Origin of the sequence: Gordonia sp. SMJS1 (assembly GCF_029866425.1) — a bacterium.
GTDB lineage: Bacteria > Actinomycetota > Actinomycetes > Mycobacteriales > Mycobacteriaceae > Gordonia > Gordonia hongkongensis.
Window position 1 is genome coordinate 3,050,229 of record NZ_CP123381.1, and the last position, 230,686, is coordinate 3,280,914.

Sequence of the window (230,686 nt, forward strand, 5' to 3'; positions counted from 1 at the left end):
GTTCGGGTGGACCACGTGGTGGACCCGAACAGCGTCTATGAACGACTGTTCGCCGGTGGCCCGAACAGCTATTGGCTCGACCGGTCGGCGGCCGAGGAGACCGACGGTCGCTACTCCGTCATGGGAGACTGCTCGGGCCCCCACGCCGAGTATGTGACCTACCGGGTCCCGGAAATGACTGTGCGAGTCGAACATTCGGACGGTACAGCGGAGGAGGTCCGCAGCACCTTCTTCGACTACCTCGACGCCCAGCTGCGGGCGCGTGCGGTGGCTGCGCAACCTGAGCTGCCGTTCGCGTTCTGTCTGGGGTACGTCGGCTATCTCGGCTACGAGCTCAAAGCGGACACCGGCGGCCAGCTGGCGCATGCCTCCGAGCAGGCCGACGCGGCGCTCGTGTTCGCCGACCGCGCGGTGGTGATCGACCACGGACACGGGTGTGCGTATGTGCTCGCACTAGAAGCAGTCGAGAGCCCGGATCCCGATGTCGCGACGTGGTTGGACGAGACGGCGTCGACCATTCGGGAGATGCGAACCGCCACACCCGCTCCGGCGACGACTCCCCCGCTGGTCCCGGCGCCCCACGAGGTGCCGATCGTGTTCCGCCACAACCGCCAGACGTACCTGAGGCTCATCGAGGACTGTCTGGCGGAGATCCGGTCCGGGGAGTCGTACGAGGTGTGTCTGACGAACTCGGCGACCGTGCACCGCAGCCTCGACCCCGTGTCCGGGTATTCGTGTCTGCGGGAGATCAGCCCGATGCCCTACAACGCCCTGCTGCAGTTCGCCGGGATGTCGGTGCTCAGCGCGTCGCCGGAACGGTTCTTGAAGATCGGTGCCGACGGGACGGTCGAGTCGAAGCCGATCAAGGGGACACGGCCGCGGTCGGCCGATCCCACCGAGGACCACCACTTGCGATCCGCGCTACGGGCGAGCGAGAAGGACCGGTCGGAGAACCTGATGATCGTGGACCTCGTCCGCAACGACCTGTCGCGTGTCTGCGTCCCGGGGTCGGTGCATGTGCCGTCACTGTTCGACATCGAGACCTACGCACCCGTGCATCAAATGGTGTCGACCGTGCGGGGGACGCTGCGGAACGGGGTGTCGGCGGTCGACTGTGTGCGGGCGGCCTTTCCCGGCGGTTCGATGACCGGCGCACCGAAGATCCGCACGATGGAGATCATCGACAAACTCGAGGCGGGTCCGCGGGGCGTGTACTCGGGGGCGATCGGCTTCTTCTCGCTCACCGGAACCGCTGACCTGTCGATCGTGATCCGCACGATGGTGGCGACCGGTTCCGAGGTGACCTTCGGCGTCGGCGGTGCGATCGTCGCGCTGTCGCATCCGGACGAGGAGTTCGAGGAGACGATGGTCAAGGCCCTGACCATGCGACGCTGCCTGTCCGTCGCCGAGGAGAGCGACTCGTGACCGAATCGGCCGGCCCCGGTGCGCGGTCGGTGGTCGTGGCCGGCGGAGCAGGGGCGGTGGGATCCATGTTCGCGGACCGGTGGCGCAGCGGCGGCGACCTCGTACACATCCTGGACGCCACCTCCGGCGACGACATCCGTGCCCCCGGCCCAGAGGCGACCGCGCGGGTGCGCGCGGCGGACATCGTGGTCCTCGCGGTGCCGGAGAATGTCGCCGTCGCCTCGCTGGGGACGGTGCGATCACTGATGCGCCCGACCGCGATGCTGGTGGAGACGCTGTCGGTGAAGACCCGGTTCGCGGCGGCCGTCGGCGGACTGGACGAGAGCCGTTGCGCCACAACGGGCCCGGCCGTCGGCGTGAACCCGATGTTCGCCCCGTCCCTCGGTCTGCCCGGCCGCGCGATTGCGGTGGTCGTCCATCGCGACGGACCCGGCGTGGACCGCCTGATCGACGACCTGGCGAGGTGGGGCGCTCGCGTGCAGGTCACCACCGCCGATCGGCACGACCGCCTGTGCGCCGCGGTGCAGGCCCTCACCCATGCGACCATCCTGTCGTTCGGGGTCGCGCTCGCCGATCTCGGCGTCGAGGCCGACGAGGCGGCGACACTGGCCACCCCGCCGTTCATGACGATGTCGGCGATGCTGGCGCGCGTCGCCGGTGGGACACCGGAGGTGTACCGGGACGTGCAGTCGTCGAACCCGTGCGCGTCGACGGCCCGGGATGCGTTGGCGCGTGCGGTGTCCCGGGTCTCCGCCACCTGCGACAGCGACACCGACGAGTTCACGGCGCTGCTCGCCCGGGCCGGAGCGCCGCTGGGCGATCGCGGCAGCGAGTATGCCGGGCTGTGCGCGCAACTGTTCGCCGGGTTGGCGTCGTGACCGGCACGCTGCCCGACCACGACGCCGCCGACCCGGTGGAGACGGCGGTGATCCGTGGGCTGGTGCGCAGCTGGTCGCGGCGGGCCACGGTGCGCCGCACCGAGCCCGAACTCGACGGCCCGACCATGGACGATCTCTACGACGACGATTGCGTCGACTATCCCGAGACACTGCTCCCCTTCGCCGGACATCCGGGATGGAACGGGCTCGACGAGGACCGCCGGTCCCGGGTCCGGGCGTGGGGGTGGATCGCATACAACAAGAACGTCGTCGACATCGAACAAGACGTGGTCACACCCGGTTTCGGCTTGCTGTTCCGGGATGCCTTCGGCACTGGGTTCTCCGACGCCGGGAGGGCGGCGGTCGTCCAGTCGATGGTCGACGAGGAGTACCACACGCTGATGCATCTGAACGCTTCCGCGCTGACCCGCCGCCGGCGTGCCTGGACGCTCCCGGATGCCACACTGCCCGAGTCGTTGATGGTGCGCCGCCATCGGGCTGCGCTCGCACGTGCGGAGTCGGCACGAGCCGCGGCGCTCACGACCCTGGCATACGCGACGGTCGCCGAGACCTCCATCGGGGACTACCTCACGTTGATCGCCGAGGATCGGACGATCCAACCGGTTCACCAAGCCACCGTCGCCCTGCATCGCCGCGACGAGCGCGCGCACGGCTCGGTCGCCGGCGAGATGATCGCGATGGTCCACGACCGGCTCGGCCCGGACGACCGGCTCGTCCTGGCGCATGCGCTGCGCGACGGCGTCGACGCGTTCACGGCGACCGACAGCGCCGCCTGGTCGGCCATCCTCGCCGCCGAGCGGATCCCGGACGGCGCCACGATGCTGCGCGAGTCCGCAGAGGATCCCGATAGACGACGAGTCCTGCAGGATTGCAGTGCGGTCGACCGGCTACTCGCCCGGTTCGGCGCCCTGGGTTGACCTGCGCCGGTGATCGTCGGGTGGGCGGCTACGGTGGTGACCGTGAACGAGCCCGACAGCCCGCGAGTGGCGACACCGGCCGACGCGGCGACCATGGCCGAACTGCTCGACGCCTTCAACCGCGAGTACGGCGAACCGTCTCCCGGACCGGCCGCCCTGGCCGATCGACTGACCGATTTACTCTCGCGCAGTTCGACTTTCGCGATCGTGGCCGGCGACCCGATCACCTCGCTGGGCCTGGTGACCATCCGGACAAACGTCTGGGTCGACGGCGGCATCGCCCTGCTCGACGAGATGTACACCACGCCCGCCCAACGCAGCCGCGGACTCGGTGGTGCCGTCCTCACCGCCGCGGTTGCCGAGGCGGCGCGACGGGGCGCCGGGGAATTCGAGATCGAGGTCGACGAACCCGACGTCGACGCGCACCGCTTCTATGCCCGGCACGAATTCCCGCTGCGCGACCCCGAGACCGGCGATCGGGCGTTCGTTCTCCGCAAGGAGCTGACCGCTCCGTAATCCGATGGAATCCCGCCCGTGCCAGTAAGGTACGGGCGTGGTTCAGCTGACAGTGGGAAGCCATCGCGACAACGCGACGACCGACGTCCTCCTCACCGCGGAGAAGTTCAATCGGCACACCTTCTGGTGCGGCCAGAGCGGCTCCGGGAAGACCTACGCGCTCGGGGTGGTTCTCGAACAGCTGCTGCTCCGGACCCGACTCCCGTTGCTGATCCTCGATCCGAACGCGGATTTCACCCGGTTGCCCGAGACACGGGGTACCGCGGACCCCGCCGCCGCGGATGCGATCGCGGCATCCGACATCCGGGTCCTGCATTCGACGCGACGTGACGGACCGCAATTGCGGACGCGATTCCTGACCCTGCCCCTGGCCGCGAAGGCCGCGGTCCTGCAGCTGGATCCGATCGCCGACGCCGACGAGTACAACGTCCTGCTGCACGCCGACGCCACACTCACCGAAACATCGGACCAGACCACCTACCTCGACGCGCTACGCAGTTCCGCCGACCCCGGACATCAGCGGCTGGCCAAGCGTATCGAGAATCTGCAGGTCCTCGACTGGGCACTCTGGGCGCGGGGTGACCTCGCGGCGACCGACGTCATCGACGAGCGACCCCAGGCGACCGTGCTCGACCTGGGTGGGTTCGCCCACCCAGCGGAACCGAAGGTCGCCGCCCTCAGTGTGCTCGAACACCTCTGGGCCCACCGCGACGAGCGGCGCCCGATACTCATCGTGATCGACGAGGCCCACAACATCTGCCCACCGCAGGCCACCAGCGCGGTCGAGCAGGCGCTGATCGACCGGGTCGTGCAGATCGCCGCCGAGGGCCGCAAATTCGGCCTCTGGCTGCTGCTGTCAACCCAGCGGCCGACCAAGATCCACCCCAATGTCCTGTCCCAGTGCGACAACCTGTGCCTGATGCGGATGAACGCCCCACGCGATCTCGCCGAGCTGGCCGACACCTTCGGCTTCGTACCCGAACACCTCCTGGCGGAGTCGCCCGGGTTCCGCCAGGGTGAGGCACTCCTCGCCGGTGGGTTCATCACCGCGCCCACGTACACGCAGATGGGTGCCCGGATCACCGAGGAAGGCGGCGCCGACGTCGCGGTGCCGCTGGTCGTGTGAGCGGTCGATGGTTCCGAGAACAAAACCCCGGTGAGCGACGCTCACCGGGGTTTTCTGTCGGGCTGACAGGATTTGAACCTGCGACCACTTGACCCCCAGTCAAGTGCGCTACCAAACTGCGCCACAGCCCGTTGCTCCCTGGAGAAGCGGAGCGATGTAAAGCCTAGCCGACGAGCACGGTTCCGAACCAATCGCCTGGTCAGGCCTCATTTCGGGCCGGTGGCCAGATGTAGTGCGTCGTTGCTTCTGCCGCCACGAAGCGCTACATCTGACACCGGCTGCTAGACGGTCGAACGCTTCTTGAAGAAGATCCACCCGGCGGTCACCAGAACGGCACCCACGAGGGAGCCGATGATGCCACTCGGGCGGAGCTCGAGGCCGTCGCCCGAGAGCAGGCTGATGAGCAGTCCGCCGACGAAGGAGCCGACGATGCCGGCCACCAGGGCGAGACCCCAGTCGACGGTGCGCAGGTTCTTGCCGCCGAGGAGGATCTGCGCCAGGGCGCCGATGACCATGCCGAAAACGATGATTGCCAGGATGAGCACGAGACGCAGTATCTCACAGCAGGTGTCGTGCGCCACCGGCACGCGACACATCCACCGGAGATGGGCAGGTCCGCCACCTGCGCGGTGGCGGACCTGCCCAACGGTGGTGGAGTCGCCGGACGGTGATCAGCGTTTGCGGCGCTGCTCCCGCTTGTCGCGGACGCGGACGTTGATCCGGACGGGCGAACCGTCGAAGTTGAATTCCTCGCGCAAGCGCCGCTCCAGGAACCGGCGATAGCCCGCCTCGAGGAAGCCGGTGGTGAACAGCACGAAGGTCGGCGGCCGCACCGAGGCCTGGGTCGCGAACATCACGCGCGGCTGCCGGCCACCGCGCAGCGGCGGCGGATTGGCGGCGATGACGTCCTTGAGCCAGTTGTTCAGCGGGCCGGTCGAGATGCGCTTGTCCCATGAGTCGAGCGCGGATTCCAGTGCGGGGACCAACTTCTGGACGGCCCGGCCGGTCGACGCCGAGATGTTCACCCGACGCGCCCATGGCACGCGGGCCAGCTCGCGGTCGATCTCCTTGTCCAGCTGGTACCGGCGGTCCTCGTCGACGAGATCCCATTTGTTGAACGCGATCACGAGGGCGCGGCCGCTCTCGATGATGAGCGACAGCACCCGCAGATCCTGTTCGGTGATCGGTTCCGACGCGTCGATCAGCAGGATCGCCACCTCGGCCGCGTCGAGCGCCGACCGCGTCCGCAACGACGCGTAGTACTCGTGGCCGCTCGCGGTCCGCACCTTGCGGCGCAGACCGGCGGTGTCGACGAAGTTCCAGGTCTTGCCGCCCAGTTCGACGAGTTCGTCGACCGGATCCACGGTTGTCCCGGCGACATTGTCGACCACCGACCGCTCGGTGCCGGTGAGCTTGTTCAGCAGCGAACTCTTGCCGACGTTCGGCTTGCCCACCAGGGCGACGCGACGCGGGCCACCGAGAGTCGGTGCCTCCCGCGGGGTCTCGGGCAGCTTGTCCAGGATGATGTCGAGCAGATCACCGGCGCCGCGGCCGTGTGCGGCCGACACCGGATACGGCTCACCGAGTCCCAGCGACCACAGCGATGCGGTGTCGGACTCGAGTCGCTCGCTGTCGACCTTGTTGGCACACAGGATGACCGGGGTCTTCGAGCGTCGCAGGACCCGTGCGACAGCCTCGTCGGTCGCGGTCGCGCCGACCGTGGCGTCGACGACGACGACGATCGCGTCGGCGGTGCGCATCGCCAGCTCGGCCTGCGCGGCGACGGCCTGCTGCAGGCCCTTCGCGTCGGGTTCCCAACCACCGGTGTCGACGACGGTGAACCGCCGGCCCGACCACGACGCCGCGTACGACACCCGGTCCCGGGTGACGCCGGGGATGTCCTCGACCACGGCTTCACGACGCCCCAGGATGCGGTTGACGAGCGTCGACTTGCCGACGTTCGGCCGCCCGACGATCGCGACCACCGGCATGTGTTCGACACCGGACGCGTCGTCGGCTCCCCCGACATCGGTCAGTTGCCAGTCGGATTCGTCCGACCAGGTGCCGTCGCCGGGTAGCGCCGCGAGGTCGTTCGAGTAGTCGTCACTCACCGTTCCACTGCTCCGATCCGGGTCGCGACGAGGCCGCTCAGTTCCGCGAGCACCTCGTCGAGGGTCTTGTCGCTGGTGTCGACGACGGTCGCGTCGTCGGCCGCGCGCAACGGCGAGACCTTGCGTGTCGAGTCGAGATGGTCGCGGCGGTTCACGCTCGCCAGCACCGCGTCGTAGTCGCTGTCGCGACCGCCGGCGAGATTCTGCTTGTGCCGGCGCTCGGCCCGCGCCTCGGGTGTCGCGGTGAGGAAGATCTTGACGTCGGCGTCGGGGAACACCACGGTCCCGATGTCGCGCCCCTCCACGACCACGAACCGGCCCTGCGCATTCTGCTGTTGCAGCGCAACCAGTTTGGTGCGCACCTCGGGTACCGCCGAGACCGCGGAGACGGCGCTGGTGACGTGGTCGGTGCGGATCGGCCCGGAGACGTCGCGCCCGTCGAGGAAGACCTTGGCGCCGTCCCCATCGGGGACCAACTCGATGGCGACGTCGGCGACCACGCGGGCGATTCCGGCCGGATCATCCAGCGCGACACCGGCATCGAGAACGGCGAGAGTCACTGCGCGGTACATCGCGCCGGTGTCGAGATAGCTGGCGCCGACCTCGGCGGCCAGGAGTTTGGACACCGAGGACTTGCCCGTACCGGCCGGACCGTCGATCGCCACGACATGCGTGGTCCCGCCGGCGGACTCCGAAGCTCCGTCGCTCACAGGCCGACCGCCCTGTACAGTCCACCGACCTCGTCGTTGCCGAGGACGCGCAGGCTGCCCGGGCGCTGCTCACCCAACGCGACCGAACCGACATGGGTGCGAACCAGTTTGACGACAGGGAAGCCGACCTCGTCCATCATGCGCCGCACCACGCGGTTGCGACCCTCGTGGAGGGTGATCCGCACCAGCGACTGGCCCTCGTGGACCTCGATCACGGTGAACTTGTCGACCGTCACCGGGCCGTCGTCGAGTTCGACGCCCTCGCGCATGCGACGTCCGATCCCGCGGGGCACCTCGCCCTTGAGCGTGGCGAGGTAGGTCTTGGGCACCTCGAAGGACGGGTGCATCAACCGGTGCGCGAGTTCACCGTCGTTGGTCAGCAGCAGCAGACCCTCGGTGTCGGCGTCGAGGCGGCCGACGTGGAACAGACGCTGACCGGCCATGACCCGCTCGGCGACCACATCACCGACGCAGGGACGGCCCTGGTCGTCGGACATCGTCGACTGCCAGCCCTTGGGTTTGTTGAAGGCGAGGTACTGCCGGGTCTCGTCCATGATCACGCGGGCACCGTCGACGCGGATGATCGCGGTGTCCGGGTCGATGCGCAGCCCCTGCTCGGTGACGATCTCCCCGTCGACCTCGACACGACCCGCCGCGATCAGTTCCTCGGCGCCGCGGCGCGAGGCCACCCCCGCCTGGGCGAGCACCTTCTGCAGGCGGACGCCGTCTTCGACGTAGTTGGCGCCGGCACCCTCGCCGTGCTCAGGCGTCTGGTGCCGCGCCGGTCGGGCGTTGTTCAGCCGGATCCGGCCCACTTCGGCGTTCGGCTTCGACGACCCCTTGCGGTGGGTCTTCTTGGTTCGCGGCTGTTGTGCGGGCGCGCCCTTGCGGCGTTTTCCCGGTGAGCCATCTCGGCCAGCGGATGCCATGTTCTCTCAGTCCTGTGAGTCGGTGGTGGTGCCACCGTCGATGATCAGTTCATTCGAGTCTGACGGTTGGGTGGACAGTTTGGCGAATCGGGGATCCGAGAGCAGCTCCTCGTCGAGGTCGTCGATCAGGTCGACGTCCGGCAGCAGGGGCGCCAGATCGGGCAGTTCCGACAGTGACGCCAGCCCGAGCCGTTCCAGGAAGAGTTCGGTGGTGGCATAGGTCGTCGCGTTCGTGGTCGGTTCGCTGCCGACCTCGTTGATCAGTCCGCGAGCGACGAGGGTGCGGATCACGCCGTCGACGTTGACGCCGCGGATGGCGCTCACCCGTGCCCGGGTGACCGGTTGCCGGTAGGCGATGACCGCCAGCGTCTCGAGCGCCGCCCGCGTGAGCTTCGACCGCGCGCCGTCGAGCAGCAGCCGCTCCACGTAGGGGGCGTACTCCGCCCGGGTGTAGTAACGCCAGCCGTCGCCGGCGAAGCGCAGATCGATGCCGCTGCCCGACGCCGTGAGCTCCGACGACATGGCGTTGAGTGTCTCCCGGACCCGCGTGCGGTCCTGGTCGACGGCGTTCGCGAGTTCTTCGGTGGTGACCGGGGTGTCCACGACGAGCAGCACCGCCTCCAGGGCGGAACGGAGTCGCGCGTCGTCGAGGTACTCCCCTTCGCCCTGCAGAGTGGTCTGCTCGGGTTCGGCCGGTCCCGGGTCCTCTCCCTCGGCTACGCCGGTCGGGCCGTGGTGGTCGACCTCAGGAGCGTGATCAGTCATCCGTAGTCCTCTGCCTTGTCGATGCGCAGGTCGTCGGCACCGCGCTCCCCCGTCCACATCACCGCGAGATCGCCGAGTGCCTCGGGTTGTTCGAAGGTGATGGCCTGCTCCCGGAACAACTCGAGCAGGCCGAGGAAGCTACCGACGATCTCCAGCACGTTCTCGCAGTCCGCGGTCAGCTCGCCGAAGGTCAGCCATGTGCCCGGTACCGCACTGAGGAGAGATGCCATCCGACGTGCCTGGCCCGGAACCGACACCTTCTGGACGTCGTGCAGATGGTCGAGGCCGACGGTGGGCACCGGACGCGGCGTCAGCCCCGCCGCGGCGACCTGCGCGAAGCCGTTGGCGTCGACACCGAGGGTGACCTCCGGCAGCAGATCCTCGAAGCGCTTCTCGAGCGACACCGCGCGTGGGTAGCGCTGCAGGGCGGCGGCCTCGAGTTCGCCGAACAGGGCGGCGACCTGCTTGTAGGCGCGGTACTGCAGCAACCGCGCGAACAACAGGTCCCGGGCTTCGAGGAGTGCGAGGTCCTCCGGATCATCGACCTCGCCGGAGGGCAGCAGGCGAGCCGCCTTGAGATCCAGCAGCGTCGCCGCGACGACGAGGAATTCGGTCGTCTGGTCGAGCCCCATCTCCGGGCCGAGTGCGCGGGTGTAGGCGATGAAGTCGTCGGTCACCTCGTGCAGCGCCACCTCGGTCACATCGAGGCGGTGCTGCGAGATCAGGTTCAGCAGCAGGTCGAACGGACCCTCGAAGTTGCGCAGCTTGACCCGGAAACCGGACTCCTCGGCACCGACCTCGGACGACGCTTCCGCCGCGCTCGAAGCATCTTCGGGCACAACCGAATCGGACGCGCCGGGTTCGGATACGGCGGTTTCGGACACGGCGGGTTCGGGGACTGCCTGGTCGGTGCCGGTCGTCATGCGGGCGTGACGTTGCGGGCGATCACCTCGCGTGCGAGCGCCCGGTACGCCTTCGCGCCGGCCGACCGCGGCGCCCACGATGTGATCGGTTCCCCGGCGACGCTGGTCTCCGGGAACCGGACGGTGCGGGCGATGACGGTGTCGTAGACCGCGTCGCCGAACACCTCGACGACGCGGGCCATCACCTCACGGGAGTGCAGTGTGCGGGCGTCGAACATGGTGACCAGGATGCCGCCGAGGTCCAGGCGCGGGTTGAGCCGGTCGCGCACCTTGTTGATCGTGTCGGTGAGCAGAGCCAGCCCGCGCAGGCTGAAGTACTCGCACTCCATCGGGATGAGCACGGTGTCGGCGCAGGCCAGCGCGTTGACAGTGAGCAGACCCAGCGACGGCTGGCAGTCGATGAGGACGACGTCGTAGCGGTCGAGCACGGGATGCAGTGCCCGGCCGAGCGACTGCTCGCGACCCACCTCGGTCACCAGCTGGATCTCCGCGGCCGACAGGTCGATGTTGCTGGGCAGCAGGTCGAGACCGTCGACGCGGGTCCGCATCAGGACCTCGTCGGTGGCCACCTGCGGCGGTACGAGGAGGTTGTAGACGGTCTGTTCCAGCTCGTGATGCGGCACACCGAGTCCCGCGGACAGCGCACCCTGCGGGTCGAGGTCGACGAGCAGGACCCGACGACCGTATTCGGCAAGCGCAGCACCGAGATTGATGGTCGACGTCGTCTTGCCGACGCCGCCCTTCTGATTGCAGACCGCGATCACCGTGGCGGGTCCGTGACGGTCCAGCGGAGCGGGCTCGGGTACGTCGCGATACGGCCGCCCGGTGGGGCCGATCTCGTCGGCATCGTGCTCGGCCTCGTCGGTGTCGTTTCCGGGCGACACCTGGATGCTGTACTGATCTCCCGGACGGGCGCCAGACCCTCCCGGACGGGCGCCAGACAGGGGTGCGCTCGGAGTGGTCACGTGTCCGCCGCTCCCTTCGCTGTTCGATGCCGCTTCTCGGTAGTTCAGTTGTCCGTCCACGGCCGAGCCTCGTATCAGCCTAGGACATCTCCCCGGTCATCCCGGCGTCGGCGCGCCCGGGGGATCCGCGGGGTCAACGCGCCCTCGGATGGGCGACGGCATAGACCTCCCGCATCGTGTTGACCGTCACGAGCGTGTACACCTGCGTGGTGGTGACCGAGGCGTGGCCCAGGAGTTCCTGCACGACGCGGACGTCGGCGCCGCCGTCGAGCAGATGGGTCGCGAAGCTGTGCCGGAGGGTGTGCGGCGAGACCGCCTTGTCGAGGCCGGCGCGCTCGGCCGCGGTGACGAGCACCTGCCAGGCGCTCTGCCGCGAGAGCCGCCCGCCGCGCGCGTTCAGGAACACCGCGGGCGTCGCCCGTGACACCAGCGCGGGTCGCCCGCGGACGAGGTACGCCTCGAGTGCCTGGACGGCGGGCCCGCCGAGCGGCACGAGACGCTCTTTGCCGCCCTTGCCCCGGAGGCGAACCGCGCGCATGTCGTCGAGATCGAGATCGTCGAGATCGAGGGAGGTGGCCTCGGAGATCCGCGCCCCGCAGCTGTAGAGGAACTCCAGCAGCGCGCGGTCCCGCAACCCGCGCGGATGGTCCTCGACGCCGGCCGAATCGAGAATGGCGAGCACCTCGTCGACCGGCAGGGATTTCGGCAGGCGCCGCGCCGCGCGCGGGGGCCGCACATCGTGCGCGACGTCGGTCGGCACGATCCCCTCATCCACCGCGAACTTGTGAAAACGCCTGGTGGCGACCAGGGTTCGCGCGATCGAACTGTCGGCGAGCGGAGCGAACCCCGCCTCGGCGTCACCGCGACGGAGTTCGACGAGGAACTCGCGGATGTCCTCTTTGGTCACGGCGTCGAGTGACGGGATCCCCCGCCGGTCGAGATACCCGCGATACCTCTCGAGATCGCGCCGGTAGGACGACACCGTGTTGGCCGCCGCACCCCGCTCCACCGTCAGGTGATCGAGGTAGCGCGCGATGTCGGCGGCCAGGGTCACGACCGGCGGCCCCGATCGTCGGCACGTCGGTTCCGTAACGCGGTCGGCTCGTCCGGCCACGGGGCGTCGACGCCGCGGAGGCCGGCCGTCGACCCGCCGGCTGCGGCCGCGGCCAGGATGCCGGCCACGCTCGTCGCGTTGACGATCTCCCCCGACAACACCTTCGCGACGGCGTCGTCGAGCGGCACCCACTCGATCGACATGTCGGCTTCCTCGTCGACGCGTTCGGCCGCGTCGAGATTGTGCAGCCCCTCGGCGAGATACAACCGCAGCGCCTCGTCGGTGAAGCCGGGTGACAGCGCGAGGTCGACCAGGACATGCCATGAGTCGGCGGCGAGGTCGGCCTCTTCGGCCAGCTCGCGCTGTGCGGCGGCCAGGGGTTCTTCGTCGGCCTGATCGAGCAACCCGGCGGGCAACTCGAGCAGACGTCGGCCGATGGGGTGACGGTACTGCCGCACCATCGCCACCCGGCCGGCATCGTCGCGCGCCAGGATCGCGACGGCCCCGAAATGTTCGACGACCTCACGCTCGGCGACGCGCCCGCCCGGCATCTCGACGTCGTCGACCCGGAGGGTGATGATCGCGCCGTCGTAGACGGTGCGGCTGTCCTTGACCTCGAAGTCGTGGCCCAACGCGGTCAGTCCCTGCCGGCAGGGTCGTCGAGGACTGCCTCGCCCAGCCCGGCGACCGGTTCCACCGTGACCGCGTTGACGGCGGCCACCGCGTCCGCGGGAGCGTCGTTCGACTCGTAGTCGTCGCCGAGGTCGACCGGAAGACGTTCGGCCGCCTTGTACTTCAGGGCCGCCTCGATGAACGAACGGAACAGCGGATGCGGGCGGGTCGGCCGGCTCTTGAGCTCCGGGTGTGCTTGCGTGGCAACCAGATACGGGTGCACCGACTTGGGGTACTCGACGAATTCGACGAGGTGCCCATCGGGCGAGGTACCCGAGAACACGAGCCCGGAGTCGGCGATCTTGTCGCGGTAGGCGTTGTTGACCTCGAAGCGATGACGGTGACGTTCGGACACCTCCCGCGTCCCGTAGGCCTCGGCGACGACGGACCCGGCCTTCAGCACGGCGTCGTAGGCACCGAGTCGCATGGTGCCGCCCAGGTCGGCGTCGCCGGCCACGGCGTCGGCCTGATCGGCCATCGTCGAGATCACCGGGTGCGGGGTTTCTGGGTCGAACTCGGTCGAGCTGGCCTCGTCGAGGCCGACCGAGCGCGCCGCCTCGATGACCACACATTGCAGCCCGAGGCACAAGCCCAGCAGCGGGATCCCGCGCCGCCGTGCGTACGAGATGGCACCGACCTTGCCCTCGATGCCGCGGATGCCGAAGCCGCCGGGGATCAGGATCGCGTCGACGTCGCCGAGGGCGGCCTGCGCGCCGGCCGGGGTGGCGCACTCATCCGAGGGCACCCACTTGATCTCGGTACGCGCCTTCCAGGCGAAGCCACCGGCGCGGATGGCCTCGGTCACCGACAGGTAGGCGTCGGGGAGATCGACGTACTTGCCGACCAGCGCGACGCGGACGGTTTCGCGCGGCTCGTGCACGCGGCGCAGGAGCTCGCCCCACACCGTCCAGTCGACGTCGCGGAACGGCAGACCCAGCTTGCGGACCACGTAGGCGTCGAGGTGCTCGCTGTGGAGCACCTTCGGGATGTCGTAGATCGACGGGGCGTCGGGGGTGGAGATCACGCCGTCGAGTTCGACGTCGCACATGAGCGCGATCTTCTTCTTGAGCCCTTCGGGCACGTCGCGGTCGCAGCGCAGGATCAGCGCGTCGGGCTGGATGCCGACGTTGCGCAGCGCGGCGACCGAGTGCTGGGTCGGCTTGGTCTTGAGTTCCCCCGACGGCGCGAGGTAGGGCACGAGCGAGACGTGCAGGAAGAAGACATTGTCGCGGCCGACGTCGTGGCGCACCTGTCGCGCGGCCTCGATGAACGGCAGCGACTCGATGTCGCCGACCGTGCCACCGATCTCGGTGATGACCACATCGGGCACTTCACCGCCGGCGTCGGGTTCGGCCATGGCCAGCACGCGCGACTTGAGCTCGTCGGTGATGTGCGGGATGACCTGAACGGTTTCACCGAGGTACTCGCCGCGGCGTTCCTTGGCGATGACCGACGAATACACCTGTCCGGTGGTCACATTCGCCGACTGCGAGAGATTGCGGTCGAGGAAACGCTCGTAATGTCCGACGTCGAGATCGGTCTCGGCGCCGTCCTCGGTCACGAACACCTCACCGTGCTGGAACGGATTCATGGTGCCCGGATCGACGTTCAGATACGGATCGAGCTTCTGCATGGTGACCCGCAGGCCCCGCGAGGTGAGAAGCTGACCCAGGCTGGAGGCCGTCAGGCCCTTGCCCAGCGAAGAGGCGACGCCACCGGTCACAAAGATGTGCTTGGTGTCGTGTACATGGCGAAGTGGTCGCAAAAGAAGTGTCTCCCGTCGGCCGAATCGGGGCCGATGCCCTGATTACCTACGGGACTCCAGGGTAACACCACCGACGCCCGACGCCGCACCGCCACACCGTCGACGGGTGTGGCGGTGCTCGCGTGCGGTGGCGGACTCGATCTCAGGCGGCCGGTCGTCCGTCGGCACCGACGGTGATCGCGGTCGCGCCCGGGCCGGTGCCGTAGGAGCCGGTCGTCCCGTCGGCCTCGGCGGCCAGGGCGAGGATCGTCGTGATGAGACCCGTCGGCTGGTCGATGTTGTCGACGGTCGAGACCGCGTTGGCCAGCGACGGATCCGAGCGGACGATGGCGATCGGCGACCCGCCCGCCGCGGAGCCGGTGCGTCCGACCAGTACCCCGCCGACCCCGCGTGCCGACAGCGTGGCGGCCAGGCGGCCGACCAGCGTGCCCTGCGCACCGGAGTCCGGACCGAACTCGTCACCGGTCACCACCACCACCAGATCGGTCGGGGTGATCGCGTTGTCGGCGTAGTCGATGAACCCACCGTCGCGCAGTGTCGCCAGCCCGGTCCGACGGTCCCCGGACGACGCCGGTCGCGCTGTCTCGTTCGACAGCACGAGGGCCCCGAGCAGGTCCCCGACCCGGCCCCCGGAATCGGTCAGTTCCGCGCGCAGCATCGTGCCCGGCGGAATGGTCTGGTCGACGATCGTCCGCAGTTCCTCGGACTTGCCGTCGGTGAGCAGTGCGTCGGTCAAACCGATCTGTCCGCCGAATCGGGCACCGGCACCCGAGATCGATTCTTTGACCGCATCGACATCGGCATCCGCCGCGTTCGGTGCGGTGACCACCAGCACGGACTGCCCCTTGAGCTTGTTCGCGATCAGCCGGGGTGTGATGGCGAGGTCGAAGCTGTTGGAGGCGTTGAGCTTTGCGTTGAGATCGTCGCGCTCGCTCTCCAGGTCGCCGATGCGGTCACGACTCGTGCCGGTCATCGAGTTGACGCGGTCCCCGACGAATCCCGAACCCAGGAACAGTCCCAGGGCGAGCGCGAGGAAGACCGCGACCAGCGAGATCGCATGCTGTCGTAGCGAGATCATCGGCTACCGGTTCCAGACCTCTCGAGCCCAGTCGAGCAGCGCATTCCACTGCACGACGATCCAGTCGGTGATGTCGGTGCCCGCGTTCGACAGCAGCACGGCGGCGATGACGGCGACGAGTGCCGCGAGCACGACACACGCGATCGCGGCACCGGACACCCGACTGCGGTAGAGCGTGGCGACCGCCTTCGCGTCGACGAGCTTCTGGCCCACCTTCAGTCGGGTCAGGAACATCGACGGATTGCTCTCCCGGCGCGACCGGTCGAAGAAGTCGTCGAGCGATCCCGGGTAGCCGACGGTGACGATCAGGTCGGCGCCGTGGTAGTCGGTGAGCAGCAACGCGAGGTCGCCGGCCGACCCGGCGGCCGGGAACGTGGTGGCCCCGATGCCGAGGTCCTGAATGCGTTCGAGCCCGGTCGCATGTCCGTCGGTGTCGGCCGGAAGCACCAGCTGTGCACCGGATTTCAGCGTCGGAGTCTTCATGGTCTCGGGATCGCCGACGATGATCGACGGCTTGTACCCGGCCTTCATCAGCGTGTCCGCACCGGCTCCGACGCCCACCATGACGGGCTGGTACTCCTTGATGAACGGCTTCAGCGAGCGGAGGTCGGCAGCCCGGTCGGCACCTTCGCCGACGATGACGACGTGACGGCCTGCGACGTCGACGTCGATCTCCGGCACACCGACCCCGTCGATCAGCAGCGGCGACTCGCTGCGGATGAACTCGATCGTGTTGCCCGAGAACGCCTCGAGATGATCGACGAGGCCCGCCTTGGCACCGATCATGATGTCGGCGATGTCGCGCTCCTCGAGTTCGGTACCGAGGGCGAGTCGCCGTTCGCCGACGAGGAGCCGGTCGTTGTGGACCCGCACCTTGGCACCGTCCTTGACCCGCTTGAAGATCTCCGGACCCACATCGTCGAGCAGCACGATGCCGGAGGCCACCAGGACCTCGGGTCCGAGGTTGGGGTAGCGGCCGGTGATCGACCGCGAGGCGTTGACCACGGCCACGACGTTGGCCTCGACGAGCGCGTCGGCGGTCACCCGGTCGAGGTCGACCTCGTCGAGGATGGCGATGTCGCCCGGCCCGACGCGGTTGAGCAGCCGTTTCGTGTTCTTGTCGATTCTGGCGATACCGGTCACGCCAGGCAGTTCTTCGGTGTTACGCGCGAGCAGTGCAGGCATCTTCATGACGGCCATGATCGGCCGAAGGCACGCCTCAGCCGGGGAGGCGCGCCGTAACAGCAGCAACTTTTGTCACACACGCATCATGTGTTTCACCGTCCGCGGTGCTCAGTCGGCGGCGCGCTCCGCCTCCGCGGTGGCCAGCAGTTCCTCGGCATGGGCGCGCCCGGTGTCGGACTCCCCCAAGCCCGCGAGCATGCGGGCCAACTCCGCCACTCGCTCGCTGCGATCGAGCGTGCGCACACTGCTGGTGACGAGCGCCCCCTTCTTGCTCTTGCCGATGACCAGGTGGTTGTCGGCGAACGCCGCGACCTGAGGGAGGTGGGTCACCACGATCACCTGGTGTGCTCGTGCCAGCCTCGACAACCGCTTCCCGATCTCCACGGCCGCGCGACCACCGACCCCGGCGTCGACCTCGTCGAAGACCATCACCGATCCCGAGGTGGGTGCGGCGAGGACGACTTCGAGGGCGAGCATGACCCGCGAGAGTTCGCCGCCCGACGCCGATTTCGCGATGGGCAGCGGCGTGGCGCCGGGATGGGCGAGAAGTGCGAACTCGACCTTGTCCGCTCCGTCGGCGCCGGCGTGGGCGGCGGTGCCCGCGACGCTGACGGCCAGCCGGTCGTCGGGCGTCGCCGCATCCGGGCTGACCGCGACCGCCAGCGCCGAGTCCCCCATGGCCAGTCCCTTGAGCTCGCGAGACACCTTGTCGGCCATCGACTTCGCGGCCTTCGACCGCAGCGTGTGCAACTTGTCCGCCGCGGCCTGCACCTTGTCCCGGGCCGCCGTCGCGGCGACCTCGAGCTCCTCGATGGAGGCCCGTGGGTCCTCGATCTCCGCGAGCCTGGCCTCGGCCTTGTGGCGCCAGTCGATCACTCCGTCGACATCCGGCGCGTACTTGCGGACGAGCGTCTTCAGCTCGGCCTGACGGGCGAGCAACTTGTCGAGCTCCTCGGCGTCGGCGGGTAGGCCCGACGTGAAGGCGGTCAGTTCGGCGCCGACATCGGTGATGACGGTGAGCGCCTCGGCGACGCGCGGGACGAGATCACGCAGCGTGTCGTCGGCCGCGGTCTCCAGCAGCGTGCGCACTGTTCCGAGTCCTTCGATGACCGACGATCCCGAATCCCCGGCGACGATGGCGTGCGCCTGGTCGGCGGCACCACGGATGGACTCCAGGTCGGAGAGCCGACGGATCGTCGCGGTCAGCTCCTCGTCCTCGCCGGGCACCGGATCGACCGCGGCGATCTCGTCGATGCCGAACCGCAGCCGGTCGGCTTCCTGCGCGAGTTCCCGGTAGTTGGAGCGCCGGGCGTCGAGTTCGTCGAGGACCTCGACCCAGGCCGTTCGTGCCTTCCGGTATGAGTCCAGCGCCGCAGCCGCCTTCGGGCCGGCGAACGTGTCGAGTGCCGCGCGCTGGTGTTCGGGGCGGAGGAGCCGCAACTGGTCGTTCTGGCCGTGGATGGCCAGGACCGCCGTGGTGAGTTGGCCCATGACGCCCACCGGAACGGACCGGCCGCCCAGATGGGCGCGGGATCGTCCGTCGGCGCTGACCGACCGGACCGCGATGACGGTGTCGTCGTCGTCGAGTTCGGCTCCGGTGGAGTCCAGGATGTCGGCGACGACCGGATCCCGGTGCGCTCCGCCGTTGTTCGCGAGCCGGAACCGGCCCTCGACGACTGCCTTGGGGCTGCCGGTCCGGACGCGCGTCGCGTCGGCACGGGCACCGGACAGCAGGTGCAGGCTGGTGACGATCATCGTCTTGCCCGCTCCGGTCTCGCCGGTGAGCACCGTGAATCCCGGATGGAAGCGCGCCTGCGCCTCCTCGATGACACCGAGACCGGAGATCGAGATCTCTTCGAGCACGACTATGCCTGCCTCCCTCGCCATCCCGTGACCGGGAGGGCGAACTTGGTGACCAGTCGGTCGGCGAAGGGGTCGGAATCGATCCGGATCCAACGCACCGACCGTTCGCTGCGCACCACCTCGACCCGCGCTCCCGCGGGCACGTCGAGTGCGCGTCGGCCGTCGCACAGCGCCAGCGCGGACCGCCCGTTCTTGTCCACCTCCACCGCGATCCGCGATCGCGGACTCGTCACCATCGGCCGGGCGAACAGGGCGTGGGCGTTGTTCGGCACGACCAGGATGGCCTCGAGGTCGGGCCACATCACCGGCCCGCCGGCGGAGAACGCGTAGGCCGTCGACCCGGTCGGTGACGACACCAGCACTCCGTCGGCGCCGAAGGCCGAGACCGGCCGGCCGTCGACCTCGGTCACGAGCTCGAGGACACCGTTGTTGCTCGTGTTCAGGACCGCGACCTCGTTGAGCGCCCAGCTGCACGCGGTCGGCGGATCCGGGTCGGCCGGGTCCACGATGGCGATGTCGAGGGTCATCCGCGGTTCGATGCGGTAGTCCCGGGCGATCAGCTGGATCATGACCTCGTCGACGCGATGCGCCTCGGCCTCGGCGAGGAAGCCGATGTGTCCGAGATTGATACCCAGGACCGGGACCTCGGCGGGATAGGCCAGCTCGGCGGCCCGGAGGAAGGTGCCGTCCCCGCCCAGGACGATGACGAGTTCGCAGCCCTCTGCCGTCGCGGACTCGGCCGTCGTGACCTCGACGACCGCGCCGAGCGACCGCAGGTATTCGGGGTCGACCGGTACGTTGCGGGGACGGGGCGACTCGCCCTCGTTGTTCCGGTACAGCACATCGTGATCGGGGGCGTCGCGGTCGAGGGTGTCGTGGTCGACCACGCGCAGCGCGACGTCGGCGGCCGCGCAGTGGCGCGCGATCGCCTCGATGGTCTCGAGCACGTTCTCGCGTCCGGTGTGGGCGACCACCAAGAACTCGCGGGCACCGGTGTGGTCCGGTGCCGGATCGTCGGTCACTGGTGATCCCCTCCATCGAAGTGCGGTCTGGGACAAGTGCGGTGTCGGTACGGAGACGCGGGCCCAGCGGGTCAGCGCGGTCCCGCGGCGACCGCCTGTTCGATCATGGCCCGTAGTTCGTCCGGGGACCCGAGGGGGCGATCCGCGTCGGTCGAGTCCGCCCGGTCGACCCTATCGCTCCACCCCGACTCCTCGCCCGTCCGGTCGGCGAGCTCGTTGTGCAACCACAGGAAGTACTCGACGTTCCCCGACGGCCCGGGCAGCGGGCTCGCCACCACACCGCGCGTCCGCAGTCCGTGCGCGGCGGCCTCGGTCGCGACTCCGAGTACCGCCTCGGCGCGTAGCGCGGGATCGCGGACCACGCCGCCCGATCCGACCCGGTCCTTGCCGACCTCGAACTGCGGTTTGACCATCGGCAGCAGGTCGGCGCCCGGCGCGCAACAACGGGCCAGCGCGGGCAGCACCAGGCCCAACGAGATGAACGACAGGTCGGCGACCACGACGTCGACCGGGCCGCCGATGGACCCGGGCTCGAGGTGCCGGACGTTCGTCCGGTCATGGACCACGACGCGCTCGTCGTTCTGCAACCGCCAGATGAGTTGTCCGTATCCGACGTCCGCGGCGACCACCTCGCGGGCCCCGCGGCGCAGCAGCACATCGGTGAATCCCCCGGTCGATGCGCCGGCGTCGAGGCACCGACGCCCCTCCACCGTCAGGCCACCCGGCTCGAACGCCTCGAGCGCACCGAGGAGCTTGTGCGCGCCTCGTGACGCCCAGTCGTCTCGCGGACCCTCGTCGACGACGATCGGGGTGTCCCGGGTGACCCCGGTGGCCGCCTTCGACGCGATGGTCCCGTTGACCCGGACCGACCCGGCATCGACGAGCTCACGCGCCTGTTCGCGCGATCGGGCGAGACCTCGGCGGACGAGTTCGGCATCGAGTCGTGCTCTGGCGACCATGGTCAGAACCGCTCCCTCGTGGACGACTCCGGTTTCCGCACCGAGGCCGGTCTCATCGTCGGTCCACGGCGTCGAGGGCCGCGGTGAGCGAGTCATGGGCCTGCTCGAGAAGCGCCGCCTGACGTTCGAGCGCCGCCAGCGAGAAGGCGTCACCCGCCGATTCACGGATCTCGTCGACCTGCGCGAGCATCTCGGTGACCTCGGCCTCCACGTCGGGCAGCTCCCCGACCCCATCGGCGGTGCCGAATGCGTCGACGACGGGGTCGAACTGCCGACGCGGCATCGCTCCCGGCGTGGGCCGGGACGGACCTGGGTCAGCCGAGGAGGCAGTCGGGTGAGTCATCGTGGACCACGCTAGCCGACGACTGTGACACCGAGGGATTCGAGCTTGGTCCTCGCGGCTCCCTCCGCGATCACCCGCAAGTCGTCCGGATCCGCGGACCCGGCATCGACTGCGGCCCAGGTGGCGGCGGCGAGCGCGGGCACCAGTCCCGCCTCCGCGCCGGAACCGGCGACCCGCACGGTCGGACCCTCGACGGTGATGTCCCAACCGGGCTGGTCGGACACCCGCACGGCGTCGATGTCGACGAAAAGGCCGGCGAGGTCGTCGAGAACGTAGGTGGGTCGCTGCTCCGGGGGCGCCGACAGCAGATCGTCGACCGTGCTCACACCGGTCAGTACCAGGGCGCTCTCGATACCGACGGCATGGCCGCCCTCGATGTCGGTGTCCAACCGGTCCCCGACGACGAGCGGAGCGCTCGCCCGAGCACGCGCGATCGCGTCGGCCATCAACGGCGCGGCGGGCTTGCCCGCCACCAGGGGCTCCTTGCCCGTCGCGTTACGCAGCGCGGCGACCATCGAACCGTTCCCCACGAGCAGGCCCCGCTCGGACGGCAGGGTGGCGTCGATGTTCGTCGCGATCCACAGCGCGCCGGCCCGGATCGCGAGCGCCGCCTCCGACAGTTGCGCCCAACCGGTGTCCGGCGAGTGGCCCTGGATCACCGCGGCCGGTCGGTCGTCGGCACTACGCGTCACCCCGACACCGACTTCGCGGACTTCTTGCGCGAGTCCGTCGGTACCGATCACCAGTGCACGCGAACCCGGCTCGAGATGTTCGGACAGCAGCCGCGCGCCCGACTGTGCACTCGTGACGACGAGGTCGTCGGTCGCCTCGAACCCCAGCTCACGCAGGTGCGCGGCCACCTCGGACGGCCGCCGGCTCGCGTTGTTGGTCACGAAGAACCGCGGGATGTTCAGCCGGGCGAGGGCATCGAGCGCATTCGGCAGCGCGTGATGCCCGGCGAACACGGTGCCGTCCAGGTCGAGGAGTAGTGCGTCGTGACGATCGACAAGGGTCACGGAATCGGACGGCGATGTGATGGCGGGTTCGGCCGCAGACTCGGTTCCCGACGACTCGTCCAGGGTGGCGAGGGGATTGGGCACCCCTTCCACGATGGTCGACTCGGCGATCACGTCATCGCCGGCATCTCCCTCTTCCTCGGCAACGGCGGACACCGCCACCGAATCCGAGGTCTGCGACAGGTCGGCCGTACCCGGAACGGCCTCGATGGAGTCCTTCTCGATGGTGTCGTTCTCGATGGCACCGGACGCAGCAGGCGAATCGATTGCGGTTGTGACATCGGGCGCAGGCGCCGAGGCGGGCGGGATCGGGTCCGCATCGGAGTCGATGTCCCTATCGACAGCCGGCACCGACAGCGGGCTGTCGAGCTCGCCTGGCGCAACGCCGTTCACTCCCACACTCTCGGACGGCTGGTCGTCGTTGGCCAGCTCGGTCAGCCGGAACTCGGCATCGGTGACGTCGTCGACGTCGGCGGCCGCCGCGTTCATGAACCAGGTGATCGCGTCGTCGCGACGGCCGGCAGCTTCCAGGGCAGACGCATATGCGTAGAAGAGACGGGCCGGTCCGGTACCGAGCTGGCCGGGCTTGAGGTTCTCGGCCTGCAGGGTGACGACGGCTTTCTCCGGTTCACCGAGGTCCATGCGGGCACCGGCTTCGACGATCCGCATCTCGGTGGCATCGTCGCCGGTCAGTGACCGTCCCTCGTCACCGCGCGCGATCTCGACGGCACGTTCGGGGCGCCCGAGTCCGCGTTCGCAGTCGGCGATGAGCGGCAACAGGGCCGGGTTGCCGGTGATGCGCTTGGCTGCGCGGAGTTCGGTCGCCGACTCCTGCCACTCGCCCGCGTTGTAGGCAGCGATGCCGACGGTCTCGCGAACGACGCCGACCCGGGAAGCGCGAGCGCGAGCGGCACGTGCATGTTCCAGCGCCTGGACGGGATCCTCGAGCAGGATGCGCGACACCATCACCAGGTGCCGCGCGACGATCTCGGCGTTGGCCTTGTCGAGCGTCAGCAGATCACGGCGCACCTCGGGATCGAGATCCGACGCCGCGATGTCCTCGGGTAGCGGTGGCCCGGGCTGCCGGCTGCCGCGATCAGATCCGCGGTCACGCCCCGGACGATCATTCCGGCCACCTCGACCGCCATCCCGCTGTCCACGTGTGTCCCGCTGGCCGCGCCCGTCGCGGCGCGGACGATCACGATCACTCATAGCCGCCAATCTATGCCCTCGAACCTTGCTGAGTTGTGCCGCCCGGCGATGACGCATCAGGCGACCGACGAACGAGAAAGACCCCGTATCCGACGAAAGAAATCATCGAATACGGGGCCTTTCTGAAATTGTGTTCGGCGGTGTCCTACTCTCCCACACTGATTAGGGTGCAGTACCATTGGCGCTGGAGGGCTTAGCTTCCGGGTTCGGAATGGGGCCGGGCGTTTCCCCTCCGCTATGGCCGCCGTAACTTTGTGAAACAGCTGTCACACAACAGTGTTTGTTTGTTTGTTGTGTGTTGTTTCAGAAGTACATAGTGGATGCGAACACCAACCGAACCTGAGGTTTGGTGATGTTGTGGGTGTTGTTGGTAAGTCCTCGGCCGATTAGTACCAGTCACCTGAACACATTGCTGTGCGTACAGTTCTGGCCTATCAACCCCATGGTCTGTGGGGGGCCTTAACCCCGCGAAGGGGGTGAGAAACCTCATCTTGGAACAGGCTTCCCGCTTAGATGCTTTCAGCGGTTATCCCTTCCGAACGTAGCTAACCAGCAGTGCCCCTGGCGGGACAACTGGCACACCAGAGGTTCGTCCGTCCCGGTCCTCTCGTACTAGGGACAGGTTTCCTCAAGTTTCTTACGCGCGCGGCGGATAGAGACCGAACTGTCTCACGACGTTCTAAACCCAGCTCGCGTGCCGCTTTAATGGGCGAACAGCCCAACCCTTGGGACCTACTCCAGCCCCAGGATGCGACGAGCCGACATCGAGGTGCCAAACCATCCCGTCGATATGGACTCTTGGGGAAGATCAGCCTGTTATCCCCGGGGTACCTTTTATCCGTTGAGCGACACCGCTTCCACTTGCCGGTGCCGGATCACTAGTCCCGACTTTCGTCCCTGCTCGACATGTACGTCTCACAGTCAAGCTCCCTTGTGCACTTACACTCAACACCTGATTGCCAACCAGGCTGAGGGAACCTTTGGGCGCCTCCGTTACCTTTTAGGAGGCAACCGCCCCAGTTAAACTACCCACCAGGCACTGTCCCTGAACCCGATCAGGGTCCGAGGTTAGAAGTCCAATACGATCAGAGTGGTATTTCAACAACGACTCCATGAACACTGGCGTGCCCACTTCACAGTCTCCCACCTATCCTACACAAACCGAACCGAACACCAATACCAAGCTATAGTGAAGGTCCCGGGGTCTTTTCGTCCTGCCGCGCGTAACGAGCATCTTTACTCGTACTGCAATTTCGCCGAGTCTGTGGTTGAGACAGCAGAGAAGTCGTTACGCCATTCGTGCAGGTCGGAACTTACCCGACAAGGAATTTCGCTACCTTAGGATGGTTATAGTTACCACCGCCGTTTACTGGGGCTTAAATTCTCAGCTTCACCACCCGAAGGTGATTAACCGGTCCTCTTAACCTTCCAGCACCGGGCAGGCGTCAGTCCGTATACATCGTCTTACGACTTCGCACGGACCTGTGTTTTTAGTAAACAGTCGCTTCTCTCTGGTCTCTGCGACCCACACCAGCTCAGACCGAAAAGATCGTCACCAGGATGGGTCCCCCTTCTCCCGAAGTTACGGGGGCATTTTGCCGAGTTCCTTAACCACAGTTCTCTCGATCGCCTTAGTATTCTCTACCTGACCACCTGTGTTGGTTTGGGGTACGGGCCGTGTACCAACTCACTAGAGGCTTTTCTCGGCAGCATAGGATCATGGAATTCGCCACAACGGCTACGCATCACCTCTCAGGCTCTGTGAGTGACGGATTTGCCTATCACTCGCCCTACAGGCTTACACCAGTACAACCACTGACTGGCCCCACTACCTTCCTGCGTCACCCCATCGCTTGCCTACTACCAGCCAAGGTCCCATGCATCACCCCACTCGGCACCCGAAGGTGCTCCCGGGGGATCAGGATGGTTAGTACAACTGATTCAGCATGGGCGCGGATACACGGGTACGGGAATATCAACCCGTTGTCCATCGACTACGCCTGTCGGCCTCGCCTTAGGTCCCGACTCACCCTGGGCGGATTAGCCTGGCCCAGGAACCCTTGGTCATTCGGCGGCAGAGTTTCTCACTCTGCTTTCGCTACTCATGCCTGCATTCTCACTCCCACACCCTCCACACCTGGATCACTCCGGCGCTTCCACGGATGCAGGACGCTCCCCTACCCACCCCACCCACTACACAGAAGTCCGTAAACCTCTGCGGATGTCATGGTGGAGTGCCGCGGCTTCGGCGGTGTACTTGAGCCCCGCTACATTGTCGGCGCAGGATCACTTGACCAGTGAGCTATTACGCACTCTTTCAAGGGTGGCTGCTTCTAAGCCAACCTCCTGGTTGTCTTCGCGACCCCACATCCTTTTCCACTTAGTACACGCTTAGGGGCCTTAGCCGGCGATCTGGGCTGTTTCCCTCTCGACTACGAACCTTATCGCCCGCAGTCTCACTGCCACACTCTCACTTACCGGCATTCGGAGTTTGGCTGACGTCAGTAACCCTGTGGGGCCCATCGGCCATCCAGTAGCTCTACCTCCAGTAAGAAACATGTGACGCTGCACCTAAATGCATTTCGGGGAGAACCAGCTATCACGGAGTTTGATTGGCCTTTCACCCCTACCCACAACTCATCCCCTCCATTTTCAACTGAAGTGGGTTCGGGCCTCCACGACGTCTTACCGACGCTTCACCCTGGCCATGGGTAGATCACTCCGCTTCGGGTCTAGACCCGGCGACTCAAACGCCCTATTCAGACTCGCTTTCGCTACGGCTACCCCACACGGGTTAACCTCGCCACCGAGCACTAACTCGCAGGCTCATTCTTCAAAAGGCACGCCATCACCCGCCCCGAAGGCACAGGCTTTGACGGATTGTAAGCGTCCGGTTTCAGGTACTATTTCACTCCCCTCCCGGGGTACTTTTCACCTTTCCCTCACGGTACTAGTCCGCTATCGGTCACCAGGAAGTATTCAGGCTTACCGGGTGGTCCCGGCAGATTCACAGCAGATTCCACGAGCCCGCTGCTACTTGGGGACACCGTCACGCAAGACCATGTGTTTTCAGCTACCGGACTCTCACCGACTACGGCAGACCATTCCAGGCCACTTCACCTAACACATGATTTTCTCACTCACGCTTCCACAGGCAGATGGAAGAAGACGAACCCCACAACCCCACACACACAACCCCTACCCGGTATCACATGCGCATGGTTTAGCCTCCTCCGCTATCGCTCGCCACTACTCACGGAATCACAATTGTTTTCTCTTCCTATGGGTACTGAGATGTTTCACTTCCCCACGTTCCCCCCACACAGCCTATACATTCAGCTGGTGGTAACACGACATCACTCGTGCTGGGTTTCCCCATTCGGACACCCTCGGATCACAGCTCGTTTGACAACTCCCCGAGGACTATCGCGGCCTACCACGTCCTTCATCGGCTCCTGGTACCAAGGCATCCACCGAACGCCCTTACACACTTACAACAACACCTACAAACAACCCCCACAAGGAGGATCGAATGTAGACATCACACAAACACTCAAAACATTATCTGCTAAATCACAGACCAAGCACCCCAACAACGTTGGAGCATTGGTTTGAAATAAAGATGCTCGCATCCACTATGCACTTCTCAAACAACACACGCCGATCACCACTTGGCCGCTCCACACCCCATCACAGGATGCATCAGCACGACCTCACGATGACCAGCTCAGAGAAAACGTGTGTTCTCTCAGAACCCCGATAGTGTGTTGGGAGCAGCGAGCCAGTCACCCGGCAAGCTCACCACCAGCGCCTGCCCATATGAGGCCGGCACCTTGCGTGGCGTGTTTGATGTTTCACCCTTGAACACACATGCGCCGCAGAACAAACGCCTGCTGAAACACGTGTTGTTGTGTGCTCCTTAGAAAGGAGGTGATCCAGCCGCACCTTCCGGTACGGCTACCTTGTTACGACTTCGTCCCAATCGCCGATCCCACCTTCGACAGCTCCCTCCCACAAGGGGTTAGGCCACCGGCTTCGGGTGTTACCGACTTTCATGACGTGACGGGCGGTGTGTACAAGGCCCGGGAACGTATTCACCGCAGCGTTGCTGATCTGCGATTACTAGCGACTCCGACTTCATGGGGTCGAGTTGCAGACCCCAATCCGAACTGAGACTGGCTTTAAGGGATTCGCTCCACCTCACGGTATCGCAGCCCTCTGTACCAGCCATTGTAGCATGTGTGAAGCCCTGGACATAAGGGGCATGATGACTTGACGTCATCCCCACCTTCCTCCGAGTTGACCCCGGCAGTCTCCTGCAAGTCCCCGGCATAACCCGCTGGCAATACAGGACAAGGGTTGCGCTCGTTGCGGGACTTAACCCAACATCTCACGACACGAGCTGACGACAGCCATGCACCACCTGTACACCAACCACAAGGGAACGACTATCTCTAGCCGCGTCTGGTGTATGTCAAACCCAGGTAAGGTTCTTCGCGTTGCATCGAATTAATCCACATGCTCCGCCGCTTGTGCGGGCCCCCGTCAATTCCTTTGAGTTTTAGCCTTGCGGCCGTACTCCCCAGGCGGGGTACTTAATGCGTTAGCTACGGCACGGATCCCGTGAAAAGGAACCCACACCTAGTACCCACCGTTTACGGCGTGGACTACCAGGGTATCTAATCCTGTTCGCTACCCACGCTTTCGCTCCTCAGCGTCAGTTACTACCCAGAGACCCGCCTTCGCCACCGGTGTTCCTCCTGATATCTGCGCATTTCACCGCTACACCAGGAATTCCAGTCTCCCCTGTAGTACTCAAGTCTGCCCGTATCGCCTGCACGCCTGCAATTGAGTTGCAGAATTTCACAGACGACGCGACAAACCGCCTACGAGCTCTTTACGCCCAGTAATTCCGGACAACGCTCGCACCCTACGTATTACCGCGGCTGCTGGCACGTAGTTGGCCGGTGCTTCTTCTCCAGGTACCGTCACTCACGCTTCGTCCCTGGTGAAAGAGGTTTACAACCCGAAGGCCGTCATCCCTCACGCGGCGTCGCTGCATCAGGCTTGCGCCCATTGTGCAATATTCCCCACTGCTGCCTCCCGTAGGAGTCTGGGCCGTGTCTCAGTCCCAGTGTGGCCGATCACCCTCTCAGGTCGGCTACCCGTCGTCGCCTTGGTAGGCCATTACCCCACCAACAAGCTGATAGGCCGCGGGCCCATCCCACACCGCAAAAGCTTTCCACCAACCACCATGCGACAGTTGGTCATATCCGGTATTAGACCCAGTTTCCCAGGCTTATCCCAGAGTGCAGGGCAGATCACCCACGTGTTACTCACCCGTTCGCCACTCGAGTACCCAGCAAGCTGGGCCTTTCCGTTCGACTTGCATGTGTTAAGCACGCCGCCAGCGTTCGTCCTGAGCCAGGATCAAACTCTCCATGAAAAAATGCAGAAACCAAATCAGCCCGAAAGCCAACGTTTCAACACAAAATCTTCAACCAGGAAAGCAAAACCTGACCAAAATAATCCTCAAAAAAACTGGCATCAAAAAATAAACTCATCAGCGCCACGCGACATAAAGGTCGCGGACACATCATCCAAGCAAACCATCTGACACCAAAATATGGCATCAAACAATCCACCAACACACTATCGAGTTCTCAAAGAACACACACCCACCAGACGTCCTCGATGTGAAGCCGGCTCCGATGAGCTCTCCCTGAGCGCGAGAAATACTCACGCTCTTGTTCTCGGGAGAGGCCCGCACAGGCGGCCCGAGCGAGTGGCTCGGGCACTTTTGCTTCCCCGGGGCTTGCGGCTCCGGGGGAGTTGCTCTCTGCGGTGCGTCGATTAAGTTACACAGGCGCGAACAACGCGTCAAATCGCCAGGTCAGAGGCCTAGTCTGGCGCCGGCGAAGCTCTTCTTGCCGCGACGCACCACCAACCACCGCCCGTGGAGCAGATCGGCGTCGGCCGGCTGCCACTCCGGGTCGGTGATCTTGGTGTTGTTCACGTAGGCGCCGCCCTCGGACACTGCACGGCGAGCAGCTTTGTTGGACTCCGACAGCTTCGTGTCGACCAGCAACTCGATGATCGTCGGACGGGTCTCGCCGTACTCGGCGATCGAGGTCTCCCCGACCGCGGCCGCGAGGGTCGCCTCGTCGAGTTCATCGAGCTCGGCCCGCCCGAACAGTGCCTGGCTGGCGAGTTGGACCGCATCGGTGTTGGCCTGACCGTGGATGAGGGTCGTCATCTCGGCGGCGAGTGTGCGCTGTGCGCGCCGCAGGTGCGGGGTCTCGGCGGTGGCACGTTCGAGTTCGTCGATCTCCTCGCGCCCCAGGAAGGTGAACCAGCGCAGGTAACGGATGACATCGGCGTCCGCCGTGTTCACGAAGTACTGGTACCAGGAGTAGGGGCTCGTCAGTTCCGGGTCGAGCCACAGACTGCCCCCACCCGTGGACTTGCCGAACTTCTTGCCGTCCGACGAGGTCACGAGCGGAACCGTCATCCCGTGCAGCGCCGAGCCGTCGAGTCGACGGGCCAGATCCACGCCGCCGACGATGTTGCCCCACTGGTCGGAACCACCGATCTGCAGCACGCATCCGTACCGGCGGTTCAGTTCGACGAAGTCGTTCGACTGCAGGAGCAGGTAGCTGAACTCCGCGTAGCTCATGCCGTCGGCCTCGAGGCGTCGCTTCACCGTGTCGCGCGCGAGCATCACGTTCACCGAGAAGTGCTTACCCAGGTCGCGGAGGAACTCGACCGCTGACAGCTTGCCGGTCCAGTCCAGGTTGTTCACCACCACGGCGCCCGTACGGGTGTCGTCGATGTCGACGAACCGCCGAAGCTGCGCATCGATACGCGCGGCCCACTCGGCCACGGTGTCCGCCGAGTTCATCGTCCGCTCCCCCACGTCGCGGGGATCACCGATCAGACCGGTGGCACCGCCGGCGAGGACGATCGGACGATGACCCGCCAATTGGAAACGCTTGAGGGTCAGCAACGGGACGAGGTGGCCGGCGTGCAGACTCGCCGCCGTCGGGTCGAAGCCCGCGTACAACGTGACCGGTCCGGTCGCGAGCGCCTCCCCCAGTGCACCGAGATCGGTGGACTGGGCGATCAGCCCGCGCCATTGCAGTTCGTCGAGGATGTCGACGGTGGCGGGGACGGCAGTCGGCCGGGAGGACTCGGCCGGTCGGGGTGGTTCGACGTTGTCAGCACTCACCCCTCGATCTTGTCATCCGACGAGATCGAGGTGCGGTCGAGGTGACGCCCGCAGGCGGGCTACTCCGGCTGAGAACCGACGATGCGCTCGTGCTCGGCGTCGTCGACCGTGCGCGCCTCGTCGACGAGCATCACCGGAATGCCGTCGGAGTCGATGCGGTAGGCGACATGCAGCCGCGGGTTGTAGAGCTCGTCGCCGGCGTCGACCAGCGGACCGTGGTCCTGCGGGCAGGCCAGGCGTTCGCGCACGATCGGGTCGATGGCCTCAGCGCGTGTCGTCACCCGGATCAGCCTAGGGCATTGCGCGTCGAGGTCCCGCTCCAGTCCAGCTTCTCCGCCACGGTCCTCGTGTACCTGCGATAGCGCCCTTCGTCGTCGCGATACCAGACGCGCGCACCCGGTTTCGGAAGTCCCTCCTCGACCAGACCGGTGCTGAGCGGGCGGAACGACGCCGACTGCGGGATCTCGTCGACGACGTGGACGAGATGAGGGCGCTCCTCGGCCCGGTACTCCCCCAGCGTGATCCGCAGTTGTGTGACCGTGAGCGAGTCCGGCGTGACCCCGGGCCGGAGGGTCACCGCCGCGACGACGACCTGGTGGCCGGGTTCGCCGACCCCGTAGACGACGACCTGGTCGACGCTCTTCAGTCGGGACAGGGCGTGGGCGATCGGGGGGATGAACACCGGGCCGTCCGCGGTCCGGAGCACGCGGTCGGTCGCTCCGAGGAAGTACAGGTCGCCGTCGGCGTCGCGCACGAACAAGTGACCCGACACCTCCCACCGATCACGCGTCGTGAAGACGTCGCGGAGCACCGTCCCGTTGGTGTCGAACTTGTGCTTGGCCTTGGCGAGGAGCAGACCGGGCTCCCCCGTCTCCGCCCGGCGGACGAAGCCCAAGTCGTCGATGAGCAACCGGTCGCCGACGATGTCGTAGGCCGCGACCTCGACGGGGTTCGTCTCCGGCAGTGGCCGGCCGACGGAGGACAACTTGTCCCCGGAGACGTTCGCGAGGATCGCCGAGCCGTCGGCGGTCGCGAAGAACTCGAGGATGCGCGCGCGGGGGAAACTCGAGCACACGTCCTCCCAGAGTCCCGCCGACATACCCGAGCCCATGAACAACCGGATCGGGTTGTGCTGGTTGATGTGGAAGTCGGGGTCGCGAACGATGCCGCTGAGCATCGACCAGGTGTAGGACACGACGGTGATGCCGTAGCGCTGCACCTCGACGGCGAAGTTCGTGGGATCGATGCCGTTCGACAGCGCGATCCTCGACCGCCCGACCACCGTCGCCCCCAGGGTCGTGAGCAGCCCCGACGCGTGGTGCAGCGGCGGCAGGCAGTACACGGTGTCGCGGTCGGTGAGCGCCGCCGCGGCCGCGGCGCCGAAGGCCGACATCGCGAACCGGTGGTTGGTCACCGGCCATGGAACGAGCTTGCCGTAAGCCCGGCTGAACAGGATGAACGCGAGGTCACCCGCGAGGCCGGGGTCGGGCCGGTACCAGGTCGGCATCACGACTTCGTCGGGATCGATGCGTTCCATGTCGACGATCGAGGTGCCGTCCGCACCGTCGATCGCCCGGGAGTCGCCACTGCCGCCGCCGAGCACCAGGACACGGTCAGAGGCGGCACTGGCGAGATCGAGATTGGTGGGGTCGGTGACGATGACCGAACTGTCGGCGAGCCGCATCATCTCGCGGACGTCGGCGTCCGCGGCGAGCAGCACCGCCACCGCGCCCAGACGCGAGAGCGCCGCGATGACGACCAGGGCGCTCGGCCGGGTGTCCATCAGGACGCCGATGTGCTGACCGGGGCGGATGCAGCAGTCGACCAGCCCGGCCACCACGTTGTCGATACGCGTGTTCACCTGGGCGTGGGTGAGCACACGGTTCTCGAAGAGGAACAGTTCCTTGTCGCCGCCGCGCTTGGTGTTCTCGGCCATCAGCTTCGACAGGGAGATGCGCGTCCCGCTCTGGATCTGTCCCAGCCGGAACAGTCGGGGGACGGTCCGCACCGACTCCGAGGCGACCGCCCGCGAGGTGCGCTGCAGGGAGTTGGCCAGGCCGAGCAACTCGCGTGAGGCGGCGGTGCCGGCGTCGGCCACCGACCCCACACCGTGCGTGAGTCGCGACGACAGGCTGACCCCGCCGCCGTGACCCGGCTCGACGAGCGACATCTCGGAGACGAGTTCGGGGCGCGGACCGTTGTCGGAGAGCCAGTTCACCCAGTCGGAGGTCGTCGGCCAGGTGTGTTCACCGGCCGCGCTGCCGACCACGAGTCCGAAATGTCCGGCCGGCAGGGTGGATTCGTACACCTCCGCGTCGGGCGCGGCGCGGACGATGCCCCGTACCGCCGCCGGTTGCCCGATGTCGTCGGCATCGCCCACGAACGCGAGCACCGGGCAGGTGATCTCGGCGAGGGACACCAGATCGCCGTTGATCACGAAGCCGCCGGAGACCATGCGGTTGTGCGCCACGAACTGCCGGAGCAGCTCGGCGATCGCCGGGCCGGACCATGCGACCCAGCCGTCGGCCTCCAGGAAGCGGCGCTGGTCCTCCCGTGGGAGCAGCGCCTCACGATCGTGCAGACGGCGCAGGAAGTCGATGCGGCTGCGCACCGTCTTCACCGGATCCAGGAGCTGGAAGCCGGTGCGCGCCATCCAATCCCGCACCCAGAGATTGCGTGAGAACGCCTTGTCGGCCAGGAACTCGGCCGCCGGGGCCACCAGTCCCGCGGGCAGCCCCAGGGGCAGTGCGGCGAGGACGTCGACGGGGCTGCCGAACGTGATCAGACTCGCGATCCCCTTGGACCGGCGGTAGGCCGCGGTCTGGTAGGCGAACATCCCGCCCTGCGAATACCCGGCGAGGTGGATGTCACGGCCGGTCGCCTCGACGATCAGGTCGATCGCGTGGCTGATCGCGACCACGTGGTCGGCGAGATTGCGTTCCATCCCGCCTTCTTCGGAGTCGGGTGACCCGAAGTCGACGACCCACGGCGTGATGCCGTTGCGGTGCAGAATCGACACCGCACCGTTGTGCTCGGTGACGTCATAGACGTTGGCCGACACCATCATCGGCGGCACCAGGACGATGTTCGGACCGGTCGACGGATCGTTCGGGAAATACCGACGCAGCCGGAACATCTTGTGTGTCTCGACGACCGCGAAGGGCGCCGGTTCGGTGCCGGTCTCCAGTCCACCGAACCGCAGCACCTCGAGGCCGTTCTGCGCAGTGGCCAACACCCTGCCGACCGCCCCCACGAGATCGGGGCCCCCGTCCCACACCGCCATCGTGTCGATCCTCCCGTCGTCGGTGTACCGGCCTCACCAGCGCGTTGATTGTCGCGGCGCCGGTGACACAGGTCACTGTACCCAGTCGTGCGGAATCAGCGGCGCCCGCCGTGCCCAGCGGTCCAGCGTGTCCGGAGATCGGCGGTCTGGGCCGTGACGACGTCGATCTGCCGCCGGACCTGTCCGGGTGCGGTGCCGCCGTGCGCGTTGCGCGACTCGACCGAACCGCGGACGGTCAGGACGTCACGCACCGCCGGCGTCAACGCCGGATGGACACCGGCCAGCGTCGCGTCGTCGAGTTCGTCCAGGCCGACGCCCCTGGACTCGGCCTCGCGGACACACGCACCCGCGGCCTCGTGCGCCACCCGGAACGGCACGCCCTGTCGGACCATCCATTCGGCGATGTCGGTGGCCAGGGTGAAGCCCGCCGGCGCGAGTTCGGCCATGCGGTCGGTGTGGAACTCCAGCGTGGCGACCAGGCCGGTCACCGCGGGCAGCAGCAGCTCCAGTTGGGCCACCGCGTCGAAGACCGGTTCCTTGTCCTCCTGCAGATCCCGGTTGTAGGCCAGCGGTTGCGCCTTCAGTGTCGCCAGCAGTCCGGTGAGGTCGCCGATGAGACGACCCGCCTTGCCGCGCATGAGTTCGGCGACGTCCGGATTCTTCTTCTGCGGCATGATCGAGCTGCCGGTGGACCACGCGTCGGCCAGCGTCACGTAGCCGAATTCCGGTGTGCTCCAGATGATCACTTCTTCGGACAATCGGGAGAGGTCGACTGCGATCATCGCGAAGACGAACGCGGCCTCCGCGGCGAAATCGCGCGATGAGGTGGCGTCGATCGAGTTCTCCGCGGGTGCGTCGAAGCCCAGGTCGGCGGCGATCGCCGCCGGATCGAGGCCGAGGGAGGAGCCGGCCAGGGCGCCGGAACCGTAGGGCGACACCGCGGTTCGACGATCCGCGTCGGCGAGCCGGTCGATGTCGCGCAGGAGTGGTTGCGCGTGCGCCAGCAGATGGTGCCCCAGCAGGACCGGCTGTGCGGCCTGCAGGTGCGTCTTGCCCGGCATGATCGCGTCGGGATGGGCCGCCGCCTGTGCGGTGAGCGCGTCGACGACGTCGAGCAGGCCCAACGCGACCCGCCGCATGGCGGCGCGCAGCCACATCCGGAACAGGGTCGCGACCTGGTCGTTGCGTGAGCGCCCCGCGCGTAACCGGCCCCCGAGTTCGGGACCGACGCGCTCGATCAGGCCGCGCTCGAGCGCGCCGTGGACGTCCTCGTCGGACTCGGCCGGCCCGAAGCTGCCGTCGGCGACATCGGCGGCGAGGCGATCGAGCCCGTCGAGCATGCCGGTGAGGTCCTCGGCGGTGAGCAGCCCGGCCTTGTTCAGCACCCGTGCATGCGCTTTGGACGCTTCGATGTCGAACGGGGCCAGGGCCCAGTCGAAGTGGGTCGACTTGCTCAGCGCGGCCATCGCCTCCGCCGGACCACCGGCGAAGCGACCGCCCCAGAGCGAACCCTGGTTGGTCGTCCCGCCGGTCTCCGGGCCGCTGCCGCCGCCGGTGCCCGCACTCACAGATTCAGGTCCCGCTTCGCGGCGATCTTCGACGACAGGCCGTGCAGCTCGACGAAGCCGCGGGCCGCGGACTGATCGAAGGTGTCGCCCTCGTCGTAGGTCGCGAGGTTGAAGTCGTAGAGCGACTCCGAGCTGCGGCGGCCGGTCGCGGCGATCGTGCCGCCGTGCAGGGTCAGCCGGATCTCGCCGGTCACGTGCTCCTGCGTGGAGGCGACGAACGCGTCCAGCGACCGCTTCAGCGGCGAGAACCAGAGACCGTCGTACACCAGCTCGGCCCACTTCTGGTCGGTGCCGCGCTTGTAGCGGCCGAGCTCGCGCTCGATGGTCACGTGCTCGAGTTCTTCGTGTGCGCGGATGAGAACCATGGCGCCGGGCGCCTCGTAGACCTCGCGGCTCTTGATGCCCACCAGGCGGTCCTCCACCACGTCGAGGCGTCCGACGCCCTGGGCGCCGGCCCGACGGTTGAGTTCCTGGATCGCCTCGAGGACGCTCACCGGGCGGCCGTCGATGCTGACCGGGCGGCCCTTGTCGAAGCCGATGATGACCTCGTCGGGCGAGTTCCAGTTGACGGTGGGGTCTTCGGTGTAGTCGTAGACGTCCTTCGTCGGCGCGTTCCACAGGTCCTCGAGGAAGCCGGTCTCGACCGCGCGTCCCCACACGTTCTGGTCGATCGAGAACGGCGACTTCTTGGTCACGTTGATCGGGATGTCGTTCTCCCCGGCGAAGGCGATCGCCTTCTCGCGGGTCCAGGCGTAGTCGCGGACCGGCGCGAGCACCTGCAGATCGGGCGCCAGGGTGGCGAAACCGACTTCGAAGCGGACCTGGTCGTTGCCCTTGCCGGTGCATCCGTGGGCGACGACGGTGCCGCCGTGATCACGGGCGGCGGTGACCAGGTGCTTGGCGATCAGCGGGCGCGACAGCGCCGAGACGAGCGGATAACGATCCATGTAGAGAGCGTTCGAGGTGATCGCGCCGAGGCAGTACTCGTCGGCGAACTCGTCGCGGGCATCGACCACGACGGCCTCGACCGCGCCGCAGTCGAGTGCGCGCTGGCGGATGACCTCCATGTCCTCGCCGCCCTGACCGAGGTCGAGTGCCACGGCGACGACCTCTTTGCCGGTCTCCTTCTGGATCCAGCTGATCGCGACCGAGGTGTCCAGGCCGCCCGAGTATGCGAGTACGACACGTTCTGCCATGAGGTGAAGCTCCTGTTCTGCGCGATGACCGAGTCCATCATCGGCCCCGGTGTTCCGACGACACCGCCCGGGTATCCGGTTGGCGGCGTCTCGGCTGTTCGTTTGGTGTGGTCTGCCGGTTCCGCGGAGGCGGAACCGAGAATGTCGATGCGGCGAGGGTTACACGAGGCCCTCGATCCGGCGGGCGAGTTCCGCTCCGTCGAGCGGCTCGCGCGCGACGACGAAGATCGTGTCGTCCCCGGCGATCGTCCCCACGACGTCGGGCAGGCGCGCCCGGTCGAGCGCAGCCGCCAAGTAGTGCGCGGCGCCCGGGGGCGTTCGCAACACCGCGAGGTTGCCACTGCTGTCGGTCGAGACCAGGAGGTCCGACACGAGCCGGCCGAGCCGGTCGGTGCCGCCGGACACCCCGCGGACGGGCGAACCGTCTTCGGGCACCACGTAGACCCCGGCGCCGCCGTCCGCGGCCCGGAGCTTCACGGCCCCGAGCTCGTCGAGGTCGCGTGACAGGGTGGCCTGGGTGGCGTCGACGCCCTCCTCGGCGAGCAACCGCTGCAGCTCCGACTGGCTGCGGACCTGATGCGTGGACAGGATCTCGATGATGCGCGCATGACGCCCCGCCCGGGTGGCGGCGAGGCGGCTCTCCGAGGGTTCGGCTCCGGCGGTCATCGTGGGTGTCCGCTCACTGGTGGTCCAGCAGCCAGATCAGCAGCGCCTTCTGCGCATGCAGGCGGTTCTCCGCCTCGTCGAACACGACGCTGCGGGGTCCGTCGATCACCGAGGCGGTGATCTCGTCGCCACGATGGGCCGGCAGGCAGTGCAGCACGATCGCATCATCGGCGGCATGCATGAGCAGGTCATCGTTGATCTGGTACGGCCGGAACGGCGCCGTGCGGTCCTTTCCGTCGTCCTCTTGCCCCATGGACACCCAGGTGTCGGTCACCAGGACGTCGGCCCCCGTCGCGGCGGCGACGGGGTCGGTCTCGAGCGTCACCGAGCCGCCGGTCTGCGCGGCACGCTTCTCGGCGTCGGCGATCACCGCCGGGTCCGGCTGGAAGCCGTCCGGCGAGCTGAGGACGACGTGCATGCCGGCCGTGACGCCGCCGAGCGCCAGCGAATGCGCCATGTTGTTCGCGCCGTCACCCAGGTACGTCATCGTCAGGCCCGCCGGCTGGCCCTTGTGCTCGGCGATCGTCTGCAGGTCGGCGAGCACCTGGCAGGGGTGGAACTCGTCGGACAGCGCGTTGACGACCGGGACGGTGGCGGTCGAGGACAGCGCCTCGAGCCGGTCCTGCCCGAACGTCCGCCACACGATGGCGTCGACGAAGCGGGACAGGACGAGGCCGGTGTCCTCCAGGGTCTCCTCGCGGCCGAGCTGGGTCGTCCGGCCGTCGACGACGACCGCATGACCGCCGAGCTGGGCGATGCCGACCTCGAACGAGAACCGGGTGCGCGTGGAGTTCTTGTCGAAGATCACCCCGACCCCGCGGGGCCCTCCAGCGGCCGGAAGTCGAACGGCTTCGCCTTGACCTCGGCCGCGAGTGCGAGCACCTCGGCCTGCTCGGCCGGGGTCAGGTCGTCGTCGCGCAGGAAATGTCTGGTCATGGCTTGTCCCCCTCGTTCGATGTGGCGGCGGTGTCGAGCAGTGTCGGTAGCGCGCGCACGAAATCCTGTCCCTGCTCCTCGGCGAGGATCAGCGGCGGGGCCAGGCGCAGGACGTCGGGCGCGGGTGCGTTGATCAGGAACCCCGCGTCCCGGGCGGCGGCCTCGACGCGCTGCGAGAGCGGCTGCGTCAGCACGACACCGAGCAACAGGCCGGATCCACGCACATGCGAGACCAGCGGATGCTGCAGGTCCTCGATGCCGGTCGCGATCGACTTCCCCACCGCGGCAACGGAATCGAGGAGACCGTCGGCTTCGATGACCCTCAGGACGGCCAGCGCGGCGGCCGCACTGACCGGATTGCCACCGAAAGTGGTGCCGTGCTGGCCCGGCCCGAACAGGTCGGCCGCCGGGCCGGTGGCGATGCACGCGCCGATGGGGAGGCCACCGCCCAATCCCTTCGCAAGCGTCATCACATCGGGGACCACGCCCACCTGCTGATGGGCGAAGAACGTACCGGTGCGGGCGACGCCGGTCTGCACCTCGTCGAGGATCAGCAGCGCGCCGCGCTCCTCGGTGATCCGGCGAGCGGCCGCCAGGTAGTCGGCCGGGGGCACGACGACGCCGGCCTCGCCGAGGATCGGTTCGAGGATCACCGCGGCGGTCTGGTCGGTGACCATGGCGTCGAGCGCGTCGACGTCACCGTAGGGAACGAACCGGACGCCCGGCGGCATCGGTTCGAACGGAGTGCGTTTGGCGGGCTGACCGGTCATCGCGAGCGCACCCATGGTGCGTCCGTGGAAGGCCTGCTCCGCCGCGACGATCTCGGGCCGGCCGGTCCGTCGGGCCAGTTTGAACGCGGCCTCGTTCGCCTCGGTGCCGGAGTTGCAGAAGAACACGCGACCCGGATGGCCGAACCGGCCGAGCAACGCCTCGGCGAGTTCGACGACGGGCGGGGCGATGTACAGGTTCGACACGTGTCCGAGTGTCTGGAGCTGGCGGGTGACCGCGTCGACGATCGCCGGGTGGGCGTGGCCGAGGGCGTTCACCGCGATCCCGCCGAGCAGGTCGAGGTAGCGCTTGCCATCGGCGTCGGTGACATACGCTCCCGAGCCCTCCACCAGGGCGATCGGGGGTGTGCCGTAGTTGTTCATCAGCGACTGTGCCCAGCGCTGCTGCAGTGGCGCGGTCATGCGTCCTCCTCGGGCGCGACGACGGTGGTGCCGGTCGAGCTCTCGGTCAACAGTTCGGCCAGTACGGAATGGGCGACACGCCCGTCGATCACGTGTGCGCGGTCGACGCCGCCGGTGACGGCGCGCAGGCAGGCCTCCATCTTGGGGACCATGCCGGAATCCAGCGACGGCAACAGCGCGGTGAGGGTGTCGGTGGCGATCTGGGAGACCAGGGATCCGCGGTCGGGCCAGTCCGTGTACAGGCCTTCGACATCGGTCAGCATCACCAGCCGGGACGCCCCCAGCGCCTCGGCGAGAGCACCGGCCGCGGTGTCGGCGTTGATGTTGTGCACCACCCCGTCGCGGTCCGGCGCGATCGTCGAGACGACCGGGATGCGGCCGGCGGCAATCAGATCCAGCACCGCCGAGGTGTTGACCGACGCGATGTCACCGACGAGGCCGATGTCGGTGGGAACACCCTCGACGAGCACCGTGCGCCGCGTCGCGGTGAACAGGTGGGCATCCTCACCGGTGATGCCGACGGCATACGGTCCGTGCGAGTTGATCAGCCCCACGAGCTCCCGCCCGACCTGACCGAAGAGAACCATGCGGGCGACGTCCATGACCTCGGGGGTCGTCACCCGGAATCCGCCCTTGAACTCACCCGAGAGTCCCAGTCGCTTCAGCATCGCCGAGATCTGCGGGCCACCACCGTGAACCACCACGGGATGCATGCCGCAGGCGCGCAGGAAGACCATGTCCGCCGCGAACGCCTTCTTCAACTCGTCGTCGATCATGGCGTTGCCGCCGTACTTGACGACGACGGTCGCACCGGCGAGTCGCTGCAGCGCGGGCAGGGCCTCGGCGAGGACCTTCGCCTTGGCCAGGCCGGCCGCGGGGTCGATCGGGTGGACGCCCGATTTTGTCTCGCTCATGACGAATACGCCGAGTTCTCTTCGACGTACGCATGGGAGAGGTCGGTGGTGCGGACACTGGCCGCCGACTCTCCCAGCGTCAGGTCGACGACGACGGCGATGTCGGGGCCGGACAGGTCCACATCTCGCGCGCCCTCGACCCCGAAACCGTTCTCGCACACCGGGTTGCCGTTGAACGACACCGCGATCCGGTCGGGGTCGACGGTGACCGGCGACGCACCGACCGCGGCGAGTACCCGTCCCCAGTTGGGGTCCGACCCGAAGAGGGCGGTCTTCACCAGCGAATCTCGCGCGACGGCGCGGGCGACGGTCAGCGCGTCGTCCTCGGTGTGCGCCCCGGTGACCGTGATGACGACCCGCTTCGTGACGCCCTCGGCGTCGGCCATCATCTGGGCGGCGAGATCGTCGCAGACGGCGAACACCGCGTCGTCGAGATCGCTCTGCTCGACCGGGATCTGGCTGGCGCCCGAGCTCAGCAGCAGAACCGTGTCGTTCGTCGAGCACGAGCCGTCGATGTCGAGCCGGTCGAAGGTGCGTGCCGTCGCCCTGCGCAAGGCGGTGTCGAGCTGCTCGGCGGTGGCCACCGCGTCGGTCGTGAGCACGACCAGCATCGTCGCCAGCGACGGTGCCAGCATTCCGGCGCCCTTGCCCATGCCGCCCACGTTCCACCCCTGCGGGTGGTGCAGCGCAGCCTGTTTGGGGACGGTGTCGGTGGTCATGATCGCGTGGGCCGCGTCGGTGCCGCCGGACAGGCCGCCGCCCATGTCCTGGACGATCTCGGTGACCCCGGCGAGGACCTTGTCCATCGGCAGCCGGTCGCCGATCAGTCCGGTGGAGCACACCGCGACCTCCACGGCGCCCGTGCTGGTCCCCCAGTTGCTGAGCGCGTCGGCCACCGCCTCCGCGGTCTTGTGGGTGTCCTGGAAGCCGCCCGGTCCGGTACAGGCGTTCGCGCCGCCGGAGTTGAGGATCACGGTGCGCAGCCGGCCGGTGGTGAGGACCTGCTGTGACCACAGCACCGGTGCCGCCTTCACCTGGTTGCGGGTGAAGACGCCGGCGGCGGAATGGTCGGGGCCCTCGTTGAAGACGAGTGCGAGGTCGAGCGCACCGGATGCCTTGATGCCCGCCGCGATTCCGGCGGCCCGGAACCCCAGGGGCGCGGTGACGCCCTGGTTCCGCACGAGCCGCGGGTGATCGCCGGGGGCGCCGCCCTCGATCCGGTCCTGCTCTGTTTCCGCGCTGCCCTGCGATCCGGTCACGGTGCCACTCCCACGGTGCTCAGTCCCTCGTTCTCGGTCCAGCCCAGCGCCAGGTTCATCGATTGGACCGCGGCGCCGCCGGTCCCCTTGGTCAGGTTGTCGACTGCGCCGACGACCACGAGGGTCTGTGCGCGTTCGTCGACGGTCACGCCGAGCTGGACGGCGTTGGAGCCGATCACCGAACCGGTGGCAGGCAGCCGCCCCTCCGGCAGCACGTGCACGAATTCCTCGTCCGCATAGGCCTTCTCGTAGACCGCGCGGGCCTCCTCCGCGGTGGCCCCGGTGCGCGCGGTGCACGTCGCGAGGATGCCGCGGGCCATCGGGGCGAGGATGGGCGTGAAGGAGACGGTCACCGGCTGTTCCGCGGCGGTCGAGAGCGCCTGGGAGATCTCCGGCGTGTGCCGGTGGACCCCGCCCACGCCGTAGGCCCGCGCGGACCCGATGACCTCGGACGCCAGCAGGTCGACCTTGGGCGACCGTCCGGCACCCGATGCCCCGCTCACCGCGACGACGGTCACGTGCGGATCGGCGATGCCCGCGGCGATGGCCGGGAGCAACGACAGGATCGACACCGTCGGATAGCAACCGGGCACCGCGATCCGGCTCGCGTCCCGGAGCGTTTCCCGGTTGCCGGGCAACTCGGGCAGACCATACGGCCAGGTCCCGGCGTGGTCTCCGCCGTAGTACGACGTCCATTCACCGGCGTCGCGCAACCGGAAGTCGGCCCCGCAGTCGATGATCAGCGTCGTCGGCGGCAGGGCATCGGCGATCACCGCGGATGCGCCATGCGGCAGGCCCAGGAAGACGACGTCGTGTCCGGCGAGGATCTCCGGTGTCGTGTCCTCCAGGACCCGGTCGGCCAGCGGGAGCAGATGGGGATGGTGCGCACCCAGGAGCGTCCCGGCATTGCCACCCGCGGTGAGCGCGCCGATCTCGAGTTCGCCGGATCGCAGACGGGGGTGCCCGCACAGCAACCGGAGTATCTCGCCACCCGCGTAGCCGCTCGCGCCGGCCACCGCCACCCTCACCTTGCTTGTCGAAGCCATATGATCATTATGCAGCAGGCTGCAAATCAATTCACGGCGGGGTGACACGCCGATGGGGTCAGCGGAGACGGGCCCCCACCCGCGCGGCGGCTGCGTCGACGGCGGCCAGCTTGGCCTCGTTGGCCTCGTCCTCGGTGAGGGTACGGTCCGGGGCGCGGAACCGCAGCGAGAACGTCAACGATTTGTTGCCCGCTCCGACCTGTTCACCGGTGAAGACGTCGAACAATGCGATGTCCTCGAGCAGGTCGCCGGCCCCCTCACGAAGCGCCTTCTGGACGTCCGCAGCCGGGACCTCCCCTCCGACGACGACGTTGACGTCCTGCAGGACCGCGGGGAACACCGACACCGACGGCGCCGGGAGTCGCGCGTCCAAGGGCAGTGCGTCGATGTCGATCTCCACCGCGCAGGTCCGCTTCGGCAGATGGGCCCGCTCGAGCACCGCGGGGTGGAGTTCGCCGGCGTAACCGACCGTGCGGCCGTCGACCGTCAGCCGCGCGCAGCGGCCGGGATGCCATGGGCGCTGATCGTCGGCGGTGAGCTCGACGGTCACCCCCGCCGCGCGACCGATCGTGCGCGCCGCCTCGAAGGCATCGAGGTGGTCGGCGGCGCGTCCCGGCCCCCAGGGGCCCGCGGGATCGCGCAGTCCGGTGAGGACGACGCCGACGTGCAGCGGCTGATGGGGCAGCGAGGCGTCGAGCGCCGCGATCTCCTCGTCGGTCGGGCGGCGCGTGACGTCGAGCGCGTCCACCGCGGCGACGTGATCGCCGGCGATGACGACCTGACCGATGGTGAACAGCGACAGATCCCGCTGACCGCGTGCGATGTTGCGGGCTGCCATCTCGAGTAGCCCCGGGAGCAACGTCGTGTTGAGCTCGGGGCGATCGGATTCGAGTGGGTTGAGGACCTTCACGGTGCGCCGGCGCTCATCGTCGGCGGGCAGGTCCCAGAGGTCGAACACGCCGGCCGGCATGAACGGATACGGCAGGACCTCGACGTAGCCGTCGAGCGCGAGGGTGCGTCCCACGCTGCGCCGGCGTCGCTGAACCGGGGTGAGTCCGGTGCCGCCGGGCGCGCGCGGAACCACGGCGGGGATGTCCTCCAAGCCCTCCAGGCGCAGGACCTCCTCGACCAGGTCGGCGCGTTGCCGCAGGTCGGGTCGCCACGAGGGCGGGAACACGTCCAGCTCGTCGGTCCCGGTCACCACGCAACCGACCTCGGTCAGCCGCGTCAGGGTGGTTCCCGGCGGATAGCTGACGCCCGCGACCCGGTCCGGTTCGTCGGCTGCGATGGCGATGGTCGACCGGATCGGGGTCTGGACATGCGTCTCGGACAGCGGTGAGGCGATGCGTCCGCCGGCGATCTCGACGATCAGCCGGGCGGCGCGGTCGGAGGCCACCGCGGTGATCTCGGGGTCGACGATCCGCTCGAACCGCTTGCTGGCCTCGGAGGTCAGCTTGTGGCGCTTCGCGGTGCGGAAGACCCGAACCGGATCGAAGGTCGCCGACTCCAGCAGCACCGTCGTCGTCTCGGGACCCACCTCGGTGCTCGCGCCGCCCATGACACCGGCGAGGGCGATCGGTCCGGTCTCGTCGGCGATCAGCACATCCTCGGGGTCGAGGACGCGAACGGTGTCGTCGAGGGTGGTGAGCTTCTCCCCCGGCTGGGCCGACCGGACCGTGACGGCTCCGGTGACACGGTCGGCGTCGAAGGCGTGCAGCGGCTGACCGAGTTCGATCATGACGTAGTTGGTGGTGTCGACGATCGCGGAGATGGGGCGGATACCGGCGACCATGAGCCGCTTCTGCATCCACCACGGGGAGATCGCAGTCGGGTCCACACCGGTGATGACCCGAGCGGTGTAACGCGTCGCGCCGGAGTTCTCGTCGATGGCGACCGGCCACGCCGGGGCCGACCCGTCGTCCGCCAGGTCCGCGGCCCGGAGTCCGGGATCGACGAACGGGACCCCGAAGCTGCCCGCGAGCTCGCGGCCCAGGCCGCGCACCGAGAACGCGTAGCCGCGGTCGGGGGTGACGTTGACGTCGATCGCCGCGTCGGCGAGTCCCAGCACCTCGCGGGCGTCCGCGCCCGGTTCGGCGGTCCCGGGCGCGAGCACGAGGATGCCGCTGTGATCGGTGCCGATACCCAGCTCGGAGACCGAGCAGATCATGCCGTCGGACACCCGGCCGTAGGTCTTGCGCGAGGCGATCTCGAAGGGACCGGGGAGCACGACCCCCGGCAGCGCGGCGACGATCAGGTCACCCTCGGTGAAGTTGCGTGCACCACAGACGATTCCGCGGGGCTCGTCCTCACCGACGGCGACCGTGCAGAACCGGATCGGCTTCTTGAACTCGGTGAGCTCCTCGATCGTCTCCACGCGACCGATCACCAGCGGTCCGGTGATCTCCGGGAACGCCTCGATGTCCTCGATCTCGAACCCGACACGGACGAAACCGGCGTCGATCTCATCGGTGGTCGCCGACCACTGCGGGTCGCCGGCGCGGAGGACCTCGGTGTACCAGGACTGTGGTGCACGCACTGTGTATCAACTACTTTCGTCGCGTCGTGAGGAGTCGTCGGGGCGGGATCTGCGCGGTGCCGGTCAGGCGGCCGGACCGAACGGGAGGGTGAACCGGATGTCCCCCTCGACCATGTCCCGCATGTCGGAGATGTCGTTGCGGAACTGCAGGGTGCGTTCCAGGCCCATGCCGAACGCGAATCCGGAGTACACATCCGGGTCGATACCGCTGGCGCGCAACACATTCGGGTTGACCATGCCGCAGCCGCCCCACTCGACCCAGCCGGGTCCGCCCTTCTTGGCGGGGAACCACACGTCGACCTCGGCGGAGGGTTCGGTGAACGGGAAGTAGCTCGCCCGCATGCGGGTCGTCGTCTCCGGGCCGAAGAGTGCCCGCGCGAAGGTCTCCAGGGTGCCCCGCAGGTTCGCCAGTGTGAGTCCCTTGTCGACGGCGAGTCCCTCGATCTGATGGAAGACCGGGGTGTGGGTGGCGTCGAGCTCGTCGGTCCGGAACGTCCGGCCCGGGCACGCCACGTAGATGGGCAGGTCCCGGCTCAGCATCGAGCGCACCTGCACCGGCGAGGTGTGCGTCCGCAAGACCTGCCGCGATCCCTCGGGCGCGATGTAGAAGGTGTCCTGCATCGACCGGGCGGGGTGGTCGGGCAGGAAGTTGAGCGCGTCGAAATTGTAGTGCTCGGTTTCGACCTCCGGGCCCTCCGCGATCTCCCAGCCCATACCGACGAACACGTCGGCCACCTGCTCGGCGATGACGGTGATGGGATGACGCGCGCCCACCGGGCGCCGACCGCTCGGCAACGTCACGTCGATCGATTCGGCGACGAGGACCGCCGCGTCCCGTTCGGCGTCGAGGACGGCGGTGCGCGCCTCCAGGGCCGCCGACACCCGGCCGCGCACCTGGTTGACCAGCTTGCCGGCTTCGGAACGCTCCTCTTTGGGGAGGGAACCCAGCGCGCGCCGGGCGAGTGCGATCGGCGAGCGGTCACCGAGGTGCGCCGACTTGGCCGCGGCGAGCTGATCGAGGTCGGCCGCCGCCTCGAAGTCCTCGATGGCCGACGTCGCGGCCGCCTCGAGGTCGTCGGGTCCCGGGAATGCCGTTGCGTCGGCGGAAGTGGCCACGGTGGGCGTGCTCCTCGTGCGTCGATCGATGGATGGTCGGCATCGTCGTCGCGCTGTGCACGCCGACCCAACGGGCCGACGGACACCTCCGGCGCCGACGATGACTCCCGTCGAGGGTAGTCGACTACCGCGGGGCGCTGACCTGCAGGGAGGCGTCGTCACCGGGAAGCCCTGGCGCTGCCGTCGGACGACCGGCGGGAACCGCGAGGCAACGCGAGCAGGTGGCACAGGCGAGGCCCATGATCAGCCACCACACACCGTCGCCGGTCAGACCGCCGCGCGCGAGCATCAGCACTGCCACGCCGAGCCCGGCCAGCGCCGTCAGCAGGGCCGCGTTCCGCACCGGTCCGCTGCGCCGGGCGACCGGTTCGTCCCACCACGGCAGGGACCGGTTCTCGAGTGGGGACAGGATCGCGACCACCGGGACCATGCCCGCGAGCAGCAACACGGTCTGCGCCCCGACGATCATCGGGAAGGACGCCGCGCCGACGTCGCCGCGGTCGATGCCGGCCGCGGCGCACAGACCGATGATCGCCGCGAGCACCGGCAGATGCCAGAGATACAGCGTCATCGCGCCCCGGTTGCCCAGCACCACCCACCACCAGACGCGCGGACGGTCGGCCACGACCGCGAGGAATCGGCGCACCGCGATCGCGCCCGCGCACAACACGATCGCGTGGCCGGCGAGCAGCAGGCTCGGCGGACTCATGTTGGACAGGTGCTGGCCCGGCACCGTCACGAGGGAGACCTCGTAGGGTCCCCACGTGACGAGGACGAGGTCGGCTGCCAGCGCACCGGCGGCCGCGAGGACGGCGAGCCCGGGCCGCAGGATCTTCTTGGCGTACGCGACCCCGAGGACCGCGGGGATCGTCCACACGGCGAGGAAGTTCAGGTAGCCGAGCGCTGCGGGGCCGTCCGTCAGTCGGACGGCGTCGACGATCGCCGTGCTCCCCCAACACACCGCCAGGGCGGCCAGCACACCACCGACGGACCGGAGGCGCTGCAGGAACGGGACCACCGCCAGTACGAGCAGGTAGGCGCCGAGGAACCACAGCAACTGCACCCCGAGACGCGCGACCACGTCGGCCGCCGCCGTGGCACCGGTGCCGGACAGGACGGTGTACACGGCCGCGACGGCTCCGAGGTACCAGAACACCGGCCGCATCAAGCGTTGTGTCCGGGCGACGAGCCATTGCCCGGCGGTCGGTGTGTCACCGTCGCCGCGCGAGGTCCAGCCGCGGGTCGCCGCGGCGGCACCGGCGAAGAAGAACAGCGGCAGCACCTGCAGCAGCCAGGTCGCCGGCTGCAGTGCGGGCACGTCGCCGAGTGTGTTGCCGAGATGAATCGAGTCGTCGGTCACGTCGACGGTGAGCATGATCGAGTGACCGGCGACCACGACCGCCAGCGACATGATGCGGATCAGGTCGATGACGCGGTCGCGGTCCCCGGTGAGGGCGGCGAGTTCACGAGGCGTGGGCAGACCGGTCGACGCCGGCCGTCCCGAGACGATGCTGGGCATGGCGTCGAGTCTCGACCGCGGCGACCGGGACGGCCTGAGGGAAACTACTCGCTCGGGGTCGGCAATCCCCGCATCCGCGAACACACAACCGGCCCGCCCGGGCCGCGACCCTACTTGCCGAAGCCGGCTCGCTTGAGCGCGTCGGCCATCGCCCCGCTGGGTGCCGGGCGTCGATCGTTCCGGTTCCCGCCTCGGTTGCCCTGCCCCTGAGCGCCCCGGCCCTGGCCGCCCGGGTTGCCCCGTCCGCCGCCACGCTGCTCGTTCCTCCGCGGCTGATTGCCGCCGCCACGAGCACTGTCCTCCCGCCCTTGCCCGCGAGGCGCGCGGGAGGGTTTGCCGTCACTGCCCGGTTCGTCGTCGAGCCGCAGCGACAACCCGATGCGTTTGCGGTCGATGTCGACGTCCATGACCTTGACCTTTACGATGTCGCCGGACTTGACGACCTCGTGGGGGTCGGAGACGAAGCGGTGTGCCATCGCCGAGACGTGGACGAGGCCGTCCTGGTGCACGCCGACGTCGACGAATGCGCCGAAGGCGGCCACGTTGGTGACCTGACCTTCGAGGACCATCCCCGGGGTCAGGTCGGAGACCTTCTCGATGCCCGTGGCAAACGTCGCGGTCTTGAACTCCGGCCGCGGGTCGCGCCCGGGCTTGTCGAGTTCGGCGATGATGTCGACGACGGTCGGACGACCGAACGTCTCGTCGACGAACTCCTCGGGTCGCAACTTGGTGAGGGTCGCGGTGTCGCCGATCAGCGACCGGACATCGGTGCCCACCTTCTCGAGGATGCGTGTGACGACCGGGTACGCCTCCGGGTGCACGCTCGACGCGTCGAGCGGATTGTCGCCGTCGGCGATACGCAGGAAGCCGGCGCACTGCTCGAATGCCTTGGGGCCGAGCCTGGGCACCGCGGTGATCTGCTTGCGATCCCGGAACGCGCCATTGGTGTCACGATGCGCGACAATCGATTCCGCGAGGCCCGCGGTGATGCCGGACACGCGGGACAGCAGCGGCACCGACGCGGTGTTCACGTCGACGCCGACCGCGTTCACCGCGTCTTCGACGACCGCCCCGAGTGAGCGCGCGAGCAGGGTCTCGGAGATGTCGTGCTGGTACTGCCCCACCCCGATCGACTTCGGATCGATCTTCACGAGCTCGGCGAGCGGATCCTGCAACCGGCGGGCGATCGAGACCGCGCCGCGGATGGAGACGTCGAGGTCCGGCAATTCCTTCGACGCGTACGCCGACGCCGAGTAGACCGAGGCACCCGCCTCGGACACGACGACGCTCGTCGGCGGCTTCTTGCCGGCCTCCTTGATCGCGGACAGGAGTTCGCCGGCGAGCGCGTCGGTCTCGCGTGAGGCGGTGCCGTTGCCGATGGCGATGAGTTCGACGCCGTGCTTCTCGACGAGTGCGCCGAGCACGGCGAGCGAGCCGGACTTGTCGCGCCGGGGCTCGTGCGGATAGATCGTTGCGTGGTCGACGACCCTTCCGGTCGCGTTCACCACTGCGACCTTCACGCCGGTGCGTAGGCCGGGGTCGAGACCCATCGTCGTACGGGACCCGGCGGGCGCGGCCAGCAGGAGGTCCTTGAGGTTCGTCGCGAACACCGCCACCGCGTCGGCCTCGGCGGCCTGACGCAGCCGCATCCGGACGTCGAGGGACAGCCCGACGAACAGCTTGGTACGCCATGCCCAGCGCACCGTGTCGGTGAGCCAGCGGTCGGCCGGACGCCCTTGATCGGCGATGCCGAACCGGGCGGCGATCCGCTGCTCGTACGGTCCGGGGCCGGCGGGCCGGTCGGCCGCTGCCGGATCGGCGTCGAGGGTGACCGACAGGATCTCCTCGCGCTCGCCGCGCAGCACGGCCAGCACCCGGTGCGACGGCAGCGAGGTGAACGGCTCGGAGAACTCGAAGTAGTCGGCGAACTTGGCGCCGGCCGACTCCTTGCCGTCGCGAACCGCCGTGCGCAGCACTCCGGTCTGCCACATCAGCTCACGGAGTTCGCCGACGAGGTCGGCGTCTTCGGCGAACCGCTCGACGGCGATCGCGCGGGCGCCGTCGAGCTGCTCGGCGGTGAAGGTCGCCGGGTCCGTCGTCGGGTCCGAGAGCAGTGCATCGGCCACCGGCTCGTGTCCGGCCTCGCGTGCGATCTGGGCCTTGGTGCGGCGCTTCGGCTTGTAGGGCAGGTAGATGTCCTCCAGGCGCGCCTTGGTGTCGGCCTCGAGGATGCGCGCATCGAGTGCGGCGTCGAGTTTGCCCTGCGCGGCGATGGATTCGCGGACGGCCTGGCGTCGGGCCTCGAGGTCGCGCAGGTAACCGAGACGCTCGTCGAGGGTACGCAGTTGCGCGTCGTCGAGGCCGCCGGTGGCCTCTTTGCGGTATCGGGCGACGAACGGAACCGTCGATCCGCCGTCGAGCAACTCGATCGCCGATCGCACCTGACCGGCGCCCACCCCGAGTTCGGTCGCGATCGCCGAGGCGATGCGGGAGTTCACGACCGCGGGATCGGGCGCGGGCACCGTCTGGGGTGCCGCGGCCGGCGAGCCGGGGGTCGCGGGTGCGGGTTCGGGCGCGGAGTCGGGTGACACAGTTTCTGACACGATCGCCGACCCTACCGGCCGGCTCGGACAGCGGTCAGACGCGACCCGCCGCGCCGTGGACACGGGCGCTCTCGTACAGACAGATGGCCGCCGCGGCAGCGACATTCAGGCTCTCGGCGCGGCCACGGATGGGGATGGACACGCGGTGGTCGGCGGAGCGTTGCACCTCGACCGACAGGCCGTGCGCCTCGTTGCCGAAGAGCCATGCGACGCGGCCGGAGAGGATGTCGCCCGCCGCGTCCAGGGCGACCTCGCCATCGGCCGCGGTCGCCAACAGGCTGATGCCGGACCCCCGGATGGCGTCGAGGGCGTCGTCGACGGCGCGCTCACGCACCACGGGCACCGTGAACACGCTTCCCGCGCTCGCACGGACGCACTTGCCGTTGTGGGGGTCGACGGCATCGCCGAGCAGGATCACCGCGTCGGCGCCCATCGCGTCGGCGCAGCGGATGAGCGTGCCCGCGTTCCCGGGCTCCCGCGGCTCGACCGCGATCGCGAGGAGTCGCGGCCCGGCGGTGAGGACGGCGTCGAGCGGCACGTCGAGCAACGGGCAGATCGCGAAGATGCCCGCGGGCGTGGACGTCTCGGCCAGCTTCGACGCGGCGCGGCCGGTGATCACCGACACCGGGACGCCGGCCGCCGCGGCGGTCTCGGCGAGATCGCGATGACGGAACTGCTCCTCGTCGGCGACCAGGACCGCCTCGGCCCGTCCGACGGCCAGCGCCGAGGCGACGGCATTGGCACCTTCGGCGACGAAGCGACCCTGGTCGCGCCGCTCGGCCGCGCGATGCAGCTTCGCATACGACACGACCCGCGAGGACCGCTCGGACAGGACCTCCGTCATCGGAGGTTCGTCCGCGCGACTCGCGGGTCGTGGGTGCTGGTGCGCAATCAGGCAGCCGGCGCGTTGACGTCGGCCGGCAGTGCCTTGCGGGCGACCTCGACCAGACCGGTGAAGGCCTCGGGATCGGTCACGGCGATGTCGGCGAGCACCTTGCGGTCGACCTCGACACCCGCGGCCTTGAGGCCCTGGATGAGGCGGTTGTAGGTGATGTCGTTGGCGCGGGCCGCGGCGTTGATACGCGAGATCCACAGCTTGCGGAACTCACCCTTGCGCGCGCGACGGTCGCGGTAGGCGTAGTTCAGCGAGTGGAGCTGCTGCTCCTTCGCCTTGCGGTAGAGGCGCGACCGCTGTCCGCGGTAGCCCTTGGAGGCCTCGAGGGTGGACCGACGCTTCTTCTGGGCGTTGACGGCCCTTTTCACGCGTGCCATGTGTTAGATCCTTTTGCTTGTCAGATGTCTGGGGTCGCTGGCGTCAGCGGTTGAGCAGTCGCTTGATGCGCGGGGCGTCGTTCTCGCTGACGACGGTGGTGCCGTCGAGACGACGGGTGCGCCGGGACGACTTGTGCTCGAGCAGGTGGCGGCGGTTGGCCTTCTGGCGGACGATCTTTCCGCTGCCGGTCACCTTGAAGCGCTTCGCGGTGCCCTTGTGGGTCTTGCTCTTCGGCATGTTCTTCCTTTTCTCGGGCGAACTCGGGCACCGGACCCGGCGAGGTCCGGTGTGTACCCGTGTTCGCGTGTCGTGATCTCGGCCGGAGCGGTTCGGACTCTCGTCCGGCCGATCGACTCAGTTCTCGTCCGCTCAGTGCTCGCGGATCAGCTCGCGTCTGGGGCGGCCTTCGGGCCACCGGAACGCTCGCGGCTCTCTTGCGCCTTCTGGCGGGTCTTCGCACCCTTGTGCGGCGCGAGGACCATCGTCATGTTGCGGCCGTCCTGCTTGGCCGAGGTCTCGACGAAGCCGTAGTCGGCGACATCGTTGCCCAGGCGCTGCAGCAGTCGGTAGCCGAGCTCGGGGCGGGACTGCTCGCGGCCGCGGAACATGATGGTGACCTTCACCTTGGATCCCGCTTCGAGGAACCGGATGACGTGACCCTTCTTGGTCTCGTAATCGTGGTCGTCGATCTTGGGACGGAGCTTCTGCTCCTTGATCACGGTCATCTGCTGGTTGCGACGCGATTCGCGCTGCTTCTGGGCCGCTTCGTACTTGAACTTGCCGTAGTCCATGATCTTGCAGACCGGCGGACGGGCGTCCGGGGCCACCTCGACCAGGTCGAGATCGGCCTCGTAGGCCAAGCGAAGCGCATCTTCAACACGCACGATGCCCACCTGCTCCGAGTTGGGTCCGACGAGTCGGACCTCGGGGACGCGGATGCGCTCGTTGATGCGGGTCTCAGTGCTGATGGGGCCTCCTTGTTCAATCCTGCAGTGGTAACCGTCGCGTCGTGGCGAGGGACGTATGCAAGAGAACCTGCGGGACACCTCAGCAAGGAAGCCCCGGGACTGATGTCCGCGGGGCTCCGATACCGACCGGTTCGTCCACGCGTGCCAGTGCTGACACACGCTGCCGACGACGTGCAGCTCAGCATCGAGAGATGCGATCTGCGACGATCGGCGTGAACCGGACCGTGCAACTGCGAGAACCTCGCGTCGAACGGTGGGAGCGGAACTCCACTTACGACCCCGGCGCATACCAGGGCGGTCGTGCTATGGGAGTCTAACAGCCATGGCCGAGAACTCCTATTCGTCACCTGCACCGTTACCCCCGGAGGGTGCGACGGGCGATGGCGCCGACCTGGGAGATGCGGCGCACACCGATCCCGACAACGTCCGTGACCTGGGCGATATTCCGGCCATCGAGGTCATCACCCGATCCATCGTCATGCTGATGAGCGCGGCGGCCGAGAAGCTCGGCCTGGCCGAGGGGACCCCGGCCGACCGGATCGACCTGCCCGAGGCCCGCACCCTGATCACCGCCCTGGCCGGCATCGTCGACGCGTCGAAAGCCGATCTCGGCATCCACGCCGCACCGATCCGCGACGGCCTGAAGGGCCTGCAGCTGGCGTTCCGGGAGGCCAGTGCATACCCGGACGAGCCCGGCGAGGGCCCGGGCGAGAAGTACACCGGCCCGGTTCGCGCGCCTCGGCGGTAGTGGCCTCGACACGCGACGGCCTCGCTCCGCTCGGCCGGCGCTGCTCGACCAGCGGAGGGCCTACGCTGGACCCATGACGAATGCCGATGAGTCCGGACGGTCCGACGAGATCATCGATGCGGAGATCGTGCCGACCGGCCCGGTGCCCGGAGCGGTTCCCGATCCGGATTACTCCGACAGCGGCGTCCCGACCTTCGACTTCGTGCGCGACAAGATCGAGAACCGCATCACCACCGCGATCGGGTCGCAGGAGCTGGCGGAGGCGAGCGCCGAGGGCCAGTCCGTCGACGAGATGATGCGTGAACGCGACGAGGCCGCGAAGAAGCGACTCGAGGAGATCCGCAAGTCGATGGGTTCGTAGCGCACTCCCCCGCCGCGCATTCCCCCTCAGAACACGCAAATCGCCACTCCCGTTGACGTGTGCCGCGGTAACCGGCGCTCCTGCAACGGAAGTGGCGATTCGCGTTCGGTGGCTCAGCCCACCGACGCCACCGCGTGGTCGATGTCGACGATCTCGGCCAGGAATTTGCCGGTGTGGCTGCCCGGGGTCGAGGCGATGTCCTCCGGAGTACCTTCGCCGACCACGGTTCCACCACCCGCGCCACCCTCGGGTCCCATGTCGATGACCCAGTCGGCGGTCTTGATGACATCGAGGTTGTGCTCGATCACGATGACCGTGTTGCCCTTGTCGACCAGACCGTTGATCACGGCGAGCAGCTTCTTGATGTCCTCGAAGTGCAGACCGGTGGTCGGCTCGTCGAGGATGTAGACCGTCCGGCCCATCGACCGCTTCTGCAATTCGGCCGCCAGCTTCACGCGCTGCGCCTCACCGCCGGACAGCGTCGGCGCCGGCTGCCCGAGCCGGACATAGCCCAGACCGACGTCGACGAGTGTCTTCAGGTAGCGATGGATCGAGGTGACGGGCTCGAAGAAGTCGGCGGCCTCCTCGATCGGCATGTCGAGAACCTCGGAGATCGTCTTGCCCTTGTAGTGCACCTCGAGGGTCTCGCGGTTGTACCGCGCGCCGTGACAGACCTCGCACGGGACGTACACGTCCGGCAGGAAGTTCATCTCGATCTTGATCGTGCCCTCACCGGTGCACGCCTCGCAGCGGCCCCCCTTGACGTTGAACGAGAACCGCCCCGGTTGATAGCCGCGGACCTTCGCCTCGGTCGTCGCCGCGAACAACGTGCGGATCTTGTCGAAGACACCGGTGTAGGTGGCCGGGTTCGACCGCGGGGTGCGCCCGATCGGCGACTGGTCGACCTGCACGAGCTTGTCCAGGTTGTCCAGACCCTTGATGCGGGTGTGACGCCCGGGCACCTGACGCGCGCCGTTGAGCTTGTTGGCGAGCACGGTGGCCAGGATGTCGTTGACGAGCGTCGACTTGCCCGACCCCGAGACACCGGTGACCGCGGTCATCACGCCGAGCGGGAACGACACGTCGATGCCACGGAGATTGTGTTCCCGTGCGCCGACGACCGTCAGCTGGCGCTTGCGATCGATCGGCCGCCGGATGTCCGGCACCGGCAGGGTGTCGCGACCGGCGAGGTACGCACCGGTCAGCGACTTCCTGTTCTTCAGCAGGTCCTTGTAACTGCCGCTGTGCACCACGTGCCCGCCGTGCTCCCCGGCACGGGGCCCGATGTCGACGATCCAATCGGCGGCGCGGATGGTGTCCTCGTCGTGTTCGACGACGATCAGTGTGTTGCCCAGATCCCGAAGCCGCGTCAGCGTGTCGATCAGCCGACGGTTGTCGCGCTGGTGCAGACCGATCGACGGCTCGTCGAGGACGTAGAGCACGCCCGCAAGACCCGAACCGATCTGGGTGGCCAGGCGGATGCGCTGCGCCTCACCACCCGACAGCGAACCCGCGGCGCGCTCGAGCGACAGGTACTCGAGTCCGACGTCGAGCAGGAAGCGGATGCGGGCCTGGACCTCCTTGAGGACCCGTCCCGCGATCGCGGCCTGCCGGGAGTCGAGCCGCAGTTGGTCGAGGAAGTCGGCGCAGTCGGCGACCGACAGGGCACACACCTCGGCGATCGACTTCGGCCCGAACTCCGGGTGGTCGAGCGTGACGGCGAGGATCTCGGGGCGCAGGCGCGCGCCCTGGCAGGCAGGACACGGCACGTCCCGCATGTAACCCTCGTACCGCTCTTTCATCTGCTCGGACTCGGTCTGGTCCATGCGGCGCGCGAGGAACGAGAGCACGCCCTCGAACTCGGTGTAGTACGAGCGGGTGCGGCCGTACCGGTTGCGGAACTTGACGTGGACCTGGTGGTCACTGCCGTTGAGCAGGGCCCTGCGCGCCTTGATCGGCAGCTTCTTCCAGGGCGTGTTGATGTCGAACTTCATCTGATCGGCCAGACCCGACATCAACCGGAGGAAGTAATCGGCGTTGTGGCCGGTCGACCACGGGGCGATCGCACCCTCGGCGAGCGACATCTCCGGGTCGGGCACGACGAGCTCCTCGTCGACCTCCTTGCGGATGCCGAGCCCGTCGCATTCCGGGCAGGCGCCGTACGGCGAGTTGAACGAGAACGACCGCGGTTCGAGGTCGTCGATCGCGATCGGATGCGCATTGGGACAAGCCATCCGCTCCGAGAAGCGGCGCTCGCGTTCCGGGTCGTCCTCCTCGAGGTCGACGAAGTCGAGCACGATGATGCCGTCGGCCAGGCGCAGACCGGTCTCGACCGAATCCGTCAGACGCTGCTTGGCGCTGGCCTTGACGACCAAGCGGTCCACGACCACCTCGATGTCGTGCTTCTCCTGCTTCTTCAGCTTCGGCGGATCGGTCAGCTGATGGACGACGCCGTCGATGCGGGCGCGGGAGAAACCTTGCGTCTGGAGCTCGGCGAAGAGGTCGACGAACTCTCCCTTGCGGGTACGCACGACCGGCGCGAGCACCTGGAAGCGCGTGCCCTCGTCCATCGCGAGCACCTGATCCACGATCTGCTGGGGTGTCTGCTTGGCGATGGGCTCGCCGCAGATCGGGCAGTGCGCCTTGCCGGCGCGGGCGTAGAGGAGACGGAGGTAGTCGTAGACCTCGGTGATGGTGCCGACGGTCGACCGGGGATTGCGGTTGGTCGACTTCTGATCGATGGACACCGCGGGCGAGAGGCCCTCGATGAAGTCCACATCCGGCTTGTCCATCTGCCCGAGGAACTGCCTCGCATAGGCGGACAGTGACTCCACGTAGCGCCGCTGCCCCTCCGCGAAGATCGTGTCGAAGGCGAGGGATGACTTGCCCGATCCCGACAACCCCGTGAAGACGATGAGGCTGTCCCGGGGCAGGTCGACATCGATGCCGCGCAGATTGTGTTCGCGGGCACCTCGGACGATCAGACGATCAACCACTGCAGTCCTTACATTCTCGAGTCACAGGGCGCACAGACGGCGCACGGGCACAGTACCGACGGCCACCGACAGAAACGTCGCCATGCACTCGCCCCGGGGAGATTCGGAGTCCGACGACCGGGCGATCGGTCTCGCCGCCCGCGTGTCATCGCCGAACCGATGGTCCAGGATACGCGCGCCACGCCGGGTTTCATGGTCGCGACCGTCACATTCCGGCTGCCCGCTGTCATAGCCTGTCGGCATGACCTCCCCAGCGACACCGATCAGCGACGACTACACCGGCGACCTCTCCGAGTCGAAGACCCCACAGCGCCGCACGCTGTCGTCGGCCACCATCGTCAAGCTGTCCGTCGGCCCGATGGACAACAACGTCTACCTGGTGACCTCGCGTGCGACGGGCGATCAGCTGATCATCGACGCGGCCAACGACGCGGAGACGATCACCGAGGTCTTGTCGGCGGTCGAGGGAACACCGAAGCTCATCTTCACGACCCACCAGCATTTCGATCACTGGCAGGCCCTCGCCGCCGTCACCGAGTCCACCGGGGTGCCGACCGCGGCGGGGCGCCTCGACGCCGGTGAACTGCCCGTCACCCCCGACCGCCTCGTCGACGACGGTGACGTCCTCGAGGTCGGCGACCTCACGTTCGAGGCCATCCACCTCGTCGGGCACACCCCGGGATCGATCGCTCTCGCACTCACCGACGTCGACGACAGCGGCGAGCGAACCGTGCACCTCTTCACCGGTGACTGCCTCTTCCCCGGCGGCATCGGCAAGACCTGGAAGCCGGAGGACTTCGACACCCTCCTCGAGGACGTCTCGACGAAGCTGTTCGACCGCTTCGACGACTCGACCATCGTCTACCCCGGCCACGGCAAGGACACGACCCTGGGCGCCGAGCGCGGGTCACTCCCCGAATGGCGTGAGCGCCGCTGGTGATCCGGAAGCGGGCGACGCCGGTCGGTTCCGGAGTGTTTGGTCGCCGTCGCGGGCGGTTACCTGTTCCTCGGATCGTTCGGCGAGTCGTGACCCCAGATGCCCCGTAGGTACGCAAACCGGTCACGGCACGCCGAGTGACCTGCAGATTCGTTGCGACAGGGTAGCGTTGAACGGGCCAGAAACGCGCTTCACCCGACGGATCTCGATAGCCAAACCCGACTGAAGAAGGTTGTGACCGATGATTCTCCGCCGTATAGCCCGTCCGCTCCTCGCCTCGGCGTTCGTCGCCAGCGGCGTGGACGCCATCCGGAGCCCCAAACCGATCGCGCAGTCCGCGGAGCCGGTCGTGGACAAGGCCCGGTCGTCGCTCCCGCCCGAGGTGGCCGGCCGGATCCCGGAGAACACCGAGACCCTGGTGCAGATCAACGCCGCCGCCCAGATCGGCGGCGGAATCCTGCTCGCAACCGGCAAGTTCCCGCGCGTGGCGTCCGTCGTCCTGGCCGGCACCCTGATCCCGACGACGGCAGCGGGCACCGACTTCTGGAACGAGGCCGACCCGGTCAAGAAGGAAGCCCAGCGCAACGCGTTCATCAAGAACGTCGGCCTGCTCGGCGGAGTCCTGTTGGCGGCGGTCGACACCGAGGGCAAGCCGTCGCTCGCGTGGCGCGGCCGTCAGAAGGCATCCGCTGTGGCCGCGGCGCTGCCGATCGGTGCCGCCGCCGGGTCGTCGACCTGGGAGCACCTCGTCGAGCGCACCCACGACGGCGCCGAGATCGTCTCCGAGCGGTCCGCCGACGCCGCGGCGAAGTTCCGCGAGCACGCACCCGAGATCGCCGAGGCCGCGCAGAAGCGCTCCCTCGAGCTGGCCGGCAAGGCCGCCGAGACCGCCTCCGATGTCGCGGATCGCATCAAGGACCGCGCCCCGGTCGTCGCCGACGCGGCTCTCCACCGGTCGTCGGAGCTCGCCGACACGGCGCTCGCGCGTTCGTCTGATCTCGCCGAGACCGCGCGCAAGCGGGGCCCGAAGCTCGTGAAGGAAGCGCAGAAGCGAGCCGAGAAGGCTCAGAAGCAGGCCGCGAAGGCGCAGAAGCAGGCGAAGAAGAAGGCTCCGAAGATCGCCGATTCGGCCCTCGACCGCGCGTCCGATCTCGCCGACACCGCCCGCAAGCGCGCACCGGAGTTCGCCGACGTGGCACGCGATCGGTCCGCCGAACTCGCCGACGTCGCCCGCGCACGGTCGGCCGAGCTCGCCGAGACCGCACGCCAGCTCGCCGCAGCTGCCGAGGACTCCGCCGAGCAGAGTCGCAAGCGTCTGCGCAAGGCACGTCGCTGATCCCTCGGGGTCTCCACGCGCACGAGCAACAGATACGAGCACGACCCTGAGCACAACCGATCTCACGACCACGGACGCGGAGCACCCGCCAGCGGATTATCCCTGGGTGCCCGCGTCCGCGGCGCTGAGAGAGGCCTCGCTGCACGAGATGACGCTCGCGGGTCCGCCGTTCGGGACGGTCCCGTCGGCCGGCTCGCGGCTCGTGATCGCAGTCGGGTCGAATGCCGCCCCCGACGTTCTCCGTCGCAAGCTCGCCCACGTTCCGTCGACGGACCGGATCTGCCTCCGCACGGTCCGCGTCACGTACATCACAGTCGGCCATTCCGCCCATGTAGCGGCCCGGGGATACATCCCGGCCGCACCGATCCTCGCAGGCGAGGGCGCGATCACTACGACCGCGGCCTGGCTGGGTCCCACCCACATCGATGCTCTCGACGCCACCGAACCCAACTATGATCGACATACAGTGACTACGCGCGACCACCCCGTTCTCGGCCGTCCCTCTCCCCTCCTTCCGGACGAGTGGACCCCGCCTGCGACCTTCGACCTGTACGTGTCCCGGCACGGCGTCCTCGCCGACCCGGTCACCGGTGACCCCGTCCCCTTCGACGCACAGACCGACGTTCTCGAGTGGCTGTCCCGCCGACTCGACGACGAGACACTCGCCGACCCGGCGTCGCAGGTCTGCAGCCGCTTGTCCGCCGACCCCCGCGCGATGACCGCCCGCATCCGGGCCGCCGGACTGGCCCGGTCCTACAGGTCCCGCGCACCGCTGTCGATCGGGGACGGCCGATGACCGCCCTCTCGCCGGACGCCGACCCCCGCGTGGACGAGGAACAGCGGCACCTCGACCGCGTGTACGGCAGGCTGGACCGGATGCGTCGGACCACGCAGCGTCGGTTGTCGTCGACGCTCTCCGAACGCGGCGGCACACCGCAGGCGCTGTCCGAACGCGAGTCCTACGAACGGATGTACAACGAGGATCTCGCCAAATTCGATGCCGCCGAACACAATCTGTATTTCGGTCGTCTCGACCTCGAGGACGGCGAGATCCGACGTATCGGACGCATCGGTGTCCTCGACGACGGTTTCGCCGACGACGGCGAACTCGACGCCACCGCCACCGACGCCACCCTGCTGCTGGACTGGCGCGCGCCGCTGGCCCGGCCGTTCTATCTGGCGACGCCCGCCGCGCCCGAGGACGTCGCGCGCCGTCGCCACATCCGGACCCGCAGCCGCAAGGTCCGCGGGGTGAGCGATGAGTCCCTGACCGCAGGCGATGCGCTGCTCGACGACTTCGGACACGGCGACGTCGTCAACGAGTCGGCTCTTGTCGCGGCCCTCAACGCCGCCCGCACCGGCGAGATGACCGACATCGTCGAGACGATCCAGCGCGAGCAGGACCTGATCATCCGGTCGACGCATCGCGGGGTCACCGTCATCCAGGGCGGCCCCGGTACCGGCAAGACCGCCGTGGCGCTGCACCGAGCCGCCTACCTGCTCTACACACATCGCGAGAACCTCTCGCGCAGCGGCATTCTCATCATCGGACCCAACGACGACTTCCTGAACTACATCGGCCAGGTGCTGCCCTCGCTGGGCGAGTCCGGCGTGCTCCTCTCGACCATCGGGGACCTGTTCCCCGGCGTCCGCGCGGGCACCGCCGACCTGCGGACGACCGCCGCGGTCAAGGGCGGACTGCGCATGGTCGACGTCCTCAAGCGGGCGGTGCGTGCCCAGCAGTCGCTGCCGTCTCGTCCCGAGGCGGTCGATTTCGACAGCTACACCGTCGAGATCGACTCGGCTCTGGTCAAGGCCGCGCGCGCCAAGGCCCGCGCGACTCGACGCGCCCACAACCTCTCGCAGAACGCCTTCCTGAAGGCGGGACTCGCCGAACTCGCGGCGCGGCACGCGGCGGCCATCGGATCGAGCCTGCTCGACGGTTCGCAGTTGCTCAGCCCCGCCGACATCGCCGACATCCGCGACGACATGAGCCGCGATCCCGACATCCGTGCCGCGTTGCTGCGGTACTGGCCGACGCTGACCCCGCAGGCCCTGCTTCGCGACCTGCTCGGCGACGAACGCGCGATCCGCAAGGCCACCCCGGGTTGGACGGACGCCGATCGTGCGGCGCTGCACCGTCCGTCGCGCCCTGCCACGACGTCGGGCGCGGACTTCTCGCCTGCCGACGTCCCATTGCTGGACGAACTCGCCGAGCTGATCGGTTACGGCACCGAGGACGCGGAGCGGGCCGAACGCGCACGCTGGCGTCGCCAGTTGGCCGAGGCGCAGGACGCACTGGACATCCTGACCGGCTCGGCGCCGCAGGACCTCGAAGACGAACTCGATCCCGAGATCCTGATGGCCTACGACCTGATCGACGCAGAACAGCTCGCGTCCCGCCAGACCGAGACACGACGCGCCACGACGGCCGAACGTGCCTACGGCGACCGCACCTGGACGTTCGGCCACGTCATCGTCGACGAGGCCCAAGAGCTCTCCCCCATGTCCTGGCGGATGGTGATGCGACGCATCCCGAATCGGTGGATGACGATCATCGGCGACACCGCTCAGACATCCGACGAGGCGGGCACGCGCTCGTGGGCCGAGGTCCTGGAGCCGTATGTCGCGAAGCGCTGGCAGTTCAAAGAGCTGTCGGTCAACTACCGGACCCCGAGCGAGATCATGGAGTACGCCGCGCGCGTCCTCGACGAGATCGGCAACGGCGAGAAGGCCCCGACCTCGTTGCGCAGCAACGGGATCGAGCCGGTGGCGCTGCGGGCGGACAACGACTCCCCGGGGAGCATCGCCGACGCCGTCCTCCGAGCCGTCGGGCTCGCCGAACCCGACGGCCTCACCGCCGTCGTGGTCCCCGATCACCTGCACGACCCGATCGACGCGGCGCTGGCGCCGGATCGCTTCACGCTCCCCGACCGGGAACCACCCCGGGTGTACACGGTGCGGAGCTGTAAGGGCCTGGAGTTCGACACGACCATTGTCGTCGAGCCCGCCGCGATCATCGACCAGTCACCACGCGGGCTCAGCGACCTGTACGTCGCCCTCACCCGGGCGACCCAGCGACTCGTCGTCGTCCATCGGGGCGACCTCCCCGACGCCCTTGCGGATCTCCCGGCCGGCTGAGGGCGCGCGATCCCCGCTCCGCTCCCGGTTGATGCGACCTGCCGACCCGGTTACTGCGAAAGCACTCGTTGTGATCGGAGCGGCCCAATTACTGCTCCCTGAGGAGGCCGGAGCTTGCGGAGGCCGTCACGAAGGGTCCTGGTGAGCCGGGTTGCGAAGACCCTTCGTGACGCGCCCTCCGCAAGCTCCGGCCTACTCAGGGAGCGGGTGGGGGCCGTCGCTTGCGCGCCGCGCCTCGGCCTCGCGGATCGCCGCGTCGATCCGCGGTCCGATCACCTCGAGCGCGTCGGTACCGACGATCCCGAGGTGATCGGCATCGACGTCGACACGGGTGACCCGCCCGCCGAGGAACGGTGTCCAGCGTCCGGCGGTGGTGTCCGGGTTCGCCTCCCCCGCCGCCGCGACGACGAGCATCGCGTCGCCGTCGTAGGTTCGGGGCCGATGGTCGACGGTGCGTCGGGCCGACGTCGCCATCCGTTGGAGCATGCGGTCGAACGCGGGTCCGTCGAGGAGTCCGAGTCCGACGACCCGCTCGCGGACCGCCGCCGCCATCGCGGCCGGATCGTCGGAGGCGGTCACCGCGTCGATGTCGATGACCGCTCGCCACCCGCCGAGCAGGTCCGCGACCGTGGCTCGCGCATCCTCCGCGGACACCTCGGCACGCGCCGCCGCCCCGTCGGTCTCGAGTTCACCGCCGGTCTCGAGTTCGTCACCGGTCGCGGGATAGCTGTCGAGGAGGCCGAGGAACCCGACTTCGGCACCCTGCGAACGCAATTCGGCCGCCATCTCCTGGGCAATGAGCCCGCCGAGGGACCAACCGACGAGGTGGTAGGGCCCCTGCGGGACGATCGCCCGGATCTCGGCCACATACCGCGCGGCGAGTTCGCGGATCGACGTGGCGGCCGTGTCGCCGGCCACCACGAAGGGGTCCTGCAGACCGAAGACCGGCCGGTCGTCGAGATACGGTGTGAGACCAGCGAACAGCCACGCCAACCCATCGGCGGGGTGGACGCAGAAGACCGGTTCGCGGCTGCCGTCCGCCCGTAGCGGCACGACGACCTGGCCCCGCGTGGCGGCGGTGTCGGCTGAGTCCTCGTGCGTCGCCTGAGCAGCGAGCCGGGCGCCGAGATCGCGCGGTGTGGGTCCGGCGAAGATCCATGCGACCTCGACGGGCAGTCCGGTCCGTCGCCGCAGCAGCGACACCAGCCGCACCGCCGACAGCGAGGTCCCGCCGAGGTCGAAGAACCCCTGGTCCGCGTCGGTCACCGCAGTCCCGGTGATCTCCGACATCGCGTCGGCGACCGTCACTTCCCAGCGGCCGGTCGGGGCCGCGGGCTCGGCGTCCTCGCGCCCCCCACCGGCTGAGTTCATGAGCGACGCGACCTCGCGGCGTCCGGGTCGCCCGTCCGCGCCGACCGGGATGGCGTCGACGACGCTGATCACCGTCGGAATACAGTGTGCGGGCAGCACTCTCGACAGCTCGCGTCGGAGGTCGGAGGCGCCGGGGCCGTCGCGGTCGACCACGACCCAGGCCCCCACCTCGACTCCGTCAATTGTCGGCTGACCGTCGGACGCCGACGCCACGACCGCTGCAGTGACGACGCCCGCCACCGCGTTGAGTGCCGCCTCCACCGCATCGAGATCCACTCGCCGCCCGCCGATCCGGGGGTGACGCTCGACCGGCCCGAGGATCTCCGGTCGTGTCATCGAGGCGTCGACCCACCGCGCCCGCATACCCGTCGCGAGCAGCGAACCGTCTGCCGTGCGCTCGTGCAACTCACCCGGCACCCGCGCCGGTACCGCCCGGCCCGCGCTGTCGAGGATCAGCGACGCACCGTCAACGGCACCGGTCACATCGACCTCGTCCAGCACCATGTCGATGTCACCGGTCACGGCGTCGAGCATGCCTAGGAAGACGTCGCGTATCGACTCAACCGTCTCGATGTCGAACAGCGCTGCGGCGTAGTCGATCTCGCCGACCAACTCGACAGCCGCACCGACGGACCGCTCCGCGAGACCGAGGGTGAGGTCGACCTTCGCCGGCGGCGGCCCCGGTTCGACGGCCACGACCTCGAGACCGTCCACGATGAGCGGCTCGGCGTCCGCGCCGATACCAGGCACCGCCGGTGTCCCGGACGACTCGCCGAGATAGTTGATCATGATCTGCACGAGCGGCGCGTGGGCGGTGGACCGGACCGGGGTGAGGTGCTCGACGAGGGTCTCGAACGGGATGTCGGCGTGCGCGAAGGCCGCGAGATCGGCGTCGCGGACCCGGCGGAGCAGGTCCTCGACCGTGTCCTCGGAGTGCACCGATGTGCGGAGCACCACGGTGTTGACGAACATCCCGATGAGCCCCGCCGTGGCCGCGTGCCCGCGACCGGAGATGGCGGCGCCGACGCTGATGTCCCGCACATCGGCCACACGGGCGAGTGCGGCGACGAAGGCGGCGTGACAGACCATGAACGGGGTCATCCCGTGCACGCGTGCGGTCGCCGCCACCGCCGCGCTGCGCTCCTCGCCGATCTGGAGGGGCAGCCGACCACCGGTGGGGTCGGCGATCGGTGGACGCGGACGGTCACCGGGGATCTCCAGTGCGGCCGGAACGTCGGCCAGCGTCTCGGTCCAGAACGAGTACTGCGCCGCCATCGGTGAGGTCGGGTCGTCGAGGTCCCCAAGCAGATCGCGTTGCCACAGCGCGTGATCGGCGTATGCGATCTCCGGTACGTCGATCGACCCGACTTCGGGGCGTCGACCGTTGCGGTACCCACCGAGGAGCTCCGCGGCCAGGATCGCCAGGGACGCCGCATCGCCGGCTATGTGGTGCAGGACCAGCACGACTCGAAACACTGGCGGCGACGCACCCTCCGCTGATACCAGCGACGTCACCACACGCAACGGCAGCTGCGTCGTCACGTCGAATCCCTCCGCGCACAACGCCATCGCGTCCTCGGGCGTCCCGGCCGATTCCCAGCGCAGTCGGGCCGCCGCCACCGAAGGATCGAGGATGTGCTGTAGCGGCACCCCGCCGTCGCCGAGCGGGTAGACGGTCCGCAGCGGTTCGTGTCGCGTCATCACAGCCGCGACCGCGGCGCGTAGTGCGTCGACATCGAGGAATCCCCGGATGTCGAATGCGATCGGCATGTTGTACGTCGGGGACGTCACGTCGAACTGGTTGATGAACCACAGTCGTTGTTGCGCATACGACAACGGGATGCGCTCGGGCCGGGGTCGTGCGACGAGCGGATGGTCGGAGACCCGACGACGCGTGACGAGTTGCGCGAGCTCGCGGACCGTCGGGGTGCGGAAGAGGTCGCGCACATCGAGGTCGGTCCCGAGCTGCTCGCCGATCCGGGCGACGACCCGCATCGCGGCGAGCGAGTTGCCGCCCAGATCGAAGAACGGCGTCGTCACCGAGATCTCGTCGAGTCCCAGCACGTCGGCGACGACGACGGCCACCGCCCGTTCGACGGCGTCGGCGGGCGGCACCATCTCGACCGGCTCGCTCCGCGGCGCGGGCAGGGCCCGGCGGTCGAGTTTGCCGGTCGCGGTCACCGGGACCGAATCGAGGACCACCCACTGCGTCGGGTGCATGTACTGCGGCAACGCCTGCCGCAGATGCTCACGGATCGCGTCGAGATCGACACGGCCGGCGAGGTATCCGACCAGTGCATCGCCCGCCGGTCCGCTCCGGACGGTGACCGCCGCGTGCGAGATGCCGTCGACACGGGCGAGGACGGTCTCGATCTCCCCGAGCTCGATGCGCTGTCCGCGCAACTTCACCTGGAAGTCTGCCCGGCCGAGGTATTCGAGCGCACCGGAGGCGTTCCAGCGCACCAGGTCACCGGTCCGGTAGAGGCGGCCTCCGTGCGGGCCGGTGGGGTCGGCCACGAACCGTTCGGCGGTGAGGTCGGGCCGGGCGGCATAACCGCGCGCCAGCTGATCGCCGCCGACGTACAGCTCGCCGACCACCCCGACCGGCGCCGGGCGCAACCCGTCGTCCAGCACCCACGTGGTGGTGTTCGCGTTCGGGCGCCCGATCGGCACGATCACGTCGCCGGGGGCGAAGCGGTACGCCGTCACCTCGACGGCCGCCTCGGTCGGCCCGTAGAGATTGTCGAGGTCCGCCTGCGGCACGAGCGCCGCCATGGCCTCGGCGGTGGCCGCCGGCAGTGCCTCGCCCGACGCGTTGACCCGCCGCAACGACGACAGTGCCGCGCGCCGCCGCGGGTGGTCGCCGATGTACTCGACGAACGCCGCCATCATCGACGGCACGAAGTGCACCGAGGTGACCCGATGCCGCTCGATCTCGGCGAGGACGTGGGCCGGGTCGATGTGGCGGCCGTCCTCGACGATGACGAGGCGGGCCCCGGCCATCAGCGGTTCGAACAACTCGGGGACGGACACGTCGAAGGTGACCGGCGTCTTGAGCAGAACGGCATCGTCGGGACGCAGCGGGGAACGCACCGCCATCCATGCGAGTCGGTTGAGTACGGCGCCGTGACTGACCGTGACTCCCTTGGGCGTTCCGGTCGAGCCGGACGTGAACAACGTGTAGAGGGCGTTGCCCGGACACGGGCGACGGAGTTCCGGCCGGGGACCCGAGCGGTCTTCCGGCGGGGCGTTTCCGTCAACGACGAGCGTCGGTACCGACAGACCGGACAGCGCGGACGGGGACACCTCAGCGGTCAGGATGACCGCGATCGACGCGGCGTCGACCATCGCGGCCACTCGTTCGGGCGGAGTCGACGGGTCGATGCTGACATAGCTGCCGCCGGCCATCACCACCGCGTGGATCGCGAGCACCAGCTCCACCGACCGCGGGATACACACGCCCACGGCCACTTCGGGACCCACGCCGTGGGCGGACATCATCTCGGCCAGCTGGGTGATCCGGTCCATGAACTCGCGGTAGGTCACGGATCGCGCACCGGCCACCAGTGCCGTCGACTCCGGTGAGCGTCGCGCGGCCGCCTCGATCGCATCGGTGACCGTCGACCACGGCACCGACAGATCGGGGCCCGCGATCAGTTCGGCGATCCGCGCGCGCTCGGCCGCGTCGGTCAGGTCGATGGCACCGACAGCCATGTCGTCGGCACCGACGACCGCCTCGAGGACCCTGGTCAGGCGGGTGATCGCGGTGCGCGCGGTCCGCTCGTCGAACAGGTCGGTGGCATAGACGATCTCGACGTCCCACGCGCCTTCGGGACGGATCGTCACCGCCACGGTCAGGTCGAGCTGGGTGGTGCCGGTGGACGCCTCGATCGGCTCGAAGGTCAGATTCGCCGATCCCGAGGGGTCGGTCCCGACCGTTCCGGTGTCCTGATCGTGCAGCACCGACAGCATCACCTGGCTGATCGGGGCGAACGCCTCCGACCGGACCGGGGACAGTCGGTCCACCAGATACTCGAACGGGACATCGGCGCGTGCGAGGGCGTTGATGTCGTCGACGCGCACCCGTTCGAGGAACTCCCCGACCGGCGTCCGGGGGTCGACGTCGGTGCGCAGGACCACGGTGTTGACGAACATGCCCACGAGGTCGTCGAGATGCGCATGGCCCCGTCCGGCAACCGGGGTGCTGATCACGATGTCGCGGGTCGCGGACAGCCTCGCCAGCACGATCGACAGCGCGGCGTGGACGACCATGAACTCGGTGGCCCCGTGGGCGCGGGCCGTGTCCGCGATCCGCTGTGTCAGTTCGGTCGGGATGGCCGCGGTGACGCGACCGCCCCGTTGCGACGCGACCGCCGGTCGCGGCCGGTCCGTGGGCAGCGGGAGGAGGTCGGGGATCCCGACAGTCGATTCACCCAGTAGCCGACCTGGCGACCGAGAACGGACTCCGGCGAGTCGATGTCCCCCAGCGTCTCTCGTTGCCACAATGCGTGATCGGCGAACTGGATCGCCGGTGCGGCCGCCGCTGGCGCATGGCCCCCGGCACGCGCCAGATAGGCCCCCCACAGATCGGCGACGAGGGGCCGCATCGACTCACCGTCGGCGGCGATGTGATGCAGTACGACGACGAGGACGTGGTCGTCGGTGTCGATCCCACCGTCGCCGACGGCGAACAGGCGGATACGCAGCGGCAGCTCGGACGTGATGTCGAAGGCGGCATCACCGACGAGTGCGGCCGGGTCGGCGAGCTCCCGCGGAGCCTCGATGTCCTCCCACCGCAGGCGGGCCCGGGCCTCGTCGATCGGCAGGATGTGCTGCCGCGGTTCGCCGCCCGGCGCCGGGAACAAGGTCCGCAGGATCTCGTGGCGGGCCAGCAGGTCGACTACGGCGGCGCGTAACGCAGTCCGATCGAGCCGGCCGCGGAGGCGGACGGCCATCGGGATGGTGTAGGCCCCCGAATTCGGTCCAACCGGTTCAGGAACCAGATCCGTTGCTGGGCATATGACAGTGGAATGTACGCGGGCCGTGGATCGACACGGCGCAGCGGCGGCGGTCGCGACGCATCGTCGTAAGCGGCGTCGACGCGACGAGCAAGCAGGCGAACCGTCGGCGCCTCGAAGACGTCACGGACACCGACGCGGACCCCGAAAGCGTCCCCCGCGCGGGCACTCACACGCGTGGCCGACAACGAGTTGCCGCCGATGACGAAGAAGTCAGCGGTCACCGACACGTCGTCGAGTCCGAGAACCTCGCCGACGATGGCCGCGAGTAACCGCTCGGTGTGCGTCGACGGCGGAACGCGTTCGGCGTCGGCCTTCGACGGCTCGATGGCGGGGAGGCCGGCGCGGTCGATCTTCCCGATCGGGCTGCGCGGGATGGAGTCGAGCACCATGAGTGCCGCCGGGACCATGTGCGATGGCAGATGGGTCGCGAGATGTTCACGGAGGGCAGAGATCTCGACCGGCCGTCCGGGCTCGACGGGTTCGACGTAACCGGCCAGCGAGGTCACCGGGTTCCCGACCCCGATGACCGCCGCCGTCCGCACCTGCGGGTGTGCGGTCAGGACGGCCTCGATCTCACCGAGTTCGAGCCGTTGTCCGCGCAATTTGACCTGGAAGTCGGCGCGGCCGACGTAGACCAATCCGCCACTGCGGTCCCGGCGCACGAGATCCCCGGTCCGGTACATCCGCGTGCCCGGTGCCCCGTCGACGGCGGCGACGAAGCGCTCGGCGGTCAGCGCCGGCCGTCCGTGGTAACCGCGTGCGAGTTCGGGACCGGCGAGGTACAGCTCCCCGACGACCCCCGGCGGCACCGGATGCAGCCGCTCGTCCAGGACATGGGCGCTCGCGCCAGGGACCGGGCTGCCGAGGTGGACCGGCTCGTCGACGCCGATCGGAGGCGAGGTGACGCTGATGATCGTGGTCTCGGTGGGTCCGTAACCGTTGTGGAACGCCACGTGCGCGGCCCACCGGTCCTTCTCGGTGTCGGGGACGGCCTCGCCGCCGACGAGGACGTCGGTCATGGGCAGGCGACCGGGATCCGGCAACGACGCCGCCACCGACGTCACCAGGAAGGCGTGGGTGGTGCGGTGCGTCGTGATGACGTCGGCGAGCTCGCGGCCCCCGTACACCTCGGGAGGCGCGACGACGAGCGTCGCAGCACTGCCGTAGGCACCGAGGACCTCGAGTATGGCGGCATCGAACGCGGGCGAGCTGATCCCCAGCCAGCGCGCGTCGGACCCGGATCGGTGCCGGTCGCGCAGCACCGTACTGACACCCGCGAGGCCGCGGTGCGTCACGAGCACCCCCTTCGGCGTCCCGGTCGATCCGGAGGTGAAGATCATGTAGGCGCCGGAATCGGGTGTCACCGGCCGGTTGCGACGCGGCGGGTCGAGCGCCGGGCGTTTGCGCAGGTCGGCGACGAGCGCCGCGTCGAGCCGCAGTCGCGGCGGCCACGTGGAGGCCGTGTCGGCGGTGGGCCCCTCGACACTCCCGTCGGTGAGCACCAGCACGGCGTTCGCGGCGTCCAGGACCCGAGCGATGCGTTCCGCCGGGTAGCGGGGGTCGATCGGGCAGTACACCGCACCGGTCTTGGCCACTGCCCACAAGGCGAGCTGCGCCGTCGCCGAGCGCGGGAACGCGCTGACGACCACGTCCTCCGGACCGATACCGCGGCCGATGAGGACCGTCGCGAGATGCGAACTCGCCGAATCGATTTCGGCATAGGTCCAGACGTGTTCGGGGTCCGCGGCGGCGGGGTCGACGACGGCCGGGTGGGTCGGACGCATCCGCGCCGCGTCGATGAGCAGGTCCGAGAGGAGTTCCGGGGCGGGATCGGGGTCGCCCGAGACGAGCGGGATCATCTCCTCGTCCGGGGTCAGCAGCTCGAGGTCCCCGACCGGCAGTGTGCTGTCGCCGACCGCGGACGTCAGCACGCCGACGAATCGGTCCGCGAGCCGGCGCGCGTCGGATTCGTCGTAGAGGTCCGTTGCGTAGGTGAGCGAACCGCGCCACGGAGCCCCCGCGGCCGGGTCCGTCAGAACACCGAGGGTCAGGTCGACTTTTGCCGAGTTGTCCTCGACGGCAACGGGTTCGACGTCGAGGCCGGCGAACTGCCCACCGGGGGCGCCGGGGGCGGCGAGATCGGACGTGGTGAGCAGCACCTGGACCAGTGGCGCATGGGACGCGGTGCGGGCCACCCCGAGTTCGTCGACGACGTCGTCAAAGGGCACGCCGGCGTGATCGAGGGCGTCGAGATCCACCTCGCGCACCACCCGCAGGAGGTCGGTGAACGGCTGTGCGGGGACGATCGGGGTCCGCAGCGCGACCGTGTTGACGAACATGCCGATCAAGTCGTCGGTGTCGCCGTCGCGGCCCGCGGCGGCGGTCCCGATGACGACGTCGCGGCTGCCCGACAGCCGACCCAGCACCGCGGCGAGTGCGGCGTGCAGCACCATGAATGCGGTGGCGTCGCCGGCGCGGGCGAGGATGCCGATCCCCTGCGCGACACGTCCCGGGATGACGAACTCGACGGTCGCGCCGCGCATGGTCGGCGTGGCCGGGCGTGGATGGGTGGTGGGCAGATCCATGAGGACCGGGGCGCCGTCGAGCCGGCGGGCCCACCACTGCCGGTGCTCGTCCTGCTCGTCCGCTCGTCCGGCGACCTGCAGGACGTGATCGGCGTACTGGATCGGGAGCGGCGGCCAGTCCGGGCTCCGACCGTCGCGTCGTGCCGAGTACGCGGTGAGCAGATCGCGCGACAGCGCCCGGCCCGACTCGCCGTCGGCGGCGATGTGATGGATGCTGACAGCCAGCAGCGCACTTGTGCCGGGATCGACGTACACACGGGCGCGCACGGGCAGGTCACGGGTCAGGTCATATGGCTCGGCGGCGACGGCCAACGCTTCGGACTCGGAATCCGCCACCGCCCAGTCGAATCCGGGATTCTCCGGATCGACGTCGTGGATTCGTTGCTCGGGGCGTCCGTCGCGGGACACCGGGTAGGTGGTCCGGAGAACCTCGTGACGCGCGACCACGTCCGCGAGCGCTCGACGGACGTGTTCGACTTCGACCGTGCCGCGGAGTCGGAAGGCGAACGGGATGATGTACGACGCCACCGCCGGCTCGTACTGGTTGATGAACCACATGCGGCGCTGGGCGCTCGAGAGAGGCAAGACCGACGGACGGGCCGGTGCAGCCGACCGATCCGGGACTACTGTTCCGGCCCCGGCGATGTCTGCCGCCTGGACTCGACGCGCGAGATCACGGACCGTCGGGGCGTCGAAGACGTCTCGCACCCGTACCGGGACCCCGAGCATCCGGGAGACGCGGGCCGCGAGTCGGGTCGCGGCCAGTGAGTTGCCGCCGAGATCGAAGAAGCTGTCGGTCACCGACACCGAGTCCGCGGCAGACAGCCCGAGCACGTCGGCGAAGACACCGGTGATCGCGACTTCGGCGTCGGTCTCGGGGAGCACGCGTTCGGCGGCGACGAAATTCGGTGCGGGCAGCGCCTTGCGGTCCACCTTGCCCGCAGTGTTCAACGGCAACGCGTCCAGGACGACCCAGGACGTGGGCCGCATGTACGCGGGTAGTTGCTCAGCCGTCGCGCGCAGATGCTCGACGTCGACATCCGCTCCGGTCACGTGAGCCACGAGTTGTTCTCCCGCAGCGAGTTCCATGACCGAGACCACCACCTGGGCGACACCCGGCGTGGTGCCGAGGACGGTTTCGATCTCCCCCAACTCGATCCGCTGCCCCCGCAACTTCACCTGAAAATCAACACGACCCACATACTCCAACTCACCCACACCACTCCACCGCACCCGATCACCCGTCCGATACAACCGCACACCCACCCCACCAAACGGATCCGCCACAAACCGCTCCGCAGTCAACCCCGCCCGCGACGCATACCCCCGCGCCACCTGCACACCACCCAGATACAACTCACCCACCACACCCACCGGCACCGGACGCAACCGCGAATCCAACACCCACACCGACACATTCGGCACCGCCCGACCAATCGGCACCACCACCTCACCACCCGACACCACATACAACGTCACATCCACCGCCGCCTCAGTCGGCCCATACAAATTCACCACCCGCACCCCCGGCACCAACCCCCGCAACCCCTCCACCGCACCCACACCCAACGCCTCACCCGAACAAAACACCTGACGCAACGACCCCAACCCCGAACCCAACCCGCCCGAACCCGGCAGCACCGACTCCTGCGGCACCGACTCCCCGAGAGCATCCACAAACACCGACAACATCGACGGCACAAAATGACACACCGACACCCCGAACCGCTCCACCACCGACGCCACATACCACGGATCCCGATGACCACCCGGCTCCGCCACCACCACCGAAGCACCAACCATCAACGGCCAGAACAACTCCCACACCGACACATCAAACGACACCGGCGTCTTCCACAACACCACATCCCGCCCCTGCAACCCGAACAACGACTGCATCCACCCCAACCGATTCACCACCGCAGCCTGCGACACCGTCACACCCTTCGGCCGACCCGTCGACCCAGACGTGAACAACGTGTACACACCCGCACCACCCGGCACCTCCCCCACACCCGACACCACCTCACCCAACAAACCCACACCCAACCCCTCACCAACCACCACACCATCAACCGAAACACCCACCCCCTCACCACAATCCACCACCACACGCCGCACACCCCCAACCCCACAACCCCTCGACCCCCCAACAGACACTCCCCCCACCCACATCCCCCGCCCGCACCAACACCACACCCACACCCGCCGTCGACAACATGAACCCCACCCGCTCCGCAGGCGCATCCACCTCCACCGGCACATACCGACCACCCACAGCCACCACCGCATGCACCGCCACCAACAACTCCAACGACCGCGACATCACCACACCCACAGCCGAATCAACACCCACACCCAACCCCGACAACTCCCGCGCAACACCCCCCACCAACCCACCGAACTCCCCATACGACACCACCCGACCACCCACCCGCACCGCCACCGAACCCACCGACAACCCCACCCGCTCAGCAACCACCGACCCCACCGAACGACCCGACCACCCCAACCCCACCTCCACACCACGCGACCAACCCTCGATGGCGGCGCGCTCGATGGCGTCGACGAGGTCGATGTCGCCGACGATCACGTCGGGATCGGCGAGGCCCGCGTCGAGGACGTCGACGATCCGCGCACCGATGCGTCGCACCGTAGGCTCGTCGAAGAGGTCGGTGGCGTACACGATCCGGCCGGCCAGGCCGGCGAGGGCACCGGCGTCGTCCCGATCGGCGGACATCCCGATCATGAGGTCGAACCGGGCAGCGGGCGCACCGGCCTCGACGGGCGTGATCGTCAGTCCCGGCGCGGACAACTCCCCCACGGAGGTCTGTTCTAGGGTCAGCAGCACCTGGGTCAGCGGCGCGAACGCCTCGCTGCGCGCCGGGGCGAGGGCATCGACGAGGTACTCGAAGGGCACGTCGGCAGCGGCGAACGCATCGAGGTCGGTGTTGCGCACCAACCGGACCAGTTGCTCGAAGGTGGCCGAGGCGTCGACCTCCGTGCGTAGGACCAGAGTGTTGACGAACATGCCGATCAGGGCGTCGAGTTCGGCACGGCCACGGCCGGCCACCGGTGAACCGACCGCGATGTCCGACGTCCCCGACAACCGGGACAGCACCACCGCGACCGACGCGTGCAAGACCATGAACACGGTCACGCCGTGGGCGCGGGCGAACGACTCGATGCGGGGTGCGAGATCCTCGGGCAGGTCGAGGTCCACCACCGCCCCGCGGAGGGACGCCACCGGCGGACGAGGTCGGTCGGTGGGCAACTCGAGGACCCCGGGCAGGCCGGCGAGGTGATCGCGCCACCAGCGCGACTGCCTGCCGAGTTCGGAGCCCGGGTCGTCGATCGAGCCCAGGGCGCGTTCCTGCCAGAGCGCGACGTCCGCGTAGTGCACCGGGAGCGGAGGACGGACAGGCGCGCGACCCTCGACGCGGGACCGGTACGCGTGCAGGAGATCGTCGACCAGGGGCGCCAGTGACTCGCCGTCGGCGGCGATGTGGTGCAGCACGACGACCAGCACGTGGTCGTGTGCACCGCGGTCGTCGGCACCGTGGTCGTCGGCACCGTGGTCGTCGGGATCGGCTCCGAGGATGCCCGCACGGATCGGGAGGTCGCGGGTGACGTCGAACGGTTCTGCGGACAGCGTCTCCACCCCGGCGGTCCGCCACCACTGATCGACGGTGACGTCGTCAGCCGTTGCGATGTCCTGCCACGGTCGGCCATCCGGGCCCTGTGGGTAACGCGTCCTCAGCACCTCGTGCCGGTCGATCACATCGGCGAGTGCCGCGCGCAAGGCGACGACGTCGAGACGACCACGCGCCCGTAGGGCGAACGGGATGTTGTAGGCCGGTGACCCCGGATCGAACTGGTTGATGAACCACATGCGTTGCTGCGCCGGTGACAACGGGAGGCGGGCAGGACGCGGGATCGAACCGAGGTCTGCTGTCTCGGTGGGTGAACCGCTGTCGGTGCGACGGGTCGCGTCGACGAGAGCGGCCATCGCGCGCACGCTCGGTGCATCGAAGAGTTCACGAACGCCGAACGGCACACCGAACGCGTGGGCGACCCGCGCCGCCACCCGAGTGGCCGACAGTGAATGCCCGCCGATCTCGAAGAAGCTGTCGGTCACCGAGATCGCCGTGGCGTCCCCACCACGACCGAGCACCTCGGCGACCATCGCGACGATCGCGTGTTCGGTGTCGGTGTCCGGTTCCACCCGTCGAGTGGAGAAGAGATCCGGCGCGGGCAGGGCTTTTCGGTCGACCTTGCCCGCGGTGTTCAGCGGCAACGCGTCGAGCACCATGACGGTGTCGGGAACCATGTACGACGCGAGCCTGCGGGCGGCATGGTCTCGTAACCGCGACACCGCCGACTCGTCGGGTCCGGTGACGTACGCGACCAACCGGTCGTCCTGCACCACCGCGACTGCCGAGACCACGTCGTCGGCACTCGCGAGGACGGTTTCGATCTCCCCCAACTCGATCCGCTGCCCCCGCAACTTCACCTGAAAATCAACACGACCCACATACTCCAACTCACCCACACCACTCCACCGCACCCGATCACCCGTCCGATACAACCGCACACCCACCCCACCAAACGGATCCGCCACAAACCGCTCCGCAGTCAACCCCGCCCGCGACGCATACCCCCGCGCCACCTGCACACCACCCAGATACAACTCACCCACCACACCCACCGGCACCGGACGCAACCGCGAATCCAACACCCACACCGACACATTCGGCACCGCCCGACCAATCGGCACCACCACCTCACCACCCGACACCACATACGACGTCACATCCACCGCCGCCTCAGTCGGCCCATACAAATTCACCACCCGCACCCCCGGCACCAACCCCCGCAACCCCTCCACCGCACCCACACCCAACGCCTCACCCGAACAAAACACCTGACGCAACGACCCCAACCCCGAACCCAACCCGCCCGAACCCGGCAGCACCGACTCCTGCGGCACCGACTCCCCGAGAGCATCCACAAACACCGACAACATCGACGGCACAAAATGACACACCGACACCCCGAACCGCTCCACCACCGACGCCACATACCACGGATCCCGATGACCACCCGGCTCCGCCACCACCACCGAAGCACCAACCATCAACGGCCAGAACAACTCCCACACCGACACATCAAACGACACCGGCGTCTTCCACAACACCACATCCCGCCGCTCCAACCCGAACAACGACTGCATCCACCCCAACCGATTCACCACCGCAGCCTGCGACACCGTCACACCCTTCGGCCGACCCGTCGACCCAGACGTGAACAACGTGTACACACCCGCACCACCCGGCACCTCCCCCACACCCGACACCACCTCACCCAACAAACCCACACCCAACCCCTCACCAACCACCACACCATCAACCGAAACACCCACCCCCTCACCACAATCCACCACCACACGCCGCACACCCCCAACACCCACAACCCCCTCAACCCCCGCAACAACACTCCCCCCACCCACATCCCCCGCAACAACACTCCCCCCACCCACATCCCCCGCCCGCACCAACACCACACCCACACCCGCCGTCGACAACATGAACCCCACCCGCTCCGCAGGCGCATCCACCTCCACCGGCACATACCGACCACCCACAGCCACCACCGCATGCACCGCCACCAACAACTCCAACGACCGCGACATCACCACACCCACAGCCGAATCAACACCCACACCCAACCCCGACAACTCCCGCGCAACACCCCCCACCAACCCACCGAACTCCCCATACGACACCACCCGACCACCCACCCGCACCGCCACCGAACCCACCGACAACCCCACCCGCTCAGCAACCACCGACCCCACCGAACGACCCGACCACCCCAACCCCACCTCCACACCACGCGACCAACCCTCGACCGTCGGGCGCAGGGCAGTCGGCATCGGGTCGAGCGCGGCCACCGGCAGGGACGGGTCGTCGATCACCGCGTCGAGCAGGTCGGTCAGCATGGCGGCGACCGTCTCGGCGACACCCTCATCGACGACGGACAGATCCGTCTTGACCGTGAGGCAGAGGTCATCGCCCTCCGGTGCGGCGATGAGCGCGAGCGGATAGTGCGTGGCGTCGGACGTGCTCACGTCGCGGATCTCGAGGCCCGAGGTCCGCGACCCCGCCACGACCGTGTCCACGTCGACCGGATACGACTCGAAGACCACGAGGGTGTCGAACAGTCGCGGATGCCCGGTCGCTGCGGTGATGTCGCCGAGTCCGACGAACTGGTGGTCGAGCATGCGGGCGCGGGCGTGGTGCAGTTCACCGATGAGAGCGGCCAGCGATCGACCCGGTGCGACGTCGGCAACGACCGGCACGGTGTTGATGAACAGGCCGATCATGCCGTCGGCACCGTCGAGGTCGGCGGGCCGCCCCGACACCGTCTCACCGAAGACGACTCGTTGCTCGCCGGTGAAGCGGGCCAACACGATCGACCATGCCGCATTCAGCACGGTGCTCGTCGTCGTGCCCAGCGTCCGCACCGTCCGTTCGAGGGCGGCCCGGGTGGTCGCGGACACCCGCGCCGTCACCTCGTGCCGCCGGGGCTCGCGGTCGGCACCGGGGTGCACCTGTGGACGGACCAGCGTCGGAACGATGTCGGCGAGATGCTCGCGCCAGGCGGTGATCGCGGTCGCGGCGTCGCGTCGGTCGAGCCAATCGAGGTAGGACTCGAAGTCACGTTCCGGCGTGATCGCCGGGCGGCCGAGGTGGGCCGCGAGGAGGTCGGCGACGAGAATCGGCCCCGACCATCCGTCCAGGATGATGTGGTGTGCGGTGATGACCAGTGTGTGCGCCGGGCCCGTCACCGTGTCGTGGGACACCGCGGAGAACCGGATGAGCGGCGGGTCGTCCAGGACAAACGGGCGTCGTAGGTCCTCGTCGGCGATCTGCACGATCCGCGAGGCCGCGTCGGCCACGCTCAGACCGGTGAGGTCCACGCCGCGGAAGTCGGGTTCGGTCACCGCGGGATGATCGGCCGGGGGTACCACCACGACCAGTCGACCCGACGGTGTGCGGGTGAACCCCGAGCGCAGTACCCGTTGCCTGGTCAGCAGTTCGCGGACGGCCGGCAGGAGCATGTCGGCGGGGTGAGCTCCGTCGAACTCGATGACCGACTGGGTCACATAGGGATCGACGCCGACCAGCCGCTCGGACTCGTAGAAGAGCCCCTGTTGAAGCGGCGTCGGCGGCCAGATCGCGTAGCGGCCGCGCGTCCGTGCTGCGCGTGTCCGAGCGGCGAGCACGTGGTCGATGTCCGTCTGGTCGAGCCCGCCGATCACGTCGGTCTCACTCGGACCCGGGTCGCCCACGGCATCCACATACGCGGCGAGCGAGGACAGTGCCGATTCCCAGCGATCGGCGATCCCGCCCAGCGCGGACTGGTCGAACAACCCTTCGGGTGCGGTGAGGTCCACTCGCAACTCCCGACCCCCCGCGGTCGCCACCGAGGCGGCCGTCACGGTCAGCGCCGCCAACGCGACCATGTCTCCCCGAACCGACGGCGGAAGCGGCGGCGCGTCCCCGATCGGCACGAAATTCGTTGCCGTCGAATCGGTGTCGTGGACGTCTCCACCCCCGAGCAGACCCAGGTAATTGACCGTGATCGGCGGGAGGGACCGGTTTCGCAATGGCGAGCCGGGACGCAACCATCGCAGCGGCCCGAACGCGATGCCGTTGTCTGGCATTCGGGACTGAGTGTCCTTGAGCGCCTTGACCATCGTCGCCAGACGATGACCGGGGGTGACGTCCGCGACGGTCTCACCCCGAGCTGCTGTGCCGGTCGCCTCCACCGGCCCGGGGACGTCGACGCTCACGGGTACGAACGAGGTGAACCATCCGACCGTCTCGGTCAGGTCGGCGCCGGGTGCGATGCCCTCTTCGCGGCCGTGGTTCTCGATCACCATCGACACCGGACCGGACGCCGTGACCGGATCCCGCAGCGCGAATGCCACGGCCACGGCCACCACGGTGTCCGGGCGCGCACCGAACGTCTCGGTGACCGTGCCCAAGACACGCTCTGCCAGACCGGCGCCGATGGTGCGGGACACCGAGATCGTGGTCGCGAGACGGTCCCGGGCCCGGTCGATCTCCCACGCCGTCGGGGTCGGCGGCAGCTGGCGCGACCACCACTCGATCTCCTCCGCGCGGTCGGCGAGTCCGGCCAGCACACTCGACCAGCGCCGGAACGAGGTGCCCGAGGCCGTGAGCCCCGGTGTCTCCCCGTTGCGGTACTGCCACCACGCGCGCCCCAGACCGGCCACGATGGTCGGCCACGACACGGCGTCGACGCCGAGATGATGGGCGGCGACGACGAGTCGGCCGGTGCCGTCGGCGAAGCGGACGCCGATCGCCGCGACCAGTCGTCCGTCGGCCGGCGACAAGGTCGCGAGGGCGCGCGCATGGGCTGCCCGGATGGCGCTGTCGACGGAGCGCGCCGGCGTCGATGGCCGGCTCGATGTCGAGATGTCCGAGCGGTCGAGGATCTCGACCGTGATGTCACCCGGGTCGCCGTCGCCCGCCACGACGACCGGACCCCCGACGGAGTCGGTGCGCAGCGATGCGGTCAGCATCGGATGGGCCGCGACGACCGCGGTCACCACCGCACGGACCGCGGCCTCGTCCGCCTCGACCGGCAGCGCGAGCACCGTGCTCTGCGAGAAGTCCGCGAGGTCGTCCGGGTCGTCGGCGAGGTCGAGCATCCACGCCAGGCCCGGGGTCATCCCGACCGGACCGATTGCCCCGCCCGGCATTTCGTCGAGTCCTTGGATCGCCTCCGTCTGTGCACGACGGGCCAGCTCACGGATGGTCGACGCCGCGAACACATCGCGCGGGGTCAGATGGAGCCCCGCGGCGCGCAGCATCGACGTGAGGCGGATGGATGCGATGGAGTCCCCGCCGAGTTCGAAGAACGACCGGGTCACCGGGACGTCCTCGACCCCGAGGAGTGATGCAACGACTGCGGCAACGGTCCGTTCCGCGTCGTCGGCGGGTGCGGCGTCGGCGTGGACGGCTTCCGACAACGGGTCGAAGCGCGGCGCCGGGAGCGATTTCCGGTCCAGTTTCCCGGTGCTGCCGAGCGGCGCTTCGGTCAGCGGCACCCACAGTGTCGGCCGCATGTACGCCGGCAACGACGCGGCCACCGCCTCCCGCGCGCGTGCGATGAACTCGTCCCCGTCCGGTCCACCGCCGCCGGGTCCGATGAGATATCCCACCAGGTGGTCCGAACCGCCCGGGGCGCTCGCGACGGTGACCACGGCCTGGCGTACGCCGTCGATCCCGGACAGAACCGCCTCGATCTCACCGAGTTCGATCCGCTGTCCGCGGAGTTTGACCTGGAAGTCGCTGCGTCCCAGGTACTCCAGGTCGCCCGCACGGTTACGCCGGACGAGGTCGCCAGTGCGGTACAGGCGTCGGCCGCCGCCTGCGGGATCGGCGACGAACCGTTCGGCGGTGAGGTCCGGCCGCGCCGCATACCCGCGGGCGAGCTGGACGCCTCCCAGATACAACTCGCCGGTGACCCCCGCCGGCACGGGACGCAAGCGTGCGTCGAAGACGAACGTCTGGGTGTTCCACACCGGCCGCCCGATGGGCACCACGTCCGCACCGGGGTCCGGAGTCGCGACGGCGACCTCAACGGCGGCTTCGGTGGGACCGAACAGGTTCGAGACGCGTACGTGTGGGAGCGCCGCGCGCGTCGCCCGCAGCGTCGCCGGTGGCAGGGCCTCACCGGAACAGTAGAGGTGTCGCAGGCTCGGCAGCGGCGAACTCGCATCGTCGCGAATGTCACCGGCGCCGGGAGCGGAGCGAGCGGGCCGAATGTCACCGGCGCCGGGAGCGGAGCGAGCGGGCCGGATTTCATCGATGAAGACGGCGAGCAGTGACGGTACGAAGTGCACCGTGCTGATCTGCTCGGCGTCGATCAGCCGAGCCATCGAATGCGGATCGAGATGGGCGTCGTCGGGCGCGATGACCAACCGGGCGCCGGTCAGCGCCGGGGTCAGCAGTTCGGGCACCGACACGTCGAATGTGAAGGGCGTCTTCAGGAGGATCGAGTCGTGCGGTCCGATCCCGAATTCGTCGACTCCCCATCGCAATCGGTTGAGTACGGCGCGATGGGACACCGTGACGCCCTTGGGTCGGCCGGTGGACCCCGACGTGAAGATGGTGTACGCCGCGTGGTCGGGGCGCAGTATCGACAGACGTTCGTCGTCGGCGACCGGGACGGTGTCGAGGTCGACCGGGCTCGCGGCGTCCACAACGATCGCGCGGGGGACAACCTGCGCCGCGGGCGCCGCCCTGTCGTCGCAGATCAGCGCGATCCTCGCGTGCGCGGTGTCGACCATGTGGCGAACGCGGTCGGAGGGAGCGTCGGGTGCCACCGGCATGTACTGACCGCCGGCGGCGAGTACCGCGTGGACCGCGATGACCAGTTCGATCGACCGCGGCATGCACACCGCGACGCAGTCCTCCGGGCCGATCCCGAGCGCGATGAGTTCCCGCGCGATGGTGGCCACCCGCGCGGCGAACTCGCGGTGGGTGAGCGTGCGGTCCCCGAAACGCACCGCAACCGCCTCCGGCGACCGCAGCTGGCTGGCGGCCGCGATCGCCGCCGGGATCGTGAGGTCGGGCAGGACGAGCTCGGTTCCGACCGAGAGCTGCTGTTGCGCATCGGCTTCGGCTGCGGTGAGGATCGGGAGATCGGCGACTGGTACGTCGGCGTCGTCGGCGAGCGAGCTGAGTGCCGCGGACAACGCCGCGGAGATCATCTCCGCGGTAGCCGGGTCGAACAGCGCAGTGGCATAGGCGATCGAGCCGGTCAGCCCACCGTCGGCGGTCTCGCGGAAACCGATGGTGAGGTCGAATTTCGCGGCGGTGTCCTCGATCTCGACGAACTCGGTGTCGAGATCGGCCAGTGTGCCGAGCGCCGGTCCGCCGCTCGTGGAGTGGACGAGCAGCACCTGGGCGAGCGGCTCCACGTTCTCGATGCGCTGCGGGTTCACCGCGTCGATCACCCGCTCGAACGGCACGTCGGCGTTGTCGAACGCCGCGAGGTCGGCGTTCTTGACCTGCTCGAGCAACGCGCCGACGGTGAGGTGCGGTTCGACGTCGACTGACAGGATGACGGTGTTGACGAACATGCCGATCAGCTGGTCGATCTCGCGTCGGCCTCGTCCTGCGACGGGCGTGGCCACGGCGATCCGGTTCGTCGACGTCAGGCGCGCGAGGACCGCGACGGTGGCCGTGTGCGCGACCATGAACAGGGTGGCACGGCGGGCGGCGGCACGTCGGCGCAGTCGCGACACGACGGCCGCGGGCAACGACCACCGCACCGTGGCCGCGCGTCCGTCGGTCTCGGCGGGGCGCGGGCGGTCGATCGGCAGCGGGAGGATGTCGGGCAGGCCGGTCAACCGCTCGACCCAGAACTGCAACTGGCGCGCGATCACGGAGTCGGCGTCCGCGGGGTCACCGAGCCGATGTCGTTGCCACACCGCGTAATCCGCGTATTGGAAGCGCAGGGCCGGCCAGTCCGGTGCGCGGCCCGACCGCCGGGCCGCGTACGCCCGCGCGATCTCGGCCGCCAGCACCGGTGCCGACTCACCGTCGGCGGCGATGTGGTGCAGCGCGATGACGAGTACGTGGTGATCCGCCGACGCGGTGATGACGCGCACCCGTACCGGTAGGTCCGTCGTCACGTCGAACGTGGTCGTGACGAGTTCCTGGATCTCCTGGTCGACGACCTGGTCGGAGGATGCGGCGGCCCGCGGCGGGACCACGGTGTGCCCGATCTTGATGCGCCCGGCCCAGTCGTCGGGTGCATGCGCCACGGGTTCGACACCGGCGGCGCGAGCGCCCGTTTCGGCCGACGCGGACCCGGCCGCGATGGATTCCGCGCCGGTGTCGCCGTCGGGCGTCGTCGTCGGGTAGATCGTGCGCAGCACCTCGTGGCGGTCGACGACGTCGAGGATCGCCGCCCGCATCGCGGACACGTCGAGGTCGCCGCGCAGACGGACCACGATGGGGATCACGTAGGCGGCGGAGTGCGGATCGAACTGGTTGAGGAACCACATCCGGCGCTGGGCGTACGAGAGGGGCGCCGGGTCCGGCCGGCGGATCGCCTCGAGCGCGGGCAGATCGGCACCGCGACCGTGTTGCCCCGCATCGACGGCGGCGGCCAGCGCCCGGACCGTCGGCGTCTCGAACAGCGCGCGGACTCCGATCTCCACGCCGAGCGAGCCATCCAGGCGGGCCACCACCCGGGTCGCCGACAGCGAGGTGCCGCCGAGATCGAAGAACGACGCCTCGGCCGACACCTCCTCCGCGGCATCGAGTCCGAGGACCTCGGCGTAGACCGCGGCGACCGCCTGCTCGGTTGCCGTCGACGGACGGACGTGGACGTGTTCACCGAAACGCGGTGTGGGCAACGCCCTGCTGTCGAGCTTTCCGGTGGCCGTCAGCGGGATGTCGTCGATCGGCACGATCACGGTGGGCACCATGTGGGCGGGGAGCCGTCGAGCCGCGTGGGTCGCGACGTCTGCGGTGTCGGGCGCAGCGCCGGCGACACCATGGACCCAGGACACGAGGACCGTCTCACCCGAGGTCGGGTGTTCGATTCCGGCGGTCGTCGAGAAGTCCACCCCGGGGTGCTCGCCGAGAACCGCGTCGATCTCACCGAGTTCGATCCGGAAACCCCGTATCTTGACCTGGAAGTCGCTGCGGCCCAGGAAGTCCAACGTCCAGCGGCCGCTCCGTCGGCGCCATCGTACGAGATCACCGGTCCGGTACATCCGCTCGCCCGGCGCGCCGAACGGTGCCGCGACGAAGCGCTCGGCGGTCAGCGCGGTCTGGCCGACGTAGCCGGCGGCGAGGGCGGAACCCGCCAGATACAGTTCACCGGCCACGCCGGCGGGAACGGGATGCAGGCGGGAATCGAGAACTGCGGCGGTGACACCGGCGATCGGACCGCCGATGGTGACCGCGGAGTCGGGCCGCATCGGTGCCGACGATGTCGCCCAGATGGTGGTCTCGGTGGGACCGTAGAGATTGCGCATCGAGCGACCGGCGGACCATGCCCGGACCAGTTCCGGCGAACAGACGTCACCGGCGACGGAGATGACCTCGAGATCGGGGAACCCGGTGCCGGTCGCCGCGCCCGATTCGGTGACCGCCTCGGACACCGTGGCGAGGGCGGTCGGGGTGATCGTCGCGTGGGTGATGCGCTCCCGCCGCAGGATCGCCGCGAGTTCGGAGCCGCCCGTGACCCCGCCGGGCACCACGACCATGGTCGACGCGGCCGCCACCGCGACCAGTGTCTCGAACACCGCGGCGTCGAAACCCGGTGCCGCGAAGCGGAGTACGCGCGCCGCCGGCGTGAGTCCGAATCTCGCACGGGCATCGGCGACCAGATCGGCCAGCCCGCGGTGGGTGACCGCGACGCCTTTCGGCCGGCCGGTCGAGCCGGACGTGAAGATGACATAGGCCGTCTCGTCGGGGCGCGGACGTCGGGCGGACGCGACTCCGGTCTCGTCCGGACCGCCGAGCTGTTCGGCAACGACCCAGTCCACCGCCGCAGCCGCCGGTCGCAGCCCGGCGACGGCCTCGGACGAGGTGACCCCCAGACGCGCGTCGACGGTGGCCAGCATGTAGCGCAGGCGCTCCCCGGGCAGGCCGGGGTCGACGGGCGCCACCGCCGCGCCCGTGCGCGCGATCGCCCAGAACCCGACCGTGCCTTCGAGAGATCTCGGTGTGGCGAGGGCGATCACGGCGTCCGGCGCGGCGCCGCGCGCACGAAGTACGTCGGCCAGCCGGCGCGTACGGAGGTCGAGCTCGGTGTACGTCAGGTGCTGCCCGTTCTCGGTGACCGCGATGCCGTCGGGGTTCACGGCGATCGCGGCGTCCAGCAGGTCGGCGAGCGTCGACCTCGCCGACGCGAGACCCGGTGCCGCGATCACCGCATCCGAGTGATCGTCTCCGGTGGACAGGTCGCCGACCGGCGTGTGCGGCTCGTCCACCACCGCTCGCGCGATGGCGGTCATCCGACGGACGAACGCGTCCACCGTGCCGGCATCGAAGAGGGCGGTGGCATAGGTGACGATCACGCGCGTGTCGTCGGCCGGGCTGCGACCCGGCTCGTCGAGGACCGTGATCTGCAGGTCGACCTTCGCGGTGGTGACCGGGGCCTCGATCTCGGAGACGACGACCCCCGGCAACTCGACGGTCGGCCGTGCGGCGTTCTGGAATGCCAGAGCGACCTGGACCAGCGGCGGATGCGCGGTGTCGCGTACCGCGACGACCTCGTCGACCACGGTCTCGAACGGTAGATCGGCGTGATCGAGTGCGGTCACGTCGATCTCGCGGATGTCGTCCAGCAGATCGGTGAACGAGGCCACTCGACGCACCCGGCTGCGCAGCGCCAGCGTGTTGACGAACATCCCGATCAATGGGTCCAGATCGCGCTCGCCCCGACCCGCGACCGGGGTCCCGATGACGACGTCCTCGTCGGCGCCGGACCGGACGAGAGTGACCGCGAGCAGGGCGTGGACGGCCATGAACATCGTCGCGCCGTGCCGACCGGCGAGGTCTCCCAGAGCGTTCCAGGTGGCGGCGTCGAACGTCGCCGACAGCTCGGCACCCGAGTCGTCCCGAACCGGGGTGCGCGGCCGGTCCACCGGCAACTCGATGAGTGCCGGCACCCCGGCGAGACGGGTTCGCCAGTGGTCGAGCTGACGTGCTGCGAGAGACGTGGGGTCGGCGGCGTCCCCGAGCCGATGGTGCTGCCACACCGAGTAGTCGACGTATTGGATCGGCAGTGGCGCCCAGCTGGGTTCGCGGCCGGCCGCGCGCGCCTCGTACGCGGTGACGAAGTCGGTGACCATCGGCGCGACCGAGCCACCGTCGCTGATGATGTGGTGCACCACCAGGACCAGGATCACGGCGTCGTCGGCGACGCGGATCAGGCGGGCCCGAACAGGCGCACCGGCTTCGAGATCGAATCCACGACTGGTGATCTCGGCGATGGTGGCCGTGACGTCGCCCTCGTCGGCGCCGCGCATGTCGATCGGGGGTGTCACCCGGACGTCGTGTCGAGGGTCTCCCGCGGGCGCGATGACCTGCTCGGGAACGCCGTCCACCGATACGAATCGCGTGCGCAGCACCTCATGTCGCGCAAGCAGATCCGCGAGAGCCGCGGCGACGACCGCAGGGTCCGGGGACCGGTCACCCGCCGCCTCCAGACCAGAACCCGATGCGGCATCGAGGCGGAGCACGGCCGGGATGAGATACCCGGCCCCGCCCGGATCCAGCGTCTCCAGAAACCAGATTCGACGCTGTGCGGGCGACAACGGGAGCACCCCGTCGCGGCCCACTCGGCGCAGGCGCACCCGGCGATCAGCTCCCCCGCGTCCGTCGTGGTCTCCGGGGTCGCGTCCGTCGATGACCGCTGCCAGACCCCGGACCGTCGGATCTGCGAACACATCTCGCGCGGAGACCGTCGTGCCGAATTGCTCGGCTGCCCGGGCGGCCACCCGGGTAGCGGTGAGCGAGTTGCCACCGAGATCGAACAACGACGTGGTGACCCCGACGTCGCTCACGCCCAAGATCTCGGCGACCAGTGCGGCCAGGGCCGCCTCGGTCGCGCCGGCGGGCGGCTCGGCGACCTCCGGGCCATCGCCGAACCCCGGATCGGGCAGCGCGCCGCGATCGAGCTTGCCGTTCACGGTGAGCGGCAGTCGCGGTAGCCGGACGAACCGGGTGGGCACCATGTACTCCGGCACCGCGGTCGCCAGGCGCGTACGGATCTCGCTGTCCGACAGCCCGACTGCGTCAACGGCCGACGAAGCGGCGCCGCCCGCGGCGACGAGGTAGCCGACGAGATGCTCGGTGTCGCCGAGCGTACGGATGTCCGCCCCCGCCGCGTCGACGCCGTCGAGCGCCGACATCGCCGACTCGACCTCTCCCAGCTCGATCCGGAAGCCGCGGAGTTTCACCTGGCCATCGCGTCGTCCCACGAATTCGATGGACCCGTTGCGGGACATCCCGACGTCGCCGGTCCGGTACATCCGACCGCCCGGCGGTCCGAACGGGTCGGCGACGTACCGCGTGGACGTCTGACCGTGCCGGTTCAGGAACCCGCGGGTGACCTGGGCGCCCGCGACGTACAATTCACCGGGCACGCCGTCGGGCACGGGGGCGAGCCGACCGTCGAGGACGTACACCCGCGAACCGAGCAGCGGGGTCCCGATGTCGGAGGCGGTTGCCCGGTCGACGAATGCGCGCGTCAGTTCCCGACGTGTCATGTAGACGGTGGTCTCGGTGGGACCGTACATGTTGTTCAGTTGCGGGCCCGCGACATCGGCGCCGGGACGGGTCGCCGACCCGTCGGCCGCCCGGTCGGTCTGCCATGTCCGGACATGTTCGTAGTCGAGGAGTTCGCCCGAGAAGTGCAGGCGCCGAACGGACTCGGGCAATCGACGGCCGAGGGGCGGGCGGACGACCGCCGCGAACTGATAGAACGACGACGGGGTGAAGTTGGCGATCGTGACCCCGTGCCGGTCGAACGCCTCGACCACGTCGTCCGGGGCGCGGGTCGTCGCATGGTCGAGCACGAGGAGACGACCGCCGGCGCGCAGTGCGGCCCAGATCTCGCCGACCGAGACGTCGAACGCGTAGGAGTGGAACATCGACCACACGTCGTCGGGTGAACTCTCCACGACGGCGTCGAGCGCATCGAGCAGCGACACCACGTTGTCGTGGGTGACGACAACGCCTTTGGGGCGTCCGGTGGATCCGGAGGTGTACATCACGTAGGCGCTCGACTGCGCGGTCACCCGCTCCGGCAGCGGTGGGGCCGAGACCGACCGGGCATCGATGTCGTATTGCGTCAACAGGTCCTGCGGCGTGCACAGCGGCGCGGGCATCGCAGCCCAGGCCCCGACCGTCTGGGCGTCGGCCACGACGGCGACCGGCGACGCGTCCTCGACGATCCCGCGCAGGCGCGCAACCGGGTGTGTCCGGTCGAGGGGTAGATAGGCGGCACCGGTCTTGAGAACCGCGAGCAACGCCACGATGAGGTCCACCGAGCGCGGAAGCGCGACCCCCACGAGTGTTTCGGGACCCGCACCACGATCGACGAGGGCGTGCGCCATCCGTTCGGAGCGCTCGTCGAGTTCCCGGTAGGTGAGCGACGCCCCGTCGAGGTCGGCGAGAGCGACGGCGTCGGCACGTCGTCGTGCGGCGATCCGAAAGAGCCCCGGCAGCGACTCGCGGTCACCGAGGCCCAGGATCTCGGTGATCCGCCGGTCGAGTTCATCGACGATTCCGGCCGCGGCGGTTGCGAGTTGCGATCCGCTCAGCCCCGCGCGCGGCATCAGCGCCGTCACCGTTGCGCGGAGGGCGGCGTCGGGCGCGACGCCCCGCTCCGCCAGGGTGATCGCCGAGGCCGAGACCCGGCGGTGCAGAGCACGGAAGGTCACCGGGCCGGCCGCCCCGGACATCGCCTCGTCGTCGCCGGCATGGGCGGCGGCGAGCGCCAGCAGCCGAATCGCGGACGGGCGGCGCAGCGACGGCTGGGCATGCCCCGTCGAGGTGCGGGGAATCGAGGTGTCCGACGTCACGCGGGTTCCACTCGATTTCGCTCAACCGCGCCCGATCCGGCGCCCGTGTGGCCGTGCACGACGGCATCGGCGGCGGTTCGCACGCTGCCGAAGACCTCGTCGATGGACCGGTCGGCGTCGGCGAGGAGCGTCGCCACGGCGATCGTCAACGCCTCCGCCGGGTCTTCGTCGGGAATCGACATCGACATCGCGACCGCGGTTGCCTCGAGATCGGCGAAGGTCACCTGTGGCGCCCCCGCGACGCCGATGACCGTGTCGGGCGCGACGGCCGCGACCTCCGACACCAGCTCGTGCAGCGGCCGGACGGCATCGTTCCCGCCCGCTTGCGGCGCGTTCTGCTCCGCCCAGACGGCGAGATCCCCGATCGCAGTATCCGGCCGTGACACGATGTCGGCCAACAGATTTCGGTACCTCTCGGCGAACAGGGCCACCGTGCCGGGGTCGAAGAGATCGGTGTCGAAGGCGATCTGCCCGCCCAGCGCGCCGTTCCGGTCGACGCCGTCGGGGTCGCCCGGGTAGAGCATGACCTCGAGGTCCACCTTGGCGGGAAAGGACTCGGGCAGACGCGGCCGGACATGGAGCCCGTCGAGTTCGATGTCCGGGAACTCGAGATTCTGGTACGAAAGCATCACCGAGAACAACGGGTTGCGGCGTCCGCGGCGGACCGACGCACGGTCGGTCCGGGCGAGATGATCGACGATCTCGTCGAAGGACACGTCGGTGTGACCCAGGTCGGCGAAATCATCGGTGTGCACCCGTCGCAAGAGCTCCGCGAACGGCTCGTCGAGGCGAAGCCGCGTACGCAGGGGCACCGTGGTCGCGAGCATCCCCACCATGTCGGTCAGGGCGGGATCATCACGACCGGCGAACGGTGTGCCGATGACGATGTCGTCGCTTCCCGACAACCGCCCGATCAGGACCGCGAGCGCCGCGTGCAGGACGGCGAACTGCGTCGTGTTGCCCACCCGCGCCATCTGACGGAGCATCGTCGCGGTCGACGACGGGATGTCGAGATCGACCACTCCGCCCACATGGCGGGGCTCCACGGGCCGGGGCCGGTCGGTCGGGATCGTCGCCGGCTCCCCCGCCCGATCCAGACGCTGCCCCCAGTACCGCAGTTGACGCTGCCGTTCCGTCTCCCCGTCGGGCCGCGTGGTCTGCAGGCGCTCGGCGTGCCAGATCGCATAGTCGGCGAACTGCACGCGCTGCCCCACCGCACTTCTCGATCCGGCTCGCCCCGAGATGCGGGCGGAGTAGAACTCGGCGAGGTCGCGGGCCAGCGGGCCGAGCGACCCACCGTCGGCGTTGATGTGGTGGACGACGAACACCAGCAAGTGCCGGTCCGGGCTCACGCGCAGGATCGTCGCGCGTACCGCCGGGGGGCCGGTCAGGTCGAAACCAGCTCCGACGACAGCCGCGACCTCGGCGCCCAACCGGTCCTCGGCGGGCATGTCGGGCCGGTCACCGGCGAGATCGACGAGCGGAATCCGCAACGCGTGCACCGCATCCGCAGCGGGGATGATGAGTTGCACCGGTGTGCCGTCGTGCAGCGGGTAACGGGTGCGCAGCGACTCGTGCCGCGCGACGAGGTCACCCACCGCGCCCGTGAGGGCCGGGACGTCGAGCCGGCCGTCGAGTTCCAGGGTCAGGCCGACGTTGTAGGCGGGCGAGGCCGGATCGGTCTGGTTGATCGACCACAGGCCGCGCTGCACCCCCGTGAGGTCGACGAGATGAGTGCGTTCGCGCGGCGTCAGCATGCGTCCCGAGACCGCCCGGTCGGCCGTCGCCACCGCCGCCACGAAGTCCGCGACGGTCGGGTTCTCGAAGAGCAGCGACATCGGCACGCGGCGTCCGACGTGCTGTTCGACGCGATAGGCGACCTTGGTCGCCGACAGCGAGCTCCCGCCGAGTTCGAAGAACCCGTCGTACACGCTGACCTCCCGCAGACCGAGCACGTCGGCGAAGATCTGGGCCACGACGCCCTCGAGCCGGCTGCGGGGGCCGACATATTCACGTGCGGGCGAGATCTCCACCGCGGGCAGGGCGCGGCGGTCGACCTTGCCGGTCCGGGTCATCGGCAACTCGTCGAGCACCACCACGGTGTGCGGCACGAGGTGCGACGGGAGACGGGCGGCGGCGTGGTCGAGGATGTGCTCGGGTGCGGGGACCCGGTCGGCAGGGGCGGTCACATACGACACCAGCACCGTGTCCCCAGCCGGTGTCGACGTCCCGACGGTGACCGCGATGTCCACATCGGGATGGCTTGCGAGCACGCCGTCGACCTCGCCGGGTTCGACCCGCATGCCGCGGATCTTGATCTGGAAGTCGTTGCGCCCGTGGTAGACGATGTCGCCGGACGGTGTGCGCGTGACGAGGTCACCGGTGCGGTACATCCGCCCCCCGGTCTCGAACGGATCGGCGACGAACCGGCCCGCCGTCAGTCCGGGACGACCGTGGTAGCCGCGCCCGAGTGCCCGTCCCGACAGGTACAGCTCACCCAGGACACCGTCCGGCACCGGACGCAGGCAGGCGTCGAGGACCCGGACGCCGACTCCGGCGATCGGCCCACCGATAGTGACCGGTTCCGCGGGCCGGAGGGGCGCGGAGGCGGTGGCCCAGATCGTGGTCTCGCTGGGACCGTAGAGATTGAGCAGCGGGCGGCCCGCCGCGTGCCACCTCGCGACCAACTCCGGAGGGCAGGCCTCGCCCGCCACCATCACGACCGAGAGTTCGGGCACCGCCGCAGGATCGAGAGTGGCGAGCGCGGTGGGCGTCATGATCGTGTGGGTGACCCGGTGACGGGCGATGATGGTCGCCAGCTCGGGACCGGCGAACACCTCGGGTGGGCTGATCGCCAGCTGGGCGCCCGAACACACCGCGAACACGATCTCCCAGACCGCAACATCGAATCCCGGTGCGGCGACGTGGAGTATGCGCGAGTCCGGGCCCGCGCCCAAGCGATGCTGCTGCTCGCCGACCAGTTCGGCGAACCCGGCGTTGGTCACCGTGACGGCCTTGGGCCGGCCGGTGGACCCGGAGGTGAATTGGAGATAGGCCGCGTCGTCGAGGGCGATCGGCCGTACCCGCTCGGCGTCGGCCACCCGGTGCGTCGGCCGTCCGGCGATGCCCAGATCCACCTCGAGGTCATCGAGAACCAGCTCCGCGACCGTGGATCGGGTCACCGAGGACCCGGCGCCGTCCGTGGTGACGGGATCCGCCGTGATGACCAGAACCGCACCGCTGTCGGCGAGCATCGCCGAACGGCGGGCGGCGGGCAGACGGGAGTCGATCATCACGAAGGCGGCGCCGCTCATGGCCACGCCCAGTACGGCCAGGACCGACCGGGGCGAGCGCGGGATGCTCACCGCGACGACGTCGCCTGGGCCGATGCCGCGTTCGATCAGGACGCGGGCGATCTGATTGGTCGTGGTTGTCACCTCGGACCAGCGGACCGCGCTCTCCCCGAGCAGGGCAGGGGCGCCGGGGTCGGCGCTCGCGAGACCGCGCGTCAGCAGGGTTGCGAGGGTCTGCTCGGGACGCGATCCCCGGGCCGGCGCCGCCAGGGTACGCATCTCGTCCGGGCGGAGCAGGTCGATCGCACCGATGCTCCGCGACGACTCGTGCACCATCTGCTCCAGGACGAACTCCAGCCGCCGCGCCATGTCACGCACCGTAGCGTCGTCGAAAAGATCGGTTGCATAGGCGAATTCGACGTCGTAACGGTCGGTGCGGTCGGTGACCGACACGGTCACGTCGTACTTCGCGGACGGTACCCGGGCATCGAGGACCTCTGCGGACCCGGCCCATCGGGCGAGCTCGGCCAACTGATCGGGTTGAACCGTCAGCGCGACCTGGAACAGCGGCGAGTGCGACGGCGACCGTTGTGGCGCGACAGCGTCCACGACCGTTCGAACGGGACGTCGGCGCGGCTCATCGCGCGCGCGCAGCGGCGATGCGCGGCGGTGACGAAGTCGGCGACGGTGTCCCCGGGTTGCAGGGTCGTTCGCAGCACGACGGTGTTGACGAACATGCCGACGAGGTCGGCGAGCGCCGGATCGTCGCGGCCGGCGACCGCGGTCCCGATACTCACGTCGTCGGTGGCGGCCAGCCGACCCAAGGTGATCGCCAGGGCGGACTGGAACACCGCGAACGGGGTGACCGCCAACGATCTCGCGAGCTGCCGGATCCCCGCGGTCAGGCCCGTCCCGAGCACGGTGTCCACATGCGCTCCGCTACTCGACATCACCCGCGGACGCGGCCGATCGGTGGGCAACTGCAGCAGATCCGGCGCGCCGCGCAACTCCGCCCGCCAGAACTCCAGGCCCTCGACCAGAACCGACGACGGCGCATCCGGCGTTCCGAGCGTCTCGGCGCGCTCGACGGCGACATCGGCGTACTGCATCGGCAACGGTGAGAGATCCGGTTCCGCACCCGCGCGTCGACTGTCGTACGCGGTCATCAGATCTCGCAGCAGCGGCCGGAGCGAGTGCCCGTCGGCCGCGATGTGATGAAGGACCAGCACGACGATGTCGCCATCCGGATGTCCGGTCACCAGGCGGTACCGGAATGGGATCTCCTCGGCCAGATCGAAGCCCACGTCGGTGATGGCGGAGATCGCCACGTCCACATCGTCTCCGGCGTCGGTGACATGTGTCCCGCTCGCTGCGCTCCCGGCGACAGTGACATGTGTCCCGCTCGCTGCGCTCCCGGCGACGAGCTCAACGTGTGTCCCGCCGGCAAGAAGATCGGCAGCCGTGCGCGAGTCCAGGATTCGCTGCTCGGGTTCGCCGTCGACGACCGGGAACACCGTGCGCAGGATCTCGTGCCGGTCCACGACATCCCGGACCGCCCGGTGCATGGCATCGGCGTCCAGCGCGTGCGCCAGGCGCAGCGCGCCCGCCATGTTATAGGTCGACTCGGCCGGCGACATCCTGTTGATGAACCACAACCGGGTCTGCGCCTGCGACAGCGGGATTCGCGCCGGACGTGGTGGTTGCGACCGGGTCGGGGCGGACCTGTCGGACTGCGGGACGACCACGGCGCGTGACGCGAGATCGGCGAGGTCGACCGCGTCGAAGACGTCGGTCAGGGCGATCCCCAGCCCGTGGTCGACACGTGCGCGGGCCACCATCCGGGCGGCGAGCAACGAATCCGCACCCAAAGCGAAGAGATTGTCCGAGACGCTGACCCCCTCACGGTCCAACGCCTCCTCCACCAGCGACACGATCGCCCGCTCGACCGGGGTCTGCGGCGTCCGGAAACTCGTTGCGGCGGAGCCGAGTACGGGAACCGGCAGCGCGCGTGTGTCCAGCTTGCCCGACCGGGTGGTGGGAAACGCGTCGAGGAAGACGATCCCCGGCGGAACCATGTGTCCGGGGAGTCGCCGTCGGCAGTGCGCGCGCACAGCGTCGGCGTCGAGCAGTTGCCGGGTGTCACCGGCATCACGATCGGCGCGGGAGTCGGGCACGGACCCATCCCGGCGAGCACGGAGGTAGGCGACGAGAACGGGTGCGGGCCCGAGATCGCGGCGGGCGACGACCGCTACCGCGTCGACGCCCGGGATCGCGGCGATCACCGCCTCCACCTCGCCGGGTTCCACGCGCTGACCCCGGATCTTGATCTGCTGATCGGTTCGTCCCAGATACTCCAGTTCACCGTCGGCAGTCCATCGGACCAGATCCCCGGTGCGGTACATCCGGGCACCCACGTCCCCCCGCGGATCGGCCGTGAACCTGCCCGATGTCAGTCCCGGAGCACCGACGTAGCACGATGCCAGCTGCGGCCCCAACAGATACAACTCGCCGGCGACCCCGACCGGAACCGGACGTAGTCGGCCGTCGAGGACCCGCACCTCGGTCCCGGTACCGGGTGTCCGATCGGAACGACCGGACCATCCGTCGTGACCCGCTGGGCGGTCACGTCGATCGCCGCCTCGGTCGGCCCGTACAGATTCACCAGTCCGGCACGGGTGGTCGACCGTACGCGCCGGGCGAGCCGGGCCGGCAGCGCCTCGCCCGACGTGAACACCCATCGCACGTGATCGGGTAGGGAGAGCCGTTCGTGCGCCACCGTGTCGGTTCCGCCGAAGTCGTCGACGGACTGAGTCGTCGAACCACCGGGGTCCGGTCCGAGCACCACGTCGAGATAGGCATCGAGCATGGACGGTACGAAATGCAGGACGGTGACGCCGGAGCGCGCGATGAGGTCGCGTAGGTACGCGGGATCGCGGTGTCCGCCGGGCATCGCGATCACCATCCGCGCCCCGACGCGCAACGGCCACAGCAACTCCCAGACCGACACGTCGAAGGTCGCCGGCGTCTTGTACAGCACGCCGTCCCCCGCGGCGATCGGGTGACCGTGCTGCATCCACCCGAGGCGTTGCTCGATCGCCCGATGACCGATCTCAACACCTTTGGGGGTCCCGGTCGATCCCGACGTGAAGATGACGTAGGCGGCCAGATCAACCGGAACCCGGGTCTCCCGATGCGGCCGTGCAGTCGGACCGGGAAGCGGGGAGTCGAGACCGGCGATGAAGTGTGCGTCGACGACCAGGGCGGGTTCGACCGCGGCGATGATCGCCTGTCGCCGCTCGTCCGGTTCGGCCGGATCGACGGGCACGTAGGCCGCACCCAGCCCGATCGCGGCATACACCGCGCACACCTGCTCGATCGAGCGTTCCAGTGCCACGACGATGCGATCGCCGCGCCGCGCGCCCAGACTCGTGAATCGGTCCGCGAATGTGTCGCAGGCACGCGCGAATTCGCGGTAGGTGAGGGTGGTGTCGCCGAACGTCACCGCGGCCGCGTCCGGCGTCGACTCGACCTGGCGATCGAAGGCGGCCAGCACGTGCTCACCGACAACGCCGACGGCCGGCCCGCCGGAACCGAGGTGATCCAGGGTTGCCGACTCCCCGGCCATCAGCAGGTCGAGGTCGGTGACCGGCCGGTTCGGGTGCGCGACGAACTGGGTGAGCACGTTGAGCAGGCGACCGCGATGTGCCTCGAGTTCCGCCGACCCGTACAGCGTGGGGTTCGCGTGCAGACCCACTTCCAGCGGGGCCTCCGGGCCGGCCGCGAAGACGTTCATCACCAGGTCTTCGACCAGACCGGCGGACAGCATGTGATAGCGCACGCGGGCGCCGTCGATGACAATCGGCTTGTCGAACAGCAACAGGTTGACCAACGGTCCGAACGACGTACCGCGGGCATCACCGAAACCGGCTGCCGCCCTGATGTCCTCCGATCGATACCGTTGATGGCGCAGACCCGCGGTGATCTCCGCGCTGACCGCCGCGACGACGTCGGCGCACGTCGCCGAGGAGATTCCGTCCACACGCAGCGGCAACATGTTGGAGACCATCCCGGCCGAGTGCCGGACGCGCGCCGTCGTCCGCGCGGTGACCGGCAGACTGAGGACGATGTCGTCGCTGCCGGACATGCGCGCCAGGAACGCGGCGAACGCGGCGGTGAGGATGGCAGCAACCGAGGCGTCGAGATCCCGGGCGCACCGACGCAGCGCCTCATCCAGTTCGGGACCGAGCAGCCCGGCGGAGACCACGGTCTCGTTGCGGACGCCGGCGGTGGCCGGGTGTGCGGCGAGGCTGACCCGCTCGGGGAGCCCGGCGGCGCGTTCCTGCCAGAACTCGCGGTCTTTCTCGAACCGGGTGCTCTGTCGGTACGCGGCGTCGTCGGCGACCACTTCGGCGATGCTGGCGCGTCGGACCGGACGGCGGCGGGTTCGCGGCGGCACCGTGGCAGCGGCGTCCGCCGCAGGATCCGGCTCCCGGTGCTCGTTGTAGCGCGCCACCGCTTCGTGCAGGCACATCAGCGCGCCGTATCCGTCGAACGCGATGTGGTGACCGCGCATGTACCAGTACGTCCGGTCGTCGGCGATCCGGATGAAGGCGGCGACCGCGACCGGATCGACAAGCAGGTCCACGGACCGCTGATGGTCGGCGCGCATCCAGTCGGCGGCGGCCGCTTCGGGATCCGGGTGCGTCCGCAGATCGACGTCGATGACGTCGAACGGGACGGAGAAGTCGATGTATTGCCGAGGCGTGCCGTCGACCTCGACCACGCGCGTGTACGCCGTCTGCAGGTCGCGTGCCGCCTCGAGCACTTCACGACGGAACAACTCCCGATCGAACGGGCGTCCGTTGTCGACGATGTCGAGGTAGTGCGCGACGGTGACCGAGTGGTCGTCGACCAGGTTCTCGGCAAACCACATGGCGCGTTGGGCCGCGGTCAGATTCAGTAGATCCGCCCCTCGAGGCGCGCGGGGTGCCCCCGGGCGCCAGTCTCCCCCAGTCCCATCTCGGTGGGACACAGTGTCATCCATGCGTCGTCCGACGTCGGTTTCGGCGATTGGGTCGCTCGACGATGACGCCCCCGCGTCCCCCCGCAGCGATCGTCGAACAGCAACGAATCATACGCGGTACATCGCATCCGCTTCGGAAAGTGATACATCCCGCTCGACCGGCCGTTCCCGACGATCAGACTACTTCGAAACTGGTGTGACAGATGGGATCACCCGAGTGCGATGCAGCCACACTGGTCACTTTCGTACCGTCTGGCGTGGTTCCGGGACCGTAGGATTCGGTCGTTCGACCGACACCGGGGCAGAACGGCATCTCGGACACGGCTTCGCCCGGCGCCGGACAAGGCAAGATCGGACTGGTGTCAGACGTGCAGTTGATCGAGGTGGGCCCGCGGGACGGGTTGCAGAACGAGCAGACCCTGCTCTCCGTCGAGGAGAAGATCGAGTTCATCGCCCGGGCCGTCGACGCCGGCGTGCGCCGGATCGAGGCGGTGAGTTTCGTGAACCCCAAACGCGTACCGCAGATGGCCGGCGCCGAGGAGGTCATGGCCGGGGTGCCCCGCATGGACGGTGTCTCCTATATCGGGCTCGTCCTCAATCGTCGTGGTCTCGACCGCGCTCTCGCCTCCGCGGTCGACGAGGTGAACGCGGTCGTCGTGGCCACCGAGGCGTTCAGCCGCCGTAATCAGGGCTGCAGCGTCGAGGACACCGTTTCCGCGGCCGTCGACGTGGTGCGCGACGCGCGCGCGGCCGGCCTCGCGACGACGGTGACCATCGCGGTCGCGTTCGGCTGCCCGTTCACGGGCGAGGTCGACCCGCGCCGGATCTCCGACATCGTGGCGCGGTTGACCGATCAGGCCGCCCCGGACGAGATCGCTCTAGCCGACACGATCGGCGTCGGGGTCCCGGCGCAGGTCCGCGATCTCGCCGCCCGCACGGCGGAGCGTGCGCCCGGTATTCCACAGCGCTGGCATTTCCACAACACGCGGAACACCGGTTACGCGAATGCTCTCACCGCGCTCGATTCGGGTGCCGGCGCCATCGACGCCAGTGTCGGCGGATTCGGTGGGTGTCCGTTCGCGCCCGCGGCGACCGGCAACATCGCGTCCGAGGACCTCGTCTACGCACTCGATCGGTCCGAGGTCATCACGGGTGTCGACATGCAGGGGCTGATCGACACCGCCGCGTGGCTGGGCCGGGCCCTTGACAAGAATGTCTCCGCACTCCTCGGACGTGCCGGAGCATTTCCGGCCGTCCGCGGAGACGGGGACATCTGAGCGGGACCCCATCGGTGCGAACGCACCGGTGGGACACCCTTCGTCGACTATCCGGTGGTGTGGACGATCAGCACGTCGCACGCCGACTTGCGGGCCACATCGGCGGGGACCGATCCGAGGAGCCGGCCGGCGATCGAATTCAGGCCGCGATTGCCCACGACGAGAAGATCGGCCTTGACGTCGCTCACCAACTGCAGGAGCGCGTCGACCGGAGCACCCTTGACCGGGCGCTGCACCACGTTCGACGCACCGGCCTTGGTGGCCCGTTCCTTCGCGGTTCGCAGGATCTCCTCGGTCGGCGTCGATCCGGTGACCTGGTACGCCTCGTCTTTCAGGACATCCGCAGCGTCGCCGGCTCCGCGCTCGTTCGGGAAGTACGCGCACGCGATCACCAGCTGAGCGTCGCCCGCGAGTGCACCCGCACGCTCCACAGCCTTCATCGACGACTCGGAGCCGTCCGTTCCGACGACGACGGTTTCGTAAGAGCTCATCCCAACCTCTCGACATGAATTCGCCTCGCTGCCCATCAGCGAGGCGTCATCGCGTATACCCACAATGCAGGGGTCCTGCACGGGGACATTAGTGTGCCACGGGCACGTCTGTCCCCCGTTCGTGGTGATCGGCACATCGTGAACCCGACGCTGCCACCCCGAACAGACGTCACTTGATCCCGGCCGCGTCCATCCCTCGCATCTCCTTCTTCAGATCGGCGATCTCGTCGCGGAGTCGTCCGGCGAGTTCGAACTGCAGATCCCGAGCGGCACTCATCATCTGGTCGGTGAGTTGGGACACGAGGTCGGCGAGCTCGGCGCGGGGCATCATCGACACGTCACGCTTCTCGATGACCCCCGAACTACCGGCCTTCGACACCTCACCCTGTGCGCGGCGTCCGCGGCTGGAGTTGCGTCCGGAACCGCCGACCGCCACGGCCTCGTCCTCGGCTTCCTTGTAGACCTGGTCCAGGATGTCGGCGATCTTCTTGCGCAGCGGCTTCGGATCGATGCCGTTCGCCTTGTTGTACGCGATCTGCTTCTCGCGACGCCGCTCGGTCTCGTCGATGGCGTTGCGCATCGAATCGGTGATCTTGTCCGCATACATGTGGACCTCGCCGGACACGTTGCGGGCCGCGCGACCGATCGTCTGGATGAGCGACGTGGTGCTCCGCAGGAAGCCCTCCTTGTCGGCGTCGAGAATCGCGACGAGCGAGACCTCGGGCAGGTCGAGACCCTCGCGGAGCAGGTTGATGCCGACCAGAACGTCGTAATCACCGGACCGCAGCTGGCGGAGCAGTTCGACACGACGCAGGGTGTCGACCTCCGAGTGCAGGTACCGGACGCGGATACCGAGTTCGAGCAGGTAATCGGTGAGATCCTCGGCCATCTTCTTGGTCAGGGTGGTCACCAGGACGCGCTCGTCGCGATCGGTTCGCTCACGGATTTCATGGACCAGATCGTCGATCTGGCCCTTGGTGGGTTTCACCACGACCTGCGGGTCCACGAGTCCCGTCGGACGGATCACCTGTTCGACGAACTCGCCGTTGGACTGGCCCAGTTCGTACGGCCCGGGAGTCGCGGACAGATAGACGGTCTGTCCGATGCGGTCGACGAACTCGTCCCATGTGAGCGGTCGGTTGTCGACCGCCGAAGGCAACCGGAATCCGTACTCGACGAGGTTGCGCTTGCGCGACATGTCGCCCTCGTACATGCCGCCGATCTGGGGCACCGTCACGTGCGACTCGTCGATGACGAGGAGGAAGTCGTCCGGGAAGTAGTCGATGAGCGTGGCCGGCGCGCTCCCCGCGGCTCGCCCGTCGATGTGGCGCGAGTAGTTCTCGATGCCCGAGCAGAACCCGACCTGACGCATCATCTCCAGGTCATAGGTGGTGCGCATGCGCAGACGCTGGGCCTCCAGCAGCTTGCCCTTGCCCTCCAGCTCGGCGAGTCGCTCCTCGAGCTCGCGCTCGATGCTCGCCATCGCCTTCTCCATGCGCTCGGGCCCGGCGACGTAATGGGTGGCCGGGAAGATGCGCAGCGAGTCGACCTGGCGCACGACGTCACCGGTCAGCGGATGCAGGAAGTACAGCGACTCGACCTCGTCGCCGAAGAACTCGATGCGCACAGCCAGTTCCTCGTAGGACGGGATGATCTCGACCGTGTCCCCGCGCACCCGGAAGCTGCCGCGGGTGAACGACATGTCGTTGCGCGTGTACTGGACGTCGACGAGCAGACGCAGCAGGGCGTCGCGATCGATCTCCTGCCCGACCTCGATCTCGACGGACCGGTCGAGATAGGACTGCGGCGTACCGAGGCCGTAGATGCAGGACACCGAGGCGACGACGACCACGTCGCGTCGCGACAGCAGGCTCGACGTCGCCGAGTGACGTAGGCGCTCGACGTCGTCGTTGATCGACGAGTCCTTCTCGATGTAGGTGTCGGTCTGCGCGATGTACGCCTCGGGTTGGTAGTAGTCGTAGTACGACACGAAGTACTCGACGGCGTTGTTGGGCAGCATCTCGCGCAGTTCGTTCGCGAGCTGCGCCGCGAGCGTCTTGTTCGGCGCCATCACGAGCGTCGGGCGCTGGACCTGCTCGATGAGCCAGGCCGTGGTCGCCGACTTTCCGGTGCCGGTCGCGCCGAGGAGGACGATGTCCTTCTCCCCGGCCTTGATCCGGCGGGTGAGGTCTTCGATGGCGGCGGGCTGGTCGCCGGCCGGTTCGTACTCGCTGACGACCTGCAGGCGGGCATCGGTCCGCTCGATCTCGCCGACCGGCCGGAACTCCGAGTGCGCGATGACGGGGCGTTCTGCTGCAAAAGCCATAGTGCCAGGGTAAACGCGACCTATGACATCGATGTTCCCGCGGACCGGCGTCCGACGAGCGCGGCGACGAGCACGAGCGCCGAGCACAGCGGGATCGGCTGGCCGACGACGACGAACACCCCGACGTCGGCGAGGACCGCGACGGGCGCCGCGACCCGGACCGCCGGGCCCGGAACCGGCGCCTTGCCGCGGGACCTGCGCGGCACGCGCGACCACGGTTTCGCGATCGACAGCCAGCCCTGGAACGCGATCAACGTGGCCATCAGGACCGTCGACGCGAGCAGCCGGCCGACGCGACTTCGCGGGCGCGCGCCGCTGAGTCGAGAGCTGGTGAGAGCACCGCGATCCCGACGACGAGCTGGCTCACCGTGATCGCGAACTTCACGAGGACCCACCAGTGGAGGAAGAAGCCCCACGGCGTCGTCGCGGACAGCAGGAATCCCGACATCGCGGACACATTGGCAGAGACCACCAGGACCGTGGTGTCGAGGACGTGTGCGGCGACCGCGCCCCCGTCCCCGGGACTCAGCATCAGAACCGCCATCGCGAGCGTCTGGCTCATCCAACAGACCGACGAGAGCACATGTATCCACAGCAGCAGGTGCCGTGCGCACTTGACCGTCGGCCGCGCTGTGATTCGTTCGCGGGCCATTCCACGGCCCCGTTCGGCGACGAAAGTCCTCATGTTCCGACCATCTCGCGAATCGGCGGTCGGACGCATCGGTGAGAACTCGGGCTTTCACCCTGAGATCGTCGGTGAGGCTGTCTAGATTCAGAGCATGACGAGCGATGGCGGGCGCACCGCCGACCCCGGGTCAGCACCGCACCCGCTGCACCCGCCCAAACGCGAGACTTTCGACGTCCCGGCGATGACGAACACCGACAACAAGGGATTCGTCCGGGAGGTCGAGGAGTATCGCGTCACCGACTTCGGGCTGTACATGTCGCGCCACGCTCCCGGGCACCCCAGATTCGACCACCTGGAGTCATGGCTGCTACCCGCTTTGGGGTTGCGCGCCAACATCTTCCACTACCAGGGCGGCTACCGCGAAGGGCAGCGCCTGTACCTGGATGTCGGCCGGTTCGCCGGCCCCGACGACGACGGCCGGTGGCATGCCGAGGACTGGTACCTCGATCTCGTCGACGTGCCGGGCACCCCTCCCCTGCTGCTCGACACCGACGAGCTGCTCGAGGCCCACCGTGAGGGACTGCTCGACACCGCGCAGTGCGTCGAAGCCGTCGGGATCGCCACGCGTGCACTCGTCGGTGCGGCGGAACACGGCAACGACATACAGGACTGGCTCGACGCCGCGGCGGGTGGCGCGGTGGCCTTTCGCGACCACGACCACCGTCGCCACGGCGAGGCCCGGTAGATCAGTACGTCGGCAGCACGAAACAGGATCCGTTACGGATGAAGTCGGGGAGCTGGACGCCGGTGCCCACCGTGACCGCCCTCGACTTCTCGACTCCGTCGAGGGTCGCCTTCAGCAGGTAGCGGCCCGGGGTCGACGGCCGCCACTTGGGCCGGATCTCGACATTCGTGGGCTTCTGGTCGTAGATCGTGACCGTGCGCCCGGCGCCCACCAGGGTGACCTTCAGATTCGACTTCGCCGAACGCGGATCGCTGACGAGAACCGACAGTGTGTAGGAACATCCCGCGCCGTACACCCCGTAGTTGAACGAGCCGTTGGCCGACGAGCCGTAACCCGGAAGAGTGTCCACCGCGATGCCCTGCAGCGCCGCCTCCGCCGGCGCGGCCAGCGCCACGCTTGCGCACGCAACTGCACCGAAAGCTATTGCGCCACTGGCAATCCGCGCGCGACTCCGACTTCCCCGACCGACCATGCTGTACTCCACTCCTGGGCTTCGTCCTCGGCGACCACCCCCACCGCGGGGGCGTGCGACTCACAAGTTAGCAGCGGACGGGGCAGCATGTGCGAATTTTGGCAACGTTTGTAGTCAGTTTTTGTGCCAACCGCCGGTCAGCGTGTCACGACCCGCACCGCGGCCGGCCGCCCCGGGTCACAGGACCCGTACTGATCCGGTCCGGCCGGTGCGAATCCACCGTCGGCGAGACGATCCGCCAAGCCCTCCGCGGCGCCGGCGTCACGTGCGGTCACCCGCAACTCGACCGTCGCCGGGTCGACGATGTCGACCGCGGTGGCCAGTTCGCCGGCGAGCGCCCACAATCGGTTCACCAGACGCGCGGACGGACCATCGGGATTCGGTTCTGCTGCCACGAGCCCGGGCACCGACTCGGCGACGCGACGCTCGCGGACGTTCAGCTCGAGCGGCACGAGGCGCTCGTCCCAGACCCGGGCGGCCGATGCCGCCAGTTCCTCGGGGGCGCCCGAGTTGTCCAGCCATACGTCGGCCACGGCACGACGCTGCTCGTCGGTCGCCTGCGCGGCGATGCGGGCACGGGCATCGGCCTCGGCGACACCCCGCATGGTGGTCAGCCGGTGCAACCGCACGTCGGCCTCGGCGAACACGATCACGACCAGATGGAAGAACGGCGCCGTGTGGTTCTCGACCAGCAGCGGGATGTCTTGCACCACAATTGCGTCGGCCGGTGCGTCGTCGAGCATGGCCTGGGTCCGCGCCCCGATGAGCGGGTGGGTGATGCCGTTGAGCGTCAGCCTCGACTCGTCGTCGACGAATGCCTTCGCCGCGAGAGCCGGACGATCGAGACTCCCGTCGGCGGCCAGGATGTCCGGACCGAACGCCTCGACGAGCGCAGCCAGACCCTCGGATCCCGGCTCGACCACCTCCCGGGCGACCTTGTCCGCGTCGATGATGTACGCGCCCCGCTCGACGAACGTCTTTGCCACAGTCGATTTGCCGGCCCCGATGCCACCGGTCAGCCCAAGCCTGATCACGCTCACCAGTCTGACAAATTCGTCTGCGACACGTTGGAAGGCCCCCGCAGACACGAGAGACCCCGTCTCGCGCGATGACCCTCAGCAGGTCACGACGTCGAGACGAGGTCTCCTCGGGTTGAGGGATCAGCCGGTGACGGCCGCCAGTTCGATGGTCTCGTGCGGCAGGTCCGCCTCGCCGACCTTTTCGTTCTTGTTCAGATCGACGGCGACGATCTTCTTGGCGGCCGGGTCGCTGACGTAGGCGATGCCCTCCTGCACCACGACGTTCGGCATCGGGGACTGCCATTCGTCGGGTTCGGTCCAGGCGCCGATGGCGGGGATCGTGGCGGTCTTCGCGGCCGTGTCGGCGTCGAAGACGTGTAGGGCACCGTCGGTTCCCAGGATCACGGCGGACCCGCCGGGACCGCGCTCGATGGACCGGAAGCTGTAGGAGGTGCCGAGGTCGACGAGCCGGAGCTGGCCGGTGCGGGTGTCGGTGAGCGAGAACCGGGTCGGCCGTTCGAGTTCGGCGTCCGGATCGGACTTGTAGTCGCCGAGGATGATCGGGGACTCCTCGCTGCCGGCCTGGTTGCCGATGCGGCCGTACTCGTCGGGGCTCTCGACCTTGCGGATGTCGTTCCCGTTCACGATGAGCAGTCCGTCCTCGCAACCGAAAGCGAGGACTCCGTCGGCGCCGGCGGCCTCACCGTGCACGCCCGGGCACTGGTCGTTGCGCACGATCTCCTTGCGCTCGGGGTCGAGAATTGCAATCCCGCTGCGCGAGTCCTCGTTTCCGACGGTGACGACGACCGTGCCGTCCTCACGGAACACCGCGACCCCGTGGTGCGGCTCGGGAAGTGTGAACGAGGTCGACGCCGGGTTCCCGCGCAGGAGCTCGGCGGGCTCGACGATGTCGACCTGGCCCGTGCCGTCGGTGAAGAGGGCGATCCGGGAGTCGTGTGGCACAACGTGTCCCGGCTCTTCACCGCCGAACGTCATGTCGGTGAGGGCCGGTGTCGTCGTGTAGTAGTGACCATGGTCGCCGTGTTGACGCGTCCAGGTACCCATGTCGAGAACCCGGAACCCGTCCGACTCCGAGACGAACACATTACGGCCGTTGTCGGCGCTGTTGAGTCGGATGAAGCCGTCGATCGGGAGGTCGGCGACCTGCTCCAACGACTGCGCGTCGAGGACCAGGATGCCGCCGTCGTAGCTGAGCGCGAGGCGCGGCGTGGCGCTCTGCTGCTCGACGGCCGCGGCCGAGCTGGAGGCGGGCGCGGATTCGCTCGAATCCTCGCTCCCGCAGGCGACGAGCGCGAACGACGCGGCGGTGAGAAACGCGAGAGAGCGGGTCAGTTTTGTCCGTTGTGCAAACACCCGAACAGTGAACATGGATATGAAAATCATTGTCAACAACGCATGGGATGATGGTGGCCCGCAACGGCCGCTCCTCGCGAACACCCCGGCATCAGGCCAGCAACGGCCGCAACCCGTCGAGCACGCGGGCGAGTCCGAATTCGAAGGCGTCATCGGGGGCGCCGGGCGCCTGATGGATCTCTCCGACCGCACTGCCGACCCGATCCGACAGGGGGTACGCACCATCGGGGATGACCGCCGCGAGTTCAGGACCGACGATCTCCCACCATCGCGCGTCGCTCATCCCGGATTCCTCGGCGGCCGTCCGCTCCCCGACCGCCTCGCGGGCGTTGCCGGCCACGAAGGCACCGAGCAGTGCGATGATGTTGTCCCGCTGGACATCCGAGATGTCGGTCGCCTCGAGCAGTTCGAGCTGCCGCTCGTACCGGGCCAGGCGGTGCGGGCCCAGCACCTGGCGCCACGGCGAGGCCGCCAGCAGCCATGGGTGGTCGAGACACTCGGCACGCAGTGCGCGCGCGACTCCCGCCAGGGACTCGACGACGGTCGGTGCCGGCCCGGGCATCGGAGTCCGTGCTGTCACGTGATCGATCATGAGCGCCACCAGCACGTCACGCGTCGGCACGTAGGTGTACAGACTCATCGGCCCGACGCCGAGTTCGGCGGCCAGGGCGCGCATCGAGACGGCACCGAGCCCGCGCTCGTCCGCGAGGTCGATCGCCGCCGTCACGATGTCGTCGACCGACACCCGCTGCCGCGGCCCCCGCCGCGGACCGCCATCTCCGGCCTCGGCCCGCCAGAGCAGTCGGACCAGCGTGCGTGCATCATCTGCGGTCGACACGGCGACGCCTTTCCCGTACGGTGTACTGAGTCATAACCCCGTACACCGTACCAAGAGGAGCGTCCACTGCCCACTCAGGCCACCTATCTGCCGGACCTGCACCAGTTCGCGCTCTGGTCTTCCCACCAGTCCGATGCCGGGAACCTGTCGGACACCTGCCGTCTCGCGGTCCCGGACGGCCGCGACCTCGTCGTTCGCGACGTCCGCTGCGAACTCGTCGATCCCCCGGCACTCCTGGCCGCGTGCGACCAGGGTGATCCGAGCCGAGTCGCGGAGTCGGTCGAAGCGTGGCGACGCACACTCGCCGGCGACTCCGCGACACCGCTGCCGCTCGCCGCACACGCCGAGATCGATCCCACCGGGACGGCGGTGACGACTGCGGACTTCGCCCGTACAGCGCTGCAGGAGTCTCTCGCCGCCGAGGACATACTGCGAGACACTCTGCGAGCCCACCTGCGGCCGTATCAGATTCGCGGTATCGCCTGGCTGGCCCGCACCGTGGAGGTCACCGGCGGTGCCGTGCTGGCCGACGAGATGGGACTGGGCAAGACCGTCCAGGCGATCGGACTGCTGACGCTTCGGGCGCACGAGGGACCACAGCTGGTCGTCTGCCCGACCAGCCTCGTGACCAATTGGAGTCACGAGGTGGCCCGCTTCGCGCCTGATCTGAACGTGTACACCGGCCCCCTCGACCATGCGCCGGACGGGCCCGGTTCGATCACCGTGATCTCCTACGCGAGACTGCGACTGAGCATCGCCGACGTCCGTCGATTCGACTGGGCCACAGCCGTGTTCGACGAGGCGCAGGCCCTGAAGAACCCGCGCACCCAGGTGTCACGCGCGGCGCGCACCGTCGGCGCCCGGGCTCACGTCGCGTTGACCGGCACTCCCATCGAGAACAGTCTCGACGACCTCTGGGCGATTCTCCGGGTCGTCGCGCCCGCACTGTTTCCTCACCGGGCGGTGTTCCGGCGGCGCTTCACCAAAGCCGTGGACGACGGCGACGCCGGCGCGCTGCGACGACTTCGGGTGGCGGTCGCGCCGGTGATGTTGGCGCGCACCAAATCCCGTGTGGCCTCGGCGCTGCCGCCGAAGATCGGCAATCCGGTGCTCGTCGATCTCACCGACGAACAGGCGCAGCTCTACGACGCTCACCTCGCGCGCGTGGGAGACACCGGCTTCGGCGACGGATTCGAACGACACGGACGGATTCTCGCCACACTCACCCGGCTCAAGCAGATCTGCAACCATCCCGGCCTCGTCACCGGCGACACCCGGGTGCTCGCGGGACGCTCGGGCAAGCTCGACGTGTGCACAGAGATCCTCGGTGACAACCTGCGTACCGGCTCCCCCACGCTCGTCTTCACCCAGTACCGGGAAACCGGTGAACTCCTCGTCCGGCACTTCGCCGAACAACTGGCGGTCGAGGCACCGTTCTTCCACGGCGGTCTCTCGGCGAGCCGTCGCGACGAACTCGTCGCCGCCTTCCAGGCGGGCGAAGGCCCCGGGCTGATGGTCATGAGCCTCAAAGCCGGCGGCGTCGGGCTCACCCTCACGCGCGCCTGCGACGTCATCCACTTCGACCGCTGGTGGAACCCGGCGGTCGAGGCCCAGGCGTCCGACCGGGTGCACCGAATCGGCCAGGAACGTCCCGTCACGATCACCACCCTCACCTCGGCCACCTCCCTCGAAGAGCACATCGATCGCCTGCACCGGCGCAAGTCCGCGCTCGGCGCGCACGCGGACGACACGTCCGCCCTCACCGAGCTGACCGGCCTCGACGACGAGCGGTTGATGGACATCCTGCGGCGTCACCGGGAGGCGCGATGACCAGCACTCCTGCCGAATTCGGGTTCACCCGCTGGGGCGCCGAGATCGTCCGGCTCGCCGAGCCGATCTCGGCGCGTGGCCCCAACGCCTCGGCGCCACGAGCCCGCAGTGTCGCCCGCAACGGCGGCGTCACGCTCACCGTCGACGGACGTTCGGTCAGCGGTCTGGTGCAGCGTGGCGGCGAGGCGTCGATGGCACATCTCGAGTTCGATGCCATGACCCCGGCGAACGCGACGACGGTGAGGGGGATGCTCGGCGAATCCACCGAACCGACCGACGACATGCATCGTCGCCTCATCGAAGCGGCGTCGTGGTCGTCACCGGTTCTCGAGGTCGCCGACTGCTCCTGCCGCGCCCGCGGCGACCGGTGCCTGCACATCCTCGCCACGCTTTATGCCCTCGCCGCGGCCGTCGATCGAGAGCCCTTGCTGGCCCTCCGCCTACGCGACTTCGAAGCACGGCGCAGCGGAGTCGCCGGTGGCACGGACCACCCGGATGGACCACCGAGCCGGATGCCGCTGCGGTGGGCGGCACTAACAACCTTCGACGCCCGGGACTACTGGAGTGCTCGGCGTCGCACCGGGGCGCCCGACTGACCGTCGGCACCAGACGAGAGAAGCCCTCCCGGTCTCCCGGGAGGGCTTCTTCATCGTGCTCGGTGAGCGAGGCGTGTCAGGCGTTGCCCGACAGCTTCTCACGCAGTGCGGCAAGCTGCTCGTCGCTGGCCAGCGAACCGCCGGCCGACGATCCGCCGGTCGAGCTGCTGCTCGACGACGATCCGCCGCGGCTCTCCGACGCCGACGAGTAGTCGGTCGGGGCGTTGGCGGCCTCGGCGGCAGCAGCGGCGAACTTCTCCATCTGGGCGGTGTGCATCTTGTGGCGACGCTCGGCCTCGGCGTACCGGGCCTCCCATGCCTCACGCTGCTTCTCGAAGCCTTCGAGCCATTCGTTGGTCTCGGCGTCGAAGCCCTCGGGGAAGATGTAGTTGCCCTGCTCGTCGTAGCTGTCGGCCATGCCGTACTTCGAGGGGTCGAACTCCTCGGTGTAGTCCTCGTTGGCCTGCTTCAGGCTCAGCGAGATCCGACGACGCTCCAGGTCGATGTCGATGACCTTGACCATCGCGTCGTCACCGACGGCGACGACCTGATCCGGCACCTCGACGTGGCGCTCGGCCAGTTCGGAGATGTGGACCAGACCCTCGATGCCCTCGTCGACCCGGACGAACGCACCGAACGGCACCAGCTTGGTGACCTTGCCCGGCACGATCTGGCCGATGGCGTGGGTGCGGGCGAACTGGCGCCAGGGATCTTCCTGAGTTGCCTTGAGCGACAGCGACACACGCTCGCGGTCCAGATCGACGTCGAGGACCTCGACGGTGACCTCGTCGCCGACGGCGACGACCTCGGACGGGTGATCGATGTGCTTCCAGGACAGCTCGGAGACGTGGACCAGACCGTCGACGCCGCCGAGATCGACGAACGCACCGAAGTTGACGATCGAGGACACGACGCCCTTGCGGACCTGGCCCTTCTGCAGCTGGTGCAGGAACTCGCTGCGGACCTCGGACTGGGTCTGCTCGAGCCATGCGCGACGCGACAGGACCACGTTGTTGCGGTTCTTGTCGAGTTCGATGATCTTGGCCTCGATCTCCTTGCCGATGTACGGCTGCAGATCGCGGACGCGGCGCATCTCCACGAGCGATGCCGGGAGGAAGCCGCGCAGGCCGATGTCCAGGATCAGGCCGCCCTTGACGACCTCGATGACGGTGCCCTTGACGGCCTCGTCCTTCTCCTTGAGCTCCTCGATGGTGCCCCAAGCCCGCTCGTACTGCGCACGCTTCTTGGAGAGGATCAGACGGCCTTCTTTGTCCTCCTTGGTGAGGACCAGGGCTTCGACCTCGTCACCGACGTTGACGACCTCATTGGGGTCGACGTCGTGCTTGATCGACAGTTCGCGAGAAGGGATGACGCCTTCGGTCTTGTAACCGATGTCGAGCAGAACCTCGTCCCGGTCGACCTTGACGATGGTGCCTTCCACGATGTCGCCATCGTTGAAGTACTTGATCGTGGAGTCGATGGCGGCGAGAAAGTCCTCGGCAGTGCCGATGTCATTGACGGCTACTTGCGGCGAGGTGATCGTGGGGGACGACATATGTTGAGTTGCTCCGGACAGGTGTGTAGTAGGTACGATTCTGCAAAGCTCTGTTGATCGACACCACCTGGACCGGCCTGTCACCGGTCAGGGCAGGTGCGAACCGCGCGTCATCGGGCACACGCGCGTGTAGAAGCCTACTCCAGCGGCATTGTGCTGGGCAAATGGCTCGTCTCACGAGGCCGCCAGGACGTGCGGCCCGACGGGAGATGAGACGATCCCCACGTGGCGCACTCACTCGAACTCCTCCTCGACGACTCGTCCGACCAGCAGGTTCGGGCCGAATGGGACGCCCTCGCCGCAGCCAGACTCCCCCATCAGGGTCGCGTCGCGTCGCCGACGAATCGGCCCCACGTGACGCTGGTGGCCGCGTCCCGGATCGACGGGAACGCCGATGCGGCACTGGCCGCGGTCGCCATGCGCCTGCCGGTGGGGATGCGGCTCGGCGCTCCGATCGTCTTCGGCGGCGGTCGACGATCCACGCTCGCGCGGCTCGTGGTGCCGTCGAGCGAACTACTGTCGGTCCACGCCCAGGTCTCGCGGCTATCCGCCGAGTTCGTCGACCCCGAGCCGGCCGACACGGCGACAGCCTCGACCGATGGTCGCCGAATGCCGTTCGCGCACACCGTTCCCGGGCAGTGGACCCCGCACGTCACCCTCGCGCGGCGGATGGACGCCGAACAGCTCGTCCGCGCCTTCGACATCCTCGACATCCGCGCCGAGATCGTCGGCGAGTTCACCGCACTGCGACGCTGGAATCCAGATGCGGGAACCGACGTCGTGCTCGCGGGGCGGGCCTGCTGATCGCACTGCGGGTCAGACGGAGGAGCCGCCGTTTCCCCGTCGGCCCGGCAACGCGCCGAGTAGCCGACGAAGCCGGGAGTCCGGACGGAACCGCGGGCAGGACCGCTCGCCGCAGAGCGCGCAATCCGTACCCGTCCGGTAGTGCTCGTGAGCCGATCGGTCGTGACCGCATCGGCAAGTCTGGTCGCCCACGGCGCTCAGGTTACCCAAGCAGGGTCTTCGGACCGGGGTCGTCGAACGTTGTGACCCACGTCGTCGCCACGGCGACGAGGCGTCCCACCGCCACCGGGTGAAGGCCTCCGAGATCACGATGAGAGTGACTCGAGAGCCCACGGCCCGATGATCTGGGCATGACCGAAACACTGAGATCCTCCACCGATCGACCAGCACCGAGCGCCGACGAGTTCGCCGAACGACTCTTCGGTTCGACGCTCGCCACCGCCGAGACCATGAGCGTGTACCTCGGCGAGCGCCTCGGGTGGTACCGATGCCTGGCCGAATCGGGCCCCCTCACCGCCGACGGGCTGGCCGAACGAACCGACACCAACGCACGCTATGCCCGGGAATGGCTGGAGATGCAGAGCGCCTTCGGCATTCTCGACGCGGACCTCACCACCCGGCCGCACACCTTCGCGATCTCGCCGGGAGTCGCCGAAGTACTCACCGACACCACCAGCCTGTCGTACCTCGGCGCCCTCCCCCGCATGTTCGCGGCATCGGCACGCCATCTCCCGGAGCTGCTCGATGCCTACCGGAACGGTGGGGGCGTGAGCTGGGAAACCCTGGGCGCCGACGCGCGAGAGTGCCAGGCCGATCTCAACCGGCCCTGGTTCGACGCCCGCCTCGCGCCCGCGCTGGCGGGTGTCGAAGCCCTGCACGAGCGGTTGTCCCGGCCCGGGGCGCGGATCGCCGACGTCGGGTTCGGAGCGGGCCACTCGACCATCGCACTCGCGCGGGCCTACCCGGAGGCCACCTTCATCGGGCTCGACGTCGACGAGGCGTCGGTACGGATGGCCCGTGCGCATGCCGAGGCGGCGGGTGTCACCGACCGCGTGACGTTCCTCGTCGCCGACGGCGACGAGGCGGCGGCGCACGGCCCGTTCGACGTCGCCTTCGCGTTCGAGTGCCTACACGACATGCCGCGGCCGGTCGAGGTCCTCGCCGCGGTCCGGCGCGCACTGGCGCCCGAAGCTTCGCTGATCGTCATGGATGAAGCCGTATCCGACGAGTTCGACGGTCCCGCAGACGATCTCGACAAGATCATGTACGGGTTCTCGTTGCTGGTGTGTCTGCCGGACTCGATGAGTTCACCACCGTCCGCGGCCACCGGCACGGTGCTCCGACCGTCGACGCTGCGTCGGTACGCGCACGACGCGGGTTACGCCGACGTGACGGTCCTACCCATCGAGGATTTCAGCTTCTTCCGCTTCTACGAGCTGACGACCTGACCCCGCCGGTGCGTGCCCGGCCCGCAACGAGGTGACGGCGACGTCGACGACATCGGACGGAGCCATGGCGGCACCGGTCGCGACGAGATCGTCCGTCACCGCCTCGCCCAGCGCGGCTCGGATTCGATTCTCGACGGAACCGAGTCGCTCGACGTCGTTCCCGAACGGATCGGACCCGGCCGCCTCGTGTGCTCGCCGGATGGCACCGAGGATCAGAGCCGCCTGTTCGCACCGCCCGAGATCGACCAGGACGTCGATCACCGAGCGCAGGGTCACCCACTGATTCGTCCAGTTTCCCGCTTGCCGAAAATGCTCGAGCACCTCCACGTACGACCGGGCGGCGGCGTCGGTTGCGCCGGAACGGGCCTCGATCGACGCCCGCGACGCCATCGCCACCCCCAGTAGGTACCGGTCACCGTGTCGGCGCGCGGACTCGATGGCACCCTCGAGGAGTTGCCGCGCCCGCCCGGGATCGGCGTCGAGCAGACACTCGCCGGACACATAGCGACACCAGGCCGCGACAACGTCTTCACCCGATGTGGCACAGGCGATTTCGAGGGACCGCGCGGCCGGGTACGCGTCCTCGCCGCGGTAGGCACGGATGAGCAGTGCACTGATGTCGGCCATGTGCGCCGCCCCCGGCATGCCGGCCGCCAGTGCGAGTTCGCGGAACGTCCGCGCGTCGTCGAGCGCAGCGTCGAGATCCCCCTGGAACAGCCCGATGTCCACGAGCATCATGTGGAGGTAGACGCGGACCGACGGGTCTGGGCCGGCGTCGAGGCCCCGACGCGTGCACCGCCGCGCGGTCGGCAGGTCGCCGTCGAAGCGCGCACCACCGGCCGACACCGCCCACACCGCGGACCCCAGCGACGAGTCGTCGTGACGGTCGATGAGCATCCGCGCCCACGCGGTGACCTCCGGACTCATGGTCAGTTCGAGGAAAGGAATCGACCCCTGCAGGATCGTGTCGGCGAGAGCGGGGTCGTGAGCACTCGCATGATCGATCGCCTGCCGCACATCGTCGAGCCGTGCATCGACCAGGCGCGCGGCGTCGAGGTGTCCGCGACCGTAGACCTCGCACCCCAACGGACCCAGCCAGTCCGCCACCCACGCGGTGTGCGCACACCGCGCACCGGCGAGGGCGTCCCGACTCGCCAGTGCATCGATACCGAAGGCGCGCAACGTCTCCAGGAGTAGATAACCCCCCGGATCGACCGACACCATGCACGCGTCGACCAGTTCGGCCATCGTATCGGCCACGTCTTCGCGGTCCAGCACTCCCGTCGCCGCGGCCAGGAACTCCGCGTCGTCGAGGCCGAACCGGGAGGGGAAGATGCTGAGGACGTCGAACAGACCACGCGCCGGGTCGCTCAGCAGTCCATAGGACCAGTCGACGAGTGCGTGCAGGCTCCGGTGCCGGGGCGCGATCCCGCGCGGACCGCGCAGGACCCGGAAACGCCAGTGCAGTCGGTCGACGAGCACTGCCGGCGGTATCGCGCGCGCCTTCGTCGCCGCGAGCTCGACACCGAGCGGCAGGCCGTCGAGCCGGCGGCAGATCTCCGCGATCGCCGGCGCAGTTGCTTCGTTCAGCTCGAAGCGCGGATCGCGCGCCCGGGCACGGACACAGAACAGCCGGACGGCATCCGACGACTCGATGGCGGCGGCCGCCGCGCCCACGTCCGGCACCGGGAGTGGATCGAGGGAGATGATCCGTTCCGAGGCAAGCCCCAGCGGCACCCGTGAGGTCGCGAGCACCGTGACATCGGGGCACCGATCCTGCAGCGCGACAACGATTTCGACCGCCGACTCGAGGACGTGCTCACAATTGTCGAGCACAAGCAGTCCGTGTCGACCGGTCAGTGCGCCGATGAGTGCGTCCAGGGCCGCGACATCACGACGCATCGACAGGCCCGTCGCCGACGCCACCAGATGCACCACCGCGTGGCGGCTCGCGACCGCTGCCAGTTCGGCGAACCAGACGGGACGGTCACTCGCCGACCGGACATGGTGCCGGACAAGCGCCGTCTTGCCGACGCCACCGGGGCCGAGGACCGTGACGACCCCGCGTCCCCGCACGGTTGCCGTCAGGCCCGTCAGGTCGGCATCCCGGCCTATCAGCTGGCCCGAATCATGGTTCGCCGCGCCGATTTCGGTATGTGGTACCGCGACTGTTCCGGCCGGCCGCCGATCCCCGCGGACGCGGCGCGGCGGCGGGTCCCCGTCGAGGATGCGGGCATGCAGCTCGCGGACCGACGGGGCCGGGTCCGTGCCGAGATCCTCCGCGAGGCGTCGACGCAACCGTTGGTAGGCATCGAGCGCCTCGGCCGCACGATCCGTCCGCCACAGCGCCGCCATGACCCGGAGGTGGAGCCCCTCGCGATAGGGATGATCATCGACGAAGGGCAGCAACCGGACATAGGCGTCTTCCGGACGGCCGAGGGTGACCAGGGCATCGGCAGCTGTCTCCGCGGCCAGGACACGCCGTTCGAGGAGCGCCCCGACCTCCGGCTGCGCCCAGGCACAGTCGGCGAACTCGCCGTATGGCGTTCCATGCCACAGACTCTCGGCCTGGTCGAGCAGATCGACAGCCAGCTGGGGCTCGGCATCGACGACGGCGACGGCCCGTGCCACGGTGTCGTCGAAGAGCAGTGCGTCGACATCGGTCCGATCGACGATGAGCGTGTACCCGGGCGCGGTCGTGACGACTCGCAGACGGCCGTCGACCTGACGTCGCCGCAAGGTGGTTCGTAGTCGGAAGACGAGGTTGTGCAGGGCCGACTCCGGGGTGGCCGGCGGCGCGTCGGGCCACAGGATGTCGGTCAGCCAGTCCACATCGGCAACCGCATTCGCGCGCGATGCCAGGGCGGCGAGCAGACAGCGGAGGCGAGGCGTGCCGAACTGCGGTCGGGACACACCCGCGTCATCCGGTGTGTCCACCGGACCCAGCAGAGTGAGACAGACCATGGCCTTATCATCGCAGGATGTCCCCCAACCAGGCGGAATCCGAACAAACGACATCGAACGGCCCGGGGTCGAGCCGTCCCCCGAGGATCCTCGGCGACGTGGACTCCGCGACCAGCGACCGTGCCAGCCGGTGGTGGTGGGATCACGACGCGGAGAACTATCACGTCGAGCACGGCGACTTTCTCGGTGCCCATGCCGCAGGCGGGGATTTCGTATGGTGTCCGGAGGGTTTACGCGAGGCCGATGTCGGGCTCCTGGGGGACATCGAGGACCAGGACATCCTCGAAATCGGCTGCGGTTCGGCGCCCTGTGCCCGGTGGCTGGCCGCGCACGGCGCGCGCGCAGTCGGCGTCGACCTGTCGCGGCGGATGCTGGGCATCGGACTCGACGCGATGGCGGCGGAAGGCGTGCGGGTCCCGCTCGTCCAGGCGACCGCCGAGACCCTGCCCTTCGCGTCCGCGTCGTTCGACGCCGCGTGTTCGGCCTTCGGCGCGGTACCGTTCGTCGCCGACTCGGCCGGCGTGATGAGCGAGGTCGCACGGGTCCTGAAACCCGGTGGGCGTTGGGTTTTCGCCGTCAATCACCCGATGCGCTGGATGTTCCTCGACGATCCCGGGCCGGAGGGCCTGACCGTACGGATCCCCTATTTCAACCGCACGCCGTACACCGAGACCGATGCCGACGGAACGTTGACCTACGTCGAGCACCACCGCACCATCGGTGACCGTGTTCGCGAACTCCGGGCCGCCGGGTTCGTTCTCGACGACATCATCGAACCCGAGTGGCCGGACGGTTTCGACCGCACCTGGGGGCAATGGAGCCCGTTGCGCGGCAGCTACTTCCCGGGAACAGCCATCTTCTGCAGCCACAAGCCCGACTAGCGGCGCTCACAGCAGCTTCGACAAGAACTCCCGGGTGCGCTGTTCTCTCGGATCGGCGAGGACCTGACGAGGGTTCCCCTTCTCCACGACGACGCCGCCGTCCATGAACACGAGCTGGTCGGCGACCTCCCGGGCAAAACCCATCTCGTGCGTGACGACCAGCATGGTCATGCCCGACGCAGCCAGCTCACGCATCACCTTCAGTACATCGCCGACGAGTTCGGGGTCGAGCGCCGAGGTGGGTTCGTCGAACAACATGAGTTTGGGGTCCATCGCGAGCGCACGCGCGATGGCGACACGCTGCTGCTGGCCACCCGACAGCTGGGCCGGATAGGCGTCGGCCCGGTCGGACAGGCCGACCCGGTCCAGCAGGTAGCGGGCTTTGTCGACCGCCTCCGAACGCGACTGACGCTTCACCTGCATCGGCGCCTCGATCACGTTCTCGAGGGCCGTGCGGTGCGGGAACAGATTGAAATGCTGGAACACCATGCCGATGTCGCGTCGCTGGGTCGCCGCGTCCTTGGCACTCATCTCGTGGAGCTTGCCGTTGCGTTCCCGGTAGCCGATCAGATCACCGTCGACGTAGAGCCGGCCGGCGTTGACGACTTCGAGGTGGTTCACACAGCGGAGAAACGTGGACTTCCCCGATCCCGACGGACCGATGAGACACAGCACCTCGCCGCGCGCCACCTCCAGCGAGATCCCCTTGAGGACCTGGACCGAACCGAAGCTCTTGCAGACCCGGTCGGCCACCACCATCGGCGGCGGCGATCCGCCGGCGGCCGGTGCGGCCGTGTCTTCTGCGGGACTCATGCCTTCTCTCCCCCTGCCGGCCCGGCGGCGCCGCCGGGCGCCGTGGCCGCGCCGTCGGCCATCGTCTTGAGTTGCCGCGCCGTGAGCTGCCGGGTCGCGCCCTTCGCGTAGTAGCGCTCCACGTAGTACTGGCCCACCATCAGGACACTGGTGATGACGAGGTACCACGTGGACGCGACGAGAAGCAGCGGGATCGGCTCGAAGATCACGCCCGAGATGTCCCGCTGACGTCCGTAGAGGTCGAGGGTGAGCGGCACCGCCGCCACCAGGCTCGTGGTCTTGAGCATGCTGATCAGCTCGTTGCCGGTGGGCGGGATGATCACCCGCATGGCCTGGGGCAGCACCGTTCGTCGCATGGTCTGCGCCCACGACATACCCAGTGCCACCGACGCCTCGGTCTGCCCCTCACCGACCGAGGACACACCCGCGCGGACGATCTCGGCCATGTACGCGGCCTCGTTCAGGCCGAGTCCGATGACCGCGAAGAGGAACGCGGCGTTGAGCGTCTGGATGTCGAGCGACACGAACTGGTGCACGAACGGTATGCCGAGGTCGATCTGCTTGTAGATCGCCGGGAACAGGCCCCAGAAGACCAGCTGCACATACACGGGGGTGCCGCGGAAGATCCACAGATACACCCACGATGTGCCGCGCAACACCGGGTTCGGGCTCAACCGCATGATCGCGAGGACGACGCCGAGCACGATGGCGATGGTCATCGACAGCAGGGTCAAAGCGAGCGTGTAACCGACCCCCGACAGGATTCGCGAGTCGAAGAGATAGTTGCCGTACGTGCCCCAGCTGTAGGCCTCGTTGGTGGCGGCACCGTAGACGAACAGTGCGCCCAACACGATGATGATCACCGCCGCGACCCACTGTCCGGGACGACGGAGCGGAACCGCCTCGATCGGTTCGGGTTCGCCCGGCGGTGACGCGGCGGTGCTGTGCGGTGACGTCATGTCAGCTCACCGCGCCGTTGATGACGGAGACATCGATCATGCCCTCCTCGAGGCCCCAGTTGGCCGCGATCTCTTCGTACTGTCCGTTGTCCATCAGGTACTGCACGGCCCGCTGCAGTGCGGGCGCGAGCGGTGAGCCCTTCCGCACCGGCCACCCGTACGGCGCGGAGTCGAAGACCCCACCGGCGGGCTTCAGCCGGTCGTCGGTGCGTTTGATCGCGTAGGCCGTGACCGGTGAGTCGGCCGACATCGCGTCAACCCGACCCAGGATCAGTGCGTTGACGGCCTCGTCCTGGCTGTCGAACCGGACCTTGTCGATCGCCGGTTTGCCCGCAGCGACGCACGCCGCGCTCTTGGCGGGAACCTCGTCGGTGTCCTCATAGGTGGTGGTCTGCACCGCGACCCGGAGCCCGCAGGCGTTGTCGGGGTCGATCTCGTCGTCGTTGTCGCTCGCCTGCGCCCACTGCACGCCCGCGCTGTAGTAGGTCACGAAGTCGACCTGCTTCTCGCGTTCGAGGGTGTCGGTGAACGACGACATCCCCAGCTGATAGGTCCCGGCCTGCACCGAGGGGATGATGGTGTCGAACTGGGACTCCTTGTAATCAGGAACGAGTCCGAGCACCTTGCCGACGGCGTTCATCAGGTCGACGTCGTAGCCGATGATCTTTCCCGATGCATCCTTGAACTCATTCGGCTGGTACGGGATGTTGACCCCGACGATGAGGCGTCCGGTGCGCGCGATCTCCGGTGGGACCAGCGCGGCGATGTCCGGCACCGTCGCGACGTCGACGTCGATCGGCACGACCTGACCGGCGCGCTCCCGCGCCTCGTTGTCCACGCATCCGGTCACGACGACGAGGACGGCGAGCAGGACGCCGAGCCAACGAGCCACCCGCGTCACACCACTACCCTTCGTCCGGCCGATCGCACCAACTCACTGTAGTTCGCCCGCCGCGCCCCGGCTCGCCACCCGCCGTTCACGCGCGTAGCGAGCGCCTCACCACCTGCTCCCTGAGGAGCGGCCGGAGCTTGCGGAGGCTGCGTCACCACCTGCTCCCTGAGGAACGGCCGGAGCTTGCGGAGGCTGCGTCACCACCTGCTCCCTGAGGAGCGGCCGGAGCTTGCGGAGGCTGCGTCACGAAGGGTCCTGGTGAGACGGGTTGCGGGACCCTTCGTGGCTCGTCGCTTGCGCTCCTCGCACCTCAGGGAGCAACGGGGGTCGTCGCTAGCGCTCCTCGCACCTCAGGGAGCAACGGGGGTCGTCGCTTGCGCTCCTCGCACCTCAGGGAGCAGTAATCGGCCTCCCTCCGAGCACAACGAGTTCTTTCGTAGTCCGCTCGCAGAGCTCACCGCTCGACGATCCGCCGGACCACCGCGTCGGCGAACTCGGCGGTGCTCGCCTCGCCGCCCAGGTCGCGGGTCGCGGTGTGCGCGAGCGTGTCGGCGACAGCGGCGTCGATCCGGGCACCGACCGCGACGAGGGCCGCGTCGTCGGTCATCTGCCCGTACCTCTGGAAACCCATGGCCACCGAGGCGATCATCGCGACCGGGTTCGCGATGCCGCGCCCGGCGATGTCGGGTGCGGCACCGTGCGACGCCTGCGCCATCACGCGGGACTCCGAGCTGTTGACCGAACCGGCGATGCCCAGCGAACCGGCGAGCTCGCCGGCGAGGTCGGACAGGACGTCGCCGAAGAGGTTCTCGGTGACGAGGACGTCGAAGTCCGCGGGACGCCGAACCAGCAGGGCCGCCATGGCATCGACGTGTTGCTCGGACACCTCGATCTCGGGGAACCCGGCGGCGATGTCGCGGCATGCATCCCGGAACAGGCCGGTGGTCATGCGCAGGACGTTCGCCTTGTGCACGATGGTCAACCGCGGCTGCCGGTCGGAACCCGCACGCTCGATCGCGGCGGCGCATGCGACTCGCGCGATTCGCTCCGACGCCGCGCGTGTGACGAGCCCGACCGCCAGTGCCACGTCGGGTGTCGGCATGAATTCGCCGCTGCCGACCGCCATGTTGCGATCGGCGTAGAAGCCCTCGGAATTCTCCCGCACGACCAGGACGTCCATGTCCGGCCGGAGCGCCGGAACACCCGGAAATGCCCGGGCGGGACGGAGATTGGCGAACAGGTCGTACCGGGTTCGCAGGACCGCTCCCGGCGTGCGGTCCCCATGACCCGGCGGGTACGCCGCCGAGTCGTGGGGGCCGACGATCCAGAAGCCGAGCTCGTCGAGGGCCGTCAGCGTCTCCGCCGGCACCGGATCGCCGTGCGAGGTGATCGCAGACAGCCCGAAAGGTAAGTGCTGCCAACTGATCTCGATCGATTCCGCACGAGCGGCAGCCTCGGCGATCGTCACCGCCGCCGGCACGATCTCGGGTCCGATCCCGTCCCCGACGAGGACTCCGAACTCTCTGTCCCGGTCACCCATCAGTGAGCTGCGTCGTCCCAGGAGCGTCCGAACCCGACCGACACCTCCAGCGGGACGGACAAGGTGATGGCATTGCCCATCTCTTCCCGGACAACGGCCTCGACGGCCTCCCGCTCACCCGAGGCGACCTCGATCACGAGCTCGTCGTGGACCTGGAGAAGTGTTCGCGACGTGAGCCCTTCAGCTGCGAGGCGCTTGTGGACGTTGATCATCGCGACCTTGATGATGTCGGCGGCGGTGCCCTGGATGGGAGCGTTGAGCGCCATCCGTTCTGCGGCCTGCCGGCGCTGCCAGTTGTCGCTGTTCAGATCGGGCAGATACCGCCGGCGACCGAACAGTGTTGCGGTGTACTCGTTTCGGCGGGCCTCGGCGACCACGTCGTGCAGATAATCGCGCACCCCGCCGAACCGCGCGAAGTACGCCTCCATCTGCTCCTTGGCCTCGTCGCGGCTGATCTTGAGCTGGGCGGCGAGCCCGAATGCGCTGAGCCCGTAAGCGAGTCCATACGACATGGCCTTCACCCGGTGGCGCATCTCGGTGGTGACCTCGTCGATCGGCACCCCGAAGGCCCGTGACCCGACGAAGTTGTGGAGGTCTTCCCCGGTGTTGAAGGCCTCGATGAGGCCGGCGTCCTCCGACAGGTGTGCCATGATCCGCATCTCGATCTGGCTGTAGTCGGCGGTCATGAGGCAGTCGTAGGGCACACCGGTCGCGGTGTCGGCGCCGACGATGAAGCCGCGCCTGATCTCGCGGCCCGCCTCGGTACGCACCGGGATGTTCTGCAGATTCGGTTCGGTGGACGAGAGGCGTCCCGTCGCGGCGATCGTCTGATTGAACGTCGTGTGAATACGTCCGTCGTCCGCGACCGACTTCAGCAGCCCGTCGACAGTGACCTTCAGCCGCGTCGCGTCGCGGTGCTCGAGGAGGTGTGCGAGAAAGGGATGCTCGGTCTTCTCGTACAACGACTGCAACGCGTCGGCGTCGGTGGTGTAGCCGGTCTTGGTCTTCTTAGTCTTCGGCATGTCCAGCTTGTCGAAGAGAATGGTCTGCAACTGTTTCGGCGAACCGAGGTTGATCTGTTCTCCGATGACCTCGTAGGCCGCCTCGGCCGCGGCGCGGATCCGGTCGGCGAACATCCGCTCGAGGGCACCGAAATGATCGACGTCGACGGCGATGCCCGCGGCCTCGGCATCGGCGAGCACGAACGACAGCGGCAGTTCCATCTCGGTGAGCAGCGGTTTGGAGTCGATCCGGTCCAGTTCCGTGTCGAGCGTGTCGGCGAGTTCCTGGACCGCCCGCGCCTCGAGCATGTGCTGTTCGGCCACCCGCCCGTCCGAATCGTCGTCGAGCAACGACATCTGGCCGTCGCCCGGGCCGCCGTCGGCGCGCAGTTCACGACGCAGGTAGCGCAGCGCGAGGTCGTCGAGGTTGAACGTCCGTTGTCCCGGTCGGACCAGGTAGGCCGCGAGCGATGTGTCGCTGGTGACACCGTCGAGCTTCCAGCCACGTGAGCGCAGCGCGTGTACGGCCCATTTCGCCTCGTGAACCGCCTTCGGCGCGGACGGGTCGGCGAACCAATCCCCCAGTGCCGCCTCGTCTTCGGGATTCAGCGCGGTCACATCGACATAGGCGGAGGTCCCATCAGCGGCCGCGACCGCCACCCCGGTCGGGTCCGCCCCGACCACGACATGCGGGGCGGTGACGGCGAGACCGACGCGACCGGTGCGCGCATGCTCGGTCAGCCATCCGGCGACCTCACCGGCACCCAGGACCGCACCGTCGAGATCGAAACCTGCTTCCGCCTCGGGTTCGACCGAACTCAACGTCGAGAAGAGACGGTCTCGCAAGACCCGGAATTCCAGGTCGTCGAACAGCTGGTGGATGCGGTCCCGGTCCCACCCGACCATGGCCAGGTCGTCGGGGGACGTCGGCAGCTGCATGTCCCGGACGAGCTCGGTGAGCTGTCGGTTGGTCTGTACCGACGCCAGATGAGCGCGCAATGCGTCGCCGACCTTGCCCTTGACCTCGTCGACGTGATCGACGAGGGCCGCGAGCGACCCGTACTCGCGGATCCACTTCGAGGCGGTCTTCTCCCCGACTCCGGGTATACCCGGCAGGTTGTCGCTGGGGTCACCGCGCAGCGCGGCGTAATCGGGGTACTGGGTGGGAGTGAGACCGTACTTCTTCTCGACCTCCTCGGGCGTGAACCGCGTGAGGTCCGACACGCCTTTGCGCGGATAGAGCACCGTGGTGGAGGCGTCGACGAGCTGCAGCGAGTCGCGGTCGCCGGTGACGATCAGGACCTTGTATCCGTCCTCCCGGGCCCGCGTCGCCAAGGTCGCGATGATGTCGTCGGCCTCGTAACCCTCGATGGCCAGCACCGAGACACCCAGCGCGTCCAGGACCTCTTTGGTGAGATCGACCTGGCCGTTGAACTCGTCCGGGGATTTGGACCGCTGCGCCTTGTACTCCGGATACATCTCCGACCGGAACGTCTTGCGTGAGACGTCGAAGGCCGCGGCGATGTGCGTGGGCTCCTCATCGCGCAGCAGGTTGATGAGCATCGAGGTGAAGCCGTAGACGGCGTTGGTCGTCTGCCCCGAATGGGTTTTGAAGTTCTCCGCCGGGAGCGCGAAGAACGCCCGGTACGCCAGGGAGTGCCCGTCGAGCAGCATCAACACCGGCTGCTTGGTCTTGCCCTTGGCGCCGGGTGCCGCCTTGCCCGTCGATCCGGTGGCCTTGGCTGGGGTCGTTGCCGGGGAACTCTGCGCTGGACTCACAATCGCCGAGTCTAGTGACCGCCCCCGACACAGCCTGCCGGACTCCTCACACTCGGCCTCTCACGGGAGGGGCCGGTACATGGACCACACCTTGGGGCCGTCGAGCGGCAGTTCGAACTCCTCGGTCACGCTGAACCCGAACCGCTCGTAGAGCGGCACGTTGCGGACGTTCGAGCACTCGAGGTAGGCGGGTCCGTCGATCTGCTCGAGTCGATGCCCCAGGAGAGACGTGCCCACCCCGACCCCGTGCACCGGCGCCCCAATCTGACCGAGGTACCAGTGCGGCTCCTTGGGACGTCGTTTGCCGAACTCCTCCTCGAGCTTCATCCCGCGGCTCATCCGCGAGCCCATCGCCCGGAAGAAGCCGACCATCGACACCATCTGCGACAGGGCCGAGACCTTGTGGCCCGGGGGATCCCAGGCGGCGGCACCGACCGGTTGCCCGTCACGCATCGCGAGATCGAGCGTCGAATTCGGGCCGTGGCTGTACTTGAGCAGGGTGCGGAACATGATGAGATGCCGCGCCGTGTCGGGCTGCATCCAGACCGTCACCGGGTCGTCGGCGAAGGCCTGTGCCAGCAACGAAGCGGCGAGTTCGACGTCTGTGGTGGTGGACACGCTGACCGGGACCATCGGACCAGCGTACGACCCGGATCGGGTCTCCGACAGCACATCGCGACTTCCCGACTGGGCAGCGTCGGGGAGAAGTTACCTCCGGGAAACGTCGTTGTCGCCACGTGGTGACGACGCTGGCGCTAATGTCCCGCAAGGTGACATCGCAACGCGCCGGCACCGCGCCGCAGACGCCGCCACGATGCGCTCTCGACGACCGTCCCGATCGCGAGAGCCATCCGTCTGGCCACCTTCCACCGATGCGCCGGTCGGCGATCGCCATGCTGGTGTTTCTCGCCGCGTCGATGCTGTTCGGGCTGTTCGGCGCCTCCCCGGCCGCGGCCGCGCCCGGCGACTCGGTCCGCGTCTTCGGCGTGCTGCGCAACGGTACGGACAAGGTCGCCGGCGTCGAACTCGAGGCCAAGGACGCATCCGGAACCGTTGTCGGCACCGCGACCTCGTCGGCCACGGGTGCGTGGTCCATCAACGTGCCACCCGGCCAGTACACGATCGTCATCAACACCGACTCACTCCCCGACGGCGTCGAGGTCCAGAAGGCGGAGCTGCCCGTCGACGTCAGCGGTGGCACCGCGCGACCGGTCATCTTCTCCTTCGGCGATGTCCGCACCGGCACCGAGGTGTCGGCAGTCTCCGAACTGACACGGCTGGCCATCGACGGCATACGCTTCGGCCTGATCATCGCGATCACCGGCGTCGGTCTCAGCCTCATCTTCGGCACGACCGGACTGACGAACTTCGCGCACGGCGAGTTGGTGACACTCGGCGCGGTGATCGCATGGGTGATCAACGTCAAGCTCGGCGTCCAGCTGATCCCGGCGACGATCCTGGCGGTGATCGTCGGTATCGGTATCGGCATCCTCAACGAGCTCGGTCTGTGGAGACCGTTGCGAAGACGACGAACCGGGCTGATCGCCATGCTCGTCGTGTCGATCGGCCTGTCGCTGGTGCTTCGCTACCTGATCCTGATCTTCTTCTCCGATCGCGCCGAACCGTTCGACGACTATCAGGCGCAGACCCAGATCGGCTCGGGCCCCTTCGCGATCACACCGGTCAACCTGGCCTGCATCATCATCAGCATCGTGGCCCTGCTCGGCGTCGCACTGCTGTTGCAGCGCACCAGGATCGGCAAGGCCATGCGCGCCGTCGCCGACAACAAGGATCTCGCCGAGTCGTCGGGTATCGACGTCGACCGGGTCATCTTGTTCGTGTGGGCCCTGGCCGGCGGTCTGGCGACGCTCGGCGGCGTGATGTTCGCGCTCTCCGAGCTCGGCGGCCGGGTGCAGTGGGAGATGGGCTTCAAACTGCTCCTGCTGATGTTCGCCGGCATCACACTCGGCGGCCTCGGCACGGCCTACGGCGCACTGCTCGGGTGTGTCATCGTCGGTCTGCTGGTCCAGTTGTCGACCTACATCCTCAGTCCGGACCTGAAATACATCGGCGGGCTGCTGATCCTGATCATCATCCTGACCATCCGGCCCCAGGGCATTCTCGGATCTCGAGCGAGGATCGGCTGACCCATGGACATCATCTCAGCGCTCCAGATAGCGATCGCCCAGCTGATCGGCCCGTCGGCGATCTTCTACGCCCTGCTGGCCATCGGCCTGAACCTGCACTTCGGCTACGCCGGCCTGCTCAACTTCGGCCAGATCGCCTTCGCACTGCTCGGCGGATACGGCGTCGGCATCATGGCGGTGAACTACGACCAGCCGTTGTGGCTCGGCGCCATCATCGGCATCGCCGCGGCCGGGATGCTGGCCGTGGTGCTCGGCCTGCCGACCCTGCGTCTGCGCGCGGACTATCTGGCGATCGTCACCATCGCCGCATCGGAGATCCTGCGCCTGGTCTTCCGTTCGACGTCGACCGACGAATTCACCCGGTCCACCAACGGCATCTACGGATACGCGGGCAGCTTCTTCTCCATCAGCCCGTTCGACAACGGCAAGCAGTACTCGTTCCTCGGGGTCAAGTTCCTCGGCGGCGACCTGTGGTCGATGGTGGTCGGCTGGATCGTCGTCGGCTTGCTGTGTGTGATGGTGTACCTGCTCGTCCGCAGTCCGTGGGGCCGCGTCCTCAAGGCGGTGCGCGAAGACGAGGACGCCGCCCGCTCGCTGGGTAAGAACGCCTACTTCTACAAGATGCAGGCCCTGGTACTCGGCGGTTGCATCGGCGGCCTCGCGGGTGTCTTCAATGCCTTTGCGACGCAGTCGATCAATCCCGACTTCTATTCGACCGCACAGACCTTCTTCGCCTACGGCGCGCTGATCCTCGGCGGGGCGGCGACGGTGTTCGGTCCGGTGCTCGGTGCCATGCTGTTCTGGTTCCTCCTCGCGGTCCCCGACGCACTGCTGCGGCAGGCCACGTCCGGCGACGACCCGCTGTTGAATCTGTCCGCGCAGCAGGTCGGCGCATTCCGCTACGTTCTGCTCGGTCTGGCGATCATCCTGATGATGGTGTTCAGACCTCAGGGCCTGCTCGGGAACAAGAGGGAGGTGCAGCTCGATGCCTGACGACCCCACCTACACGGGTACTGCGGCCATCCGGGCGACGCGCCGGGACCTCACCGCGTTGTCGGCCGCGGAGCGTGCCCAGCTGTTCGCCGGCGTTGCCGCCGAGTCGGGTTCGCCCAAACCCGATCCGATCATCGTGGTGGACAACATCTCCCGTACTTTCGGCGGCATCAAGGCGGTGCAGGTCGATCATCTCGAGGTGCAGCGCGGCGCCATCACCGGCCTGATCGGCCCCAACGGCGCGGGCAAGACCACCTTCTTCAACCTGATCACCGGCTTCGACAAGCCCGACTCCGGCACGTGGTCGCTCAACGGCGACTCCCTGGGCCGGATGGTTCCGCATCAGGTGGCACGCCGCGGCATGGTGCGTACCTTCCAGCTCACCAAGGCGCTCGCGAAACTGACTGTGCTGGACAATGTCCGGCTCGGCGCGACCGGGCAGCGGGGTGAGCATTTCCTTGCCGCACTCGCGCCCTGGGTGTGGCGCAGGCAGGAGGCCGAGGTCACCGAACGCGCACACGAGTTGCTCCGGCGCTTCAAGCTCGACGCCAAGGCCGACGACTTCGCCGGCTCCCTGTCGGGCGGGCAGCGCAAGCTGCTGGAGATGGCGCGCGCGCTGATGACCGACCCCGAGATCGTGATGCTCGACGAGCCCATGGCCGGCGTCAACCCGGCCCTCACCCAGAGTCTGCTCGAACACATCAAGTCGTTGCGGGACGAAGGGGTCACGGTCGTCTTCGTCGAACACGACATGGACGTCATCCGCGACATCAGCGACTGGGTCGTCGTGATGGCCCAGGGTCAGATCATCGCCGAGTCGCTCCCGGATCGGTTGGGCGACAACGACGCCGTCGTGGACGCGTACCTCGGCGGGCATCACGACCAGGCCCTGGAGTTCGACGATCAGGGTCGGCCGGTGGGCGCCACCGCCGTACTCGCCGAGAAGGTCGAGGCGGCCATCGAGGCGACGCTGGAGGACGGCGGGGATCTCTCGGAGGTCACCGAACTGCCCCCACGACCCCGGACACGAAGAAGGACGGACGATGAGCACCGACCCCGGTCCCGGACAGCTGACGCCCGCGCAACTCGCGGCCACCGCCGAGGAGCACCGCAAGCTGGCCGGCAACGCCCTGATGCGGGCCGACGACATCACCGCCGGCTACCTGCCCGGCATCAACATCCTCGAGGAATGCAACTTCTACCTCGGTGACGGGGAGATCGTCGGGATCATCGGCCCCAACGGTGCCGGGAAGTCGACGCTGTTGAAGACCCTGTTCGGACTGATCCCGGTGCGCAAGGGTTCGGTGACCCTCCGTGGCGACGACATCACCTCGGCCAAGGCCCACGTCCTCGTCGACAAGGGTGTCGGTTACGTCCCGCAGACACAGAATGTGTTCCCCGCGTTGACGATCGAGGAGAATCTCGAGATGGGCGTCTATCTGCGGCCCAAGACCTTCGCCAAGCGGTTCGACTTCGTGTCCGAACTCTTCCCGCTGCTCTCGGAACGGCGAAAGATCAAGGCGGGTGCGCTCTCCGGCGGCGAACGGCAGATGGTCGCGATGGGCCGTGCGCTGATGATGGACCCAGCGGTACTGCTGCTCGACGAGCCGTCGGCCGGTCTGTCCCCGATGTTCCAGGACGAGGTGTTCATCCGCTGCAAGGCCATCAACGCGACCGGCGTCTCGATCATCATGGTCGAGCAGAACGCCCGGCGGTGCCTGCAGATCTGCGACCGCGGGTATGTCCTCGACCAGGGCCGCAACGCCTATACGGACACCGGCCGCAACCTGGCCACCGACCCCAAGATCATCGAGCTCTACCTCGGCACGCTTGCGGGCAGCTCCGAGAAGAACTGAGGTCATAGGCCCGTCCCGACGGCACTTCCCCCGCCGACCGCACCGACGACGAGACCCCCGGCCGAAGCCGGGGGTCTCGTCGTGTGCGGGTCTTACTGCGCCGCGACCGAGACGTACTTGCGCGTCGGGGTGAGCAGCTTGTTGGCGTCGTCGAACTCCAACACACCGTACGAGCCGACACTCGGCTCACCGGCTGCGTTGAACGCCAGGTTGCCGGTCTTGCCGACGTAGGCGATCGTCTTGCCACCGTTCAGCAGGTCCAGGCAGGCCTGGTAGGAGTCGCAGTTCTCCTCGCCGTTGGTCACCCCGATGATGTTTGCCGCGATCGCGCGGCCGTCGGTCGACTTGGCCGCGGTGGCCGCGAGTGCACTCAGCACCGTGGCGTCGTAACTCTCACCCGAGTAGTTGAAGTCGATGAGATCGCCGTCGACCTCCTTCAGGGCCGCCTGGAAGTCACCGCTGGTCTGGGTGAGCGGCGTGGTGCCCTTCATGCCTGCGAGCAGGCCTGGACCGACGGCCTCACCGAGGGCGTTGCCCATGTTGCCGTCGACACCGTAGACGAGCTTTCCGTCGCTCGGGCCGATGCCCACCTCGTGCATACGGGTGATGATCTTGGCGCTCTCCTCGAAACCGATGACCGCGATGCCGTCCGGGTTGAAGTTCTTCACCTGATCGACCTCGGCGTTGAACGACTGGGCGTTCGGATCGTAGATGATCTTCTGGATCTGGTCGGCCGGGACACCCGCGGCCTCGAGATCGCGAACGGTGTTGTCGGCCAGTCCGGTTCCGTACGGGTCGTTGAGCGCGAGGATCGACACGCGCTGCACGCCGTCCTCAGCCATCGTCTGCGAGAGCGCCTGCGCCTGGAGGGTATCCGCCGGCGCGGTGCGGAAGTACTGCCCCTTGTCCTCGTAGCAGGTGAATTCGTCGGAGGTGTTGGCGGGCGAGAACATGACCGCACCCGCGTTGGCGACCTTGTCGATCACCTTCAACGACACCGAGGACGACGCGGCACCGATGATCACCTGCGTTCCGGCGCTGAGTTCGCGGTCGACGGTGGCGTTGGCCGTGTCTGTCGTGGTGTCTCCGGAGTCACCGGTGACGAGCTCGACGGGTTGGTCGAGGACCCCGCCGGCGGCATTGATGTCCTTGATCGCGAGCTCCACGCCTGCCTCCATGGGCGGTCCGAGGAAGGCCAGCGAACCGGTCGCCGGAAGCAGGGTGCCGACCTTGAGTGCGGCCGTGCTCGCCGGGCCGGGGACAGCCTTGGGCGGGTTGCACGCCAGCTTCTGTGCGAGGCCGAGGCCCGGAGGTGCGGGGGTGGACTCGACGGCGGCACTCGACGACGCCTCGGAACCGCCGTCGGAACCCGAATCTGAGCTGCTACAGCCCGCGATCACCAGCGTCGCCGCCGCGGTCACGACCACTGCCCCGCTCCTCAAAAAGCGTACGGACATCGATGCTCTCCTTGCGTCTGGCCTGCGCGTTCGGCGTTCGGCCGGTGCGTTCGGCATTTGTCACGAAGGCGGCGCATCGCCGTAGGGCGAACCGCGCCTCGCAGGAGAAAAGCTAGCGCGATCTTGTTGCGGCTGCGTAAAGACAGTGAAACTGGTTTGCGCGCAGAGGCATTGCGTCGTCCAGGGGTTCTGGATCAGTCGCTGCCGAGCGTCTCGACGACAACCTGCGCAACGGCTTTCATGGTGGTCCGGCGGTCCATGGCCGCGCGCTGTATCCATTTGAAGGCCTCTGGTTCGGACAGAGCCTGCTTCTCCATCAGCAGGCCCTTGGCCCGCTCCACGAGCTTGCGGGTCTCCAGCCGCTCGTTCATGGTCGCGACCTCACGCTCGAGCTGTTTGAGCTCCTGGTAGCGACTCACCGCCACCTCGATGGCCGGCACCAGATCGGCCTTCGTGAACGGCTTGACGAGGTAGGCCATGGCACCGGCGTCGCGCGCCTTGTCGATGAAGTCGCGTTGGCTGAACGCGGTCAGCATGACGACCGGGGCGAGGCGCTTCTCGGCGATCTCGGTCGCGGCATCGATACCGTCGCGCACGGGCATCTTGATGTCCATGATCACGAGGTCGGGGGCCAGCGACTCGGTCAACTCCACGGCGACCTGCCCGTTCGGCGCCTCGCCGACGACGTCGTAGCCCTCTTCACGCAGCATCTCGGTCAGATCCATCCGGATCAACGAATCGTCCTCGGCCACCAGCACGCGGTGTGTTGTCGTGGTCTCACCGGCTGCGGTCGTCGCACTGTCGGTCACCGTCACCATCCCCTCCTCCGCGTCGCTGACGCCACGTCTGTGTGCACGCAGAGTACCGGTTGGCAGGCCGCTCGGCCGATCATCTAGAGTTGGTTCCCGGCGCGGGCAACCCGCGCACTGGCCCCCGTAGCCCAATTGGCAGAGGCAACGGATTCAAAACCCGTCCAGTGTCAGTTCGAGTCTGACCGGGGGCACCAGAAACGACCTGATCACCGCCCGCTTTGCGGCGGCTCGGCACACTCACCAGGCCAACGCCGGTTCGCAGCCGCCGACGCCGATCCCGACATCGTCGCAACGCACTGTCCGGACCCCGAACAGACGCCTCAGGAGCTCATCGGCACCCAGGTCGGTGTGCTCCGCCCAGCGTCGGACACGGTGTCGTGCACGCGACGCCGTGAGCGTGACCGACGCCGGCCGCAACCCGCCGAAGTCCACCGTCACCTGGCCACCCTCCCCCGGTGCGACGCGCGTCGCGAGGAGCGCGAGCGAATCAGCGGAGAAGACCACGGGCCCGGCAACCTCGACGACGAACCTGCACCGCGACAGCGTCGACGCGTCCGGGCCACCGATCCGGATTCGCGAATCACGGACTCCGAGCTGAGCAACCAGCGTTTCGGCGTCGTCCCCGACAAGCCAGGCGGCGGCATCGGACCCGCGCAGGGCGCTGCCGACGGTGTGCAGCAGCGAAGCCGCGGTGTGGCCGTCCGTCGACACCAGCACGACGATGTCCGGGATCGGATACAGCAGCCCGGCGGTCCGGGCCGCCGGGTCGGTGACGAGCGGGGCGAGGGCCAACGCTTCGACATTCTTCGCCGAGACCCGTTCGGACACAGCGCGTTCTGCCCAGTCGGGTCCGTCGTGCCAGGCGACGGCGTCGGGTTCGTGAGCGAACACCGCACCCATCATGAAAGCCCGGTTCGCGAATTCCCAATCCTCTCCCCCGTACTGGACGAACGAAGGGTCGAATCCTCCCACGTCGTCGAACAGCTGTCGGCTGCAGCTCATCACCGCGCTGATCATGTACTTGTAGCCGTCCCAGCCCGGGACCAGGAGGTTGGATGTGCGGTCATAGGCGTCGACCAGCCACTCGGGTTCGTGGTCGTGCGCGGCCTCGAGATGCCGCTGGGCGGACAGCCATTCGACCACCGAGCGCGGCTCGACCTGACTCAGGTCCCCGTGCTTACGACGGCCGACCACGAGTACATCGGGCACCGCGGCGGCCAGTCGGACCATGTGCGAGATGTAGCCGGCGGTCGGAACCGTGTCCGCGTCGAGGAAACACAGCACCGAGCCGTTCGACGCAGCGACACCCAGGTTGCGGGCGGCTGCGGCTCGAAATCCCTTGTCCTCCTGCCTGACCACGGTGATGGCCAACCGGGAGGTCCACGCGCTCACATCCGGGGGAACTCTCGATCCGTCGTCGGCGACCACCACCTCCAGTCGATCCGGCGGATAGGTCTGCGCCGTCAACGCCTCGAGGACCAATGAGAGTTGGTGTGGCTGCTCGTAATACGGGATCACGACGCTCACCAAGGGTCTCGACGAAGTACTCCCGACCAGGTCCCAGCGATTGTCGGGCACGATGGTCCGGCCATCGTCGAGTCCGACGATCGTCACGCACTCCACCGCCGCAGCAACAGCTCGTGACTCCGACCGACATCGGCGGCGGTCGGCGACGGCGACACCGCCGCATCGATCCGCGTGGATTCCGGCTCCGCGAACGCACTCTCGATGGCGGCCCGGAGCGCAACGTCGTTGTTGTCGTGCATCGTGAGCACGCCCGGCGACCGAGCGGCGAGTTCCTCGGTGTAGGCGGTCCGCGGAACCAGCGGACGACGTCCGGCCGAGATCCAGGAGTTGATCGAACCGGATGCCGACATGTGCCGGTGGTATGCGACCGGAACCGTGACGTCGGCCGACGCCCGGCGGAGTTCGTCGTCCGTCAGGTAGCCGGTGATCGTGCATCGCCTCCCCGTGTCCGCGGCGAGCTTCGCGAGGTCGTCGGCGAGATCGTCGTGGCCGGGCGACGGAGTTCCGAGCGCCACGAAGCCGACCGATGGATCGAGACCGGCCATCGCTCGGAGCGTCTCGATGTGACCCTTCCCCGGATACAGGTAGCCGAGCACACCGACGGTCAATTCGTCTGAGTCCGAGGGCTTGTGGGCACGGACGGCGTCGAACATCAGCGGCACTACCTCCACCTCGATCGACGCGTCGACATACTCGGCGAAGAGCGACGCCTCGTGTCGGCTGGACACGATCACGCCCGCCGAAGACCGGGCCACCGCTCGGAAGAACTCGATGCGGGCCGGCATCGCCCGTCCATCCGAGGGCTGCGGCAGATCGTGCAACGTCACCGAGACCGGACGTCGGAGCCCCGCAATCATGGCGAGCAGGTTGTCGCGCGCTCGCAACGGAGTGTGTCCGAACAGACGGTCGGTCACGTGCATGTGCACGTGTGCGCACTCGGCCAGAACCGAGGACACGCCGGCACAGCGCGTGCGGAGGTGTGCCAGTCGATGATCGCCACCCTGGGCCGTCACCGCGTCGAAGACAGACTGGGCATACCGCACCACACCGTGCGAGCGGGGTCCGACGAGGAGGTGCCCCACTGGGCTCGTCATGACATTCCCAGGATCTCGATGAGATCGCCGTACCGGTCCAGCACGGCGTCGATGAACTCGGGATGCTCTGCGTACCACTGCATCTGACTGCGGTGCACCTCTTTCTCGGTCAGCACCGCACCGTCGACGTCCCAGGACGTCCGCGGGGGCGCCTGGATACCGAGCGCGTCGATCACCCGTCGTTCCAGCGGCGCCCGGATGTTGCCGAGCAGGTCGCGTGACGGCGGGACCGGCGCCGATGCCCCGAGCGCCTCGAGAATCCGACCGCCGAGGGTCAGTAGTACCCGGTTGCCGGGATGGTTGATCGTATGTGCGGCGTCGGCCCCGACGTCGAGCAGGATGTCGGAGATCCCGACGTCGCAGTGTCGCCGCTCGCGAACCTCGAGCTGGGCCACACTCCACTGTGCGGCCTCCCGGAAGCGGTCGGCGGAGACCTCGACATCCCATTCGTCGAAGCGGGTCCGGCCGGCTCTGACCGCCAGGACGGTCCGGAGATCGTGGTAGGGAACAGCAGCGGGTACTGCGGACGGTCGCGCGGGATGTCGGGCGATGACCTGAAACGGGAACAACCCGCCGTAGCGGATGACCGGCCACACCACGACGGTCGCGGCCGGCGCTATCTCCGCGAGGTCGGGTCCACCGATCGGGAGCCCCCGGTATCGGGCACGTACCGGCTGAGAGACGATGACCGCGGCCCGGCGGACGAGGCGTTCGACATGAGCGATGTCGGTGGACTCGAGTTCGTGGACCGGTGGGACTCGAATGGTGCGGAACGGAAGGTCCGGGGAGCTGGACAGCACGATCCGCAGCGCTTCGGCCTGGCAGTTTCCCCAGACGACGAGCAGCTGCTCGTCATCGTTCATCTGCGCCTCGGTGACGCCGTAGAACTCGCCGTAGTGTCGGGTCCGCCCGTCCACCAGCACGGTGTCACTCGACGTCATACGCACTTCGCTGTGGTCGAGCGACCTGGTGGTGTGCTGTCATCGTGTGTATCGACTCCCCTCGCGGACAACCGGCCGACCCCAGCTCCTGGTATATCCGTTCGTCTCGCTGACGAATCATCGGCTTGGTCACACTGCCCCGGTCCCCAAACATTCGGAACGAACCGGAAACCGGACGGGTGAGCGACGGCCCCGGTGATCAGATCACCGGGGCCGTCTGCCGTACAAGAGGTGACGTCACAACGTCCGGGCGATGATCTCCTTCATGATCTCGTTGGTGCCCGCGTAGATCTTCTGGACGCGGTTGTCGGCCCACAGACGCGCGATCGGGTACTCGTTCATGTAGCCGTACCCGCCGAACAGCTGCAGGCACTCGTCGGCGACCACCATGGCCCGGTCACTGTTCCACCACTTCGCCATGGCGACGGTCGGGATGTCGAGCTCGCCCTTGATGTGCTTGTTGATGCAGTCGTCGACGAACACGCGCGCGATCCGTGCCTCGGTCGCCGCCTCGGCGAGTTTGAATTTCGTGTTCTGGAAGCTGAAGATCGGCCGGCCGAATGCCGTGCGGTCCTTGGTGTAGGCGATGGTCTCGGAGACGGCCTTCTCCATGCCGGCCACCGAGGCCAGCGCGATGATCAGCCGTTCCTGCGGGAGCTGCATCATCAGCTGGACGAAGCCCTGGCCCTCTTCGGGGCCGAGGAGGTTCGAGGTGGGGACGCGCACACCATCGAAGAACAGCTCCGAGGTGTCCTGCCCTCGCTGGCCGATCTTGTCGAGTACCCGGCCGCGTCGGAAACCTTCGCGCTCGGCCTCGACCAGGATGAGCGAGATGCCCTTGGCTCCCTCGGAGACGTCGGTCTTGGCGACGACGATGATGATGTCGGCCTGACCACCGTTGGTGATGAAGGTCTTGGAGCCGTCGATGACTTACTCGTCGCCCTGCTTGATCGCCTTCGTCTTCACATTCTGCAGATCCGATCCGGTACCCGGTTCGGTCATCGCGATGGCGCCCACCGCCTCGCCACTGGCCATCTTGGGCAACCAGGTCTTCTTCTGCTCCTCCGAGCCGTACTCGAGGATGTAGTGCGCGACGATGCCGTTGTGCAGGCTGACGCCCCACGAGCTGTCGGCGACGCGCGCGCCTACTCCTCGATGAGCACGGCCTCGTGCGCAAAGGTGCCACCGCCGCCGCCGTACTCTTCGGGAATCGACATGCAGAGCAGGCCGAGGTCACCGGCTTTGTTCCACAGGTCGCGGTCGACATGGTGCTGCTCGATGAACTTCTCGGTGTTCGGCTGGATCTCCTTCTCACAGAAGCTACGTGCGAGATCCCGCAGCGCGGTGAGATCGTCGTCTTCCCAGGAGGACCGTTCGGTCATGGTGTGCGTACCTATCCACGATTGACAGTGTCAACGGTGAGCGTAACAGTCACCGTTGGCACTATCATGGCGGCGTCGTCATCCCTGACTGCGGAGCACGTTCTTCGTCGGTACGGCCGACCACCGCCGACTCGACGACATCGGGATGGCTGTCGAGCACCCGCTCCACCTCGACCGACGCGATGTTCTCACCGCCGGAGATGATGACGTCCTTGCTGCGGTCCCGGATCTCGACGTACCCGTCGGCGTGCATGACCGCGAGATCACCGGTTCGCAACCAGCCGTCGACGGTGGCCGCGGCCGTCGCCGCAGGGTCGCGGTAGTAGCCGAGCATCACGTTGTTGCCGCGGACCACCAATTCACCGATGGTCTCGCCGTCGGACGGGACATCTCGTCCCTCGTCGGACACCACCCGAACCCGCCCTGCCACGATGTTCCCGATCCCCTGCCGTGCCTTGCGTACGGCGCGTTCGTCGTCCGTGGCGTCGTCCCACTGAGGCTGCCACTCGTTCACGACGATCGGGCCGAACGTCTCGGTCATCCCGTAAAGATGGGTGATCTCGATGCCGAGCCCGGCCATCCGCGAGAGCAGCGCGGGAGATGGCGGTGCACCTCCCGTCGCAGCCCGGACGACGCGGTCGAGCCGTGCCGCGGACGGGTCCTCCGCGATCATGGTGAGCACCGTGGGAGCCGCGCTGAAGTGAGTCACCCCTTCCTCGGTGAGGTGGCGCCAGATCCGTCCGGTGTCGATGCTGCGCAGGCAGAGGTTCGTACCACCCGCGGCGATGACGGCCCAGGTGAAACACCAACCGTCGCAATGGAACATGGGTAGGGTCCACAGGTATGTCGAGCCCGGTCCGAGACCGGAGTGGTACGCCATCGCCAAGGACTGCAGGTACGCGCCGCGGTGGTGGTACATCACGCCCTTCGGACGGCCCGTCGTCCCCGAGGTGTAGTTGATCGCCAGCAACCCCCGCTCGTCGGTCTCCCGCCGAATCGGCGCCCCGGCCTGCGCGAGCAGCGACTCGTACTCGTCCGCGCCGTCCGCTGAACCACCCACGACGACCCGGATCCCCACCGATTCGGCGACCGCCCGTGCACGGTCGGCGAACTCAACGGTCGCGACAAGGAGCGTCGCACCGCTGTGCTCCAGGATGTAGACGAGCTCGGGTTCGGACAGCCGGATGTTCAGCGGCACCAACACCGAACCGTGCGCGGGCACGGCGCTGTGCAGTTCGAGCATGACCGCACTGTTCGCACAGAGGGCGGCCACGCGGTCACCCGGCCTGACGCCGAGCGCCTCCAGCGCGGCGGTGACGTGCCCGACCCGCCGATACAGGTCGGCGTAGGTGAGGCGGAGCGCACCGTCGATGACGGCGGTGCGGTCACCCCTGTAGATGTAGTGAGTCGTTGCTCTGGGCGCAACGTTGTGCGACATCTGGCCTCGAGCGGGTGGCCCGCGCGCGCCGCGCACCGGGGAACGGGAGTTCGTCGAAGACGATACTGCGTATGGGTCCGTTAACGTCGGAAGAGCTTGTTGCCCAACCACACCAGCGGGTCGTAGGTGCGGTCGACAACTCGCTCCTTCATGGGGATCAACGCGTTGTCGGTGATCTTGATCTGCTCGGGACAGACGTCGGTACAGCACTTGGTGATGTTGCAGAGGCCCAGTCCGTGCTCGGTGCGCGCCGAGTCGCGGCGTTCGGCCACGTCCAGGGGGTGCATGTCGAGTTCGGCGACGCGCATCAGGAAACGCGGCCCGGAGAAGTTCTGTTTGTTGTCCTCGTGATCGCGCACGACATGGCAGGTGTCCTGGCACAGGAAGCACTCGATGCACTTGCGGAACTCCTGCGAACGCTGCACGTCGACCTGCTTCATCCGGTACTCCCCCGGCGCCAGACCCGGCGGCGGTGTGAACGATTGCACTTCACGGGCTTTGGCGTAGTTGAACGAGACATCGGTGACCAGGTCGCGGATCACCGGGAACGTGCGCATCGGGGTCACCGTCACGACCTCGTCCTCGGTGAACGTTGACATCCTGGTCATGCACAGCAGTTTGGGACGCCCGTTCACCTCCGCCGAACACGATCCGCACTTGCCCGCCTTGCAGTTCCAGCGCACCGCGAGATCCGGGGCCTGCGTCGCCTGTAGGCGGTGGATGATGTCCAGCACCACCTCGTCCTCGTTGACGATCACCGTGTAGTCCTCGAGACCGCCGGCGTCGGTGTCGCCGCGCCAGATCCGGAACTTCGCGTCGTATCCCATGTCAGTCCTCCGAATGCCCCTCGGCTCGCTCGCCACCGGCGCCGGGATGACCGGCTATCTCGGCCGCCGTGTAGTACTTCTCGATCTCGGGGAACTCGAACAGCTCCAGGAGGTCCGGCCGCATCGGCGTCTGTTCCGTGCGCACGACGCTGACCTCCGGCACCGCGGCGTCGTCCCCGTCGAGGTCCGCGGTGCACACCAGCAGCGCATTGCGCCAGTTCGAGTCCATGGACGGATGGTCATCGCGGGTGTGACCACCACGGCTCTCGGTGCGCATGAGTGCGGCCTTCGCGACGCACTCGCAGACCAGCAGCATGTTGCGTAGGTCGACCGCGAGATGCCAGCCCGGATTGAACTGACGATGTCCCTCGACCTGCATGCCGCCCAGGCGCTTTCGCAGGTCCGCGAGCACGCCGATCGCTTCCTGCATCTCGTCCTCTTTGCGGATGATCCCGACCAGATCGTTCATGGCCTGCTGGAGGTCGGTGTGCAGCGTGTAGGGGTTCTCCGGTTTGCCCTCGGCCGGCGGATCGAAGGGCGCCAGCACGGACGCAGCCGCCCGGTCGATGTCTTCGGCGGAGACCGCGGGACGGGTCGTCAGCGATTCGACGTACGCCGCCGCGCCGAGGCCGGCCCGCCGTCCGAAGACCAGCAGGTCCGACAACGAGTTTCCGCCGAGCCGGTTCGAACCGTGCATCCCGCCGGAACACTCGCCGGCCGCGAACAGGCCCGGAACCCGTGACGCGGCCGTGTCCGGATCCACCTCGATCCCGCCCATCACGTAGTGACAGGTCGGCCCCACCTCCATCGGTTCGGCGGTGATGTCGACGTCGGCGAGCTCCTTGAACTGGTGGTGCATCGACGGCAGCCTGCGCATGATCTCCTCGGCGGGCATGCGGGACGCGATGTCGAGGTAGACGCCGCCGTGCTCGGTGCCGCGTCCGGCCTTGACCTCCTCGTTGATCGCCCGCGCGACCTCATCGCGCGGTAACAGGTCCGGCGTTCGCCGGGCGCTGTCGTTGTCCGCCAGCCATTCATCGGCCTCCTCTTCGGTCTCGGCGTACTGACCTTTGAAGACCGGTGGGATGTAATCGAACATGAAGCGCTTGCCCTCGGTGTTCTTGAGAACTCCACCGTCGCCGCGAACACCCTCGGTCACGAGGATGCCCTTGACGCTGGGCGGCCACACCATCCCGGTCGGATGGAACTGGACGAACTCCATGTTGATCAGGCTCGCGCCGGCTCGCAGTGCCAAAGCGTGCCCGTCGCCGGTGTATTCCCACGAATTCGACGTCACCTTGAACGACTTGCCGATCCCGCCGGTGGCGACGACCACCGCGGGCGCCTCGAACACGATGAACCGGCCGGACTCGCGCCAATACCCGAACGCACCGGCGATCGCGTCGCCGTCCTTCAGCAGTTCGGTGATAGTGCATTCGGCGAACACCTTGATGCGCGACTCGTAGTCACCGGTGGCGGCGTAGTCCTCCTGCTGCAGCGAGACGATCTTCTGTTGCATCGTCCGGATGAGCTCCAGCCCGGTGCGGTCGCCGACATGAGCGAGTCGAGGATAGGTGTGGCCGCCGAAGTTGCGCTGCGAAATCCGCCCGTCCGCGGTTCGATCGAACAGGGCGCCATAGGTTTCGAGTTCCCAGACACGATCCGGGGCCTCTTTGGCGTGCAACTCGGCCATGCGCCAGTTGTTCAGGAACTTGCCGCCTCGCATCGTGTCCTGGAAGTGTGTCTGCCAGTTGTCTTTCGAGTTGGCGTTGCCCATCGAGGCGGCACATCCGCCTTCGGCCATGACCGTGTGGGCCTTGCCGAACAGCGACTTGCACACCACGGCCACCGAGTAGCCGCGCTCGCGGGCCTCGATGACCGCTCGCAGGCCGGCACCCCCCGCACCGATGACAACGACGTCGTACTCGTAGCGTTCCGGCTCGGTCATCTAGCGGGACTCCCAACGTTGAGAACGGCTGCACCACAGGCGTTGTGTTGTCAATCGGTCAACCCACGAACCTCAGGTCCGAGATGGTGTTGCTGGCCACCAGCATGATGTAGAAGTCGGTGAGCACCAACGTGCCGAGCGTGATCCAGGCGAATTGCATGTGCCGGGTGTTGAGCTTGGACACCTGACTCCAGACCCAGTACCGCACCGGATGTTTCGAGAAGTGCTTGAGCCGGCCGCCGGTCACGTGGCGACACGAGTGGCACGACACCGTGTAGGTCCAGAGCAGGAGCACGTTGACGACGAGGATCACGTTGCCCAGCCCGAAGCCGAAACCGCCGCCTTCACCGTGGAAGGCGACGATCGCGTCGTAGGTGTTGATCACCGAGATGACCACGGCCACGTAGAAGAAGTACCGGTGCGAATTCTGGATGATGAGCGGCAGTCGCGTCTCGCCGGTGTACCGACTGTGGGGTTCGGCGACGGCGCAGGCAGGCGGCGACAGCCAGACCGACCGGTAATAGGCCTTGCGGTAGTAGTAGCAGGTCAGTCGGAACCCGAGCAGGAACGGCAGCGAGAGGAATGCCAGCGGAATCCACATGGGGAGTTCGGGGAAGGGGGTACCGAAATGACTCGCCCCGGGCACGCACGACTCGCTGAGGCACGGCGAATAGAACGGCGAGAGGTAGTGATAGTCCGCGGCGTAGTAGGCGGTGCGCACGAAGGACCGGATCGTCGCGTAGATGACGAAGGCCGCGAGACCCACGACTGTCAGCAGCGGCGACAGCCACCACCTGTCCTGGCGGAGAGTTCGGGCCAGGATTCGCGCGCGGCCCGGAGAGAAGACCCCGACTGTGTCCCGCTCAGTCGCGGGGGCGCTCACTTCGTGCGCTCACGCGAATGAAAGCCCAGCCCTTCGTCCTGCGCACCCAGCCAGGCCGACTCGTCCGACTTGCAGTCAGGCACATAGATAACCTGGTCTCGTCCGACTTTCGTCTGCAGCAGCGGTGGCGGTGCGTGCTCGAAGTCGTGAAGGTCGATCTCCAGCCGATCCAGATCGTTGGACATTCGCCGAACCGCGTCTACATCGCCGTACTGCGTCTGCAGCGTGGTCATGTGATGCCGTAGCGCACCTATACTCCGATGCAGCTCCTTTATCTCGGTCGGTATCATGGCACATCCCTTCCTGCCTATGTGATGAAGAACACAGTACCGGCCGGGCCCGCTGAGTCAACGATGTTGGCGGAACGTGTCGGCTCCCCCGACCGGAGGCCGCCAGATGAACGACGACGACCACGTTCCCGCGCAGAACCTGCCCCGAGCTGAGCAGCGTTGGACCGCATCGGCGTTCGTACTGGTCGCGATGGCGATCCCGTTCCTCTTGCCCGCGCGTTACGCCGCCGGTACCGCTTGGCTGCTACCCGCGATCGAGGGGCTGGTCCTGCTGACACTGATCGTGGTCGACCCCGGTCGCATCGACCGGCCCGGCCGGTGGGTCCGCGCCCTCTCCGTCGGTCTGGTCGTGGCGATCGCCGCAGGTGCGGCGTGGGCCGCGGCGCGGCTCGTGTGGGACCTGCTGCACGGAGATCCGCAGACCGAGGCGGCGAACCAGTTGCTGGTCGCCGGGGCTCTCGTCTGGCTGCAGACCGTCATCGCGTTCGCGTTCCTGTACTGGGAACTCGACGGCGGCGGTCCGGTCAACCGGCATCTGCGTCCGGCCGAACACCCGGACCTCGCCTTTCCGCAACACCTCGAGCCACGTCTGGCACCGTCGGGGTGGCGTCCCGTATTCTTCGACTACCTCTATCTGGCCCTGACCAACGCGACTGCCTTCAGCCCCACCGACGTGATGCCGCTGTCGCGTCGTGCGAAGCTGGCGATGGCGTCACAGTCGCTGTTGTCGATCGTCATCCTCAGCCTGGTGGTGGCGAACGCGGTCAACCTTCTCGATTGAAGCCCCTGCACCGATCGCACACCGGAATAGGGTCGGCGACGTGACGGTTGTGCCGGCGGGGTCCGGAGGACCAGATCGGAGTCGACGATGAGCGAGCCATTCATCAGGACCGTGCCGTCGCGGCAGGTCATCCCGGGTACCGAGCGGCACATCTTCCGGAGCGAGTGGCTCGATTCCCGCCAGTCCTTCCCCGTCACGGGCAACTTCGATCTTGCGGCGAACGCCCACGGAGTCCTGCTGGTGCACAACGACGATCGCGTCGACGCCGGTGAAGGTTTCGACGCCCACTTCCACCGGGATGCCGAAATCGTCACGTGGGTACTCGAAGGTGCTGTCGCTCATCGTGATTCGTTCGGCAACACCGGCGTGATCACGCCGGGCGTCGCGCAGCGGATGAGCGCGGGCCGCGGGATCACCCACACCGAGGCGAATGCGTCACGGCGCAGCGAGAACCGGGACCTGCGCGTCGTGCAGATGTGGGTGGCGCCCGAGCACGGTGGAGGTGAACCCGGCTACGCCGAACGCGACTTCAGCGCCGATCTCGCGACCGGCGGGCTGGTCACGGTGGTCTCCGGCAGGCCCGAACACGCGGGCACAGATGCGATCTCGATCGGCAACCCGTTCGCGGCACTGCACATGGCCCGGATCGGTTCCGGGCAGTCGGTCACTCTTCCCCCGGCACCGTACGGACATCTCTACGTGGCGCGCGGCGAAGTCGACCTCGACGACGGCGCGCGACTGGTCGAGGGCGATGCGCTGCGCACCATCGATCAGGGCGAGGTCACCGTGTCCGCGAGGTCTGAGGCCGAGATCCTGTTCTGGGAGATGCACACGAACATCCTCGGTCTTCCATGGCCAGTGGGTGTCACAGGCGTAGGTGAGGTTGGGTGTCGCAGCCGCGAGATGCACCATCGCGGCGAGGCTGATGCCCAGGTGCGAATTGGAGTGCATCGACAGGCCGAGTCCGAAGGTCTCACAGATACCGCCGAGAAGACGCGACCGCTGCAGGCCGCCCCAGTAGTGGTGATCGGACAGGACGACCGAGACCGACCGCTTGCGCACCGCCGGTTCGAGGTGATCGAAGGCGACCACGCACATGTTCGTCGCGAGCGGCATGGACGCCTGCTCGGCGACGCGCGCCATACCGTCGAGGCCCGGGGTCGGGTCTTCCAGGTACTCGACGATGCCCTCGAGTTCCGCCGCGACGCGCACCGAGGTCTCCACGGTCCACGCCGCATTGGGGTCCAGGCGCAACGGGATTCCGGGGAACTCCGCGTGCAGCGCCTTGATCGCCGCGATCTCTTCGTCGGGGGCGAACACGCCGCCCTTCAGTTTGATCGCGGTGAACCCGTAGCGGTCGATCATCCGGTGTGCCTGCCGGATCAGTCCGCTCGGATCGACGGCCTCGCCCCACTCGTCCGGCAGTCCGTTGGTGCCGGCCGCCCCGGGGTGGGCCGCCCACTTGTAGAACAGGTAGGCGCTGAACGGAACTCGGTCCCGCACGCGGCCGCCGAGCAGATCGCTCACCGGTCGACCGAGGACCTTGCCCTGGATGTCGAGACAGGCGACTTCGAATGGCGAGAAGACACGATCGGTGGTGCTGGCCGTGGTGATCATGCCGGCCACTCCGTCGCCCCCGGTCACCGACAGGGTCGAGACCCGCAGGTCGATGGCATCGCGCAGGTTGTGGAGCGCGAAGGCATCGAGTCCGATGATCGCCTCGGCGGCGGCCTCCATCCGCGCGAGATGAGCGGTGTCGGCATAGGTCTCGCCGAGCCCGCGGATTCCGCCGGCCGTCTCGATCACGATGATCGCCCGCAGTGCGTAGGGCTGGTGCACACCCACCGTGTTGAGCAGCGGCGGGTCGACGAAGGCGACCGGGGTGACCGTGACCTCGGTGATCGTGGTGTCGGTGTGCGGACTCGCCACGGTTCGCGTCCCGACCGGCACCGACTGGAAGGTATTCGTCGACATGAGTTCTCAGACCGTGGCCTGCGCGGCGAGCGTCGTCGCGAGGACGGCGCGCCCGGCGGCGGTGATCCGCTCGAGCTCGGCCTGGTGCTCCGGTGTCGGCTGGACCAGCGGCGCGCGCACCGGACCCGCTTCGATGCCCTCCATCGTCACACCGTGCTTCACGAGTGCGACCGCATAGCCCGGCACCCTGTTGCGCAGACGGACCAAGGGGTGGAAGAACTCTCGCAGCAGCGCCTCGGTCAGCTCGACGTCGCCGTTCTCCAACGAGTTGTAGAAGGCCAGGGCCAGTTCCGGGGCGAACGCGAACGTCGCCGACGAGTACAACGTGACACCGATGGCGCGGTAGGCCTGCTGGGTGATCTCGGCGGTGGGCAGGCCGTTGAAGAACAGGAACTCCTTGCTGTCCCCGAGTGCTTCCTTGACCGCGATCACGATGCGCGACACGTTGTCGAGGTCACCGGTGCCGTCCTTGAACCCGATGACCGTCGGCAGCTTGGCGACCTCGATGGCCGACGCCTCGTCGAACAGGGCGTTGCCGCGGTTGTAGACGATGAGCGGCAGATCGGTGGAGGCCGCGACCGACCGCGTGTACTCGGCGAGGCCGGCAGGCGGCATCGTCACCAGATACGGGGGCAGGAGCAGGATGCCGTCGGCCCCGTTGGCCTTCGCACTCACCGCGAACTCGCGGGCCTGGACGAGGGAGCCGCCGGCACCGGCGAACACCGGGACGCGACCAGCGACGGTCTCGACCGCACAGCGGACGATCCGCCCGAACTCCTCGAGTCCGAGGGCGTGGAATTCGCCGGTGCCGCAGGCGACGAACACGCCGCCGGGACCGGCGGCAACCCCGCGGTCGATGTGTTCGGCGAGGCGACGGTAGTCCACCTCTCCGCTGCTGTCGAAGGGTGTGACGGGAAAGAACAAGACGCCGTTGAGCATTGGGACTCCTTGGATGGGGTGAGGATCAGTCGCGGATGAGTTCGCCGTCGACACGGCGCCAGATCTGTTCGGGGTTTCCGTCGGCAATGGGGTCCGGCAACAGCGTCGTCGGAACGTCCTGATAGGCCACCGGCCGCAGGAAACGCTCGATGGCGAGCGACCCGACGCTGGTGCTACGGCTGTCGGAAGTTGACGGATAGGGTCCGCCGTGGACCATCGCGTGTCCGACCTCGACGCCGGTGGGCCACCCGTTGAAAAGGATTCGCCCGGCCTTGAGTTCGAGTGCCTCGAGAAGCACCCGGAGACCCGCAGGTAGGCGCTCACCGCGGTCATCGGGGCGTGCGCACACATCCACGCGACGGTGTCGTCAAACGCCCTGGTCATCTTCACTTCCGGACGTGCCCACGGAACCAACTCAGTCTTCACACCATGGCGAGGGCACCGCACACGCGTCGCGGGCAGCTCGAGGAAACACCGCCAGCCGCCCATATCCAGATGCCGCCACAACCGCGGTGCCGGCGGCTGATCGTAACCCGGGCAGCGCTTCTTGCACTGCGGACACCGTGATCGTGCGTTCTTGTGCAGTTCTAGTGTCGCCACCATGACGTGCCCGCGATCATCCTCATCGAACCTGACACCCACGACACGGGCACGCTCGATTCCAAGCAACTTCTGCAGTACTCTGACAGTGCGCAACGCCCACTCCTCTAGGTCTTTTTCTTCGCAAGTCAAAACCTAAGCGAGACTGGGCGTTGCGTGCATTAGGCTCGCTAAAAGTAGCCCACTTCAGGGTCAGAAGAGCCACGCATGTTCCTGTACTGTGGAGTCATGCCAGAGCTCGCCACTCTCCTCGATCAACTCATCGAGACCACCCCGCCCGTCGACGACCCAACCGGCAGAGCAACATTCGACTCCCTCCACACGTGGCGTCTGATCCGCAACCTTGCCGATCACCAGATCGTCGCGCACGCAGCACAACTCGACGACCTCGGCGTCGCGCAGAAGACCGGCAGCACCACCAAGAAGCTGCTGATCGAGTCAGGACATGCGCCGGCCGCCGCCCTCCGCACCATGCGCAGTGTCGACGCGCTGCCCAACCTGCCCGCTGTGGCGCGTCACGCAGCCGACGGACGACTGTCGAGCGAGATCGTCGATGCCATCGTCCGCGGCATGAACGAGATCGATAGACGTTGCGGGGAAGCGCTTTTCGTCGACAAGCGCTCCCGGTTTTAGATCGAACTCATCGCCCAAGCACTATCCGGTGCAACACCGACTGAAGTACTCAAGCATGCTCAGGCCATCGGCAACGCTCTCGCCGATGCGTGTGACGCAGGAACTCCAGCGTCGGACGATGCAAGTTTGAACTCGGTGAGCGCCCACACCACCGACGACGGCCGCGTCGAGGTGCGTGCCGATCTCACCCAGGTGGTGGGCGAGAAGTTCTTGGCCATGATCGACGAACGGTCCTGCCCACGACCCGAACCCGACGGCACCAAGGATCGTCGCACCGCCGAGCAACGCCGCGCCGACGCCTTCGAATTGATCCTCGACCAAGCCGCGATCGGCGCGAGCATCGACACCGTCGGAAGTCCACGCACGCAGCTCATGCTGACGATCCCCGCGACCGGAGACCTGGCGACGCTGCCGTGGACCGGATCGGTCAGCCAAGCGACCGCGAAACAGGTGTCGTGCGACGGCTCGCTGACCCCTCGAGGCTCGCTTCGCTCGCACCTCGGGGAGCAGGGGCGACTCGACGCTGAGGGCGTACCGCTACAGATGGGCCACACCCACCGCTTGTTCCCGGCGCACCTGCGCAAAGCAATGATCGTCCGCGACGCCTGCTGCATCAAATGCGGTGCGCCACCGTCACATACCCAGGTCCACCACCACGGCTGGGACATCGTCATGGGATTTGACCGGCACCCCTGGCTCGTCCCACCCGCCACCGTAGACCCACACCGCCGTCCATTACCCGCCTACAACCGCCGCACCATCCGCCTCGACGACGCCGCCTGACCGGCCGTCCGACAACCACTTTCGCGTAGCACCTTCTGTACCCGGGCCATACCCGGGACGACGTCCGTACTTTGACAACTCCACAGCGGAACACGACCGACCCGCTCCCACTCGGCCATTCGAGCGGGAGCGGGTTCCGGGCAGCCGAACCCGACGTCGGCGGCGACCACAGGAACAGGCCTCGGACCAGCACCACAACAGCGAGCAGCGCACCGCCCGTGCGGAGCCGTGATGGGCAAGACCTCGGCCGTGGCCATGGAACAGCTCAAGGTGCTCGTGTTCACCGGTGTCCGAACCGACTGGCCGACTCGACGACCGAGATGAAGGACAGGGCGGTCTCGAAGGCCCCGGCAGCGGCGAAGCGATGTCCCTGCCGCCCAGGCCCCCGTCGGACGTCCCTGAACCGGGGTCTCTTTACAAATCTCGGTTAATGTCTAGACAACAGACATTAACATGGTTAATGTCTAGTGGCGTAGAACACAGCCCGCCCAGACAGGAGCGCGTATGAGTACCGCACCGACCCCGTTCACCGCGGATGACTCCGCCGCCGAGTGGAAGGACCGCAAACGCCATCTCTGGCTGCTCGGCCTGATCCCACCGACGTCGATCTTTCTCGCAATGGGTCTCGTCGCCGGCTTCAATGCGATCGGCCATGGTTTCGACGTCGTGTCGCCGGTGTGGTGGTGGATCGGGCCGCTACTCGTCTACGTCCTGCTCCCGATCCTCGACGTGTTCTTCGGGCCCGACGGATCGAATCCGCCCGAAGAGCTGATGGAGCAGCTGGAGAACGACAAGTACTACCGCTACTGCACGTACGTGTACATCCCGTTCCAGCTCGCGAGTCTCGTGATGGCCTGCCACCTGTGGACGGCCGACGACCTCAGTTGGCTCGGCATCGACGGCGGGCTCGGGCTCGCGTCGAAGATCGGGCTGGCGCTGTCGATCGGCGCGATGGGCGGGATCGGAATCAACACCGCTCACGAACTGGGGCACAAGAAGGACGATCTGGAACGCTGGTTGTCGAAGATCACTCTCGCCCAGACGTTTTACGGTCACTTCTACATCGAGCACAACCGTGGGCACCACGTGCGGGTCGCGACGCCCGAAGATCCGGCCAGCTCCCGTTTCGGAGAGTCGTTCTGGCGCTTCCTCCCCCGTAGCGTCTGGGGAAGCCTCACCTCCTCCGTCGAACTCGAACGCAAACGCCTCGAGCGGGCGGGCAAGCCCTTCTGGCATCCGAGCAACGACGTCCTCAACGCATGGGCGATGTCGATCGTGCTGTGGGGGGCGCTCACCGCGATCTTCGGCTGGGAGATCCTCCCCTTCCTCGTGATCCAGGCCGTCTACGGTTTCTCACTGCTGGAGACCGTGAACTACCTCGAGCACTACGGTCTACTCCGCCAGAAGACGCGGACCGGCCGCTACGAGCGGTGCACGCCCGAGCACAGCTGGAACTCCGACCACATCTGCACCAACATCTTCCTGTACCACCTCCAGCGCCACAGCGATCACCATGCGAACCCCACCCGGAGGTATCAGACCCTGCGCAGCTTCGACGGCGCGCCCAACCTGCCGAGCGGATACGCGAGCATGATCACGCTCGCCTACTTCCCGCCGATCTGGCGGCGGGTGATGGACAAGCGGGTGCTCGACCACTACGACGGAGACGTCGAACGGATCAACATCGCACCGCACCGCCGCGAACGCGTCCTGGCCGAGCACGGGGTGTCGCCGCGATGAGCACCTTCCGTTGTCCGGTCTGCGATTACGTCTACGACGAGACCGTCGGCGCTCCCCGGGAGGGATTCCCGGCCGGCACACCCTGGGCCACCATTCCCGACGACTGGCCGTGCCCCGACTGCGGCGTGCGGGAGAAGATCGACTTCCTCGGCGCCGGGAGCGAAGCGAGCGGGCCGGATGATCTCGGCGCCGGGAGCGAAGCGAGCGGGCCGAATGACCCCAGCGGCGCCGGGAGCGAAGCGAGCGGGCCGAATGACCCCAGCGGCGCCGAGAGCGAAGCGAGCGGGCCGGATGAAATCAGCGAAGGGAACTCTGTGCGATGAACTTCAAGCTCTTCCGTTGTGAGGTCTGCGGTTTCGAGTACGACGAAGAGCTCGGCTGGCCGGAGGACGGCATCGAGCCGGGCACCCGCTGGGCCGACATCCCCGACGACTGGAGCTGCCCGGACTGCGGTGCTGCCAAGGCCGATTTCGAGATGGTCGAGGTGGCCCGTCCGTGAGCGCCGGCACCACCCGGGGCGGTTCGGTGGTGATCGTCGGCACCGGCGTAGCCGGCATCACGGCTGCGGAGTCGCTGCGTTCCAACGGTTTCGACGGAACAATCACCGTGTTCGGGGACGAGCCACAACTCCCCTACCGACGAACGGCGCTGAGCAAGAACCTCGTCGACGGCGACCTGACGGACGCCAAGATCACGCTCCGTCCGCCCGGGTACTGGTCGGATCGGGGCATCGAGATCGTGACCTCGACGCGCGTCGCCGACGTCGACACCTCGTCGCGGCGGGTCTGCCTCGCCGACTCCTCCCAAGTGGATTACGACGCGCTGGTCCTGGCCACCGGAGGGCGTGCCCGGCGACTCCCCGGCACGACGTCGTCCCCGCTCGCCCTGCGCACCCGGGACGACGCGGCGGAGCTCCGGCACGCGATCCAGGACGGGCCGGTGATCGTTCTCGGCGGCGGACTGATCGGACTGGAGATCGCCGCAGCCGTGGCGTCGACCGGAGACGGTTCGCGCGTCACCGTGATCGAGCGCGAGTCGTCGCTGTTGTCACGGGTCGTTCCGGCAACGGTGGCCGAGGCGGTGGCGACCCTGCACCGGGAACGCGGGGTGCAGATCCTCACCGGCGTGGTGCCCACCACGATCACCGCCGAGTCCGTGACGTTGCCCGACGGACGGGCCTTGACCGGAACGGTGATCAGCGCGATCGGAATGGAGCCCGATCTCGAATTGCCGCGCAGCGCAGGCATTCCCGTCGATGCGGCCGGGATCGTCGTCGACGATTCGCTGCGAACCCGAGTCCCCGGCGTCTACGCGGCCGGCGACGTCGCGGCGCGGCCCCATCCGTTGACGGGCGCACCGATGCGTGCCGAGCAGTGGCTCACCGCGACCGAGCACGGCAGACTGGTCGCCATGACGATCGCCGCCGACCTCGGGCTGGACACCGGCATCAGCACTGCGGTACCGCGTGTGCCACTGGCCTGGACGATGCAGTACACGACCAACATCCAGATCGTCGGGTGGCCGACATCGGGAGATCGTGTGGAGGTCGACCTGGACGACTCCTGCTCTGTCGTGCGGGCTTTCGCCGGCAGTCGTCTTGTCGGCGCGGTCTGCCTGGGCAGGGGCGGCTCGGGACGATCCCTGCGCGCCGAGATCGAGTCATCTCTCCAGCCGGTCGGTGCGCACGGATGACGACTCGCAACTATGCGCAGGACAGCAAAGCCCTGCTGCACAACTCGCTGCTCGACGGACTGCACGACCTGCTGCTGGACCGGGACTGGGCGGCGGTGCGCATGTCCGATGTGGCCGCCGCGACGGGGGTCAGCCGCCAGACCGTCTACAACGAGTTCGGTTCCCGGTACGGCCTCGCGCAGGGCTACGCGGTGCGGTTGGCGGGCCGTTTCGCCGGCCATGTCGCAGATTCCTTGGCGAGTTCCGTCGACGACGTCACCGAGGCCCTGCACAAGGGGTTCGGTGAATTCTTCGCCGGAGTCGCCACCGACCCGCTGATCGCCTCGCTGCTGTCCGGCGAGGCCAAACCCGATCTGATGAAGCTGATCACCACCGATGCGGCACCGATCATCACCACGGCCGCCGACCGGCTGGCCGAGGCCTTCCGCGAGTCCGAGTGGCTGTCGATGCCGGAGTCCGACGTCGTGCGGATCTCGCGCGCGATCACCAGGATGGCGCTGAGTTACATCGCGATGCCCCCGGAGGGCGATCGCGACGTCGCATCCGACCTCGCCGAGGTCATCGCCCCCGCCATCGAGGCGGCCCGCACGCGGATGTGACGTCAGCGCCGCAGCAGGTTCCGCGTGCCTCGACGGATCACCGCGCGGTAGATGCGGTCGATCGTGCCGATCCGCGCGTCCTCCGGGTCCACGAGTTCGTTCTCCGCGATGACAGACTCCTCGCCGTCGATCGTCTCGTGATCGAATGCCTCGAGTGTCCGGCCCGGGCCGGTCAGCCGATCGACCGCCCCGACGAGTGAGTTCTCCTGTGCCACAGCATCGTCGAACACCTCGTGGTCGACGCCCAGATGCTCGGACAACAACCGCGTGCGCATGGACAGGATCGTCTCGCTCAGGTCGCCGTCGGCAGGGTCGTTCGGATCGGCCTCGATGGCGACGTCACACTCGCTGTCGAATCCGAGCGACCGGTTGTTGAGGTTCGAGGATCCGATGCGCAGGAGGACGTCGTCGACGATGAGCACCTTGGCGTGCACGTAGATCGGGTCCCCCTCGGCCGTCACGGGGTAGAAGGCGCGGAATCTGTCGTACTTGTCGGCGCGCCACAGGAGTTGCAGCAATTTGTGCCGCGCACCGTCCATGGCGAGCCGTTCCACCGGACTGTCCGCATGCCTCGGCAGCACCAGGACGATCTCGGGCCCGTCGGGCTCGGCGAGTCGTTCCGCCAGCGCGTCCGCGACCTCGCGCGCCGCCAGGTACTGGCTCTCGATGTAGATCGTGCGGCGGGCCGCGGCGAAGGCCGCACGGTACAGGCGCCGGATCTCCTCGACCTGGGGCCGGTCGTCGTACTGCGGAATCGTCCGGGCCACCGCGACGTCGCAGTCGGTGAACGTGACGTCGAGATCCGTCGGCCAGATGTCGGGGCCGTCGGTGTCGACGAGGGGTTTGAGGCTCTCGCCGGTGGCGGCCTCCCACCGGTCGAGCGCGACAGACGCGACCACGCGCGCGGCGTCGCCGTCGAGGGCGACCGTGACGTCATGCCAGGGCCCATGCGGCCGGTCATCGGGATCCCGGCGAAACTCGTTGTGCGACAGATGTTCCGAAGTGTCCCACCGGTTCACCGTCATGTCGATGCCGCCACAGAACGCGAACTGGTCGTCGATCACCGCGATCTTCTGATGATGCGCGGCGGAGACGGGGTGGGCGGCGTCGATCCGGTAGTGCAGACGACGGCCGGTGAGCAGATCCTGGACGAAGGGCGGCGCGACTCCGCGCAGGATTCCGGTGAACGCGCCGGTGCTCCAGCGCAGGACGTGGATCTCCAGTTCCGGACGGTTGTCGATGAGCCACCTCAGGAAGTCACCGAGCACGTCGGGGACCTCGTCGTCGGCGGTCCGCGGATCGAGCCGGATCCGGGTGTCCACGTCCCAACCGATGAGGACGATGCGGCGCCGGGCCTGCAGCAACGCCGACTTCGCGTGCAGGAAGTAGTCCGCCGCGTCGACGATGCATGCGACGCGGTCGGCGGTCGCGATCTCCCGGCACGTGTCCCCGGCACGCAGGATCGGCTCGTGATCTGACTCGTCCACCGCGTTCGCTCCTTGAATCGCCTTGGCCCCCCGACCGGCGCCCATTGTGCCAAGCGCGCATGTCGCCCGCGCGGCGAGGCGCCGGGCGAACGTCGGCGGGGACGAGGAACGAGGCGCGGCCACGGACGATGCCTACACTCGTCGAGGTGAGCGCCGACACGACTGCCGACCGACCCGCAGACGGTGCGGGCATGCGCCCGGTGCGTCGACGCGGTCGGCGGACGGTGATCGCCGCGGCGCTGGTCGTGATCGTCGTCGCGGGCGTCGGTCTCGTCGCATGGCGGGCCGTACCCGAACGGTGGTTGCCCTGGGACACCGCCGAGTTCCCGCAGATCGACGCCGCGGAACTCACGCCGGCCCAGCGACGCGTCGTCGAGGCGGTGCGCCACGAACACACCGCTCAGCGTCCCGGGACGTTCTACTCCGAGGGCGTCGACGAACCGTGGTGCGCGAACTTCGTGAGCTGGATCATGCGGACGGCCGGCAATCCGCTGGTAAATCCCCACTCCGGTCACTGGCGCATCCCCGGGGTGTACACGCTGCAGGAATACTACGAGGCCGCCGGTCGGTTCGACGCGGTCGGCGAGCAACCGCCCCGAGTGGGCGACGTCGTGCTCTACGACCGGTCGTCGGGATTCGGACAGCACACCAACATCGTCGTCGCAGTCGATGGTGAGTCCGCCGTCACCGTGGGGGGCAACGAGATGGGCCGCATCCGGGTGCATTCGCTGGACTGGCGCTCCGACGGCGGTGTCGTCGGATTCGGCCGCGGATTGCCGGGGTGACGATGACAGACTTCACCGGGTTCCCGGAGGCCGCCCTCGACTTCTACGACGATCTGGAGATCGACAACTCCAAGGTGTTCTGGGAGGCCCACAAGGCCACCTACCGTGCCGCGGTTGCCGAACCCATCCGCGCCCTGACCGACGCGCTGGCCGACGAGTTCGGCCCGGCCAAGATCTTCCGACCGCACCGCGATGTCCGGTTCTCGAAGGACAAAGCGCCGTACAAGACCCATCAGGGCGCGTTCGTCGCCGTGGCCCCGGCCACCGGGTACTACGTGCAGATCGGCGCACCGGGTGTTCGCGTCGGCGCGGGCTTCTACGAGGCCACCCCGGCCCGGCTCGCCGAGATTCGGAAGTCCATCGACCACGACCGCAGCGGACCCGAGCTCGAGAGCCTGCTCCGGCGGCTCACGGGGGACGGCTGGGAGATCGCCGGGGACCGGCTGAAGACCGCACCTCGCGGGTACGACGTCGCCCACCCGCGAATCGAACTGCTCCGCCACCGATCGCTGTCGGTGGGTCGGGACTACGGATTCGACGAGATCATCCATTCCGCGGAACTCGTCGATCGGGTGCGGCGGGACTGGCGGGCGACGGTCCCGTTCGTCGAGTGGATCGCGGCCCGCACCGGTAGCTGAGAGCCCGCACCGACCGGTTCGCGCGCCACATGGAAACGATCAGACGGCGACTTCGACGGTTGGCGCGCGCGTGCAACGGGAGGCGGGTGATACTGGTCGCCGACCGCGTCCGAGATCCGAGGACGATCACAGGCACCCGGGTGGACCTCCGATGACGATCCGAGTTTGTGACCCCGATGCCCGAGGAGCACCGATGACCGACACCGTCCACTACGGGCACATCTTCCATCTCGCCGGCAGTCCCGCGATCACCGAGGCGGTGGACGCGCTGGTATCGATACCCGACGGAGCTCTGGTGGTCGGCGACGACGGCACGATCAAGTTCGCCGGCGAGAGATCCGAGCTCCCTTCCGAATTCGCGAGCGCGGAGGCGCACGAGCACCCGAGCGGGTATCTCATCCCGGGCTTCGTCGACACCCACATCCACTTCCCGCAGACCTACGCCGGCGACTCCTACGGCGGCGGGCAACTGCTCGAATGGCTCAATCTGTGCATCTTCCCGTCCGAATCCAAGTTCGCCGACCACGAATTCGCCCAGGCCGCCGCGGTCGAGTTCACCAGGCGACGGGTCGCCGCGGGTACGACGGCGATGATGGTGTTCGGTTCCGCCTTCCCCCACGCCCAGGATTCCCTGTTCACCGAGACCCAGAAGGCCGGGCTGCGTATCGTGGCCGGCCGCGGCATCCAGACCGTCGGCGGTGACACCGCCAAGCCGCTGCTGACCTCGGAGGAGGAGGCGATCCGCCTCACCCGGGCCGAGATCGACAAGTGGCATGCCGCCGACACCGGCGACTACCGGACCGCGTTGCTGCACGTCGCGATCGTGCCGCGGTTCTCGCTGTCGGTGACCACCGAGACGCTGAAGAACCTCGGCGACCTGTACGACGAATACCGCGAGCAGGGCGTCTACGTCCACAGCCACCTCAACGAGAACAACCGTCCCGGCACCGGAGAGGTGGACACCACCAAGGAGGTCTACCAGGTCGACTCCTACCTCGACACCTATGACGGGAAGTTCCTGCCCGGATCGCAGGTCGGCGGCAAGAGCCTGCTCGGTCCGCGGACAATCCTCGCGCACTGCGTGCACTGCCAGGACGCCGAACTCGCGCGCATGGCCGAAACCGGTACCTCGATCTCGCATTGTCCGGTGTCTCAGTTGTTCCTCGGATCCGGCACGATGCCGTGGAAGCGCACCGTGGCGGCGGGTGTGAACATCTCCGCCGGAACCGATTTCGGCGGCGGCGACGAATGGCTCGTCCCGCGCGTACTCGGAGATGCCTTCAAACAGCACATCACCGAGCCCGGCGACGCCGGGGTGTCGATGCACCCTGCCGAGATGCTGTTCATCGGGACCGTCGGCGGGGCCCGGGCACTCGACATGGAAAACCGTTTCGGCAACTTCGATGAGGGCAAGGAAGCCGACTTCCTGGTCATCGAACCCGTGGACGCCCTGAAGTCCACGCTGGAGAACGCCGTCCGGTCCGACGATGCCGATCTCGCCCGCGACCAGACCCTGTTCGGCCTGCTGATGGGCCTGCGCGAGTCGTCCATCGCCGAGGTCCACGTCCAGGGGCGTCGGGTCACCGTCTGACCGGCAGCCCATGAATCGGCGACCCGAGGACACGACGATCGTCACCACCCACGACGCCACAGGCACCGCGATCATCGCGGTGTCGGTCTTCCACGCCGGCGACACCGGCGATTTCGCGGAGTGGGCCGCGACACTCGCCGCGTCGGCCACCGACTCCGACGGCTGTCTGGGTGTCGCGATCTCGGCGGTGACCGACGGACATTTCGACCCGGCGGTCGCCACCACCTTCGTCGACGAGGACGCCCTGGACCGTTGGCTCGACAGCTCGGGTCACCGCGCGGCGCTCGATGCCGGACGAGCGCACGGTTGGCTACCGGCGACGCCCGTGCTCGAACTCGTCGACGGGCGGTCGCCGCCGCCCGGTGTCGGCGCGTTCCGGCACGACATCGTCGCCGGAGCGGTACCCGAATTCATTGCGGCACAACACGTGCTGACCGACGCAGCAAGCGAGTTCGGCGGTTACGAGGGCACCGCGCTGTTCGTCGATGCGCAACAGGAGACATCGCTGTCGGTGTTGCGGTTCCGCACGGACCGCCAGCTGGCGGCCTGGGTCTCGTCGAGCCGACGCAGCGAAGCGCTCGCCGGGCTGCGTTCGAGCCTGACCCATGATTTCGAGACGATGGCCAGCACGACGGCCTTCGGCACCACGTGCGCACCGATCGCGGCCGGATTCTGCAGACACCGAATTGGAAGTCGGCGATGATGGTGCTGCTGGTCCTGTACCCGACCGTGATGACCCTCTCCAGGTTCCTCGGCCCGACACTCGATCGTCTCGGTGCGGAGCCGTGGCTGGCATTGTGGCTGAGCCAGGTGGTCAGCGTCTCGCTCATGCAGTGGTGGCTGATGCCATGGGCCTCGCGCCCGTTCCGGCGGTGGCTCGATCCGGTAGACGGAAGCAACTGGCGCAGCAACGTCGCGGGGGCGGGTACGGTCCTGCTCCTCTACCTCCTGTGTCTGACGGTGTTCGCCAACGTGACGTGGCTCCAGTTCTGGGACTACGCCGACGCCTGATCTCGGCTCACCCCACGATCCCGTCGACGTACAGCCAGCGGCCGTTCGCTCGGAGGAAGCGACTGCGCTCGTGCAGCGATCCACGCTCCGCACCTCGCCGATAGTGGGCCGTGAACGTGACCTCTCCCTCGACCTCGAACAGTGAACCCCCACTACTCGACTCGATGTCGAGGCGGTACCAACGCATCGACTCGTCCAGATCGAGTGCGGCGGGGCGGGTGTCGGGATGCCAGCTCGCGAGCAGATGATTCCGATCGCCGAGCGCGAAAGCGGTGAAACGCGAACGCATCAACGTCTCTGCGGTCGGCGCGGCCCGCTCACCGGCGAGAACGGGACCGCAGCAGTCGCCGAGCGACAAGCCGGACGTGCACGGGCATCTCTCGGGGACGTCCCGCATTTCCGAACCGCGTTTCACCCCTCGATCGTAGGGTAGACAGGAGTGGCGGCCCGCCCGGGCGGCGGACCCACCGCGGACTATGCCAGATGTTCTCACGATTGGAGCGATTACCTTGTCGGACAATGTGTATCGAGTCATCGAAGTGGTCGGATCGTCATCGACCGGCACCGACGACGCCATTCGTAACGCGATCGCTCGTGCCTCGCAGACCGTCAAGCATCTCGATTGGTTCGAGGTCACCGAGACCCGCGGCCACATCGAGGAAGGTCAGATCGCGCACTTCCAGGTCACGCTGAAGATCGGTTTCACGCTCGAGTCCTCTGCCGACGCGGCCCAGTGACCCGCGACCTCACCGCCGTGAGTTCGCGGCGGTGAGGAACGCACCGATCTCGGCCCCGACGGTGCGAGGAGACGCCCGCGTTCGGCATGCGCCCGGTCGGGTCCGAACCTAGACTTCGGGGGATCATGACGCGCACTCAGCTCCTCCCCGGCCGGTCGATCCGATGAAGTACACACAGACGATCGCCGGCACCACCTATGAGTTCGACGGCCTCGTCGAACTCATGGCGAAGGCCACCCCACGCCGATCCGGCGATGAACTGGCCGGTTGCGCCGCCGACTCCGACGCCGAACGTGCCGCGGCCGCATGGCAACTCGCCGACGTGCCACTGAGCCGATTTCTCGACGAGCCACTGGTGCCGTACGAGTCCGACGAGGTGACTCGACTGATCATCGACACCCATGACCGGACCGCGTTCGCCGAGATCGCCGACCTGACCGTCGGCGGGTTCCGGGACTGGCTGCTGGAGATCGCCACCCGATCCGATGCCGGTGAACGGCTCGCCCGCGTCGGCCCCGGACTGACCCCCGAGATGGTGGCCGCCGCGTCGAAGATCATGAGGAACCAGGACCTGATCCTGGTGGCGGCGGCGACCAGGGTGACGTCCGCCTTTCGCTCGACCATCGGACTGCCCGGCCGGATCGCGACGCGCCTACAGCCCAACCACCCCACCGACGACCCACGCGGCATCGCCGCGGCGACCCTCGACGGCCTGCTCATGGGCTGCGGCGACGCGGTCATCGGGATCAACCCGGCGTCGGACTCGCCGCGGGCGACCGCCGACCTGCTCCACATGCTCGATGACATCCGGCAGCGTTTCGAGATCCCGATGCAGTCGTGCGTGCTGTCGCACGTGACGACCACGGTTGACCTCATCGAGCAGGGGGTGCCGGTCGATCTCGTGTTCCAGTCCATCGCGGGCACCGAGGGCGCCAACAAGGGGTTCGGCGTCACCTTGGACATCTTGCGCGAGGCCGACGAGGCGGGCCGGTCGCTGCGCCGCGGAACCGTCGGCGACAACGTGATGTACCTGGAGACAGGTCAGGGGTCGGCGCTCTCGGCCGGTGCGCATCTCGGCACCGGCGGCAAGCCGGTCGACCAGCAGACCCTGGAGACGCGGGCCTACGCGGTGGCGCGGATGCTGAAACCGTTGTTGATCAACACCGTCGTCGGCTTCATCGGACCCGAGTATCTCTACGACGGCAAACAGATCATCCGCGCGGGACTCGAAGATCACTTCTGCGGCAAACTGCTCGGGCTCCCGATGGGAGTCGACGTCTGCTACACCAATCACGCCGAGGCCGACCAGGACGACATGGACACGCTGCTCACCCTGCTCGGCGTCGCCGGTGCCGCGTTCGTCATCGCCGTGCCCGGGGCGGACGACGTGATGCTCGGTTATCAGAGCCTGTCGTTCCACGACGCCCTCTATGTCCGTGAGGCACTCGGACTGCGGCCGGCGCCGGAGTTCGAATCCTGGCTGGCGCGACTCGGCATGACCGACGGCGCCGGCCGCATCCTGCCGGTCGATCCGGGCGAATCCCCACTCCTGCCACTGGCGTCCGGGCGATGACGCCGACCCAGCCCGCACCCGCGGACGATCAGCCGACCCCGGACCCCTGGACCGAGCTGCGCCGGAGCACACAGGCCCGGATCGGACTCGGACGCGCGGGCAATTCACTTCCGTCGCAACGAGTTCTCGAGTTCCAGTCCGCTCACGCAGTCGCCCGCGACGCCGTCCACGAGCCGCTCGACGTCGAGGATCTCACGCGCGCGATCGGCGAACTCGACCTCGATCCCCCGATCGTGGTCCGGAGTCGCGCGGCAACGCGCAGCGAGTACCTGCGCCGACCCGACCTCGGCCGGCTACCCGAAGATCTCTCGCAGCTCCCGCACGCCGACGCCGAGATCGGGATCGTGCTGGCCGACGGACTGTCACCTCGCGCCCTCACCGATCACGGCGGCGGCTTGGTCGCGGCACTGCTACGTCAATTCGACGGCCGGTACTCGATCGCGCCGCCGGTCATCGCGACCGAGGCCCGCGTCGCACTCGGTGATCACATCGGCGAGGCGCTCGGCGTCAGGACGCTCATCGTGATCATCGGCGAGCGTCCCGGCCTCTCGGTCGCCGACAGCCTGGGCGTCTATCTCACCCACCTCCCCCGGCCGGGACGCGCCGACTCCGACCGGAACTGCATCTCGAACATCCACCCGCCCGACGGTCTGCACTACGACGTCGCCGCACGGACGACTGCCGCGCTCATCGACGGCGCCCGGAAACTCGGACGATCCGGTGTCGCACTGAAGGACATGTCGCGCACGGACGCCCTCGCGCAGATCGACGACGCGGAGGCACTCCCGCACGAGTCGTGAGTGCGTTTCACTCCCTGAGGTGCGAGCGAAACGAGCCTCCTTCTACTCCCCAATCCGGAAGAACGACACAACCTGCTCCCTTATCCAAAAGGACGACATAACCATTGCTCCCTGAGGTGCGAGGAGCGATAGCGACGAGAGGGTCCTATAGCTTGTCAAGTGCTCCGAGGTCAGTGGTGAGGTCGCGGAACACTTCGCGGGCGATGTAGCGCTTGAGGCAGCGGAGGATGTCTTTCTTCGTTTTGTGTTCGGCGGAACGTCGCTCGACGTAGGCGCGGGTGGGGGCGTGGGATTTCATGCGTCCGACCGCGATCATGTGCAGAGCACTGTTGGCTTGCCGGTCCCCGCCCCGGTTGAGTCGGTGACGGCTGGTTTTGCCTGAGGATGCCGGTAACGGGGCGGCGCCGACGAGTTTGGCGAACCGTGCCTCGGTGCCCATCCGCTCGACGTTGTCACCGGCGGTGATCACCAGGCGGGCGGCGGTGATCGGCCCGATCTGCGGGCGCGAGAGCAGGGTGGGTACCAGCTTGCTCAGCAGTCGTGTGAGTTCGCGGGCCAAAGACCGGGCTTGTTGTTGGGCGAGTCGGTGTCGGTCGAGCAGCGACCGCGCAGCGCGCACGAACGCCGCGGCCGGCCCGGACAGATCAGCTTTCTCGGCTGGTACCGGCAAGTCTTTGATGAATGCTGCCCGCTTGGCGATGGTGCGGGCCTGGCGCGCTTGATCGGCGTACTCGGCTGGTGCGGTGGTACACAGGTCACGGATCTGGTTACCGATGCGGGTGGCTTCCTCGACGGCCGAAGCCCTTGCCACGGTGAGCATCCGAACAGATTCGACCGCGCCGCGGGTGTCTTTGGCCACCGCGGTCGCGCGGCCGGTGATGACTGCCATCGCTGCGGCGTAGGCATCGAGTTGATCGGTCTTACCGTGGGCGTAGCGGCGCGGCAGATCGGGGGTGTTGACCTCGATCACTCGCACCCCTTCGGCGGTGAGCATCCGGGTCAACCCGGCCCCGTAGGAGGCGCTCGATTCCACTGCGGCATCCTCGACGCGGCCGAAGCCACACGCCCACTGCCACAACTGGGTGTAGCCGGCGGTGGTGGTCGGGAACTCGCGATCGGCCAGCGGGCGGCCGTCGATGGCGACGATCGCGGCGTGGTGGGTCTGTTGATGGGTGTCGACTCCGAGTACGACCACTTGCGTGGTCACTGCTGTCTCAGCCATTCTGGCGGTGTCTCCTTCACTGCGGTGGTGGATGACCTCACCGGGGCGGGTGGACAGGACAGTGAAGAGTCACGGCCTACCAGCCAGACAGGGTCCTAATCAGGTCACACCCGCCCCGGTCCTCACAGGTCACTTGGTGCAGGTGATCGACCGGAGTTCCGGGCCGACACATCTCGCCCATGACAGCACCGTCAGCCACGAAGTAAGTCAGACCCAAACCCGGTCAACCACCCACACCCATTCTCACTGCCACGAAGGGTTGACGACGCATCTCACCAAGACCCTTCGTGACGGCCTCCGCAAGCTCCGGCCTCCTCAGGGAGCAGTAATCGGACCCGCTCCGAGCACAACGAGTTCGTTCCAGTCCACGACGGCCGCCAGGTGCAGCTACTGAGGTGCGAGCGAAGCGAGCCGCGAAGGACTCCATACGTGTCTCACCCGGCCCTTCGTGGCTCGTCGCTAACGCTCCTCGCACCTCAGGGACCAGTTGGGTCTGTGCTTCTTTCGGATCAGGGAGCGGAGGGGTCAGGTCCCGAGGATCTTCGCCTTCTGCGCGGCGAACTCGGCTTCGGTGAGGATGCCCTGCTGGTACAGGGCTCCGAGCTCCTTCAGCGCCGAGATGGTGTCCGTCGGGGTCGATGCGGGCGCCTGCTGCTGAGGCGGCGGGGCGTACTGGGGTTGTGCGTACTGCTGTTGTGCGCGTGGGTCCTGGGCAGCGGCACCCTGCTGAGCCCATCGGCTCGCCTGGCGTCGGGACACCCGGTTGCTCACCGCCGTCGCGGTGCCGGAGATGACGGCGGTGCGGGCGACGCCGCGGAGAAGTCCTGGCATGGTCTGTCCTTTCGGGGTTTCAGGTCGGTGGTCGCAGTGCGCTACGCGGTCGGAGCGGCCGGCGCCGCCTCGTCGGCCGCATCGAGTTGGGCGAGCAGTGCGTTCACCGGTATCCGGCCCGAAGCGACGAGTTGTCCGCCGCCCTTTCGGACGGCCGTGGCGAACGGGGCAGCCCATGCGTTCTCCCAGACGAGGACGGCCGCGCTCGACCCCGGATCGATCACCGTGGCCGCCTCCGCGAGGTCGGAGTCGTCGAGCAGGGAGGTCGCCGCGCCGTCGAAGATCGCGAAATCCGCGCCGAGCGAGTTGATCTCGAGCCGGGCGACCGTACCGTCGGCGTCCTTGGTGATGAAGACGATGTCGATCAGTCGCACGATCCCGCGGTCGATCAGATCGATCAGATGTGGAAGTGCCTCACCGGTCGGCTGCTTGCCCGTCCACTCGACCACGATGTAGTCGATGGGTCCGAGTTCGCGGTCAGCCGTCTGGTCGACACCTGCTTGGTCGTCCAATTCCTTCTCCCTGTCTCGTGCCGTCGATGTGACCGTCTGGCAACGGGCCCCGGTCACGACCTCAGATCCACCACCGAACGTCCCGGTTGCGCCTCGTACAGTTCGCCGATCTCACTGGCGTACTTGGTCGCAATCGGCTTGCGGCGCAACTTCATCGTGGGGGTGAGCTCGTCGCCGCCGGGATCCCAGGCGGTCGGCACGATGGTAAATCGTTTGACCTGCTCCACGCGGGACAGTGACCGATTTCCGGCACGGATTGCCACCGCCACCTCGTCCACCACATCGGGGTGCGAGGACAACTCGGTCAGGTCGGCACCGGACAGGTCGAGTCGCTTGGCCCGCGCGGCCGCCGCATCCGGGTCGAGAACCACGAGCGCGGACACATAGGGCCGGCCGTCGCCGATCGCCGCGACCTGACCGATCAGCGACGACGCCGCCTTCATCGCGTTCTCGATGTTGGTGGGCGACATGTTCTTCCCGGACTCGTTGATCATCAGTTCCTTCTTGCGGTCGACGATGGTCACGTTGCCGTCACCGTCGATCGTCGCGATGTCACCGGTCGACAGCCAGCCGTCGGCATCGATCGTCTCGGCCGTCTTGTCGGGCTGTTTGCGGTAGCCGCGCATCACGACCGGTCCGCGGACGAGGAGCTCTCCGTCGTCGGCCAGTCTCACCTCCATGCCGCGGACCGGTTTGCCGACGGTTCCGATCCGGAGGTTGTCACTGGTCGTCATCGTCGAGACGCCGGTGGTCTCCGACATCCCCCAGACCTCGAGAACCGGGATACCGAGTCCCAGGAAGAATTTCAGCACCTCCGGTGGGATCGCGGCAGCACCCGATCCGGCGAAGGAGACCTGGTCGAGGCCCAGCGCGGTACGGACCTTGTGCAGCACCAGGCGGTCGGCGAGACCGTGTGTGAGACCACCGGAGCCCTTGCCGTCGATCTGGGCCTGCGCCGCCGAGGCCCCGGCGCGGAACGCCCAGTCGGCGAGCGCCTTCTTGACCGGGCTGGACTCCTCGGCGAGCTTCGCCTCGATCCCCGCTCGGATCTTCTGCCACACCCGCGGCACCCCGAAGAAGAACGTCGGGTGCACGTCGGGAAGGGCCGCGGCGATCTCCCGGGGATCGGGCACCGTAGTGATCTGGATGCCGCGCATCATGTTCGCGGCGTGGGAGGAGACCCGGTCGGCGATGTGCGCTGCGGGTAGATACGAGATGGCCCGGTCGTCGAAGCCCGCCTGAACGATCTCGGCGAGCGCCGTCATCTCGGCGACGATGTTGCGATGGGTGATCTCGACGCCCTTCGGCGGGCCGGTGGTGCCCGAGGTGTAGATCAGGGTCGCAAGGTCCTCGGGTTCCACCGCCTGCCACGTCGCGGTGAAGTCGAATCCGGCCGGCGGCGGAGACTGTTCGAGATCGGCCAGCGACAACGCGCCCGTCGCGACGCCGTCGACGACGATCGTGGTGGACACCCCGGTCGCCGCGGCGGTGATCGCGGGCAGGAACACCTGCTCGGTGACGACGACGGAGTTCTCCGCGTTGCCGAAGAGGTACTCGATCTGTTGGGGCGAACTGGTGTTGTAGATCGAGAACGGAACCGCGCCGAGGTGCAGCGCCGCGGCGTCGACGAGGTGGAACTCGGGGCGGTTCGTCAGCATGATCCCGACGGTGTCGCCGCGCTTGACCCCCAGGGCCGCGAGCCCGCCGGCGATGGCTTCGACGCGCGCGGCGTACTCCGTCCACGTGATCTCCTGCAGCCCACCGACCGTACGGATGGCGACGGCGTCGGGCCGTACGGTGACCGTCTGCTGGAACGCGGCGGGCAGCGTCGCCACTGCGACACCGGTCTGATGGGGGAAGGTGATGGTCTCTGCAGCGGTCATGACAGTCCTCGACTGGCCGAAGTGATGTGTTGCACGTCACATTAGCCAGTTCGGGCGCGCGTCACGGCCGGTTCCGGTGAATGGTGAACTGTTGACAAAAACCCCAGATCAGGACCGTTTGTCGAGCGAAGGACGCTCGGTCAGCGACTCGAGATTCCAGGCGCCGCCACCGGTCAGTTCAAGCAGGTCGGTGTGATGCTGGTCGGTGGTGCTGCGGTGACTCACCGACACCAGGATCGTCTCCGGCAGCTCCGTGCGGACGAGCGAGTACAGCGAGTACTCCAGCCCCTCGTCCACAGCCGAGGTCGCCTCGTCCATGAACACGGCCTGCGGCCGGGTCAACAGGATGCGCGCGAAGGCGATGCGCTGCTGCTCGCCCGGGGAGAGCACCTTGACCCAGTCCTCCTCGTCGTGGAGCCGGTCTGCCAGATGCGGGAGGAAGACCTTCTCGAGCGCCGCCTTGATGGCCTCGTCACCGACGTCGTCGGGCAGTGCCGGGTAGGCGACCGCCGTGCGCAGATCCCCCAGCGGGATGTAGGGCATCTGCGACAGGAACAGCGTGTGCTCCCCCGGCGGCCGGGTGAACTCGCCGTCGATGAAGGGCCACAGTCCGGCGAGGCCGCGGAGCAGTGTCGTCTTGCCCGAGCCCGACCGCCCTTTGACGACGAGAGCGGCCCCGGGTGCCAGGGACAGGTTGAGCGCGCTGATGAGTTCGTCGCCGCTCGGGGTCTTCACGTCGACGTCCGACAGAGCAACGGCGCGTTCGCGATCCACGGTCGTGACCTGGGCCATGGTCCGCGACCGTGCATCGGCGTCGGCGAGACCGTCGAGACGGATGATCGACGCGCGCAGAGCGGTGAAATCGTCGTAGGCGTTCCGGAAGAACGAGAGAGCGTCGTGCATCTCGCCGAAGGCGGACGCCGTCTGAGTCATGTCACCGAGCTTGATCTGACCGTCGAAGAACCGCGGTGCCTGCACGAGAAGTGGGAACACCACCGCGAGCTGCGACGCGCTGAAGTTCCATCCGACGAACGCCAGCTGCACATGGATGATCTGCCAGAAGTTCTTCACGACCGCACGGAATCGAGTCATCAGGTTGTTGTGTTCGACGCGCTCGCCGCTGTAGAAGGCGACGTTCTCCGCGCTGTCACGGACGCGGACGAGTGCGTAGCGGAAGTTCGCGGTGAGGCGTTCGCGCCAGAAGTTCAGTCGGATCAGCGGGCGTCCGATGGCGAACGCGACCACGCTGGCGACGAGGACGTAGACCAGGACCAGCCACATCATCATGCGCGGGATCTCGACCCCGAACAGCGTGACCGGCCCGGACAGGTCCCAGAGCACGACCGAGAACGACACGATGGACGCACACGCCGGGAGCACACCGTTCGTCGAGACCCCACCGCCGCCCCAGAACAACGACGAGCCGACGGTGGCGATGTTGGTGATGTCGGCCTCGATACGCTGGTCCGGGTTGTCGACCCCGGGGTGGATGTCGACGGCCCGTCGCTGCGGATCCGACTTACCGCGCCCGAATCGTCTGCGCCGCAACAGTCCCGCGCTGAGGTCGACGAACCGGTTGCGGTAGAAGGCACGGCCGGACATCCAGTCGGCGGTCGCCCCTTCGGTCAGCCAGTAGCGAAGCCGGATCTCGAAAGCCGCACCGACATAGATCTCGACCATGGTGCGGACGACGTGAGTGGCGGCGAGGATGCCGAAGATCGTGATCGAATGCCAGAACGCGTCTTTGCCGATCTGGAGCATCTCCGCTCCCTGGGGCCCGCCCGTCGCGATGCCCTCGGCCGCGGTTTGCAGGGACGTGTACAGGTCGTTGCTCCAGTAGCTGAACAGGACGCTCAGCCGCACACCGAGCAACGACAGCAGGGTGAGGACGACGACCAGCGCCCACGCCCAGACCCGGGTTCTCGGGTCGGTGAAGAACCCCCCGATCACCCGCCACAGCGGGCCGCCCCACCGGCTGAACCGCGACAGCAGATATCCGATCACCAGGATGGCCACGGCCGAGATCGCGAACGCGATGGCCAACCACTTCAGACTGGCCCACACCTCGTTGCCCCAGTCGATGCTGTACTCCACGCACACTCCTCGCGTCGGATGGCCCGGCGGCGGGCATCACGGTCGACAAACCCCGGTCGATCGCAGCGAGGACCCCGTCGCCACAACGGGTCCGGGCCTCAACGATGATCCGGCGCAGTTTAACCCGGCGTTCACCCGGTGTCCGGGCAACCGCGTCGACGGAGCGCAGACCCGTCGTCGGGAGCGCGGAATGTCGGTTTTCCGACCGGTTCGGTGACCTCAGCCCAGCGGCCGCAGCACCGCGCCCTGCTCGAGCGCCGCGGTCGAGACCGACTCCGAGAAGCGACGGTCGGCATCGCCGACGCTGACGAGATAGCCCGCGTCGGTGTACTCGACGCCGCTCACCTCGAAGGTGAGTTGGCACCCGTCGTCGCCGCGGAGGAACACCGACAGCGTGGTGCGGGCGACCTCCCCACCGGCCGCGTCGTAGAGGACGACCGGTGCGCCGCGGGCGAGTGTGCCGCCACCGGGCAGCGTGGCGACCTCGGTCAGACAATCCGCGACCACCCCACCCTTGGCGGTGAACGTGGGCGTGGTCAGAAGGCCGGCGACGACCGCGACGCCCACGACGACAGCGAAGACGATCATCGCGGCCGTGGTCGCGACGATGACCGGGACCCGGGTGCGTCGCTGCCATGTCCGGCGCGGCAGCGGTGGACCGGGGTCCAGCCACATCTCGGGTGCAGGGCCGTACCCCGGGGTCATCGACCCGCCCGTGCCGCGATCCATCAGCTCCCCCTGCAGACCGGTGCGGTCACTTCTTGGGCGGGAAGTATTTGATGAGCGCTTCTTGCACGACCGACGTCGCGAGAGTGCCGTCGCGCATCCAGAATCGGCCCGATCCCATTCCGCGCGACCCGGTCGCGACCGGCGACCGCGTGGCGTACAGCAACCAGTCGTCGAACCGGAACTCGCGGTGGAACCACATCGAGTGATTGACGGTCGCGGCGAACAACCGGTCCATGCCCCATGAGAGGCCATGGGTGGTGATGATCGAGTCCAGCACCGTCGTGTCCGAGGCGTAACACATTGCGGCGACGTGCATCACGGGGTCGTCGGGCATCGTGCCGTCGGCTTTCATCCACACCCGGTTGTCGGTCAGCTTCTCCCCCGCCTCCTTCGCCTTCCAGCTCGGATCGTTCGCGAAACGGATGTCGATGGGGTGCAACGCATTCACGAAGGCCGCGATACGGTCCTCGTAGCCCTTGAAATGCTCACCGAGAGTGGGCAATTCCTCCGGATAGGGCACCTGGGGGATCTCCACCGCGTGCTCGAGCCCAGAAGTGTTGTCCTGGAACGCGACCAGCATCGTGAAGATCTCTTCGCCGTCCTGCTTGGCCGTCACCTGACGATTGGCGAACGACCTGCCGTCGCGGAACCGGTCGACGTGGTACTCCAACGGTTTGGTGACATCACCACCACGGATGAAGTGCGCGTGCAGGGCGTGGATGGGCGGATTTCCCCGACTCAGACTCCGGGCCGCCGCGACGACCCCCTGGCCGAGCAGCTGACCGCCGAACGTCCGGGCGGTGACCTGCTCGGGATGGTGCCCGATGAACAGGTCATCGCCCTGACGTTCGACGTCGAGCAATGCGAGTAGCTTGCCGAGATCCCCGGCCTGGTCCACGGTCATGCCTCACACCCTAGAACCCGGACGCGGCCGCGTGGTGCACCGGCCCGAGCAGGAGCGGACGCGGTCAGTGGTCCTGCTCGCCGATCCGGTGCACGTGGATCAGGTTGGTCGAACCCACCGTCCCGGGCGGGCCCCGGCCACGATCACCACGACGTCACCCTCGCTGAGTCGGCCGATACGCAGCAGCTGATGGTCGACCTGGTCGATCATGTGGTCGGTCGTGTCGACGTGGTCGACGATGAACGTCTCGGTTCCCCAGCTCAGCGCGAGCTGGCTGCGGACAGCCTGGGTCGGCGTGAACGCCAGCAACGGGAGGCGCGAGTGCAGACGGGCCAGTCGACGCACGGTGTCCCCGGACTGGGTGAACGCGACCAGCGCCTTCACCTCGAGGCGCTCGCCGATGTCGCGCGCCGCGTAGGAGATGACACCGCGCTTGGTACGCGGCACGTGGGACAGCGGCGGCACGTCACGGGGGCCGGTCTCGACCGCCCGACAGATCCGGTCCATGGTCCGCACCGTCTCGAGCGGGTACTTGCCCACCGACGTCTCGCCGGACAGCATGACCGCGTCGGCACCGTCGAGGACCGCGTTGGCCACGTCGGAGGCCTCGGCCCGGGTCGGGCGCGAGTTCTCGATCATCGAGTCGAGCATCTGGGTCGCCACGATCACCGGCTTCGCGTTCTCACGGGCCATCTGGATGGCCCGCTTCTGCACCAGCGGCACTTCCTCGAGCGGCAGTTCGACGCCCAGGTCGCCACGGGCGACCATGATCGCGTCGAAGGCCAGCACGATGGCCTCGAGGTTCTCGATCGCCTCGGGCTTTTCGAGCTTCGCGATGACCGGCACCCGGCGGCCGACGCGGTCCATCACCTCGTGGACCAGTTCGATGTCGGAGGGGCTGCGCACGAAGGAGAGCGCCACCATGTCCACGCCCAGTTCGAGGGCGAATTCCAGGTCGGCGATGTCTTTCTCCGACATCGCCGGCACCGAGACACTCATCCCGGGCAGCGACAGCCCTTTGTTGTTGCTGACCGGGCCGCCCTCGGTCACGGTGCAGAGGACGTCGTTGCCCTCGACCGCGGACACGGCGAGGCCGACCTTGCCGTCGTCGACGAGCAGGCGGTCGCCGGGGCTGGCGTCCTCGGCGAGCTGCTTGTAGGTGGTCGAGACGCGGTCGTGGTCGCCCACGACGTCGTCGACGGTGATGCGCACCTGCTCGCCGGTCTCCCAGACGGTCGAGCCGTCACAACCGTCGAAACGGCCGAGCCGGATCTTGGGGCCCTGTAGGTCGGCGAGGACGCCGACGGCTTTCTCCGTGGTGTCCGAGGCCTTGCGGACGCGCGCATAGACGGCCGCATGGTCCTCATGCGTGCCGTGGCTGAAGTTCATCCGGGCCACGTCCATGCCGCTTTCGACGAGCTCTTTCAGTCGCTCGTCGCTCGCGGTGGCGGGGCCCAGGGTGCAGACGATTTTGGTTCGGCGTGTCACAAGAACACCTTAGTCCCGTCCATGGTCCATCTCCATGTCGCCGACGACATGTCACCGGCCCGCCACCGGCTGTTACCGCTGGTGGCGAGCCGCTACCGCCGAGTATGAAATTTACTTAACTTGTTGCGGCCGCGTGTGTTCGACCGAGCCCGTTGGGTGGCGGCGAGGGCCTGCTCAGCGCACCGACAGGGGCAGGGACGCCGGACGGACCGGAGACGGGAGGTCGGACTCGCCGACCAGGAACTCGTCGACCGCACGCGCGGTCGAGCGACCTTCCGCGATCGCCCACACCACGAGCGACGCGCCGCGGTGGGCGTCACCGCAGACGAACACGCCCGGGGCGTCGGTCTGCCAGTCGCTCCCGCAGGAGATGACGCCGCGCCGGTTCGGCTCGATCTCGAGATCGGCGAGCAGCGCCCCACCCCGTACCCCGGCGAACCCGATCGCGAACAGGGCCAGCTCGCAGGGGATCTCGAATTCCTCACTCACCGGCGTGATCTCGCGGCGCCCGTCGGCATCGCGCGTCACCTCCACCTCGGCGAGCACCATCGTCGTGACGTTGCCGTCCTCGTCACCCTCGAATCGCTGCACCGCGACCTGGTGCAACCGTTCACCGCCCTCGTCGTGTGCGCTCGAGGTCCGCATGATCAACGGCCATGTCGGCCACGGCGACCGTTCGTCGTCGCGCTGCCCGGGCAGTTCCGGGTTGTAGTCGAGTTGCACGACCGAGGCCGCACCCTGACGGTGCGCCGTACCCAGGCAGTCGGCTCCCGTGTCGCCACCGCCGATGATCACGACGTGCTTGCCCGCGGCGGTGATGGGTGACGGCCCGTCGCCCTCGCACTCCTTGTTGGCGGGCACGAGATGCTCCATGGCGAGGTGGATGCCGTTCAGCTCCCGCCCCGGCACCGGGTTGTCGCGTGCCTCCATCGCACCGATGGCCAGGACCACCGCGTCGTGGTTCGCGCGTAGATCGGCGACCGACAGGTCGGCCCCGACGTCGCAATTGGTGACGAAGGTCGTTCCCTCCGCCCGCATCTGGGCGATACGCCGGTCGATGTCGGACTTCTGCAGCTTGTACTCCGGGATGCCGTAGCGGAGCAACCCGCCGAGACGGTCGTCGCGCTCGTAGACGGTGACGTCGTGACCGGCCCGCGTGAGCTGTTGTGCCGCAGCCAGTCCCGCGGGTCCGGAGCCGACGACCCCGACCGACTTGCCGGTGGTGGACTCAGGCGGCTCGGGCCCGATGATGCCTTCGGCCCACGACTCGTAGGCGATGGTCTTCTCGATGCGCTTGATCGTCACGCTGCCGCCGGTGGCCGGTTCGGAGATCGACAGCACGCAGGCCGACTCGCACGGCGCCGGGCACACCATCCCGGTGAACTCCGGGAAGTTGTTGGTCGCGTGCAGCCTGCTGCTCGCGGCATCCCACCGGCCGCGCCGGACGAGGTCGTTCCACTCCGGGATGAGATTGCCCAGTGGGCAACCCGCGGTTCCCGAATGACAGAACGGGATACCACAGTCCATACACCGGCGGGCCTGTCCGCTGACCTCGTCGAGGACCTTGATCGGATTGTCGGCGTGCTCGTAGACGTCGTCCCAGTCCTGGACGCGTTCGGCGACCGGACGGTACTTCGCCTCTTTCTTCGGGACCTCCAGGAACCCGCGCGGGTCAGCCACGTGCCGCCTCCATGATCGCTGAATCGACGTCGCGCCCTTCGGCTTCGGCCATCCGGGCCGCGTCGAGGACACGCTTGTAATCGGTGGGCATCACCTTGGTGAACGCCAGGCAGCGTCGAGGCCAGTCGGCCAGTATCGATGCGCCGATCGCGGAACCGGTCAGTTCCGTATGCGTGGCGATGGTGTGCTTGAGCCAGGCGAGGTCTTCCGGGTCGGGACGCAGGAGTTCGACCATGGACATGTTGACCTTCGCGGGATCGAGGTCGTGGACGAACGCGATACCACCCGACATGCCGGCCGCGAGATTGCGTCCCGTTGGTCCGAGGACGACCACCCGGCCACCGGTCATGTACTCGCAGGCGTGGTCGCCCACTCCTTCGACGACCGCCGTCGCACCCGAGTTGCGTACCGAGAAGCGTTCGCCCACTCGGCCTCTGAGGTACACCTCGCCGGAGGTCGCCCCGTAGAGGATCGTGTTGCCGGCGATCACCTGGTCCTCGGCGACGAACAGCGAGTCGGGATTCGGCGTGACGACGATCTTGCCGCCGCACAATCCCTTTCCGACGTAGTCGTTGGTGTCACCGGTCAACCGGATCGTCACGCCCGGCGGCAGGAAGGCCCCGAGCGATTGCCCGGCCGAGCCCTCGAGCCTGACCGTGATCGTGTCGTCGGCGAGGCCGTCGGCCCCGTACCGCCGGGTCACCTCCGAGCCGAGCAGGGTGCCGACCGTCCGGTTCACGTTGCGCACCGGCAACTCCAGGGTCACCGGGTGTGCGTCCTCGAGTGCACCCTCGGCGAGCTGGATCAGCGTCTGGTCCAGCGCGCGCTCGAGGCCGTGTTCCTGGCCCCGCACCCGACGACTCGGTCCCTTGTCCTCGACCTTGCGGAAGATCGGGCTGAGGTCGAGCCCCTTGGACTTCCAGTGCGCGACCGCCGCGTCGGTGTGCAGACGCTGCGACTGCCCGATGGCGTCGTCGAGCGTGCGATAACCCAACTGCGCCAGATACTTCCGGACGTCCTCGGCGATGAAGCGGAAGAAGTTGACCAGGTGGTCGACCTGACCGGTGAAGCGGGACCGCAACAGCGGATTCTGGGTGGCGACGCCGACCGGGCACGTGTCGAGGTGACAAACGCGCATCATGATGCACCCGGCGACGATCAGCGGCGCGGTGGAGAACCCGTATTCCTCGGCGCCGAGCAAGGCCGCGGTGATGACATCGCGCCCGGTGCGCAGCGCCCCGTCGCACTGCACCGTGATGCGGTCGCGCAGGCCGTTCAGCATCAACGTCTGCTGGGCGTCGGCGAGGCCGATCTCCCACGGCGTGCCGGCATGTTTGAGCGAGGTGAGCGGCGACGCGCCGGTGCCGCCGTCGTGCCCGGAGATGAGGACGACGTCGGCGTGCGCCTTCGACACCCCGGTCGCGACCGTCCCCACGCCCACCGCACTGACCAGCTTCACGTGGATGCGTGCCTGCGAATTCGCGTTCTTCAGGTCGTGGATCAGCTGGGCGAGGTCCTCGATCGAGTAGATGTCGTGGTGCGGCGGCGGCGAGATCAGCGCGACACCCGGCGTCGAATGCCGGGTCTTCGCGATCCACGGATACACCTTGTAGGCCGGGAGCTGGCCGCCCTCACCGGGTTTGGCACCCTGCGCCATCTTGATCTGGATGTCGGTGGCGTTGATGAGGTAGTCGCTGGTCACGCCGAACCGGCCCGACGCGACCTGCTTGACCGCGCTGCGGCGTTCCGGATCGTACAGACGCTCCACGTCCTCGCCGCCCTCCCCCGAGTTCGAGCGGCCGCCGATCCGGTTCATGGCCATCGCGATGGTCTCGTGGGCCTCCGCGGAGATCGAGCCGTAACTCATCGCGCCGGTGTTGAAGCGCTTCATGATCTCCTCGACCGGCTCCACCTCGTCGAGCGGGATCGGTTCGCGCGCATCGAGATCGAAGTCGAACAGTCCGCGCAGGGTGCCACCCTCACGCGAGAGCCGGTCGACCTCGTCGGAGTACTTCTGGAAGATCTCGGCCCGGCCGGTCTTGGTGGCGTGCTGCAGCAGGAAGATGGTCTCAGGCGAGAACAGGTGCAGTTCGCCCTCGCGGCGGTACTGGTACTCGCCGCCGACCTCGAGTCGACGGTAGACCTGTTCGGTGGGGTTCTCCGGGAAGGCCCGGTGGTGGCGGATGCGCACCTCCTCGGCCAGTTCGTCGAGTCCGACGCCCTCGATCCGCGACACCGTACGGGTGAAGTACTCGCGCACCACCTCCGACGACAATCCCACGGCCTCGAAAGCCTGTGCCGCGGTGTAGGAGCTGATGGTCGAGATGCCCATCTTGCTCATCACCTTCAGCACGCCCTTGCCGAGCGCCTCCAGATAGTTGCCGATCGCCTTGGCCCGGGTCACCCCGGTCAGCTCACCTTCGGCGATCAGATCTTCGATGGTCTCGAGCGCCAGGTAGGGATTGACCGCGGCCGCGCCGAATCCGATCAGGGTCGCGATGTGGTGGACCTCGCGGGCATCGCCGGACTCCACGACGAGGGCGACCCGCGTCCGCTCCTTGGTGCGGACCAGGTGGTGATGCACCGCCGAGGTGGCCAGCAGCGACGGGATGGGCGCGTGCTCGGCGTCGGTGAGCCGGTCGGAGATCACCAGCGTCGTGTGCCCCTCGGCGATCGCCTGACTGGCCCGCAGCCGGAGGTCCTCGAGCGCCGCGGCGAGACCCGCACCGCCCTCGGACACCTCGTAGAGCGCCCGCAGCACCTTCGCCGACAGACCAGGATTGTCACCGTCGTCGTTGATGTGGACGAGCTTGGCCAGCTCGGCATTGTCCAGCACCGGCCAGTGCACCATGATCTGGCGGCACGACGCCGCGGTCGGCCGCAGCAGGTTCTGCTCCGGACCCATCACGCGACTCATCGACGTGACGATCTCCTCGCGGATCGCATCCAGCGGCGGATTCGTGACCTGGGCGAACAGCTCGACGAAGTAGTCGTAGAGCAGCCGCGAACGCTGCGACAGCACGGCGACCGGGGTGTCGGTGCCCATCGATCCGAGGGGTTCGTAGCCCGACGCCGCCATCGGGGTCAGGAGTACGCGCAGATCCTCCTCGGTGTAACCGAAGGAGATCTGCCGGCGGACGACGGTGTCGTGGTTGGGCTGGAAGACCGGCCGGTCCGGGAGCGTGGCGATGTCGAGCAACCCGGCGTGGAGCCACTCGTCGTACGCCTCGGCGTTCATGAGCTCGCCCTTGAGTTCCTCGTCCGGGATGATCCGGCCCTGCTCGGTGTCGACGAGGAACATGCGGCCGGGTTCGAGCCGGCCCTTGCTGATCACATCGTCGACCGGGACGTCGAGCACACCGGACTCGGAGGCGAGGATGACCCGGCCGTCGCGGGTCTGCCACCACCGGCCCGGGCGCAGTCCGTTGCGGTCGAGGACCGCGCCGACGACCGTGCCGTCGGTGAACGTGACGCACGCGGGACCGTCCCAGGCCTCCATGAGCGAGGAGTTGAACTGCAGGAACGCCCGACGACGGGGATCCATGTCGGGCACGTTCTCCCACGCCTCGGGCACCATCATCATCACCGCGTGGTGGACGTCCCGACCGCCGAGGTGCAGGAGTTCGAGGACCTCGTCGAGCGACGCCGAGTCGGAGGCCTCGGGCGTGCAGATCGGGAATGCGCGCTTGAGATCGCCGGGGATGAGGTCGGTCTCGAGGAGCGCCTCGCGGGCACGCATCCGGTTCCGGTTGCCGCGCACGGTGTTGATTTCGCCGTTGTGCGCCACGAACCGGAAGGGGTGCGCGAGCGGCCACGACGGGAAGGTGTTGGTGGAGAACCGGGAGTGGACGATGGCGATCGCGCTGAGGCAGCGGTCATCTCGCAGATCCTCGTAGTACAGCGGGAGCTGCATCGTGGTGAGCATGCCCTTGTAGACCATCGTTCGACTCGACAGCGATGGGAAGTACAGCCCGGTGCCGGCTTCGTCGATCTCCGGTGTCACCCGTTCGGCCTGCTTGCGGAACGGGTAGATGAAGCGGTCGAGCGCGAGCCCGGCGATGCGGTCGGCGCCGGGCGCCGGGTCGACGGTGACGAACAGCTGCATCATGTACGGCATGCATGCGACGGCCGTCCCGCCGACGTCGGCGTGTTCGTGGTCGACGGGGAGGTCCCGCCAGCCGAGCACGGTGATGCCCTCGTCGGCGGCGAGGGCCTCGACCCGCTCGATCGCCGCGCGGCGCAGGTCGGGGTCCATGGGCAGGAAGCACGTTCCCGCGGCGTAGCTGTTCGACCCGTCCGCGGCGGGCTCGGGTAGGTCGAAGTCGACGGTGTCGCGCAGCAACTCGTCGGGGAGTTGGATCAGGATTCCCGCGCCGTCACCGCTGTTGGTCTCCGCCCCGGCCGCACCTCGATGTTCGAGGTTCTCCAGCGCCAGCAACCCGTCGGCGACGATCGAATGCGAACGGCGACCGTGGATGTCGGTGACCATGGCCACCCCACACGAATCGACCTCGGCCTCCGGGTCGTACAGACCCTGCTTGGCCGGCAGCGCAGAAAACAGCATCACTACCTCCACTTGAACCGAGAACCGGCTCGCTGCTGAGTGTCCAATGGGACAGCACTGGCCCGTGGAGCATTGCGCGGCGTACGAATGACCGTGCCGAGATCGGTACCGGGCTGAGTCAGAACCGTTGAGCGCTTGCGTGCTCTGGAACGGTCGGTACCGGGCGGAGGATCGCGCACCGTGAGATCCGATTCTATCCGAACACCCGGGGAGGCGTCGTCACCCGCGACCTGTGACCCTGCCGACGGATCAGCTCGTGGCAGGACCGAACGTCAGGACTTGTCTCCGTCGGAGGAACCGGCACCGGCACCCGGTGTGGTGTCGGTGGGGGTGTCCGTCGGGATGTCGGTATCCGACTCCTCGGCGGGATCGGCGGTGTCGGTGACCGCGTCGGCGTCGATGTCCGGATCGGCGTCGGCGACCGGATCGGCGTCGGCAACCGGATCGGCGTCGGCAACCGGGGCTGCGTCGGGGACCGAGCCGGTGGTCGAGTCGTCCTTGTCGGCCGCGTCCATGTCGTCGTCGGCCTCAGGGTCTGCGGAGTCCACGGTCTCGTCGGCAGCCGGTTCGTCCCCCGGCGACGTCGCCGTCTCCGGCTGAGCGGGCGTTCCGGCCTCGGTACCGGCCTCGGTCGCTGAGGTCGTCTCCTCGTCGGCCCCGAGGTCGACCGCTTCGTCTGTCGGAGTTTCGGGGTGCGAGGTGGTGTCCGACTCGGCCCCGTCGAGCGCTTCCTCGTCGAGCGCTTCGTCGACCGGCTTTTCGCCACCGGCCTCGACGGTGTCCTCGCCCGGCTCGACCGGACCGTCGGCAACCGGCTCCGGTTCGGCAACCGGCTCCGGTTCGGCGCCCGGCTCCGCTTCGGTCGTCGAGTCCGTGTCCGGTTCGACGCCCGGCTCCGCATCGCTGCCCGCGGCCACGGGGTGTGCGGCCGCAACCGGGTCATCCGTGCCGGCGGTGTCGTCGGTGGACGGCTCCCCCACCGCGCCCGCCTTCCGACCCTGGTCGTCGGAATCGAACAGGGATGATCCCGCCGCACCCGTCGCCACCCCGGCGGCGGCCGCCGGACTCGGCTCCGGTTCGATGTCCTCGTCGTACCAGTCGTCGACGTACCCGGCGACACCCTGCTCCGCGAGCTCCGCGGCACGGTCGTCGTGATACATCTCCAGTCCCTGTTCGCGTCCCTTGGGCGCGACCACGAAATAGACGACGGCGGCGAGGAACACCAGCGCCGCGGTGAAGAGGTTCGGTCGGATGCCCGCGATGTCGTTGGCGACGGCCGCGCGGTCGTCGCGCAGCAATTCGATGAAGAACCGGCCCAGGCAGTAGCCCGCGACGTAGAGCGCGAACAACCGGCCGTGCCCGATGCGGAAGTACCGGTCGACGACCACCAGGAGCACGACGATGAGCACGTTCCACAGCAGCTCGTAGAGGAAGGTCGGATGGACCACCGCGACCACGACGCCGTTGGACACGCCGTCGATCAGTCCGGGGTCGGAGTACCCGGCGGCGTTCTCGCGTTCGTAGATCTCCAGGCCCCACGGGAGTGTGGTCTCGCGTCCGTAGAGCTCCTGGTTGAAGTAGTTGCCGAGGCGACCGATCGCCTGTGCCAACAGGATCGGCGGCGCGATGGCGTCGCCGAAGGCGGGCAGGCGGATGCCGCGCCGACGAGCGCCGATCCACGCGCCCACCGCACCGAGCGCGACCGCGCCCCAGATACCGAGTCCGCCGTCCCAGATCTTCAGTGCGTCGATCGGTTCCTTCAGCGCATCGGCACCGAAGTACGTCTTCCAATCGGTGATGAGATGGTAGAGCCGGCCACCGATGAGGCCGAACGGGACCGCCCAGATCGCGACGTCGAGAACTTCGCCGTCCTGGCCGCCGCGGGCCATCCATCGGCGGTTGCCCCACCAGACGGCGACGATGATGCCGACGATGATGCACAACGCATACGCGCGTAGCGGGAAGGGTCCGATCTCCCACACGCCCTGAGGCGGACTCGGGAGGTAGGCGAGCATCGTCGAGGTCGGCGCGATCACGCTGTCACCCTAGCCGACCGGATGGGACGTTCGACCTGTCGACCGGGACCCGCCGCGTCGATCACGAGAGCGTCCGGTTCAGACAGACGCCCGACGCGAGCGGACCCCTTCGGCCAGTTCGGAGACGAGCGAGGCCAACCGGTCCTGGCCCGCGTTCGCCGCGGTCACCAGCGCCGAACCCACGATGACTCCATCTGCGTACGAGGCGATCTGGGCCGCCTGCTCGCGGTTGCGAACGCCGAGACCGACGCCGATCGGGATGTCGGAGTACTCGCGAACCCGCGCGCACAGCTCAGGAGCCATGTCCGACACGGCATCTCGCGCACCGGTGACACCCATCGTGGAGGCCGCGTAGACGAAACCCCGGGACGCATCGACGGTGAGGGCGATCCGCTCGGTCGTCGACGACGGAGCGACGAGGTAGATGCGGTCGAGCCCGTGCCGGTCCGCCGCCTCGTGCCACTCCGCGCCCTCTTCGGGGATCAGGTTCGGGGTGATGAGTCCGGCACCGCCGGCCGCCGCCAGATCGCGGGCGAAGTTCTCGACGCCGTACTTGAGAACGGGGTTCCAGTAGCTCATGACCACCGCGTTGCCACCGGCGGACGTGATGGCTTCGACCGCGGTGAACACGTCACGGACGCGCACCCCGTTGGTCAGTGCCTGGTCGGCGGCGTCCTGGATCGTCGGGCCGTCCATCACCGGGTCGGAGTAGGGCACGCCGACCTCGATGATGTCGCAACCGGCGTCGACCATCGTCCGGAACGAGGTCAGCGACTCGTCGACGGTCGGGAAACCGACCGGGAGGTAACCGATCAGCGCACTGCGACCCTCGTCCCGGCAGCGGGCGAACACGGGGCCGAGCTTCGACGGGATCGACTGTGTGCTCATGCCTGCTCTCCGGGCTTCTGGACGTCCGACGATTCCGACAGGGTGGCCTCGTCCTGGGACGGCGGGGCGTCGAACAGCCCGAACCAGCGTGCGGCGGTGTCCACGTCCTTGTCGCCGCGACCGGAGAGACTGACGACGATGATCGAACCCTCCCCCAGTTCCTGCCCGAGTTTCAGGGCGCCGGCGACCGCATGGGCCGACTCGACGGCGGGGATGATGCCCTCGCGGCGACTGAGCAGCGCGAGTGCATCCATGGCTTCGGTGTCGGTGATCGGCCGGTACTCCGCCCGTCCGGTGTCCTTGAGATAGGCGTGCTCGGGTCCGACCCCCGGATAATCCAGGCCCGCCGAGATCGAATGGGATTCGATGGTCTGACCGTCGTCGTCCTGCAGGAGATAGGAGTACGCGCCCTGGAATGCTCCGGGTGTCCCACCGGTGAAAGTCGCTGCGTGGCGGCCGGTCTCGACGCCGTCGCCGGCGGCCTCGAAGCCGACGAGCCGGACGCCCTCGTCGTCGATGAACGGGTGGAAGATGCCGATCGCGTTGGAACCACCGCCGACGCAGGCGGTCACCGCGTCGGGCAGGCGTCCGGCCTTCTCCAGGATCTGCACGCGCGCCTCGAGCCCGACGATGCGCTGCAGATCGCGGACCATGACCGGGAACGGGTGCGGCCCGGCAGCCGTGCCGAAGCAGTAATAGGTGTTGTGCGCGTTGGTGACCCAGTCGCGCATGGCCTCGTTGATCGCGTCCTTCAGTGTCGCCGAACCGTTGTCGACCGCGATCACCTCCGCACCGAGGAGTCGCATGCGGGCGACGTTGAGCGCCTGGCGATCCGTGTCGACCCGGCCCATGTAGATCACGCACTCGAGACCGAGGAGCGCGCACGCGGTCGCGGTGGCGACCCCGTGCTGTCCGGCGCCGGTCTCGGCGATGACGCGGTGCTTGCCCATCCGCTGGGCCAGGAGCGCCTGTCCGAGAACGTTGTTGATCTTGTGCGAGCCCGTGTGGTTGAGGTCCTCGCGCTTGAGGAAGATCCGCGCCCCGCCGGCGTGCTCGGACAGGCGCTTCGCCTCGTACAGCGGAGACGGGCGGCCAGCGTAGTCGCGCTGCAGGCGGTCCAGTTCGGCGAGGAAATCGTCGTCGGCGCGGACCTTCTGGAAGGTCGTGGTCACCTCGTCGATGACGGCCATCAGGGCCTCGGGTACATGGCGCCCGCCGTAGACACCGAAGTGCCCGTGCTCGTCGGGTTCGATCGAGGTACGAGTGGTGAGCCCGACGCTCGCGGTGGGCAGCGGAGTCGCCTCGACGGCGTCGGTGCGGACGGAATCAGGATGAGCGGTCACTTCAACTCACAGACGATCGGGCCGACAGCATCACGCGGACCGATACCGGCCCGGACGCGTTGTCAGCGAACAGGTTTCGGGCACGACGGGTGTGTGCCCGCGGTGACGAGCTCACGGACCGCGGCACGCGGGTCGCCACTCGTGACGAGACCTTCGCCGACGAGAACCGCATCGGCGCCGGCACCGGCGTAGGCCAGCAGATCGGCGGTGCCGCGCACACCCGACTCGGCGATCCGGATGGTCTCCGTGGGCAGACCGGGTGCGATGCGCGAGAAGGTGTCCCGCTCGACCTGCAGGGTCTTGAGGTTGCGTGCGTTCACGCCGACGACCGAGGCGCCGGCTTCGAGGGCGCGGCTGGCCTCCTCCTCGGTGTGCACCTCGACGAGCGCGGTCATGCCCAGGCTCTCGGTGCGGTCGAGGAGTGAGGCGAGCACGTTCTGCTCGAGGGCGGCGACGATCAACAGGATGACGTCGGCGCCATGGGCGCGGGCCTCATGGATCTGGTACGTGCCGACGATGAAGTCCTTGCGCAACACCGGGATGTCGACCGCGGCGCGGACGGCGTCGAGGTCGGCGAGCGAGCCGCGGAACCGGCGTTCCTCGGTGAGCACGCTGATGATGCGCGCGCCGCCGTCTTCGTATGCGCGGGCGAGTTCGGCGGGGTCCCCGATGCTGGCGAGTTCGCCTTTCGACGGACTGGCGCGCTTGACCTCGGCGATGACACCGATTCCGGGCTGACGCAGGGCGGCCAGCGCATCCTTGGGGGCGGGAGCCTTGGCGGAGGCCGCTTTGACCGAGGCGAAGTCGACGACGGCCTCACGTGCCGCGACGTCGGCTTTCACTCCCTCGATGATCGATTCGAGAACGTTGGGCACGCTCACAGCGACTTGCTCCCTTCTCCCTCGACGTGTGTTCTCAGGGTAGACGGGCGGTTCGGGCCGGTTGCGTCCGGGTTGGCCGATCCGTGACCTCATCGCGCTGATGCGTCCATCGTCGGAGTCTGCGACCGGGCGTCGCCGTCCCCGACCCGTCATCGGCTTGCGGTTCAGCGACGGTCGGGGTCGTTCGGGTCGGTCGGGTCGATGCCGGTGTCGAGCGCGTCCCACATCATCCGCTCGTTCGCCCCGGGCGGCGTCGGCTCCGCTGCCGGGTCGGGGTCGTCCGCCCGACCGCTCGTTCCGGGCTTCGCCGAATCGGATCGGGCCGCGCCTGGCTCCGCGACCGCGGCCTCGTTCTGCTCCGCGGCCTTGCGACGCTCGTAGTCGGCGAAGATCTCGGTCTCGATCTCCTCGCGGCGAGCGGCCGGAGTGGTGTATTTCGACGATCGGGTGGCCCCCTTCGCGACGCGCAGCAGCATGACCGCTGCACCCACCGCACACACGGTGCCGGCGAGCACGACCACCGCGGCGAGGGGGTTGGTGTCGACGAAGAGCACGATGTAGCGATCGGGGATGCTGCCCGCCTCGGCGGCGTACGCAGAGTCGGTGCCCCCGGTGATCAGCGAGATCGCCGGGAAAGCGGCCAGGAGCCCGCCGACGGCGACCAGGATCGCGACGACTCGGAGGGCCCAGCCACGCACTGACAGCGCCGCGAGTATGCCCGCCAAGTAGACCAGCGCGAGCGGCGTGAGCCAGGGACTCCAGTCCCCGCCGTTGACCTCGAACGCGCGCTGCGGGGACAACCCGTCCTCGGCGGAGACGGTGGCCCAGGTCAGCCGGCTCGCACCCCAGAAGGCCGCTGCGGCCGCCGCCATCAGCAGTGCCGCGACGACCTGTCGGCGCCGGACGGACTTGCGGCGGATGGCCTCTACGTCAGGACCTGCCGCGGCTCCGGATTCGTCAGAGGTCATGAGTTCTCACCCACCCGTCGCATCGTCGAGGCGGCCGCGACCGCGTTGAGCACCGCGGTGGCCTTGTTACGCGCCTCGTTGTACTCGTACTCGGGCTCGCTGTCGGCCACCACACCACCGCCGGCCTGGACGAATGCCTTACCGCGCGCGAGCAGCGCGGTGCGGATGGCGATGGCGGTGTCGGCGTTGCCGGCGAAGTCGAGATAGCCGACGATCCCGCCGTAGAGCCCGCGGCGGGTCATCTCGTGTTCGTCGATGAGTTCCATCGCCCGCACCTTCGGTGCGCCGGTCAGGGTTCCGGCCGGGAAGCACGCCGTCACGGCGTCGAGGGCATGCTTGTCGTCGCGGAGGGTCCCCGACACGGTCGAGACGAGATGCATGACGTGGCTGTAGCGCTCGATGTGCCGATAGTCGCTGACCTTGACCGTGCCGGGTACGCAGACACGTCCGAGGTCGTTGCGCCCGAGGTCCACCAGCATCAGGTGCTCGGCGTTCTCCTTCTCGTCCTCGATCAGGCCCTTGCCGAGCAGTTGGTCTTCCTCCTCGGTCGCGCCGCGCCAGCGGGTGCCCGCGATCGGGTGCGTGGTCGCCACCCCGTCGGCCACGGTGACCAGTGCCTCGGGGCTGCTGCCGACGATGGTGAACGGCTTGCGCGCGATCGCGTCGGGCGAGCCGGTGTCGCTGTGCTCCTCGGTGCCGGGCATCCGCAGGAGGTACATGTACGGACTCGGATTGGATGCGCGCAGCACGCGATAGACATCGAGCGGGTCGGCGTCGGAGTCCATCTCGAAGCGCATCGACGGCACGACCTGGAAGGCCTCGCCGGCCTCGATCTCGCCGACGAGATCGGTGACGATCTCGCTGTACTCCGCGAGCGATCGCTGCGCGGCGAACTCGGGCCGCGGGCGGTCGAAGGTCGACACCGTCGACGGCGCGGGTGCGGCGAGCGCTTCGGTCATCCGGTCCAGCCGGTCGAGTGCGTCGGCGTAGGCGTCCTCGACCCGCTCGTCGGAGCCGTCCCAGTTGACCGCGTTGGCGATGAGCGTGATCGTGCCCTCATGATGGTCGACCGCGGCGAGGTCGGTAGCCAGCACCATCATCATGTCCGGGAGGCCCAGATCGTCGACCGTGGTCTCGGGCAGACGCTCGAGCCGGCGGACCATGTCGTAGGCCATGAAGCCGACGAATCCGCCGGTCAACGGGGGCATCCCGGGGAGTGGGTCGGTCTGCAGGAGGCGCAATGACTCCGCGAGGACCTCGAGCGCGTCGCCGCCCTCGGGTGCGCCGACGGGCACCGACCCCCACCAGTGCGCCTGTCCGTCGACGACGGTCAGGGCCGATGGTGCGCCCGCGCCGATGAACGACCATCGGGACCAGGACCGCCCGTTCTCGGCGGACTCCAGCAGGAAGGTCCCCGGACGGTCGCCCGCGAGTTTGCGATAGGCCGACAGCGGCGTCTCGGAGTCGGCGAGGACCTTACGCGTCACCGGTACGACGCGGTGATCGCGCGCGAGGTCGAGGAACTCGGCGAGAGTCGTGGTGTCGGCGGCCCCGCCGGTGGTGGCGGTCATCCGAGCGGCTCGCCGCCGACGCCCCACTGATTACGCGGAACCTCCGTGATCGTCACCCAGACCGAGTCGGGGTTCTTGCCGGTTGCCTTGGCATAGGCCTCGGTGACCGCGGCAATCGTCTCGCGCTTGACGCGATCCGACAGTCCCGGCGTCTGCGAGATCTGGATGAGGGGCATGGACGCACCGCCTTTCGAAGGTCTCGAGCTGTGGCGTGTCCCGGAGTTCGCACCCGGGACTCGTGTCTCGGGTCTATTCTGCTGGGTCCGTCGAGCCCGACCCGGATTCGGCCCCGGAACCCGGCGCCGCGTCGATCCCGAACGTCAGCGACTCGGTGTCGAAACAGCTGTGGTTGCCGGTGTGGCAGGCCGCGCCCACCTGGTCGACGATCAGCAGCACGGTGTCGCCGTCGCAGTCGATGCGGGCGTCGTGCACATACTGCGTGTGCCCGCTCGTCTCCCCCTTCACCCAGTACTCCTGGCGTGACCGCGAGTAGTAGGTCCCCTTCCGGGTGGCGAGCGTGCGCTCGAGCGCGACGTCGTCCATCCAGGCGACCATCAGCACCGTCCCGGTGCTGCGTTCCTGCGCCACCGCGGTGAACAGGCCGTCGGCGTTGCGTTTGAGGCGTGCGGCGAGATCGGGATCGAGTGCCATCAGCGACCTTCCGGATCGGTGCGGGAGGGGACGCGGCGTGTCATCGGACGGTGATCCCGGCGTCGCGCATGGCCGTCTTCACCTGGGCCACGGTGAGTTCGCCGAAGTGGAAGACCGAGGCCGCGAGAACGGCGTCAGCGCCCGCCTGCACCGCCGGCGCGAAATCGTCGATGCGGCCGGCGCCGCCGCTGGCGATGACCGGCACCGACACCGCGGCGCGTACGGCAGTCAGCATGCGCAGGTCGAAGCCCTGTTTGGTGCCGTCGGCGTCCATCGAGTTGAGCAGGATCTCGCCGACACCGAGGTCCTGCCCACGGACCGCCCACTCGACCGCGTCGATCCCGGTGCCCTTACGGCCGCCGTGGGTGGTGACCTCCCAGCCCGACGGCGTGGGTTCCGCACCTTCGGGAACTGTCCGGGCGTCGACGGACAGCACGATGCACTGCGAACCGAAGCGCCGGCTCATCTCGGCGAGCACCTCCGGCCGGGCGATGGCCGCGGTGTTGACGCTGACCTTGTCGGCCCCGGCGCGCAGCATGGTGTCGACGTCGTCGACGGTCCGGATGCCCCCGCCGACGGTGAGCGGGATGAACACCTGATCGGCGGTGCGCTTCACCACGTCGATCATCGTCGAGCGCCCCGAGCTCGACGCGGTCACGTCGAGGAAGGTCAGTTCGTCCGCGCCTTCGCGGTCGTAGCGCTCGGCCAGCTCGACCGGGTCGCCGGCGTCGCGCAGGTTGGCGAAGTTGACGCCTTTGACCACGCGGCCGTCGTCGACGTCGAGGCACGGGATAACCCGGGTCGCCAGCGTCATCGTCGGGTCTCCTTCGGGGTGGTGGATTCTGGGGTGATGACGTCTGGGGTCCATTCCGGGATCGTCTCGCCGATGACACGCATCAGACCGGCGTGCACGGTCGGGGTACCGGCGACCAGCGACGGCGACGCCACGGTCCACGGACGGCCGGCGATGTCGGTCGCCACACCGCCGGCGGCCCGGACCAGCGCCGCTCCTGCCGCGTTGTCCCAGGGGTGCCGGCCGAAGGCGATCGCCCCGCCGAACACGCCGGCCGCGGTGAACGCCATGTCCACACCCGTCGACCCGGTCATCCGGATCCGGGCGGCACGCGTGCTGAGTTCGCGCAGGAGGTCGGCCCGGCGCGCGCCCGGGTAGCGGCCACCGCCGCGGGCATCGAACGGACCGAAGGCGATGGCTGCCTCGGCGAGTTCCATGTCGGGAGCCGGCGGGACGGCTACGCCGTTCAGCACCAGCGGACCGTCGGCGTGTGCGGCGTACCGGCGTCCCACGAGCGGCAGCCACGTCATCCCGAGCGTGGCCTCGCCGTCGACCACCAGACCGAGGAGGATCCCGGTGAGCGGCATCCCCGCGGAGTAGTTGAAGGTGCCGTCGATCGGGTCGAGCACCCACACCGGACCGTCGACGACGTCGGCGCCGCCGAATTCCTCGCCGTGGACCGGGATCTGGGTCCGGTCGGCGAGCTCGGCCCCGATGTGGCGCTCGAGGTCGAGGTCCACCTGCGTGGCGAAGTCGGTGCCGCCCTTGTTGATCGCGCTCGGCGCACCCTGACCGTCGACGAAGCGATCGACGGCGGCGTCGAGGATCGACCCGGCGGTGTCGAGCAGCCGGGGCAGGTCGAGGGTGGAGTCCGCCGCGCTCATCAGACCCCGGCGACCGCGGTCAACGCCTCCGGCAGCGTGAATCGGCCCGCATAGAGCGCCTTGCCGACGATGGCGCCCTCTACACCCTGGCCGGTGAGGCCGGCGATCGCGACCAGATCGTCGATGGCCGAGACGCCGCCCGAGGCCACGAGGGGGGCGTCGGTGGCCGCGGCGACCTCGGCGAGGAGATCGAGGTTCGGACCCTGCAGCGTGCCGTCCTTGGAGACGTCGGTGACCACGTAGCGGGCGCATCCGTCGCGATTCAACCGCTCGAGGACCTCCCAGAGATCGCCTCCGTCGGTGACCCAGCCCCGCCCGCGCAACCGGTAGGAACTGCCGTCGCGGATCACGTCCAGACCGACCGCGATGCGGTCCCCGTGCTCGGCGATCGCGCGGGCACACCACTCCGGGTTCTCCAGGGCGGCGGTACCGAGGTTCACGCGCGTGCACCCGGTGGCGAGGGCGGCGGCCAGCGAATCGTCGTCGCGGATGCCGCCGGACAGTTCGACCTTCACGTCGAGTTCACCGACCACGCCGGCCAGCAGTTCGCGATTGTCGCCGCGGCCGAACGCGGCGTCGAGGTCGACGAGATGGATCCACTCCGCACCGTCCCGCTGCCACGCCAGCGCCGCGTCGCGCGGCGAACCATACGACGTCTCGGTGCCGGCCGCGCCCTGGACCAGGCGGACCGCCTGCCCGTCGGCGACGTCGACGGCGGGAAGGAGTTCGAGGGTGCTACCCATGGGTGAATCTGTCCTGTCTGTTCTGGATCGAGCGCGGTTCTTGATCGAGCGAGTCGGCGGTGGACGTGATCGGGGTGGGGTCAGGCGGGGTGGTGACCGTCGCGCGCCGCGATCAGGTCTGTCCGGGCGCGGTCGACCATGCGGTTGGCAACGGTACCGATCGCGGCGATCATCGCCGCCACCGCCACCAGCGCGGCGACCAGTCCGGCGATCGGCGACCAGTGCGCACACAGCGCGATGATCGGGACGGACACGATCAGGACAAGCACTCCCGCACCGAGAGCGTAGAAGGCGAGCTTGGCGATCGAGAAACCGGAGGACGCCGAGGACGCGCCCGCCGCGTCGGACCCGGACGGTCGCCCGACGGGTCCGTCGCCGTACCCGGCGTCGTCCGGGCGCGGCGTGCCGTCGGTCACGAGAGTCCCCGAACCCAGTTCTCCAGCAGGTGCGCACCGGCGTCGCCGGACTTCTCCGGATGGAACTGGGTCGCCGACAGCGGCCCGTTCTCCACCGCGGCGAGGAACGGTCCACCATGTTCGGCCCAGGTCAGCTTGGGCGCGGTCAACGGCGAACCCTCGTTGTCCATCTCCCAGGTCTGCGCGGCGTAGGAATGCACGAAGTAGAAGCGGGTGTCGGCGTCGAGCCCGTCGAAGAGCACGGTGCCCTCGGGTGCGTCGACCGTGTTCCAGCCCATGTGCGGCAGAACGGGAGCGGGCAACTGGGTCACACTGCCCGGCCACTCCCCGCAACCCTCCGCCTCGACGCCGAACTCGACGCCGCGCTCGAACAGGATCTGCATGCCCACGCAGATGCCCAGGACCGGGCGGCCGCCCGCCAATCGTCGCCCGACGATCCGGTCGCCCTTGACCGCGCGCAGGCCTTCCATGCAGGCGGCGAACGCGCCGACGCCGGGCACGACGAGGCCGGTGGCGTTCAGGGCCGTGTCGAAGTCGGAGGTGACCGTCACCTGTGCCCCGGTCCGCTCGAGCGCACGCTGCGCGGACCGCAGGTTGCCCGAGCCGTAGTCGAGGATCGTGACGTCGGCGACGCTCACAGCGCGCCCTTCGTCGACGGCACACCGGTCACGCGGGCGTCGTACTCGGTCGCCGCGCGCAACGCGCGGGCCACGGCCTTGAACTCCGCCTCGGTGATGTGGTGCTGGTCGCGGCCGTAGAGGACCCGCACGTGCAGCGCGATGCGCGCGTTGAGCGCGATCGACTCGAACACGTGCCGGTTGATGACGGTCGAGTACGGGACACCCGGGTAGCCACCGATCACGGCGGTGAGCATGTGCTCGGGCTCGCCGGTGTGGACGCAGTAGGGGCGGCCCGACACGTCGACGACGGCCTGGGCGAGGGTCTCGTCCATCGGGATCCAGGAATCGCCGAAGCGACGGATGCCCTTCTTGTCGCCGAGCGCCTGGCCGAGAGCCTGGCCGAGCACGATCGCGGTGTCCTCGATGGTGTGGTGGCCCTCGACCTCGATGTCGCCCTTCGCCTCGACGGTGAGATCGAAGCTGCCGTGCTGACCGAAGGCGGTGAGCATGTGATCGAAGAACGCGATGCCGGTCGAGATGTTCGTCACGCCATCTCCGTCGAGATTCAATTCGACGGAGATCGACGACTCCCTGGTGCTCCGTTCGACCTTCGCGACACGGGGCGCGGGGTTGGTCGCAGAGGGGGTGCTCACTGAGGGTTCTCCAGATCTGTGGTGGCGAGCGTGCGGCTGACGTCGAGGAAGGCGTCGTTCTCATGCGCGAGACCGATGGTCACCCGGAGGTGACCGGCGATGCCGACGTCCCGGATGAGGACGCCCTGGTCGAGGTAACGCTGCCACGACGCCGCAGCATCCCGGAACCGTCCGAACAGCACGAAGTTGGCGTCGGAGTCGATGACGCGGTACCCGAAGGCGGTCAGCGCCGCGACCACGCGCTCGCGTTCGGACCGGATCGCGGCGACGCCGGCGAGGGTGTCGTCGCTGTGGCGCAATGCGGCTCGCGCGGCGGCCTGGGTCAGCACGGACAGGTGGTACGGGAGCCGCACCAGCTGGATCGCGTCGACGACGGCGGGCGCTGCGGCGAGGTAGCCGAGCCGGCCGCCGGCGAAGGCGAAGGCCTTGCTCATCGTGCGGCTGACGACGACCTTGGCCGGGAACTCGTTTATGAGCTCGACGGCACTCGGAGCCGCCGAGAACTCGGCGTAGGCCTCGTCGACGATCACGATGCCCGGAGCCGCCTCGACGATGCGACGCAGGTCCGCGAGCGGGATCGAACCACCGGTCGGGTTGTTCGGCGACGTCACGAAGACGACGTCCGGCTCGCGGTTCGCGACTTCGGCGACCGCGTAGTCGGTGTCGAGCGAGAAGTCGCCCGCCCGCGCCGCGACCAGCCAGGTGGTGTCGGTGCCGTCGGAGATGATCGGATGCATCGAATACGACGGCACGAACCCGAGCGCACTGCGGCCGGGACCGCCGAAGGCCTGCAGCAGTTGCTGCAGAACCTCGTTGGAACCGTTTGCCGCCCACAGGTTCTCGACGCCGAGCTGCACACCGGTGGCCCGGGTCAGGTAGGCGGCGAGGTCGACACGGAGGGCGACGGCATCGCGATCGGGATAGCGGTGCAACTCAGCGGCGGCCTCGCGCACCGACGCGGCGACATCGTCGATCAGGGCCGGCGACGGCGCGTGCGGGTTCTCGTTGGTGTTGAGGATCACCGGAACCCTGAGTTGCGGTGCGCCATAAGCGCTCTTGCCACGGAGGTTCTCACGTAGCGGCAGGTCGTCGACGGTGATCGAGCTGCCCGGGGTTGCCGTCACCGGATCGGCGGCCGTCACCGGCCCGCGCTCCCGACGAAGCGCTGCTTCACCGCATCACCGTGACCGGGCAGGTCCTCGGCATCGGCGAGGGTCACCACCTTGTCGGCGACCTCGCGCAGCGCGGCCTCGTCGTAGTCGATGACGTGGACGCCCTTGAGGAAGGTCTGCACCGACAACCCGGAGGCGAAGCGCGCCGAACCCGACGTCGGCAGAACGTGATTGGAGCCCGCACAGTAGTCACCGAGGCTGACCGGCGCGTAGGGCCCGACGAAGATCGCGCCCGCGTTGTGCACCCGATCGGCGACCGCGGCCGCGTCCCGGGTCTGGATCTCGAGGTGTTCGGCCGCATAGGCATCGACGACGGCGAGCCCCGCGTCGAGATCGTCGACGAGGACGACGCCCGACTGCTCCCCCGACAGCGCGGTGGTCACGCGTTCGCGGTGCTTGGTGGCCGCGACCTGCTGCTCGAGAGCCTCGTCGACGGCGTCGGCGAGTTCGGCGCTGTCGGTCACGAGCACCGACGCCGCGAGGACGTCGTGCTCGGCCTGGCTGATGAGGTCGGAGGCGAGGATGCCCGCGTCCGCCGAGTCGTCGGCGAGGATCGCGATCTCAGTGGGTCCGGCCTCGGAGTCGATGCCCACCACGCTGCGGCACAGACGCTTGGCCGCGGTGACGTAGATGTTGCCCGGGCCGGTGATGAGGTCGACAGGGTCGAGAACGGCATTCGGCTCGTCCGCGGATTCCGTGTCGGCGCCACCGTAGGCGAGCAGGGCCACGCCCTGGGCACCGCCGACCGCCCACACCTCGTCGACGCCGAGGAGCGCACAGGCGGCGAGGATGGTCGGGTGCGGCCACCCGCCGAAGTCCTTCTGCGGAGGCGAGGCGACGACCAGCGAGCCGACCCCGGCCTCCTGGGCGGGGACGACGTTCATGATGACCGACGACGGATAGACGGCGTTTCCGCCCGGGACGTACAGGCCGACGCGGCGCACCGGAATCCACTTCTCGCTGACGACGCCGCCGTCGACGACCTGGGTGCGGGTGGTCTCCCGTCGCTGGTCGGCGTGCACCTTGCGGGCGCGGATGATCGACTCGCGCAGCGCCTCGGCGACCTGCGGGTCGAGCCCGGCCAGAGCATCGGCGATGACCCGAGCGGGCACCCGCACCGACGCGGGGCGGACACCGTCGAACTTCTCGCCGTAGTCGAGCGCAGAACTGCTGCCGTTCTCCGCCACCGCATGCACGACCGGTGTCACCGTGTCGAGGACGGCATTGACATCGGTACCCCCGCGGGGCAGCGCACGACGCAACTCGGCGAGTGTCGGCGTGCTACCGCGCAGGTCAATTCGGGCGAGCATGATCTCTCCTGGTGGCTGCTGATTTACCCAACAAGGATACGTGTCGGGTGCCAGCGGGTTTCTGGTGCGGGTGATGCGGGGTTCTCCTGAGGTGGAGCCAGGCGCCGGGAGCGAAGCGAGCGGGCCGGATGCCGGAGCGAGGTCGACGGACTCCACCGGCGCATCGCGAAAGAGGAGGACGCCCTGTTTTCGTTCGGTGACGACCCTCGACTGCGATCAGTGGGCACCGCGACTAGCGCGTGTGGCGCGCACATCCTGGCGACTCGCTGCTCGACCACGGCGCGTAGGTGTCGGGAAGGTGCCCACACGCCGGCCTGATGTCTGTGGTCAGCCGGATTGAATGGCGCCTATCACAGCACACCGACAGTTCCCGCCGCCCGCGTATCGTATTAATACTCTGTGCGACAATATGATTCAAATCCAGCGCAGCCCGGTTTTCGTGTACACTCGAACGTACATTCGCAGCAACGGTTCTTGGGGGGTTGGCCATGTCTGACGAGTCCGCGACGCCGCAACCGCGTGCCGTCGAGTTGGTGAGCGAGCTGCACGCGATCCTCGACGAAATGCAGTCGGTGGATCTGTCGCCGTGTACCGATGCCGAACTCGCTGAAGTGGCCGCCGATACCGAGAAAGCGATCGCACGGTTGACTGTTGCCGGTGACCGGCAGATCGATCAGGTCGAGGCCCGCGACCTGCCCCGCAAAGCGGGGTGCCGAACACTCATGCAGTACATGACCCACCGGCTACGAGTGTCGAACCCGATGCGACGCCGTAAGCAAATGGACGCCACCGCGACCCGCACCAGCCTCGGCGGCGACATACTGGAACCCGAAAACCCGACCCTGGCTGAGGCTTTCGCCGCAGGAGCGGTCGGTTCCGCGCACGTGCAGGCCGCCCTCGATGTCCTCGACCAGATTCCCCACGGAATCGACCACGACGTGAAAGTCGCGGCCGAGCGACAGATGGCCGAGATCGCCACCGACCACACACCCGCCGACATCACCCAACTCGGTGCCCGGCTGCTGGCACACCTCGATCCCGACGGCACATTGGCTGATGACACCGACCAGAAACGACGCCGCAACCTGTGGATCGGTCGGCAACGCGCCGATGGCACCGCCAAGATCTCCGGCACCCTCACCCCCGAACTCGCCGCCCGACTCACCATGATGTTCGCCGTGTGGGGCAAACCCGGACTCAACAACCCCGACGACCCCGCCTCGCCCAGCGGGCCGGCCGGTGCCGCCGACCCCGACGCCCTGGCCACCGCAGCCGACCGCGACGGCCGCACCCTCGCCCAGACCAATCACGACGCGCTCGACGCTGCACTCGCCGCAGGCTTCGCCGACGGCGCACTCGGGACGTCGCATCGCGGACTGCCCGTGCAACTGATCATCAAAGCCGACCTCGGCGACCTGATCCGCGAAGCCGGACTCGCCACCACCGCCACCGGCACCCCCCATCCCGGACCTGATCGCGATGGCCGGTGAGGTCCAACCGTGGTTGGCGATCTTCAAAGACGCCACCGCTGTCCCGCTGCACTTCGGGCGGGGAAAGCGTCTCGCCACCCGTGAACAGCGCCTCGTCTCCTTCGCCCGCCCCGACGGTGAAGTATGTTCGGCGCCCGGGTGTGATCAGCCCGCTACCCACGTCGACATGCATCACGCCCACGGTCAAGCCCCTGGAAGTGGTGTAACTGAATGGTGATCCTTCGTGGGTGGTCAGGCGGGTAGTTGCATCAGGTCATCGGTGCTCACCTCCGTCGGCGAGCTGGTGGCGGGGTCGGTGGTCAGGGTGAGTCGGCAGCGGCTGAGGACTTCGAGACCGAGGTAGCGGCGGCCTTCGGCCCATTCGTCGGTCTGCTCGGCCAGGACGGCGCCGATGAGGCGAACGATGGCATCCCGGTTCGGGAAGATCCCGACCACGTCGGTGCGGCGTCGGATCTCCCGGTTGAGCCGCTCGGTGGGGTTGTTGGACCAGATCTGCCGCCACACATCGTCGGGGAACGCGATAAACGCCAGCAGGTCCTCGCGGGCATCGCCGAGGTGGTCAGCAACCTCGGGCAGTCTGCCTTCGGTGTAGTCCAAGAGCCGGTCGAACTGGGCATTGACAGCCTCGGCGGTGGGCTGGTCGTAGACGCTATGCAGCATCGCCTTCACGGCCGGCCACATCGACTTGGGGCACGCGGCCATGAGGTTTGCGGCGTAGTGGGTGCGACAGCGCTGCCAGGCGGCCCCGGGCAGGTTCGCCGCGATCGCCTCGATCAGCCCGGCGTGGGCATCGGAGGTCACCAGCCGGACTCCGCCCAGGCCACGGGCCACCAGGTCGGCGAAGAAGGTGTTCCACGAGGCCTTCGTCTCGCTGGTGGCGACTTGCATGCCCAGGACCTCGCGGTGGCCGTCACCGTTGACCCCGGTGGCCAGCAGCACCGAGGCTTTGACGACCTGCTTGTTCTCCCGGACCTTGATCGTCAGCGCATCGGCGGTGACGAACGTGAACGGTCCGGCCTCGTCCAGGCGCCGGTGCCGGAACGCCGCGACCTGCTCATCGAGGTCTTCGGCCATGCGGGAGACCTGGGACTTGGACAGCGAGTCGATGCCGAGAGTTTTGACCAGCTTGTCCATCCGGCGGGTGGAGACCCCGGCCAGGTAGCAGTCCGCCACGACGGTGATCAGCGCGGATTCGGCCCGCTTGCGACGCTCGAGCAGCCACTCGGGAAAGTAGGAGCCCGAGCGGAGCTTGGGGATGGCGACGTCGACGGTGCCGACCCGGGTATCCAGGGGCCGGTGGCGATAACCGTTGCGGTAGTTGGTGCGCTCTGACGAGCGGGCGTTCCACTCGGCGCCGCACACGGCGTCGGCGTCCGCGGACAGCAGGGCGTTGATCATGGTCTGCAGCAGCTCGCGCATCAGATCCGGTGACGCGTCGGTCAGGGCTTGGCTAAGCAGGCCTGCAGGGTCGACAATATGGGGTGCGGTCATCGTGATGACTCCGTTCGAGGATTCGGTAGAAGGTTGACTCGAAGGATCACACGGTGGCCGCTCTACATCCGTACACAACACGGAATCGCAGACGATCTCGGCCACCGAGTTACACCACTCTATGGGGCACTACTCACGCCCACAAGGATTGGGCGAAGGGTGGTCTCACCGACATCGACGACCTCGCCCCCGCCTGCCCACGCCACAACCGAATGGTCGGCGACCACCCCGGCCAATACACCACCCGCATCGCCCGATCCGGACCCGACGAAGGCCGCTGCGCCTGGCGATTGAACGCCGAACCCGGCGCACCGCCCAACCCCGAGTGCCTCAACCGCCGACCCGACATACCCCGGCGGTTCGCAGAGCATCTGAACACCGTGCGCGACGAAATCCACGGACCACTAACAAGGTCCGGCGATCAAGCACGCCCAGACCAGTCGCGCCCCGAGCCGACCCACCACCAAGACGCGCGCCGCTCATGGTCGCAAACCAGTCACGTCATCGACGTCCGACCACCACGATCCGGACCACCCCTATCCCGGCCCTCCCTCGTCGAGGCCCACCTCATGGAGCTACTCGCCACCCTCTGACCGCATCTGAGATGACGATCAGCTGGCACAGGATTCCGGCGGTCCCGAGTCGTCGGCCAAACGAGCCCAGAACCCTTGGGGAGGTGGGACCAGCGGCCAGCGCATCTCGATCAGCCACAGCGAGGTGCGTGAGTGACTGGCTGGCTGGCTCGCCGGCTGGCTGGCTGGCTGGCTGGCCAAAGACGATGCGAGATGATGTGCAAGTCATACCGGCGGACGACGCCGACAAGCCCGTCGCCGGTCGCGGTCCACCTCGATAGCCTCCGGTAGTGCCGAACTCACTATCGCCGATCCACCTCTGCTGCCTGCTCTGGGCGCGCGCCGACACGGCCGAAGCCCTGACCCGATACGAGGACACCGTTCTCGGCCTGCTCCCCGAGCACAAAGGCGTCGTGCTCAGCCGAGTGGTCGGTGACGGACACGACGGCTCGCCGCACGAGGTGCAGGTCCTGCGCATCGCCGACCGCGACGCACTCGAGGCTTATCTCGCCGATCCGCGCCGGGTGGCGCTCGCGGACGAACGGAACCGGGTGATCGCCCGGACGGAGGTCTTCGACGTCGACGTCCGAACCGACACCGGGTAGCCGAGCGACCTAGGGCGTCGGGATGTCCAGACCGAGGTCCAGGACGGTGACGGAGTGCGTCAGGGCGCCCACGGCCAGGTAGTCGACGCCGGTGCGGGCATAGTCGGCCGCGACGTCGAGCGACAGGCCTCCCGAGCTCTCCAGCTTGGTGCCCGGCGAACGGGTGTTGCGGCGCTGGACGGCCATCTGGGTCTCCCACGGCTCGAAGTTGTCCAGCAGGACCAACTGCGGTTCGAGTCCGAGGACCTCGTCGAGCTGGGTCAGCGAGTCGACCTCGACCTCGACCGGTAGGCCCGGCGCCGCCGCCCGGACCGCCTCCAGCGCCGCGGCGACCGAACCCGCGGCGACGACGTGGTTGTCCTTGATGAGGGCGGCGTCGCCGAGCCCCATCCGGTGGTTGACTCCCCCGCCGGCACGAACCGCGTACTTCTGCAGATGCCGCAGACCCGGAAGTGTCTTGCGCGAGTCGCGGATTCGGGCGTCCGTACCCTCCACCGCCGCCACCCAGGCCGCGGTGGTCGTGGCGATCCCCGACAGGTGCGAGATCAGGTTGAGGGCCGTGCGTTCCGCGGTCAGCAGCGCTCGCGTCGGAGCGTGGACGGCGAGTACGACGGTGCCGGGTTCGACGCGGGTTCCGTCGTCGACGCGCGACGTGATCGTGTACTCGCCCGCCCCGATCACCTCGTCGAAGACCGCCTCGACCACCGGCACGCCGGCGATCACACCATGCGCGCGGCTGACGATCGCGGCGTCGACGACTGCTCCCGCGGGGACGGTTGCGGCCGTGGTGACATCGGGCCCGTACCGCAGGTCCTCGTCGAGTGCGGTCCGGATGAGCGCCCGGATCTCGTCGTCGACGACGAGTTCGAGCGCCCCGCCGGCCGCCTCCTGTCCGACGAATCCGTCGCTCACCGTGTCTGCTCTCCCGAGGGTCACTCGCCCGAGCCCGGGTTGCCGATCGCGATCATGCGCTCGACGCTCTTGCGGGCCTTGTCGGCGACGTCGGCGTCGACGAACACCTCGTCGCGTCCCTCGCGCAGGCAGCGCAGCAGCGCGGCCGGCGTGATCATCTTCATGTACGGGCAGGACGCGCGGTCGTTGACGGCCTGGAAGTCGACGCCGGGCGCGGCCTTGCGCAGCTGGTGCAGCATGCCGACCTCGGTGGCGACGAGAACCTGCTTGGCGCCGGTCTCCCGGGCGGCGTCGAGCATGCCGCCGGTCGAGAGGATCTTGACCCGGTCGGAGGGCACCGCGCCCTCACCGGCCAGGTAGAGCGCCGAGGTGGCACAGCCGCATTCGGGGTGGATGAACAGGTCGGCGTCCGGGTGCGAGGCGGCCTGGTCGGCGAGCTCGTCGCCGTTGATGCCGGCGTGCACGTGGCACTCGCCCGCCCAGATGTGGATGTTGTCGCGGCCGGTCTCGCGCTTGACGTGTGCGCCGAGGAACTGGTCGGGCAGGAACAGCACGTCCCGGTCGGGGTCGATCGAGGCGACCACGTCGACGGCGTTCGACGAGGTGCAGCAGATGTCGGTCAGGCCCTTCACCTCGGCGGTGGTGTTCACGTACGACACCACGATCGCGTCGGGGAACTCGGCCTTCCAGGCGCGCAGCTCGTCGGCGGTGATCGAGTCGGCGAGCGAGCACCCGGCGCGCTCGTCCGGGATCAGGACGCGCTTCTCAGGGCTGAGGATCTTGGCGGTCTCGGCCATGAAGTGGACGCCGCAGAAGATGATCTCGTCGGAGTCGACCTCGGCGGCGATGCGCGAGAGCGCGAGCGAGTCACCGACGTGGTCGGCGACGTCCTGGATGGCCGGCAGCTGGTAGTTGTGCGCGAGCAGCGTCGCGTTGCGGGCGCGGGCGAGGCGTCGGACCTCGTCCGCCCACTCCTGGGTCGGCTCGACGCCGGCGTAGCCGCCGGGAGCGTCGTACCACTCGGCATCGAGGAGTCCGGTCGCGGTGACGGCCGCCGGACGATCACTGGTGATGCTCATTGCCACTCCTCTGGCTCCCCGACGCATGCTCCGCCGGGTCGTCGGTTCCCCGGATCACGGGCCGTGTGTCCGAGGCAGGTTTTCGACTCATGGTCGAAAACGCTATGCATCGTAACATTCGCCACACCGGGCCTATTCCCGCCGCCCCACGCGGGACGGGGCACGTCATTCACGCATCAGCGCGTCGGATGGCAGTCGAAGACGAGGGCTGCGGAGTCATCCCGCGCGAGCAACCTCTTCGCCGTCGAGAACGACGGCCAGATCGTCGAGGGACGTCTCCAGTGACCGCGCGAGTGCCGCGATCGTCGCGAATGCCGGGGTGGGCATACGACCCGTCTCGATCTTGCGGAGCGTCTCCGGCGAGATCCCCGCGTGTACGGCGACCTCGGCCAGCGGGCGCTCGCCGCGGAGTTCACGCAACCGGGCACCCAACCGGCGTCCGGCGGCGATCTGCTCGGGAGTCAACGGGTTGCGGACCATGGGCAGATCCTATCCGATGCGGTATGAATATACCGGTACGCCCCGGTATTTCTATACCGGGATTCATCTGCCGATGATCGACGCAGCCACCGAAGGGAACCCGAGAACATGGTCGAGCTCAAGACACCGTCCGAGGTGGAGGCGATGGCGGTCACCGGCGCGTTCATCGCCGAACTCCTCGCCGACCTCGCCGAACGTGCCGACGTCGGTGTCAACCTGCTCGACCTCGAGCAGCGCGCCCGCGAGATGATCGCCGAGCGCGGCGCCGAGTCCTGCTACTGGGACTACGCACCGTCCTTCGGCAACGGCCCGTTCCGCAACGTCATCTGCCTGTCGGTCAACGACGCGGTACTGCACGGGCTCCCCCACGACTACGTGCTCGCCGACGGCGACCTGCTGTCGATGGATATCGCGGTCTCCATCGACGGCTGGGTGGCCGACTCCGCGCGCAGCGTCATCGTCGGCACGCCCCGCCCCGAGGACCAGCGCCTGGTCGCCGCCACCGAGGAGGCGCTGCGCGCGGCGATCGACGCGGCCCGGCCCGGGGCCCGCTTGGGCGACATCTCCGCAGCGATCGGCGCCGTCGCGAAGTCGCGCGGGTACCGGGTCAACACCGAGTTCGGCGGGCACGGACTCGGCCGGACCATGCACGAGGACCCGCACGTGCCGAACATCGGCAGGCCCGGACGCGGGATGAAGCTGCGGCCGGGACTGACCCTGGCGCTCGAACCGTGGTTCACGCTGGGTACCGAACGCATCAAGTTCGACGCCGACGGCTGGACCATCCGGTCGTTCGACGGTTCGCGCGGCGCCCACAGCGAGCACACGATCGCGATCACCGACGGCGAGGCGCGCGTGCTCACCGCACGACCCGCCTGACAAGGCGGGCGCCGCGTCGGATCGTTGACGGGGCGGGCGCCGCGTCGGATCGTTCCTGCGTCGCGGACACGCGCCGGGGCCATACAATCACCGCATGCCAGCCGCCGGGACCGACTCCTCCTCCACCGACGGCCCCTCCTCCGGTGGGCCCCACGCCGATACGCACCCGGCCGACGAGCGCGGCGCCGGTCTGCGGGTCGAGGTGCTGCCCGTCGTCTTCCAGGTCCGCACGCCGGCCGACGCCGATGCCGCGCACCCGGTGCTGAGCGTCCTGCTCTCGGAGGTCCCTGCCGGGCGGTGGTCGTTGCCCCGCGGCGACGTCGCCGACGACGAGAACCTGTCGGCCAGCGCACGCCGTCTCGTCACCGAGACGATGGCGTCCGCGACGTCGCCCATCTCGAACAGCTGTCGGTGTTCTCCGACCCTCATCGGGTTCCCGGTATCCGCACGATCGCCTCGAGCTACCTGGGGCTCGTCCCGTCCGACGCGTCCTCCGGCCTCCCCGGCGGTGCCGGCTGGTTTGCCGTCGACGCCCTCCCCGAGGTCGTGTTCGACCACGCCGCGATCATCGAGACGGCCCGGCACCGGCTCGCCGCGAAACTCTCGTACACGAACATCGCTTTCGCCCTCGCGCCCAAGCGTTTTCCGATGTCGGAGCTGTCGGAGATCTACTGCGCGGCGCTGGGCTACCCGGTCGACACCACGAACCTGTTGCGCATCCTGAGCCGACGCGCCGTGGTGGTGTCCACCGGCACCGTCGGCAAGACCGGCCGTGCCGGCGGTCGCCCGCCGGCGCTGTACGCCTTCGCCGACAACGAATTACGCGTCACAGACGAGTTCGCGACGCTGCGTCCCCCGATGTGAGCTCTGCTCCGGCCGGCTCGGCGAACGGGTCGTCGGGCAGGTCTCCGACGCCGAGATCGGCCGTGCGCGCGGACAACACACACACCAGGTAGACGATCGCGAAGGCGAACGGCGCGCAGATGAGGAGAATCCACGGGGAGCTGTAGCCGGCACTGGTTCCGCCCTCGAGCCACAACTCGGGAGCGACCTCGTACACCGACGAGACCGGCAACGCGGTCACGTCGTCGTCGAATCGCATGCCCGCAAGCCACATCCCGGTCTCGGCCGCGACCGCGGAACCGGCCACCGTGCCGAGGACCGGCACGAGGAAGCCGACCACGCCGCGCCAGGCCCGCACCGCGATCCACACGACGAGGGCCGCGGCCGCGCCGTAGCCGAACATGGTGAGCGCGAAGGCGGCGACGCCGCCGAAGTCGGTGGTGACCAGCTCGGGGGTGAGCCCACGGACGACCACGCCGGTGGTCGGCGGGGTGAGCACGCCCCAGACCATGCCGGCGATGGCGCCCATCAGCACCACCGCCACGGTCATGGCGACCAGCACCGATACCGGGCGTTCGACGCGCGGGGTCACCGGCGGCCCAACTCGGCGGAGTCGACCGTGCCGTGGCGGGAGCACCGTGCGCTCCAACCGTCGGGACGGACCTGCACCACCATGCGCCGCCCGCATTGTCCGCAGAAGCGCGGCGGTTCCAGGCCCAGGCGCGCGGCGGGCGGGATCGCGTCGGGCGACTGCAGTTCCAGTTCGATACCCGTGTACACGCCGTACCTACACGGTTCGGCGAGCGGGCCCGGGACGGTGTCGATCATGAGAGAACACGCTACCGATCGTCGCGAGGGTCGACGTCAGATCGTGTCGTTCAACGACTTGATCGGCATCGACAGGTCGTTCAGCAGGTCGAGATCGTCCTCGGCCGGCCGCCCCAGCGTCGTCAGGTAGTTGCCGACGATCACGGCGTTGATGCCGCCGAGGATGCCCTGCTTGGCCCCGAGGTCGCCCAGGGTGATCTCGCGGCGCCGGCGAAGCGCAGGATGGTGCGCGGAAGTGCGAGGCGGAACGCGGCGACGGCCTTCAGCGCCTCGGTGGCGGGCAGCACGTCGAGATCCCCGAACGGCGTGCCGGGGCGGGGGTTGAGGAAGTTCAGCGGCACCTCGTCCGGCTCGAGTTGGGCCAGCTCCGCGGCGAACTCGGCGCGCTGCTCGAGCGTCTCGCCCATGCCGAGGATGCCGCCGCAGCACACCTCCATACCGGCCTCGCGGACCATCCGCAGCGTGTCCCAGCGCTCCTCCCAGGTGTGGGTGGTCACGACGTTCGGGAAGTGGCTGCGCGCGGTCTCCAGGTTGTGGTTGTAGCGGTGCACGCCCATGTCGCGCAGCTGGTCGACCTGCTCCTGGGTGAGCATGCCCAGGCTGCAGGCGATCTGGATGTCGACCTCGTTGCGGATCGCCTCGATGCCCGCGGCGACCTGGCTCAGCAGCCGCTTGTCGGGGCCGCGGACCGCGGCGACGATGCAGAACTCGGTGGCACCGGTCTTGGCGGTCTGCTTGGCCGCCTCGACCAGGGACGGGATGTCGATCCACGCGCTGCGCACCGGGGAGGCGAACAGGCCGGACTGCGAACAGAAGTGGCAGTCCTCCGGGCATCCGCCGGTCTTGAGCGAGATGATGCCCTCGACCTCGACCTCGGGACCGCACCACCGCATCCGGACGTCGTGGGCCAGCTGCAGCAGCTCGGTGAGACGGTCGTCGGGCAGGCGCAGGACGGTGAGCACCTGCTCCTCGGTGAGGGCCTCGCCACGCTCGAGCACCTGCTCGCGGGCGATCGCGAGGATGTCGTCGGACGCCCGGACGTCGCGGGCTGCGTCAACGGTTGCCTGGGTCACTGGTGGAACTCCTTGCTGGTGATCCGGCGAAAGTGCCGGTGCGGTAGAGATTTTCAGGTCCGGATGAGCTGTTCCGGCAGGTCTGCGGGGGCGGCGGGTTCGGGGCGGACGGCCACCGGGCGGAGACCGTCGAGCCACTCTGGGTCGAACCAGGTCGGTGCGAGACGGCCGAACCCCGCGGGGTCGAGCTCGCCGGCACCGGCGGGCAGCACCCCGACCACCGGCACGCCGGTCACCCGCGGCAGGTCGTCGCGGTTGCACCGCATGGCGAGATCGGGCTCCTCCGGCCACCACCCGATCACCAGGCCCGCCGGGCGCAGGCCACGGGCGCGGATGGCGTCGACGGTCAGCTCGGCATGGTTGAGCGCACCGAGGCCGGGGTTCACGACGACGAGCACGCCGTCGGCCGTTTCCGGGGCCAGGACCGGTCCCGCGACGTCGAGCAGGGTCGCGGTCTCCCCCAGCCGGACCATGACCCCGCCCGCACCCTCGACCAGGGTCAGCTCGTAAGTGCTTGCGAGGCGGTCGATCTCGCCGGCGATCACGGCGGGATCGGCGAACGGCAGCCCCGCTCGGCGGGCCGCGGTGTCGGGCGCGAGGGGCTCCGGATAGCGATAGCACTCGACGGTCGTGACCGGGCCGGCGAGACGGGCGACCTCGGCGAGGTCACCGGGTTCGCCCGGGGCGACCCCGGTCTGGACGGGCTTGCACACGGCCACAGTGGTCGGCGCGCCGCCCGCGCGGCGGCCGCCAGTGCCGCGGTCGCCACGGTCTTGCCGACGTCGTCGAGGTGCCGGTGATCGCGAGGACGCGTCCGCGCGCGGTCATCGCACCCCCACCTGTCGCAGCGCCTCGTCGACGACCCCGGCGACGTGGTCGAGGGTCGCGGTGTCGAGGTCGGCGCGCACCGTGATGCGCAACCGCGAGGTTCCCGGCGGCACCGACGGCGGACGGAAGCATCCGACGAGCACGCCGCGGTCGCGGCATGCGGCCGCCGCGGCCACGGCGCGTTGCGGGTCGCCGACGATGATCGAGATGACCGCGGCCTGCGGTTCCTCCGCCCCACAGGCCCTGGCCAGGTGACGGGCGTTGGCGCGCAGCCGGTCCGGCAGATCCGGGTTCGCCCGCAATACGCCGAGCGCGGCGCGCGCGGCGCCCACGGCCGCCGGGTTGAGCCCGGTGTCGAAGATGAACGTGCGCGCGCAGTCGACGAGGTGCGACCGCAACAGACCTGTGCCGAGCACCACCCCGCCCTGCGACCCCAGCGACTTGGACAGCACCGAGGTGACCACCAGGTCGGGCGCGCCGGAGAGTCCGTGCTCGGCGACGATGCCGCGACCACCGGGCCCGCGCACGCCGACCGCGTGCGCCTCGTCGACGAGAAGCACCGCGCCGTGGGCGCGTGCGGCGGCGTAGAGGTCGGCGATCGGGGCGGGTTCGCCGTCGATGCTGTAGACGGAGTCGGTGACGACGAGCGCACGCTGTTCGGTCCGATCGGCGAGAGCGGCGCGCACCGCCTCGTGATCGCCGCGGTCGACGACGACCACCCGCGCGCGGGAGAGCCGGCACCCGTCGATCAGCGACGCGTGGCTTCCGGTGTCGCTGACGATCAGGTCGCCGCGCCCCGCGAGTGCGGTGACGGCGCCGATGTTGGCCAGGAAACCGGACGAGAAGACCAGCGCCGCCTCGAACCCGAGGAAGTCGGCCAGCTCGTTCTCGAGATCGACGTGGGCCTGCGTCGTGCCGACCACCAGTCGCGACGCGGTCGAACCGCCACCCCACCGCCGGGCGGCCTCCCGCGCCCCGGCGATGACGTCCGGGTGCGCCGAGAGGCCGAGGTAGTCGTTCGAGCCGAGGTTGATCTCCGCGGCGCCGACCCGCCGGACATGGGGGTCGCGATGGAGACCGGCCGCCGCGCGGTCGCGGGCCGCCCCGGAGAGCCAGGCGAGGCCGACCTCGCCCGTGGCATCCGGTCCCGTGCCGGGGCCGCCCGGGGCGAACGGCCGATCCGATGCGAGCGTCATGACCGCGCTCCCACGAGTTCGACCGTGGCACCGGAGGTCTCGGCGAGCGTGGCGTGCACCGCGGCATGGATGCCGGAGACTATGAGATCGACGTCGTCGGGTTCGCAGACGAACGGCGGCATCGTGTAGACGAGGTTGCGGAACGGCCTGAGCCAGGCCCCGGCGTCGACGGCGGCCTCGGTGGCGGCCGACATGTCCACCGGGCGGTCGAGTTCGACCACACCGATCGCGCCCTTCACCCGCACGTCGACGACGCCGTCCACCTCGCGAAGGGGCGCGAGTCCGCCGGCGAGTCGCGCCTCGATCTCGGTGACCCGCGAGGCCCAGGGCGTCTCCAGCAGCAGTTCGATGGCGGCGACGGCCACCGCGCACGCCAGCGGATTGGCCATGAAGGTCGGTCCGTGGGCGAGGCCGCCCGCCTCCCCGGCACTGATGACCTCGGCGACGCGCGTCGTGCACAGCGTCGCGGCGAGCGTCAGGTATCCGCCGGTGAGGGCCTTGCCGACGCACATGACGTCGGGTGCGACCCGTGCCGAGTCGGCGGCGAAAAGGGTTCCGGTTCGGCCGAATCCGGTGGCGATCTCGTCGAAGATCAGCAGCACGTCGTGACGGTCGCAGATGTCGCGGAGCGCAGACAGGTATGCGGGGTCGTGGAAGCGCATGCCCCCGGCGCCCTGGACCACCGGCTCGACGATGACCGCGGCGAGTTCGTCACGGTGCTCGGCGACCGCGGCGTCGAGCATCGCCACGTACCCGGCGTCGAAGTCGGCGGGCGGGGCGTCGACGAAGACCTGCTCGGCGAGGACCTTCGTCCACATCGAGTGCATGCCGCCCTCGGGGTCGCAGACGCTCATCGGGGTGAACGTGTCGCCGTGGTAGCCGCCGCGCCAGGTCAGCAACCGGGTGCGCCGCGACTGCCCGCGGCTGCGCCAGTACTGCAGCGCCATCTTGACCGCGACCTCCACCGAGACCGAGCCGGAGTCGCAGAAGAAGACCTTCTGCAGGGGTTCCGGGGTGAGCTCGACGAGCAGTCGGGCGAGCCGGGCGGCCGGTTCGTGGGTCAGGCCGCCGAACATCACGTGCGACATCCGGCCGAGCTGGACGGCGGCCGCGGCGTCGAGACGCGGGTGCCGGTAGCCGTGGATCGCCGCCCACCACGAGCTCATGCCGTCGACCACCGTCCGGCCGTCGGCGAGTTCGAGGCGGACGCCCGACGCGGAGGTCACGACGAGCGGTCGGGTCGCGGCGGGCAGTGCACCATACGGGTGCCAGATGTGGTCGGCGTCGACACGGCTGATCTCCGCGTGGTCCACGACGAACGTCTCCTCACTCTCGCCCTGCGCGTGTGGACGGCATCACCTGTACACCGTCCAGGTGTCCTGCACACCGTACAGGCAACTCCTGGACAGTGTACAGGCGACACGGGCGGACACCGACCGAGACCTGGCCGAGGGGACGCGGCCGCCGGCCGCGCGGGCGGCGGTCACTACGCTGACCTCGATGAGCAACAGCCGCACCGACGTCCTCCGCGCAGCCCGCGACATCCTCCGCGAGCACAGCCTGGCCGACCTGTCGATGCGCCGCCTAGCCGCCGAGCTCGGGGTCAGCCCCAACGCCCTGTACTGGCACTTCCCCAACAAGCAGACGCTGCTCGCCGCGCTCGCCGACGACATCCTCGGCGCGGTGGCGATCCCGCCCGCCGACCTGCCCTGGGACGAACGGCTGAACCTGCTGGCCACCGGTATGCGCGCGGCGCTGCTCGACGTGCCCGACAGCGCCGAGGTCGTCTCGTCGAGCTGGGCCAGCGGGCTGTCCACGAAGGCCATCGCCGCCGACATCGCCGCCGCCGCGCACACCGGCGGGTTGTCCCTCCGCGACGCCGAGGCGGTGAGCACCGCGATCTGCCAGCTCGTCATCGGCCTGACCATCGAAGAGCAGACCCGGGCCCAGATGGAGCGACTCGGGGTCATCGGGCCGTCCGGGCGCGACTTCGGCGGCGAGTTCGCCGACGGGCTCGAGATCATCCTCGACGGCGCGCGCACCCGCCGCCGCTCGTAGGAACCTGACCGGCGGTGACCCATCCCACCCGGGTGTCGGGACCGGCGGAGTCGGGTTTTCACAGATTCGGCGGGTACATTGCTACCCGGCCGAAACCGTTCCCGACCCGAAAGAGTCCCGCGTGGCATCGACGACCCGAGTAGTGGCGCCGGAGTCGGCCCCCTCGACGCCGACGACGCCTGCCTACCGCACCGACCTCGACGGTCTGCGCGGCATCGCCATCACCCTCGTGGCCTGCTTCCACGTGTGGTTCGGCAAGGTCTCCGGCGGCGTGGACGTCTTCCTCACCCTGTCGGGCTACTTCTTCATCGGGTCACTCCTGCGGCACGCGATCTACGCCCAGAAGCCGCACGTCACCTTCCGCGACACCCTCAACCCGTGGCCGCGGCTCAAGCGACTGCTCCGACGCCTCCTGCCGGCGCTGATCACCGTGCTGCTCGCCGTGACGGTGCTGACGGTGCTGATCCTGCCCGACACGCGCTGGGCCAACATCGGCCACGAGATCGTGGCCAGCGCGCTGTACTACCAGAACTGGTACCTCGCCGAGAACTCCCAGGACTACCTGGCCGCGAGCTCGGCGAACAGCCCGCTGCAGCACATCTGGTCGATGTCCATGCAGGGGCAGTTCTTCGTCCTGACGCTGGTCGTCGCGCTGCTCTTCGCGGGTCTTCTGAAGCTGCTCGCGAAGGCCGTCCGCCCGTTCGCCGATCCGCGCGTGATCAAGGTCCTGGTCTTCGCGGCGGTCCTCGTCGTCGCCCTCGGGTCGTTCTGGTGGGCGCACCGCGGCATGGCGATCAACCAGCCGTACAACTACTACTCGACGATCTCGCGACTGTGGGAGCCGCTCGTCGGCGGTCTGCTCGCGATCTGGCTGCCGTCCCTCAGGGTCCCCAACTGGGTGCGCAACCTCGCCACGGTCGGGGCCCTCGGGCTGATCATCAGCTGCGGCTGGTGGATCGACGGCGTCAACGAGTACCCGGGCCCGATGGCGCTGTTCCCGGTAGGCGCGACGCTGGTGATCATCTGGGCGGGCGCGACCGCGCTGCAGCGGCCTGCCCACGGCGCACACGCCGCGCCCGACGTCCTGCCGGTCGCCAACCGCGCGCTGGCCTCCACCTGGCCGGTGTGGCTGGGCACGATCGCCTACTCGCTGTACCTGTGGCACTGGCCGCTGCTCATCTTCTACCTGACCTGGCGCGACAAGAACCACGCGAACTTCATCGAGGGCGTCGGCGTCCTCGCGGTGTCCATCGGGCTGGCGTGGCTCACCAAGCGCTACATCGAGGACCCGTTGCGTGAGGGCGACCGCTCAGCGCTGGCGCACGGAGACCGGCAGGGCCGTTCGCGGTGGTTGTCCTACACCTCGGTGGTGACCGCGATCCTCGTCGCGGGAACGGTCGTCGCGGGTGTCGGGATCAAGCTGTGGGAGCGGCACGTCGACAACATCGTCGTCGACACCAAGAATCTCGACCCGCGCCTCTACCCCGGCGCCCGGGCCCTCCTCGAGGGGTGGCCCGTGCCGGCCGTGGACCCGCAGCCGTCGGCGCTCGAGGTGATCCAGGACTTCCCCGAGACGTCCACCGACGGCTTCATGAGCGACTTCACCGACAACGAGATCCACGTCGGCGTCTACGGCGATCCCAACGCGACGCGCACGATCGCCCTCGCCGGCGGCTCACACGCCGAGATGTGGATCTCGGCGCTCGACACCCTCGGCAAGCGCAACGGCTTCAAGGTCAAGACGTACCTGAAGATGGGCTGCCCGTTGTCGACGAACAAGGTCCCCAAGCAGCGCGGGGTGCCCTACCCCGAGTGCTACGACTGGGGTCAGCGCGTCATCGAGGAGATCATCGCCGACAAGCCCGACGCGGTCTTCACCAACTCGACGCGCCCGCGCGACTACAAGCCGGGTGACTGGGTTCCGCCGGACTACGTCCCGATCTTCGACCGGTTCCTCGACGCCGGGATCCCGGTGTTCGGCATGCGGGACACCCCGTGGCCGAAGAACGCCAAGGGGACGATCGACACGCCCATCTGCCTCGCCGACGGCGGCGACGCGGAGAGCTGCGGCTCCCGGCGCGCGGCCGTCCTGGCACCCGAGGACCCCGCACTCGAACTGGCCGCGACCCGACCGGACTTCCACCCGCTGGACATGTCCGAGGGCATCTGCACCGACGATTTCTGTCCGGCCATCGTCGGCAACATCACCGTCTACAAGGACCCGCACCACCTGAGCGCGACCTTCGTCCGCAGCCTCATCGACGAGCTGGGGCGCCAGATGGCGCTCGCCATCCCGTGGGCCGGCCCCGACGTACCCTGACCTGCCCATTCACCACCGCACACAATCCTTGCGGCCGTAACGCGGACTGCCGCGGGGCAAATCTCTCCGAGATGACCGCCCGGCCCGACCCGACTAGGGTCGGTGCATGACGTCGTCAGGAAGCCGGGCATGACCGTATCGCCGACCCCGGAGCAGCAGGCGCCGGACTCCGATGATCCCGGCGCGGGCGCCCCGTCACCACGAGGCTCCTCATCCGGTGACACCGTGGCGCCCGCGGTGCCGATGCCGGACGACCCGATCCAGGCCGACGCCCTGGTCGAACCCGAGCCGGCGCCGATACCGGTCTGGCCGGGCACGCCGTATCCGCTCGGCGCCACCTACGACGGCGCCGGCACCAACTTCTCGCTGTTCTCCGAGGTCGCCGAGGCCGTCGAGCTCTGCTTGATCGACCGGGACGGCAAGGAACGCCGCATCCGCCTCGACGAGGTCGACGGCTACTGCTGGCACTGCTACCTGCCCAACATCGGGCCCGGACAGTTCTACGGGTACCGCGTGTACGGCCCCTACGATCCCTCGCGCGGACTGCGATGCGATCCGAGCAAGCTGCTCCTCGACCCGTACGGCAAAGCCTTCTACGGCGACTTCGACGGCGACGCCTCGCTGTTCTCCTATCGCCTACCAGATGCCGGGGAAGACGACGTCACGAGCGACGGGTCCCCCGATTCCGGGGACGCCGCCGAGGCGTCGGCCGCGCCGGATCAGGCCGAGGGCTCCTCGCCGGAGTCCACCGGCGTGGACGGGTCCCCTGACGCGACCGCGGATGCCGAGGGAGCAGAGAGCGCAGACGAGCCCGAGGACTCCGGGGAACCCGCGGCCGGGCCGGAGCCGGACCAGGCACCCCACGACTCCCCGCCGGTCGCCGGATCGTCGGACGACCTGCCGGGCCTCGACTCGCTCGGGCACACCATGGTGTCGGTGGTCATCAACCCCTACTTCGACTGGCAGAACGACCGCTCCCCGAACCGCCCGTACCACAAGACGGTCATCTACGAGGCCCACGTCAAGGGCATGACCATGACGCATCCCGGTGTGCCCGAGCACCTCCGGGGCACCTACGCCGGGCTTTGCCACCCGGTGATCATCGACCACCTGAAGTCGCTGGGCGTCACCGCCATCGAGCTGATGCCGGTCCACCAGTTCTTGCAGGACTTTGTGCTCCGCGACCAGGGCCTGCGAAACTACTGGGGCTACAACACCTTCGGGTTCTTCGCGCCGCACATCGAGTACTCGTCGAACCCCGACCAGCCGGCCAGCGCGGTGACCGAGTTCAAGGCCATGGTGCGCGAGTTCCACAACGCCGGCATCGAGGTGATCCTCGACGTGGTCTACAACCACACCGCCGAGGGCAATCACCTCGGTCCGACCGTGTGCTTCCGGGGCATCGACAACGCCGCGTACTACCGCCTCGTCGACGACGATCCCGCCATGTACATGGACTACACCGGCACCGGCAACAGCCTCAACGGCCGGCATCCGCACACCCTGCAGCTGATCATGGACTCGCTGCGGTACTGGATTCTCGAGATGCACGTCGACGGCTTCCGCTTCGACCTCGCCTCCACCCTGGCCCGCGAGTTGCACGACGTGGACCGCCTCTCGGCGTTCTTCGATCTGGTGCAACAGGATCCGGTGGTCAGCCAGGTCAAGCTCATCGCCGAACCGTGGGACATCGGCGAGGGCGGCTACCAGGTCGGCAACTTCCCTCCCCTCTGGACCGAGTGGAACGGCAAGTACCGCGATACCGTCCGCGACTACTGGCGCGGCGAGCCGGCGACGCTAGGCGAGTTCGCCTCCCGCCTCACCGGGTCGTCGGATCTCTACGAGGCGACCGGGCGCCGGCCGCTGGCCAGCATCAACTTCGTCACCGCCCACGACGGGTTCACGCTGCGCGACCTGGTGTCCTACAACGAGAAGCACAACGAGGCCAACGGCGAGGACAACCGGGACGGCGAGAGCCACAACCGATCCTGGAACTGCGGGGTCGAGGGCCCCGCCGACGATCCCGAGATCAACGAGCTGCGCGCCCGCCAGCAACGCAACATCCTGGCCACGTTGTTCCTGTCGCAGGGCACCCCGATGCTGGCGCACGGCGACGAGATCGGCCGGACCCAGCACGGCAACAACAACGTCTACTGCCAGGACAACGAACTGTCCTGGATGGACTGGTCCCTCGCCGAGGAGAACGCCGACCTGCTCGAGTTCACCCGCAAGGCGATCGCGTTGCGCACCGCGCACCCGGTGTTCCGGCGGCGTCGCTTCTTCGCGGGCAAGCCCATTCGCTGGGGCACTCAGGCCCTCGACATCGCCTGGCTCACCCCCGCCGGGGTCGAGATGACCACGGCGGACTGGGACAGCGGATTCGGCAAGAGCCTGGCCGTGTTCCTCAACGGCCACGGTCTCGAGGAGAAGGACGAGCGGGGCGAACGGGTGGTCGACGACTCGTTCTTCATCTGCTTCAACGCCCACTATGAGCCGATCGACTTCACCCTCCCGCCCGATTCCTACGGCCTGGAATGGGTCGGCGAACTCGACACCACGTGTCCCACGGGCGATTCGGAGCTGGCCGCGTCCGCGGGCGACACCGTGACGGTCGGCGGCCGGGCCGTCCTCGTCCTGCGGAAGACCGCGTAGGCCCATGGGCACCCGACCGGGGCGGCCGGAACCGCGCGCGACCTACCGCTTCCAGGTGAACGCCGACTTCACCTTCGCCGACGTCGTCTCCACCCTGGACCATCTCGTCGACCTCGGGGTCAGTCACGTGTACCTGTCCCCCATCGGCACCGCCGCCACCGGCTCCACGCACGGCTACGACTGGCTGCCACCGCCGACGGTCTCCGACATCCTCGGCGGGCTCGACGGCCTGCGCGAACTGCGTAGGGCCGCAACCGAACTCGGGCTCGGACTCATCATCGACATCGTGCCCAACCACACCGGCGTCGCCGACGCGCTCGCCAACCCGTGGTTCGCCGACCTGCTGCGCCACGGACCGCATTCGCAGTACGCGTCGTTCTTCGACGTGGACTTCTCCGCGGACAACGGCGCCGGCGGCAAGATCGCCCTGCCCGTCGTCGCGGCCGACGGCGACCTGGGTCCGCTCACGATCGACCGGCACGGCAACCTCCGCTACTACGACCACTCCTTCCCCGTCGCCCCGGGCACCGGGGACGGCACCCCCGCGGAAGTCCATGCGCGCCAGCACTACAAGCTCGTGCCCTGGAACAGCGGCCTGATCGGGTACCGCCGCTTCTTCACCGTCAACGAACTCGCCGCACTCCGCCAGGAGGACCCGGTCGTCTACGACGCCACACACCAGTGGCTGCGGGATCTGGCCGCCGAGGACCTGATCGACGGTGTGCGCGTCGATCATCCGGACGGCCTGTGGGACCCGCAGCACTATCTGCAGCGGCTGCGCTCCGACATGGGTGACGACCGATTGATCTACATCGAGAAGATCCTCGCGCCCGACGAACCGCTCGAACCGAGCCTGCCGGTCGAGGGCACCACCGGGTACGACCAGATGCGCGTCATCGACGGCCTCTTCGTCGCCCCCTCGGGGGTCGTCCAGCTGACCGAGCTGCACGAGCACCTCACCGGCGAGACCGGCGACGGGCGCTGGATCGAGGCGGTGGAGCACTGGCAGAAGCTGACCACGTTGCGCGAATCCTTCCCCACTGAGCTCCGGAGACTCGTCCGCACCATCACCCACGCCGATCCCGCCGCCGACTCCGAGGCGATCGCCGAGGCGTGCGGGGAGCTCATCGCCGCACTCGGGGTCTACCGCGCCGACTATCCGTCGCTGCGGTCGCGGTTGGAGACGGCCGCGGTGAAGATCGCCGCGGAGCGGCCGGAGCTGACGCGGCCGCTCGGCGCCGTCGTCCGAGCGACGCGCAGTCCGGGCGCCGCGAGTTCGCGACTCGCGCAGACCTGCGGCGCCGTCACCGCGAAAAGCGTCGAGGACAGCCTCTTCTACCGCACCGCGCGCCTGGTGTCCGCTCAGGAGGTGGGCGGCGACCCGGCGAATCCCGCGTTGTCGGTGGCCGACTTCCACGAGCACAACGAGGCGCGAGCCCGCCTGTGGCCGCTGGCGATGACCGCGACCTCCACACACGACACCAAACGCGGCGAGGACGTCCGCGCCCGGATCGCCCTGCTCTCGCAGGTCCCCGAGCGGTGGTCGCTGCTCATCGAGAAGGTGTGGCTGAACACCGAGATCCCCGACGGCCTGACCGCGTACTTCCTGCTGCAGAACATCTTCGGGGTCTGGCCGACGGACGGTATCGTCACCGAGGAGCTGCGCACCCGCCTGGTCGAATACGCGCGCAAGGCGTGCCGCGAGGCCGGGCTGCACACCTCCTGGACCGAGATCGACGAGGAGTTCGAGGTCTCGGTCGAACGCTGGATCGACGAGGTCACCACCACCCCGGTCGCGGCCGCCGTCACCGAGCTGGTCCGCCGCGTCACCCCTGCGTGGGAACAAGAAGCCCTGGCGCGCAAGGCGATCGCCATCCTCGGACCGGGTGTCCCCGACATCTACCAGGGCACCGAGTGGTGGGAGGACTCCCTCGTCGATCCCGACAACCGGCGGCCGGTCGACTTCAGCCGCCCGCCGGACCACCCGAAGACCGCGATGGTCCGGAACGCCCTGCGTGTGCGGGCCGAGCATCCCGAGGCCTTCGGCCCGTCCGGCACCTACACCGGCCTACCCGTCGACGGCGCCGCACACGACCACGGCGTCGCCTTCGCCCGCGGCACCGGCGAGTGCGCGTCGGTCGTGGTCATCACCGCGCGCTTCACCCACAGCCTGGACCCGGTCTCCGCGGCGGCGACGACGATCGAGCTGCCGGCCGGCCGGTGGCGCGACGTGCGCGGCGGGGCCATCCACGAGGGAACCGTCGATCTGCACACCGCGCGCGCCGGACATCCGGTGGCGATCCTGGTGCGGGACTGAACGGTCCGCCGACAGCTCGACGGACACAAGAAATCCGGCTGCGTTTGTCCTGGGATTCGGGGCCGGCGCAACCGGATCTCTTCGTTCCTGGTCCTAGCCTCCCGGCTGCGGCGCTGGGGCCGGCTGGTTCTGCTGCGGCGCACCACCGCCGGGGAGCGACTGCGACGGGTCGATCTGGCCGCTCGGGGCGCCGGGCGGGCCGTCGACCTTGGACACCAGCCACTTGCCGTCTTCCTTGGCCAGGTCGAGTCGGAACACCATGAGACTGGTCCCGCCGGTCGGCAGTTTCACGCTGCGGCCGGTGACCTCGGCCATCACCACCGTCTTGGCGGTGTCGGTGCTGACCGTCTCCACCGCGACGACGTTGATCTTCGAGGTCACCTCGATCTTGAGCGCCTCGACGTTCTGCTCGGTGTCGTCGCGCTCCTGCTCCAGCCGCTTGCGCAGCTCGCCGGTCGAGAGTGGTCCGAGCAGCTCCTTGGAGTTTCCGGCGTTCTCGGCGTTGAGCGTCGTCACCAGCTTGCCGACGAAGTCGGCGGACGCGGTCTTCGCGTCGGCGAACGCGTCGGCCTCGCGCTGCAGTGTGAAGGTCCGCCAGCCGAGGAACCCGACGGCGGCGATCAGCGCGATCACCAGCAGCGCCCCGACGGCGCGCCGGATGCCGCGTGCGGTGATGGTGACCGCGAACTCCTTGTCGCCGGAGGCGGTGTCGTCGGAACCGCGTGTCTCCACGGTTCTCGTCGACGACGCCGTGGTCTTCTCGGCGGCGCTCTGCTTCGGCCCCGATGCGGACCGGCGGGCGGTCTTGCCGCGCGGCGCCGCGGGCTTGTCGAGGCTCACCTTCGCGTCGGAGGCGTCCGAGCCGTCCGTGGCCGGAGTCTCCGCGCCGGCCTCGTCGACGCCGCTGTCCGCGGTCACCTCCGGGGTCTCGAGATCGGCGTTCTCTCGGTCGTTTTCATGGTCTGTCATCTACAGGTCACGCAACTTGTCTTCGTCGGGTGTCGAGTCGTCATTTGTCGAGCGGCACCGTGCGCGCGTTCGGGTCGTAGCCCGGCGGCGGTCCGGCGGTGTCGTCGCCCGGCGGTCGTGGTGCGTTGGCCGAGCCGCGGATCTGCTGGTTGGGATCCTCGGTCACACAGTACAGATTGACCGGGACCGCCAGTTCGAGGATCTGGGTCGGCCGGCGCGGCGTGACCGGGTAGTTGCAGGCCGGGCGCGGGTACACCGAACCTAAGACCCACCACGCGCCGTCGTGGAACATGGCGAGGCTCTTGATGCTGGCGTCGCGGATCGACGGCAGCAGCACCGCCAGCGCCGGGGCGCGCAGTGCGCCCTGCTCGGCGATGTCGAGGAACTGCTTCATCACGTTGGTCACCGGATCGGTGAGTTGGTTGATCGATCCGGCGAGGCTCGTCATCTGCGACGGTCCGCGGTCGAGGAGCGTGCGCAGTTCCTTGTCCGCGGCGGCCGCGGCGTTGATCAGGTCACTCAGCGACGAGACGGTGTCGCCGAAGTCGGGCTGGATCTGCGAGGTCGTCTCGAAGATCGTGCCGGCGTTCTTGATCAGGCGCGTGGTCTCCGGCAGCGCGGTGTAGAGCTTGGCGAAGATCGTTCCGCCCGAGTCGAACAGGACCTTGAGGTCGTTGTTGCCGTCGTCGGTGTTCAGCGCGATCCGCAGGTTGTCGACGGCCGACCGCAGCTGCTCGGCGTCGATCTCCTGGATCAGTTCCAGCGAGGACTCGAGCAGATCCGGGAACGGCGTGGTGACCTCGGTCTGCGCCGGACCGATGCGATCGCCGTCTTTCAGGTACGGCCCGTCGTTGGTGGTCGGCTGGAAGTCGACGTACTGCTCGCCCGCCGCGGACAACCCCAGTGCCGCGACCTTGGAATTACGGTTGATCTTGTACCGCGAGTCGATGGAGACCTTCACGGTCACCGACTCAGGTTGCACCTGCAGCGACTTGACGTCGCCGATCTTGGCTCCGCGCAACGTGACATCCGAGGTGTCCTGCAGGCCGCCGGAGATCGGGAAGTCGATGGTCACCGAGTACTTGCTCTCCAGCGGCCGCCAGCTCAGCGCCCCCATCGACAGGTAGGCAAGGCCGACGAACATCACCACGACGAGCGCGATGTTGCCGAACAGCACCGAGTGCTTGCGCAGGAAACCGACCACGCCGCTCATCCGCAGCACCCCCTGGTTCCGGTCAGCCGGGCGAGCAACCGGGCGACGGTCTGTTGGAGCGCCTCCGAACCGCGGTCGATGTCGGACGCCTCGGGAAGCCTGCTCGCCGAGTCGAATCCGACGCCCGGGTTCAGCCAGTAGACCTTCGCCGACACGACCGCCGCGCTACCCGGCGTGGACTTGGCCCACTTGGGCACCAGCACGTGCAGGTTGTCGGCGAGCGAGCCCAACGGGCCCGCCGCCTGCCGCAGCCCGGCGAGCACCGTGTTCAGGTGCTCGAGCATCTCGACCAGATCGTCCTGGTCGGTGTCGAGGAAATCGTTGGTCGCCGCGGTGACCGTCTGGGTCTTGTCCAGCGTCGTGAGGATCGACCCGATCTGCGAGTTCAACGACTCCAGGGCGGGACCGAGCTTGTTGATCGACGCCATGATCTGGGCGCGTCCGGCCGCGAGCTCGCCGGTGAGGACCCGGGTGGTCTCCAGCGAGCGGTCCACGCGGCCGGCGTTCTGGTTGAGCTTGCGGATACCGGTCGTCAGTCCGTTGATGGCTCCGCTCAGGTCCGACGGATTCGTCGCGACGGCCTTGCTCAGCTCCGTCAGGACGATGGTCAGCGAGTTGAGCGAACCGCTGTCGACGACACCGGACATGCTGATGAGCAGATCCTCGACGGTGGACGCCGCGGAGGTGGGACCGGTCAGGGTGTCCCCGTTGCCCATGTAGCCATCGGGAGCATCGGGCGGCGGCAGCAGCGCGACGAACACGTCGCCGAGCGGGGTCGCCTGGCGCAGTTCGGCGCCGGTGCCGACCGGCAGGCGCGCGTCCTTGCTGACGTCCATCGTCACCACGGCCTTGTAGTCCTTGGCGCTGATGGTGTCGACCTGCCCGACGTCCATGCCGTTGAGCTTCACCTTCGCCCGGCTCGGCAGGTTGAGGGCGTTGTCGAAGTTCGCGGTGATCCGGATGGATTCCCCGATGCCGCCCGGCGCGGGCAGCGGGATCTGCTCGACGGTGAGCCCGGGCAGCATGCCGCAGCCGGTGAGGCCCATGAGCGCGGCCGTCAGCAGCGCGAGGACGCTCCCCCGGCGCACCCGGGTCCGCCGGGGCGTGGTCTCACGGCGCCCGATGTGCAGGGAATGCCTTGTCGCCGCCCTCATTTGACCAGCTCCCACATGGCCGAGTAGATGCCCAGGTCGGGACCGAAATCCTTCAGCTTGCCCGTGCGGCAGCCGTCCTTCTGCAGGTTGATCGCCTCACAGAACTTGGCGAGCAGCTCGTTGTCCACCAGCGACTTGCCGAGCAGCACCTGGTTTCGCCCCGCGCCCTGCTCGGCGGAGATCGAGTTGCTCAGGTTCTGGAACAGCAGCGGCGCCACGTCGATCGTCTCGACCACCTGACGCGAGTAGTCGCTCAGGTTCGCGGTCAACGCCGCGAGGCGGTCGAAGGACACCGAGATCGTGTTGGTGTTGCCGCGCAGGAACTCGGTCGTGTTCTGCAGGGTCTGGTTGAGGTTGCGCAGGGTCGCGACCAGACCGGGCGACTGCTGCCCCAGCAGTTCCGACACCTCGTTGACCGACTTCGAGAACGCCGTCATCTTCGGGTAGTTCTTCACCAGTGTGGTGGTCAGTCCCTCGATGGTCTCGATGACGTCGACGAGCGCATCGCTGTTGCCGGATACCACCTCCGACGCCTCGCCCAGCTGCTCGAGGGCGGCACGGATCTCCTCGCCGTTGCCGTCGGCGATCCCCGCGGTGATGTCGATCATGTCGGCCAGCGGGGCCGGGCCGCCCTTCGGTCCCTTCAGCGCGACGACGAGCCCGTCGATGGCGTCGAAGAGTTCCCCGATCGAGACCGGCGCCTTCGTCTCCTGGATGACGCTGCCGTTCTCGAGCTTCGGACCCTCCTGGTAGACGGGGCTCAGCTCGACGTGCCGGGTGGTGACGATCGAGGTGTTCACGATCGCGGCGGTCGCGTCGGCCGGGACCGGGATGTCGGAGTCGATGGTCATGGTGACCTTGACCCGATCGCCCTGCGGCTCCACGGAGGTCACCTGTCCGACCGGCATGCCCAGCACCGAGACGTCGTTGGTCTCGTACAGGCCGGCGACGTTGTCGAAGTAGGCGGTCACCTCGATCGCCTGACCGAACGCGGCCTTCCAGCTGCCCGGGATCATCGAGCATCCCGAGAGTCCGACGACGGCGAGCAGGGCGATGCCCGCCAGCAGCGTCGAGCGACGCAGTTTCGTCATGCTCAGCATCCGTCCACCACCTTGGCAAGGCAGAGCCAGTTGTCCGGGAAGATGCCCCACGGCAGGTAGCTGTTCACGTAGGGGCCGTCGCCGATCACGTTGTTGGTCAGGCGCGCGGTCACCGGCAGGATCTCCAGCAGCTTGCGGAGATTGTTGCGGTTCTTCTCCAGGCCCTGGGTGATCGTGTTGAGGTTGGCCATGATCGGGGCGAACTGGTTCGCGTTCTCCCCGGCGACCGCGCTGGCCTGTTCGGTCAGCTCGGCGATGCCGTCGAGCAGTCGGGTCACCAGTTGTTCGCGCGCCACGATCTTCTGGGTCAGCTCACGGCCCTGACCGACGATCACGGCGAGCTGTGCCTGGTTGTCGTTGACGATGTTCGTGATCGTCTTGGTGTCCTCGATCAGCTGGTTGAGCTGGTCCTTGCGCTGGGTGATGACCTCCGACATCTGGGTCAGCGCCTCGAAGGTCGGCTTGGTTATCGCCGGGACACCCGACATCTGCGAGTTGAGCTCGTCGATGCTCTCCGCGAGCGTCTTGTCGTCGATGCCGGTGAGGATCGGCGCACCCTCCTCGATCGTCTGGTTCAGGTCGTAGGGCACCGCGGTGTTCTCGATGTGCCCGTCCTTGATGCCCTCGTCCGATCGGCCCAGCGACACATCGACATAGCGCTGACCGAGGAGCGTCGACATCTTGATCTCCGCCGATCCGTCGGACTTGACGTGCACGTCGTCGTCGACCTTCATCGCGACCGCCACGTGGTCGCCGGCGAGCTTGGTCTCGGTGACCTCGCCGACGTCGACGCCGGCGACGCGGACCTTGTCGCCGGGGCGGATGCCACCGGCCTGGGCGAAATCGGCGGTGAGGGTCTGCTTGCCGAGATGCGCCTCGGCGAGCGCGGTCACGCCGAGCAGCAGCGCGACGATGACGACCGCGCCGATGACGCCGGTCCAGACCCGGGAGTTGCTGCGGAAGCTCTTGCGAAACCAGCTCATCGGCACACCACCGAGTGGTTGGTGCCGCCGATCTTGTTGAAGATCCCCGGCGGCAGCAGCACGTCGCCGATCGCGACGTCGAGGTCGCAGGCGTAGCTGCTCAGGTAGGCGCCCTCGCCGAGCACCTGCGCGAAGTGCCCGAGGAAGACCGGTGCGTCGACGGCCATCCGGTCGAGCTTCGCGCCGTTGGCGATGAGCGTGTTGGTGGCGATCCGCCCGTTGGTGGCGGCGGCGGCCAGGCTGTCCCGGCTGCGGCTCAGGACGTCGGCGAATCCGCTTGCGGTCCGGCCGATGTCGGTGACGGCGCTGCCGAAGGCCGCCGAGTTCGCGTTGAGGTTCTCGATGAGGTTGCCCATCGATTCGATCACCGTTCCGAACTGGTCGCCCTGACGGGACAGGTCGCGCATCACGGTGCTCAGGTTGTCGATGATCGCGCCGATCACCACGTCGCGGTTGGCGGTGTCCTCGGCGAGCCGGCCGACCTCGGCGACGGTCCTGGTCAGCGCCACCGTGTTGTCGGGGTCGTTGAAGACCTCGATCAGGCCCTGCGACAACGCGTTCACCTGGTCGGCGTCGAGGGTCTCGAACACCGGCTGGAAACCGCCGAGCAACTTGGTGACGTCGTAGGAGTCCTCCGACGGCATCTCCAGCGTCGAGCCCGGCTTCAGCGGCTCGCTCGGCTTGCCGTCGACGAGGGTCAGGTTGAGGTACCGCTGGCCGATCAGGTTCTGGTAGCGGATCGCCGCCCGGGTGTTGGTGTAGACCTGCTGATCGGTCTGCACCTCGAATTCCACCCGGGCACGGTCGCCGTCGAGGTCGATCTTGTCGACGCGGCCGACGCGGACGCCGGCCATGCGGACGTCGTCACCCTTGGCTAGGCCCGAGGCATCGTCGAAGAAGGCGGTGTAGTTGTTCGTCGACCCCGACACCGACCGTTCCAGGGTCGAGAAGATCACATAGGTCACGAGCAACGCGAGAACAGCGAAGATCGAGAAGCCGATCAGCGGTTTGCGGATCGAACCCGAGGCCGAGCTCATCGTCCCCCTCCCTGCCCGGGCGCAGCGGCGTCACTTGCTTCGATGGACTGGACCAGCGGCCCCAGCATGATCGTGTCGGCCGCCGACGGCGTGCGGCGCAGCACCGCGCCGAGAGTCTTGTTGTCCGAATCGGTGGTCACCATGCCGACCGGCCGGTTCCGGCGCATCCCGTCGGACGGGTAGATCTGCAACGGACCCGACATCGTCGGTCCGGTGCCGGTACCGGGCCCCACACATCCCGGTCCGCGCAGCTGCCCGTACGGCCCGCCGTCGTAGACCGGGCAGTTCTGCCGCTTGTACTGCACGAACGCGCCGAAACTGACGCCGATGTTCAGCTGCAAGTGGCCGTTGGTGCCGGTGAAGACCGTCAGCACGCGCGCGGCGAGCTTGTTCAGCGCGACGATCGCCTCCGGCAGCGAGTTCGGTTCCAGCACCGTGGCGCCCAGCATGCGGTTGAGGTCGGAGATCAGGCGCTGGCCGCCGTTGCCGTTGCGCGCGAACATCAGCTGCGTCTGGTCGAGCAGACCCTGGGTGCCCGACAGCAGTGCGGCGAGGTCTCGCTGCTTCTCGGCGAGCGTCACCGACGGGATCACGCTGCGCCCCAGGGCGTCGAGCAGCTCCGGCGCCGACTGGGCGAGGCCGCTCAGCGAGCGGTCGAAGTTGTCGAAGCCCGGCGGGGCGCCGGCCGGGAACTGCGCGTTGATCGAGTCGAAGTAGTTGCGGAGGATGCCCACGAACGAGCCGAACACCGAGCCGCCGCCCTTGAGCGCACCGGCGATGGTCCCGAGCACCTCGGCGAGATCCTCCGGCGGCACCGCGTCGAGCAGGCGGTTCAGCTCGTTCTGCGCGTCCTGCAGCTTGATGGTCTCCAGCGACGTGTCGGCCGGGATGACGGCGCCGTTCGACAGGCGCTCGGTGCCGGGGTCGGCGGGGCGCACCAGCTCGACGGAGTTGACGCCGAACAGGTTCGACGGCACGGTCCGCGCCGTCACCGACGCCGGGATCCCCTCGGCCTGCTTCGGTGTGATGTCGATCTTGACCTGCTTGACGACCTTCGCGGCGTCCTCCCGGCTGTCCTCGTCGACCGAGATCGACTCGACCGACCCGACGATCAGGCCGTTGTAGCGGACGTCGGCGCCGGGGGTCAGGCCGTCGCCGACGTCGACGAGGTCGGCGGTCACGGCGACCGTCTTGGTGAAGTCGCCCTGGTAGCGCATGAACAACAGGACGAAGACCACGAGCAGGACGAGCACGAAGGCGATCCCCCGCAGCACGTACTGCGTCATCGAGGGATTGCGTCCGTCGGTTGCGATGTTCACCGGATCCCCCTCATCCCGAGATCTGGATTCCGGGCGAGGTGCCCCAGAAGACGAGCGTCATGATCAGGTTCGCGAACACGATGACGATGATCGCGAGTCGGATTGCGTGTCCGGCGGCAACTCCCACACCTTCGGGCCCCCCAGCGGCGAAGTATCCGTAGTAGCACTGGATGAACGTCGTCAGCAGTACGAAGACGATCACCTTGATGAACGAGAACACCATGTCCCACGACAGGATGAACGAATGGAAGTAGTACAGGTAGGTGCCCGCGCCCTGCCCGCTCTGGAGCATGAACATGACCTCGCACGCGAGGTAGTTCGCGGCGAGTGACACCGAATAGAGCGGGATGATCGCGAGCACCGCGGCGCACATGCGCGTGGTCACCAGGTACGGCAGCGGCCGGATCGCGATGGCCTCGAGCGCGTCGATCTCCTCGGCGATGCGCATCGAACCCAGCTGGGCGGTGAACCGGCACCCGGACTGCGCGGTGAATGCGGTCGCGGCGAGCAGCGGCGCGATCTCGCGGGTCGTCGCGAACGCCGACAGGCCGCCGGTCACCGGCGACATGCCGAGCAGGTTGAGTGCCGTGTACCCCTCGATGCCGACGGTCGCCCCGCCCATCACGCCGAGGATCACCATGACGCCGACGGTTCCGCCGCCGACGACGATCGCGCCGTTGCCCCAGGCGACGTCCGACAACAGACGCCACACCTCCGAGCTGTACTGCCGGAAGGCCAGCGGGACGGCGCCGATCGACCTGACCAGGAACGTGATCAGGTGGCCCATCGCCGCGAGGCCGTTGCGCGGCGCGTGATAGACGACCTTGGCGGCCGCCTCGACCGGCTTCAGGACCGGTGGCACATACCGTGACGCGGTCATCTCACACCACCTTCGCCGGGAAGAGGATCGCGAACAGCTGCGTCAGGATGACGTTCACGGTGAACAGCAACAGCACCGAGTTCACCACCGCCGCGTTCACCGAGTTGGCCACGCCGGCCGGACCGCCCTTCGTCGACAGGCCGCGATCGCAGGCGACGATCGCCACGATCGCGCCGAATATGACGGCCTTGGCCAGCGCGAACATCAGGTCGGACGTCGTCGCGAAGGACGCAAAGGTGCCCGTATAGCTACCGGGGGTGCCGCCCTGGAAGTAGACGTTGAAGACGTAGCCGGTGATGAAGCCGACGAAGCAGACGAAGCCGCAGAGCAGGAAGCTGACCACCATCGTGGCGAGCAGGCGCGGCGAGATGAGACGTTCGATGGGGTTGACGCCCATCACCTTCATCGCGTCGATCTCGTCGCGGATCGTGCGGGAGCCGAGGTCGGCCGCGATGGCCGAGCCGACCGCGCCGGCGAGCAACAGCGAGGTGACCAGGGGCGCGCCCTGACGGATGACGCCGAGGCCGGTGGCCGCGCCCGAGAACGAGGTCGCGCCGACCTGACCGGCGATGTTCGACACCTGGATCGAGACGATGACGCCGATCGGGATGGCGACCAGCAGCGTCGGGAAGACCGAGGTCGAGGCCATGAACGCGCACTGGCGGACGAACTCGCCGAAGGGGAAGCGCCGCTTGGCGATGTCGGCGAAGAGCGTGCGGAACACCTCGACGAACATGCCCAGCTGTCGTCCGAAGGTGTCGAACGAGGCCACGACGTGCTTGTCGAACCACGCGCGAAGCGCATTCGGCCTCTTCCGGCCGACCTCCTCCTGCTCAGAGGTCACAGCGTCTGTGCTCAATCCCTACCCTTGCGTCTCGGCTTACCCCGTTCACCGGCCGTGTCAGGCCATGATGTCCGCGAGGACCACTTCGTCCTCGCGCACACCGTCCGGCGTATCTGCTCGACGTGCCCCCGACGGGCATGAGCGTCGCCGTAATATACCCCGCTTTCGCGTCTCAGTTGTGTGTGGGGTCACAGTAGCGCCGGTCTGCGCGGGGGTCAAGTCCCGTGAGGTGGTGTACGACGTCGTCGCGTGATTCCTCGTCGGTGGGTCAGGCGGTCAAGGCCGGTGTCACCTCCTCGGTGTCTTCGGTGACGCTGTCGGTGGGCGTGTCGGTGCGGGAGCGGGCGAGTACGTCGAGTCCGAGGTAGCGGCGGCCTTCGATCCACTCGTCGTGCTGTTCGGCGAGCACCGCTCCGACAAGTCGGATCAGAGCGGTGCGGTCCGGGAAGATACCGACCACGTCGGTCCGACGGCGGATCTCCTTGTTGAGCCGCTCCTGGGGATTGTTGGACCAGATCTGCCGCCAGATCTGCTTGGGGAACGCGGTGAACGCCAACAGGTCGACCCGGGCGGCGTCGAGGTGCTCGGCGACCTTCGGCAGCTTGGCTTCGAGGGCATCGATCACTCGATCGTATTGTGCGTGCACGGAATCCGCGTCGGGCTGGTCGTACACCGAGTGCAGCAGTGTCTTCACCCAGGGCCACGACGACTTCGGGGTCACCGCCATGAGATTGGTCGAATAGTGCGTCCGGCATCGTTGCCAGGACGCGCCGGGCAAGGTGGCGCCGATCGCGGACACCAGGCCGGCGTGGGCGTCGGAGGTCACCAACTGCACCCCGGACAGGCCTCGGGCGACCAACCCGCGGAAGAAGGTCAGCCAGCCGGCGCCGTCTTCGGCGGAGGTGACGTCCAGCCCCAGGATCTCGCGGTAGCCGTCGCCGTTGACCCCCACCGCGACCAGGGCGTGTACGTTGACCACCCGTCCGTTCTCGCGGACCTTGAGGACCAGGGCGTCGGCGGCGACGAACGTGTACGGCCCCTGATCGAGGGGTCGGTTCCGGAAGGCCTCGACCTGGGTGTCGAGGTCTTTCGCCATCACGCTGACCTGGGACTTCGACAGCGAGGTGATCCCGAGGGTGTCGACGAGTTTCTCCATCCTTCGGGTCGAGACGCCGAGCAGGTAGCAGGTCGCAACGACCGAGGTCAGGGCACGTTCGGCGCGTTTGCGCCGCTGCAGCAGCCAGTCCGGAAAGTACGAACCCTGCCGCAGCTTGGGGATGGCCACGTCGAGGGTGCCGACGCGGGTGTCGAAGTCCCGATGCCGGTAGCCGTTGCGGACGTTGACGCGTTCGTCGGAGCGTTGGCCGTAGCCCGCGCCGCACAGGGCGTCGGCTTCGGCGCTCATCAGGGCGTGGATGAACATCGTCAGCAGCTCGCGCAGCAGGTCGGGGCTGGCGCCGGTGAGTCGGTCTTCGACAAGCTGGCGGAGGTCGATATCGTGGGCAGTGGTCATCGCGTGCTCTTTCGTCGAGTCGAGTTGGTAGCTCTCTCGAAGAATCACGCGGTGACCGTCTTTCGTGCGGCTACGACACGCCGGCCAGTTCGTTCAGGTCCGGTTCGTACACCATCTTCATGGACGCAACCCTGCGCGGGAGTCGGGTTCGACATACCGTGCACGAATGGGCGTAGGCGACCGTGAGTCCCCCGGTGTGGAGAAGACCCTAACCTGGACGATCGACCAGCGACGGGCGAAACTGCCCCTTCGCTCCGATCTCGAGCCGTTCGTCCCGCCTCGGGGCGTCGACGAGGTCCGGGTGTGGGCGCCGGGCGCCGCGTCGGTGGCACTCGCCGTCGCCACCGGCCCCGACTCCCCGACGTCGTCGTACCCGATGCGCCGGCAGCCCGACGGGTGGTGGCTACCCGACGGCGTCCCCGACGGAATCGGCGCCGTGCCCGTCTCCGAACTCCGGTACGGCTTCTCGATCGACGGCGGCGCGGTCCGGCCCGATCCCCGCTCGGTCCGCCAGCCCGAGGGCGTCCACGGGCTGTCCGCGTTGTTCACCGTCGACGAGACGACGTGGACCGACGACTCGTGGGGCGGCGCCGACGTGCGCGGCGCGATCGTCTACGAACTGCACGTCGGCACCTTCACCCCCGCCGGGACGCTCGACTCGGCGATCGCGCGCCTCGACCACCTCGTCGACCTCGGGGTCGACTTCGTCGAGCTCATGCCGGTCAACGCCTTCAACGGAGCCCACAACTGGGGGTACGACGGGGTCGGTTGGTATGCGGTGCAGGAGGCCTACGGCGGCCCGGCCGCGCTCGCCCGGTTCGTCGACGCCTGCCACGCCCGCGGCCTCGGCGTGGTGCTCGACGTCGTCTACAACCACCTCGGCCCGTCGGGCAATTACCTACCGGAGTTCGGGCCGTACCTGTCCACCGGCACGACGTCGTGGGGCTCGTCGGTCAACCTCGACGGTCCCGACTCCGACGAGGTGCGCGCGTTCATCGCCGGGACCGCGCTGCGGTGGTTCACCGAGTTCCACGTCGACGCGCTGCGGCTCGACGCCGTGCACGCGCTGCATGACGAACGCGCCGTCCACGTCCTCGAGGAACTCGCCGCCGCCACCGATGCGCTGGCGGCCCGGCTCGGGCGGCCGCTGTCGCTGATCGCCGAGAGCGACCTCAACAACCCGCGGCTGGTCATGTCGCGCGCCGACGGCGGATACGGACTCACCGCGCAGTGGGACGACGACATCCACCACGCGATCCACACCTTCGTCTCCGGCGAGCGACAGGGCTATTACGCCGATTTCGGCAGCGCCGAGTGCCTGGCGAAGGTGCTCACCGGAGGGTTCTTCCACGACGGCACGTACTCGTCGTTCCGGCGGCGCAACCACGGCCGGCCGATCCCCACCGACTTGGTGCCGGCCTCGTCGTTGCTCGCCTTCACCTGCAACCACGACCAGATCGGCAACCGCGCGGTCGGCGACCGGCCGTCGGAGTACCTCGACGGAGGGCAGCTGGCGATCAAGGCGGCGCTGGTGCTGCTGTCCCCCTTCACCCCCATGCTGTTCATGGGCGAGGAGTGGGGCGCGCGAACGCCGTTCCAGTACTTCACCTCCCACCCGGAACCGGATCTCGGCCGCGCCACCGCCGAGGGCCGCAAGTCGGAGTTCGCCGAGCACGGGTGGGATCGCGACGACGTCCCCGATCCGCAGGACCCGGAGACCTTCACCCGGTCGAAACTGGACTGGTCGGAACCCGACGGTCCCGAGCACGCCCGTCTCCTCGACTTCTACCGCTCCCTCATCGCGCTGCGGAAGGCCGAACCGGCCCTGCACGATCCGGCATTCGACTCCGTGGCCGCCGAATTCGACGCGGGCTGGTTCGCGATGCGTCGCGGCGACTGGTGGGTGTTCGTCGTCCCGGGTGAGGACCCGGTTGCGCTCCCCCGCCGGCTCGACGTCCGGCTCGCCTGGGAACCGCCGGCGCCGGACGGGATCTCGCCGGGACACAACGTGATCGTCGGAGTGGCGGCGGATTGACCGCCCGGGGCCGCGCCCGCCGCGGCTTCGGGTTCACGACATCGCCTGGCAGCGCTCAGGTCAGGTATTCGTAGGCGGGCGACCCGGGTTCGAGACGCTCGCAGTGCAGCCGCGAGTGCGCCATCCGGTCGAGCAGCGCACCGAGGTCCTCCGGCCGGCCGAGCTCGATGCCGACGAGCGCGGCCCCGGTTTCCCGGTTGTTGCGCTTGACGTACTCGAACAGCGTGATGTCGTCGTCGGGTCCGAGGACCTCGTCGAGGAAGCGACGCAGTGCGCCGGGCTCCTGCGGGAAGTCGACGAGGAAGTAGTGCTTGAGCCCGCGGTGGACCAGGGAGCGCTCGATGATCTCGCCGTAGCGGGACACGTCGTTGTTGCCGCCGGAGATCAGGCACACCACGGTGGCGCCGGCGGGCAGGTCGAGCTTGTCGAGCGCGGTGACCGCGAGCGCGCCCGCGGGTTCGGCGATGATGCCCTCGTTCTGGTAGAGCTCGAGCATCGCCGAGCAGATCGCGCCCTCGTCGACGTGCAGGATGTGCGCCGAACCCGGCTTCGGGGAGATCCGCTCGTCGGGAACGATTCGGGTCTGCGGGGCGTCGGTGATCGACGCGAGGATCGGGTGGTCGCTCACCGAGGCGCCGAGGTCGGCCATCACGCGATGCCCGATCGTCCCGATCCGCTTGACCGCCGCGCCGTCGACGAACGGGTCGATCGCGTCGAGCGTGACGGGTCCGCCGTCGACGAGGGCCGCGGTCAGCGACACCGCGCCGGTCGGCTCGACGCCCACGATCGACACCTCCTCGGAGATCCCGCGCAGGTAGGTGGCCATCCCCGCGAGGCAGCCGCCGCCCCCGACCGGAGCCACCACGACGTCGGGCACGCGGCCGAGCTGTTCGACGATCTCGCGCGCGATGGTGCCCTGACCGGCCGCCGTCCGCGGGTCGTCGAAGGCGTGGATCCAGGTGGAGCCGGTGCTCATCACATCGGCCTGCGCGGCCGCCGCGGCGGCGTCGTAGGTCTCGCCGATGGCCTTGAGCTCGACGTATTCGCCGCCGTGCCAGATGATCCGGTCGCGCTTCTGCTTCGGCGTCGTCGTCGGCACGTAGATGCGGCCGTGCACCTTCATCGACTTGCACGCGAAGGCGACGCCCTGGGCGTGGTTGCCGGCGCTGGCGGCCACGACTCCGCGCGCGAGCTCCTCGTCGGTGAGCTGGGCCATGACGTTGTAGGCACCGCGCAGTTTGTACGAACGGACCGCCTGCAGGTCCTCGCGCTTGAGGTAGATCTCCGCGCCCGACGCCGACAGCCGAGGGCACTGGTCGAGCGGGGTCCGGGCCACCGCCGGGGCGATTCGGGTCGACGCCGCCTCGATGCTGTCGACCGACAGCGTCGAACCGTGAGCAGGGGCCTGGGCGTCGTGCGTGTTCACGAAGTCCATGTTCTCACTGCGCTCTCGGCGGATTTCTGACCGGGTGCGCGCAGGACGGAGGTCCACATGTGCTCACGAGGTGTTCCGGGTGCGACGGTTGGGTACCCGGGCGGAGCCACCCCGACCGAGCCCACCCCACCGAGCCCACCCCGACCGAGCCCACCCGCCGCCACGGCGAGGACGGTGCCCACGACCCGCGATCTGTAGGAGCAACCATGAGAAGCCTGCGCATCCCGTCCCGCACGAAGGTCGTCGCCGCCGCGGCGGCCATGGCGGTCGCCGCCGGACTCGTGAGCGCGATCGGCACCGCGCCCGCAGGCGCCGCCCCCTCGTGCCCCGGCGCAGCGCCCGCACGTCTCGTGGGCTCGATCCCCGGGGCCGCGCTCGAAGGCCTGACGGTCGATGCGTCGGGCCGTCTGTACACCACCGACCTGATCTCCGGGCGGGTGTTCCGGTTGTCCCGGCCGGGTGCGCCGGCGGTCCCGATCGCCCGGGTCCCCGACGGCGGCGCGGGTGCGCTCGCCTGGACCCCGGACGGCACCTTGCTCGTCGGCTACGGCGCCGATCCGCGGGTGATCGCCGGGGACGTGCTCCGGCACGCGTCCATCGGGCGCCTCGACGTCGGCACCCGCGCGTTCCGCCCCTGGGTGAGCGGGCTGTCGGCCGCAAACGGAATGGACGTCTCGGCACGGGGAAATGTCTATGCCACCAACGACTTCGGCAATCTCATCGGTCGGGTCGCCCCGGGCGGCTCGGTGAATGCGGCATGGGGATCGCTGCCGAGCGCGAACGGCGCGGTCCTCGGCCGCGACGACAACTGGTTGTACGTCTCGCGCACCTTCGTGAACCCCGGCGTCAGCCGCATATCGACGACGAACCCGCGCACTGTGCAGAGCCTGCTGAGCGTCGGCGCGGCGTCGACTCCCGACGGCCTGACGCTGGACTCGCGGGACCGCCCGATCGTTCCGTTCAACGCCACCGGCGAGATCGTGCGGATCTCCTCACCGGGACGCCTTTGCGTGCTCGCGAGCGGACTGCCGACGTCGAGCGTGGTCTCCTACGGCCGTGGCACGCAGGGCTTCTCGGCGGGAAGGCTGTTCCGCGCCGGCTTCGACGGCCGGATCTACGAGATCCCGGGCGGATTCGACCGGGGCGCCACGGCCGCGTTTCCCGCCAGGTAGCGTTCGCCCCACCACACGGCGAGCACGACGACCGCCGACACCCAGGCCGAGGCCTGCGGCGAGCCGAAGATCACCAGCGTCGCCAGCGCGGCGACCACTCCCGCCAGAACGGCGTGTGCCTTGTGGGCCGGCCAGCGGACCCCGAACACCTCGACCGTGGCGCGGGCGCGACGGGCCGGTCGGTACGCGTTGGTGCCGATCATCGTGGTCATCAGCGAACACACTCCCCTCGCCGGGCACGTCCTTCATGGTCGTGGCCACGAGTATAGCGCTCGGCGAAGGAAAAGTTTCGGTCGACCGAAAACTTCGGTGACGGACTGCCGATCAGCTCAGACAGCTCGGTCCGAGCAGCGCCTTGAGATCGCCCATCAGCGCGGAGCTCGGAGCCACGCGCAACGACTCGGTCAGCTTCAGCTGGGTCTGTTTCTTGTCGCTGACGAGAGTGACGTGGACGTCGGCCATGCCCGGGTGACGGGTCAGCACCTGCTTGAGCGCCTGGACCCGGTCGGGCGTGCACAACCGCGCCGACAGCGTCAGCGACACCGGCTTGGTGGCGCCGGCGGTCTCGAGGTCCGGGACCGCGAGATCGTTGGCGCTGATCATCATGCTGTCCTCACGCATGTTCACGCGCGCCTTGATGAGCACGATGTTGTCGGCCACGATGTCCATGCCGTAGGCCATGTAGGCGCGCGGGAAGAAGTAGACCTCCACGCCGCCGACCATGTCCTCGAGGGTCACCGCCGCCCACGGCTCGCCCTTCTTGTTCACGCGGCGGGTCACCGACGAGATGATGCCGCCGATGGTGATCTGCGCTCCGTCGGAGATGTTGCCCTCGAGCAGCTGCGTGATCGAGGTGTCGGTGTGCGCCGCGATGGCGTGCTCGACGCCGGCCAGCGGATGCCCGGACACGTAGAGGCCCAGCATCTCCCGCTCGATGGCGAGCTTGTGCTTGGTGTCCCACTCCTCCTCGGGGATCTTGACCGCGAAGACCTCGGCCAGCCCCAGGTCGGCGGCCTCGTCGTCGCCGCCCCCGCCGAAGAGGTCGAACTGGCCGATCGCCTCGGCCTTCTTGGTGCCGAGCACCGACTCGACGGCCTCGCCGTGGACGAGGAACAGACCCTTGCGCGGATGGCCGAGCGAGTCGAAGGCCCCGGCCTTGATGAGCGATTCCGTCACCTTCTTGTTGCAGGCGGTGACGTCGATCTTGCTGAGGTAGTCCGAGAAGCTGGTGAACTTCCCCTTCTCCTCGCGCGACCTGATGATCGAGTCGACGACGCCCGAACCGACGTTGCGGATCGCGGCGAGGCCGAAGCGGATGTCGGCTCCGACCGCGGCGAAGTTGGGCTGGGACTCGTTGACGTCGGGCGGGAGCACCGTGATGCCGAGCTTGCGGCAGTCGGCGAGGTAGATGGCGGCCTTGTCCTTGTCGTCGCCGACGGAGGTGAGCAGGCCCGCCATGTACTCGGCCGGGTAGTTGGCCTTGAGATAGGCGGTCCAGAACGACACCAGGCCGTAGCCCGCGGCGTGGGACTTGTTGAACGCGTATCCGGCGAAGGGCAGCACGGTGTCCCACAGCGCGGTGATCGCCTCTTGAGAGAAGCCGTTCTGGCGCATGCCCTCTGCGAAGCCGTCGTAGGCCTCGTCGAGGATCTCCTTCTTCTTCTTGCCCATCGCGCGACGCAGCAGGTCTGCTTGTCCGAGCGAGTAGCCGGCGACCTTCTGGGCGATCTGCATGATCTGCTCTTGGTAGACGATCAGACCGTAGGTCTCGGAGAGGATCTCCTTGAGCGGCTCCTCCAGCTCCGGATGGATCGGCCGGATCTCCTGGAGACCGTTCTTGCGCTTGGCGTAGTCGGTGTGGGCGTTCACGCCCATCGGACCCGGGCGATACAGCGCCAGGACGGCGACGATGTCCTCGAATCCCGTGGGCTGCATCATCTTCAGCAGCTCGCGCATGGCCGCGCCGTCGAGCTGGAACACGCCGAGCGTGTCGCCGCGCGCCAGCAACTCGTAGGTCTTCGGGTCGTCGAGCGGCAGCTCGTCGAGGTTGAGGTCGATGCCGCGGTTCTGCTTGATGTTCTCCAGGGCGTCACCGATGACGGTGAGGTTGCGCAGGCCCAGGAAGTCCATCTTCAGCAGGCCGATGGCCTCACACGACGGGTAGTCCCAGCCGGTGATGATCGCGCCGTCCTGGGCGCGCTTCCACACCGGGATCGCGTCGGTCAGCGGCTCGCTCGACATGATCACCGCACACGCGTGCACACCGGCGTTGCGGATCAGGCCCTCGAGACCGAGTGCGGTGTCGTAGATCTTCTTGACGTCCGGATCGGTCTCGATGAGCGTGCGGACCTCGGCGGCCTCGCCATAGCGCTCGTGCTCGGGGTTGGTGATGCCCCAGACCGGGATGTCCTTGGCCATGATGGGCGGCGGCAGCGCCTTGGTGATGCGGTCGGCGATCGCGAAGCCGGGCTGGCCGAACTGGACCCGGGCGGAGTCCTTGATGGCGGCCTTGGTCTTGATGGTGCCGAACGTGATGACCTGGGCGACCTTGTCCTTGCCCCAGCGCTCGGTGGCGTAGCGGACCATCTCGCCGCGCCGGCGATCGTCGAAGTCGATGTCGATGTCGGGCATCGACACGCGTTCGGGGTTGAGGAATCGCTCGAACAGCAGTCCGTGCGGGATCGGGTCGATGTTGGTGATGCCCAGGGCCCAGGCGACGAGCGAGCCGGCCGCCGAACCACGGCCCGGGCCGACGCGGATGCCGACCTCCTGGGCGTGGCGGATCAGGTCGCCGACCACGAGGAAGTAGGCCGGGAAGCCCATCTGGATGATGACGTCGAGCTCGTAGTTGGCGCGCTCGAGGTACTCGCGCGGAACCTCGCGACCCGGGAAGCGACGCTCACGCAGGCCGCGCAGGACCTCCTTGCGCAGGAAGGTCTCCTGCGACTCCCCCTCGGGCACGGGAAAGATCGGCATCCGGTCGCGGTGGGTGAAGACGTCCTTGTAGGACTGGACGCGCTCGGCGATCTCGAGCGTCGTGTCGCAGGCGCCGGGCACCACCGAGTCCCACTGCTGCCGCATCTCCTCGGCCGACTTCAGGTAGTAGCCGTCGCCGTCGAACTTGAAGCGCGTCGGGTCGGAGAGGGTCTTGCCGGTCTGCAC

General features: G+C 68.3%; 156 protein-coding genes, 2 tRNA genes, 3 rRNA genes and 16 pseudogenes (2 of these 177 only partly in view). 49 read left to right on the forward strand and 128 right to left on the reverse strand.

Features of this window, described 5'->3' with window-relative positions; genetic code table 11:
- The 5 genes in view from pabB to QAD21_RS14045 are tightly spaced (at most 42 nt apart) and all read left to right on the forward strand, a layout consistent with a single transcriptional unit that may run on beyond the window.
- Positions 1-1,425, forward strand: partial view of an aminodeoxychorismate synthase component I gene (gene pabB / locus QAD21_RS14025; protein ID WP_159370959.1) — the 3' portion only. It extends 717 nt beyond the left edge of the window; 1,425 of the gene's 2,142 nt are visible here — the last part of the coding sequence; its start codon lies beyond the left edge, outside the window; the stop codon is at positions 1,423-1,425.
- Complete coding sequence (locus QAD21_RS14030) at positions 1,422-2,303, forward strand: prephenate dehydrogenase dimerization domain-containing protein (RefSeq protein WP_137810035.1); 882 nt, start codon at positions 1,422-1,424, stop codon at positions 2,301-2,303. Before pabB ends, QAD21_RS14030 begins: the two co-directional genes overlap by 4 nt.
- The gene (locus QAD21_RS14035; RefSeq protein WP_068972169.1) at positions 2,300-3,241 is read left to right on the forward strand and encodes a diiron oxygenase; all 942 of its coding nucleotides are present in this window, start codon (positions 2,300-2,302) and stop codon (positions 3,239-3,241) included. The genes QAD21_RS14030 and QAD21_RS14035 overlap by 4 nt, the downstream gene beginning before the upstream one ends.
- A 42-nt stretch (positions 3,242-3,283) precedes the next feature.
- Positions 3,284-3,757 (forward strand): GNAT family N-acetyltransferase, encoded by a 474-nt coding sequence (locus QAD21_RS14040; protein WP_083229477.1) that lies wholly within the window; start codon positions 3,284-3,286, stop codon positions 3,755-3,757.
- Between the two features lie 37 nt (positions 3,758-3,794).
- Positions 3,795-4,883 carry an ATP-binding protein gene (locus QAD21_RS14045; RefSeq protein ID WP_068972167.1) on the forward strand — a complete coding sequence of 363 codons (1,089 nt, stop codon included), beginning with the start codon at positions 3,795-3,797 and terminating at the stop codon, positions 4,881-4,883.
- A 57-nt stretch (positions 4,884-4,940) separates the two neighbouring features.
- Here the strand turns inward: QAD21_RS14045 and QAD21_RS14050 are convergent.
- The 40 genes and pseudogenes from QAD21_RS14050 to infC form a co-directional block, all read right to left on the reverse strand.
- Positions 4,941-5,014 (reverse strand) — tRNA-Pro (locus tag QAD21_RS14050).
- 150 nt (positions 5,015-5,164) lie between these two features.
- Positions 5,165-5,428 carry a GlsB/YeaQ/YmgE family stress response membrane protein gene (locus QAD21_RS14055; RefSeq protein WP_065629874.1) on the reverse strand — a complete coding sequence of 88 codons (264 nt, stop codon included), beginning with the start codon at positions 5,426-5,428 and terminating at the stop codon, positions 5,165-5,167.
- A gap of 126 nt (positions 5,429-5,554) precedes the next feature.
- On the reverse strand, positions 5,555-6,994 hold the full coding sequence (gene der / locus QAD21_RS14060; RefSeq protein ID WP_058253160.1) for a ribosome biogenesis GTPase Der: 1,440 nt from the start codon (positions 6,992-6,994) through the stop codon (positions 5,555-5,557).
- Positions 6,991-7,704, reverse strand: a complete 714-nt coding sequence (cmk, locus tag QAD21_RS14065; protein ID WP_058253159.1) for a (d)CMP kinase — start codon at positions 7,702-7,704, stop codon at positions 6,991-6,993. Before cmk ends, der begins: the two co-directional genes overlap by 4 nt.
- Entirely contained in the window at positions 7,701-8,633 is a 933-nt protein-coding gene (locus QAD21_RS14070; protein WP_280359745.1) for a pseudouridine synthase, read from the reverse strand. The genes cmk and QAD21_RS14070 overlap by 4 nt, the downstream gene beginning before the upstream one ends.
- A gap of 6 nt (positions 8,634-8,639) precedes the next feature.
- Positions 8,640-9,398: an SMC-Scp complex subunit ScpB gene (gene scpB / locus QAD21_RS14075; protein WP_280359747.1), complete on the reverse strand. Its 759-nt coding sequence runs from the start codon at positions 9,396-9,398 to the stop codon at positions 8,640-8,642.
- Positions 9,395-10,321 (reverse strand): segregation/condensation protein A, encoded by a 927-nt coding sequence (locus tag QAD21_RS14080; RefSeq protein ID WP_083207271.1) that lies wholly within the window; start codon positions 10,319-10,321, stop codon positions 9,395-9,397. The genes scpB and QAD21_RS14080 overlap by 4 nt, the downstream gene beginning before the upstream one ends.
- Complete coding sequence (locus QAD21_RS14085; protein WP_065629872.1) at positions 10,318-11,265, reverse strand: ParA family protein; 948 nt, start codon at positions 11,263-11,265, stop codon at positions 10,318-10,320. The genes QAD21_RS14080 and QAD21_RS14085 overlap by 4 nt, the downstream gene beginning before the upstream one ends.
- Before the next feature lie 154 nt (positions 11,266-11,419).
- The gene (gene xerD / locus QAD21_RS14090) at positions 11,420-12,340 is read right to left on the reverse strand and encodes a site-specific tyrosine recombinase XerD (protein ID WP_068972164.1); all 921 of its coding nucleotides are present in this window, start codon (positions 12,338-12,340) and stop codon (positions 11,420-11,422) included.
- On the reverse strand, positions 12,337-12,972 hold the full coding sequence (locus QAD21_RS14095; protein ID WP_068972163.1) for an NUDIX hydrolase: 636 nt from the start codon (positions 12,970-12,972) through the stop codon (positions 12,337-12,339). Before QAD21_RS14095 ends, xerD begins: the two co-directional genes overlap by 4 nt.
- Positions 12,973-12,977: 5 nt before the next feature.
- Positions 12,978-14,777 (reverse strand): CTP synthase, encoded by a 1,800-nt coding sequence (locus QAD21_RS14100; protein ID WP_083229474.1) that lies wholly within the window; start codon positions 14,775-14,777, stop codon positions 12,978-12,980.
- A 142-nt stretch (positions 14,778-14,919) separates the two neighbouring features.
- Complete coding sequence (locus QAD21_RS14105; protein ID WP_065629797.1) at positions 14,920-15,855, reverse strand: copper transporter; 936 nt, start codon at positions 15,853-15,855, stop codon at positions 14,920-14,922.
- A 3-nt stretch (positions 15,856-15,858) separates the two neighbouring features.
- The gene (steA, locus tag QAD21_RS14110) at positions 15,859-17,046 is read right to left on the reverse strand and encodes a putative cytokinetic ring protein SteA (RefSeq protein ID WP_058253215.1); all 1,188 of its coding nucleotides are present in this window, start codon (positions 17,044-17,046) and stop codon (positions 15,859-15,861) included.
- Positions 17,047-17,148: 102 nt separating this feature from the next.
- Positions 17,149-18,903 (reverse strand): DNA repair protein RecN, encoded by a 1,755-nt coding sequence (gene recN, locus QAD21_RS14115; RefSeq protein WP_068972161.1) that lies wholly within the window; start codon positions 18,901-18,903, stop codon positions 17,149-17,151.
- A gap of 2 nt (positions 18,904-18,905) precedes the next feature.
- On the reverse strand, positions 18,906-19,925 hold the full coding sequence (locus tag QAD21_RS14120) for an NAD kinase (protein WP_137810048.1): 1,020 nt from the start codon (positions 19,923-19,925) through the stop codon (positions 18,906-18,908).
- A 71-nt stretch (positions 19,926-19,996) separates the two neighbouring features.
- Positions 19,997-20,884, reverse strand: coding sequence for a TlyA family RNA methyltransferase (locus QAD21_RS14125; protein ID WP_068972182.1), 888 nt, complete (start codon positions 20,882-20,884; stop codon positions 19,997-19,999).
- A 52-nt stretch (positions 20,885-20,936) separates the two neighbouring features.
- A complete protein-coding gene (locus QAD21_RS14130) occupies positions 20,937-21,227 on the reverse strand; it encodes a hypothetical protein (RefSeq protein WP_068972159.1) in 291 nt (96 codons plus the stop codon).
- Between the two features lie 11 nt (positions 21,228-21,238).
- On the reverse strand, positions 21,239-23,455 hold the full coding sequence (locus tag QAD21_RS14135) for an HAD-IIA family hydrolase (protein WP_277244338.1): 2,217 nt from the start codon (positions 23,453-23,455) through the stop codon (positions 21,239-21,241).
- A 132-nt stretch (positions 23,456-23,587) separates the two neighbouring features.
- Positions 23,588-23,704: ribosomal RNA gene (rrf, locus tag QAD21_RS14140) — 5S ribosomal RNA — on the reverse strand.
- A 117-nt stretch (positions 23,705-23,821) separates the two neighbouring features.
- Positions 23,822-26,952, reverse strand: a 23S ribosomal RNA gene (locus tag QAD21_RS14145).
- A 426-nt stretch (positions 26,953-27,378) separates the two neighbouring features.
- Positions 27,379-28,901: ribosomal RNA gene (locus tag QAD21_RS14150) — 16S ribosomal RNA — on the reverse strand.
- Together the 16S, 23S and 5S rRNA genes form the textbook arrangement of a ribosomal RNA operon.
- Positions 28,902-29,348: 447 nt before the next feature.
- Positions 29,349-30,683: a tyrosine--tRNA ligase gene (tyrS, locus tag QAD21_RS14155; protein WP_165629966.1), complete on the reverse strand. Its 1,335-nt coding sequence runs from the start codon at positions 30,681-30,683 to the stop codon at positions 29,349-29,351.
- A 59-nt stretch (positions 30,684-30,742) separates the two neighbouring features.
- The gene (locus tag QAD21_RS14160; protein WP_058253839.1) at positions 30,743-30,964 is read right to left on the reverse strand and encodes a Trm112 family protein; all 222 of its coding nucleotides are present in this window, start codon (positions 30,962-30,964) and stop codon (positions 30,743-30,745) included.
- A gap of 5 nt (positions 30,965-30,969) precedes the next feature.
- Positions 30,970-33,966 carry an AMP-binding protein gene (locus tag QAD21_RS14165; RefSeq protein ID WP_277244428.1) on the reverse strand — a complete coding sequence of 999 codons (2,997 nt, stop codon included), beginning with the start codon at positions 33,964-33,966 and terminating at the stop codon, positions 30,970-30,972.
- A gap of 95 nt (positions 33,967-34,061) precedes the next feature.
- Positions 34,062-35,534: an argininosuccinate lyase gene (gene argH / locus QAD21_RS14170; RefSeq protein ID WP_137810672.1), complete on the reverse strand. Its 1,473-nt coding sequence runs from the start codon at positions 35,532-35,534 to the stop codon at positions 34,062-34,064.
- Positions 35,531-36,730, reverse strand: a complete 1,200-nt coding sequence (locus tag QAD21_RS14175) for an argininosuccinate synthase (protein ID WP_058253842.1) — start codon at positions 36,728-36,730, stop codon at positions 35,531-35,533. Before QAD21_RS14175 ends, argH begins: the two co-directional genes overlap by 4 nt.
- Before the next feature lie 159 nt (positions 36,731-36,889).
- Positions 36,890-37,396, reverse strand: coding sequence for an arginine repressor (locus tag QAD21_RS14180; protein WP_010844368.1), 507 nt, complete (start codon positions 37,394-37,396; stop codon positions 36,890-36,892).
- 13 nt (positions 37,397-37,409) lie between these two features.
- Positions 37,410-38,332, reverse strand: a pseudogene (argF, locus tag QAD21_RS14185) (ornithine carbamoyltransferase).
- A complete protein-coding gene (locus tag QAD21_RS14190; RefSeq protein ID WP_065632070.1) occupies positions 38,329-39,522 on the reverse strand; it encodes an acetylornithine transaminase in 1,194 nt (397 codons plus the stop codon). The pseudogene argF and the gene QAD21_RS14190 overlap by 4 nt, the downstream one beginning before the upstream one ends.
- A complete protein-coding gene (gene argB / locus QAD21_RS14195; protein ID WP_280359748.1) occupies positions 39,519-40,436 on the reverse strand; it encodes an acetylglutamate kinase in 918 nt (305 codons plus the stop codon). The genes QAD21_RS14190 and argB overlap by 4 nt, the downstream gene beginning before the upstream one ends.
- On the reverse strand, positions 40,433-41,695 hold the full coding sequence (gene argJ / locus QAD21_RS14200) for a bifunctional glutamate N-acetyltransferase/amino-acid acetyltransferase ArgJ (RefSeq protein WP_280359749.1): 1,263 nt from the start codon (positions 41,693-41,695) through the stop codon (positions 40,433-40,435). Before argJ ends, argB begins: the two co-directional genes overlap by 4 nt.
- Positions 41,692-42,741, reverse strand: a complete 1,050-nt coding sequence (argC, locus tag QAD21_RS14205) for an N-acetyl-gamma-glutamyl-phosphate reductase (protein WP_165629964.1) — start codon at positions 42,739-42,741, stop codon at positions 41,692-41,694. Before argC ends, argJ begins: the two co-directional genes overlap by 4 nt.
- A 58-nt stretch (positions 42,742-42,799) precedes the next feature.
- Positions 42,800-45,277 carry a phenylalanine--tRNA ligase subunit beta gene (gene pheT / locus QAD21_RS14210; protein WP_280359750.1) on the reverse strand — a complete coding sequence of 826 codons (2,478 nt, stop codon included), beginning with the start codon at positions 45,275-45,277 and terminating at the stop codon, positions 42,800-42,802.
- A 63-nt stretch (positions 45,278-45,340) separates the two neighbouring features.
- Entirely contained in the window at positions 45,341-46,393 is a 1,053-nt protein-coding gene (pheS, locus tag QAD21_RS14215; RefSeq protein ID WP_078113158.1) for a phenylalanine--tRNA ligase subunit alpha, read from the reverse strand.
- 124 nt (positions 46,394-46,517) lie between these two features.
- Positions 46,518-47,912, reverse strand: a complete 1,395-nt coding sequence (locus QAD21_RS14220; RefSeq protein ID WP_065632026.1) for an acyltransferase family protein — start codon at positions 47,910-47,912, stop codon at positions 46,518-46,520.
- 110 nt (positions 47,913-48,022) lie between these two features.
- Positions 48,023-50,503, reverse strand: coding sequence for a Tex family protein (locus QAD21_RS14225; protein ID WP_280361731.1), 2,481 nt, complete (start codon positions 50,501-50,503; stop codon positions 48,023-48,025).
- A 46-nt stretch (positions 50,504-50,549) separates the two neighbouring features.
- Entirely contained in the window at positions 50,550-51,359 is an 810-nt protein-coding gene (locus QAD21_RS14230) for an RNA methyltransferase (RefSeq protein ID WP_280359751.1), read from the reverse strand.
- Between the two features lie 47 nt (positions 51,360-51,406).
- Positions 51,407-51,787 (reverse strand): 50S ribosomal protein L20, encoded by a 381-nt coding sequence (gene rplT / locus QAD21_RS14235; protein ID WP_010844357.1) that lies wholly within the window; start codon positions 51,785-51,787, stop codon positions 51,407-51,409.
- 43 nt (positions 51,788-51,830) lie between these two features.
- A complete protein-coding gene (gene rpmI / locus QAD21_RS14240) occupies positions 51,831-52,025 on the reverse strand; it encodes a 50S ribosomal protein L35 (protein ID WP_012834577.1) in 195 nt (64 codons plus the stop codon).
- A 146-nt stretch (positions 52,026-52,171) separates the two neighbouring features.
- Positions 52,172-52,813 carry a translation initiation factor IF-3 gene (infC, locus tag QAD21_RS14245; RefSeq protein WP_162540013.1) on the reverse strand — a complete coding sequence of 214 codons (642 nt, stop codon included), beginning with the start codon at positions 52,811-52,813 and terminating at the stop codon, positions 52,172-52,174.
- Positions 52,814-53,078: 265 nt separating this feature from the next.
- On the opposite strand from infC, the gene QAD21_RS14250 reads away from it, so the two are divergent.
- Both QAD21_RS14250 and QAD21_RS14255 read left to right on the forward strand, forming a co-directional pair.
- A complete protein-coding gene (locus QAD21_RS14250) occupies positions 53,079-53,504 on the forward strand; it encodes a DUF1844 domain-containing protein (RefSeq protein WP_058253854.1) in 426 nt (141 codons plus the stop codon).
- A 73-nt stretch (positions 53,505-53,577) separates the two neighbouring features.
- On the forward strand, positions 53,578-53,865 hold the full coding sequence (locus QAD21_RS14255; RefSeq protein ID WP_280359753.1) for a PspA domain-containing protein: 288 nt from the start codon (positions 53,578-53,580) through the stop codon (positions 53,863-53,865).
- A gap of 113 nt (positions 53,866-53,978) precedes the next feature.
- On the opposite strand, the gene uvrA is transcribed toward QAD21_RS14255, so the two are convergent.
- On the reverse strand, positions 53,979-56,861 hold the full coding sequence (gene uvrA, locus QAD21_RS14260) for an excinuclease ABC subunit UvrA (protein WP_280359754.1): 2,883 nt from the start codon (positions 56,859-56,861) through the stop codon (positions 53,979-53,981).
- A gap of 241 nt (positions 56,862-57,102) precedes the next feature.
- On the opposite strand from uvrA, the gene QAD21_RS14265 reads away from it, so the two are divergent.
- The 4 genes from QAD21_RS14265 (at position 57,103) to QAD21_RS14280 (ending at position 62,275) form a co-directional block, all read left to right on the forward strand.
- Complete coding sequence (locus QAD21_RS14265) at positions 57,103-57,801, forward strand: MBL fold metallo-hydrolase (RefSeq protein WP_247449422.1); 699 nt, start codon at positions 57,103-57,105, stop codon at positions 57,799-57,801.
- A 238-nt stretch (positions 57,802-58,039) separates the two neighbouring features.
- On the forward strand, positions 58,040-59,134 hold the full coding sequence (locus QAD21_RS14270) for a DoxX family protein (RefSeq protein WP_280359755.1): 1,095 nt from the start codon (positions 58,040-58,042) through the stop codon (positions 59,132-59,134).
- 106 nt (positions 59,135-59,240) lie between these two features.
- Positions 59,241-59,930 (forward strand): hypothetical protein, encoded by a 690-nt coding sequence (locus QAD21_RS14275; RefSeq protein ID WP_280359756.1) that lies wholly within the window; start codon positions 59,241-59,243, stop codon positions 59,928-59,930.
- Positions 59,927-62,275 carry an AAA family ATPase gene (locus QAD21_RS14280; RefSeq protein ID WP_280359757.1) on the forward strand — a complete coding sequence of 783 codons (2,349 nt, stop codon included), beginning with the start codon at positions 59,927-59,929 and terminating at the stop codon, positions 62,273-62,275. The genes QAD21_RS14275 and QAD21_RS14280 overlap by 4 nt, the downstream gene beginning before the upstream one ends.
- A 192-nt stretch (positions 62,276-62,467) precedes the next feature.
- Here the strand turns inward: QAD21_RS14280 and QAD21_RS14285 are convergent, their stop codons facing one another.
- The 5 genes and pseudogenes from QAD21_RS14285 to QAD21_RS14305 all read right to left on the reverse strand — a co-directional run bounded on the left by QAD21_RS14285 (position 62,468) and on the right by QAD21_RS14305 (position 97,131).
- The gene (locus QAD21_RS14285; protein WP_280361738.1) at positions 62,468-68,083 is read right to left on the reverse strand and encodes a non-ribosomal peptide synthetase; all 5,616 of its coding nucleotides are present in this window, start codon (positions 68,081-68,083) and stop codon (positions 62,468-62,470) included.
- Entirely contained in the window at positions 67,966-68,601 is a 636-nt protein-coding gene (locus tag QAD21_RS14290) for a condensation domain-containing protein (protein ID WP_280359758.1), read from the reverse strand. Before QAD21_RS14290 ends, QAD21_RS14285 begins: the two co-directional genes overlap by 118 nt.
- Positions 68,547-73,295, reverse strand: coding sequence for a non-ribosomal peptide synthetase (locus QAD21_RS14295; protein ID WP_280359759.1), 4,749 nt, complete (start codon positions 73,293-73,295; stop codon positions 68,547-68,549). Before QAD21_RS14295 ends, QAD21_RS14290 begins: the two co-directional genes overlap by 55 nt.
- Positions 73,296-73,344: 49 nt before the next feature.
- Positions 73,345-88,905: a non-ribosomal peptide synthetase gene (locus QAD21_RS14300; RefSeq protein WP_280359760.1), complete on the reverse strand. Its 15,561-nt coding sequence runs from the start codon at positions 88,903-88,905 to the stop codon at positions 73,345-73,347.
- Positions 88,902-97,131, reverse strand: a pseudogene (locus QAD21_RS14305) (amino acid adenylation domain-containing protein). The gene QAD21_RS14300 and the pseudogene QAD21_RS14305 overlap by 4 nt, the downstream one beginning before the upstream one ends.
- Before the next feature lie 449 nt (positions 97,132-97,580).
- On the opposite strand from QAD21_RS14305, the gene QAD21_RS14310 reads away from it, so the two are divergent.
- Entirely contained in the window at positions 97,581-98,498 is a 918-nt protein-coding gene (locus QAD21_RS14310; protein WP_280359761.1) for a hydroxymethylglutaryl-CoA lyase, read from the forward strand.
- Between the two features lie 47 nt (positions 98,499-98,545).
- Here the strand turns inward: QAD21_RS14310 and QAD21_RS14315 are convergent, their stop codons facing one another.
- The 4 genes from QAD21_RS14315 to QAD21_RS14330 form a co-directional block, all read right to left on the reverse strand.
- Positions 98,546-98,989 (reverse strand): universal stress protein, encoded by a 444-nt coding sequence (locus QAD21_RS14315; RefSeq protein WP_058251858.1) that lies wholly within the window; start codon positions 98,987-98,989, stop codon positions 98,546-98,548.
- Positions 98,990-99,158: 169 nt separating this feature from the next.
- A complete protein-coding gene (gene uvrB / locus QAD21_RS14320) occupies positions 99,159-101,315 on the reverse strand; it encodes an excinuclease ABC subunit UvrB (RefSeq protein WP_058251857.1) in 2,157 nt (718 codons plus the stop codon).
- Between the two features lie 20 nt (positions 101,316-101,335).
- A complete protein-coding gene (locus tag QAD21_RS14325; protein WP_280359764.1) occupies positions 101,336-101,578 on the reverse strand; it encodes a hypothetical protein in 243 nt (80 codons plus the stop codon).
- The gene (locus QAD21_RS14330) at positions 101,578-102,000 is read right to left on the reverse strand and encodes a hypothetical protein (protein WP_280359765.1); all 423 of its coding nucleotides are present in this window, start codon (positions 101,998-102,000) and stop codon (positions 101,578-101,580) included. Before QAD21_RS14330 ends, QAD21_RS14325 begins: the two co-directional genes overlap by 1 nt.
- Before the next feature lie 94 nt (positions 102,001-102,094).
- Between QAD21_RS14330 and QAD21_RS14335 the strand changes: the two genes are divergently transcribed.
- Positions 102,095-102,688, forward strand: coding sequence for a DUF402 domain-containing protein (locus QAD21_RS14335; protein WP_280359766.1), 594 nt, complete (start codon positions 102,095-102,097; stop codon positions 102,686-102,688).
- 1 nt (position 102,689) lies between these two features.
- Here the strand turns inward: QAD21_RS14335 and QAD21_RS14340 are convergent, their stop codons facing one another.
- The 4 genes from QAD21_RS14340 to QAD21_RS14355 form a co-directional block, all read right to left on the reverse strand.
- A complete protein-coding gene (locus QAD21_RS14340) occupies positions 102,690-103,160 on the reverse strand; it encodes a hypothetical protein (protein WP_280359767.1) in 471 nt (156 codons plus the stop codon).
- Between the two features lie 137 nt (positions 103,161-103,297).
- Positions 103,298-104,194 carry a dephospho-CoA kinase gene (coaE, locus tag QAD21_RS14345; RefSeq protein ID WP_205334141.1) on the reverse strand — a complete coding sequence of 299 codons (897 nt, stop codon included), beginning with the start codon at positions 104,192-104,194 and terminating at the stop codon, positions 103,298-103,300.
- Positions 104,195-104,320: 126 nt separating this feature from the next.
- The gene (gene aztD, locus QAD21_RS14350) at positions 104,321-105,553 is read right to left on the reverse strand and encodes a zinc metallochaperone AztD (protein WP_280361740.1); all 1,233 of its coding nucleotides are present in this window, start codon (positions 105,551-105,553) and stop codon (positions 104,321-104,323) included.
- Between the two features lie 91 nt (positions 105,554-105,644).
- Positions 105,645-106,391 carry a TetR/AcrR family transcriptional regulator gene (locus tag QAD21_RS14355; RefSeq protein WP_280359770.1) on the reverse strand — a complete coding sequence of 249 codons (747 nt, stop codon included), beginning with the start codon at positions 106,389-106,391 and terminating at the stop codon, positions 105,645-105,647.
- 369 nt (positions 106,392-106,760) lie between these two features.
- Between QAD21_RS14355 and QAD21_RS14360 the strand changes: the two genes are divergently transcribed.
- Entirely contained in the window at positions 106,761-108,221 is a 1,461-nt protein-coding gene (locus tag QAD21_RS14360; protein WP_348534443.1) for a DEAD/DEAH box helicase, read from the forward strand.
- Positions 108,218-108,817, forward strand: coding sequence for an SWIM zinc finger family protein (locus QAD21_RS14365; RefSeq protein ID WP_280359771.1), 600 nt, complete (start codon positions 108,218-108,220; stop codon positions 108,815-108,817). The genes QAD21_RS14360 and QAD21_RS14365 overlap by 4 nt, the downstream gene beginning before the upstream one ends.
- A gap of 76 nt (positions 108,818-108,893) precedes the next feature.
- Here QAD21_RS14365 and rpsA read toward each other — a convergent pair whose 3' ends face one another.
- Positions 108,894-110,372 (reverse strand): 30S ribosomal protein S1, encoded by a 1,479-nt coding sequence (gene rpsA / locus QAD21_RS14370; RefSeq protein WP_058251851.1) that lies wholly within the window; start codon positions 110,370-110,372, stop codon positions 108,894-108,896.
- Positions 110,373-110,597: 225 nt separating this feature from the next.
- On the opposite strand from rpsA, the gene QAD21_RS14375 reads away from it, so the two are divergent.
- Entirely contained in the window at positions 110,598-111,176 is a 579-nt protein-coding gene (locus tag QAD21_RS14375) for a 2'-5' RNA ligase family protein (RefSeq protein ID WP_280359772.1), read from the forward strand.
- Positions 111,177-111,526: 350 nt separating this feature from the next.
- Positions 111,527-112,624, forward strand: coding sequence for a class I SAM-dependent methyltransferase (locus QAD21_RS14380; RefSeq protein ID WP_280359774.1), 1,098 nt, complete (start codon positions 111,527-111,529; stop codon positions 112,622-112,624).
- Here QAD21_RS14380 and QAD21_RS14385 read toward each other — a convergent pair.
- Entirely contained in the window at positions 112,574-115,588 is a 3,015-nt protein-coding gene (locus QAD21_RS14385; protein ID WP_280359775.1) for a BTAD domain-containing putative transcriptional regulator, read from the reverse strand. The genes QAD21_RS14380 and QAD21_RS14385 overlap by 51 nt on opposite strands.
- Before the next feature lie 17 nt (positions 115,589-115,605).
- Here QAD21_RS14385 and QAD21_RS14390 point away from each other — a divergent pair, with 17 nt between their 5' ends.
- The gene (locus tag QAD21_RS14390) at positions 115,606-116,469 is read left to right on the forward strand and encodes a class I SAM-dependent methyltransferase (RefSeq protein ID WP_165629952.1); all 864 of its coding nucleotides are present in this window, start codon (positions 115,606-115,608) and stop codon (positions 116,467-116,469) included.
- Positions 116,470-116,475: 6 nt separating this feature from the next.
- Here the strand turns inward: QAD21_RS14390 and QAD21_RS14395 are convergent, their stop codons facing one another.
- The 6 genes from QAD21_RS14395 to QAD21_RS14420 form a co-directional block, all read right to left on the reverse strand.
- Positions 116,476-117,282: an amino acid ABC transporter ATP-binding protein gene (locus QAD21_RS14395; RefSeq protein ID WP_272498183.1), complete on the reverse strand. Its 807-nt coding sequence runs from the start codon at positions 117,280-117,282 to the stop codon at positions 116,476-116,478.
- A complete protein-coding gene (locus tag QAD21_RS14400; RefSeq protein ID WP_211540601.1) occupies positions 117,279-118,241 on the reverse strand; it encodes an amino acid ABC transporter permease in 963 nt (320 codons plus the stop codon). The genes QAD21_RS14395 and QAD21_RS14400 overlap by 4 nt, the downstream gene beginning before the upstream one ends.
- Position 118,242: 1 nt before the next feature.
- Positions 118,243-119,142, reverse strand: a complete 900-nt coding sequence (locus QAD21_RS14405; RefSeq protein ID WP_068971375.1) for an ABC transporter substrate-binding protein — start codon at positions 119,140-119,142, stop codon at positions 118,243-118,245.
- A 445-nt stretch (positions 119,143-119,587) separates the two neighbouring features.
- Complete coding sequence (locus tag QAD21_RS14410) at positions 119,588-120,673, reverse strand: isocitrate/isopropylmalate family dehydrogenase (RefSeq protein ID WP_065632385.1); 1,086 nt, start codon at positions 120,671-120,673, stop codon at positions 119,588-119,590.
- On the reverse strand, positions 120,673-123,453 hold the full coding sequence (gene polA, locus QAD21_RS14415; protein WP_065632384.1) for a DNA polymerase I: 2,781 nt from the start codon (positions 123,451-123,453) through the stop codon (positions 120,673-120,675). Before polA ends, QAD21_RS14410 begins: the two co-directional genes overlap by 1 nt.
- Positions 123,454-123,513: 60 nt before the next feature.
- Positions 123,514-124,086 (reverse strand): hypothetical protein, encoded by a 573-nt coding sequence (locus QAD21_RS14420; RefSeq protein ID WP_058251877.1) that lies wholly within the window; start codon positions 124,084-124,086, stop codon positions 123,514-123,516.
- Positions 124,087-124,325: 239 nt separating this feature from the next.
- Here QAD21_RS14420 and QAD21_RS14425 point away from each other — a divergent pair, with 239 nt between their 5' ends.
- Genes QAD21_RS14425 through QAD21_RS14440 form a run of 4 tightly spaced genes read left to right on the forward strand, consistent with a single transcriptional unit; the run spans position 124,326 to position 128,449 of the window.
- A complete protein-coding gene (locus tag QAD21_RS14425) occupies positions 124,326-125,600 on the forward strand; it encodes a branched-chain amino acid ABC transporter permease (protein WP_280361745.1) in 1,275 nt (424 codons plus the stop codon).
- Between the two features lie 3 nt (positions 125,601-125,603).
- Positions 125,604-126,593: a branched-chain amino acid ABC transporter permease gene (locus tag QAD21_RS14430; RefSeq protein WP_165629948.1), complete on the forward strand. Its 990-nt coding sequence runs from the start codon at positions 125,604-125,606 to the stop codon at positions 126,591-126,593.
- Positions 126,586-127,803, forward strand: coding sequence for an ABC transporter ATP-binding protein (locus QAD21_RS14435; RefSeq protein WP_280359777.1), 1,218 nt, complete (start codon positions 126,586-126,588; stop codon positions 127,801-127,803). The genes QAD21_RS14430 and QAD21_RS14435 overlap by 8 nt, the downstream gene beginning before the upstream one ends.
- Complete coding sequence (locus QAD21_RS14440) at positions 127,724-128,449, forward strand: ABC transporter ATP-binding protein (RefSeq protein ID WP_280361747.1); 726 nt, start codon at positions 127,724-127,726, stop codon at positions 128,447-128,449. The genes QAD21_RS14435 and QAD21_RS14440 overlap by 80 nt, the downstream gene beginning before the upstream one ends.
- A gap of 92 nt (positions 128,450-128,541) precedes the next feature.
- Here the strand turns inward: QAD21_RS14440 and QAD21_RS14445 are convergent, their stop codons facing one another.
- Both QAD21_RS14445 and QAD21_RS14450 read right to left on the reverse strand, forming a co-directional pair.
- On the reverse strand, positions 128,542-129,906 hold the full coding sequence (locus QAD21_RS14445) for an ABC transporter substrate-binding protein (RefSeq protein WP_058251839.1): 1,365 nt from the start codon (positions 129,904-129,906) through the stop codon (positions 128,542-128,544).
- A 194-nt stretch (positions 129,907-130,100) separates the two neighbouring features.
- On the reverse strand, positions 130,101-130,724 hold the full coding sequence (locus QAD21_RS14450) for a response regulator (RefSeq protein WP_068972546.1): 624 nt from the start codon (positions 130,722-130,724) through the stop codon (positions 130,101-130,103).
- Between the two features lie 111 nt (positions 130,725-130,835).
- On the opposite strand from QAD21_RS14450, the gene QAD21_RS14455 reads away from it, so the two are divergent.
- A tRNA-Leu gene (locus tag QAD21_RS14455) sits at positions 130,836-130,912 on the forward strand.
- Positions 130,913-130,955: 43 nt separating this feature from the next.
- Here the strand turns inward: QAD21_RS14455 and QAD21_RS14460 are convergent.
- From QAD21_RS14460 to QAD21_RS14500, 9 genes and pseudogenes are all read right to left on the reverse strand, one after another.
- On the reverse strand, positions 130,956-132,332 hold the full coding sequence (locus QAD21_RS14460; protein WP_247449453.1) for a glycosyltransferase: 1,377 nt from the start codon (positions 132,330-132,332) through the stop codon (positions 130,956-130,958).
- Positions 132,329-133,339: a hypothetical protein gene (locus tag QAD21_RS14465; protein WP_247449455.1), complete on the reverse strand. Its 1,011-nt coding sequence runs from the start codon at positions 133,337-133,339 to the stop codon at positions 132,329-132,331. Before QAD21_RS14465 ends, QAD21_RS14460 begins: the two co-directional genes overlap by 4 nt.
- Complete coding sequence (locus QAD21_RS14470) at positions 133,336-134,280, reverse strand: WcbI family polysaccharide biosynthesis putative acetyltransferase (protein ID WP_247449457.1); 945 nt, start codon at positions 134,278-134,280, stop codon at positions 133,336-133,338. Before QAD21_RS14470 ends, QAD21_RS14465 begins: the two co-directional genes overlap by 4 nt.
- Positions 134,281-134,517: 237 nt before the next feature.
- Positions 134,518-135,662: pseudogene (locus QAD21_RS14475) on the reverse strand (acyl-CoA dehydrogenase family protein).
- Between the two features lie 64 nt (positions 135,663-135,726).
- On the reverse strand, positions 135,727-137,100 hold the full coding sequence (locus QAD21_RS14480; protein ID WP_247449459.1) for an AMP-binding protein: 1,374 nt from the start codon (positions 137,098-137,100) through the stop codon (positions 135,727-135,729).
- An 80-nt stretch (positions 137,101-137,180) separates the two neighbouring features.
- Positions 137,181-137,927 (reverse strand): succinate dehydrogenase/fumarate reductase iron-sulfur subunit, encoded by a 747-nt coding sequence (locus QAD21_RS14485; RefSeq protein WP_280359778.1) that lies wholly within the window; start codon positions 137,925-137,927, stop codon positions 137,181-137,183.
- Position 137,928: 1 nt separating this feature from the next.
- Entirely contained in the window at positions 137,929-139,875 is a 1,947-nt protein-coding gene (locus QAD21_RS14490) for a fumarate reductase/succinate dehydrogenase flavoprotein subunit (protein WP_259936670.1), read from the reverse strand.
- Between the two features lie 58 nt (positions 139,876-139,933).
- Positions 139,934-140,758, reverse strand: coding sequence for a hypothetical protein (locus QAD21_RS14495; RefSeq protein WP_165629944.1), 825 nt, complete (start codon positions 140,756-140,758; stop codon positions 139,934-139,936).
- A complete protein-coding gene (locus QAD21_RS14500; RefSeq protein WP_065632375.1) occupies positions 140,755-141,048 on the reverse strand; it encodes a hypothetical protein in 294 nt (97 codons plus the stop codon). The genes QAD21_RS14495 and QAD21_RS14500 overlap by 4 nt, the downstream gene beginning before the upstream one ends.
- Before the next feature lie 106 nt (positions 141,049-141,154).
- Between QAD21_RS14500 and QAD21_RS14505 the strand changes: the two genes are divergently transcribed.
- On the forward strand, positions 141,155-141,829 hold the full coding sequence (locus QAD21_RS14505; RefSeq protein WP_280359779.1) for a DUF1345 domain-containing protein: 675 nt from the start codon (positions 141,155-141,157) through the stop codon (positions 141,827-141,829).
- 87 nt (positions 141,830-141,916) lie between these two features.
- A pseudogene (locus QAD21_RS14510) lies at positions 141,917-142,663 on the forward strand (pirin family protein); the annotation flags it as partial.
- Here the strand turns inward: QAD21_RS14510 and QAD21_RS14515 are convergent.
- The 4 genes and pseudogenes from QAD21_RS14515 to QAD21_RS25365 form a co-directional block, all read right to left on the reverse strand.
- Positions 142,664-143,803 (reverse strand): annotated as a pseudogene (locus QAD21_RS14515) (glucarate dehydratase family protein); the annotation flags it as partial.
- 6 nt (positions 143,804-143,809) lie between these two features.
- Positions 143,810-144,742 (reverse strand): 5-dehydro-4-deoxyglucarate dehydratase, encoded by a 933-nt coding sequence (locus QAD21_RS14520; protein WP_259936534.1) that lies wholly within the window; start codon positions 144,740-144,742, stop codon positions 143,810-143,812.
- A 25-nt stretch (positions 144,743-144,767) separates the two neighbouring features.
- Positions 144,768-145,025 (reverse strand): annotated as a pseudogene (locus QAD21_RS14525) (aldehyde dehydrogenase (NADP(+))); the annotation flags it as partial.
- Positions 145,026-145,054: 29 nt separating this feature from the next.
- A pseudogene (locus QAD21_RS25365) lies at positions 145,055-145,345 on the reverse strand (transposase family protein); the annotation flags it as partial.
- A 204-nt stretch (positions 145,346-145,549) separates the two neighbouring features.
- On the opposite strand from QAD21_RS25365, the pseudogene QAD21_RS14535 reads away from it, so the two are divergent.
- The 6 genes and pseudogenes from QAD21_RS14535 (at position 145,550) to QAD21_RS14560 (ending at position 150,789) form a co-directional block, all read left to right on the forward strand.
- A pseudogene (locus tag QAD21_RS14535) lies at positions 145,550-146,758 on the forward strand (DUF222 domain-containing protein).
- 504 nt (positions 146,759-147,262) lie between these two features.
- Positions 147,263-148,498, forward strand: a complete 1,236-nt coding sequence (locus tag QAD21_RS14540) for an alkane 1-monooxygenase (protein ID WP_280359780.1) — start codon at positions 147,263-147,265, stop codon at positions 148,496-148,498.
- Positions 148,495-148,644, forward strand: a pseudogene (locus QAD21_RS14545) (rubredoxin); the annotation flags it as partial. The gene QAD21_RS14540 and the pseudogene QAD21_RS14545, both read left to right, overlap by 4 nt.
- Before the next feature lie 173 nt (positions 148,645-148,817).
- Entirely contained in the window at positions 148,818-148,997 is a 180-nt protein-coding gene (locus tag QAD21_RS14550; RefSeq protein WP_058251790.1) for a rubredoxin, read from the forward strand.
- Positions 148,994-150,190, forward strand: coding sequence for an FAD-dependent oxidoreductase (locus QAD21_RS14555; RefSeq protein ID WP_280359782.1), 1,197 nt, complete (start codon positions 148,994-148,996; stop codon positions 150,188-150,190). Before QAD21_RS14550 ends, QAD21_RS14555 begins: the two co-directional genes overlap by 4 nt.
- Positions 150,187-150,789 carry a TetR family transcriptional regulator gene (locus QAD21_RS14560; RefSeq protein WP_226513511.1) on the forward strand — a complete coding sequence of 201 codons (603 nt, stop codon included), beginning with the start codon at positions 150,187-150,189 and terminating at the stop codon, positions 150,787-150,789. The genes QAD21_RS14555 and QAD21_RS14560 overlap by 4 nt, the downstream gene beginning before the upstream one ends.
- A 2-nt stretch (positions 150,790-150,791) precedes the next feature.
- Here the strand turns inward: QAD21_RS14560 and QAD21_RS14565 are convergent, their stop codons facing one another.
- Positions 150,792-152,276, reverse strand: a complete 1,485-nt coding sequence (locus tag QAD21_RS14565; protein ID WP_280359783.1) for a phospholipase D-like domain-containing protein — start codon at positions 152,274-152,276, stop codon at positions 150,792-150,794.
- Between the two features lie 191 nt (positions 152,277-152,467).
- On the opposite strand from QAD21_RS14565, the gene QAD21_RS14570 reads away from it, so the two are divergent.
- The 4 genes and pseudogenes from QAD21_RS14570 to QAD21_RS14585 all read left to right on the forward strand — a co-directional run bounded on the left by QAD21_RS14570 (position 152,468) and on the right by QAD21_RS14585 (position 156,301).
- Positions 152,468-153,061, forward strand: coding sequence for a CHAP domain-containing protein (locus QAD21_RS14570; RefSeq protein ID WP_065632408.1), 594 nt, complete (start codon positions 152,468-152,470; stop codon positions 153,059-153,061).
- 2 nt (positions 153,062-153,063) lie between these two features.
- A complete protein-coding gene (locus QAD21_RS14575; protein WP_280359784.1) occupies positions 153,064-153,699 on the forward strand; it encodes a DUF2461 domain-containing protein in 636 nt (211 codons plus the stop codon).
- 193 nt (positions 153,700-153,892) lie between these two features.
- Positions 153,893-155,290 (forward strand): amidohydrolase family protein, encoded by a 1,398-nt coding sequence (locus tag QAD21_RS14580; protein ID WP_280359786.1) that lies wholly within the window; start codon positions 153,893-153,895, stop codon positions 155,288-155,290.
- A 79-nt stretch (positions 155,291-155,369) separates the two neighbouring features.
- A pseudogene (locus tag QAD21_RS14585) lies at positions 155,370-156,301 on the forward strand (antibiotic biosynthesis monooxygenase).
- A 7-nt stretch (positions 156,302-156,308) separates the two neighbouring features.
- On the opposite strand, the gene QAD21_RS14590 reads toward QAD21_RS14585, so the two are convergent.
- Positions 156,309-156,698 (reverse strand): YchJ family protein, encoded by a 390-nt coding sequence (locus QAD21_RS14590; RefSeq protein WP_159371935.1) that lies wholly within the window; start codon positions 156,696-156,698, stop codon positions 156,309-156,311.
- Positions 156,699-156,810: 112 nt separating this feature from the next.
- Here QAD21_RS14590 and QAD21_RS14595 point away from each other — a divergent pair, with 112 nt between their 5' ends.
- From QAD21_RS14595 to eutC, 3 genes are all read left to right on the forward strand, one after another.
- The gene (locus QAD21_RS14595; RefSeq protein ID WP_065632361.1) at positions 156,811-157,038 is read left to right on the forward strand and encodes a dodecin; all 228 of its coding nucleotides are present in this window, start codon (positions 156,811-156,813) and stop codon (positions 157,036-157,038) included.
- A gap of 163 nt (positions 157,039-157,201) precedes the next feature.
- Positions 157,202-158,611 carry an ethanolamine ammonia-lyase subunit EutB gene (locus tag QAD21_RS14600; RefSeq protein WP_205332992.1) on the forward strand — a complete coding sequence of 470 codons (1,410 nt, stop codon included), beginning with the start codon at positions 157,202-157,204 and terminating at the stop codon, positions 158,609-158,611.
- Positions 158,608-159,411, forward strand: coding sequence for an ethanolamine ammonia-lyase subunit EutC (gene eutC, locus QAD21_RS14605; protein WP_280359787.1), 804 nt, complete (start codon positions 158,608-158,610; stop codon positions 159,409-159,411). Before QAD21_RS14600 ends, eutC begins: the two co-directional genes overlap by 4 nt.
- A gap of 145 nt (positions 159,412-159,556) precedes the next feature.
- On the opposite strand, the gene QAD21_RS14610 is transcribed toward eutC, so the two are convergent.
- The 26 genes and pseudogenes from QAD21_RS14610 to hisD form a co-directional block, all read right to left on the reverse strand.
- Positions 159,557-160,633, reverse strand: a complete 1,077-nt coding sequence (locus QAD21_RS14610) for an IS110 family transposase (RefSeq protein ID WP_068971204.1) — start codon at positions 160,631-160,633, stop codon at positions 159,557-159,559.
- Between the two features lie 525 nt (positions 160,634-161,158).
- Positions 161,159-161,464, reverse strand: a complete 306-nt coding sequence (locus QAD21_RS14615; protein WP_065632358.1) for an SHOCT domain-containing protein — start codon at positions 161,462-161,464, stop codon at positions 161,159-161,161.
- Positions 161,465-161,505: 41 nt separating this feature from the next.
- Entirely contained in the window at positions 161,506-161,976 is a 471-nt protein-coding gene (locus tag QAD21_RS14620) for a DUF6325 family protein (protein WP_065632357.1), read from the reverse strand.
- Positions 161,977-162,029: 53 nt separating this feature from the next.
- A complete protein-coding gene (locus tag QAD21_RS14625) occupies positions 162,030-163,859 on the reverse strand; it encodes a long-chain fatty acid--CoA ligase (protein WP_280359788.1) in 1,830 nt (609 codons plus the stop codon).
- A 108-nt stretch (positions 163,860-163,967) separates the two neighbouring features.
- Positions 163,968-165,953 (reverse strand): ABC transporter ATP-binding protein/permease, encoded by a 1,986-nt coding sequence (locus QAD21_RS14630; protein ID WP_065632355.1) that lies wholly within the window; start codon positions 165,951-165,953, stop codon positions 163,968-163,970.
- A gap of 219 nt (positions 165,954-166,172) precedes the next feature.
- On the reverse strand, positions 166,173-166,682 hold the full coding sequence (locus QAD21_RS14635; RefSeq protein ID WP_280359789.1) for a hypothetical protein: 510 nt from the start codon (positions 166,680-166,682) through the stop codon (positions 166,173-166,175).
- A 25-nt stretch (positions 166,683-166,707) separates the two neighbouring features.
- Positions 166,708-167,586 (reverse strand): acyl-CoA thioesterase II, encoded by an 879-nt coding sequence (locus tag QAD21_RS14640; RefSeq protein ID WP_065632354.1) that lies wholly within the window; start codon positions 167,584-167,586, stop codon positions 166,708-166,710.
- A gap of 64 nt (positions 167,587-167,650) precedes the next feature.
- Positions 167,651-169,074 (reverse strand): annotated as a pseudogene (gene pyk, locus QAD21_RS14645) (pyruvate kinase).
- Between the two features lie 174 nt (positions 169,075-169,248).
- The gene (locus QAD21_RS14650; RefSeq protein WP_137808510.1) at positions 169,249-170,754 is read right to left on the reverse strand and encodes a glutamate synthase subunit beta; all 1,506 of its coding nucleotides are present in this window, start codon (positions 170,752-170,754) and stop codon (positions 169,249-169,251) included.
- Positions 170,747-175,318 (reverse strand): glutamate synthase large subunit, encoded by a 4,572-nt coding sequence (gltB, locus tag QAD21_RS14655; protein WP_280359791.1) that lies wholly within the window; start codon positions 175,316-175,318, stop codon positions 170,747-170,749. Before gltB ends, QAD21_RS14650 begins: the two co-directional genes overlap by 8 nt.
- 272 nt (positions 175,319-175,590) lie before the next feature.
- Positions 175,591-177,354: a prolipoprotein diacylglyceryl transferase gene (gene lgt, locus QAD21_RS14660; protein ID WP_280359792.1), complete on the reverse strand. Its 1,764-nt coding sequence runs from the start codon at positions 177,352-177,354 to the stop codon at positions 175,591-175,593.
- A gap of 78 nt (positions 177,355-177,432) precedes the next feature.
- Positions 177,433-178,242 carry a tryptophan synthase subunit alpha gene (gene trpA / locus QAD21_RS14665; protein ID WP_211539296.1) on the reverse strand — a complete coding sequence of 270 codons (810 nt, stop codon included), beginning with the start codon at positions 178,240-178,242 and terminating at the stop codon, positions 177,433-177,435.
- The gene (gene trpB, locus QAD21_RS14670; protein WP_065632348.1) at positions 178,239-179,585 is read right to left on the reverse strand and encodes a tryptophan synthase subunit beta; all 1,347 of its coding nucleotides are present in this window, start codon (positions 179,583-179,585) and stop codon (positions 178,239-178,241) included. The genes trpA and trpB overlap by 4 nt, the downstream gene beginning before the upstream one ends.
- A 62-nt stretch (positions 179,586-179,647) precedes the next feature.
- Complete coding sequence (gene trpC / locus QAD21_RS14675; RefSeq protein ID WP_065632347.1) at positions 179,648-180,466, reverse strand: indole-3-glycerol phosphate synthase TrpC; 819 nt, start codon at positions 180,464-180,466, stop codon at positions 179,648-179,650.
- A gap of 164 nt (positions 180,467-180,630) precedes the next feature.
- The gene (locus QAD21_RS14680; RefSeq protein WP_068970346.1) at positions 180,631-181,434 is read right to left on the reverse strand and encodes a TIGR02234 family membrane protein; all 804 of its coding nucleotides are present in this window, start codon (positions 181,432-181,434) and stop codon (positions 180,631-180,633) included.
- Positions 181,431-183,005, reverse strand: a complete 1,575-nt coding sequence (locus QAD21_RS14685) for an anthranilate synthase component I (protein WP_137808506.1) — start codon at positions 183,003-183,005, stop codon at positions 181,431-181,433. Before QAD21_RS14685 ends, QAD21_RS14680 begins: the two co-directional genes overlap by 4 nt.
- A complete protein-coding gene (locus QAD21_RS14690; RefSeq protein WP_004021167.1) occupies positions 183,002-183,181 on the reverse strand; it encodes a tautomerase family protein in 180 nt (59 codons plus the stop codon). The genes QAD21_RS14685 and QAD21_RS14690 overlap by 4 nt, the downstream gene beginning before the upstream one ends.
- A 73-nt stretch (positions 183,182-183,254) precedes the next feature.
- Positions 183,255-183,656 carry a phosphoribosyl-AMP cyclohydrolase gene (gene hisI, locus QAD21_RS14695; RefSeq protein ID WP_058251762.1) on the reverse strand — a complete coding sequence of 134 codons (402 nt, stop codon included), beginning with the start codon at positions 183,654-183,656 and terminating at the stop codon, positions 183,255-183,257.
- Between the two features lie 40 nt (positions 183,657-183,696).
- Positions 183,697-184,470: an imidazole glycerol phosphate synthase subunit HisF gene (gene hisF / locus QAD21_RS14700; RefSeq protein WP_058251761.1), complete on the reverse strand. Its 774-nt coding sequence runs from the start codon at positions 184,468-184,470 to the stop codon at positions 183,697-183,699.
- The gene (locus tag QAD21_RS14705; RefSeq protein ID WP_058251760.1) at positions 184,467-185,333 is read right to left on the reverse strand and encodes an inositol monophosphatase family protein; all 867 of its coding nucleotides are present in this window, start codon (positions 185,331-185,333) and stop codon (positions 184,467-184,469) included. The genes hisF and QAD21_RS14705 overlap by 4 nt, the downstream gene beginning before the upstream one ends.
- On the reverse strand, positions 185,333-186,076 hold the full coding sequence (priA, locus tag QAD21_RS14710; RefSeq protein ID WP_058251759.1) for a bifunctional 1-(5-phosphoribosyl)-5-((5-phosphoribosylamino)methylideneamino)imidazole-4-carboxamide isomerase/phosphoribosylanthranilate isomerase PriA: 744 nt from the start codon (positions 186,074-186,076) through the stop codon (positions 185,333-185,335). The genes QAD21_RS14705 and priA overlap by 1 nt, the downstream gene beginning before the upstream one ends.
- An 80-nt stretch (positions 186,077-186,156) precedes the next feature.
- Positions 186,157-186,492: a hypothetical protein gene (locus tag QAD21_RS14715; RefSeq protein ID WP_137808505.1), complete on the reverse strand. Its 336-nt coding sequence runs from the start codon at positions 186,490-186,492 to the stop codon at positions 186,157-186,159.
- On the reverse strand, positions 186,489-187,130 hold the full coding sequence (gene hisH, locus QAD21_RS14720; protein ID WP_068970342.1) for an imidazole glycerol phosphate synthase subunit HisH: 642 nt from the start codon (positions 187,128-187,130) through the stop codon (positions 186,489-186,491). Before hisH ends, QAD21_RS14715 begins: the two co-directional genes overlap by 4 nt.
- Positions 187,127-187,765: an imidazoleglycerol-phosphate dehydratase HisB gene (hisB, locus tag QAD21_RS14725; RefSeq protein WP_247449484.1), complete on the reverse strand. Its 639-nt coding sequence runs from the start codon at positions 187,763-187,765 to the stop codon at positions 187,127-187,129. The genes hisH and hisB overlap by 4 nt, the downstream gene beginning before the upstream one ends.
- Positions 187,762-188,907 (reverse strand): histidinol-phosphate transaminase, encoded by a 1,146-nt coding sequence (locus tag QAD21_RS14730; protein ID WP_280359795.1) that lies wholly within the window; start codon positions 188,905-188,907, stop codon positions 187,762-187,764. The genes hisB and QAD21_RS14730 overlap by 4 nt, the downstream gene beginning before the upstream one ends.
- Positions 188,904-190,247, reverse strand: a complete 1,344-nt coding sequence (hisD, locus tag QAD21_RS14735; protein ID WP_211539303.1) for a histidinol dehydrogenase — start codon at positions 190,245-190,247, stop codon at positions 188,904-188,906. Before hisD ends, QAD21_RS14730 begins: the two co-directional genes overlap by 4 nt.
- 488 nt (positions 190,248-190,735) lie before the next feature.
- Here hisD and QAD21_RS14740 point away from each other — a divergent pair.
- Positions 190,736-191,948 (forward strand): annotated as a pseudogene (locus tag QAD21_RS14740) (DUF222 domain-containing protein); the annotation flags it as partial.
- Between the two features lie 20 nt (positions 191,949-191,968).
- Here QAD21_RS14740 and QAD21_RS14745 read toward each other — a convergent pair.
- On the reverse strand, positions 191,969-193,228 hold the full coding sequence (locus QAD21_RS14745) for an IS256 family transposase (protein ID WP_096905832.1): 1,260 nt from the start codon (positions 193,226-193,228) through the stop codon (positions 191,969-191,971).
- Positions 193,229-193,362: 134 nt separating this feature from the next.
- Here QAD21_RS14745 and QAD21_RS14750 point away from each other — a divergent pair.
- Both QAD21_RS14750 and QAD21_RS14755 read left to right on the forward strand, forming a co-directional pair.
- Positions 193,363-193,821 (forward strand): annotated as a pseudogene (locus QAD21_RS14750) (HNH endonuclease); the annotation flags it as partial.
- 269 nt (positions 193,822-194,090) lie between these two features.
- Entirely contained in the window at positions 194,091-194,405 is a 315-nt protein-coding gene (locus QAD21_RS14755; protein ID WP_137808503.1) for a hypothetical protein, read from the forward strand.
- Positions 194,406-194,414: 9 nt separating this feature from the next.
- On the opposite strand, the gene nadC is transcribed toward QAD21_RS14755, so the two are convergent.
- The 3 genes from nadC to QAD21_RS14770 form a co-directional block, all read right to left on the reverse strand.
- Positions 194,415-195,317 (reverse strand): carboxylating nicotinate-nucleotide diphosphorylase, encoded by a 903-nt coding sequence (gene nadC, locus QAD21_RS14760; protein WP_280359796.1) that lies wholly within the window; start codon positions 195,315-195,317, stop codon positions 194,415-194,417.
- Positions 195,318-195,337: 20 nt separating this feature from the next.
- Entirely contained in the window at positions 195,338-196,396 is a 1,059-nt protein-coding gene (gene nadA, locus QAD21_RS14765; RefSeq protein WP_006898428.1) for a quinolinate synthase NadA, read from the reverse strand.
- A 216-nt stretch (positions 196,397-196,612) separates the two neighbouring features.
- Positions 196,613-196,876: a helix-turn-helix transcriptional regulator gene (locus QAD21_RS14770; RefSeq protein ID WP_068970339.1), complete on the reverse strand. Its 264-nt coding sequence runs from the start codon at positions 196,874-196,876 to the stop codon at positions 196,613-196,615.
- A gap of 108 nt (positions 196,877-196,984) precedes the next feature.
- Here QAD21_RS14770 and map point away from each other — a divergent pair, with 108 nt between their 5' ends.
- Together map and QAD21_RS14780 are read left to right on the forward strand one after the other, a co-directional pair.
- Positions 196,985-197,755, forward strand: a complete 771-nt coding sequence (map, locus tag QAD21_RS14775; protein WP_006898426.1) for a type I methionyl aminopeptidase — start codon at positions 196,985-196,987, stop codon at positions 197,753-197,755.
- Between the two features lie 94 nt (positions 197,756-197,849).
- Positions 197,850-198,619: pseudogene (locus QAD21_RS14780) on the forward strand (NUDIX hydrolase).
- Here the strand turns inward: QAD21_RS14780 and QAD21_RS14785 are convergent.
- From QAD21_RS14785 to QAD21_RS14810, 6 genes and pseudogenes are all read right to left on the reverse strand, one after another.
- A complete protein-coding gene (locus QAD21_RS14785) occupies positions 198,582-199,190 on the reverse strand; it encodes a DUF2567 domain-containing protein (protein ID WP_280359797.1) in 609 nt (202 codons plus the stop codon). The pseudogene QAD21_RS14780 and the gene QAD21_RS14785 overlap by 38 nt on opposite strands.
- The gene (locus QAD21_RS14790; protein ID WP_006898423.1) at positions 199,187-199,426 is read right to left on the reverse strand and encodes a hypothetical protein; all 240 of its coding nucleotides are present in this window, start codon (positions 199,424-199,426) and stop codon (positions 199,187-199,189) included. Before QAD21_RS14790 ends, QAD21_RS14785 begins: the two co-directional genes overlap by 4 nt.
- Before the next feature lie 36 nt (positions 199,427-199,462).
- Positions 199,463-200,499: pseudogene (gene bioB / locus QAD21_RS14795) on the reverse strand (biotin synthase BioB).
- 53 nt (positions 200,500-200,552) lie between these two features.
- Positions 200,553-201,327 (reverse strand): annotated as a pseudogene (gene bioD, locus QAD21_RS14800) (dethiobiotin synthase).
- On the reverse strand, positions 201,324-202,523 hold the full coding sequence (locus tag QAD21_RS14805; protein ID WP_280359798.1) for an 8-amino-7-oxononanoate synthase: 1,200 nt from the start codon (positions 202,521-202,523) through the stop codon (positions 201,324-201,326). The pseudogene bioD and the gene QAD21_RS14805 overlap by 4 nt, the downstream one beginning before the upstream one ends.
- The gene (locus tag QAD21_RS14810; protein ID WP_280359799.1) at positions 202,520-203,836 is read right to left on the reverse strand and encodes an adenosylmethionine--8-amino-7-oxononanoate transaminase; all 1,317 of its coding nucleotides are present in this window, start codon (positions 203,834-203,836) and stop codon (positions 202,520-202,522) included. The genes QAD21_RS14805 and QAD21_RS14810 overlap by 4 nt, the downstream gene beginning before the upstream one ends.
- Before the next feature lie 187 nt (positions 203,837-204,023).
- On the opposite strand from QAD21_RS14810, the gene QAD21_RS14815 reads away from it, so the two are divergent.
- The 4 genes from QAD21_RS14815 to treY all read left to right on the forward strand — a co-directional run bounded on the left by QAD21_RS14815 (position 204,024) and on the right by treY (position 211,870).
- Positions 204,024-204,581, forward strand: coding sequence for a TetR family transcriptional regulator (locus QAD21_RS14815; RefSeq protein ID WP_040526138.1), 558 nt, complete (start codon positions 204,024-204,026; stop codon positions 204,579-204,581).
- A gap of 142 nt (positions 204,582-204,723) precedes the next feature.
- Positions 204,724-206,901, forward strand: coding sequence for an acyltransferase family protein (locus QAD21_RS14820; protein ID WP_280361753.1), 2,178 nt, complete (start codon positions 204,724-204,726; stop codon positions 206,899-206,901).
- Positions 206,902-207,144: 243 nt separating this feature from the next.
- Positions 207,145-209,553: a glycogen debranching protein GlgX gene (gene glgX / locus QAD21_RS14825; RefSeq protein WP_280361755.1), complete on the forward strand. Its 2,409-nt coding sequence runs from the start codon at positions 207,145-207,147 to the stop codon at positions 209,551-209,553.
- A 4-nt stretch (positions 209,554-209,557) separates the two neighbouring features.
- Positions 209,558-211,870 (forward strand): malto-oligosyltrehalose synthase, encoded by a 2,313-nt coding sequence (gene treY, locus QAD21_RS14830; protein ID WP_280359800.1) that lies wholly within the window; start codon positions 209,558-209,560, stop codon positions 211,868-211,870.
- A gap of 93 nt (positions 211,871-211,963) precedes the next feature.
- Here treY and QAD21_RS14835 read toward each other — a convergent pair whose 3' ends face one another.
- The 10 genes from QAD21_RS14835 to QAD21_RS14880 form a co-directional block, all read right to left on the reverse strand.
- A complete protein-coding gene (locus QAD21_RS14835; RefSeq protein ID WP_280359801.1) occupies positions 211,964-212,839 on the reverse strand; it encodes a hypothetical protein in 876 nt (291 codons plus the stop codon).
- Positions 212,840-212,879: 40 nt separating this feature from the next.
- A complete protein-coding gene (locus tag QAD21_RS14840) occupies positions 212,880-214,052 on the reverse strand; it encodes an MlaD family protein (RefSeq protein WP_068970356.1) in 1,173 nt (390 codons plus the stop codon).
- Complete coding sequence (locus QAD21_RS14845; RefSeq protein WP_280359802.1) at positions 214,049-215,206, reverse strand: MlaD family protein; 1,158 nt, start codon at positions 215,204-215,206, stop codon at positions 214,049-214,051. Before QAD21_RS14845 ends, QAD21_RS14840 begins: the two co-directional genes overlap by 4 nt.
- Positions 215,203-216,306 (reverse strand): MCE family protein, encoded by a 1,104-nt coding sequence (locus QAD21_RS14850; protein WP_277243786.1) that lies wholly within the window; start codon positions 216,304-216,306, stop codon positions 215,203-215,205. The genes QAD21_RS14845 and QAD21_RS14850 overlap by 4 nt, the downstream gene beginning before the upstream one ends.
- A complete protein-coding gene (locus tag QAD21_RS14855) occupies positions 216,300-217,289 on the reverse strand; it encodes an MCE family protein (RefSeq protein WP_068970355.1) in 990 nt (329 codons plus the stop codon). The genes QAD21_RS14850 and QAD21_RS14855 overlap by 7 nt, the downstream gene beginning before the upstream one ends.
- A complete protein-coding gene (locus tag QAD21_RS14860) occupies positions 217,286-218,326 on the reverse strand; it encodes an MCE family protein (RefSeq protein ID WP_137808496.1) in 1,041 nt (346 codons plus the stop codon). Before QAD21_RS14860 ends, QAD21_RS14855 begins: the two co-directional genes overlap by 4 nt.
- Positions 218,323-219,645 (reverse strand): MCE family protein, encoded by a 1,323-nt coding sequence (locus tag QAD21_RS14865; protein ID WP_137808495.1) that lies wholly within the window; start codon positions 219,643-219,645, stop codon positions 218,323-218,325. The genes QAD21_RS14860 and QAD21_RS14865 overlap by 4 nt, the downstream gene beginning before the upstream one ends.
- 10 nt (positions 219,646-219,655) lie before the next feature.
- Positions 219,656-220,525, reverse strand: coding sequence for an ABC transporter permease (locus tag QAD21_RS14870; protein ID WP_006898406.1), 870 nt, complete (start codon positions 220,523-220,525; stop codon positions 219,656-219,658).
- Position 220,526: 1 nt separating this feature from the next.
- Positions 220,527-221,384, reverse strand: coding sequence for an ABC transporter permease (locus QAD21_RS14875; protein ID WP_040526072.1), 858 nt, complete (start codon positions 221,382-221,384; stop codon positions 220,527-220,529).
- A 253-nt stretch (positions 221,385-221,637) separates the two neighbouring features.
- The gene (locus QAD21_RS14880; protein ID WP_068970330.1) at positions 221,638-222,882 is read right to left on the reverse strand and encodes an IS256 family transposase; all 1,245 of its coding nucleotides are present in this window, start codon (positions 222,880-222,882) and stop codon (positions 221,638-221,640) included.
- A 166-nt stretch (positions 222,883-223,048) separates the two neighbouring features.
- On the opposite strand from QAD21_RS14880, the gene treZ reads away from it, so the two are divergent.
- The gene (gene treZ / locus QAD21_RS14885) at positions 223,049-224,917 is read left to right on the forward strand and encodes a malto-oligosyltrehalose trehalohydrolase (RefSeq protein ID WP_223258847.1); all 1,869 of its coding nucleotides are present in this window, start codon (positions 223,049-223,051) and stop codon (positions 224,915-224,917) included.
- Between the two features lie 55 nt (positions 224,918-224,972).
- Here the strand turns inward: treZ and ilvA are convergent, their stop codons facing one another.
- Complete coding sequence (ilvA, locus tag QAD21_RS14890; protein WP_137808494.1) at positions 224,973-226,352, reverse strand: threonine ammonia-lyase IlvA; 1,380 nt, start codon at positions 226,350-226,352, stop codon at positions 224,973-224,975.
- A gap of 206 nt (positions 226,353-226,558) precedes the next feature.
- On the opposite strand from ilvA, the gene QAD21_RS14895 reads away from it, so the two are divergent.
- Positions 226,559-227,524: an SMP-30/gluconolactonase/LRE family protein gene (locus QAD21_RS14895; protein WP_109237667.1), complete on the forward strand. Its 966-nt coding sequence runs from the start codon at positions 226,559-226,561 to the stop codon at positions 227,522-227,524.
- On the opposite strand, the gene QAD21_RS14900 is transcribed toward QAD21_RS14895, so the two are convergent.
- Together QAD21_RS14900 and dnaE are read right to left on the reverse strand one after the other, a co-directional pair.
- On the reverse strand, positions 227,467-227,736 hold the full coding sequence (locus QAD21_RS14900; RefSeq protein ID WP_040526130.1) for a hypothetical protein: 270 nt from the start codon (positions 227,734-227,736) through the stop codon (positions 227,467-227,469). The two genes, QAD21_RS14895 and QAD21_RS14900, sit on opposite strands and share 58 nt — an antisense overlap.
- Positions 227,737-227,848: 112 nt before the next feature.
- On the reverse strand, positions 227,849-230,686 hold the 3' portion of the coding sequence (gene dnaE, locus QAD21_RS14905; RefSeq protein ID WP_280359803.1) for a DNA polymerase III subunit alpha. Its footprint extends 714 nt past the window's final position; 2,838 of the gene's 3,552 nt are visible here — the last part of the coding sequence; its start codon lies off the right edge, out of view — the gene reads right to left on this strand; its stop codon occupies positions 227,849-227,851.

Excerpts from the sequence above, each read along its gene's own strand:
- QAD21_RS14070 (WP_280359745.1), bottom strand. The coding sequence starts at position 8,633 with ATGGCATCCGCTGGCCGAGATGGCTCACCGGGAAAACGCCGCAAGGGC.
- scpB (WP_280359747.1), bottom strand. The coding sequence starts at position 9,398 with ATGACTGATCACGCTCCTGAGGTCGACCACCACGGCCCGACCGGCGTA.
- QAD21_RS14080 (WP_083207271.1), bottom strand. The coding sequence starts at position 10,321 with ATGACGACCGGCACCGACCAGGCAGTCCCCGAACCCGCCGTGTCCGAA.
- QAD21_RS14105 (WP_065629797.1), bottom strand. The coding sequence starts at position 15,855 with ATGATCTCGCTACGACAGCATGCGATCTCGCTGGTCGCGGTCTTCCTC.
- steA (WP_058253215.1), bottom strand. The coding sequence starts at position 17,046 with ATGAAGATGCCTGCACTGCTCGCGCGTAACACCGAAGAACTGCCTGGC.
- QAD21_RS14125 (WP_068972182.1), bottom strand. The coding sequence starts at position 20,884 with ATGGTCGCCAGAGCACGACTCGATGCCGAACTCGTCCGCCGAGGTCTC.
- QAD21_RS14130 (WP_068972159.1), bottom strand. The coding sequence starts at position 21,227 with ATGACTCACCCGACTGCCTCCTCGGCTGACCCAGGTCCGTCCCGGCCC.
- QAD21_RS14135 (WP_277244338.1), bottom strand. The coding sequence starts at position 23,455 with ATGAGTGATCGTGATCGTCCGCGCCGCGACGGGCGCGGCCAGCGGGAC.
- QAD21_RS14165 (WP_277244428.1), bottom strand. The coding sequence starts at position 33,966 with ATGGCGGTGTGGGACGGGGGCCCCGATCTCGTGGGGGCGGTCGGCAGG.
- QAD21_RS14175 (WP_058253842.1), bottom strand. The coding sequence starts at position 36,730 with ATGGCAGAACGTGTCGTACTCGCATACTCGGGCGGCCTGGACACCTCG.
- QAD21_RS14180 (WP_010844368.1), bottom strand. The coding sequence starts at position 37,396 with ATGACCGCCGGAGCCGAACCCTCGGAGAGCCGCCTCGCCGCCACCCGG.
- QAD21_RS14190 (WP_065632070.1), bottom strand. The coding sequence starts at position 39,522 with ATGACCGCGCCACTGCAGCAGCGCTGGGCACAGTCGCTGATGAACAAC.
- argB (WP_280359748.1), bottom strand. The coding sequence starts at position 40,436 with ATGAGCGAGACAAAATCGGGCGTCCACCCGATCGACCCCGCGGCCGGC.
- argC (WP_165629964.1), bottom strand. The coding sequence starts at position 42,741 with ATGGCTTCGACAAGCAAGGTGAGGGTGGCGGTGGCCGGCGCGAGCGGC.
- QAD21_RS14220 (WP_065632026.1), bottom strand. The coding sequence starts at position 47,912 with ATGCCCAGCATCGTCTCGGGACGGCCGGCGTCGACCGGTCTGCCCACG.
- QAD21_RS14230 (WP_280359751.1), bottom strand. The coding sequence starts at position 51,359 with ATGACGGAGGTCCTGTCCGAGCGGTCCTCGCGGGTCGTGTCGTATGCG.
- rplT (WP_010844357.1), bottom strand. The coding sequence starts at position 51,787 with ATGGCACGCGTGAAAAGGGCCGTCAACGCCCAGAAGAAGCGTCGGTCC.
- rpmI (WP_012834577.1), bottom strand. The coding sequence starts at position 52,025 with ATGCCGAAGAGCAAGACCCACAAGGGCACCGCGAAGCGCTTCAAGGTG.
- QAD21_RS14250 (WP_058253854.1), top strand. The coding sequence starts at position 53,079 with ATGGCCGAGAACTCCTATTCGTCACCTGCACCGTTACCCCCGGAGGGT.
- QAD21_RS14255 (WP_280359753.1), top strand. The coding sequence starts at position 53,578 with ATGACGAATGCCGATGAGTCCGGACGGTCCGACGAGATCATCGATGCG.
- QAD21_RS14265 (WP_247449422.1), top strand. The coding sequence starts at position 57,103 with ATGACCTCCCCAGCGACACCGATCAGCGACGACTACACCGGCGACCTC.
- QAD21_RS14270 (WP_280359755.1), top strand. The coding sequence starts at position 58,040 with ATGATTCTCCGCCGTATAGCCCGTCCGCTCCTCGCCTCGGCGTTCGTC.
- QAD21_RS14280 (WP_280359757.1), top strand. The coding sequence starts at position 59,927 with ATGACCGCCCTCTCGCCGGACGCCGACCCCCGCGTGGACGAGGAACAG.
- QAD21_RS14290 (WP_280359758.1), bottom strand. The coding sequence starts at position 68,601 with ATGGCCGTCCGCCTCCGCGGCCGGCTCGATCGGACTGCGTTACGCGCC.
- QAD21_RS14315 (WP_058251858.1), bottom strand. The coding sequence starts at position 98,989 with ATGAGCTCTTACGAAACCGTCGTCGTCGGAACGGACGGCTCCGAGTCG.
- uvrB (WP_058251857.1), bottom strand. The coding sequence starts at position 101,315 with ATGGCTTTTGCAGCAGAACGCCCCGTCATCGCGCACTCGGAGTTCCGG.
- QAD21_RS14325 (WP_280359764.1), bottom strand. The coding sequence starts at position 101,578 with ATGGCCACGTTGATCGCGTTCCAGGGCTGGCTGTCGATCGCGAAACCG.
- QAD21_RS14330 (WP_280359765.1), bottom strand. The coding sequence starts at position 102,000 with ATGAGGACTTTCGTCGCCGAACGGGGCCGTGGAATGGCCCGCGAACGA.
- QAD21_RS14335 (WP_280359766.1), top strand. The coding sequence starts at position 102,095 with ATGACGAGCGATGGCGGGCGCACCGCCGACCCCGGGTCAGCACCGCAC.
- QAD21_RS14340 (WP_280359767.1), bottom strand. The coding sequence starts at position 103,160 with ATGGTCGGTCGGGGAAGTCGGAGTCGCGCGCGGATTGCCAGTGGCGCA.
- QAD21_RS14365 (WP_280359771.1), top strand. The coding sequence starts at position 108,218 with ATGACCAGCACTCCTGCCGAATTCGGGTTCACCCGCTGGGGCGCCGAG.
- rpsA (WP_058251851.1), bottom strand. The coding sequence starts at position 110,372 with ATGTCGTCCCCCACGATCACCTCGCCGCAAGTAGCCGTCAATGACATC.
- QAD21_RS14380 (WP_280359774.1), top strand. The coding sequence starts at position 111,527 with ATGACCGAAACACTGAGATCCTCCACCGATCGACCAGCACCGAGCGCC.
- QAD21_RS14385 (WP_280359775.1), bottom strand. The coding sequence starts at position 115,588 with ATGGTCTGTCTCACTCTGCTGGGTCCGGTGGACACACCGGATGACGCG.
- QAD21_RS14390 (WP_165629952.1), top strand. The coding sequence starts at position 115,606 with ATGTCCCCCAACCAGGCGGAATCCGAACAAACGACATCGAACGGCCCG.
- QAD21_RS14395 (WP_272498183.1), bottom strand. The coding sequence starts at position 117,282 with ATGAGTCCCGCAGAAGACACGGCCGCACCGGCCGCCGGCGGATCGCCG.
- QAD21_RS14400 (WP_211540601.1), bottom strand. The coding sequence starts at position 118,241 with ATGACGTCACCGCACAGCACCGCCGCGTCACCGCCGGGCGAACCCGAA.
- QAD21_RS14410 (WP_065632385.1), bottom strand. The coding sequence starts at position 120,673 with ATGGGTGACCGGGACAGAGAGTTCGGAGTCCTCGTCGGGGACGGGATC.
- QAD21_RS14420 (WP_058251877.1), bottom strand. The coding sequence starts at position 124,086 with ATGGTCCCGGTCAGCGTGTCCACCACCACAGACGTCGAACTCGCCGCT.
- QAD21_RS14425 (WP_280361745.1), top strand. The coding sequence starts at position 124,326 with ATGCGCCGGTCGGCGATCGCCATGCTGGTGTTTCTCGCCGCGTCGATG.
- QAD21_RS14430 (WP_165629948.1), top strand. The coding sequence starts at position 125,604 with ATGGACATCATCTCAGCGCTCCAGATAGCGATCGCCCAGCTGATCGGC.
- QAD21_RS14435 (WP_280359777.1), top strand. The coding sequence starts at position 126,586 with ATGCCTGACGACCCCACCTACACGGGTACTGCGGCCATCCGGGCGACG.
- QAD21_RS14445 (WP_058251839.1), bottom strand. The coding sequence starts at position 129,906 with ATGTCCGTACGCTTTTTGAGGAGCGGGGCAGTGGTCGTGACCGCGGCG.
- QAD21_RS14450 (WP_068972546.1), bottom strand. The coding sequence starts at position 130,724 with ATGGTGACGGTGACCGACAGTGCGACGACCGCAGCCGGTGAGACCACG.
- QAD21_RS14465 (WP_247449455.1), bottom strand. The coding sequence starts at position 133,339 with ATGACGAGCCCAGTGGGGCACCTCCTCGTCGGACCCCGCTCGCACGGT.
- QAD21_RS14470 (WP_247449457.1), bottom strand. The coding sequence starts at position 134,280 with ATGACGTCGAGTGACACCGTGCTGGTGGACGGGCGGACCCGACACTAC.
- QAD21_RS14480 (WP_247449459.1), bottom strand. The coding sequence starts at position 137,100 with ATGTCGCACAACGTTGCGCCCAGAGCAACGACTCACTACATCTACAGG.
- QAD21_RS14485 (WP_280359778.1), bottom strand. The coding sequence starts at position 137,927 with ATGGGATACGACGCGAAGTTCCGGATCTGGCGCGGCGACACCGACGCC.
- QAD21_RS14490 (WP_259936670.1), bottom strand. The coding sequence starts at position 139,875 with ATGACCGAGCCGGAACGCTACGAGTACGACGTCGTTGTCATCGGTGCG.
- QAD21_RS14500 (WP_065632375.1), bottom strand. The coding sequence starts at position 141,048 with ATGATACCGACCGAGATAAAGGAGCTGCATCGGAGTATAGGTGCGCTA.
- QAD21_RS14505 (WP_280359779.1), top strand. The coding sequence starts at position 141,155 with ATGAACGACGACGACCACGTTCCCGCGCAGAACCTGCCCCGAGCTGAG.
- QAD21_RS14520 (WP_259936534.1), bottom strand. The coding sequence starts at position 144,742 with ATGCTCAACGGCGTCTTGTTCTTTCCCGTCACACCCTTCGACAGCAGC.
- QAD21_RS14540 (WP_280359780.1), top strand. The coding sequence starts at position 147,263 with ATGAGTACCGCACCGACCCCGTTCACCGCGGATGACTCCGCCGCCGAG.
- QAD21_RS14550 (WP_058251790.1), top strand. The coding sequence starts at position 148,818 with ATGAACTTCAAGCTCTTCCGTTGTGAGGTCTGCGGTTTCGAGTACGAC.
- QAD21_RS14560 (WP_226513511.1), top strand. The coding sequence starts at position 150,187 with ATGACGACTCGCAACTATGCGCAGGACAGCAAAGCCCTGCTGCACAAC.
- QAD21_RS14570 (WP_065632408.1), top strand. The coding sequence starts at position 152,468 with ATGCGCCCGGTGCGTCGACGCGGTCGGCGGACGGTGATCGCCGCGGCG.
- QAD21_RS14575 (WP_280359784.1), top strand. The coding sequence starts at position 153,064 with ATGACAGACTTCACCGGGTTCCCGGAGGCCGCCCTCGACTTCTACGAC.
- QAD21_RS14580 (WP_280359786.1), top strand. The coding sequence starts at position 153,893 with ATGACCGACACCGTCCACTACGGGCACATCTTCCATCTCGCCGGCAGT.
- QAD21_RS14590 (WP_159371935.1), bottom strand. The coding sequence starts at position 156,698 with ATGCGGGACGTCCCCGAGAGATGCCCGTGCACGTCCGGCTTGTCGCTC.
- QAD21_RS14600 (WP_205332992.1), top strand. The coding sequence starts at position 157,202 with ATGAAGTACACACAGACGATCGCCGGCACCACCTATGAGTTCGACGGC.
- eutC (WP_280359787.1), top strand. The coding sequence starts at position 158,608 with ATGACGCCGACCCAGCCCGCACCCGCGGACGATCAGCCGACCCCGGAC.
- QAD21_RS14610 (WP_068971204.1), bottom strand. The coding sequence starts at position 160,633 with ATGGCTGAGACAGCAGTGACCACGCAAGTGGTCGTACTCGGAGTCGAC.
- QAD21_RS14615 (WP_065632358.1), bottom strand. The coding sequence starts at position 161,464 with ATGCCAGGACTTCTCCGCGGCGTCGCCCGCACCGCCGTCATCTCCGGC.
- QAD21_RS14625 (WP_280359788.1), bottom strand. The coding sequence starts at position 163,859 with ATGACCGCTGCAGAGACCATCACCTTCCCCCATCAGACCGGTGTCGCA.
- QAD21_RS14635 (WP_280359789.1), bottom strand. The coding sequence starts at position 166,682 with ATGGATCGCGGCACGGGCGGGTCGATGACCCCGGGGTACGGCCCTGCA.
- QAD21_RS14640 (WP_065632354.1), bottom strand. The coding sequence starts at position 167,586 with ATGACCGTGGACCAGGCCGGGGATCTCGGCAAGCTACTCGCATTGCTC.
- gltB (WP_280359791.1), bottom strand. The coding sequence starts at position 175,318 with ATGCTGTTTTCTGCGCTGCCGGCCAAGCAGGGTCTGTACGACCCGGAG.
- trpA (WP_211539296.1), bottom strand. The coding sequence starts at position 178,242 with ATGAGCACACAGTCGATCCCGTCGAAGCTCGGCCCCGTGTTCGCCCGC.
- QAD21_RS14680 (WP_068970346.1), bottom strand. The coding sequence starts at position 181,434 with ATGACCTCTGACGAATCCGGAGCCGCGGCAGGTCCTGACGTAGAGGCC.
- QAD21_RS14685 (WP_137808506.1), bottom strand. The coding sequence starts at position 183,005 with ATGACCGCCACCACCGGCGGGGCCGCCGACACCACGACTCTCGCCGAG.
- QAD21_RS14690 (WP_004021167.1), bottom strand. The coding sequence starts at position 183,181 with ATGCCCCTCATCCAGATCTCGCAGACGCCGGGACTGTCGGATCGCGTC.
- hisI (WP_058251762.1), bottom strand. The coding sequence starts at position 183,656 with ATGGCACTCGATCCCGATCTCGCCGCACGCCTCAAACGCAACGCCGAC.
- hisF (WP_058251761.1), bottom strand. The coding sequence starts at position 184,470 with ATGACGCTGGCGACCCGGGTTATCCCGTGCCTCGACGTCGACGACGGC.
- QAD21_RS14705 (WP_058251760.1), bottom strand. The coding sequence starts at position 185,333 with ATGAGCGCGGCGGACTCCACCCTCGACCTGCCCCGGCTGCTCGACACC.
- priA (WP_058251759.1), bottom strand. The coding sequence starts at position 186,076 with ATGGGTAGCACCCTCGAACTCCTTCCCGCCGTCGACGTCGCCGACGGG.
- hisD (WP_211539303.1), bottom strand. The coding sequence starts at position 190,247 with ATGCTCGCCCGAATTGACCTGCGCGGTAGCACGCCGACACTCGCCGAG.
- QAD21_RS14745 (WP_096905832.1), bottom strand. The coding sequence starts at position 193,228 with ATGACCGCACCCCATATTGTCGACCCTGCAGGCCTGCTTAGCCAAGCC.
- nadA (WP_006898428.1), bottom strand. The coding sequence starts at position 196,396 with ATGAGCATCACCAGTGATCGTCCGGCGGCCGTCACCGCGACCGGACTC.
- QAD21_RS14770 (WP_068970339.1), bottom strand. The coding sequence starts at position 196,876 with ATGGTCCGCAACCCGTTGACTCCCGAGCAGATCGCCGCCGGACGCCGG.
- map (WP_006898426.1), top strand. The coding sequence starts at position 196,985 with ATGGTCGAGCTCAAGACACCGTCCGAGGTGGAGGCGATGGCGGTCACC.
- QAD21_RS14790 (WP_006898423.1), bottom strand. The coding sequence starts at position 199,426 with ATGATCGACACCGTCCCGGGCCCGCTCGCCGAACCGTGTAGGTACGGC.
- QAD21_RS14805 (WP_280359798.1), bottom strand. The coding sequence starts at position 202,523 with ATGACGCTCGCATCGGATCGGCCGTTCGCCCCGGGCGGCCCCGGCACG.
- QAD21_RS14815 (WP_040526138.1), top strand. The coding sequence starts at position 204,024 with ATGAGCAACAGCCGCACCGACGTCCTCCGCGCAGCCCGCGACATCCTC.
- glgX (WP_280361755.1), top strand. The coding sequence starts at position 207,145 with ATGCCGGACGACCCGATCCAGGCCGACGCCCTGGTCGAACCCGAGCCG.
- treY (WP_280359800.1), top strand. The coding sequence starts at position 209,558 with ATGGGCACCCGACCGGGGCGGCCGGAACCGCGCGCGACCTACCGCTTC.
- QAD21_RS14835 (WP_280359801.1), bottom strand. The coding sequence starts at position 212,839 with ATGACAGACCATGAAAACGACCGAGAGAACGCCGATCTCGAGACCCCG.
- QAD21_RS14840 (WP_068970356.1), bottom strand. The coding sequence starts at position 214,052 with ATGAGCGGCGTGGTCGGTTTCCTGCGCAAGCACTCGGTGCTGTTCGGC.
- QAD21_RS14845 (WP_280359802.1), bottom strand. The coding sequence starts at position 215,206 with ATGAGGGCGGCGACAAGGCATTCCCTGCACATCGGGCGCCGTGAGACC.
- QAD21_RS14850 (WP_277243786.1), bottom strand. The coding sequence starts at position 216,306 with ATGCTGAGCATGACGAAACTGCGTCGCTCGACGCTGCTGGCGGGCATC.
- QAD21_RS14855 (WP_068970355.1), bottom strand. The coding sequence starts at position 217,289 with ATGAGCTGGTTTCGCAAGAGCTTCCGCAGCAACTCCCGGGTCTGGACC.
- QAD21_RS14860 (WP_137808496.1), bottom strand. The coding sequence starts at position 218,326 with ATGAGCTCGGCCTCGGGTTCGATCCGCAAACCGCTGATCGGCTTCTCG.
- QAD21_RS14870 (WP_006898406.1), bottom strand. The coding sequence starts at position 220,525 with ATGACCGCGTCACGGTATGTGCCACCGGTCCTGAAGCCGGTCGAGGCG.
- QAD21_RS14880 (WP_068970330.1), bottom strand. The coding sequence starts at position 222,882 with ATGACCACTGCCCACGATATCGACCTCCGCCAGCTTGTCGAAGACCGA.
- treZ (WP_223258847.1), top strand. The coding sequence starts at position 223,049 with ATGGGCGTAGGCGACCGTGAGTCCCCCGGTGTGGAGAAGACCCTAACC.
- ilvA (WP_137808494.1), bottom strand. The coding sequence starts at position 226,352 with ATGGACTTCGTGAACACGCACGACGCCCAGGCCCCTGCTCACGGTTCG.
- QAD21_RS14895 (WP_109237667.1), top strand. The coding sequence starts at position 226,559 with ATGAGAAGCCTGCGCATCCCGTCCCGCACGAAGGTCGTCGCCGCCGCG.
- QAD21_RS14900 (WP_040526130.1), bottom strand. The coding sequence starts at position 227,736 with ATGACCACGATGATCGGCACCAACGCGTACCGACCGGCCCGTCGCGCC.